General features: G+C 72.1%; 148 protein-coding genes and 4 tRNA genes (1 of these 152 cut by a window edge). 74 read left to right on the top strand and 78 right to left on the bottom strand.

Going from position 1 to position 167,201, the window contains the following annotated elements:
* Positions 1-927: AfsR/SARP family transcriptional regulator (locus E1262_RS03775; RefSeq protein WP_132101691.1), on the bottom strand; the 927-nt coding region annotated here is incomplete at its 3' end.
* 169 nt (positions 928-1,096) lie between these two features.
* Between E1262_RS03775 and E1262_RS03770 the strand changes: the two genes are divergently transcribed.
* Positions 1,097-2,695 (top strand): phosphodiester glycosidase family protein, encoded by a 1,599-nt coding sequence (locus E1262_RS03770; RefSeq protein WP_132101690.1) that lies wholly within the window; start codon positions 1,097-1,099, stop codon positions 2,693-2,695.
* A gap of 56 nt (positions 2,696-2,751) precedes the next feature.
* Here E1262_RS03770 and E1262_RS03765 read toward each other — a convergent pair whose 3' ends face one another.
* Positions 2,752-3,390 carry a TetR/AcrR family transcriptional regulator gene (locus E1262_RS03765; RefSeq protein ID WP_203453508.1) on the bottom strand — a complete coding sequence of 213 codons (639 nt, stop codon included), beginning with the start codon at positions 3,388-3,390 and terminating at the stop codon, positions 2,752-2,754.
* Between the two features lie 129 nt (positions 3,391-3,519).
* Here E1262_RS03765 and pdhA point away from each other — a divergent pair, with 129 nt between their 5' ends.
* Genes pdhA through E1262_RS03750 form a run of 3 tightly spaced genes read left to right on the top strand, consistent with a single transcriptional unit; the run spans position 3,520 to position 6,895 of the window.
* Entirely contained in the window at positions 3,520-4,572 is a 1,053-nt protein-coding gene (gene pdhA, locus E1262_RS03760; RefSeq protein ID WP_203453507.1) for a pyruvate dehydrogenase (acetyl-transferring) E1 component subunit alpha, read from the top strand.
* Between the two features lies 1 nt (position 4,573).
* Complete coding sequence (locus tag E1262_RS03755; protein WP_132101689.1) at positions 4,574-5,581, top strand: alpha-ketoacid dehydrogenase subunit beta; 1,008 nt, start codon at positions 4,574-4,576, stop codon at positions 5,579-5,581.
* Between the two features lie 12 nt (positions 5,582-5,593).
* On the top strand, positions 5,594-6,895 hold the full coding sequence (locus E1262_RS03750) for a dihydrolipoamide acetyltransferase family protein (protein WP_132101688.1): 1,302 nt from the start codon (positions 5,594-5,596) through the stop codon (positions 6,893-6,895).
* Positions 6,896-7,033: 138 nt separating this feature from the next.
* Here E1262_RS03750 and E1262_RS03745 read toward each other — a convergent pair whose 3' ends face one another.
* On the bottom strand, positions 7,034-8,275 hold the full coding sequence (locus E1262_RS03745; RefSeq protein WP_132101687.1) for a M14 family zinc carboxypeptidase: 1,242 nt from the start codon (positions 8,273-8,275) through the stop codon (positions 7,034-7,036).
* Positions 8,276-8,418: 143 nt separating this feature from the next.
* Here E1262_RS03745 and E1262_RS03740 point away from each other — a divergent pair, with 143 nt between their 5' ends.
* Positions 8,419-9,348, top strand: a complete 930-nt coding sequence (locus E1262_RS03740) for a bifunctional helix-turn-helix transcriptional regulator/GNAT family N-acetyltransferase (protein WP_132101686.1) — start codon at positions 8,419-8,421, stop codon at positions 9,346-9,348.
* On the opposite strand, the gene E1262_RS03735 is transcribed toward E1262_RS03740, so the two are convergent.
* Positions 9,345-10,190, bottom strand: a complete 846-nt coding sequence (locus E1262_RS03735; RefSeq protein ID WP_132101685.1) for a bifunctional 5,10-methylenetetrahydrofolate dehydrogenase/5,10-methenyltetrahydrofolate cyclohydrolase — start codon at positions 10,188-10,190, stop codon at positions 9,345-9,347. The genes E1262_RS03740 and E1262_RS03735 overlap by 4 nt on opposite strands.
* A complete protein-coding gene (locus E1262_RS03730) occupies positions 10,187-10,807 on the bottom strand; it encodes a cyclodeaminase/cyclohydrolase family protein (RefSeq protein ID WP_132101684.1) in 621 nt (206 codons plus the stop codon). Before E1262_RS03730 ends, E1262_RS03735 begins: the two co-directional genes overlap by 4 nt.
* Positions 10,808-11,062: 255 nt before the next feature.
* Here E1262_RS03730 and E1262_RS03725 point away from each other — a divergent pair, with 255 nt between their 5' ends.
* The 4 genes from E1262_RS03725 to E1262_RS03710 all read left to right on the top strand — a co-directional run bounded on the left by E1262_RS03725 (position 11,063) and on the right by E1262_RS03710 (position 16,577).
* Positions 11,063-12,103, top strand: a complete 1,041-nt coding sequence (locus tag E1262_RS03725; RefSeq protein WP_132101683.1) for a serine hydrolase domain-containing protein — start codon at positions 11,063-11,065, stop codon at positions 12,101-12,103.
* A gap of 804 nt (positions 12,104-12,907) precedes the next feature.
* Positions 12,908-14,437 carry a helix-turn-helix domain-containing protein gene (locus E1262_RS03720; protein ID WP_132101682.1) on the top strand — a complete coding sequence of 510 codons (1,530 nt, stop codon included), beginning with the start codon at positions 12,908-12,910 and terminating at the stop codon, positions 14,435-14,437.
* Between the two features lie 215 nt (positions 14,438-14,652).
* Positions 14,653-16,092, top strand: coding sequence for a DNA-3-methyladenine glycosylase 2 family protein (locus tag E1262_RS03715; RefSeq protein ID WP_132101681.1), 1,440 nt, complete (start codon positions 14,653-14,655; stop codon positions 16,090-16,092).
* Positions 16,093-16,103: 11 nt separating this feature from the next.
* Positions 16,104-16,577, top strand: a complete 474-nt coding sequence (locus tag E1262_RS03710; protein ID WP_132101680.1) for a methylated-DNA--[protein]-cysteine S-methyltransferase — start codon at positions 16,104-16,106, stop codon at positions 16,575-16,577.
* Between the two features lie 4 nt (positions 16,578-16,581).
* Here E1262_RS03710 and E1262_RS03705 read toward each other — a convergent pair whose 3' ends face one another.
* Positions 16,582-16,905: a hypothetical protein gene (locus E1262_RS03705; RefSeq protein WP_132101679.1), complete on the bottom strand. Its 324-nt coding sequence runs from the start codon at positions 16,903-16,905 to the stop codon at positions 16,582-16,584.
* Positions 16,906-16,985: 80 nt separating this feature from the next.
* Between E1262_RS03705 and E1262_RS03700 the strand changes: the two genes are divergently transcribed.
* Both E1262_RS03700 and E1262_RS03695 read left to right on the top strand, forming a co-directional pair.
* Positions 16,986-17,774, top strand: coding sequence for an Fpg/Nei family DNA glycosylase (locus E1262_RS03700; protein WP_132101678.1), 789 nt, complete (start codon positions 16,986-16,988; stop codon positions 17,772-17,774).
* A 21-nt stretch (positions 17,775-17,795) separates the two neighbouring features.
* Complete coding sequence (locus tag E1262_RS03695; protein WP_132101677.1) at positions 17,796-18,368, top strand: hypothetical protein; 573 nt, start codon at positions 17,796-17,798, stop codon at positions 18,366-18,368.
* A gap of 15 nt (positions 18,369-18,383) precedes the next feature.
* Here E1262_RS03695 and E1262_RS03690 read toward each other — a convergent pair whose 3' ends face one another.
* Positions 18,384-19,076 carry an EcsC family protein gene (locus E1262_RS03690; RefSeq protein ID WP_203453506.1) on the bottom strand — a complete coding sequence of 231 codons (693 nt, stop codon included), beginning with the start codon at positions 19,074-19,076 and terminating at the stop codon, positions 18,384-18,386.
* 81 nt (positions 19,077-19,157) lie between these two features.
* Here E1262_RS03690 and aat point away from each other — a divergent pair, with 81 nt between their 5' ends.
* Positions 19,158-19,871, top strand: coding sequence for a leucyl/phenylalanyl-tRNA--protein transferase (gene aat, locus E1262_RS03685; protein ID WP_203453505.1), 714 nt, complete (start codon positions 19,158-19,160; stop codon positions 19,869-19,871).
* A 4-nt stretch (positions 19,872-19,875) separates the two neighbouring features.
* Positions 19,876-20,739 carry an Fpg/Nei family DNA glycosylase gene (locus E1262_RS03680; RefSeq protein ID WP_132101674.1) on the top strand — a complete coding sequence of 288 codons (864 nt, stop codon included), beginning with the start codon at positions 19,876-19,878 and terminating at the stop codon, positions 20,737-20,739.
* Positions 20,740-20,752: 13 nt separating this feature from the next.
* On the opposite strand, the gene E1262_RS03675 is transcribed toward E1262_RS03680, so the two are convergent.
* Entirely contained in the window at positions 20,753-21,379 is a 627-nt protein-coding gene (locus E1262_RS03675) for an FMN-dependent NADH-azoreductase (protein ID WP_132101673.1), read from the bottom strand.
* A 36-nt stretch (positions 21,380-21,415) separates the two neighbouring features.
* Here E1262_RS03675 and E1262_RS03670 point away from each other — a divergent pair, with 36 nt between their 5' ends.
* The 7 genes from E1262_RS03670 (at position 21,416) to E1262_RS03640 (ending at position 31,852) form a co-directional block, all read left to right on the top strand.
* Complete coding sequence (locus E1262_RS03670) at positions 21,416-22,075, top strand: TetR/AcrR family transcriptional regulator (RefSeq protein WP_420810502.1); 660 nt, start codon at positions 21,416-21,418, stop codon at positions 22,073-22,075.
* Between the two features lie 106 nt (positions 22,076-22,181).
* The gene (locus E1262_RS03665; RefSeq protein WP_132101672.1) at positions 22,182-23,216 is read left to right on the top strand and encodes a LacI family DNA-binding transcriptional regulator; all 1,035 of its coding nucleotides are present in this window, start codon (positions 22,182-22,184) and stop codon (positions 23,214-23,216) included.
* Between the two features lie 43 nt (positions 23,217-23,259).
* Complete coding sequence (gene araB, locus E1262_RS03660) at positions 23,260-24,927, top strand: ribulokinase (protein ID WP_132101671.1); 1,668 nt, start codon at positions 23,260-23,262, stop codon at positions 24,925-24,927.
* On the top strand, positions 24,924-25,577 hold the full coding sequence (locus E1262_RS03655; RefSeq protein ID WP_132101670.1) for an L-ribulose-5-phosphate 4-epimerase: 654 nt from the start codon (positions 24,924-24,926) through the stop codon (positions 25,575-25,577). The genes araB and E1262_RS03655 overlap by 4 nt, the downstream gene beginning before the upstream one ends.
* A 13-nt stretch (positions 25,578-25,590) precedes the next feature.
* Positions 25,591-27,099 carry an L-arabinose isomerase gene (araA, locus tag E1262_RS03650; RefSeq protein WP_132101669.1) on the top strand — a complete coding sequence of 503 codons (1,509 nt, stop codon included), beginning with the start codon at positions 25,591-25,593 and terminating at the stop codon, positions 27,097-27,099.
* Positions 27,100-27,469: 370 nt separating this feature from the next.
* Positions 27,470-30,559: a beta-L-arabinofuranosidase domain-containing protein gene (locus E1262_RS03645; RefSeq protein ID WP_132101668.1), complete on the top strand. Its 3,090-nt coding sequence runs from the start codon at positions 27,470-27,472 to the stop codon at positions 30,557-30,559.
* Positions 30,560-30,640: 81 nt separating this feature from the next.
* Positions 30,641-31,852, top strand: coding sequence for a cytochrome P450 (locus tag E1262_RS03640; protein ID WP_132101667.1), 1,212 nt, complete (start codon positions 30,641-30,643; stop codon positions 31,850-31,852).
* 143 nt (positions 31,853-31,995) lie between these two features.
* Here the strand turns inward: E1262_RS03640 and E1262_RS03635 are convergent, their stop codons facing one another.
* The 5 genes from E1262_RS03635 to E1262_RS03615 all read right to left on the bottom strand — a co-directional run bounded on the left by E1262_RS03635 (position 31,996) and on the right by E1262_RS03615 (position 42,963).
* Positions 31,996-35,139, bottom strand: coding sequence for an OmpL47-type beta-barrel domain-containing protein (locus E1262_RS03635; RefSeq protein WP_132101666.1), 3,144 nt, complete (start codon positions 35,137-35,139; stop codon positions 31,996-31,998).
* 103 nt (positions 35,140-35,242) lie between these two features.
* The gene (locus E1262_RS03630) at positions 35,243-39,949 is read right to left on the bottom strand and encodes a discoidin domain-containing protein (protein WP_203453504.1); all 4,707 of its coding nucleotides are present in this window, start codon (positions 39,947-39,949) and stop codon (positions 35,243-35,245) included.
* A gap of 109 nt (positions 39,950-40,058) precedes the next feature.
* Positions 40,059-41,111, bottom strand: coding sequence for a hypothetical protein (locus E1262_RS03625; protein WP_132101665.1), 1,053 nt, complete (start codon positions 41,109-41,111; stop codon positions 40,059-40,061).
* Positions 41,112-41,124: 13 nt separating this feature from the next.
* Positions 41,125-41,694 (bottom strand): hypothetical protein, encoded by a 570-nt coding sequence (locus E1262_RS03620; RefSeq protein WP_203453503.1) that lies wholly within the window; start codon positions 41,692-41,694, stop codon positions 41,125-41,127.
* A gap of 243 nt (positions 41,695-41,937) precedes the next feature.
* A complete protein-coding gene (locus tag E1262_RS03615) occupies positions 41,938-42,963 on the bottom strand; it encodes a LacI family DNA-binding transcriptional regulator (protein WP_132101664.1) in 1,026 nt (341 codons plus the stop codon).
* A gap of 292 nt (positions 42,964-43,255) precedes the next feature.
* Here E1262_RS03615 and E1262_RS03610 point away from each other — a divergent pair, with 292 nt between their 5' ends.
* The 5 genes from E1262_RS03610 (at position 43,256) to E1262_RS03590 (ending at position 49,137) form a co-directional block, all read left to right on the top strand.
* A complete protein-coding gene (locus tag E1262_RS03610; protein ID WP_132101663.1) occupies positions 43,256-44,569 on the top strand; it encodes an ABC transporter substrate-binding protein in 1,314 nt (437 codons plus the stop codon).
* 80 nt (positions 44,570-44,649) lie between these two features.
* Positions 44,650-45,591, top strand: coding sequence for a carbohydrate ABC transporter permease (locus tag E1262_RS03605; protein ID WP_203453502.1), 942 nt, complete (start codon positions 44,650-44,652; stop codon positions 45,589-45,591).
* 10 nt (positions 45,592-45,601) lie between these two features.
* A complete protein-coding gene (locus E1262_RS03600; protein ID WP_132101662.1) occupies positions 45,602-46,426 on the top strand; it encodes a carbohydrate ABC transporter permease in 825 nt (274 codons plus the stop codon).
* Between the two features lie 66 nt (positions 46,427-46,492).
* The gene (locus E1262_RS03595; protein ID WP_203453501.1) at positions 46,493-48,433 is read left to right on the top strand and encodes a glycoside hydrolase family 127 protein; all 1,941 of its coding nucleotides are present in this window, start codon (positions 46,493-46,495) and stop codon (positions 48,431-48,433) included.
* Between the two features lie 23 nt (positions 48,434-48,456).
* Positions 48,457-49,137, top strand: coding sequence for an RraA family protein (locus E1262_RS03590; protein WP_132101661.1), 681 nt, complete (start codon positions 48,457-48,459; stop codon positions 49,135-49,137).
* A gap of 48 nt (positions 49,138-49,185) precedes the next feature.
* On the opposite strand, the gene E1262_RS03585 is transcribed toward E1262_RS03590, so the two are convergent.
* The 5 genes from E1262_RS03585 to E1262_RS03565 form a co-directional block, all read right to left on the bottom strand.
* Positions 49,186-49,632 (bottom strand): PTS sugar transporter subunit IIA, encoded by a 447-nt coding sequence (locus tag E1262_RS03585; protein WP_132101660.1) that lies wholly within the window; start codon positions 49,630-49,632, stop codon positions 49,186-49,188.
* Positions 49,629-49,937, bottom strand: a complete 309-nt coding sequence (locus tag E1262_RS03580) for a PTS sugar transporter subunit IIB (RefSeq protein WP_132101659.1) — start codon at positions 49,935-49,937, stop codon at positions 49,629-49,631. The genes E1262_RS03585 and E1262_RS03580 overlap by 4 nt, the downstream gene beginning before the upstream one ends.
* Positions 49,938-49,944: 7 nt before the next feature.
* Complete coding sequence (locus E1262_RS03575) at positions 49,945-51,372, bottom strand: PTS ascorbate transporter subunit IIC (protein ID WP_132101658.1); 1,428 nt, start codon at positions 51,370-51,372, stop codon at positions 49,945-49,947.
* Between the two features lie 99 nt (positions 51,373-51,471).
* Entirely contained in the window at positions 51,472-51,876 is a 405-nt protein-coding gene (locus tag E1262_RS03570; protein ID WP_132101657.1) for a pilus assembly protein CpaE, read from the bottom strand.
* A gap of 49 nt (positions 51,877-51,925) precedes the next feature.
* The gene (locus E1262_RS03565; RefSeq protein WP_132101656.1) at positions 51,926-52,159 is read right to left on the bottom strand and encodes a DinB family protein; all 234 of its coding nucleotides are present in this window, start codon (positions 52,157-52,159) and stop codon (positions 51,926-51,928) included.
* A gap of 370 nt (positions 52,160-52,529) precedes the next feature.
* Here E1262_RS03565 and E1262_RS30750 point away from each other — a divergent pair, with 370 nt between their 5' ends.
* From E1262_RS30750 to E1262_RS03550, 3 genes are all read left to right on the top strand, one after another.
* Complete coding sequence (locus tag E1262_RS30750) at positions 52,530-52,985, top strand: helix-turn-helix domain-containing protein (RefSeq protein ID WP_203453500.1); 456 nt, start codon at positions 52,530-52,532, stop codon at positions 52,983-52,985.
* A 9-nt stretch (positions 52,986-52,994) separates the two neighbouring features.
* Positions 52,995-53,414 (top strand): VOC family protein, encoded by a 420-nt coding sequence (locus E1262_RS03555; RefSeq protein ID WP_132101654.1) that lies wholly within the window; start codon positions 52,995-52,997, stop codon positions 53,412-53,414.
* Between the two features lie 219 nt (positions 53,415-53,633).
* Positions 53,634-54,830, top strand: a complete 1,197-nt coding sequence (locus E1262_RS03550) for an AAA family ATPase (protein WP_132101653.1) — start codon at positions 53,634-53,636, stop codon at positions 54,828-54,830.
* A gap of 55 nt (positions 54,831-54,885) precedes the next feature.
* Here the strand turns inward: E1262_RS03550 and E1262_RS03545 are convergent, their stop codons facing one another.
* Positions 54,886-56,310: a globin domain-containing protein gene (locus E1262_RS03545; protein WP_162605755.1), complete on the bottom strand. Its 1,425-nt coding sequence runs from the start codon at positions 56,308-56,310 to the stop codon at positions 54,886-54,888.
* A 432-nt stretch (positions 56,311-56,742) separates the two neighbouring features.
* On the opposite strand from E1262_RS03545, the gene E1262_RS03540 reads away from it, so the two are divergent.
* Both E1262_RS03540 and E1262_RS03535 read left to right on the top strand, forming a co-directional pair.
* On the top strand, positions 56,743-57,183 hold the full coding sequence (locus E1262_RS03540) for an ATP-binding protein (RefSeq protein WP_162605754.1): 441 nt from the start codon (positions 56,743-56,745) through the stop codon (positions 57,181-57,183).
* Between the two features lie 57 nt (positions 57,184-57,240).
* Positions 57,241-58,158, top strand: a complete 918-nt coding sequence (locus tag E1262_RS03535) for a DUF5926 family protein (protein WP_132101650.1) — start codon at positions 57,241-57,243, stop codon at positions 58,156-58,158.
* A 205-nt stretch (positions 58,159-58,363) separates the two neighbouring features.
* On the opposite strand, the gene E1262_RS03530 is transcribed toward E1262_RS03535, so the two are convergent.
* Entirely contained in the window at positions 58,364-59,587 is a 1,224-nt protein-coding gene (locus E1262_RS03530) for an arginine deiminase (RefSeq protein WP_132101649.1), read from the bottom strand.
* A 118-nt stretch (positions 59,588-59,705) separates the two neighbouring features.
* On the opposite strand from E1262_RS03530, the gene E1262_RS03525 reads away from it, so the two are divergent.
* Both E1262_RS03525 and E1262_RS03520 read left to right on the top strand, forming a co-directional pair.
* Positions 59,706-60,461, top strand: coding sequence for a glycosyltransferase family 2 protein (locus E1262_RS03525; RefSeq protein WP_132101648.1), 756 nt, complete (start codon positions 59,706-59,708; stop codon positions 60,459-60,461).
* Positions 60,462-60,578: 117 nt separating this feature from the next.
* Complete coding sequence (locus tag E1262_RS03520) at positions 60,579-61,403, top strand: arylamine N-acetyltransferase family protein (protein ID WP_203453499.1); 825 nt, start codon at positions 60,579-60,581, stop codon at positions 61,401-61,403.
* Between the two features lie 3 nt (positions 61,404-61,406).
* Here the strand turns inward: E1262_RS03520 and E1262_RS03515 are convergent, their stop codons facing one another.
* Entirely contained in the window at positions 61,407-63,710 is a 2,304-nt protein-coding gene (locus tag E1262_RS03515; RefSeq protein ID WP_132101647.1) for a hypothetical protein, read from the bottom strand.
* Between the two features lie 135 nt (positions 63,711-63,845).
* On the opposite strand from E1262_RS03515, the gene pheA reads away from it, so the two are divergent.
* From pheA to E1262_RS03495, 4 genes are all read left to right on the top strand, one after another.
* A complete protein-coding gene (pheA, locus tag E1262_RS03510; RefSeq protein WP_132101646.1) occupies positions 63,846-64,781 on the top strand; it encodes a prephenate dehydratase in 936 nt (311 codons plus the stop codon).
* 77 nt (positions 64,782-64,858) lie between these two features.
* Complete coding sequence (gene serS / locus E1262_RS03505; RefSeq protein WP_132101645.1) at positions 64,859-66,121, top strand: serine--tRNA ligase; 1,263 nt, start codon at positions 64,859-64,861, stop codon at positions 66,119-66,121.
* Positions 66,118-66,924, top strand: a complete 807-nt coding sequence (locus E1262_RS03500) for an HAD hydrolase family protein (protein ID WP_132101644.1) — start codon at positions 66,118-66,120, stop codon at positions 66,922-66,924. The genes serS and E1262_RS03500 overlap by 4 nt, the downstream gene beginning before the upstream one ends.
* Before the next feature lie 245 nt (positions 66,925-67,169).
* Entirely contained in the window at positions 67,170-67,625 is a 456-nt protein-coding gene (locus E1262_RS03495) for a DUF6918 family protein (RefSeq protein WP_132101643.1), read from the top strand.
* A gap of 105 nt (positions 67,626-67,730) precedes the next feature.
* Here E1262_RS03495 and E1262_RS03490 read toward each other — a convergent pair whose 3' ends face one another.
* The 12 genes from E1262_RS03490 to E1262_RS03440 form a co-directional block, all read right to left on the bottom strand.
* Positions 67,731-68,312: a bacterial proteasome activator family protein gene (locus E1262_RS03490; RefSeq protein WP_132101642.1), complete on the bottom strand. Its 582-nt coding sequence runs from the start codon at positions 68,310-68,312 to the stop codon at positions 67,731-67,733.
* 10 nt (positions 68,313-68,322) lie between these two features.
* Complete coding sequence (locus tag E1262_RS30165) at positions 68,323-68,484, bottom strand: hypothetical protein (RefSeq protein WP_162605753.1); 162 nt, start codon at positions 68,482-68,484, stop codon at positions 68,323-68,325.
* The gene (locus E1262_RS03485) at positions 68,481-71,225 is read right to left on the bottom strand and encodes an FtsX-like permease family protein (protein WP_132101641.1); all 2,745 of its coding nucleotides are present in this window, start codon (positions 71,223-71,225) and stop codon (positions 68,481-68,483) included. The genes E1262_RS30165 and E1262_RS03485 overlap by 4 nt, the downstream gene beginning before the upstream one ends.
* A complete protein-coding gene (locus E1262_RS03480) occupies positions 71,222-71,953 on the bottom strand; it encodes an ABC transporter ATP-binding protein (RefSeq protein ID WP_132101640.1) in 732 nt (243 codons plus the stop codon). The genes E1262_RS03485 and E1262_RS03480 overlap by 4 nt, the downstream gene beginning before the upstream one ends.
* Positions 71,950-72,549 carry a PadR family transcriptional regulator gene (locus E1262_RS03475; protein ID WP_132101639.1) on the bottom strand — a complete coding sequence of 200 codons (600 nt, stop codon included), beginning with the start codon at positions 72,547-72,549 and terminating at the stop codon, positions 71,950-71,952. The genes E1262_RS03480 and E1262_RS03475 overlap by 4 nt, the downstream gene beginning before the upstream one ends.
* 676 nt (positions 72,550-73,225) lie before the next feature.
* Positions 73,226-73,771 (bottom strand): NUDIX hydrolase, encoded by a 546-nt coding sequence (locus E1262_RS03470; RefSeq protein WP_238992813.1) that lies wholly within the window; start codon positions 73,769-73,771, stop codon positions 73,226-73,228.
* 97 nt (positions 73,772-73,868) lie between these two features.
* A complete protein-coding gene (locus tag E1262_RS03465) occupies positions 73,869-74,846 on the bottom strand; it encodes an NAD(P)H-quinone oxidoreductase (RefSeq protein ID WP_132101637.1) in 978 nt (325 codons plus the stop codon).
* A gap of 13 nt (positions 74,847-74,859) precedes the next feature.
* Positions 74,860-75,957, bottom strand: a complete 1,098-nt coding sequence (locus E1262_RS03460; protein ID WP_203453498.1) for a potassium channel family protein — start codon at positions 75,955-75,957, stop codon at positions 74,860-74,862.
* 24 nt (positions 75,958-75,981) lie between these two features.
* Entirely contained in the window at positions 75,982-76,245 is a 264-nt protein-coding gene (locus tag E1262_RS03455; RefSeq protein WP_132101636.1) for a DUF6457 domain-containing protein, read from the bottom strand.
* Positions 76,246-76,286: 41 nt separating this feature from the next.
* Positions 76,287-76,862 (bottom strand): molybdenum cofactor guanylyltransferase, encoded by a 576-nt coding sequence (gene mobA / locus E1262_RS03450; RefSeq protein WP_132101635.1) that lies wholly within the window; start codon positions 76,860-76,862, stop codon positions 76,287-76,289.
* The gene (locus tag E1262_RS03445) at positions 76,859-77,638 is read right to left on the bottom strand and encodes a carbon-nitrogen hydrolase family protein (RefSeq protein WP_132101634.1); all 780 of its coding nucleotides are present in this window, start codon (positions 77,636-77,638) and stop codon (positions 76,859-76,861) included. The genes mobA and E1262_RS03445 overlap by 4 nt, the downstream gene beginning before the upstream one ends.
* A 7-nt stretch (positions 77,639-77,645) precedes the next feature.
* Positions 77,646-78,590 (bottom strand): 2-hydroxyacid dehydrogenase, encoded by a 945-nt coding sequence (locus E1262_RS03440; protein WP_203453497.1) that lies wholly within the window; start codon positions 78,588-78,590, stop codon positions 77,646-77,648.
* Between the two features lie 75 nt (positions 78,591-78,665).
* Between E1262_RS03440 and E1262_RS30160 the strand changes: the two genes are divergently transcribed.
* Positions 78,666-78,827: a hypothetical protein gene (locus E1262_RS30160; protein ID WP_162605752.1), complete on the top strand. Its 162-nt coding sequence runs from the start codon at positions 78,666-78,668 to the stop codon at positions 78,825-78,827.
* A gap of 188 nt (positions 78,828-79,015) precedes the next feature.
* Positions 79,016-79,588 carry a DUF389 domain-containing protein gene (locus tag E1262_RS03435; protein WP_203453496.1) on the top strand — a complete coding sequence of 191 codons (573 nt, stop codon included), beginning with the start codon at positions 79,016-79,018 and terminating at the stop codon, positions 79,586-79,588.
* On the opposite strand, the gene E1262_RS03430 is transcribed toward E1262_RS03435, so the two are convergent.
* Together E1262_RS03430 and E1262_RS03425 are read right to left on the bottom strand one after the other, a co-directional pair.
* Positions 79,560-80,114 (bottom strand): GrpB family protein, encoded by a 555-nt coding sequence (locus E1262_RS03430; protein WP_203453495.1) that lies wholly within the window; start codon positions 80,112-80,114, stop codon positions 79,560-79,562. The two genes, E1262_RS03435 and E1262_RS03430, sit on opposite strands and share 29 nt — an antisense overlap.
* 279 nt (positions 80,115-80,393) lie before the next feature.
* Positions 80,394-81,401, bottom strand: a complete 1,008-nt coding sequence (locus tag E1262_RS03425) for an Lrp/AsnC family transcriptional regulator (RefSeq protein WP_162605751.1) — start codon at positions 81,399-81,401, stop codon at positions 80,394-80,396.
* A gap of 131 nt (positions 81,402-81,532) precedes the next feature.
* Between E1262_RS03425 and E1262_RS03420 the strand changes: the two genes are divergently transcribed.
* The 5 genes from E1262_RS03420 to E1262_RS03400 are packed head-to-tail and all read left to right on the top strand — an operon-like array spanning position 81,533 to position 87,567.
* Positions 81,533-82,936, top strand: a complete 1,404-nt coding sequence (locus E1262_RS03420) for an ABC transporter substrate-binding protein (protein WP_132101631.1) — start codon at positions 81,533-81,535, stop codon at positions 82,934-82,936.
* Between the two features lie 5 nt (positions 82,937-82,941).
* Positions 82,942-83,961 carry a carbohydrate ABC transporter permease gene (locus E1262_RS03415; RefSeq protein ID WP_132101630.1) on the top strand — a complete coding sequence of 340 codons (1,020 nt, stop codon included), beginning with the start codon at positions 82,942-82,944 and terminating at the stop codon, positions 83,959-83,961.
* Complete coding sequence (locus E1262_RS03410) at positions 83,961-84,824, top strand: carbohydrate ABC transporter permease (RefSeq protein ID WP_132101629.1); 864 nt, start codon at positions 83,961-83,963, stop codon at positions 84,822-84,824. Before E1262_RS03415 ends, E1262_RS03410 begins: the two co-directional genes overlap by 1 nt.
* Positions 84,825-84,826: 2 nt before the next feature.
* Positions 84,827-86,122, top strand: coding sequence for a Gfo/Idh/MocA family protein (locus E1262_RS03405; RefSeq protein ID WP_132101628.1), 1,296 nt, complete (start codon positions 84,827-84,829; stop codon positions 86,120-86,122).
* Positions 86,119-87,567, top strand: a complete 1,449-nt coding sequence (locus E1262_RS03400) for a sulfatase-like hydrolase/transferase (protein ID WP_132101627.1) — start codon at positions 86,119-86,121, stop codon at positions 87,565-87,567. The genes E1262_RS03405 and E1262_RS03400 overlap by 4 nt, the downstream gene beginning before the upstream one ends.
* Before the next feature lie 7 nt (positions 87,568-87,574).
* Here E1262_RS03400 and E1262_RS03395 read toward each other — a convergent pair whose 3' ends face one another.
* Entirely contained in the window at positions 87,575-88,573 is a 999-nt protein-coding gene (locus tag E1262_RS03395; RefSeq protein WP_132101626.1) for an RNA polymerase subunit sigma-70, read from the bottom strand.
* Between E1262_RS03395 and E1262_RS03390 the strand changes: the two genes are divergently transcribed.
* Positions 88,572-89,153 (top strand): dihydrofolate reductase family protein, encoded by a 582-nt coding sequence (locus E1262_RS03390; RefSeq protein ID WP_132101625.1) that lies wholly within the window; start codon positions 88,572-88,574, stop codon positions 89,151-89,153. The two genes, E1262_RS03395 and E1262_RS03390, sit on opposite strands and share 2 nt — an antisense overlap.
* Here the strand turns inward: E1262_RS03390 and E1262_RS03385 are convergent.
* The 5 genes from E1262_RS03385 to E1262_RS03365 form a co-directional block, all read right to left on the bottom strand.
* Positions 89,146-90,360 (bottom strand): RNA polymerase sigma factor, encoded by a 1,215-nt coding sequence (locus tag E1262_RS03385; protein ID WP_132101624.1) that lies wholly within the window; start codon positions 90,358-90,360, stop codon positions 89,146-89,148. The two genes, E1262_RS03390 and E1262_RS03385, sit on opposite strands and share 8 nt — an antisense overlap.
* Entirely contained in the window at positions 90,357-90,716 is a 360-nt protein-coding gene (locus E1262_RS03380) for a YciI family protein (protein WP_132101623.1), read from the bottom strand. Before E1262_RS03380 ends, E1262_RS03385 begins: the two co-directional genes overlap by 4 nt.
* Before the next feature lie 89 nt (positions 90,717-90,805).
* Positions 90,806-91,684 carry a YajG family lipoprotein gene (locus E1262_RS03375; RefSeq protein ID WP_132101622.1) on the bottom strand — a complete coding sequence of 293 codons (879 nt, stop codon included), beginning with the start codon at positions 91,682-91,684 and terminating at the stop codon, positions 90,806-90,808.
* An 85-nt stretch (positions 91,685-91,769) separates the two neighbouring features.
* On the bottom strand, positions 91,770-93,059 hold the full coding sequence (locus tag E1262_RS03370; protein WP_132101621.1) for a glycoside hydrolase family 15 protein: 1,290 nt from the start codon (positions 93,057-93,059) through the stop codon (positions 91,770-91,772).
* A gap of 69 nt (positions 93,060-93,128) precedes the next feature.
* On the bottom strand, positions 93,129-94,478 hold the full coding sequence (locus E1262_RS03365) for an ammonium transporter (protein WP_132101620.1): 1,350 nt from the start codon (positions 94,476-94,478) through the stop codon (positions 93,129-93,131).
* A gap of 241 nt (positions 94,479-94,719) precedes the next feature.
* Here E1262_RS03365 and E1262_RS03360 point away from each other — a divergent pair, with 241 nt between their 5' ends.
* Positions 94,720-96,351 (top strand): long-chain fatty acid--CoA ligase, encoded by a 1,632-nt coding sequence (locus tag E1262_RS03360; RefSeq protein ID WP_132101711.1) that lies wholly within the window; start codon positions 94,720-94,722, stop codon positions 96,349-96,351.
* Positions 96,352-96,924 carry a hypothetical protein gene (locus tag E1262_RS03355; protein ID WP_132101619.1) on the top strand — a complete coding sequence of 191 codons (573 nt, stop codon included), beginning with the start codon at positions 96,352-96,354 and terminating at the stop codon, positions 96,922-96,924.
* A gap of 4 nt (positions 96,925-96,928) precedes the next feature.
* Here the strand turns inward: E1262_RS03355 and E1262_RS03350 are convergent, their stop codons facing one another.
* Together E1262_RS03350 and E1262_RS03345 are read right to left on the bottom strand one after the other, a co-directional pair.
* A complete protein-coding gene (locus E1262_RS03350; protein WP_132101618.1) occupies positions 96,929-97,264 on the bottom strand; it encodes an ArsR/SmtB family transcription factor in 336 nt (111 codons plus the stop codon).
* The gene (locus E1262_RS03345) at positions 97,261-97,704 is read right to left on the bottom strand and encodes an SRPBCC family protein (protein ID WP_132101617.1); all 444 of its coding nucleotides are present in this window, start codon (positions 97,702-97,704) and stop codon (positions 97,261-97,263) included. The genes E1262_RS03350 and E1262_RS03345 overlap by 4 nt, the downstream gene beginning before the upstream one ends.
* A gap of 103 nt (positions 97,705-97,807) precedes the next feature.
* On the opposite strand from E1262_RS03345, the gene E1262_RS03340 reads away from it, so the two are divergent.
* Positions 97,808-98,638, top strand: coding sequence for a sulfurtransferase (locus E1262_RS03340; protein WP_203453494.1), 831 nt, complete (start codon positions 97,808-97,810; stop codon positions 98,636-98,638).
* A 94-nt stretch (positions 98,639-98,732) separates the two neighbouring features.
* On the opposite strand, the gene E1262_RS03335 is transcribed toward E1262_RS03340, so the two are convergent.
* Entirely contained in the window at positions 98,733-99,497 is a 765-nt protein-coding gene (locus E1262_RS03335) for a phosphotransferase (protein ID WP_132101615.1), read from the bottom strand.
* 46 nt (positions 99,498-99,543) lie between these two features.
* On the opposite strand from E1262_RS03335, the gene E1262_RS30155 reads away from it, so the two are divergent.
* The 5 genes from E1262_RS30155 to E1262_RS03320 all read left to right on the top strand — a co-directional run bounded on the left by E1262_RS30155 (position 99,544) and on the right by E1262_RS03320 (position 103,266).
* Positions 99,544-99,636: transfer RNA gene (locus E1262_RS30155), tRNA-Ser, on the top strand.
* A gap of 1 nt (position 99,637) precedes the next feature.
* Entirely contained in the window at positions 99,638-101,341 is a 1,704-nt protein-coding gene (locus tag E1262_RS03330; RefSeq protein ID WP_132101614.1) for a bis-aminopropyl spermidine synthase family protein, read from the top strand.
* A gap of 169 nt (positions 101,342-101,510) precedes the next feature.
* Positions 101,511-101,687 carry a hypothetical protein gene (locus E1262_RS30150; protein ID WP_157524198.1) on the top strand — a complete coding sequence of 59 codons (177 nt, stop codon included), beginning with the start codon at positions 101,511-101,513 and terminating at the stop codon, positions 101,685-101,687.
* 44 nt (positions 101,688-101,731) lie between these two features.
* Positions 101,732-102,208 carry a hypothetical protein gene (locus E1262_RS03325; protein ID WP_132101613.1) on the top strand — a complete coding sequence of 159 codons (477 nt, stop codon included), beginning with the start codon at positions 101,732-101,734 and terminating at the stop codon, positions 102,206-102,208.
* Between the two features lie 38 nt (positions 102,209-102,246).
* Complete coding sequence (locus E1262_RS03320; RefSeq protein WP_132101612.1) at positions 102,247-103,266, top strand: hypothetical protein; 1,020 nt, start codon at positions 102,247-102,249, stop codon at positions 103,264-103,266.
* Between the two features lies 1 nt (position 103,267).
* Here the strand turns inward: E1262_RS03320 and E1262_RS31615 are convergent, their stop codons facing one another.
* On the bottom strand, positions 103,268-104,851 hold the full coding sequence (locus E1262_RS31615) for an LCP family protein (RefSeq protein ID WP_132101611.1): 1,584 nt from the start codon (positions 104,849-104,851) through the stop codon (positions 103,268-103,270).
* Positions 104,852-105,057: 206 nt separating this feature from the next.
* On the bottom strand, positions 105,058-105,711 hold the full coding sequence (locus E1262_RS03310) for a phosphoribosyltransferase (RefSeq protein WP_132101610.1): 654 nt from the start codon (positions 105,709-105,711) through the stop codon (positions 105,058-105,060).
* A gap of 70 nt (positions 105,712-105,781) precedes the next feature.
* On the opposite strand from E1262_RS03310, the gene E1262_RS03305 reads away from it, so the two are divergent.
* Positions 105,782-105,872: transfer RNA gene (locus tag E1262_RS03305), tRNA-Ser, on the top strand.
* A 261-nt stretch (positions 105,873-106,133) separates the two neighbouring features.
* On the opposite strand, the gene E1262_RS30145 is transcribed toward E1262_RS03305, so the two are convergent.
* Positions 106,134-106,298 (bottom strand): VOC family protein, encoded by a 165-nt coding sequence (locus tag E1262_RS30145; protein WP_162605750.1) that lies wholly within the window; start codon positions 106,296-106,298, stop codon positions 106,134-106,136.
* A 117-nt stretch (positions 106,299-106,415) separates the two neighbouring features.
* Between E1262_RS30145 and E1262_RS03300 the strand changes: the two genes are divergently transcribed.
* Positions 106,416-107,198 (top strand): hypothetical protein, encoded by a 783-nt coding sequence (locus E1262_RS03300; RefSeq protein WP_132101609.1) that lies wholly within the window; start codon positions 106,416-106,418, stop codon positions 107,196-107,198.
* On the opposite strand, the gene E1262_RS03295 is transcribed toward E1262_RS03300, so the two are convergent.
* The 3 genes from E1262_RS03295 to E1262_RS03285 form a co-directional block, all read right to left on the bottom strand.
* Positions 107,195-107,629 carry a VOC family protein gene (locus E1262_RS03295; RefSeq protein WP_132101608.1) on the bottom strand — a complete coding sequence of 145 codons (435 nt, stop codon included), beginning with the start codon at positions 107,627-107,629 and terminating at the stop codon, positions 107,195-107,197. The two genes, E1262_RS03300 and E1262_RS03295, sit on opposite strands and share 4 nt — an antisense overlap.
* 117 nt (positions 107,630-107,746) lie before the next feature.
* The gene (locus E1262_RS03290; protein WP_132101607.1) at positions 107,747-109,582 is read right to left on the bottom strand and encodes a phosphoenolpyruvate carboxykinase (GTP); all 1,836 of its coding nucleotides are present in this window, start codon (positions 109,580-109,582) and stop codon (positions 107,747-107,749) included.
* 274 nt (positions 109,583-109,856) lie between these two features.
* On the bottom strand, positions 109,857-111,062 hold the full coding sequence (locus tag E1262_RS03285) for a metal-dependent hydrolase family protein (RefSeq protein ID WP_132101606.1): 1,206 nt from the start codon (positions 111,060-111,062) through the stop codon (positions 109,857-109,859).
* 157 nt (positions 111,063-111,219) lie between these two features.
* Here E1262_RS03285 and E1262_RS03280 point away from each other — a divergent pair.
* A tRNA-Arg gene (locus E1262_RS03280) sits at positions 111,220-111,292 on the top strand.
* A gap of 159 nt (positions 111,293-111,451) precedes the next feature.
* On the opposite strand, the gene E1262_RS03275 is transcribed toward E1262_RS03280, so the two are convergent.
* A complete protein-coding gene (locus tag E1262_RS03275; protein WP_132101605.1) occupies positions 111,452-112,285 on the bottom strand; it encodes an NAD(P)H-binding protein in 834 nt (277 codons plus the stop codon).
* An 80-nt stretch (positions 112,286-112,365) separates the two neighbouring features.
* Between E1262_RS03275 and E1262_RS03270 the strand changes: the two genes are divergently transcribed.
* Complete coding sequence (locus E1262_RS03270; protein ID WP_132101604.1) at positions 112,366-113,337, top strand: AraC family transcriptional regulator; 972 nt, start codon at positions 112,366-112,368, stop codon at positions 113,335-113,337.
* A gap of 155 nt (positions 113,338-113,492) precedes the next feature.
* On the opposite strand, the gene E1262_RS03265 is transcribed toward E1262_RS03270, so the two are convergent.
* On the bottom strand, positions 113,493-114,110 hold the full coding sequence (locus tag E1262_RS03265; protein WP_132101603.1) for a hypothetical protein: 618 nt from the start codon (positions 114,108-114,110) through the stop codon (positions 113,493-113,495).
* Positions 114,111-114,403: 293 nt separating this feature from the next.
* Between E1262_RS03265 and E1262_RS03260 the strand changes: the two genes are divergently transcribed.
* Complete coding sequence (locus tag E1262_RS03260; RefSeq protein ID WP_132101602.1) at positions 114,404-115,663, top strand: Stp1/IreP family PP2C-type Ser/Thr phosphatase; 1,260 nt, start codon at positions 114,404-114,406, stop codon at positions 115,661-115,663.
* 56 nt (positions 115,664-115,719) lie between these two features.
* Here E1262_RS03260 and E1262_RS03255 read toward each other — a convergent pair whose 3' ends face one another.
* Positions 115,720-116,697, bottom strand: coding sequence for a zinc-binding dehydrogenase (locus E1262_RS03255; RefSeq protein ID WP_132101601.1), 978 nt, complete (start codon positions 116,695-116,697; stop codon positions 115,720-115,722).
* Between the two features lie 105 nt (positions 116,698-116,802).
* On the opposite strand from E1262_RS03255, the gene soxR reads away from it, so the two are divergent.
* Complete coding sequence (gene soxR, locus E1262_RS03250) at positions 116,803-117,282, top strand: redox-sensitive transcriptional activator SoxR (RefSeq protein WP_132101600.1); 480 nt, start codon at positions 116,803-116,805, stop codon at positions 117,280-117,282.
* 8 nt (positions 117,283-117,290) lie between these two features.
* Here soxR and E1262_RS03245 read toward each other — a convergent pair whose 3' ends face one another.
* From E1262_RS03245 to E1262_RS03215, 7 genes are all read right to left on the bottom strand, one after another.
* Positions 117,291-119,225 carry a YyaL domain-containing protein gene (locus E1262_RS03245; protein ID WP_132101599.1) on the bottom strand — a complete coding sequence of 645 codons (1,935 nt, stop codon included), beginning with the start codon at positions 119,223-119,225 and terminating at the stop codon, positions 117,291-117,293.
* Positions 119,226-119,232: 7 nt separating this feature from the next.
* Positions 119,233-121,944, bottom strand: coding sequence for an alpha-mannosidase (locus E1262_RS03240; RefSeq protein ID WP_203453493.1), 2,712 nt, complete (start codon positions 121,942-121,944; stop codon positions 119,233-119,235).
* Positions 121,941-122,537: a D-sedoheptulose-7-phosphate isomerase gene (locus E1262_RS03235; protein ID WP_132101598.1), complete on the bottom strand. Its 597-nt coding sequence runs from the start codon at positions 122,535-122,537 to the stop codon at positions 121,941-121,943. Before E1262_RS03235 ends, E1262_RS03240 begins: the two co-directional genes overlap by 4 nt.
* Positions 122,530-123,555, bottom strand: a complete 1,026-nt coding sequence (locus E1262_RS03230) for an ROK family protein (protein WP_132101597.1) — start codon at positions 123,553-123,555, stop codon at positions 122,530-122,532. The genes E1262_RS03235 and E1262_RS03230 overlap by 8 nt, the downstream gene beginning before the upstream one ends.
* 77 nt (positions 123,556-123,632) lie before the next feature.
* Positions 123,633-124,541, bottom strand: coding sequence for a carbohydrate ABC transporter permease (locus E1262_RS03225; protein ID WP_203453492.1), 909 nt, complete (start codon positions 124,539-124,541; stop codon positions 123,633-123,635).
* Complete coding sequence (locus tag E1262_RS03220) at positions 124,538-125,506, bottom strand: carbohydrate ABC transporter permease (RefSeq protein WP_132101596.1); 969 nt, start codon at positions 125,504-125,506, stop codon at positions 124,538-124,540. Before E1262_RS03220 ends, E1262_RS03225 begins: the two co-directional genes overlap by 4 nt.
* Positions 125,496-126,875, bottom strand: coding sequence for an ABC transporter substrate-binding protein (locus tag E1262_RS03215; RefSeq protein WP_162605749.1), 1,380 nt, complete (start codon positions 126,873-126,875; stop codon positions 125,496-125,498). The genes E1262_RS03220 and E1262_RS03215 overlap by 11 nt, the downstream gene beginning before the upstream one ends.
* A 260-nt stretch (positions 126,876-127,135) precedes the next feature.
* Here E1262_RS03215 and E1262_RS03210 point away from each other — a divergent pair, with 260 nt between their 5' ends.
* Positions 127,136-129,703, top strand: coding sequence for a glycoside hydrolase family 38 N-terminal domain-containing protein (locus E1262_RS03210; protein ID WP_132101594.1), 2,568 nt, complete (start codon positions 127,136-127,138; stop codon positions 129,701-129,703).
* Positions 129,704-130,018: 315 nt separating this feature from the next.
* Here E1262_RS03210 and E1262_RS03205 read toward each other — a convergent pair whose 3' ends face one another.
* Together E1262_RS03205 and E1262_RS03200 are read right to left on the bottom strand one after the other, a co-directional pair.
* A complete protein-coding gene (locus E1262_RS03205; RefSeq protein WP_203453491.1) occupies positions 130,019-131,059 on the bottom strand; it encodes a LacI family DNA-binding transcriptional regulator in 1,041 nt (346 codons plus the stop codon).
* A 24-nt stretch (positions 131,060-131,083) separates the two neighbouring features.
* Positions 131,084-132,904 (bottom strand): MBL fold metallo-hydrolase, encoded by a 1,821-nt coding sequence (locus E1262_RS03200; RefSeq protein WP_132101593.1) that lies wholly within the window; start codon positions 132,902-132,904, stop codon positions 131,084-131,086.
* A 102-nt stretch (positions 132,905-133,006) separates the two neighbouring features.
* Here E1262_RS03200 and E1262_RS03195 point away from each other — a divergent pair, with 102 nt between their 5' ends.
* Positions 133,007-134,572: a protein O-GlcNAcase gene (locus tag E1262_RS03195; RefSeq protein WP_132101592.1), complete on the top strand. Its 1,566-nt coding sequence runs from the start codon at positions 133,007-133,009 to the stop codon at positions 134,570-134,572.
* Positions 134,573-134,854: 282 nt separating this feature from the next.
* On the opposite strand, the gene E1262_RS03190 is transcribed toward E1262_RS03195, so the two are convergent.
* The 9 genes from E1262_RS03190 to E1262_RS03150 all read right to left on the bottom strand — a co-directional run bounded on the left by E1262_RS03190 (position 134,855) and on the right by E1262_RS03150 (position 147,227).
* The gene (locus E1262_RS03190) at positions 134,855-136,387 is read right to left on the bottom strand and encodes an FAD-dependent oxidoreductase (RefSeq protein WP_132101591.1); all 1,533 of its coding nucleotides are present in this window, start codon (positions 136,385-136,387) and stop codon (positions 134,855-134,857) included.
* A complete protein-coding gene (locus E1262_RS03185) occupies positions 136,384-138,228 on the bottom strand; it encodes an alpha-amylase family protein (protein WP_132101590.1) in 1,845 nt (614 codons plus the stop codon). The genes E1262_RS03190 and E1262_RS03185 overlap by 4 nt, the downstream gene beginning before the upstream one ends.
* Complete coding sequence (locus E1262_RS03180; RefSeq protein ID WP_132101589.1) at positions 138,225-139,598, bottom strand: GH1 family beta-glucosidase; 1,374 nt, start codon at positions 139,596-139,598, stop codon at positions 138,225-138,227. The genes E1262_RS03185 and E1262_RS03180 overlap by 4 nt, the downstream gene beginning before the upstream one ends.
* The gene (locus tag E1262_RS03175) at positions 139,595-142,147 is read right to left on the bottom strand and encodes a glycosyl hydrolase 2 galactose-binding domain-containing protein (RefSeq protein WP_132101588.1); all 2,553 of its coding nucleotides are present in this window, start codon (positions 142,145-142,147) and stop codon (positions 139,595-139,597) included. Before E1262_RS03175 ends, E1262_RS03180 begins: the two co-directional genes overlap by 4 nt.
* Positions 142,144-143,052 (bottom strand): carbohydrate ABC transporter permease, encoded by a 909-nt coding sequence (locus tag E1262_RS03170; protein WP_132101587.1) that lies wholly within the window; start codon positions 143,050-143,052, stop codon positions 142,144-142,146. The genes E1262_RS03175 and E1262_RS03170 overlap by 4 nt, the downstream gene beginning before the upstream one ends.
* Positions 143,049-144,020, bottom strand: a complete 972-nt coding sequence (locus E1262_RS03165; RefSeq protein WP_420810501.1) for a carbohydrate ABC transporter permease — start codon at positions 144,018-144,020, stop codon at positions 143,049-143,051. Before E1262_RS03165 ends, E1262_RS03170 begins: the two co-directional genes overlap by 4 nt.
* On the bottom strand, positions 144,017-145,420 hold the full coding sequence (locus E1262_RS03160; protein WP_132101585.1) for an extracellular solute-binding protein: 1,404 nt from the start codon (positions 145,418-145,420) through the stop codon (positions 144,017-144,019). Before E1262_RS03160 ends, E1262_RS03165 begins: the two co-directional genes overlap by 4 nt.
* A 260-nt stretch (positions 145,421-145,680) precedes the next feature.
* On the bottom strand, positions 145,681-146,343 hold the full coding sequence (locus tag E1262_RS03155; protein WP_132101584.1) for an aspartate/glutamate racemase family protein: 663 nt from the start codon (positions 146,341-146,343) through the stop codon (positions 145,681-145,683).
* Positions 146,340-147,227: a hypothetical protein gene (locus tag E1262_RS03150; RefSeq protein ID WP_132101583.1), complete on the bottom strand. Its 888-nt coding sequence runs from the start codon at positions 147,225-147,227 to the stop codon at positions 146,340-146,342. The genes E1262_RS03155 and E1262_RS03150 overlap by 4 nt, the downstream gene beginning before the upstream one ends.
* A gap of 86 nt (positions 147,228-147,313) precedes the next feature.
* Between E1262_RS03150 and E1262_RS03145 the strand changes: the two genes are divergently transcribed.
* From E1262_RS03145 to E1262_RS03135, 3 genes are read left to right on the top strand one after another with little or no spacing between them, the layout of a single operon-like run.
* Entirely contained in the window at positions 147,314-148,075 is a 762-nt protein-coding gene (locus E1262_RS03145) for a DeoR/GlpR family DNA-binding transcription regulator (RefSeq protein ID WP_162605748.1), read from the top strand.
* Positions 148,072-149,304 carry a 3-oxo-tetronate kinase gene (otnK, locus tag E1262_RS03140; RefSeq protein ID WP_132101581.1) on the top strand — a complete coding sequence of 411 codons (1,233 nt, stop codon included), beginning with the start codon at positions 148,072-148,074 and terminating at the stop codon, positions 149,302-149,304. Before E1262_RS03145 ends, otnK begins: the two co-directional genes overlap by 4 nt.
* Positions 149,301-149,915: a class II aldolase/adducin family protein gene (locus E1262_RS03135; RefSeq protein ID WP_132101580.1), complete on the top strand. Its 615-nt coding sequence runs from the start codon at positions 149,301-149,303 to the stop codon at positions 149,913-149,915. The genes otnK and E1262_RS03135 overlap by 4 nt, the downstream gene beginning before the upstream one ends.
* On the opposite strand, the gene E1262_RS03130 is transcribed toward E1262_RS03135, so the two are convergent.
* Complete coding sequence (locus E1262_RS03130; protein WP_132101579.1) at positions 149,884-150,816, bottom strand: NAD-dependent epimerase/dehydratase family protein; 933 nt, start codon at positions 150,814-150,816, stop codon at positions 149,884-149,886. The genes E1262_RS03135 and E1262_RS03130 overlap by 32 nt on opposite strands.
* Before the next feature lie 112 nt (positions 150,817-150,928).
* Between E1262_RS03130 and E1262_RS03125 the strand changes: the two genes are divergently transcribed.
* The 3 genes from E1262_RS03125 to E1262_RS03115 are packed head-to-tail and all read left to right on the top strand — an operon-like array spanning position 150,929 to position 153,932.
* Positions 150,929-151,639 carry a TetR/AcrR family transcriptional regulator gene (locus tag E1262_RS03125; protein WP_132101578.1) on the top strand — a complete coding sequence of 237 codons (711 nt, stop codon included), beginning with the start codon at positions 150,929-150,931 and terminating at the stop codon, positions 151,637-151,639.
* 34 nt (positions 151,640-151,673) lie between these two features.
* A complete protein-coding gene (locus E1262_RS03120) occupies positions 151,674-153,089 on the top strand; it encodes an MFS transporter (protein WP_132101577.1) in 1,416 nt (471 codons plus the stop codon).
* Between the two features lie 30 nt (positions 153,090-153,119).
* Positions 153,120-153,932 (top strand): nucleotidyltransferase domain-containing protein, encoded by an 813-nt coding sequence (locus tag E1262_RS03115; protein WP_132101707.1) that lies wholly within the window; start codon positions 153,120-153,122, stop codon positions 153,930-153,932.
* A 38-nt stretch (positions 153,933-153,970) separates the two neighbouring features.
* Here E1262_RS03115 and E1262_RS03110 read toward each other — a convergent pair whose 3' ends face one another.
* A complete protein-coding gene (locus E1262_RS03110; protein WP_203453489.1) occupies positions 153,971-154,549 on the bottom strand; it encodes a short chain dehydrogenase in 579 nt (192 codons plus the stop codon).
* Between the two features lie 65 nt (positions 154,550-154,614).
* Between E1262_RS03110 and E1262_RS03105 the strand changes: the two genes are divergently transcribed.
* Entirely contained in the window at positions 154,615-155,118 is a 504-nt protein-coding gene (locus E1262_RS03105; protein ID WP_132101576.1) for a hypothetical protein, read from the top strand.
* Between the two features lie 517 nt (positions 155,119-155,635).
* On the opposite strand, the gene E1262_RS03100 is transcribed toward E1262_RS03105, so the two are convergent.
* Positions 155,636-155,722, bottom strand: a tRNA-Leu gene (locus E1262_RS03100).
* A gap of 251 nt (positions 155,723-155,973) precedes the next feature.
* On the opposite strand from E1262_RS03100, the gene E1262_RS03095 reads away from it, so the two are divergent.
* The 6 genes from E1262_RS03095 (at position 155,974) to pknB (ending at position 163,461) form a co-directional block, all read left to right on the top strand.
* On the top strand, positions 155,974-156,693 hold the full coding sequence (locus tag E1262_RS03095) for an FhaA domain-containing protein (RefSeq protein ID WP_132101575.1): 720 nt from the start codon (positions 155,974-155,976) through the stop codon (positions 156,691-156,693).
* A gap of 4 nt (positions 156,694-156,697) precedes the next feature.
* On the top strand, positions 156,698-157,174 hold the full coding sequence (locus tag E1262_RS03090; protein ID WP_132101574.1) for an FHA domain-containing protein FhaB/FipA: 477 nt from the start codon (positions 156,698-156,700) through the stop codon (positions 157,172-157,174).
* A gap of 6 nt (positions 157,175-157,180) precedes the next feature.
* Positions 157,181-158,641, top strand: a complete 1,461-nt coding sequence (locus E1262_RS03085; protein WP_132101573.1) for a PP2C family protein-serine/threonine phosphatase — start codon at positions 157,181-157,183, stop codon at positions 158,639-158,641.
* Positions 158,638-160,029, top strand: coding sequence for an FtsW/RodA/SpoVE family cell cycle protein (locus tag E1262_RS03080; protein WP_132101572.1), 1,392 nt, complete (start codon positions 158,638-158,640; stop codon positions 160,027-160,029). Before E1262_RS03085 ends, E1262_RS03080 begins: the two co-directional genes overlap by 4 nt.
* Positions 160,026-161,495 carry a peptidoglycan D,D-transpeptidase FtsI family protein gene (locus E1262_RS03075; protein WP_132101571.1) on the top strand — a complete coding sequence of 490 codons (1,470 nt, stop codon included), beginning with the start codon at positions 160,026-160,028 and terminating at the stop codon, positions 161,493-161,495. The genes E1262_RS03080 and E1262_RS03075 overlap by 4 nt, the downstream gene beginning before the upstream one ends.
* 85 nt (positions 161,496-161,580) lie before the next feature.
* Positions 161,581-163,461: a Stk1 family PASTA domain-containing Ser/Thr kinase gene (pknB, locus tag E1262_RS03070; protein WP_132101570.1), complete on the top strand. Its 1,881-nt coding sequence runs from the start codon at positions 161,581-161,583 to the stop codon at positions 163,459-163,461.
* A gap of 30 nt (positions 163,462-163,491) precedes the next feature.
* Here the strand turns inward: pknB and E1262_RS03065 are convergent, their stop codons facing one another.
* A complete protein-coding gene (locus E1262_RS03065) occupies positions 163,492-164,133 on the bottom strand; it encodes an aminodeoxychorismate/anthranilate synthase component II (RefSeq protein ID WP_132101569.1) in 642 nt (213 codons plus the stop codon).
* Positions 164,130-164,867 carry a DUF881 domain-containing protein gene (locus E1262_RS03060; protein WP_238992811.1) on the bottom strand — a complete coding sequence of 246 codons (738 nt, stop codon included), beginning with the start codon at positions 164,865-164,867 and terminating at the stop codon, positions 164,130-164,132. Before E1262_RS03060 ends, E1262_RS03065 begins: the two co-directional genes overlap by 4 nt.
* A gap of 110 nt (positions 164,868-164,977) precedes the next feature.
* On the opposite strand from E1262_RS03060, the gene E1262_RS03055 reads away from it, so the two are divergent.
* Complete coding sequence (locus tag E1262_RS03055) at positions 164,978-165,235, top strand: cell division protein CrgA (RefSeq protein ID WP_132101567.1); 258 nt, start codon at positions 164,978-164,980, stop codon at positions 165,233-165,235.
* 695 nt (positions 165,236-165,930) lie between these two features.
* Here E1262_RS03055 and E1262_RS03050 read toward each other — a convergent pair.
* Together E1262_RS03050 and E1262_RS03045 are read right to left on the bottom strand one after the other, a co-directional pair.
* Positions 165,931-166,860 carry a rhomboid family intramembrane serine protease gene (locus E1262_RS03050; protein WP_132101566.1) on the bottom strand — a complete coding sequence of 310 codons (930 nt, stop codon included), beginning with the start codon at positions 166,858-166,860 and terminating at the stop codon, positions 165,931-165,933.
* Between the two features lie 21 nt (positions 166,861-166,881).
* Positions 166,882-167,201: the 3' portion of a peptidylprolyl isomerase gene (locus tag E1262_RS03045; protein ID WP_132101565.1), read on the bottom strand. The gene runs 205 nt beyond the window's last position; only the last 320 of its 525 coding nucleotides appear in the window; the start codon falls outside the window, past its right edge; the stop codon is at positions 166,882-166,884.

Here is a 167,201-nt window from a genome sequence, read left to right as displayed (position 1 = left end):
GGCAGGTCCCAGCCTGGCCCACGACCGGTTCTCCGACAACACGGCCGTGAGCAGGTCGATCTCGTGCTCACGGCCGACGAACTGCGCCGTCGACCTGGGCAGCTGCACCGGCGCCCGGACGACCGCCACCGCGGTCGCGCCGGCCGCGCCACCGCCCGCCCCACCCGCACCGGGCCCCGGCGCCAGCAGCGTCGGGTCGCTGTCGAGGATGCGCCGGTGCAGGTCGGTGAGCTCAGGACCCGGATCGATGCCGAGCTCGTCGCGCAGCACCGTCACGACCTCGTGGTACGCCGCGAGGGCGTCGCCCTGCCGGCCCTGGCGGTACAGCGCGAGCATCAGCTGTGCCCAGAGCCGTTCCCGCCACGGGTGCGCGGCGACCAGGCGGCGCAGCGACGGCACGAACTCCTCGTCGGTGCGGTCGAGGCGCAGCCGCAGCTCGTTCAGCCGTTCCGTGGCCGACAGCAGCTCCTCGACCAGCAGCGGCGCGGTCGCCTTCTCGAGGTCGTCGGGATTGAGCCCGGCCAGCGGGTCGCCCCGCCACAGCGCCAGCGCCTCGCGCAGCAGGGTCAGCTCGGTGGCGGGTTCGGCGTCGCGGCCGGCTGCGACCAGCTCGCGGAACCGGGTGACGTCGACGGCGTCGGAGGGGAGGTCGAGGCGGTAGCCGTCGCCGGCGGCTTGGACGAAGCCCTCGCCGAGCGCGGCCCGCAGCCGGGCGACGTGGGTCTGGATGGCCGCCCGCGGGTGCACCGGCTCGTCGTCGGGCCACAGCCAGCCGGCCAGCGCGTCGACGGGGACGACGGTGCCGGGACGCGTGGCGAGAGCTGCGAGGATGACAGTGGGCCGGCCGGGTGGCACCGGGATCGTGACCCCGTCGCGGTGCACCTCGACCGGACCCAGCAGTGCGACCTCGAGCCGCGCCCGCCCCACCAGCTCTCACCCCCTCCGTCCCCTCGCGCCATCGCAACCGTACCGGTGACTGACAGGTGATCGCACAGTCATCCGGGTGCCGGACGCGGCTCCCACGGCGTTCACCGGCCCGCCACCTGGAGCGACTAGTCTCCGGCAAGGTTCGCAACCCACCCGGAAGGGACATCACATGCGCAAGCCGACGCGCGTCGCCGCCTACGCCGCCCTCGCCAGCGTCTGTGTCCTCGGGACGGGGATCGCGAGCGCGGCGCCGGAGCGCTCCGAGCTGCTGCCGGATGAGCTGCCGCTGGGCCCGGCCGGCCTGGCCGAGCAGCGCTCCCAGGAGGAGCTGGCGCCGGGCGTGACGCTGTACCGGATCGTCCGCGGCGCCGTCGACCCCGATGACGGCTACACCGTGACCGCAGGCTTCGCGACGACGGCGGCGGACGCGGAGGCGCTGGCCGCCCGGGTGCGTGCGGCCGGACTGGAGCCGCGCGTCGAGCCGGCCGTGGAGCCAGCGTCGTCCGGCGCACCGCTCGGCTGGACCGTGCGTGTCGGCCTGTTCCCGACGGCGTCCGGCGCAGAGGCGCTGCTGCCGGCCCTGCGCGCCGCCGGGCTCTCCCCGCGCGTCGACGACACCGCACACGACGGCGGCTCGACCGACGGCCCGTGGCGGGTGACGATCCTCGAGGTCGACCCGCGCGAGTTCGACGGGACGGTCCGCACCGAGCTGGCCACCGGCGAGGTGGCCGGCCGCGAGACCACCAGCGCCATCGTGGCTCGGATCGGCGCGCTGGCCGCGGTCAACGGCGGCTTCTTCACCATCGACGGCAGCCGGAACGTCCCCGGCCCCTGGCTCGAGGGGACCGACGGCGACCCCGCCGGGATCGCGGTGAGGGACGGCCGGCTGGTCTCGGAGGCGGTCGGCGACCGTCCGGCGCTGCTGCTGACCGGCGACGGCGACGGGCGGGTGCGCCGGCTGGCGACGGAGCTGACGGTCCGGACGGGGCGGTCGGTCACGGAGGTGACCGGGCTGAACCGGGAACCGGGGCTCGTGCTCAACTGCGGCGGGGTGGGCGCCGCGACGCCGACGTCCACGCCGGCACACGACTACACCTGTGGCAACGCCCACGAACTGGTCGCGTTCACCGCCGACTTCGGCGCGTCCCTGCCGTCGGGTGCCGGTCACCAGGTCCGGCTGGACGCGCACGACCGCGTCGTCGAGGCGGCGCGCGTCCGCGGCGGTACGGAACCGGCCTCCGGCACCGTCGTCCTGCAGGCCACCGGCGATGCCGCTGCCTGGCTGGCCGAGCACGGCACGGTCGGCGCGCGCCTGGTCCTGGACACGGACGTGGTCGACGGCGACACCGGCCGGCGGGTGCCGCTGCGGCCGGACGCCTCCGTGGTCAACGGCGGACCGATGCTCGTCGAAGACGGTGCGACGGCGCTCGACCCGGTGCGCGACGGCTGGAGCCCGGCGACGCTGGCCGGCACGGCGCGGGCGGACTTCTACTGGCGCTGGTACGTGCGCCGCAACCCGCGCACGGCGGCCGGCGTGCTGCCGGACGGGCGGCTGGTGTTCGCGGTGGTCGACGGGCGCCAGGTCGGCCGCAGCGTCGGGCTGAGCATCACTGAGACCGCGGAGCTGATGCGGTCGCTGGGCGTCGAGGACGCACTGAACCTCGACGGCGGCGGCTCGAGCACCGTCGTCACCGAGGACGGCGTCGTCAACACCCCGAGCGACCCGATCGAGCGCCCCGTCGGCGACGCCGTCGTGCTTCTCCCGTGATCATCAACCCTTCGTGTTGTCAGAGCAGCTGTCAGGGCAGCACAAAAGGTTGATGATCACGGGGACGGTGGGACGAGGATCAGTTCGAGCGTCCGGGTGACGTGCTCGGCGGCGGCCGCCGCGGTGGGCGCGGGGTCCAGTCCGAACATCCGCCGCCGGTGCGGCTCGCCCATGAGCAGCGTGAACAGCTGCTCGGCCAGCGCCTCGTGGTCGTCGGCGCGGACGGCGATCCGCTCCGCCGGCAGCGCGGCGAGCAGGCCGGACAGCACGCCGATGTAGCGGCGCGGCCCGTTCGCGTAGTGCCGGGCTGCGAGGTCGGGGAACTTCGCCGCCTCGCCGGTGACCAGCCGGTGCAGGCCGATCGCCTCGTCGGAGAGCATGAGCCGGACCAGCCGCACCCCGAACGCGTGCAGATCGCTCACTGGGTCGCCGGCGTCGGGCGCGACGGTGTTGACGACGCGGTCGCCCAGCCGCCGGACCACGGCCACGAAGAGGTCCGCCTTGTCGCCGACGGTCGTGTAGACGGTGCGCTTGGCCACGCGGGCCTCGGCGGCGATGACCTCGATGGTCGTGCCGCCGTACCCGCGTGCGAGGAACTGCCGCATCGCGGTCTCGAGCAGCGCGTCGCGCCGGGCCGCGCGATCGACGTCGCGCGGTCGGCCTCGCGGCGCCGTCGCCGCCCCCCGTGCAGTCACGTAGTCATCCTGGCTCGGAGGTAGTCTTGGATGCAATGAAACGCTAACGTTTCATTGTTTGCCCGGCCACCGCCGGGCCACCGCTGCGCGTCGAGCGACGCGCCCCGTGACAACGAAGGGCGGGTAAGAGTGGCGACCACCAGTCGCAAGCGTCCGGCGCGCTCGGCGAAGAACTCCGAGGAACTGCTCGGTTACTACCGGCAGATGCTCCTCGTCCGCCGGTTCGAGGAGCGCACCGCGCAGGCGTACACCGAGGCGAAGATCGGCGGGTACTGCCACCTCAACCTCGGCGAAGAGGCCACCGTCGTCGGCCTGATGGCGGCCATCGAGGAGCGTGACTATCTCTTCACGAACTACCGCGATCACGGCTATGCGCTGATCCGCGGCATGGACCCCGGCCGCGTCATGGCCGAGCTGTACGGCCGGCAGGACGGCGTCAGCAAGGGCTGGGGCGGTTCGATGCACCTGTTCGACACCGACGTGCGCCAGCTCGGCGGCTACGGCATCGTCGGCGGGCAGCTGCCGCTGGCGGCCGGCGCCGCGCTCGCGGTCTCGTACCGCGACGGCGACGAGGTCGTCATGTGCCAGATGGGCGACGGCACCACGAACATCGGCGCGTTCCACGAGACGCTCAACATGGCGACGCTCTGGGACCTGCCCATCATCTTCGTCGTTGTGAACAACCAGCTCGGCATGGGCACGACGGTCGAGATGTCGTCCGCCGAGCCGGAGCTGTACAAGCGGGCGTCGGCGTACCGCATGGAGTCCGCGCGCGTCGACGGCAACGACGTCATCGCCGTCCGCGACGCCGCGAAGGTCGCCGTCGAGCGGGCCCGCAAGGAGCAGAAGCCGTACCTGCTCGAGACCGTGAGCGGCCGGCTGAAGGGGCACTCCGTCGTCGACCCCGCCGCGTACCGCAGCAAGGACGAGGTCGAGGCGGTCCGCGCTCAGGACCCTGTCGCCGGGCTGCACGACCAGCTCATCGCCGACAAGGTCGCCGACGCCGACCAGCTGGCCGAGATCGACGCCGACGTCCACCGCATCGTGAAGGCCGCCGTCGAGTTCGCCGAGAAGAGCCCGGCGCCCGAGGTGTCGTCGCTGTTCGACTACACCTATGCGAGCCCGGTGCCGAACGACTCGCGCCGCCTCCCCTCTGACCCGCTGTTCCCGGTAGGAGCCTGACATGGCCGTCATGAGTTACCGCCAGGCGCTGCACGACACCCTGCGCGCCGAGATGCTCCGCGACCCGGACGTCTTCCTGATGGGCGAGGAGATCGGCCGGTTCGAGGGCTCGTACAAGATCACCGCCGGCCTGCTCGACGAGTTCGGGCCGAAGCGGGTGCGCGACACCCCGATCGCCGAGGAGGGCTTCACCGGCGCCGCCGTCGGTGCGGCGATGCTCGGTCTGCGCCCGGTCGTCGAGATCATGACGATCAACTTCTCGCTGCTCGCGCTGGACCAGATCGTCAACCACGCCGCGAAGATCTACGGCATGTTCGGCGGCCAGCGGTCGGTGCCGATGGTCATCCGCACGCCGGGTGGCGGCGGTCAGCAGCTCGCGGCCACGCACTCGCAGAACGTCGAGCTGTTCTACGCGTTCACGCCCGGCCTCAAGGTGGTGGCGCCGTCGTCGCCGGCCGACGCGAAGGCCCTGCTGCTCGCGTCCATCCGCGACAACGACCCGGTGCTGTTCCTGGAGAACCTCGCGCTCTACAACACCAAGGGCGAGGTCCCCGACGGCGACCAGCCCGCTGAGATCGGCCGCGCCGCCGTCACCCGCGAGGGCACCGACATCACGTTGGTCGCATACTCGCGCATGGCGCACGTCGCGCTGCAGGTCGCGGAGAAGCTCGCCAGCGAGGAGGGCATCTCCGCCGAGGTGGTCGACCTGCGCAGCCTGCGCCCGCTGGACCGGCCGACGATCATCGAGTCGGTCAAGAAGACGTCCTGCGCCGTGGTGCTGGAGGACGACTGGCTGACCTACGGCATCGGCGCGGAGGTCGCCGCGTCCATCTCCGACGGCGCGTTCGACTACCTCGACGCCCCGGTGCGACGCGTGGCGATGGCCGAGGTGCCGCTGCCCTACGCGAAGTCGCTGGAGCTGGCGGCGCTGCCGTCGGCCAACGACGCCGTCACCGCCGTCCACCAGACCCTCGACGCCGTCGGCCGCCGGTCCGTCGGCGCGCACTGAGGAGATTCTGCGATGACCGAGATCCTGATGCCCCGCCTCTCCGACACGATGGAGGAGGGCGTCGTCAGCGCCTGGCGCAAGCAGGTCGGCGACGAGATCCACGCCGGCGACGTCCTGGTCGAGATCGAGACCGACAAGGCCGTCATGGAGCACGAGGCCTACGAGGACGGCGTGCTGGCCGAGATCCTGGTGAAGGAGGGCGACACCGCCCCGATCGGCGCGCCGATCGCCCGGCTCGTAGGCGCCGGTGAGCCGGTCGGCGGGTCCACCCCGGTGCCGGCCGCCGAGCCCGCGACGCCCACGCCCGCTCCCGCACACCAGCCCGAGTTGATCTTGGAGCAACCGGGGAATCAATCGGGCACATCGGACGGTAACTCTGCGGTTACTCCAAGATCAACGGGATCGGGGCGCATCCTGTCCTCGCCGCTGGCCCGGCGCGACGCCCGCGAGCTGGGCGTCGACCTGGCGACGGTGGAGGGTTCCGGCCCCGGCGGCCGGATCATCCGGGCCGACGTCACGAAGGCGGCCGCCGCCGCACCGGCGACCGCGACGGCCCCGGCGACCCCCGCGAGCACCCCTGCGGCTCCGCCCGCTGCCGCCGTCGCCGCACCGGCCGTCGAGGAGACCGACGAGCTGATCCCGCTGACGTCGATCCGCAAGACGATCGCCCGCCGGCTCACCGAGAGCATGCAGTCGTCGCCGCACTTCTACGTGACGAAGACGGTCGACGCCGGCCCGCTGTCGGGGCTGCGGGCTGAGCTGAACGAGCGGCTGGTCGCGGCCGGCAAGAAGAAGGTCAGCGTCAACGACATCATCGTGCGGGCCGTCGCGGTCGTGTTGCGCGACCACCCGGTGGTGAACTCGTCGTTCACGCCCGAGGCGATCGTGCGGCACGGGCGCATCCACGTCGGCATCGCGGTGGCGACGGAGACCGGGCTGGTCGTGCCGGTCATCCGCGACGCCGACACGAAGAGCCTGACCAGCATCTCCGCCGCGACCCGCGCGCTGGCCGGCAAGGCCCGCGACCGCAAGCTCGGCCTGGACGAGATGAGCGGCGGCACGTTCACCGTCAGCAACCTCGGCATGTACGGCATCGACCACTTCACCGCCGTGATCAACCCGCCGGCGGCGGCGATCCTGGCTGTCGGCGCGGTGCGGTCCGAGCCGGGCGTGAAGGACGGCGAGCTGGCCGTGGTGCAGAAGATGACGATGACGCTGTCGTCGGACCACCGGGTCATCGACGGCGCCCAGGCCGCGGAGTTCGTCCGCGACCTGGCCGCCGTCCTCGAGGACCCGTGGCTCGCCGTGGCGTGAGCCGTCCGGGCGGCCCTAGGAGGGCCGGGCAGACCGGCGATGAGATGGGGCCGGAGGCCTCCTCGACATCGTCGGTGCGAGGCGCCGAGCCAGGGTGACCATAGCTGCGGTCATGCCCGGCCCGACGACCTCGGAGGCCTAGTCGGCGTCGCCTTCTTCCTCCCACCCGTAGTCGGGCAGGTCGAAGAAGGCGTCGCCGTCCAGCGTGTCGACCTCGCCGGTCGCCATCGCGTCGATCAGCGACTCGACGCCGGTGCGGACCGTCTGGACCAGCATGCCCTTGAGCTTCTGGCCGAGGTCGTCCTGCTGGCCGCGCACCTCGAACAGCACGGTGGCCGAGCCGTTGAGCGCGAACGCGGACCGGCCCTGACCGGCGTACTCACGCTCGTCGGGGTGGAAGTAGCGTCCCGTCGCGGCCAGCGGCGACTGGGACCCGTACGCCTCGAGGATGCCGTTGGCGACGGCGAGCGCGTACCGGCGCGACTTGTCCTGATCGAGCAGCGGCCAGTCGTCCTTGTACGCTGCGCCGTCGTTGACACCGAGGGGCGGGTAGTCCAGCGAGACGGAGATGAGCCGGCCGTCCTGCGGGCCGCCGGTCAGGCGGTCGCAGGGTCCCATGTGGTGCAGGTCGACGACGGCGTCGACCTCGCCGAACTCCTGCTGCAGGCCCACGTAGACGTCACGGATGGTGCGCGACTCCGGCGAGAGGAAGAAGCCGGCGTCGGTCTGCCGGCCGGGCAGGTCGCTCGCCTGGGGTACGTAGTCGAGGTCGGGGTTGAAGTCGCGGTTGAGGTCGAAGCCGGGCAGCTCGATGCCGTCGCCGCGCAGCGAGTGGTACCAGGCCCGCGGTGCGCCGGCGAGCTGCGGGAAGTCGGCGACCACCTCGTCCCACGAGATGACGTCGGCGCGCCGGTTGATCTCGCCGCCGTCGGGATTGACCATCGGCATCGCCACCACCGTGACGTTCTCCAGCGTGCGCAGGGTGTCCGGGTCGTTGCCGGTGCCGAGATCCTTGAGGATGCCGAGCAGCGCCTCTGTACCAGTGCGCTCGTTGCCGTGGATGGCGCTCTGCACGAGCAGGACGCGGTCGCCCGTGCCGACACGCGCGGTGTAGAGCTCGCGGCCCTGCGTCGTGTAGCCGGCGACGTCGACCTGGACCCGGCCGCCGCTGGTCTGCTCGATCTGCTCGAGCTTCCGGCCGAGCTCAGCATGGCTGGTCCAGCCGGTGAACTGCGGGTCGTCGAACGTCTTGCAGGTGCCTTCGGCCGGTCCCTCGGGCGGCGCCGCGGACGACGGAACGGCGCCGAGCGCGCCGGCCAGCACCGCGCCGGCGGCGACGACGCCCGCGGCGACGCGGCGAGAGTGTGGTCGTGTGTTCACATGGCCTCCCAGTGAGATGTGACACGTGACTGGGACATTACGGACAGTCGCGACAGACGGCAAGGCTTGATCACCACCGGCGGAGCCGATATGACCGCTTGATACTTGACTGAGGCAAGGAGTTCATTGATAGAGTCAACGATATGAGCTCGGTGGAACGCGACCAGGTGACGGCGGTGCGGCAGTTCAACCGCTTCTACACGACCGTGATGGGGTTCCTCGACCAGGGCCTGCTGCGGTCGCGGTTCTCGCTGACCGAGGCGCGCATCCTGTTCGAGCTGGCGCAGCGCGACGTCACCGAGGTGGGCGCGCTGCGCGACACGCTCGGCGTCGACGCCGGGCAGCTGAGCCGGACGCTGGCGCGGTTCGAGTCCGCGGGACTGGTCGAACGGTCGCGCTCGGAGGCCGACGGCCGCAAGCTGCTGATCGCGCCCACCGCGGCCGGCCGCGAGGCGTTCGCCGACCTCGACGCTCGCTCGGACCAGCAGGCCGAGGAGCTGCTGACCGGCTTGCCCGACGACGACCGCCGCCGCCTGGTCGCCGATCTCGACTCGGTCCGCCGCCTGCTGAGCCGGCGGGAGGCGGACGCGCCGAGGGCCTACGTGATCCGCGGCCTGCGTCCCGGCGATCTCGGCTGGGTGGTGCAGCGCAATGCCGTCCTCTACGCACGGGAGTACGGCTGGGACCAGACATACGAGGCTCTGGTCGCGCGGATCGTCGCCGACTACGCCGAGCACCACGACCCGCGGCGCGAGAATGCGTGGATCGCCGAGCTGGACGGCCGCCCCGTCGGCGCGGTGTTCTGCGTGCGCAAGGACGACACGACGGCGCAACTGCGGCTGCTGCTGGTGGAGCCAGAGACCCGTGGCGCTGGACTGGGCACGCGGCTGGTGGACGAGTGCATCGCGTTCGCGCGCTCGGCCGGCTACTCCTCCATGGTGCTGTGGACCAACGACGTCCTCGCCGCCGCCCGCCGGATCTACCAGAAGGCCGGCTTCGAGCTGGTCGAGGAGAACCGGCACCACAGCTTCGGCCACGACCTCGTGGGCCAGATCTGGCGCCTGGACCTCTAGAGAGCCGAGGTCACGCCGGCGACGGTGTGCCACAGCAGCAGCGCGGTGGTCACCGGGCCGACGCCGCCGGGCACCGGGGTCAGCGCCGCCGCGACTTCCGAGACCGCGGGGTCGACGTCGCCCGCCAGGCCGCCGTCGGGCGTCGGGTTGGTGCCGACGTCGACGACGACCGCGCCCGGCCGGACGTGCTCCGGCGTCACCAGGTGGGTCCGGCCGACCGCCGCGACCAGCACGTCCGCCGTCGACGTCACGGCGGCGAGGTCGCGGGTGCGCGAGTGGCACATCGTCACCGTCGCGTCGCGGTCCAGCAGTAGGTGTGCCAGCGGCTTGCCGACCACGGCGGACCGGCCGACCACCACGGCCCGGACACCGGTGAGGTCGACGGCGTACTCGTCCAGCAGCGCGACGACGGCCGCCGCGGTGGCCGGCGCGTACGCGGGCTGACCGGCCGCGAGCCGGCCGAGCGACAGCGGGTTGGCGCCGTCGACGTCCTTGGCGGGGTCGATCGCGCCGGACACCTCGGCCAGCGCGACGCCACGCGGCAGCGGCGTCTGCAGCATGACGCCGTCGACGCCGGGATCCGCACTGAGGGTGGCCAGCTGCGTCGTGAGGTCGCCGGCGGTCGCCGCCGTGCCGAGGTCGGCGACGTCGCAGTCGATGCCCACCTTGGCCGCAGCCGACGCGATGGAGCGGACGTACCAGGCGCTCGCTTCGTCGTCGGTCGCGGTGACGATGACCAGCCGGGCCGGCCGTCCCTCGGCGCGCCGGGCGGCGGCCCGCTCGGCCACCTGCGCACGCAGGCGCGCGGCGAGCTCGGCGCCGCCCAGCCGGTTCGCCGTCACGCCCCCACCTGCTGACGCACCGCTGCCGTGAGCTGGTCGGCCCGGGCCGCGAGGTCGTCCACCTCGCCCGCGGTGGCCGTCAGCCGGTCGCGGACCGCCTGGTCGGTGACGCCCGCGAGATTGATTTCGACGTTCAGCCGGGCCGTCGTGGCGGCCGCGCGGGCGGCTTCCGCGGCGGCCGCGACGTCCGTGACCACGTTCGGGTTGCCGACCAGGAGCAGCTCCTCGGCCATGGCGACCAGGTGGGTCGCCGCGATGATGACGGCGGCCGGCGGCTCGGCGGCCGCGGCCAGAGCCGCCGCGATCGCCTCGGACCGGGCCGCCTTCTGCTCGTCGGTGGCCTGGGGCAGCTGATAGGTCTCGGTGACGGCGAAGAACGCCTCGGCGTCGTCCTCGGCCAGCTCCAGCGCGTCGGTGCGCAGCGCGTCGGACTTCACCAGCACCCGCTCGACGACGTCGGCGTGCTCCTCGTACTTGGGGCCGGTGCTGTAGCGCGCCACCATGCCGAGGAGCGCCGCCGACTGGGCGGCGTGCAGTGCCGCGACGGCGCCGCCGCCGGGGGCCGGCACCCGGGCGGCCAGGCTGTCCAGGAAGGCGCCGATGGTCTCGTCGCGCACGGGATCTCCTCGAGGCTGGTTGCCTTTTCCATGTGGGACGCGCCGCCGCCCGGGACCTCGCGGTCAGCTTCGAGTCGGCCGACGGTCGCCTTCCCAGTCTCCCGCGTACGGGCCGGGCGGCGCACGACGGGGTGCGCCGCACACGTCTCACGCCGTTCACGAAATGAGACAACTCTCCCGGAATGGTTCGGTTCCGGCCGATCATGGAAGCAGCGGCGCGACCCCCGGCGCCATCACAACCGAATAGGCGGCACGATGACGAGAGCCATCGACCAGTTGCTGACTCGCGCCGTGGACAGTGCGGTCCTCCCCGGCGCCGTCTGGGCCGTCGGCGATCCCGACGGAGTGCGCGCCCAGGGCGCCTGCGGGCTGCTCGATCCGACGGTGCCGGACGAGCCGATGCGCCTGGACACCATGTTCGACCTCGCAAGTCTCACCAAGATCGTCGCCGTCTGGTCGTGCATCGGCACGCTGTGGGAGGACGGCACCATCAACCTCGACCGGCCGCTGGTCGACTACCTCCCGGACCTCGACGGCTACGACCTCGCCGGCGTCACCGCCCAGCACCTGCTGACCCACACCGCCGGCGTCCCGCTGCGGGCCAACCTCAAGGCGCTCTACGGCACTGAGCGCGCCGCCGTCGAGCGCGGGATCCTGCGCGAACGGCTCAGTCATCGCCCCGGCCAGGTCGTCGAGTACACCGACCGCGCGGCGCTGACTCTCGGCATCCTCGCCGAGCGGCTCACCGGCCTGCGGCTGGACGAGCTGAGCCGGGCCTGCGCCTGGGACGCGCTGCACATGGGTTCCACGCGGTTCGGCCCGGTGGACGGGGCCGACGTCGCACGGTGCGCGCCCACCGAGTGGGACGAGTCGACCGGGCGGCACCTGAAGGGCGCGCCGCACGATTTCTCCGCCCGGCTGCTCGGCGTCTGCGGCAGCGCCGGCGTGTTCTCCGTCGCCGCCGACCTCGCCGCGTTCCTGCGCTACCTGCTCGCTCCCGACCAGGCGCCGCGCCGGCCCGGCTTCGGACCGGCATGGATCAAGGAGTCGCTGAAGGTGCAGACCGGGGCGCTGCAGCCGGCCCGCGGCCTGTTCTGGCATCCCGCGCCGACGCCGGAAGGCGTGGGCGGGCGCGACGTGTGGGCGCACTTCGGCTTCACGGGGACGGCGATGTGGGTCTCCGTCCGCCGGCGGCGCTGGGCCCTGCTGCTGACCAACAAGCTCTACTACACGCGCGACAGCCACCCGATGCTCGACGTCCGCAAGGCGTTCTGCCGCCTCGCCTTCGACCTCTGACCCAGCTGGGCCGGTCGTCGGGGTCCGTGACGTTCGCCGTCCCCCTGCTGCCCACGCTCTTAGCCGCGGACCCGCGCCTCAAGCGGACTGGTGGGCGCTTCGCGCGGCACACCTCAAGGTGCACCGGCGTCGTTCGGCGTGCCGTTGCTTGCCTGTGGACAGCGATGATCATCAACGATCGCGGACATCACCAGGACTACCTGAGCCTCAACACGATTGCAGGCGTGGTGGTGCTCCAGAAACCTCATGATGGCCCCCGAAACGTCGGAGAATCTCACTGCGTGGACACCGGGGCCGCGACTCGATGGCCAGAGCCGACTTCCGTGCGCATCGAAGACCACGCCCCGCGCCGTGCCCGCACTCCCCCGTCCCCCTGATAGCTGCCCGTTCTTAGGCCGCGTGCGCGCGGGTCAAGCGGTCCTCGCTGCGCGAAGCGCCTCCCGGTCCGCTTGAGGCGCGCGTGCGCGGCCAAGAGAATGGGCAGTAGGGGGACGGCCCACCGTGCGCACCCGGCCAACGCATCAAAACCCGGCCTACGTGAGCCCGAGCGACCGACGTCGCCGGCGCTGGATCGGCCGTCCGGATGGGCAGGACGGGCCGGAGGTGCGATTCGCCCACGCTCGAGGCGACGACGCCCGCGGCGTCGACTATGCTCCCGGCGGCTGCGCCCCGCGTGCGCCGCGTCCCGACCGGCCCGCGGCAGACCTCATGACGCGAATGAGAGCTCTCTCACGTCGCAACTCCTGCACACCAATGTGACGAATGTGGCAGCCGTTAACTCATGGCTGAGATATCGTTCCGCTCGTGGCAGACGACTACCGCAGCCAGATCGGCCGGTTGATCCGCGACTCGCGCCAGCATCGCGGCTGGACGCAGAGCCAGCTCGCCGACGCGCTCGGCAGCAGCCAGAGCGCGATCCATCGCATCGAGCACGGGCAGCAGAACCTGAGTCTCGAGATGATCGCCCGCATCGGCGAGGCGCTGGACAAGCAGATCGTGTCGCTGGCGCCACAGGGGCCGGTGCACCTGCGGGTCAGCGGCGGCCAGCAGCTCTCCGGCAGCATCGACGTGCGGTCCAGCAAGAACGCCAGCGTCGCGCTGCTGTGCGCCAGTCTGCTGAACAAGGGCCGGACGGTGCTGCGAGGCATCGCGCGGATCGAGGAGGTCAACCGCATCATCGAGGTGCTCGAGAGCATCGGCATCGGCACCCGCTGGCTGGGCGAGGGCCGCGACCTCGAGATCACGCCGCCGGAGCGCCTGGATCTCGACAGCATGGACGTCGAGGCGGCCCGGCGCACCCGCAGCGTCATCATGTTCCTCGGCCCGCTGCTGCACCGTGAGACCCGGTTCAAGCTGCCGTACGCCGGCGGCTGCAACCTCGGCACGCGCACCGTCGAGCCGCACATGGCCGCGCTGCGTCCGTTCGGCCTCGAGCTGAAGGCGACCGGCGGCTACTACCACGCCGAGGTCGACCGCTCGGTGTCGCCGGACCGGCCGATCGTGCTGATCGAGCGCGGCGACACCGTCACCGAGAACGCGCTGATGGCCGCCGCCCGCAACGACGGCGTCACCGTCATCCGCAACGCCAGCTCGAACTACATGGTCCAGGACCTCTGCTTCTTCCTGACCCGGCTGGGCGTCCGGATCGACGGCATCGGCACGACGACGCTGACGGTGCACGGCATCCCGGACATCGACGTCGACGTCGACTACGCGCCGTCCGAGGACCCGATCGAAGCGATGAGCCTGCTGGCCGCAGCGATCGTCACCGGCTCGGAGATCACCGTCCGCCGGGCGCCCATCGAGTTCCTCGAGATCGAGCTGGCGCTGCTGGAGGAGATGGGCCTCGACTACGACCGCAGCGGCGAGTACGTCGCGGCGAACGGCGAGACGCGACTGGTCGACCTGACGGTGCGGCCGTCGACGCTGCAGGCGCCGCACGACAAGATCCATCCGATGCCGTTCCCCGGCCTGAACATCGACAACCTGCCGTTCTTCGCGCTGATCGCGGCCACGGCGAACGGCCAGACGATGATCCACGACTGGGTCTACGAGAACCGTGCGATCTACCTGACCGAGCTGACGAAGCTCGGCGGCAACGTGACCCTGCTCGACCCGCACCGCGTGCTGGTCGAGGGGCCGACGCGGTGGTCCGGCACGGAGATCATCTGCCCGCCGGCGCTGCGCCCGGCCGTCGTCGTGCTGCTGGCGATGATGGCCGCGAAGGGCACGTCGGTGTTGCGCAACGTCTACGTGATCAACCGCGGCTACGAGGACCTGGCGGCCCGGCTGTCCGTTCTTGGCGCCCGCATCGAGGCGTTCCGCGACATTTAGCCGAATCCTTCCGATTCGCGTGTCACAGCGCGGGGACGGGGCATACCTACCCCCACGTGGCGTGCCACCTCACCCCGTCCACGGGGGGCGGGTGAGGGCGCGGCGCGGCCCGGCACCGCGCGGGGTCAGGGCGCCGTCACGCCCTGGCCCCGGCCCCCACGGTCATGTCCGATTCCCGCTAGTAACGGCGCCGCCGGCAAGCGAGACTGGTAGACATGTTGGACGAAGAGGCGTGCTACCGCGCAGTTCAGGGCCGCGACGCCCGGTTCGACGGCGTCTTCTACATCGGCGTCACGTCGACCGGCATCTATTGCCGTCCCAGCTGCCCGGCGATGACGCCGAAGCGCGAAAATGTGCGCTTCTACCGCACCGCCGCCGAGGCGCAGGCGGCGGGATTCCGCACCTGCCGACGCTGCCGGCCTGACGCGACGCCGGGCTCGGCGGAGTGGAACATCCGCGCCGACGTCGTCGGACGCGCGATGCGCCTGATCGCCGACGGCATCGTCGACCGCGACGGCGTCGCGGGGCTGGCCGCCCGGCTGGGCTACAGCGAGCGCCAGGTACACCGGACGCTGGTCGAGGAGGTCGGCGCCGGGCCGCTGCGGCTGGCTCGCTCGCAGCGGGCGCACACCGCGCGGGTCCTGCTCGAGACCACCGACCTGCCGGTCACCGAGATCGCGTTCACGGCCGGGTTCGCCAGCATCCGCCAATTCAACGACACGATCCGTGAGGTCTACGCGCTGACGCCGACCGAGCTCCGAGGCAAAGCCCGCCGGCGGGGTCGCGCCGCGACGGCCGGCACGATCGAACTGCGGCTGGCGTACCGGCAGCCGGCCGACTTCCGCGGCGTGCTGGACTTCCTGGCACTGCGCGCGGTCCCGGGCACCGAGGAGGTCGATGGCGACACGTACCGGCGCAGCCTCACGCTGCCGCACGGCACCGGCGTCGCGGAGCTGACCCCGCGGGACGGCTGGGTGCACGCGACGCTGCGGCTGGCCGACCCGCGCGATCTGACCGCGGCGGTGGCCCGCTGCCGCCGGGTACTGGATCTGGACGCCGACCCGCAGGCCGTCGACGACCTGCTCGGCGCGGATCCCGCGCTCGGTCCGCTGGTGGCCGCGCGTCCGGGCATCCGGGTGCCGGGCACGGTCGACGGCGACGAGCTCGCGGTCCGCGGCGTGCTGGGCCAGCAGGTGTCCGTGGCCGCCGCGCGCACCGTCGCCGGCCGGCTGGTCGCCGAGCACGGCAAGCCCCTGGACACGCCGGTCGGCACCGTCACCCACGCGTTCCCGACGGCGGCCGTGCTGGCCTCCGTCGACCCGTCGACGTTCCCGATGCCGCGCAGCCGCCAGCGCACGCTGCATGAGCTGACCCGCCGGCTGGCCGACGGCGTGCTCAACCTCGATCCCGGCGTCGACCGCGACGAGGCCGAGCGGCGGCTGCTCGACGTGCCCGGCATCGGCCCCTGGACGGCGAAGTACGTGCGCATGCGCGCGCTCGCGGACCCCGACGTGTTCCTCCCGACCGACCTCGGCGTCAAGCACGCCATGGCCGGCCTCGGGCTGCCGTCCGAACCGCGGGCGGTGGCCGAGCTCTCCGAGAACTGGCGGCCGTGGCGGTCGTACGCGCTGCTGCACGCCTGGTCGACTCTCTGAAAGGCAGAACGATGACCACGTACTGGACCACCATCGACAGCCCGCTCGGCATGCTGTGGCTGACCGGCGACGGCGTCGCGCTGACCGGCCTCTACATGGAGCGCCCGGCCACGCTCGACCAGCCCGGCTGGGTCGAGGACGACGCACCGTTCGCCCTGGCCCGCGAACAGCTGGCCGCGTACTTCGCCGGCGAGCGGCAGGAGTTCGACCTGCCGCTGAACCCCGTCGGCACGCCGTTCCAACAACAGGTGTGGGCGGCCTTGCGGGCGATCCCGTACGGCGAGACCCGCAGCTACCGCGACATCGCTGAGCAACTGGGCCGCCCGACGGCGTCCCGCGCGGTGGGCGCGGCGAACGGCCGCAACCCGATCTCCGTCATCGTCCCGTGCCATCGCGTGGTCGGCTCGTCCGGCGTGCTGACCGGGTATGCGTGGGGGCTGGAGCGCAAGCGGGCGCTCCTGGACCTGGAGACAGCCGACAGCTAGACCGTCACCAGCTCCAGCCGTCGTGCCGGAGGGCGCTCTCGATCATCATCCGGCGCACCGGCGGCGGAGCGTCCGGCACCGGCATACCGGCCAGCCGCGCGGCGTCGATCAACAGGTCGTCGTACGCGCGGGTGGCCGCGGCCAGGTGGTGGGCGCGAGCCCAGCGGCCCTGGTCGCACTCGAGCCGGCGGATCTCACCGACCACGCGGGTGAGCCGGAGCTGCACCGTCAGCGTCTCGAACGGGTCGGCGACGACGCAGGGCGCGGCCTTGCCACCGGACCAGCGCCTGCGCAGCGCCCGGGTGAGGTCGTGGAAGGGCGATTCCATCGTGGGCTCCTGACCAGCATCGTAGCCAGCTAGGCGGCGGTTGACGAGGGAGTTTTCGCGGCCGTGTGCGAAGGTGAGCCATGCCCGAAGGCGACACCGTCTGGCTCGCGACCCGGCGGCTGCACGACGCGCTGGCCGGCGATGTCCTGGTCCGCACCGACTTCCGCGTTCCGCGGCTGGCGACCACCGACCTGTCCGGGCGGACGGTGGTCGAGTCGGTGGCGCGGGGGAAGCACCTGCTGACCCGGATCGGCGGCGGGCTGACGCTGCACACGCACCTACGCATGGACGGCGCGTGGCGGGTGTTCGCGGCCGGTCAGCCGTGGCGGGGCGGGCCGGCGTTCCAGATCCGGGTGGTGCTGGCGACGGCGCGGGCGGAGGCGGTCGGGTACCGGCTGCCCGTCGTCGAACTGGTCCGGACGGCCGACGAGGACACCGTCGTCGGACATCTTGGACCCGACCTGCTGGGCGACGACTGGGCGGCCTCGGCCGCCGTGGAGCGGCTGACGCGCGACCCGTCCCGGCCGATCGGGGAGGCGCTGCTGGACCAGCGCGTACTGGCCGGGATCGGCAACATGTACATGGCCGAGCTGTGCTTCCTGGCCGGGGTGTCGCCGTATGCGCCGGTGTCCGCGGCGGCCGACCTGCGCTTCGTCGTCGACGAGGCGCACCGGCTGCTGCACCTGGGCATCGAGAGCGGCCGCCAGGTGACCACCGGCGATCCGCGTCCCGGGCGGCAGCACTGGGTCTACCGCCGCGCGCGGCGGCCGTGCTGGCGGTGCGGCACGCCGATCCGGACCGGCACCATCGGTGCCGCGCCGCAGGACCGGGTCACTTTCTGGTGCCCGCGCTGCCAGCCCGCTCCATGAGGTCGTGTCAATGTACGTCCTGTGAAGGTTCTCGCGGCGCTCACCGTCGGCCTCCTGCTGGTGACCTCCGGCTGCTCCGGCGGGCCGGCGCGGCTGTACGAGGCCGAGTCCGGCGGCGGCAGAGGCATCTACGACACGCGGCCGGGCCGGCCGTACGCGTTCGAGGAGATGACGCTGTGCCTGGACGAGCCGGGATCCGTGGTGGTCACGGACGTCTCGCCGATCGAGCCCATGGGCGGGTTCGAGGTGCTCGGCTTCTCCGTCCGACCGGTCCGCGAAGGGCAAGGCCTCGGCCACCTCGAGGAGCCAACCCAGCGCCTGGCGGCGGGCGGGTATCCGGTGGACGGACCGATGGTGGTCGACGACGTCTGCCCCGACGACGAGTCCGGCGAGGGCGGCACGGTCTTCAACCTGGGCATCGAGGTCGACTACTCCGCCCCCGACGCCGGCACCGCGAGCGGCTTCCTGGTGATCTACGAGTCCGGCGGCGAGTCGCTGACCTTGGTCCGGCCGTTCGGCGTGTCGCTGTGCGCCGCGCGACAGCAGGACCCGCCGCCGCCCGAGTGTGAGATCCGCATCGTCGCTTTCGGCTGACTCGACGCCGAGCGTTCAGACCCGCTCGACGGTGACGTTGGCCGGGAACTCGCGGTCGGCGAACCGGCCGATCGCGTACGTCGAGAACGCGTCGATGCCGGCACTGACCGCGCCGCCGACCAGCGGCACCCGGCGCACGATGGCCAGCGTGGCGTGCTTGCCGCCGATGCGGGCGACCAGCTGCGAGGCGACGGCGGCGACGGCGCGCTCGGTGACGGCGGGGTCGGGCTCGTTGAGGCCGGTGGCGATGTCGAACGGCCGGCCGGGGAGGTCGCGGCCGCGCAGCGCGTCCTCGACGCCGTCGCGGCCGAGCAGCGTCACCAGCGCCGCCGTGCGGACCCGCGGGTCGGCGAGGTCGTAGCCGCGCAGGTGCGCGATGGCCGCGGCCATGCGCAAGTGCAGGACGGCGATGCCGGCGATGTTGGCGGGGATGCCCACCGGCATCGTGACGATGCCGCCGATGTTCGTGACGAAGCCCTGCACGCCAGCCAGCCGGACGTGCTGCTCGATGACGTCGCGGATGGCTCGCTCGACGTCGCCGCGCTTGTCCAGATGACGGCGGGCCACCTCGCGGGCGCCCGGGAAGCCGGGGAAGCCCTCGATGCCCTTCGACATGAACTGGTTCGCGCCACGAGCGGCGACGATGGGCGCGGCGCGACGCGCCGCGGTCGTACCCGCCCAGGTCCCGATGGTCCGTCGCACACCCATGCCACCACTGTACGTGCGCGGGCCCGCGAGCGGATTACGCTGACCAAGGACCGCATCAGCAGCCGGCGCCAAGGAGGCCATGTGCCCGTCGAGCCACCCCCGACCCGATGGGAGCTGCCGAGCACGTCCGGCGACGACGACCTCGTCGCGTTCGGCGCCGACCTCGAACCGGGGACGCTGCTCGCCGCGTACCGCAACGGCCTGTTCCCGATGCCGGTCGACCAACTGCTCGGCCGTGCGACCGACCTCGCGTGGTGGTCGCCGAACCCGCGTGGCGTGCTGCCGATCGGCGGGATGAAGGTCTCGCGGTCGCTGCGGCAGTCGACCCACAAGTTCGAGATCCGCGTCGACACCGCGTTCGCCGAGGTCATCGAGGCGTGCGCCGATCCGTCCCGGCCAGGCGCCTGGATCAGCGACGACATCCGCCGCGCCTACGAGCGGCTGCACCGCCTGGGCTGGGCGCACTCGATCGAGGCGTGGACGCCGGACGGACGGCTGGCCGGCGGGCTGTACGGCGTCGCCATCGGCGGGCTGTTCGCCGGCGAGTCGATGTTCCACGCCCGGCAGCGCTGGGGCCGCGACGCGTCCAAGGTCGCGCTCGTCGCGCTCGTCGCGATGATGCGCGTCGAGCACCCCGTCGGCCGGCTCCTCGACGTGCAGTGGGGCACCCGGCACCTGGCCAGCCTGGGCGTCGTCGAGATCCCGCGGCAGGAGTACCTCAGCCGGCTGCGCCGGGCGCTGGAGCTGCCGCTGCCGCCGGCGTTCGCCGGACCCGCCGATCGCAGGGCAAACTGAGGGCATGCCCGAGCTGCCCGAGGTCGAAGCGCTCGCGGCCTTCCTGCGCGAGAAGGCCGTGGGCAAGGTGGTCACGCGCGTCGACATCGCCGCCATCAGCGTGCTCAAGACGTTCGACCCGCCCGTCACGGCGCTCGGCGGGCTCACCGTCACCGGCGTGAGCCGGCACGGCAAGTTCGTCGACCTCGACTGCGACGGCGTCCACCTCGTCATCCACCTGGCTCGGGCCGGCTGGCTGCGCTGGAGCGACGCGCTGTCGCCGAAGCCGCCGAAGCCCGGCAGCGGCCCGCTGGCGCTACGCGTCCACCTGAGCGACGAGTCCGGGTTCGACCTCACCGAGGCCGGCACCCGCAAGCGGCTGGCCGTCTACGTCGTGCGCGACCCCGCCGAAGTGCCCGGCATCGCCCGGCTCGGCGTCGACCCGCTGTCCGACGAGTTCACCGTCGACAGGCTGCAGGAGATCCTCACCGGCGCCGGCCGGGCCCAGATCAAGGGCGTGCTGCGCGACCAGGCCGTCATCGCCGGCATCGGCAACGCCTACTCCGACGAGGTGCTGCACGCCGCGAAGCTGTCGCCGTTCCAGCCCGCGTCCACCCTCGACGCCGACGGCGTCGCGAACCTGCACGCCGTCATCGTCGACGAGCTGACGACGGCGCTGAAGCGGGCCGAGGGGCTGGCAGCGAAGGACCTCAAGGACAGCAAGCGCACCTCCATGCGCGTGCACGGCCGGACCGGCGAGGCCTGCCCGGTCTGCGGCGACGTCGTCCGCGAGGTGTCGTTCGCCGACTCCTCGCTGCAGTACTGCGCCACCTGCCAGACTGGCGGCAAGATCCTCGCCGACCGGCGCATGTCCAAGCTGCTCAAGTAGGTCGCGTCGCCCGTCAGAAGCCGGCGGCGACGGCGCGCGCGGCGGCTTGCGCGGTTGCCCGGCTGCCCGCCACGTCGCCCGTCACGGCGTCGGGGCGCAGCGCGATCGTCCGGACGTCGGCCACGCCGGCCCAGCGCAGCCAGCCCTCCAGGTAGGACGTCTGGAAGTCCGAGCCGAACGCCGGGCCACGGCCGGGCGCGTAGACGGCGCTGGAGTAGACGATCGCCGCCTTCTTCCCGCGCAGCAGCCCGCGGTAGCCGCTGGACGGGTCGAACGCGAACACCAGGCCGGGCTGGCTCACGACGTCGATGAACTGCTTGAGCACGTACGGCAGGCCGTGGTTCCACATCGGCACGCTGAACAGATAATGATCGGCGGCGTCGAAGCGGGCGAACGCGGCGGTGACGTCGCGCCACACGTCCCGCTGTGCGGCGTCGAGATCCTGGCCGGCGAAGACCGCCATCTTCGCGTGCGCCGCCGTCGGACCGAACTGCGGCAGCGTGCCGTCCCACAGGTCCCAGTGGGTGATCTCGTGGTCCGGGTGTGCCCCGCGATAGGCCGCGACGAAGTCGTTCGCGAGCAGCAGCGACTCCGACGCGGCGCCGCGCGGCGAGGCGGAGAGGTGGAGCAGGGTAGGCATGGGTCGTCCTTTCTGGACTACAGTCCGGTTGTGCCCATTGATAAGACCGGACCACGGTCCGATTATTCCGCTGGCCCCGGCTCGGAGCTGATCGAGCTGCGGTCGGAGCCGCCCCGCGAGCGCGCCGACGCGGCCCGCAACCGGGTCGCCGTCCTGGACGCTGCCACCCGGCTGTTCGCGGAACGGGGCGTCGATGGCGTGACGATGGACGCGGTCGCGGCGGCCGCCGGGGTCGGCAAGGGCACGGTGTTCCGGCGGTTCGGCGACAAGGCCGGCCTGGCGGTCGCCCTGCTCGACGAACGTGAGCGGGAACTGCAGCAGGCGATCCTCTTCGGCCCGGCGCCCCTCGGCCCCGGACAGCCCGGCGACGCGGCGCGGCCGGCGCGGGGCGATCGGCTGGTGGCGTTCGTCGACGCCTACCTCGACTACGCGCTGGACCACCTCGACCTGGTGCGGATGTCCGAGACGGCGTCGCCGGGGGCGCGGTACCGGATCGGGGCGTACCGGTTCTGGCACCGGCACGTTGCGCTGCTCCTGGCGGCCGCCCGGCCGGACACCGACGCGGACGCGCTCGCTCACGCCGTCCTCGCCCCGCTCGGTGCCGAGCACCTGCGGGCCATGGTCGCAGAGGTGGGCGCCGCGCGCACCAGGGCCGCAGTCAGTACCGCCGTGACGGCCGCGGCCCGTTTGCAATGAGCACCAAGACAGCGCCCGGCGCGGCCCGTACCTCGTCTGGCGTGGGGACCGGCGGATTTGTTAACGTTCACACGACACAACACTGCCGAGCAGCGGCGAGGTGAGCATGACGCACGGGGCGGTCGGCCGGAGTCCGGTCATGGCCGACGTCGCGCGGATCGCGGGCGTCTCGCACCAGACGGTGTCCCGCGTCCTGAACCACCATCCGAACGTCAAGCCCGCCACCCGCGACCGCGTTCTCGCGGCCATCGAGGAGCTCGGCTATCGGCGCAACCTGTCCGCCCGCGCGCTGGTCACCCGGCGCACCAACACGCTTGGCGTGGTCGCGTTCGACACCACGCTGTACGGGCCGGCCAGCACGCTGTTCGGCCTGGAGCAGGCGGCACGCGACGCCGGGTACTTCATCAGCATCGTCAGCCTCAAGACGATCAACCGGAAGACCGTCGGCGAGGCGCTGGACTACCTCGCCGCGCAGGCGGTCGACGGGCTGATCGCCATCGCGCCGCAGGTCGAGGCCGCGATCGCCGTCTCCGCGCTGCAGGGCAACGTGCCGGTGGTCGCGGTCGAGGGCGGCGAGGCCGACGGCATGCCGGTGGTCGCCGTCGACCAGCTGCGCGGCGCCGAGCTGGCCACCCGGCACCTGCTCCACCTCGGGCACCGCACGGTCTGGCACGTCGCCGGGCCGGTCGACTGGCTCGAGGCCGAGGGCCGCAGGCGCGGCTGGCGGGCGACGCTGGAGGCCGCCGCCGTCGAGGTGCCGCCCGTCGTCGAGGGCGACTGGAGCCCGCGCGCCGGCTACGAGGCGGGCCGGCGCATCGCCGACGAGGCTCGCGCGGGCCGGGCGACCGCCGTCTTCGTCTCCAACGACCAGATGGCGCTCGGCCTGCTGCGTGCGCTGCACGAGGCCGGCATCCGGGTGCCGCAGGACGTCAGCATCGTCGGGTTCGACGACATCCCGGAGGCGGAGTTCCTGACGCCGCCGCTGACCACCGTCCGGCAGGACTTCGCCGAGGTCGGCCGGAAGAGCATCGCGCTGCTGCTCGACCTCATCGAGACCGGGCCACGGCCGGAGGCCGAGCGCATCGTCGTCCCGCCGACGCTCGTCACTCGCGCCAGCACCACCGCACCCGCCACGACCTGACCCAACACGATCCGCCGCCCCACACCGCATCAGGGAGTCACTTGTGAGCGATAACAACGACGCCGTCGTCGTCGGTGTCGACTACGGAACCTTGTCCGGACGGGCCGTCGTGGTCCGCGTCTCCGACGGCGCCGAGCTCGGCAGCGCCGTGCACGCGTACACGCACGGCGTCGTCGACCGCGAGCTGCCCGGCACCGGCGAGCGGCTGCCACCGGACTGGGCGCTGCAGGTCCCGTCCGACTACGTCGACGTGCTGAAGACGGCCGTGCCGCAGGCGATCGCCGAGGCCGGCGTGGACCCCGAGAACGTCATCGGCATCGCGACCGACTTCACCGCCTGCACCATGGTCCCAACGCTGGCCGACGGCACACCGTTATGTGAACTGCACGAGCTGGCCGATCGCAAGCACGCCTACGTCAAGCTCTGGAAGCACCACGCCGCCCAGCCGCACGCCGACCGCATCAACGCGCTGGCAGCCGAGCGGGGCGAGCCGTGGCTGCCGCGCTACGGCGGGCTGATCTCGTCGGAGTGGGAGTTCGCGAAGGGCCTGCAGCTGCTCGAGGAGGACCCCGAGCTCTACGCGGCGATGGACCGCTGGGTCGAGGCCGCCGACTGGATCGTCTGGCAGCTCAGCGGCAGCTACGTCCGCAATGCCTGCACCGCCGGCTACAAGGGCATCCACCAGGACGGCGGCTACCCGTCGCGCGACTTCCTGGCCGCGCTGAACCCGGAGTTCGCCGGGTTCGTCGACGACAAGCTGGACCAGCCGATCGGTCAGCTCGGCGACCGAGCGGGCGGCCTGACGGCGCAGGCGGCGGCCTGGACCGGGCTGCCCGAGGGCATCGCCGTCGCGGTCGGCAACGTCGACGCGCACGTGACGGCGCCGGCCGCGCAGGCGGTCGAGCCGGGCCAGATGGTCGCGATCATGGGCACCTCGACCTGCCACGTCATGAACGGCGACGTGCTGCGCGAGGTGCCGGGCATGTGCGGCGTCGTCGACGGCGGCATCATCGCCGGGCTGCAGGGCTACGAGGCCGGGCAGAGCGGCGTCGGCGACATCTTCGGCTGGTTCGTCGACACCTCGGTGCCCGCGTCGTACGCCGCCGAGGCCGCGCAGCGCGGCCAGAGCGTGCACGACTACCTCACCGAGCTGGCCGCGACCCAGCAGGTCGGCGAGCACGGGCTGATCGCGCTGGACTGGCACAGCGGCAACCGCTCGGTGCTGGTCGACCACGAGTTGTCCGGCATCGTCGTCGGCCAGACGCTGGCCACGAAACCCGAGGACGTCTACCGCGCGCTGATCGAGGCGACGGCGTTCGGCACCCGCACCATCATCGAGACGTTCAACAGCTCCGGTGTCGAGGTGACCGAGCTGATCATGGCCGGCGGGCTGCTGAAGAACCGGCTGATCATGCAGATCTACGCCGACGTCACCGGGCTGCCGCTGAGCGTCATCGGTTCCGACCAGGGCCCGGCGCTGGGCTCGGCCATCCACGCCGCGGTCGCCGCGGGCGCGTACCCCGACGTCCGGGCCGGCGCGGCCGCGATGGGCAACGTCGACCGCGGCGTCTACCAGCCCGACCCCGACCGCGCGAAGGCCTACGACGCCCTCTACGCGGAGTACGTGGCACTGCACGACTACTTCGGCCGCGGCGGCAACGACGTCATGCACCGGCTCCGGGCGCTCAAGCGCGCGGCGGTGACCCGATGACCACCTTCCAGGAGCTGCGGCGCGCGGTCTGCGACCTGCACGCCGAGCTGACCCGCAACAACCTCGTCGCCTGGACGTCGGGGAACGTGTCCGGCCGGGTGCCGGGCGAAGACCTGTTCGTCATCAAGCCGTCCGGGGTGTCCTACGACGACCTCACGCCGGAGTCGATCGTGGTCTGCGACCTCGACGGCAAGCTGGTCGACGGCGAGCTGTCGCCGTCCAGCGACACCGACGCGCACGCCTACGTGTACCGGAACATGCCCGCGGTCGGCGGCGTCGTGCACACGCACTCGACGTACGCGACGGCGTGGGCCGCACGGGCCGAGCCGATCCCCTGCGTGCTGACGGCGATGGCCGACGAGTTCGGCGGCGAGATCCCGGTCGGCCCGTTCGCGCTGATCGGCGACGACTCGATCGGCCGCGGGATCGTCGAGACGCTGGCCGGGCACCGCTCGCCGGCGGTGCTGATGCGCAACCACGGCGTCTTCACCATCGGCAAGGACGCCCGGGCCGCCGTCAAGGCCGCCGTGATGTGCGAGGACGTGGCTCGGACGGTGCACATCGCACGGCAGCTCGGCGATCCGGTACCGATCCCGGCGGATGACATCGACCGGCTCTACGACCGGTACCAGAACGCCTACGGGCAGTGACGAGGAGATGACGATGGACGACGTGTTCGGTCAGCGTGAGGTCTGGTTCCTCACCGGGAGCCAGGGGCTGTACGGCGAGGACACGCTGCGACAGGTGGCCGAGCAGTCGCAGGCGGTCGCCCGCGCGCTCGACGAGGCCGGGGACATCCCGGTGCGCGTGGTGTGGAAGCCGGTGCTCACCTCGGCCGACGCGATCCGCCGGGTCGCGCTCGAGGCCAACGCCGACGACGCCTGCGTCGGCCTGATCGCGTGGATGCACACGTTCTCGCCGGCCAAGATGTGGATCGCCGGGCTGGACGCGTTGCGCACGCCGCTGCTGCACCTGCACACACAGGCGAACCGGTCGCTGCCGTGGGCCGAGCTCGACATGGACTTCATGAACCTCAACCAGGCCGCGCACGGCGACCGCGAGTTCGGCTACATCCAGTCCCGGCTCGGCGTCGCCCGCTCGACCGTCGCCGGGCATGTCAGTGACCCGGCGGTCGTGAGCCGGGTGGCCGACTGGGTGCGTGCCGCCATCGGCTACGCCGAGGTGCACTCGCTGCGGCTCGCCCGGTTCGGCGACAACATGCGCGACGTCGCGGTCACCGAGGGCGACAAGGTCGAGGCGCAGCTGCGGCTCGGCGTCTCCGTCAACACGTACGGCGTCAACGACCTGGTCGCTGTCGTCGACGCCGCGACCGATGCCGAGGTGGACGCGCTCGTCGCGGAGTACGAGGACTCGTACGACCTGGTGCCGGCGCTGCGCAAGGACGGCGACCGGCGCGAGTCGCTGCGCTACGCCGCCCGCATCGAGGCCGGCCTGCGCACGTTCCTCACCGACGGCGGGTTCCGCGCGTTCACCACGAACTTCGAGGACCTCGGCGGGCTGCGCCAGCTCCCGGGCCTGGCCGTACAGCGGCTCATGGCCGACGGCTACGGCTTCGGCGGCGAGGGCGACTGGAAGACGTCGGTGCTGGTGCGGACCGTGAAGACGATGGCGGCCGGGCTGCCGGGCGGCACGTCGTTCATGGAGGACTACACGTACCACTTCGGGCCCGGCGAGCCGAAGATCCTCGGCGCGCACATGCTCGAGGTCTGCCCGTCCATCTCGTCGGCGACGCCGTCGTGCGAGATCCACCCCCTGGGCATCGGCAACCGCGAGGACCCGGTCCGGCTGGTATTCGACGCCACGCCGGGGCCGGCCGTCGTGGTCGGGCTGGCCGACGTCGGCGACCGGTTCCGGCTGGTGGCCAACGAGATCGACGTCGTGCCGCCGGACGAGCCGCTGCCCAACCTGCCGGTGGCGCGGGCAGTCTGGAAGCCGCGGCCGAGCCTGTCGACGTCGGCCGAGGCCTGGCTGACCGCCGGCGGGCCGCACCACACCGTGCTCTCGCAGGCCGTCGGCGCCGACGTGTTGTCGCTGTTCGCCGACATGGTCCGCACCGAGCTGCTGGTCATCGACGCCGACACCACGACCCGCCAGTTCGCGAAGGAGCTGCGCTGGAACCAGGCCTACCACCGCCTGGCCCAGGGCTTCTGACTCCTCTTCAACAAAGTCGACCATGGAGAAATCGGGGTTCTGAGCCAACGGGAACCCCGATTTCTCCATGATCAACGGGGATTGGGATGCCGCGCTGGGCGGCGATCGCCCGGCCTCGGCCGCTTCGTCAACTCGATGCGTGACGGTGGGCACTTTTCATGTCAAATGTGGCATAGTACTCACCAACTCAACGACGCCTGCCAACGCTGTCGCGTCAGGCGCTCAAAACACCACACCGCCCGCCGCAGCCGGGTCAACGGTGCGAGACAAGGAGGACGACCGCCGCAAGTTGTTACCGTTAACACCCTCTGACCAGGGTGTTCTCGAATCCCGTCCAGAGCCGATCTCGCAATGAAGGGAAGACCGGAGCATGACTATCGAGAAGCCGGGCCTGAGCCGCCGCACGTTCGTGCGCGCCTCCGCCATCGGTGCGGCCGTGGTCGCCGCGCCGAAGGCCATCCCCGCCGCCGCCGCGGAGACCGCCGGCACGGCCGCGGCCGCCGACGCGACGGCCGCCGCCCCGTACGTCGGCGCGGGCAGCAACGCCCCGGTGCGGCCGTTCTGGCCGACCGACGTCCGCCTGGGACCGGGTCTGCTGCAGGAGAAGCGCGACCGGATGAAGGCGTTCCTGCAGACGTTCGACGAGCGTCGCTTCCTCGTGCTCTTCAACAACCAGGCCGGCCGGCCGAACCCGGCCGGGGTGTCGACGCCCGGCGGCTGGGAGGACGGCGGCCTGCTCAGCGGACACTGGGCCGGCCACTACCTCAGCGCGCTGGCCCAGGCCTACGCCGACCAGGGCGAGCAGGTCTTCAAGACCAAGCTCGACTGGATAGTCAACGAGCTCGCCGCCTGTCAGGCCGCCATCACCGCGCGGATGGACGACCCGGACGAGGAGCCGGAGGAGCCCGAGGTGCCGGTCATCGGCCGGGTGCCGGGCCGGTTCGGCAACGGCCTGCGGCTCAACGGCGGGAGCAACGCCCAGCACGTTCGGCTGCCCCAGGAGGCGGTGTCGCAGCTCACCAACTTCACGGTCGCGACCTGGGTCAACCTGGCGGTGGCGCAGAACTGGAGCCGGGTCTTCGACTTCGGCACCGGCACCGCTGTCAACATGTTCCTGACCGCCCGCGCCGGCGTCACCGGCAACGTGCCGCGGTTCGCCATCACGGTGACCGGCAGCGGCGGCGAGCAGCGGATCGACGGCACGTCGGCGCTGCCGACCGGCCAGTGGGTGCACCTGGCGGTCACGCTCAGCGGTAGCGTCGGCACGCTCTACGTCAACGGCGCGGCCGCCGGCACCAACGCGAACATGACGCTCAACCCGACCAACCTCGGCGTCCCGGGCAACGTGTGGATCGGCCGGTCGCAGTACGGCGACCCGATGCTCAACGCCACGATCGACGAGTTCCACATCTTCGACCGGGCGCTGACCGCGGCCGAGGTCCAGTCGCTGCAGGACTCCCCGGCCGGCAGCACCGGCGGCGGCAACATCGCCTGGTACCGCTGCGACGAGACCGAGGGCGCCACGCTGCTGGACGCCTCGCCCAACGGCCGGTCCGCGGGCATCGTGCCGGTGCCCAGCGGCAACGAGCCGCTGTGGAAGCCCGTCTACCCCGGCTACCTGGGCGCGATCCCGGAGGACGCCGTGATCCGCCTGGCGCCGCCGCGGTTCGCCGTCTACGGCGGCAACCTCAGCACCAACGTCTGGGCGCCGTGGTACACCCAGCACAAGATCATGCGCGGCCTGCTGGACGCCTATTACCTGGCCGGCAACCAGACCGCGCTCGACGTCGTCACCAAGATGGCGAACTGGGCGCACCTCGCGCTGACGTTGGGCGACAAGAACCACCCGCAGTACACCGGGCCGATCACCCGCAGCGACCTCAACTACATGTGGGACACCTACATCGCCGGCGAGTTCGGCGGCGCCAACGAGGTGTTCCCGGAGATCTACGCGCTGACCGGCGACGAGAAGCACCTCGAGACAGCCAAGTGCTTCGACAACCGCGAGTCCCTGTTCGACGCGGCGGTCGAGGACCGCGACATCCTCGTGGTGACGAACCCGAGCAGCATCGGCCGCCGTCGCCCGGCCCGGCTGCACGTCAACCAGCACGTGCCCAATTTCACCGGCTACCTGCGGGTCTTCGAGCAGACCGGTGAGCAGGACTACTTCGAGGCCGCCGAGAACTTCTTCGGCTGGATCGTCCCGCACCGCATGTTCAGCCACGGCGGCACCGGCGGCAACTTCCCGGGCTCGAACAACAACATCGAGATGTTCCAGAACCGGGACAACATCGCCAACGCGATCGCCCAGGGCGGCGCCGAGACGTGCTCGATCTACAACGTGTCCAAGCTGGCCCGGAACCTGTTCTTCCACACGCAGGACCCGAAGTACATGGACTATTACGAGCGGGCGATCTTCAACCAGATCGCCGGCTCGCGGGCCGACACGACCACGACCAGCAACCCGCAGGTCACCTACTTCCAGCCGCTGACGCCGGGCGCGAACCGGTCGTTCGGCAACACCGGCACCTGCTGCGGCGGGACGGGCCTGGAGAACCACACGAAGTACCAGGACACCGTCTACTCCAAGTCCGCCGACGGCTCGGCACTCTGGGTGAACCTGTTCGTGCCGTCGACACTGACCTGGGCGGAGAAGAGCCTCGTCGTCTCCCAGGAGACGGCTTTCCCGCGTGAGCAGAGCACCCGGATCACCATCCAGAGCGGCGGCGGGCTGTTCGACCTGAACCTGCGGGTCCCGGACTGGGCGACGAAGGGCTTCGCGGTCCGGGTGAACGGCCGCCCGGCGGCGATGCACGCGCCGGTGCCGGGCACTTACGCGACGCTGCGCCGCACCTGGCGACCCGGCGACGTCGTCGACGTGTCGATGCCGTTCAGCATTCAGATCGAGCGGGCCATCGACCGGCCGGACACGCAGTCGATCATGTGGGGCCCGCTGCTGCTGCCGATCCTGGGCAACCCGGGCGGCGGCACGTACCGCGAGCTGACGCTGTACTCACACCTCAAGCTGGACGGCGACTACTCGCGCACGGCGATCACCCCGGCCGGCACCAGCCCCGCGGGCGACCAGCTGTTCACGACGCACGGGTTCAGCCTGCGGCCGTGGTACGTGGGCGACACCCAGGCGCACTCGGCGTACTTCCGCCGGGTCGAGCCGCGGATCGTGTTCGGCAGCATCGACACCGGTGTCCCCAACGTGAAGCGCAACGACGGCCTGCCGAACTACGACGTTCCGGTCGCCGGCATCCCGTCGCCGGGCACCGACGGCCTGACCTTCCTCGACGTCGTCTGGGACGAGGCGCCGTTCGCGAACCACGGCGAGTTCGTCTCCACGGTGGCCCGGACCGCCGCGGAGTTCGTCACGAAGGGCCTGCTGACCGACGAGCAGAAGGACACGGTGGTCTCCGCCGCCGCAAGCGCACGGACCGAACTGGCAGTCTGACGCTCGACGCGACCCGCCGGCCGGTCCCTGGGGCCGGCCGGCGGGTCGTTCGTTGACGAACGCACATGGAGGACGGGACAGGTGACCGACGACTTCAGGCCGATGGAGCTGTGGGAGCCCGGGACGCGGCGCGACCCGCACGCGTTCTACGCCCGGGTGCGCGTGGCCGGGACCCCGGTCCCGCAGTACGACCCGGCCGGCAACCGGTTCTGGATCGTCGCGCGCCACGCCGACGTTCTCGACGGCCTCCAGCATCCGGACATCGGGCACGAGGTGCACCGGCACCAGGACCGCGACCTGTCGCCGTCGCCATACCCGCCGAGCGAGACCGAGCGGATCTCGTCGCGCCAGCTCATCGCGCTGGACCCGCCCGACCACAGCCGGCTGCGGCGGCTGGTCAGCACCGCGTTCACGGCCCGCACGGTAGCCCGTCTGGAGGGCTGGATCGCCGGCGTCGCGGCCGACCTGGTCGTGCAGGCGCGCCGGCTGGGCCGGTTCGATGCGGTGACCGATCTGGCCGACCCGCTGCCGGTCAACGTCATCGCCCAGCTCGTCGGCGTCCCCGACGAGGACCGCGCCCGGTTCCGCGACTGGTCGGCGACGATCGTGTCCGCGTCCGACTACGACGGTTCGGCCACGCTGGCATTCGCCGCCTACGTCGACGAGCTGGCCGCCCGCCGCCGGGCCGAGCCACGCGACGACCTGCTCTCCGGGCTCGTGGCGCTGGAGGCCCAGGGCGACGCGCTGGACCGCGACGAACTGGTCGCGATGGTGCAGCTGCTGCTGATCGCCGGCCAGGAGACCACCGTCGACGTCATCGCCAACGCGCTGCGACTGTTGCTCACACACCCGGAGCAGTGGCACGACCTGCGCGCCGACCCGTCGCTGGCGAGCGCCGTCGTCGAGGAGACGCTGCGCTTCCGCGGGCCGGTCGAGATCGTCCCGCCGCGGTTCACGTTCCGCGAGCTCGACCTCGCCGGCGGCATCATCCCGGCGTTCGAGCGGGTCGGCCTGTCGCTGTGGGGCGCGAACCGCGACCCCGAGGTCTTCTCCCACCCGGACGTGTTCGACGTCCACCGCGCTGACGTCGCGAACCACATCGCCTTCGGATACGGGAGCCACTTCTGCCTGGGCGCCTCGCTGGGCCGCCTGGAGGCCCGCCTCATGCTGGAGGCCGTGGCCCGCGAGCTGCCGGACCTGCGGCTCGCGGTCGACGCCGCCGAGCCGGCGGACGTCCGCCTGCACCACGGCGGGATGCTGCCGCTCGAGGTCGGCCCGACCAGCCAAAGTTGATCTTGGAGTAACTGGGGAGTCACGGTCCGAACTGTCCGATTGATACCCCGATTACTCCAAGATCAACTTGGCCGGGTTCGGCGGGCACGGGGCGTGGGTCGGGCCGGCCGGAGGGACGCGGCCGGCCCGATCGGTGTGGGATATCAGCCGCACGCGGCGGCGTCGTACTCGGCAGTGACCTCGGTCATCACCTCCTCACCTTCGATGGTTCCGGTGGCCTGCACCGTCGCCTCGCCGGCCGCGACCTGCGCCGCGCGCGCCGCGAAGGACTGGTACGCCGAGCGCCCCGGCGCGACGTCGTCGACCGTGCGGGTGCCGTACGGCGTCTCGATCCGGACGTCGACCGGGCCGCCGTGGTCGTTCGTCACGCGCACCGCCACGAAGGCCATGCGCCCGATGCAGCGAGCCTCGGCCTCGACCGTGACCGGCACCTCCGGGTCCTGGCTCACGCCGGGATCGTCGGCGAACACCCGCCACTCCGTCGCCGCGACCGCGGAGTACGTCGTGCCGTTGCCGCTCGCGGCGATCGTGGCGCGCAGCCGGTCGGTGGTGACCGGCGTGAACGTCACCGTGTTGAACGCCGTCGAGCTGGTGCCGTAGCCGGACGGGTTCTCGACGTCGCGCCAGGCCGCGCCGTCCCAGTACTGCAGCAGCCATGCCTCCGGCTCGGCCACGCCCTCTCCTGTTCCCTTGGGCTGGTCGCGCCAGAACTTGATCTCCGCGCCGGTGAGCCGGATCGGCCGTGCCCACGTGTACTGGATCCACTGGCTGGCCGGCCGGGTGCCGGACCAGGTGCCCCAGATCTGGGCCTGGCTCGGGGTCGCCGGGTCTAGGCCGTCGTTGAGCGCGCCGACGGAGTTCCAGCCGGCCGTGTAGGACGCGGTGGCGGTGCCCAGCGGCGCGACGTTGCCGGTCAGCGGGCCGGAGATGTCCGCCGGGATCACCGCCGACTTCGCCGTCTCGACGTTGCCCGCGGCGTCGGTTGCCCGGAAGAACACCTGGTGCCGCTGCGAGTCCGGCGCCGCGACCGGACCGTCATACGGCAGCCACTGCCCGCCCGTGCCGATCGCGTACTCGATGCGGGCCAGGCCCGACGTGGCGTCGGTCGCCGACACCGTCACCGTGCGGTTCGCCTCGTCGACGCTCGGCGTGCTCACCGGCGCGACCCGGTCGATCTTGACAGTGAGGCTCGCGTCGTCCGACGTGTTGCCGGCCCGGTCCGTGGCGCGCGCGACGAGGGTGTGCTGCCCGTCGCCGGAGACGACGACATCGGTGTAGCGCACGAAGCCGGTCGCGACCGGCGCGCCGCCGTCGACCACCGACTCGATGGTGACCCGGCCGCCGCGATCGTCGGTGCCGGCGACCCGGACCCGCACGTCCGAGCGGAACCACCCGGCGCTACCGGCGCTGCCGCTGGGGGTCAGCGTCACCACCGGCGCGGTCTCGTCGCCCTCGGTGTCGCTCGGGTCGATGACGGTGACCGGTGCGGTCACCCGGCCACCGGCGTAGCCGAGGACGGAGCCCTCGACGGTGAGCGTGCCGGGCGTCGCGACGTCCTCGGGGTCGAGCGCGTCCCAGAACGCCGGGATCCGCAGGGTCTCGTCCGACGACGGGAACGTCACCGGCACCTCGCCCGGGACCTCGGTCTCCCCGATCTCGACCGTGATCGGCGGCGCCGTCACGGAGGCGGGCTGCTCCGCGAGCACCTTCCACTCCTCCACCGCGACGGCCGAGTACGTGCTGCCGTTGGTCGAGGCGTCGAACACCGCGCGCACCTGCGTCGTCGTCACGGGACCGAACGTGGTGTCCTGGAAACCGCTCGTGGCGGTGCCGTAGCCACTGGGGTTCGGCACGTCGCGCCACTGCCCGCCGGCGGACGTGTCCCAGTACTGGATCTTCCACGACGCCGGCGCCGCGACGCCGACGCCGGTGCCCTGCGGCTGGTCGTTCCAGAACTCGATCTGCGAGCCGGCCAGGCGCATCGGCCGGTCCCAGGTGTACTGGACCCACTGCTGCGGCGGGTTGTTGCCGGTCCACGTGCCCCACATGTCCGGCGGCAGCGGGTTGGGCCGCACGATCTCGTCGTTGAGCGCCTTGACCCAGTACTGCGTCGGCACCGGCGTGTTCGAGACCGTGACGGTGGCCTCCTGGGCGGCGTTGGCCCGCGGCGTGACGTCCTTGACCTTCGGCGGCGTGGTCACGACCGGCTTGATCCGCGGCGGCGACTGGGTGTCGTCCCACTCCACCCGGTCGATCGCCACCGAGCGGCGGAAGTGGTTCCCGCCGACGGCGTCGGCGGTGTGATAGGCCAGCCACCACTGCCCGCCGAACTCGACGATGCCCGGATGGCTGGTGGTCGACGACACCGGCGGCAGGATCGTCCCGCGGTACGTCCACGGCCCCTCCGGTGAGGAGGCCGTGCCGTAGGCGATGCACGCGTGGTAGTTCGCCGGCGTGCACGGCGACGTCGGCCCGGCGTTGTTGCCGGCGTAGGCCAGGTAGTAGGTGCCGTTGCGCTCGAAGATCCACGCGGCCTCGAAGAAGCCGGTCAGCCCGCTGACGGTGCGCACGGACCCGATGGGCGTCTTCATGTCCTGCGCCAGCTCGAGCATGCGCAGGTTCCCGAAGCTGCCCCAGTAGACGTACACGCGCTGGTTCGGCGCCTCGCCGTCGATGAGGATGGTCGGGTCGATGTTGTGGATGGTGTTCGGGGTGGGCACCCGCTGGGAGATGATCGGGGCGCCGACGTGGTCGGTCCACGGCCCGGTCGGGGTGTCCGAGACCGCGACGCCGATGCCGAACTTGTCGCTGGCCGGGCTGGCCGCCTCGTTCACCGGGACGTACCAGTAGTAGCGGCCGTCGACGCCACGCACGACCTGCCCGGCGTAGGCACGGCCGGGCGTCGCCCAGCTGAACACCTGTTCCGGGCGCATGAGCGACGGGTGGTGGGTCCACTCGCCGGCGTCGACGTCGGAGGTCACGAACGCGCCCCACTCGTTCATGATGAAGTCGTTGCGGGTCGGGCCGGCCTCGTCATGGCCGGTGTAGATGTAGAGCTGGTCGGCGCCGGTGTCGTTGCCCGGCGCGCCGGCCGGCACCACCAGCGGCGCGGGGTCGGCGGAGTAGTAGCTGCCGTCTCCGAGGATCGGGTTCACGGTGTTCGTGAACGTGTACGGGTCGGCGGCGGCCGCGGGTGCGACCGGGCCGAGCAGGCCGGCGGCGAGCACGGCGGCGATGGCGGCCGGCCCGCTCCGGGTGAGCCGCGCGCGGCGGCGAAGGGTCGTCATGGATCGTCTCCTCAGGTCGTGCGCGAAGGGGTACCTGAGGGCCCTCGGGGCGCGGGACGTGCGCGCGCCCCGAGGGCCGGGAAACGGCGTGGCGGCTACCCGCTCACCCGCAGGTGAGCGCCGGGTAGTCGTCCACGACCACTGCCTGCCTGCCGTCCTCGGCGGTGGCGGTGACCGTCACCTCGCCGGCGGGCACGCTGGCCAGCCGGGTGGCGAACATCTGGTACGCGGCCGCCTCCGGCTCGATGTCCGACAGCGACCGGGTCCCGTACGCCGTCGCGAGGGTGATGTCGAGCGGCACGGTCTCCCCGTTCGTCGCCCGGACGGCGACGAACGCCCGCCGCCCGAGGCAGCGCACCTCGGTGGTCACCGACACGTCCACCGGCGCGATGCCGTCGCCCACCGTCAGCGTGAGCGTGGTGGACGTCGTGCCCGCCTCGCTCACGTAGTCGGGCAGGATCAGGTCGCCGGTGATCGTGTACACGCCGGGCGTGTTCACGATCGACTCGTCGAAGTCCCAGTCGACACCGATCGCCTGGTTGTCGCGCGAGCCGTCGTTGTACGACACCTCCACCTTCGTCGGCAGGTGCGGCAGCTCGCCGACGTCGACGGTCTGCTCGAACTGCTGGGCGCCCTGGATCGAGATGCCGCCCTGCGAGTTCTCCGGCCGCACGTAGATCCGGGCCTCGGCGATGAGACCGTTCGTCGTGTTCGTGCCGTAGACGACGAACGGCTCGACATTGGTCTCGGCCACCATCTCCGGCGTGATCGGCTGCCAGGTGAACGGTAGCGTGCCCCGCGGGCCGCTGGAGTACTGGACGTCGAGCTCGGCCGGCAGCACCGGGACCTCGCCGACCACGGTCCGCATCAACACGGGGCTGGCCACCTGGCTGACGATGTCGCCGTTGGCCCGCCACCGCAGCACGCCCGTCCCGGCGCCGGAGCCCTGCACGCCGAAGATGCGGATGCGCAGGTGGCTCGTCGTCACCGGCTCGAAGTCGAGGTGGTTGTACGCGTTGCGGGTCAGCGCGCCCGCGTACGTCGACGTACCGGTGAGCGTGACGGGCGTCCAGGTCTGGCCGTCCGTCGAGTGCTCGATGACGTACGTGTCGGGCCTGGGCATCCGGGTGCCGCCGTTGTCGTCATACCAGTAGATGTCCGTGGACCCGAGCAGCACCGGGGAGTCCCACTTGTACTGGATCCACGCCGTGGTCGCCACGCTGGTGCCGTTGTTCGGCTGGCCCCACGACCCCCAGCCGTTGCCCGCGCCGGGTGACGAGCTGGCCGGCGTGGTCGACTCGTTGACGCGCAGCGGGTTCTCCCACGGCGCGCTGCCGCTGGTGGTGATCGTGGCCAGCGCGCCGAACTCGGCGGACGTCGGCTTCTCGGTGAGCGCCACCTCGACGTCGCGCTGGGTGGTCAGCTCGCCGTCGGACGCCGTCAGCCGGAACACGTACGTCCCCGCGACGGTGCCGGTGACGGACGTGGTCAGGGCGTTCGGCGCGCCGAAGATGACGCCGGCGCCGTCCGGCTTCGAGACCGTCGACCAGCCGTAGGTGAGCTCACCGGTGTCCGGGATGCCGTCGTCGGTGACCGTGCCGGCCAGGTTCGTGGACAGGTTGCCGTCGCGGGACCGATCGACGTTCACCGTCACCGTCGGCGGGTCGTTGACCACGTCCGGCACCTCGCGGCCGGAGTCGAAGACCTGAATCTCCGAGATCGCGGTGTAGAAGGACGGGGTGTTGGTGAAGGCCACCCGCACCCGATCGGTCGTGACGGCGTCGAACAGCGCCTCGTTGAACTTGGCGCCGGGGATCTTCGGCGACTTGAACGCGTCCGGGACGGTGACCCAGCCGCCGTTCCCATCCGGCACCTGGATGGTGTAGCGCTGCGGCTCGCGGTAGCCGCCGGCCTGGCGGTCGCTGACGAACCACACCTTGACGTTGTCGAACCGGACCGGCTCGCCGAAGTCGAGCTCGACGTAGCCGCCCGGCTCGGTGGTGCCGTAGTTGCCCCAGTACGGCTCGTTGATCGTGACGCCGTCGGTCACGGCATCCAGCGAGACCGGGCGCTCCGTCTCGCTGATGGCACCCGGCGTGTAGTTCATCGAGCCGGTGCTCCAGCCGGGCGTGTGGAACTGCCGCCACGGCGTCGGGCGCACGCCCTGCTGGGTGAACGAGGACGACAGCGCGGCGCCCGGCGCCAGGTTCGGCGCGTCCTCGCCGAGGTCGATGCCGGCGGTGCGCAGGTACGACACGACGCGCTCGTCGTCGATCGAGGTGTCCTTGGCGGTCGGTAGCTCGGCGCCCGTGGCGGCGACGGTGACGTTCAAGCCATCGTCGGCCTCCACGATCTCGTTCGTGTTCGGGTCGTAGACGAACCGGCCGAGCGCGTCGGCCGTGGCCTTCTTCTCGCCGTCGACGAACAGGCTGTAGCCCGCGCCCAGGCCGTAATGGGAGCCGTCCCGGTCCCACACGATCGTGATGTCCTTGCCGTGGTAGCGCAGGTTGTTGACCATGAAGTGGTCGTAGCCGAGGTCGATCGGCCACAGCTCGATCACGTCGTCGGACCGCGGCTGGATGCCACCCATGTCCTCGACGTAGATGTAGTTCATGTTGCCGAGCATGATGTGGTTCTGGTTGTTGCGGCTGTAGGTGCGCGCCGTCGGGTTCCAGTTCGAGTAGTACTCGGCCTGGTTGGCCACGCGGGCGTCACCGTTCGGGTAGATGCTCCACGCCATCCAGTCCAGCAGCCGGGCGGCGTACTCCGGCGTGACGTACTTCTGCTCCGGGTCGTAGTGCCGCAGCGCGGAGCGCACGGCGCGGTACTGCACGGTGAAGTTGATGTTGGAGAAGTTGTTCGACCCGCCGACCCCGAACTTCGTCTTGTCCCACTGGTTCGCCGTATAGAACGGGAAGATCGGGAAGTTGTCGCCGTAGCGCAGGAACCGGAAGCCGTCGACGTAGGTCTCGTAGTCCTCGAACGGGATGAGGTTCTGCGCGTAGACGTCGTAGAGGTTCGACTCCTTGGCCGGGATGAGGTCGCGCTCGGCCTCGGTCAGCGGGTTCTGTGTTCCGCCCGATGTCGCGCCGTGCGACGTGCCGGCGAGGAACATCCGCATCTCCTGGCTCCACAGCCGGCCGAGGATCGCGTCGCGGATCTGGTCGGCCTTCGCGCCCACCTCCGTGACCTTCGCCGGGTCCGCGCCGGCGAGCTCGTAGAGCTGGCGGGCGGCGTCGAAGTCGCCCCACACGTACGCCGACTCCGGCCGCTCGATCGTCCGGGCGCCGGGTGCGCCGGCGTTGACCTTCGGGTAGCCGAAGCTGATGGCGTCGGAGTCGTTGCCAGGCATGAAGTTGGTGTCGTAGGCGATGAGGTTGTCGCCGTTGCCGTCGTAGTGCTCGAGCTGGCCCTCGCCGTCACCCTCGAAGTACCGGGCGAACCGATCCGCGATCGCCGCGCCGCCGCCGTGGACGTTGTACGCCTCCAGCCCGGCGGTGCCGAGGTACTGCGAGTAGTGGTTGTTCCAGCTGGTGTGCCCGGGGCTGTCGAGGAAGGCCGACGACCCGGACAGCTCACCGATGTTGAGGATCTGCCCGTAGGCGAGGTACGGGTTGCGGATCCACTTCGTGTCCTGCAGGTGCATCGGCTGCGTGAGCGCGACGGCGTTCTGGTAGAGGTTCACGCCCTCGATCGTGGTCGGGTACTGGTAGACGTAGCCCGGCTCGTTCGCGTCCAGGCTGTTGTAGCGCTCACCCCACCAGCGGTAGACGATCGCCTTCTCGACGGCCGCGCTGGGCACGTCGATGTAGGGGATGTCGGCCGCCCAGCGGCGGTTGAACTCGGTGATCGCGGTGCGGGCGGCCTCCGCCGGCGCCAGCTCCACGTAGTCGTAGAAGCTGGTCCGTGAGTCGGGCATCGTGTCGGAGTACAGGGCGCCGACGACGGACAGGTCGACCGATCCGCCCGCGGGCACGGTGACCTCGCGGTCGAGGTTGGTGCCGTTGCGCGTGAAGCCGGCCGCCTTGAGCCCGATCGTCACCCGCGACCACGGCGTGTCGATGAGGCCGTTGTTGGCCCCGCTGGTCAGCGTGCGGGTGCCGGTCAGCTCGTCCGCCGCGTCAGTCGACGTGGTGGCCAGCGGCGAGGCCGCGCGGACCGTGAACGTGACGGGCGCGGTGCCCGGGTTGCTGAACGTGAGCGCGGTGACGGCCACGTTGTCGTAGGTGATGAACTTCGTCTGCTGGGCGACCACGCCGGTCGTGCCGATGGTGTAGCGGCCCTTCGCGTGGCTGGGGGCGTTGAACCGCTCGGCGCCCACCTCGGCGACCGTCTGGCCGGGCACGCTGACGGTGTAGAGGTTGCCCAGGTTGTTCGGCCCGCCGGCGAAGGCACTGCCCGCGAACCCCATGACGCCGAAGTTGCTGCCGCCGCGCATGTACAGAGTGCGGCCGCGGGTCTGCAGGACGTTGTTGCCGCTGGTCCCGCGGACGCCGAGGATGCGGTCCAGGTAGTAGTCGGTGCCGCCGGCGGCGAGGTCCTTCTCGAAGATCGACTGGTGCATGCTCCCCGCGGTGTACGGCACGCCCGGCTCGAGCGCGGCCGCGACCTGGTCCTCGTTGAGGTACGTGGGGTCGCCGATGTCCATCGTGTCGGTCAGGCCGTCGGTGTAGAGGCCGACGTCGCTCTCGTTGCCCGGCAGTACGTGCGAATCCGCGTACGCGGAGCCCGGTAACAGCACCAGGCCGCCGCAGGCCATCACACCGCTGGTCGCGGTCGCGATGGCTCGTCTGAAAGTTCGTCCCGACATCACCATGTCCTCTCCATCGGGGAACCAGGAAATGTGAACGCTAACAACGCGTCCGGATCACGTCGCGCCGCGGCGGTGCGGCGGTGGGAAGGGTCAGCGGATCACCTCTTCACGCGGTGTCGGTGGTCACGTGTGGCCGGCCGTCCGCGCGGGCCGCGGCGGCGCCCTCGGCCCGAGCCTGGGCGAGCAGCTCCTCCAGCCGAGCTCGGCGCCGGCGCAGCAGGCGCCGCACGACGAGCACGAGCAGGACGAGCAGGAGCAGCAGCAGGAGCTGCGCGAGCGGAAGTGCCCACGCGGTCGCGGTCAGCGTCACCATGGCCGGCGCGGCGGACACCGTCGATGCCTCGTCCAGCAGCGGCTCGACGGCGAGCCGGGCGTCGACCGGCCCGAGCGGCCAGACGCCGGATACCCGCACCGACTGCTCGATCCGGCCGCCGGGTAGCAGCTCGCGCGGCTCGCCACCGTCCACCTCGTCCACGTCGCCGAGCAACGTGGTGGCGCCCGCGACCGCGGCCGCGGACGCGGCGACGGTGCCGGTGTTGACCGCCTCGTAGTGAACGACCAGGTCGCCCGGGGCGAACGGGTTCCACGACGGCTCGTAGGAGACGTCGATGATCGTCGCGTCCAGCGCCGCCACGGCCTCGCCGGCGACCGTGAGGTTCACCCGCACGCCGACCCGGCTCTCGACCGCCACCTCGGATCCGGTGGAGAGGATCGACGCCGCGATGCCGGCCGGGTGGTCGCCCGGCTCGGCGGTCTCGGGCACGGCGACCTCCACCGGGACGACGACCGACTCGCCGGCGCCGACCGTGGCCTGCTCCGGGACGCCGAGCCACGCGCCGCCGTCGATCGGCGGCGTGTCGGACGGCAGCATGTCGAAGCTGCCGCGCTCGGTGAGGTAGCCGTCGTTCGCGCTGATCGAGAACGTCACCGGCACCGCCGAGTGGTTGGTCACGGCGACGTGCTCGACGACCCGCTGGCCCGGCTCCAGCACGACGTCGATGACCCGGCGGCCATCCGGGCCGTGCTCGTCCGCCGGCCGCACCGACCACGTGATCGGCGCGTCGGCGGCGCCCGCCAGAGCGACCGGCGCGATCGGCGCGGCCGCGGCGAGCACCGCGGCCGCGAGCGTCCGCGTCACCGCGCGAGGAAGGCTGCTCATGGGCGCACTGAGGTCACTGGTCGAACAGCGACAGCGTCAGCACCGAGTGGTACTCGCCCGGCTCGACGTCCGTCGGCGTTCGCAGCGCCAGCTCGGCGGTGACGTCCCAGCTCCCGGTCTCCTCCTCCGCGCTGAACGTCGAGACCAGCAGCTCCTGGCCGACGAGGCCGACGGCGGGTGCGCTGGTGCCGTCGGGGATGACGCTGGAGACCGGCTCGCCCTCGGCGACGTTGCCGGTCGGCGAGGGCGACAGCAGCTGCGGCCGCCAGCCGAGGTGCTCCGCGCCGATGGTGTTGTCGCCACCGACGAAGTCGCTGGCCCGGCCGACGACGGCCCAGAACGCGCCGTCCGGGATCTCCTCGGCGGTGCGGGTGTCGCTGACCGTCACGGTCGGGAGCGTGCCGGTGAACTGCCGGGCGGTGTCGTCGGACCCCTCCTCGGTCAGGACGACGCCGTCGTTCAGCGCGACCGTGAGGGTGAGCTGGCCGGGTGGGGTGATGTCGTCGATGACGACCGACAGATCGACCCCCTCCTCCTCGTCCGCCACCGCTGCCGTCGCGGAGGCGGCGAGGCCAAGGGCCACCAGGCCGAGTGCGGCCAGGATCAGCCTGAAGGCCGACCGCGAGGTCCCAGGCGGCGGCGAGTCCAACGGGGAAAAGGAAATCAGCGGTCTGACATGACGTGTGCTCATCTTCGAACCTCTCCGTCGGTGAAGCCGGAGGGCCGGCCGATCGGCCGTCCCTGGAACGCACACTGCAAGGCACCGGCGGTGTTGTTAGCGTTCACACCACCGCCGGCGGACGTCCGGGCCGGGCTTCTCACGAGCTCACCCGGGCACGGTCGAGCCGCGGATCACCACCCGGGTGTCCAGCGCCTCGACCCCGGACCGTGGCTCGCCGTCGATGGCGGCGAACAGACGCTGCGCCGCCACCCGTCCGAGCCGTTCGAAGTTCATGTCGACGCTGGTCAGGGCCGGACGGGCGCCACTGGTGAAGATCTCCCAGTTGTCGAAGCCCATGACCGCGACGTCGTCGGGCACGGTGCGGCCGTGTTCCCGCAACGCGTCCATCACGCCGCGGGCCACCTGGTCGCTGCCGCAGAGGATGGCGTCGAGCTCGGGATGCTGGCCGAGCAGCATGGACGCCGCAGCGCGCCCCCAGCTCTCCGTCCACGACCCGAACCGGACCTCGCCGACCAGCGACAGGCCGTGGTCGGCGAGCGCGGCGAGCGCACCCTCGGCGCGCTCCTGCGAGGCACCGTAGGTGGGGTCGCCGGTGATGTGGGCGATGCGGGTGCGCCCGGTGGAGACGAGGTGGTCGACGGCGCTGCGGCCGGCGCCGACGTTGTCGACCACGATGGACAGGTCCTCGGGGTCCTCCGACGGCGCGTACGCGTAGACGACCGGGACCGGCAGCTCGCGACCGAGGGACGGCCGCGGGTCGGTGCGGCTGCCCACCACGATGAGGCCGTCGACCCGCCGGCTGAGCAGCGCCTGGACGTGGTGCTTCTCGCGGATGGCGTCACCACGGGCGTCACACAGGAAGACGGCCACGCTGTCGGCGCCGAACGCGTCTTCGGCACCCATGAGGATCGGGATGGAGAACCGGCCCTCGAGGTCGTTCGTGAGCAGGCCGACGGTACCCGTGCGATCGGCGAGCAGGCTGCGGGCCAGCTCGTTCGGCGAGAACGAGAGCTGTTCGGCCGCCTCGACGACGCGCGCGCGGGTCTCGGCGCGCACCTGCTTGCGACCGTTGAGTGCCTTGGACGCGGTGGCGACCGAGACCCCGGCCAGGCGGGCGACATCGTTCAACGTCACCTTGCGCGAGGCCGACGACGGCACGGCGTTGTTCATGCTGTGGGCGCCTCCATGGAGAACAATTTCGGCACACCATACAGCAGCGAACCGAAACCGACCAGAGGTGTTTTCAAGATCCGCGCACGTGACCGGACACTTGACGTTTCGGTCCAGCGAACTCGCACGCCAGAGAGGGTTGACGCGACTCCGCCAACCTCCTACGGTTCGCAGAAAGCCTTTTCGGCACTTTCGTTCTGACGCGGCTGGCGCAGCTCGACTCCCGCCCGTCGTCCCGGTGCCGGCCACGGAGGCATACCCATCAGATTCGGTCCCACCGGGGAGACGGACGATGCGACGTAGTACCAGGACACGGGCGACGACGGCCGTGACCGCTGCTGTGCTGGCGCTCGTGATGAGCGCCTGCGGCGGTGACGACGACACCGGCACCACGGGCGGCGACGACGACGGCGGCTCCTCGCCGGAGGCGCTGGCCGAGGGGGTCGACGACGGCAGCACCATCACCATGTGGACGCGGGCGGCCACCGAACCGCAGTCCCAGCGGCTCGTCGACGCCTACAACGCCAGCCACGAGAACCAAGTCGAGCTGACGGTCATCCCGACCGACGACTACCTGCCACGCGTCGGCACGGCCGCGGGCGCGGGCGAGCTGCCCGACGTGCTCAGCCTCGACGTGGTGTTCGTGCCGCAGTTCACCACCGCCGGCGCGTACCTCGACATCACCGACCGCATCGACGCGCTGCCGTTCGCCGACGACCTCGCGCAGTCGCACATCGAGGTCGGCACGCTCGACGACGCCAAGCACGTCGTGCCGCACACCATGGACCTGTCCGTGCTGTTCTACAACAAGAGCCTCTACGAGCAGGCCGGCCTCGACCCCGAGGCGCCACCCACCACGCTTCAGGAGTTCGCCGAGCACGCCCGCGCCATCGACGCCCTCGGCGGCGACGTCAGCGGGACGTTCTTCGGCGGCAACTGCGGCGGCTGCTACGTGTTCACCTGGTGGCCGAGCATCTGGGCCGCCGGCGCCGACGTCATGAACGAGGACGGCACGGAGTCCTTCCTCGCCGAGCCCGAGGCTCAGGCCGTCTACGACGTCTGGAAGGGCCTCGTCGAGGACGACATCGTCGCGCCGGGCACTCAGGACGAGGCCGGCCCGACGTGGACCGGTGTGTTCCCCGAGGGCAACATCGGCATCATGCCGATGCCGTCCACGACGCTCGGCCTCATGCCCGACACGTTCGAGACCGGCGTGGCGCCGATCCCGGGTGTCGACGGCGGCGAGTCGACGTTCGTCGGCGGTGACGCGGTCGGCATCTCCAGCAACAGCGAGATCCCGGACGCGGCGTGGAACTTCATCGCCTGGACCCTAGGCGACGAGGCACAGGTCGAGGTCGTGGCGCAGAACCGCGACGTCGTCGCCCGCACCGACCTCGCGTCGAACGAGTACTCCGACCAGGACCCGCGGCTGGTGACCATCAACGAGGTCGCCGGGGTCGGGCGCACGCCGTACTCGCTGCGGTTCGGCGAGACGTTCAACGACCCGCAGGGCCCGTGGCTGCCGCTGGTGCGCAACTACGTGTTCGGCGACGGCACGACGCTGGAACAGGACAACGAGGCGGTCGACGCGTCACTGCAGAGCTGACCGGCTCCCGGTGGGGCCGCTCCCTCCGCGGCCCCACCGGTCCCCGTCCCGCCGCCCCAGCAAGAGGAAGGACCCATCGCTTGGCCAGCCCAGTCCTGCGGGAGTCCGCAGCCCCGCCGGCGCACCCGACCCCGAGCTCCCGGGCGTGGTGGCGCACCAGGACGTTCAAGGGAGCGATGTACGCCGCGCCCGCCGCTGTCTTCGTGCTGCTGCTGTTCGTGGTCCCACTGCTGCTGGTGGGCCAGATGTCGGCCAGCGAGTGGCCGCTGCTCCAGGGGAGCCGGGGCATCAACCTGCCGGACAACTACGCCGGCATCGCCGACGACCGGCTGTTCTGGCCCGCGGTGGGGTTCACGCTGAAGTACACCCTCATCGTCGTGGTGGTGCTGCTGGTCCTCGCGATGGGGATGGCACTGCTGGTGCAGGAGCGCCGCCGCGGCGTCGGGTTCCTGCGCACCGCGTACTTCCTGCCGGTCTCGCTCGGCCTGGCGTCGGCGTCGCTGCTGTTCTGGGGGTTCTACAGCCCGCAGATCGGCCCGATCGACCCGCTGCTGGAGTGGCTGGGCATCACCGACGAGCCGATCCGCTGGATCGGAACGCCGAACATGGCGCTGTTCTCGTCGATCGTGCTGGTGGTCTGGAAGTTCGCCGGGTTCTTCATGCTGATCCTCATGGTCGGGCTGCAGTCGATCCCGAACGAGGTCTACGAGGCCGCCCGGGTCGACGGCGCCAGCAAGGTTCAGTCGTTCTTCCGCATCACGCTGCCGCTGCTGCGCCCGTCGATCGCCCTGTGCCTGATCATCTCGATCACCGGGTCGCTGCTGGCGTTCGACCAGTTCTTCATCCTGACCAACGGCGGTCCGGACAACTCCACCACCACCGTGGTGATGATGATCTACCGGGAGGCGTTCCGCCGGTTCGACCTCGGCTCGGCAGCCGCGCTGTCCGTGGTCGTGCTGCTCGTCCTCCTGATCATCAACATCGCCCAGTTCCGCTACCTGCGCCGCGGCGCGGACGAGTGAGGGGCGACGGATGAGACTGCAGCAGGTCATCGGCCGCACCTCGTTCTGGGTGTTCGGCGGCGGGCTGGCGATCATGTTCCTGGTTCCGCTGATCTGGACCGCCGTCGCCTCGGTGTCGCCGCACGGCGCCACCGCCCAGCAGGAGGGCTACGGCTTCAACAACTACCGCACACTCACGGAGTACGACGCGGGGCTGCCCACCTACCTGTGGAACAGCGCGTACGTCTCGATCCTCACCGTGGTGTTCACCCTGGGGCTGTCGCTGCTGGGCGGTTACGCGTTCGCCCGGTTCCGGTTCCCCGGCCGCGACGCGCTGTTCCTGCTGATCATCGCGATCCTCATGGTCCCGTACGCGACCCTGCTGGTGCCGCTGTGGGTGCTGCTGGGTGAGCTGGGGATGCGCAACTCGCTGTTCGGCCTGGCGCTGGTGCTGACGCTGTACCAGCTGCCGTTCTCGATGTTCATGATGCGCATCTCGTTCGAGGCGGTCCCGCGCGAGATCGAGGAGTCCGCGCTGGTGGACGGCTGCGGCACGTTCGGAGTGCTGCGCCGGGTGCTGGTGTTCGCGGTGTGGCCGGGCATGATCACCGTCGGGCTGTTCGCGTTCCTGCACGCGTGGAACGACTTCATCGCGCCGCTGTTCATGATCAACGACAGCTCGCGGTACCCGCTGTCACTGGCCATCGCCACGCTGCGGCAGCAGACCATGGGCGCCGTCGACTTCGGCGCCACCCAGGCTGGCGTCGTGATCATGGCGCTGCCCTGCCTGCTCCTCTTCGTCCTCCTGCAACGGCACTACGTGCGCGGCTTCATGTCCGGAGCACTGAAGGGATGAGAGTCGCGACGCGGCCACTCTCACCGTCCTGCCGTCCCATCGACCCCTCCTGGAGGTGAATGCATCGTGCCCGCCGACCTGACCGCCGATGCCGGAGCCCGCGACGACACCGGCGGCCGGCCCGTGGCGCCGAGCACCGGCCGGCTGCGCCCGCTCGGACTGCGCGAGGTGCGGATCACCGGGGGCTTCTGGGGCCACCGGCAGTCCGTCAATGCTGCGGCCACGCTGGAGCACAACCTGAGCTGGGAGCGCCGGGTCGGCTGGATCGACAACTTCGCCGCCGTCGTGGAGGGCCGGGTGGGCCGGGACCGCCGCGGCCGCGAGTTCTCCGACTCCGACGTCTACAAGCTCATCGAAGGGATGGCCTGGGAGGTCGCCCGCACCGGCGACACGTTCGCCGCGGCGTCGATCGCCGAGCTGTCCAAGGTGATCGAGCGGGCGCAGGAGCCCGACGGCTACCTCAACACCGCGTTCGGCCACCCCGGTCAGGGCGATCGCTACTCCGACCTCGAGTGGGGCCACGAGCTGTACTGCTACGGCCACCTCATCCAGGCCGGCGTCGCGCTGCTGCGCACCGGCTTCGACAGCCCGCTGGTCGAGGTCGCGGTCCGGGCGGCCGACCACGTCTGCGACACCTTCGGGCCGGACGGCAATCAGGGTTTCTGCGGGCACCCCGTCATCGAGATGGCGCTGGTCGAGCTGTACCGGGCCACCGGCGAACGGCGCTACCTCCACCAGGCCAAGCTGTTCGTCGACCGCCGCGGCCACGGCACGCTCGCCGACATCGAGTTCGGCCGGGCGTACTTCCAGGACGACGTCCCGATCCGCGACGCCGACGCGTTCCACGGGCACGCCGTCCGCGCGCTCTACCTCGCCTCGGGAGCCGTCGACGTCGCGGTCGAGACCGGCGACGACGAGTTGCTGGCGGCGATCGAGCGGCAGTGGGAGGCGACCGTCGCCCGGCGCACGTACGTCACCGGCGGCATGGGCTCGCGGCACATGGACGAGGCGTTCGGCGAGGACTTCTTCCTGCCGCCGGACCGCGCGTACTCCGAGACCTGCGCCGCGGTGGCGTCGGTGCAGCTGAGCTGGCGGCTGCTGCTGGCGACCGGCGACGTGCGGTACGCGGACCTGACCGAGCGGACGCTCTACAACGTGGTCGCGACCTCGCCCGCCGACGACGGCCGCTCGTTCTTCTACGTCAACACACTGCACCGCCGCCACGTCGGCCCGCTGCCGGCGACCGACCGGCACCACCCGCGGGCGGAGTCGAGCGTCCGGGCGCCGTGGTTCGACGTGTCCTGCTGCCCGAACAACCTGGCCCGCACGTTCGCCAGCCTGTCCACCTACCTCGTCACGGCCGACGACGACGGCCTGCAGGTGCACCAGTACGCCGACGCCGAGGTGTCGACGCGGCTCGGAGAAGGCCGGCGGGTGGGGTTCGAGATGCGCACCGGCTACCCCGACGACGGCGCCGTCGTCCTGCGGGTCACCGAGACGTCGCCGGCACCGTGGACGCTGTCCGTGCGGGTGCCCGCGTGGGCCGCCGACGGCGCGGCGCTGATCGAGCCGGACGGCACCCGCCGTCCGGTCGGCCCGGGCGTCGCGTCCGTGACCGCCGCATTCGCGATCGGCGACGAGGTGCGGCTGGAGCTACCCCTGGAGCCGCACTGGGTACGCCCCGACCCCCGCATCGACGCGCTTCGCGGCACCGTCGCCGCCGAGCGCGGCCCGCTGGTGCTGTGCGCGGAGTCGGCCGACTTGCCCGCCGGCCGCGACGTCGATGCCGTCCGGGTGGACCCGGCGGCCCCACTCTCCCCCGACGGCGACGGCTCGGTCCTCGCCGTCGGGGCGCTGGCCTCTGTCGACGACGGCAGCTGGCCGTACGCCGCGGATGCCGGCACCGACGCTGCCACGACGCCGGCCCGGATCCGGCTGGTGCCCTACCACTCGTGGGCCGCGCGCGGGCCGTCGACGATGCGGGTCTGGCTGCCTGTTCAGGAGTGAGCGCCTCTGACTAGAGTCCGAGGATGTTCGAGAACCTGACGACCGCCCACCTCGCCGACGCCTGCCTGCGGGCCGGGGTGCCGGTGCGGTGCGCGCCGCTGCCTCCCGTCATGCCCGGCTGGCGGGCCGCCGGCCGGGCGCTGCCATGCGTGCACGTCGGCAGCGTCGACGTGTTCCTCGAGGCATACGAGTCGGCCGGCCCGGGCGACGTGCTGGTGATCGACAACGGCGGCCGGCGCGACGAGGCGTGCGTCGGCGACCTCGCGGTGCTCGAGGCCCGCGCCGCCGGGCTGTCCGGCGTCGTCGTCTGGGGACTGCACCGCGACACCGCGGACGTCCGGGCGATCGGGTTACCGGTGTTCAGCCTGGGCGCGCTGCCCACCGGGCCGCAGCGGCTGGACCCGCGTCCGGCCGACGGCGGGCTGACGCGGGCCGCGGTGGCCGGCTTCGAGGTCAGCCTCGACGACGCCGTCCTCGCCGATGACGACGGCGTGGTCGTGGTGCCGTTCGACCGTGCCGAGGAGCTGACGGCGCTGGCGGCGGCGATCCGCGACGCCGAGCGGCAGCAGGCCGAACTCGTCCGCGGCGGCACGACGCTGCGCGACCAGCTGCGGTTCGCCGACTACCTCGCCCGACGCCGCACGGAGCCTGACCTCACGTTCCGCGCCCACCTCCGGGCCATCGGCGGTGCCATCGAAGAGTGAGCCCCGCCGCCGCTGGCCCGGAAATGAGTGACATCACTGGGCCGGCGGCTACCCGACGGCGGACAGCGCGCGCACCGCGGTGCCGCGGTCCGGCGCCAGCCGGAGCTGGTCGGCGAGGCCGGTGAGCAGGTGCTCGGCCAGGTTCTGCAGCAGCGCCAGGTGCGCGCCGTCGTCCGGAGAGCCGAAGGCCAGCACGACGTCGACGGGGTCGTTCTGGTCATGGCCGAACTCGACCGGCGTCGCCAGCACGGCCGCCGACAGGCACAGCCGAAGCACGCCGTCGTCCGGGCGGGCGTGCGCCAGCGCGATGCCGGGCGCCAGCACCATGTACGGTCCGTGCTCCTCCGCGATCGCGATGCAGCGCTCCGGATAGCGCGGCTCGAGTGCGCCGGCGCTCACCAGCGGCGCGCACGCCGCGTGCACCGCGCCGCGCCAGTCGGCGGCCCGCACGCCGACGACGGCGTCGACCACCGGGCCCGCGGCGGACTCCGTCACGACAGCCAGCCCTGCGCCCGCAGCGCCTCGTCCAGCTGCCGGCGCAGGCCGTCGACGTCCATGAAGTTGCTGATGGCGAGCACCACCGGGGCGACCGAGGCGAGGTCGTCGGCGTGCAGGCCCTGCGCGATCGCGACGTCGGCCTTCATGCCGCGCGCCGACGACACGTCGGTGTGCTCGACCTTCGCCTCGACCCCGAGCGACTTCAGCGCCTTCTCGGCGTTCATCTTGAGGATCAGGCTGCTGCCCATGCCGACGCCGCAGACGGTCAGGACGGTCAGCGGGCGGCTCGGTGCTGGCGACATCGGTGACTCACCGTTCTCTCGACGCTTCGGACTGCTCCTCCGACTCTGCCAGGGCAGCGTCCTCGCGGCGCTGCAGACGCTTGAGGAACCACGTCCACACCCCGAAGACCGCCACCACGACGAGACCGGCCAGCAGCACGCCGTTGTCGCCGAACCCGGAGAACAGCTCGCCCAGGCCGAGCAGCAGCAGAATCATCAGGTACCAGTCCGGGTCGGCCAGGGTGGCCAGCTCCGGCGCGGTGTCGGACAGCAGGTTCCAGCCCAGCCACTGCCCGAACGCCAGTGAGACGCCGGTGACGATCCCGGCCAGCACGGCGCCGCGCCAGCCGCCGAACGCGTTGCCGAACACCGCCGCGCCCGCACCGACGAAGAACAGCATGATCATCGGTGGCACCAGGACGAACCAGCCGGCCGCCGCGAAGACGCCCATCAGCACGAGGAACGTCGCCGTCGTCGAGACGAAGCCGACCATGACCGCGGTCGGCGCCACCGGGAAGATCGTCGGCGCGTCCAGCGCCGGCCGCGAGCCCGGGATCGCCTTCTCGCTGATGCCGGTGAACGCCGGCACGATCTCGGCCAGGAACATCCGCACGCCGTAGAGCAGGATCGCGATGCCGGCGGCGAACCGCAGCGCCGCGATGACGCCCCACACCCACGGGTTGATCTCGGGGTCGTACGCGTCGGCCTGGGCGTCGACCACGCCGGAGTCGGCGAACGCCAGCCCGACCAGCATGATCAGCCCGATGACGACCGCCGTCGACACGGTGATGTCCTTGAAGAACGACAGCCGCTTCGGCAGCCGCACCCGCTCGACGTCGTGTCTCTGCGGGTCGCCCACCAGGGGCGCGAGCTTCCCGCTCAGCCAGGCCACCGACGAGCTGGTGTGCCCGTAGCCCCAGTCGTCGGAGGAGATGACCCGTCGCATCATCGGCGCGATGAACAGCGGCTGGACGGTCCAGTAGCAGCCGGCCACGACCGACCCGACCAGCACCAGCTGCCAGCGGTCCAGCTCGCCGAAGACCTGCACCAGCGACGCGGTGATGACGACGGCCATCCAGAACAGCAGGTGGCCGGTCAGGTAGACGTAGCGCGTCCTCAGGACACGGACCAGCACCAGGTGCACCACGAAGCCGAGCGTGATGACCAGCGCGACGTCGCTGCCGTGGGTGCCGAGGAACTCGTCCAGCGTGTTGCTCGACGACGGCGGGTCCAGGCCGACCGCGCTGGAGACGATCGCCTGGAACGACGCCAGCCCGCCGACGAACACGTCGACGCCGATGAACAGGATGATGATGCCGATCGTCGCCCGGATCGCGCCGCCGACGACGTCCTCGACCGGCTTGCGCTGCAACAGCAGGCCGACGGCGGTGATGAGGCCGATGAGGATCGAGACCTCGTTGAACAGGTTGGTGGCGATGAACTCGAGAACGTCCACGGATCGTGTCTCCCCGGAGTCGGCGCTACGAGACCCCCCGTTTCGTTGCGCGAGACCCTACTGGTCCAGACCAATCCTCGGCAACCGCCGGACGCGGGGTCAGTCGCCGGTGGCGAGGTACAGCAGCGCCTTGCCGTACGCCTCGTCGGCCCGATCGTCGTCGACCTCGACCGGGCGGCCGGCGACATCGAGCGTCACACGGTAGCCGTCGTCGATCCGCTCCAGCCGCACGAACGCGCCGCCGAGCAGCTCGCGCAGGCGCGACTCGGCGGGCAGCCAGAGCGCGGCCTCCTGTTCGACGCTGTCCAGCGCCCACTCGACGGTGCCGTTGAAGCCGATCACGCGCTCGCCGGACGGGAACTCGTGCACGTCGACGACCATGTGGCTGACGACGAAGATCTCGTCGTCCATGCCGCGGTCGGCGATGACGAAGCTGTCGCCGGGACGGGGTTCCCAGCGCAGCCCCGCCTCACGCAGCTTCCGGGCCAGCTCGACGGAGATCACGTCCCTATTGTCCCCCGGCAGCCACGGAGGAGACGCTGGCCGTGCGTGGTCAGCGGCGGCGGCCGAGCAGGCCGAGCAGCTTGGTCTGGTCGTCAGCGTCGTCGGGAACGCGCACCTCCGGGCCGCAGACGCCGGGCCGGCACAGGTTGTCGCCCAGCTGGCGCACCATCGGCAGCAGTTCGCCGACGTCCCCGGCAGGGATGGTGTCGTCGAGGCCGGCGCCGCGGGCGATGTCCCAGCCGTGCACGACGAGGTCGAAGCCGAGGAACTGGTCGGCCGTCACGGCGACCGCCCTCGTACGGGGTGTTCGCGCGCTCGCGGTGGTCGAGCAGTTCCTGCATGGCGTCGCGGATGTGCCGCCAGGCGGCCACCGGGTCGTCGGCGGCGGCCAGCCCGAGTGCGGCGTTCTCCGGCGGGACAGGCCGGCGCGCATCGCCCCCAGCGCCAACCACCAAACAGTCTCTCCCCCGTTGATCTTGGAGTTGTTCGGCCATTGCGGGGCGATATGTCCGATAGATGGCCGAACAACTCCAAGATCAACGAAAGGGCGGGGCCGCACGACCTCCAGCGCGCTTGTCACAGCAGGCAACCGTGCAACGCCTTTGGGCCGACGCCTGCCTCGCCCATTCCGCGCGAGTTCTTATTCTTGGCGGGTGAGGCTGAGCGCGACCGAGGACGCCAACCGCCGGCTGCTCCGGGCCCGAGACGCGATCGATCGGCACTTCGCGGAGTCACTGGACGTTGCCGCGCTGGCGCGAGTCGCGCTGATGTCGCCGGCACACTTCATCCGGGAGTTCAAGGCCACCTTCGGCGAGCCGCCGCATCGTTACCTCCAACGCCGGCGCGTCGAGCGGGCGATGGCCTTGCTGCGCGATTCCGCGGTGAGCGTCACCGAGGTCGGTCTTGCGGTCGGGTTCGCCAGCACCGGGACCTTCAGCAGGACCTTCAAGTCGGTGGTGGGGGAGTCGCCGTCGACGTACCGCGCACAAAGCCGGCCGCTGCCGGCGCCCGGCTGCTTCGTGCGCGCCTGGACCCGGCCTTCGGCACGTGCCGGTGCGGCTGCGGGATCGAGCAGTTTCGGAGAAGCGACCGCGGCGACCGACCTCTAGCGTTCTCCCATGTTCAACGCGATCAGCATCACCACGGTCCCCGTCGTGGACCAGGACGAGGCCCTGGCCTTCTACGTGGGCAAGCTCGGCTTCGAGGTCACCAATGACGTCGACATGGGATTCATGCGCTGGCTGACCATCGCCCTGCCCAGCGATCCCGAACGGCATCTCCTCCTCGAGGTGCCCGGGCCGCCTGCGCTCAGCGAGGAGGTCGCCGGCCAGGTCCGCGATCTGCTGACCAAGGGAGCGCTCGGCGTGGCGTGCGTCCTCACCACCGACGACTGCCGCAAGGCCTTCGAGGAGCTGTCCGGCAAGGGGGTGGAGTTCACCCAGGAGCCGACAGAGCAGCCCTACGGCATCGACTGCACGTTGCGCGACCCGTTCGGCAATCACATCCGGGTCACCCAGCACGGCGCGGGCACCGTCTGAGTACGCGTACCCAGGCCGATTGAGCGCCGGCGCTCAAGACGCACCGGGCGCCGCGCTGGTGAAGCGCCTGGACCAGGCCAGGGTCGACAAGCTGATCGCCGAGCACGACCCGTTCCGCGAACCCGTCTGAGCCGGGGCGACCCGAGCAACCGCGACACGCCTATGGTGTCGTCTAGCGAAATCTACGGCTCTCGCTAGACGACACCATAGAGTCCGATCATGGACCCGGTGCGCAATCCCTACGCCCCCGGCGCCGGTCAGCGCCCGCCCGAGCTGGCCGGCCGCGACCGCGAGCTGCAGCAGTTCGACGTCGTGCTGGAGCGGATCGCGCGCGGGCGGCCGGAGCGCTCGCTCGTCCTCACCGGGCTGCGCGGCGTCGGCAAGACGGTGCTGCTGAACGCGCTGCGGTCGCAGGCGATCGGGCGGATGTGGGGCACCGGGAAGATCGAGGCCCGGCCGGACCAGTCGCTGCGCCGCCCGCTGGCCAGCGCGCTGCACATGGCGGTCCGCGAGCTCACGCCGCGGCACCGCGACCCCGACCGCGTCGACGGCTTCCTCGGCGTGCTCAAGGCGTTCGCGCTGCGCTCGGCGGGCGACGACGCCAAGCTGCGCGACCGCTGGCAGCCGGGCATCGACGTGCCCGCGGCGGCCGGGCGGGCCGACACCGGCGACATCGAGGTCGACCTCGTCGAGCTGCTCGTCGACGCGGCCGGCGTCGCACGGGACGTCGGGGTCGGCATCGCGCTGTTCGTCGACGAGATGCAGGACATCCCGCCCGCCGACGTGTCCGCCCTGTGCGCCGCCTGTCACGAGCTGTCGCAGCAGGGGCTGCCGCTGGTCGTCGTCGGGGCGGGGCTACCGCACCTGCCCGCCGTCCTGTCGGCGTCGAAGTCGTACTCCGAGCGGTTGTTCCGGTACGTGCGCATCGACCGGCTGGACCGCGCGGCGGCCGACCGCGCGCTGGTGGCGCCGGCCGATGATGAGGGCGTGACGTACGAGCCGGCGGCGCTCGACGCGCTCTACGAGGCGACCGAGGGCTACCCGTATTTCGTCCAGGCCTACGGCAAGGTCACGTGGGACAACGCGCCCACCGACCCGATCGGCCCCGACGACGTCCGAATGGCCGCGCCAGAGGCCCAGGCCGAGTTGGCCGTCGGCTTCTTCGGCTCGCGGTACGAGCGGGCCACCCCAGCCGAGCGGGAGTACCTGCGCGCCATGGCGGCGCTCTCCGACGACACCCACGGCGTCGTCCCCACGTCCGATGTCGCCACCTACCTCGGCCGCAAGCCGTCGTCGCTGTCGCCGGCCCGCGACTCGCTGATCAAGAAAGGGCTGGTGTACTCCGCCGAGCGCGGCACCATCGCGTTCACCGTGCCGCACTTCGGCCTCTACCTGCGCAGGCACGCCACCGTCTGACGGCCCATTCGGTCGTCTACGACCATCTAGCCACGGCGCTAGAGAACGCTAGACCTCACCAGAGACCGTAGTCGTCGACGACGATCTGCTCGTCGGGCACGCCCTGCTCGCGCAGCCGCTCGAGGCTGGTGGCCACCATCCCGGTGGGGCCGGCGACGTAGACACGGTGCTTCCGCCAGTCGCCGTAGGCGGAGACGATGTTGCCCATGAGGTCGGGGCTGCGGTCGGTGGGGCCGTCGGGCGAGACCACCGGAACCACCGTCAGCCGCCGATAGCGCACGCCGATCGACTCCAGGTGCGGCAGCGCGTAGAGGTGGTCGCGGTCGCGGCCGGCGTAGAACACGTGCACCCGGCGGCCGTCCTGGCGCTGCTCCAGTTCCTGCAGCGTGGCCAGCACCGGCGCGATGCCGGTGCCGCCGGTGATGCAGAGCAGGTCGTGCTCCGAGCGCGGCGTGGCGACGTCGTGACCCTGCGGCGCGCCGAGGTGCAGGACGTCGCCGGGCTCGGTGCGCCAGACCAGCGCGCTGCTGACCCAGCCGGCGCCGACGGTGCGGACGTGGAACTCCAACAGGCCGTCGTCGCGCGGGGCGGAGGCCATGGAGTAGGCCCGCCAGATCTTCGGCCGCCGCGGCGTCGTCAGGTAGGCGTACTGGCCGGGCCGGTACGGGTAGTCGGTGTGCGGGCGCACCTGCATGATCGCGAGGTCGTCGAGGATGCGCCGGTGGTAGACGACCTCGGCGTCCCACCACGGCGGCGAGATGACGGCGTCGCGGCGGGCGGCCCCGACCATGGTGGCGGCGATGCTGTCGTAGGCCTCGATCCACGCCTTCTCGTACCGCGGCGTCCACGCGTCGCCGAGCGCCCTGCGGATGGCCAGCACGAGCGCCGTGCCCACCGGGGCGTAGTGCTGGTCGATGACGCCGAACTTGCGGTGGTCGCGGCCCAGCGCCTCGAGGTACGGGATGAGGGACTCGCGGTCGTCGGCGCTGCCGACGATGCGGACGAGGGCGCCGACGAGTCGCGATCGCTGCACAGCCATCCCAGCGCCGAACAGCTCGCGCGCCTCCGGGGCGATGGTGAACAGCTGGGCGTAGAAGTCGGCGCCGACCGCGTCGAGGTGGTCCTCGACCATGGACAGGCTCTCGCGCAGCGCCTCGCCGTCGAGCCCCGTCGTGTTGGCTGGCTGAGGTTCCAGTGCTGACTCCGGCTTCGCCTCGGTTCCCGCTGCCGACTCGGCCCCTGACTCGCCGTCGGGCGCCTGTGGTCGCTGGCCGCGAGGTCTGACGTCAGTCTCCGATGAGGAGGGCGTGTCCTCATCGGCCGGACCCACCAGAGTGTCACTCGCCCCGTCCGCATCCGCAACCGCGGCCTCGCCGTTGTGCGGCGACGGAGGCGGCACCGGAACGCCGGGTTCGAACCACGACACGCCGCCGTGCGTGTCGGCGGGGCCGGGCGCGTCGGTGCCGGTAGCGTCGACCATGGCGTCGCCCGACGCTCTCCCGGCCCGAGCTCCTTCCGCCCCACGTTGTCCCGAAGACCGGGAGTGAGTCCACATCGTCATCCTCTCCGCCCCGCTCTAACCTAGCGGGCGATCCGCGTCTTCGGCACGGAAGCAAGCGTCACGGTCGGACATATCCGTGCGATGAGGGCATCCCGATCATGGGCTCGGGGCGCCGCCGGCCACGCAAGATCAGGCAAACGCGCTGGTGATCAACGGTGCGCGGCCGAACCGCCGGTCACCTGCGCACTCGGCCGCGAAACCGAAGACACGGCGAACTCGAATCTCAAGATATGGACGTGATCGCGTGGCGAATGGTTCACTGTCGAGAGGTTTGGCAGAGTCGTGCAGTGGGCACCACTGGATGCGGGTGGCGTGGGTCCGGTGAAGGGAGATCTAGCGGTGGGTCGAGTCGTGGCCACGAGGCGTGAGGCCCGATCCAACAGCGCACGCTCCGTCGAGCTGACCGGCGAGGTCAGCAACGTCCCCCACGCCCGCCACCTCGTCGCGGAGGACCTCCGCAACACCAATGTCTCGCCCACGGTCATCGAGAACGCGCTCATCGTGGTCACCGAGCTCGTCACCAACGCCATCCTGCACGCGCAGCCGCTGCCGCTGAGCGGCACTCGCACCGGGGTCGTGCTCCAGTGGGCGGTCCTGGGCGACGACGTCCTCATCGAGGTCAGCGACGGCGGCGGCTCCGAGCGCCCGCGGGTGCGCCAGCCCGCATCTACCGAGGACCAGGGTCGTGGCCTGTCCATCGTCGACGCCATCGCCCGCGAGTGGCGGGTGCGGTCCGAGCCCGGCCGGGTGACGGTGCACGCCGTCGTCGGCCCGTGGAACGCCAACGTCTGACTCCCTGACGGCGTCCGGCTCACACCCCGCCGCCGGAACCGGCTACCCTCGCCTGTCGTGAGTTCCACTACCGAGGTTCCCGTCGTCGGCCCCCGCCAGCCCTGCCCGTGCGGCTCGGGAAAGCGCTACAAGGTCTGCCACGGCAAGCAGGCCCGCGAGGCCGAGCGGCAGTACGTCGTCCGCCCGTTCGCCGGGTTGCCGGGCGAGTGCGACTGGGTGGCCATGCGCGAGATCGTCTCGGCCGCCACGGCGCCGCTGCGGCTGGCCTCCGGCGACGACCGCTCGGTCGTGGTGTGCACGCTGCTGCCGGGCGCGTTTCCGTCTCTGGTGCGCGAGAGCGGCGAGATCCTGCTGGCGCTGCAGACCATGACGTCCACCGGCGATCCCGCCGCCGACCTCGGGCACACCCTGGCCACGGCGCTCGAGGCCGAGCCCGGCACGACGGTGAACCCGGGCCCGCGGGCCGCCGGCGCGCCGCGGCTGCACGACCTCATCGACACTGAAGCGGAATTCCGGGTGACGGTTCACGACGGATTCGACTACTGGTTGGATCCCGAGTCGGACTCCGGTTCCGAGGCCCGTGCAGCGCTCGAGGAGGCCAATTCGGCCGTCGTTCCGGCGGCCCGGCTCGAGTCCGTCGAGGCCGCCTACTGGTGCAGCCTCGGCGACCGCGACCAGGTCCGCTGGGTGCTGCCGTACGACGAGGAGCCACTGCTGGACGGGCTGGCCCGGCTGCATGCCGCCGCCCAGGACACCCTCGGCGAGGGGACCCGGCTGCTCGGCACGTTCCGCGCCGCCGGGCTGCTCGTCCCGGTGTGGGATCTGGTCGAGGGCACGCCCGCCGACGCCGTCGAAGAGCCCGCCGCCGCACTGGGCGAACGACTGGCCGAGGCGGTGGCCGAGAAGGCGCCGCTGACGTCGCAGCAGCGCCGCGCCCGCGCCGGCCTGGCCAACCGTCAGGTCACCATCCGCTGACCACGGCGCCGACGCGGACAGAGAAGACCCCGACCGCTCACGACGGGGGAACACGAGCGACCGGGGCCAGTTTGGAGCTTACCGTCTTCCACCGGTACAAGTTCTACCGAATGGCGACTTCTTGAGATTCATTCTGTTACGGACGGGTCTCGGCTGGTCTGTACCGTTGTCGAAACGGGTGCCGTGACGCGAGGTCACGACGGCGTCAGCGGCCGGCCGGCGCCGCGGAGTCGCGGCGGAGCGGGCACGACATGCACCGCGGCCCGCCCCGCCCGGAGCCCAGTTCGCTGCCGGCGATGCGCAGCACCTCGATGCCGGCGTCCTCGAGCCGGGCGTTGGTCTCGGTGTTGCGTTCGTAGGCGACCGCCAGCCGCGGGGCGATGGCCAGCGTGTTGTTGCCGTCGTCCCACTGCTCGCGCTCGGCGGTGACGGGGTCGAGGCCGGTCTCGACGATCCGCAGCGCGTCGATGCCCATGGCCGCCGCGGCCACCTCGACGAACGGCGCGGGCTCTGCGTCGATGGCGAGATCGCCGCCGGCCCAGCGCAGCGCGACCGCCGTCAGCTCGTCGGCGACGTTCGGGTACATGACGATCGCGTCGTGGTCGACCATCGTCAGCACGGTGTCGAGGTGCATCGTCGCGCGGTCCTGGGCGATCGGGACGGCCAGGACGGTGTGCGCCAGCCCCGCGGCCAGCACGTTGCGGGCCAGCCGCTCGACGCCGGCCGGGGTGGTCCGCTCGCCGGTGCCGACGGCCACGACGCCCGGGCCGAGCAGCAGCACGTCGCCGCCCTCGAGGTTCTCCAGCTCCGGCCCGTACACCAGCGGTACGCCGGCGAAGCGCGGGTGGTGCCGGTAGATGGCCGACGTCAGGCTCGTCTCGCGGCGCCGGGCCGCCATGGCGAGGCTGGTCACCGCGACGTGGTCGCCGATGCGGACGCTGGAGTCGCGGGTGAACAGCAGGTTCGGCAACGGGTCGATGACGAAGTCGTGTGGGTCCATCAGCCGGTACCTCAGCCCGCGGCCGTCGCGCAGCTCCTCGTGCGCCAGGCCCGCCATGAGGACAAGCGCGAGGTCGTCGGGATGCAGCCCGCCGAGGTGCTTGCGGACCACGTCGCGCAGGGTGTCGCCATGCCGGGGATCGGCGAGCGCCGCCTCGATGCATTCGTGCCGCGCGGCGTCGCCGGCCAGCGTCTGCGTCAGCAGCTCGGCGAGGTACAGGACCTCGACTCCGTGGTCGCGCAGCGTGTCGGCGAACGCGTCGTGCTCCTCCTGCGCGCGGTCCACCCATGGGATGCCGTCGAACAGCAGCTTGTCGTTGTTGCGCGGGGTGAGCCGCTTCAGCTCCGGACCGGGCCGGTGCAGCATGACGGTACGCAGCCGGCCGACCTCGGAGTCGGCGGCATCGACGGTGGACGCGGACGTGGTCATCGAGAGCAGAGGCTACGCGAGCGGCGCGCCGGTTGCCCCCGCGCCACGACGCCGGCCCATTCACCGGGGACTGACGTCAGACCTCGCGGTCGGCTGCCAGCCTTTAAGCTTGGCGCCCATGACCACCGAGGACCGCCGCGCCGACGGCGTCGCCGCGATCATCCCCGCCAAGGACGAGCAGGACCGCATCGCGGCCACCGTCGCGGCCACCAAGAGCATCCCGGGGGTCGACCTCGTCCTCGTGGTCGACGACGGCTCCACCGACCGCACCGCCGCGACGGCCACCGAGGCCGGCGCCGTCGTCGTCGGGCACGCCCGCAACCGGGGCAAAGCCGCCGCCATGGAGACCGGCGCGACGGCGCTGGCCGCCATCGAGGCGCGCGAGGCGTCGCGCACGGCGCCGCGCGCGCTGCTCTTCCTTGACGCCGACCTCGAATCGACGGCCGCCAAGGCGCGGCCGCTGATCGACCCGGTGCTGGCCGGCGAGGCGGACATGACCATCGGTGTGCTGCCCGCCCAGCGCACCGAGGGCGGCGGGCGCGGCCTGGTGGTCGACCTCTCCCGCAACGGCATCGAGCGGGCCACCGGCTGGACCGCGACGCAGCCGCTGTCCGGCCAGCGCTGCCTCAGCCGGGCCGCGTTCGAGGCCGCGCTGCCGCTGGCGGAAGGGTTCGGCGTCGAGACCGGCCTCACCATCGACCTGCTGCGGGCCGGCTTCCGCGTCGTCGAGGTCGACGTCGAGTTCCACCACCGGGTCACCGGCACCGACCTCAAGGCGCAGCTGCACCGCGGCAAGCAGTACGCGCACGTCATGCGGGCGCTGGTCACGCGCGGCATCCGCCCGTCGGCGCCGGCCCGGTTCCGCCGCGTCTGAGACCTCCGCCCCCGGCACCGTGTTGATCTTGGAGTAATTGGGCTATTGCGGTCCGATATGCCCGATTGATACCCCGCTTACTCCAAGATCAACGCGAATGGGCCCTACGGTAGGGGCATGGCGGCTGACCTCTGGGAGATCGACCGGCTGGACCTGACCGGCTACCTGAAGCGACTCGGCGTCCCGGCGCGGGAACCGAGCCGCGACGCGCTCGACGAGCTGCACGAGGCGCACGTCCGCGCCTTCACCTTCGACAACGTCGACGTGCTGCTCGAGCAGCATCCGGGCGTGGGCCTCGACGCCGTGCAGGCGAAGTTCGCCGGTCGCGGCCGGGGCGGCTACTGCTTCGAGCACTCGACCATCGTCGCCGCGGCGCTCGAGCGGCTCGGGTACGACGTCCGCCGGCACCTCGCCCGCGTGGGCGATCCGGCCGCCGGCACCCAGCAGGGCCGCAGCCACATGGTCGTCGAGGTGGTGCTGGACGGCCAGCGGCTGCTGTGCGACCCCGGGTTCGGCATGAGCCTGCTGCGGCCGATCCCGCTGGCCGACGGCGCCGAGTCCGACCAGGACGGCTGGCCGTACCGCGTCGTCAGCACCAGCGACGGCCTCTGGGGCCTGCAGCGCTACCGCGAGGCGGGCTGGGAACTGGCGCACACGACCGACGAGTACGAGGTGAAGCCGATCGACGTCGTCATGGCGCACCACTACACGAGCACGTTCCCGGGCATCCACTTCCGCACGGGCCTCATGGTCGGCAAGCACCTGCCCGGCCGGCACGTCATGGTCACCCACCAGACGGTGACCGTCCGCCGTCCGGGCGAGCCGACGGAGCACCGGCCGTTGCGCGACGGCGAACTGACCGAGTGGCTGCGGGTGCTCGAGGTGCCGCTCGCCGTGGACGAGGAGGCACAGCTGTTGGAGCGGGCCGCCGCCCTGGGCTGACCCCTACTGCGACGGCGTCAGCTCGCGCTCGGCGCTCGACGACGCCGGCGCCAGCCGCTGGGCCGCCGCGACCGCCGCCATGCTCAGCGGCACGCCGACCGTCAGCAGCAGCGCCGGCACGATGATGCCGGAGTCGTTGGCGGCGAACCCGGCCGCGCCGGTGAGCAGCGCCGCCCACACGAGGTACCGGAACAGCGACCAGTGCTGCACCGTCCGGCTCACCGCGTTCTCGCCGTCGGGACGGGTCAGCCAGAGGATCAGCAGGTACGCCAGCGGCACCAGCCAGCCGTAGATGGGCCAGCGATCCAGCGTGCCGAGCGACGCCTCGGCCTTCCGGAAGATCACCGTCAGGGCGTCGCCGGAGAGCACGTCGGCGAAGAAGCTGCCGAAGTGGGTGCGCGAGCCGGGCGGGCGCAGCCAGTCGAGGAACGCGAACAGTCCGAACAGCGCCGTCGCGCCGGCCGCGGCGAGCACCAGCCGCGAGAGCGTGACCCGGGCGCCCAGCGTGCCGAGCACGAGCACCGTGAAGCCGGGGATCGCGGCGAGGATGCCGCCGACGTCGGCGCCGGCCTGCGGCGCGCCGTCGATGACCACTGCGATCATGCCGACGACGGCGACCGCGCCCGCGGCGAACCGGCGGGACCGGCCGGTGTCGAGCAGCCACTGCCCCAGTGCGGCGGCGGCCACCAGGCCGGCCACCACGAAGATCGCGAACGGGATGTTGCCGAAGCCGTAGAACCTGCCGGCCACCAGCGGCGACAGCCCCAGCAGGCTGGACTGCTGCAGGCTCGACCCGCTGGCGACGTCGACCGCGAGCACGGTCGCCGTCACGCCGGCCACCACGCCCGGCGGACCGTAGACGCGGCGCCGCCACGGCCCGGCCAGCGCGACAATCGTCAGGGCCACCGCGCACACGACGATCGACGTCCACAGGACGGTGTTCGGCTGGTCGTAGCGCCACCACCGGGTGATGTTGGCGAGGTACGACGCCACCGGAGCCGCCGCCACCAGGACCGCCACCACCTGTACGACGCGCAGGACCACCGGCCGGAACGAGACGCCGCGCCGCAGCGCCAGCAGCGCCGCCGCGCACACCACGACCAAGAATCCCCCGAGGAGCTGGAAGAACGGTCCGGACTGGTCGCGATAGATGTCCGACGCGCGGTCGACGCCGATGAGTTCGGCGACCGTGGCCGCGGAGGTGCCCGGGTGCTCACCAGAGCCCCGCCACGGACGGCCGACGATGTCCTGCGCGGGGTCGTCGACGCCGGCGTAGGCGAGCAGCGTCGGCGCGATGTCGGTCAGCTGGACCAGCCCCGGCCACAGCGTGGACGACGACGTGAGCCATTGCGGCCCGAACGTGCCGCCGTCGGCGATCGGACCCGAGGCCAGCGCCGCCCGCAGCCCGGCCGGCGGGATCGGCGTGGGTTCGTCGGGCAGCGGCACCGGGGTGCCGACGCTGTCGGCCAGCCCGGCGATCATCAGCGCGGTGTCGGGCGGCAGCTGGTCGATGACGCGCTTGACCAGCTGGTCGATGCTCGCCGCGGCCTGGCGGCGGGCGTCGAGGGCGGCCTGGACGGTGATCTCGTCGCTGCCGTTCGGCGCCGGGTTCGGCAGCCCGCCGAGGTCGACGACGGTGACCGGGCACTCGCTCAGCAGCCCGGCGCCGAGGTCGCCGGAGAACGAGTGGTACGCCGGGACGCGGCCGGTGGAGTCGGCCAGCGCCAGCGCCGCGCCGGGACCGACCGCCGTGGCGCACACGCCGGTCTCGGCCAGCCGGTCGCCGAGCAGGCCGATCTCGGCGTTGTAGGAGTTGTCGTCCTGTTGCTGCCGCAGCAGCTCCCAGCCGGGGACGATCGCGCCGGGGCCGTCCGGTGCGGCCGTGGGCTCCGGCGGCTGGCGGCAGAAGCGGTCGCCCTCGCCGTCGCCGTCGGTGTCGAAGATGTCAGTGGCGCGGCGCCCGGAACTGACCGTCAGCCAGCCGTCGATGACGCACGTGCGGGTGCGGACGGTGCGCACGGTCAACGAGCCGGCCGCCTCGGTGCCGGCCATGTCGTAGAGCGTGGGCATGCCCTCGGCGGTGATGTCGGGCCACGACAGGCCGGCGATGCCGAGGAAGACGACGCGCTGCTGGGGGTCGGACGTGGTGGCGGGCGCCGGGGTCTCGGCGGCCGCGGGCGACGCCGTCAGAAGCGGCACGACGACGGCGAGCACCGCCACCAGGAGCCCGGCGACGCGAGCCCGGACCGCCCACACCCGGAGCCGCAAGGCGCCGGGGTGCGTGCCGGTGCTGCCTGCGCGCTCCACGTCCATCATGGTCGACCGTATCCGTACCAGCCCGATCCGAAGGCAACGACAGTGCTAATTGTGGCCAGGCTGACACACTAATCCTCTTCCCCTTGTCGAACTCCTCGCTGTCGGCCGGGCATTAGTCTTCTTGGCATGTCCGATCGTTACGCCTACCTGGGCCCGGAGGCGACCTTCACGGAGGCGGCCGCGCTGCGCTTCCCCGCCCTGGCCGGCGCGACGCTGGAGCCGTCCCCCACGGTGCACGCCGCCATCAACGCGGTGCGCACCGGCGAGATGACCGGCGCCGTCGTCCCGGTCGAGAACTCCGTCGAGGGATCGGTCAACGCCACGCTCGACGAGCTGATCCGCGGCGAGCCGCTCGCCATCACCGCCGAAGTGCTGCTGCCGGTGACGTTCACGCTGCTGGCCCGCCCCGGTACGGACCTCGCCGACGTCCGGCGCATCGTCACGCACCCGGTGGCCGAGGCGCAGTGCCGTGCCTGGGTCACCGCGAAGCTGCCTGACGCGGTCATCGCGCTGGGCCCGTCGACGGCGGCCGCGGCGGCGTCCGTCGCACACCGGACGCCCGGCCCCGACGGCACGGTGTACGACGCCGCCATCGCCGCGCCGCTGGCCGGCGAACGCTACGAGCTCGACGTGCTGGCCGCCGACATCGGCGAGGACTCCGACGCCGTCACGCGGTTCGTGCTGGTCACGCGGCCAGGGAAGCCGGGCCGCCCGACGGGATCCGACAAGACCACGCTGGTCGCGTTCATCCGCGACGACCACCCCGGCGCACTGCTGGAGATCCTCGAACAGTTCGCCACCCGCGGGGTCAACCTCACCCGCATCGAGTCGCGGCCGACGGGCAACGGCATGGGCCGCTACTGCTTCGCCATCGACGTCGAGGGACACGTCGCCGACGCCCGGGTGGGCGAGGCGATGATGGGCCTGCGCCGGGTCTGCGCCAACGTCCGCTTCCTCGGCTCCTACCCGCGCGCCGACGGCGTCCGGCCGCCGGTGCTGCCGGGCACGTCCAACGGCGACTTCGCCGACGCCGCGGCCTGGCTGGAGCAGCTGCGCGGCTGACGCTGAGGGGCGGCCCACGGGGCGGCCGTCGGGAAACCCGCGCGCGTTCCGCCGCCCGGGCCGGATACCCTCGGGTGGTGCTAGATCTGCGCCTGATCCGGGAAGACCCCGACCGTGTCCGCGCCTCGCAGCGAGCCCGCGGCGAGAGCGAAGCCGTCGTCGACGAGCTGCTCGCCGCCGACGAGTCGCGCCGGTCCTCCCTGGCCGAGTTCGAGCGTCTGCGCGCGGAGCAGAAGAGCCTGGGCAAGCTGATCCCGAAGGCCTCGCCCGAGGAGAAGCAGGAGCTGCTGGCGAAGACCCGCGACCTCGCGGCCGCGGTGAAGACCGCCGAGGCCGCCGCCGGCGAGGCTCAGGCACGCCTCGACGAGCTGGCGCGGGTGCCGTCGAACATCGTCCTCGACGGCGTGCCCGCGGGCGGCGAGGACGACTACGTCGTGCTCCGCGAGATGGGCGCGAAGCCGGCGCCTGAGAAGGTCCGCGACCACCTCGAGCTGGGCGAGGGCCTGCACGCCATCGACACCGAGCGCGGGGCGAAGGTCTCCGGCGCCCGCTTCTACTTCCTCACCGGCGTGGGTGCCCAGCTCGAGCTGGCCATCCTCAACCACGGCATGGCCACCGCCGTGGCCGCCGGGTTCACGCCGGTCATCACGCCGACGCTCGTGCGCCCCGAGATCATGGGCGGCACCGGCTTCCTCGGCGCGCACGCCGACGAGGTCTACCGGGTCGAGGCCGACGACCTCTACCTGGTCGGCACCAGCGAGGTCGCGCTGGCCGGCTACCACGCCGGCGAGATCCTCGACCTCTCCGACGGGCCGCTGCGCTACGCCGGCTGGTCGGCCTGCTACCGCCGCGAGGCGGGTTCTTACGGAAAGGACACCCGCGGGATCATCCGCGTTCACCAGTTCCACAAGGTGGAGATGTTCTCCTACTGCCGCGAGGAGGACGCCGCCGACGAGCATGCGCGCCTGCTCGCGTGGGAGGAGCAGATGCTCGGCGACATGGAGCTGCCGTACCGCGTCATCGACGTCGCGGCGGGCGACCTCGGGTCCAGCGCGGCCCGCAAGTTCGACTGCGAGGCCTGGCTGCCGTCGCAGGAGCGCTGGCTGGAGCTGACGTCCACGTCGAACTGCACCACGTTCCAGGCCCGGCGCCTCGGCATCCGCGAGCGCGCCGACGGCGGTACCCGCCCGGTCGCGACGCTCAACGGGACGCTGGCCACCACCCGGTGGATCGTGGCGCTGCTCGAGAACCACCAGCAGCCCGACGGCTCGGTGCACGTGCCGAAGGCGCTGCGGCCGTTCCTCGGCGGGCGCGAGCTGCTGGAACCGGTCGCGACGTGACCCTGGCCGACGGGTGGCGCCCGGCGCTGATCGCGCTCGACGTCGACGGCACCCTGGTCACGTACGCCGAGTTCCACCAGCCGCCGCGACCGCAGGTCGTCGACGCCGTGCGCCGAGCGCATGACGCCGGCGCGCACATCGTCGTCGCGACCGGGCGGTCGATGCACTCGACGCTGCCGCTGCTGGACCAGCTGGGCCTCAAGGACGGGTATGCGGTCTGCTCGAACGGCGCGGTGGTGGTCGACGTCGCGACGCGGACGCCGTTCGACATCGAGACGTTCGACATCACCGACACCGTCCGCTATTTCACCGCCCGGATCCCCGACGCCGTCCTCGCGGTCGAGGAGCTGGGCCGCGGCTACCGCGTCACCGGCGAGTTCCCGACCGGCGATCTCGACGGCAACGTCACCGTCGTCGAGCACGACGAACTGGTCGCGCAGCCGGTGACGCGGCTGGTGGTGCGCTGGCCCAACGGCGACCGCGAGCGCCTGCGCGAGATCGCCCGCGACTCCGGCCTGCCCAGCGTCGACTACGCGATCGGCTACACGGCGTGGCTGGACATCATGCCGGTGGGCGTCTCGAAGGCGTCCGGTCTGCGCAAGGTGGCCGACCAGCTGGGCGTGGCAGCGGCCGACGCACTCGCCGCCGGCGACGGCCACAACGACGTCGACATGCTGCGCTGGGCCGGCGTCGGCGTGGCGATGGGCCAGGCCCCCGACGACGTCAAGGCGGTCGCCGACGCCGTCTGCGACGACGTCGAGTCCAACGGCCTCGCGGTGCTCCTCGACGGCTACTTCGCCTAGGCGTCTTCACGGTTCACCAGCCTCTGCATGCCTGGTGAAGCGAAAACGCCGCTGCTCAACGTGATCATTTCGGAACCCCATCGGAGGGGTGGCGCGTTGCCACTTCGGCCACTTTGATCCCATCAGGTCGCTCGCGCACCAAAAGGGACGAAAGCCGCTCTTCGCCGCACCGATCTTCGTGTTCTACAGTGGCGGAGCACGACCGTGACACTTGATCATTTCGATACTGAGGGGCACTTCCCACAATGGCTGACACACTCCGCGAGATCCTTCTCGACCCGAGCCGCCGGCCCGCCGTCGTCAAGGACCTCCACCAGCTCGTCGACGCCGAGGTCTCCGACAAGAGCGGCGTCTCGGGGATGGCCGTCAAGGGCGGCTATGCGGTCCTGAAGAAGATCAACGCCGGGTTCGTCCCGGAGACCATCGACAACATGCTCGACTCGTTCGTGGAGCGCGCCGAGCCGTTCTATGCCGACTTCCAGGCCACCGGTGGCGGCTCGCTCGCCGACTACTTCGAGGGCCGCCGCTCCGAGGTCGCCGACGCCCTCCTCGGCGTCTCGGACGCGCGCGCCGCGGCGTCGCAGCGCGACAGCGTCAAGAAGGTCTACAGCAAGCTGCGCCCGCAGGCGCAGAAGCACGTCGAAGAGGCGCTGCCGCGGCTGGCCAGCGTCATCGAGAGCCACGCCCGTACCGCCGCCTGACGGGCTCCACTCACCCGCGTGGCCGGGCGGGGTCGACGTCGTCGAGCCGCTCGGCCAGGCCGGCGGCGATCCGCTCCAGGAGCGGATCGCCGGCCGGGATGATCGTCAGAGGTACATCCCGCTGCCGCGCTGGTCGCCGTCTTCGGGGCCCTGCGACTGACCGGGCATCGCCTGACCGGGCGCCAGCTGCACGCCCGGGGGCAGTGCCCGGCGCATCTGCTCCAGCTGCGCCCGCGCAGCCATCTGCTGCGCGAACAGCGTGGTCTGGATGCCGTGGAACAGACCCTCCAGCCAGCCGACCAGCTGCGCCTGAGCGACCCGCAGCTCCGCGTCGGTGGGCACGCTCTCGTCGTCGAAGGGCAGCGCCAGCCGCTCCAGCTCGTCCACCAATTCCGGCGCCAGGCCGTCCTCGAGCTCGTCGATCGACGCCCGATGGATCTCGCCCAGCCGGCGGCGGCTCGCCTCGTCCAGCGGCGCGGCCTTCACCTCGTCGAGCAGCTGCTTGATCATGCTGCCGATGCGCATGACCTTGGCCGGCTGCTCGACGAGGTCGGTGAGCGAGCGCTGCTCCTCGTGGCTGCCGGGCGCGGACTCGACGGCCATGCCGCCGGGGCCGACGACAACGACGCGCTGCTCGTCGTCCTCGTTGGTGTCGTTGGTCTCGGCGTTCTGGTTCGGCTCCGTCATGGGACCATCTTTACCCGTCCGGTCCCGCTTCCGCCCGGCCGGGTCGAACTTGATATTCGGCGCGCCGCTCCGGCGGCCTCCGGCCGGCCGCCTCGGCCCGGCGCAGGGCGAGCAGCTCCAGCGTCCGGCGCCGCGCGGCCTGCCGGGCCCGGCGCACTGCGGTGCTGTTCACTCGACCCTCCTGATCATCGGCAACCGGCTCGGGGTGAGGAGCACCGCGACGAGCACGGCCAGGACGGGCACGGCGACTCCGGTGACGACGAGGGAGTCCCAGGCCCAGATGAACTCCGGCGCACCCAGCGCCGGCCACACGAGGTAGGCGAAGTAGACGCCCAGCCCGGACCCGATCAGCACGCCCAGCCCGGCCACGACCAGTGCCTGCGCCCCGGCCAGGCCGCGCCGCCGCCGGGGCGGTGCGCCGACGGCGGCCAGCGTGGCGAGGTCGGCGCGGCCCTCGGCGGCCGCCAGCGAGACCGCGATCGCGACACCGACCAGCGTCACGAACGCCGCGCCCGCGGTGAGCGCCAGGACCGCCGGGTCGGCCTCGGGCTCGATGTCCTCCTCGATGGTGACCCAGGCACCCGCCGCCTCCGCGGCCTGCAGCGCGGCGTCGATCTGCTCCGGGGTCGCGGCGCCGAACGTCACGAGGCTGGCCGACGACATCAGCTGGAAGCCGGCCGCGGTCAACGTGTCCACGGCGGCGAACGCGCCCGGCACCATCGAGTAGGCGATGTCGCGCTCGGACAGGTGCCCCGGGAACCGGACCGGCACCGGATCGCCGTCGGCCGGATAGGTCTCGATGACGACGGAGCCGCCGGCGCCGACGTAGGTCCGGTCGTAGACCACCATGGCGCCGTCCGCGACGGCGTCGAGGTCGGCCGGGTCCGGCTCGCGGCCGGTCGCGATCGCCATGACCGCGGGGTCGGCCACCGCGACGGACACCGACCCGCTGGTCCACCCCTCGCAGCCGGTGCATTCGGGCGAGCCCTGCAGCCACGCGACGTTGAAGGTGATCGTGCTCTCAGACTCGAACGGCACCGTGGCGTCGGTGAGCCGATGCACGGCGGCGCCCGGCAGGGTACCGGCCACCGCCTGTTCGGCGTCGGCGAGCTGCGCGGCAACCTCGTCGGCGGACTGCTGGTACGGGTCGACGTCGATGCGGATGACGTTGTCCGGGAGCGAGGGCGTGTAGCGCAGCTCGTCGGCCCGGGCCGAGCCGCCGGCGCCGAACGCGACCGCCGTCGACCCCGCCACGACGATGGCGATGGCCGCGACAGCCGGCGCCGTGCGGTGCCGATGCCGGGCGGCGTCGCGCACCGCCAGTCGCGCCGTGAGGTCCAGCCGATGCGCGCCACGCGCCAGCGCCGAGATCAGCCCCGGCAGCAGTACGACGACTCCGGCCGTCGCGACCAGCGCACCGGCCAGCTGGACGGCGATGTACGGCGCCGTCGCGGGCTGGGTGACGTACACGCCGGTGCCGGCCAGCCGCTCGAGCTGGCGGCCGTAGTCCTCCAGGTTCCCGGCCAGGATCCGGCCGGCGATGAGCGCACCACCGGCGCCGACGACGAACAGCACGAGCCCGACCACCGGCAGCCGCGCCGCCAGCCGCGTGGTCCGGAACCGCTCCGCCAGCGCGTCGACCGGCCGCATCCGCGCCGCGCCGATGGCCGGCACCACGGCGGCGGCCAGTCCGGAGAGCACGCCGACTGCCGCGGCGACGGCCAGCTCGACCCAGCCGAACGTCCAGTCGTCGATCAGCTGGCCCAGATACCACTCCCATACCGGCGCCGCCGCCGGTACCAGCGCCGCCCCCGCCGCGAGGCCCAGCACCGCACCGAGCACCCCCAGCACGAGACCCTGGGCCAGCACCGTCCGGCGCACCTGCGCGGCGCTCGCACCGCCGGCCACCAGCAGCCCGACCTCGCGGACCTGCCGGCGGGCGCCGACGGCGAACGCGGCGCCGGCCAGCAGCACCACCTCCAGTAGCCCGAGGCCCACGACAAGGGCCACCAGGGCGGCCTGTTGCAGCTGGTAGGCGGTCGGCCCTCCGTCCTCGTAGAACTGCTCCGGGTTGGCGACGGCGTCGCGCGGCAGCAGGCCGACCCCCTCGGCCGCCAGGCTCAGGCCGAGGCCGGTGATGTCCGTGCCGTCGGGGAAGTCGGCCAGGTAGCCGGCGCCGCCGGTGACGGAGAACTCGCCCCAGCCGCCGTCCGTCGTGGCCGCCGCGAACTCGGCGGCGACGGAGTCCGGCGCGGCGCTGACCATCTCGCCGTCGAGCGAGAACGGGTCGATCACCAGACCCGAGACGCGCAGCTCCGGCCCGTCGTCCAGGGTCACGGTCGCGCCGGGCCGCAGCTCGCCGTCGTCGGCCAGGCCCAGCAGCTCGGCCACCCGCGGCGTCACCACGACCTCGTCGCGCGCCTCCGGCCAGCGCCCGCCGTCGAGCCGGTACGCGTGGTCGGTCAGCGGGCCGCCCTGGGAGCCGATGTCGAGCAGGGCGGAGCGCAGCACAGTGTCGCCGTCGCGGAGCCGGAGGCCGTGGTTGCGCCGCTCGGGTTCCAGCACCGTCCCCGGCGGCAGCAGCGGGGCCAGGTCGACGGAGGCGGGGTCGCGCACCGCGGCGCGCTCGGGCATCCCGCGATACATGAGCTCGACCATCGGCAACAGGCCGTCGTCAGGCACCGGCAGGTCGTCGTACGGCGTCACCTCGAGGATCGCGTCGGCGTCGCCCATCCGCTCGTACGCGGTGCGGTCCGGGGAGTCGGAGCTGCGGTACAGGACGTCGGCGATGGTCGCGCCCGCCACCGGGAGCCCCACCAGCACCGCGATCAGCAGCGACCGGCCGAGGCTCCGGCGCACCTGACGCCGGGCGATCCGCAGCGCGGGCAACCACCCGCGCCCGGGCCGTGTCACCCGACACCGTCCGCGGTCAGCAGCACCTCGGGCGGCGGCGCGGCGCCGGTGTCGTCGACCAGCGCGCCGTCGCGCAGGAACACCACGCGGTCGGCCCACGCGGCGTGCCGTGCCTCATGCGTCACCAGCAGTCCGGAAGCGCCGGCGTCGCACCGCGCCCGCAGCACCCGCAGCACGTCCTCGCCGGTCTGCGAGTCCAGCGCGCCGGTGGGCTCGTCGGCCAGCACGAGCCGCCGCGGCCCGATCAGTGCCCGCGCGATGGCCACGCGCTGCTGCTGGCCGCCGGACATCTCGTCGGGGAACCGGTCGGCCAGCTCTCCGACCCCGACCTCGGTCAGCGCGTCCTGCGCCTCGCGCCGGGCGGCCCGCGCGCGGACGCCGTCCAGCTCGCGGGGGAGCGCCACGTTCTCGGCCGCGGTGAGCGCGGGGATGAGGTTGAGGTCCTGGAAGACGTAGCCGAGGCTGCGGCGGCGGACGGCGGCCAGCTCGGCGCGGCTCAGGGTGGACAGATCGGTGCCCTCGACCAGCACGGCGCCGTCGGTCGGCGTGTCCAGGCCGCCGGCCAGATGCAGCAGGGTGCTCTTGCCCGAACCCGACGGACCCATGACGGCGATCAGCTCGCCGGACCGCAGCGTCAGGCTGATGTCGCGCAGCGCGTGCACCGCCGTGGGACCATCGCCGTGCACCCGGCCCACCGCGCGCAGCTCAAGCACGGCGTCGCTGGTCATCGCCGGACGGCCTGGTCGCTCGGCTCGTCCTTGGGGACGGCGGCGGTGGGTCCGGACGGGGCCGCCGGACGCTGCGTCATGGCCAGCCGCGCGAGCCGGGTCTCCGAGTGGTCGAGCCAGCGCACCTCCGCCTCGGCCCGGAAGATCATCGAGTCGAGCACCAGCAGCCACGCGGTGTCCTCGGACCCGTCGGCGACGGCCTTGAGCCGGGTCAGCTCCTGCAGGTGGCGCAGGGTGGCCGTGCGTTGCGTCTGCAGCACCGCCCGGACGTCGACGCCGGGCGTGGTCAGCGCCAGGGCGACCTTGATGGCCAGCTCGTCGCGCGGCCGGTCCGTGCCGGCGAGCGGCGTGGCGAACCAGCCGGTCAGCTCGGCATGGCCGGCGTCGGTGAGGCGGTAGACGACCTTGCCCTCCTCGTCGGACTCGCCGGTCTGCTCCACCAGGCCGTCGCGCTCCAGGCGCGCCAGCGTGGTGTACACCTGGCCGACGTTGAGCGGCCAGGTCGCCCCGGTGGACCGCTCGAACTCGTGCCGCAGTTGGTAGCCGTACATCGGCGAACGCTCCAGCAGCGCGAGCAGACCGTGACGAATCGACATGGCTACCAAGTATGCATACCCGGTATGCCCCGTCAAGCGCTCCCCCTTGGGGAGGCTCTCGTGGTGACCCAGGTCTCCATGATCAACATGAGATTCCTCGACCCGATTCGTGGGTCATCGGCCGAGTGGACGCCGGCGCTCGTGAGGGTGGCGGCACTCGCGTGGGCGACACGTCACCCGCGTCAGGGCCGTGATGGGGACCCGAGCGCACGGTGGTGCGGTCCTCAGGCGAGTGATGTGTCCGCATCGCGGGTAACGCACGCCGCCCAGCTCACCCGCGAGCTGCCACGGTGGATTGTCGACGACGCTCGAATCTGTGGCCGATGCGGTTTCGCCGGTGACGCTGCCGCGTTCCCGGCGGTCGCCTTCTGCTCAACGTCAGTGTGGCGTCGTACGGGGCTGGCGCACACGGCGACGACGACCGGGCACGGCTTGATCATGGAGAAGGTCGGCTCTGCAGTCGCGGGAAACCCGACCCTTCTCCGTGATCGACTCGGTGGCGGCGGTGTGAGCGCACGTCAGCCGGGGTTCGTGCGTGGGCTTGTGGTGTGGCGTTGGTGCTTGAGGACAGCGTTGATCATCAACGATCGTTCATAGCCGACCGGCGAACCGCGAACCTCGCCAACCCACGGATCGGGTCGGGGAGCCTCAATATGACGGTGCGGGTGTGGTGACGTCAGCGGGCGAACTGGTTGGTCGGGACCGTCGACTCCTCGGCGGCGCTCAGCACGACCGGCCACCGGGCCGGGGCATGCACGGCGGCCAGCAACCCGGGCAGGCCGGCGGGCCAGACCGGCCGCTCGGTGCGGGTGAGCTCGTCGAGGCTCCACCAGCGGTGGCCGATGACCGTGAGCTGCTCCTCCTCGGTGAGCCCGGCCGGCACGATCTCCTGCGTCGTGGCGTCGGCCACGAAGAACGTCTCGGACTGGACGGCGATCTTGTCGGAGTAACCGTGCACGACGGTGCGTTCGGCGATCGGGCCGCGGACCGCCGACGGCATCAGCCGCAGGCCGGTCTCCTCCTCGACCTCGCGGACGACGGCGTCGAGCAGGGTCTCACCGGGATCGACGCCGCCGCCGGGCGTGATCCAGAACGTCGGCGCACCGGGCGCCGACGGATCGCTGTCCTCGAACAGCAGGACGCGGCCCCCGGGCTCGATGAGCAGCACCCGGGCGGTCCGGCGGTGGGTGACCGGCCGGTCGAGATCGGACTCCAACGACATCACCACGTTCGCCAGGGTACGCCCCCTTCGCGAGCCGTGACCGTCGATGTCTCATCGAGTCATCAGGCGCAGGTCATCGCTGCTGGTGGCCGCAGTCTCAGGTCGTGAGCAGCACCTTGCCGACGTGTTCGCCGCCGGCGACGACGCGGTGCGCCTCGGCCGCCTCCGTCATCGGGAGGACGCGGTCGACGACCGGCCGGATCGCGCCGGACTCGATCAGCGGCCACACGTGCTCGCATACCTCGGCCACGACGGCGGCCTTCCCGGCGCGGGTGCGGCGGCGCAGCAGCGAGCCGGTGACGCGGGCCCGCTTGCCCAAGACGGCGGCGAGGTCCAGCTCCGCGCGGCGGCCGCCCATGGTGCCGATGATCGTGATGCGGCCGTCCATCGCCAGCACGTCGAGGTTCCGGGCCAGGTACGAGCCGCCCATGATGTCGAGCACGACGTCGGCGCCGTGCCCGCCAGTGGCCGTGCGCACGACGTCGACGAAGTCCTCGGTGCGGTAGTTCACCAGGATCTGCGCACCCAGCTCCGCGCACCGCTCCAGCTTCGCCGCCGTCCCCGCGGTCACCGCGACCCGGGCACCCAGGGTCCGGCCGATCTGGATGGCGGCCGTCCCGACGCCACTCGCCCCGCCGTGCACCAGCAGCACCTCACCCGCGCGCAGGCCGGCGGTCATGACCAGGTTCGACCACACCGTGCAGATGACCTCCGGCAGCGCGGCCGCCGTGACGAGGTCGACGCCGGACGGGACCTGCAGCAACTGGCCGACCGGCACCATGACGCGTTCGGCGTACCCGCCGCCGGACAGCAGCGCGCACACCTGGTCGCCGGGCTTCCAGCCGGTGACGCCCTCGCCGACCACGCTGATGGTGCCGCTGCACTCCAGGCCGGGCCAGTCCGGCGCCCCGTCCGGGACGTCGTACTTGCCCATCCGCTGCAGCAGGTCGGCCCGGTTGACGGCGGACGCGACGACGTCGACGATCACCTCGCCCGGCCCGCAGATCGGATCGGGCACCTCGGACCAGCGCAGGACCTCCGGCCCGCCCGGCTCGGTGATGACGACCGCGTGCACGTGACCCCTCCGCTCAGACGCCGCCCGGCGGACGGTCCGCTGGGTCCTCCGCCACCGCGGGCGGGGCCTCGCGGGTGTCCTCGCGCCGGGCCCACGGGTACTCCTCGGACGCCCGGATGACGACGATGCGGTCGCCGCGGACGAGGTGCCCGATGGCCGGCGAGTGGAACGGCAGCTCGTCGCCATCGCGCACGACGGCCACGACCAGGTCGGTGATCTGCCGCGGCTGCTTGCCCTCCTCGCGCGGCGAGACGAGCCGCTCGGCCACCTCGAGACCGACGCCGGAGGTCGTGAGGTCCTCGAGCACGTGGCCGAGCGCGGGGCTGACGGTGGCCAGGCCCAGGATCCGGCCGACGGCGTCGGACGACGTGACCACCTCGTCTGCGCCGCCCTGCCGGACCAGCGCGAGGTTGTCGGCCTCGCGGACCGACACGACGATGTTCGCGGTCTGGTTGAGCTGCCGGCACGTGAGCGTGGCCAGCACGCTGGCGTCGTCGCGCGCGGTGGTGATGACGATGCGGCTGGCGGTCGGGACGCCGGCCCGGCGCAGCACCTCGGTGCGGGTAGCGTCGCCCATGACGGCGACCAGCCCCTGCTCGTTCGCCTCGGCGATGGCCGCTGGGTCGGGGTCGACGACGACCAGCGTCTCCGTCGAGATGCCGTTCGCGAGCATCGTGTTCACCGCGCTGCGGCCCTTGACGCCGTAGCCGATGACGACGGTGTGGTCGCGCAACTTCTTCCTCCAGCGGTTGAGCCGCACCTGCTCGCGGCTCCGGGTGGTCAGGGTCTCCAGTGTCGTGCCGATGAGGACGATCAGGAACAGCACCCGCATCGGGGTGATCAGCACGATGTTGACCAGCCGCGCGGTGTCCGACACCGGCGTGATGTCGCCGTAGCCGGTGGTCGAGAGCGAGACGGTCGTGTAGTAGAACGCGTCGAGCAGGTCGACCGAGCCGTCGGAGTTGTCGTTGTAGCCGTCGCGGTCGACGTAGACGAGCAGCGCCGTCAGCACCAGTACCGCCAACGCGATGATGACCCGCTTGGTCAGCAGGCGCAGCGGGTCGACCACCTCGGCGGGCGCCGGCAGGTGGACGGAGCTCTTGGTCTGCACAGCCGTGACGCTAGCGGATGCCGTTCACTGCAGTGTCGGCGTGGCGGCGTCGGGACCATCGTTCCAGTCGCGGGCCAGCTCGCCGGCGGCGTCGAGGGCGGCGTTGACGGCGGCCGCGCCGCCGCCCTTGGTCGCCGCAGCGTAGCCGGCGATGAACGTCGTCACCGGTGCGGCCGGCCGCTCCACCGTGTGCGCGGCGTCACGAGCGAGGTCGAGGATCCCGCCGACGTCGACGTCGTCGACCGGCACCCCCAATCGTTCGCACAACGCGGTCACCCAGCTCTCCATGGCACGTACCTTCCTCCCGCCGTCCGGACATCCTCTACTGATCACGGCCGCCATCGGGCCAGGTCGCCCGGCGTGTCGATGTCCGCGGCACCGTCGTCGTCGGCGAGCGTCGCCACCCGCAGGCCCGGTAGCAGCGCGCGGACCGGCCGGTTCCGCGGATCGCCGACGGCGTCCAGCGCGGCGCGCAGCGGCCCGGCCCGGTAGGCCGCCACCAACGGCTGTACCCAGCCGGCGGCATCGACGACGGCGACGGCGTCGGTGTCCGGCCCCAGCCCGGCCAGCAGCCGTCCCACCAGTGCCGACGATACCCGCGGCAGGTCCGCGGCGAGCACGACGACGGCCTCCGGCGCCAGGTCCAGCGCGGCCAGGCCGGCCGCCAGCCCGGCCAGCGGGCCGCCGCCGGGCGGGTCCTCCCGGGTCCACGTGACCGGCGAGACGGTGTCGCGCTGCGGGCCGGCGACGACGATCTGGGCGGCGCCCGCCTCGGTGGCCGCCGCGACGGACCGGTCCAGTAGCGTCCGCCCGCCGACGACGAGGGCGGGCTTGTCCGTCCCGCCCAGCCGGCGCCCGGACCCGCCGGCGAGGATCACCGCCACCCACGGCCCCAGCTCGGTCATGGCGCCGGCCAGCTCCGCCGGTGCCGCAGCGCCGGGTTGCGCTCCCGCGCCGCCGCGATGCGCGCGGGGTCGAGCTCGGCGGCCAGCCGGCCCTCCTCGTCGCCCAGCGCGGCGACGACCACGCCGAGCGGGTCGACCAGCTGGCTGAGCCCGCAGTACGTCCGCCCGGTCTGCGCCGCCGCGGCGACGTAGACGGTGTTCTCGATCGCCCGGGCCCGCAGCAGCGTCTGCCAGTGGTCCTCCTTCAGCGGCCCGCGCACCCAGGCCGCCGGGACGACGAACGCGTCGGCACCGGCGTCGACCAGTGCCCGGCCCTGTTCCGGGAAGCGCAGGTCATAGCAGGTCAGCAGGCCGAGCCGGACGCCGTCGACGTCGAACACGGCCGGCACCGGATCGCCGGCGCGCAGCCGTTCGGACTCGCGGTAGCCGAAGGAGTCGTAAAGATGCGCCTTGCGGTAGGTGGCCCGCGCGGCGCCGTCGGGACCGACCGCCACCAGCGTGTTGTACGGCCGGTCGGGATCCTCGGAGCGCTCGAACATGCCGCCGACGACGACGGCGCCGGCCTCACGGGCGACCTCGGCCAGCGTGCCGACGAACGGGCCGTCGAGCGGCTGGGCGACCGGGCCGAGCGGCATCGCGGGGTCGCCGAAGTCGTGCATGACCGCCTCCGGCAGCACGACGAGGTCCGCCGCGACGCCGTCCGTGACCCGCCGGATCGCCGCCAGGTTCGCGTCGGCGTCGGTGCTCGCCGAGAGCTGGGCCAGGACTACCCTCATGCCGCCATTAAAGCGGCACCGGGGTGACCAGCGTCCCGTCGGCCAGGAACCGTCCGAGGTTGCGGAGCACCAGCTGGGCCATCGCCTCGCGGGTCTCGACGGTGGCGCTGCCGATGTGCGGCAGCAGCACGGCGTTGTCCAGCGCGAACAGCTCCTCCGGCGCCCGCGGCTCGTCGGTGAACACGTCCAGCGCGGCGCCGCCCAACGCACCCGAGGTCAGCGCCGCCACCAGCGCGTCCTGGTCGACCACGCTGCCGCGCGCGACGTTGACCAGGTAGCCGTCCGGGCCGAGCGCCGCGAGCACCTCGGCGGAGACCAGCGCCCGGGTGTCGGGGCCGCCGGGCGTGGTGACGATGACGGCGTCGGCGTCGCGGGCCAGCTCCAGCGGCGAACCGGCGTAGCCGTACGCGACGTCGTCGACGCGGCGGCGGTTGTGGTACGTGATGGTGCAGCCGAACGCCTCGAGCCGGTGCGCGATGGCCCGGCCGATGCGGCCCAGACCGAGGATGCCGACCCGGATGCCGCTGACCCGTCGCTGCAGCGGGAACGTGTGCCCCGCGGCCCACTCGCCCCGGCGGACGAACCGGTCGCCGGCGGACATGCCGCGGAACACGTCGATCAGCCCGCCGACGGCGAGGTCGGCCACGCAGTCGGTGAGGACGTCGGGGGTGTTGCTGAGCACGATGCCACGCGGCTTCAGCGCCGCGACGTCGACGGCGTCGTAGCCGACCCCGAGGTTGATGACGGCGGCCAGCCTCGGCAACGCGCCGATGAGCGTGGCGTCCATGCCGGCGCTCGTGACGGCGACGGTGACCTCGGGGCCGTGCTCGGCCAGGAACGCCGCGGCCGCACCGGGCGCCGACGGCAGCCGCAGCGCGCCGTAGGTCGTCGCGAGCTCGCGCTCGACCGTGGGATGGAGCCCTCCGACCTGCAGGATCACGCCGTCAGTCACGGGCGCAAGGGTACAAGCCACTGTTCACGCCACCGTCACGCCCCGGCACCGCGGACTCAACATGATCGTCTTTGGATGAGAGGCATGGACGTCAAGGAACGTGAGCCCGCGACCCCGCTCCGGCTCACCGACGGCAACACCGTGCTCAACGACCACGCGGACGACGCCGGGCTGTGTGCCGTCTGCGGCTCGGCCTGGCCCTGCGACACCACCCTGCTGGCGAACATGCTGCGCTGACGCGGCCCGCGGCGCCTCTACGATGGCGCCGTGCTGCACCTGCGCGTCACGACGCCGGCGGAGACGACCGATCGCATCGTCGCTCTGCTGGCGGAGCGACCAGGCGTCGCCAGTATCGCGGTCATGCGCCGCGCCGACGAGGACTCCGTGTCTCGAACACGTTCGTCTGGTTCCTGAGCCTGGCCGCCGTGCTCGCCGCGGTCGCGATCGTGCTCGACTCCGCGATCCTCGTCGTCGGCGCCACGGTCGTCGGGCCGGAGTTCGGCCCGCTCGCGGGCATCGCCGTCGGGCTGGTGCACGGGCGGTTCAGCATCGTGCGCCAGTCGCTGATCACCCTGGTGGTCGGCTTCGCGATCGCCATCGTCGTCACGACGGTGCCGGGTCTGCTCGCGTCGTGGGCAGGGTGGATCGACCCGTCGGTGCTGACTGCGGACCGGCCGCTCACGGGGTTCATCTGGCGGCCGGACCGGTGGTCGTTCGTTGTGGCGTTCATCGCCGGGATCGCCGGCATCCTGTCGCTCACGTCCGCGAAGTCGGGTGCGCTGGTGGGCGTGTTCATCTCGGTGACGACGGTGCCCGCCGCCGGGAACCTGGGGCTGGCCCTGGCCCTCGGCGACGCCGACGAGCTGGGAGGCGCGGCCGTTCAGCTCGGCGTCAACATGGCCGCGATCGTGCTGGCCGGCATGCTGACCCTGCTCGTGCTGAAGGCCACCGCCGGCCGGCTGTCCCGGCTCAGTGCTGGACGGAGGCCCGCCGCATGACGTCCTCGATGAACGGCGCCTTGCCCGCGCGGTAGGCCGGGCGGTCGTCGTGGTGTACCGCCGCCAGGCTCTGCTTGATCTCGGCGTACTTCCGCGCGTCCTCGGGGTGGCGCCGCAGGTGGTCGCGGAAGGCCAGGCAGTCGCGGCCCAGCTGCGACACGTACTCGACGACGTGCAGGTGGTGCGTGCGCCAGGCGGGATCGGGGTAGCAGAACGACCAGCGCCGCAGCTCTTGGTCGCCGGCCTCCCACACATGCGTCCAGCCGATCTCCTGCATGGCGGCGACGGTGCCCTGGGCGTCCTCGTAGGACGCCACCATGGCCATCATGTCGATGATGGGCTTGGCGGGCAGGCCCGGCACCGCCGTGCTGCCGACGTGCTCGACCGCTCCGATCAGCCATGGGCGAAGGGCCGGCTCGACGCGCAGGCGCTGCTGCTCGAAGGACTCGGGCCACGCGGTGTCGTAAGGAAGGATCTCTATAGGGTCGCGGCGCACAGCATCGTGCGCTGCATCACTCTCGTGCATGCCTCGACGATAGCCCTCCGATGGCCGTCGTGACGCATGAGATTCGCATGATCGCGAGGAGTTCCGGTCCCGTTCACGGCGCGGACGGCTACGAACGGGCGCCTGTCACGGGGACGGGGGAGTCTGGCGACGGGCGGGCTGGGCGTCGGGCGCCGCGGCGGTCTCACCGTGATCCGGGGCACGTCACCACGTTTTCTGGAGCCTCACCACGCCTGCGATCGTTGTCTGCGATCGTGTTGAGGCTCCAGAAATCCTGGTGATGCAGGCGATCCTTGAAGATCACGGGAGCGAGGGAGCGACGGCCGTCCGCAGCTCCGGCGCGATCATCCCGGCCCGTTTGACGGTGCGCAGCGCCACCGCGACGTCGGCGTGGATGAGTCCGGGTAGGTGACCGACGGTCTCGGAGAGGAACTCGTAGAGCGCGCTGTCGCTGGCGACGGCGATCTCGCCGCACAGGTTCCGGTCGCCGGTGGTCGCCGCGATCATCACGACGTTGCGGTGCCGGGCCAGGATCTCCCCGGCGAGGCCGATTTTCGTCGGGTTGATGGTGAGCCAGACGAACGCGTTCACCGTCAGTCCCAGCACCTCCGGCTCGACGACGGTGCGCATCCGCAGCACGCCGGCGGCCATCAGGGCTTCGGTGCGCCGGCGCGCGGTGCTGGGCGTGACGCCGCACCGGGCGGCGAGGTCCTGCCAGCTCATCCGCCCGTCCTCGATGACCGCGGTGAGGATCTGCTCGTCCAGTTCCGACATGGGCGCCGCCTCGTCGGGCTCCGGGTGCTCGCTCCACCGGTCGCGCCGGTCCGCCCGCAGCTCGGCGACGACGGTGTCGGGCAGCAGGCCGGGGTTCCAGCCGTGCGGAGTCGAGAACCGGCGGATCACCTGGTTGCTGAACGTCGCCATGACGCCGTCGAACTGCGGGAGCCGATGCATCATCAGCGCGTAGAGGTGCTCGTTGGAGGTGTAGGCGACCTCGGCGACGCAGTCGACGCTGCCGGTCAGCACCTTGACCGACCCGGTCTCCTGCCACTGCGCCAGCGGCAGCGCGAGCTCGTCGGCCGCGCCGGGCGCGCACCGCAGCCGGACGAAGACCGACCGCGCCCGGTGGCTGATCTGCGAGTCGAGGGCGCCGACGACGCGGACCGCGCCGAAACGCCGCAACCTGGCGAGCCGCCGCGACACCGTCGCCTCGGAGCTGCGCACCGCCTGCCCGATGGCCGCGTGGGTGGCCCGTGGGTGCGCCAGCAGGGCCGCGATGACGAGCCGGTCGAGTTCGTCGATCTTCACCGATTTCATCAGATCACCGCCCTTCGTTCACGATTCCTTGCATACCTTTTCCATTCGTTGACACCTTGAATCAGATTTTCCAAACATGGTGCCCCACATCTGCAGGCGCCCCACCGAGGAGGGACGGCATCATGTGGCGACGACCTCTGAGTGCACTCGCGGTGATCGGCCTGGTCGCGGCGGGATGTTCCGGTGACGACGACGGCGACAGCGCGGGCTCCGGTGAGGGCGGCGGCAGCATCACGCTGTGGACCGTTTACGACACCGCCGACCGGATCGCGACGATGCAGCAGGTGCTGGCCGACTTCACCGAGCAGTCCGGCATCGACGTCGAGTTGGTCGGCGTCAGCGCGCCCGACCTCTCCCAGGCGATGGTGTCCGCGGCCGCCGCCGGTGACCTCCCCGACGTCGTCGTGCACGGCGTCGAGCTGGCCGCCGGCTGGGTTGGTGAGGGCATCCTCGATTCCGCCGTGGCCAGCGAGCTGATCGACGAGTTCGGCGCCGATACGTTCAACGAGAGCGCGCTCGACCTCATCCGGGTCGAGGACGCCGAGGGCGAGTACGCCACCGTCCCGTCGGACGGCTGGGGCCAGATGATCTTCTACCGGACCGACCTGTTCGAGGCCGCCGGCATGGAGGAGCCGACCACCTACGAGAACGCGATCGCCGCCGCCGAGGCGCTCAACGGGCAGAACGGCGTCTCCGGCTTCGCGGTCGGCAGCTCCGGCGGCGACGGCTTCACCATGCAGGTCTTCGAGCACGTCGCGCTGGCCAACGACTGCCAGCTGGTCGACGACCAGGGCGAGGTGACGCTGGACAGCTCCGAGTGCGAGGAGGCCATCCAGTTCTACGTCGACCTCGCGCAGTACGCGCCCACCGGCGCCGGCGACGTCGACACCACCCGGGCCAACTACCTGGCCGGGCAGACGGCGATGACGTCGTGGTCGCCGCACCTGCTCGACGAGCTCGCCGGCCTGTTCCCGGACACGCCGCTGACCTGCGCCGAGTGCGCCGCCGACCAGCAGTGGCTGGTCGACCGCACCACGATGCTGCCGCTGTTCCAGGGCCCGTCCGGCGACGAGCCGACCCAGTTCGGCCTGACCATCAACCTGGGCATCACCACGTCCGCCGACACCGAGCCCGCGAAGGAGCTGGTGCGCTACCTGCTCGGCGACGGGTACATGGGCTTCCTGTCCATCTCGCCCGAGGGCCGGTTCCCGATGCGCAACGGACCGGAGGCCGGCGACACGTCCTACGTCGACGGCTGGACCGAGCTGGCGGTCGGCAGCGGCACACAGACGGTGACCGTCGGCGAGCTGTACGGGCAGGAGGCGATCGACACGATCGCCGAGGGCGCCACCGGATTCGAGCGCTGGGGCTTCCCGCAGGGACAGGGCGCCCTGGTGACCGCGATGTACGGCGACCTCGAGCTGACGAACATCCTGCGCGACGCGCTGGACGGCGCCATCACGTCGGCAGAGGCGGCCGCGCAGATGGACGAGAGCGCCAGCCGGCTCCAGGCCGAACTGGGCTGACGCCCATGGCATCCGGACCGCTCGCCCCGCCCGGCGTGAACGCCGAACCGGCAGCCGCCGGCCCGGAGGGCGGCCGGGGCAGGAAGGGCCGCATCCGCTCGCTGCGGGCCCGTGAGGCGCGCGCCGGGTTGGTGCTGGTCAGCCCGACGGTGCTGATCGTCCTGCTGGTGGTCGTGCTGCCGTTCCTGTGGACGATCATCATGTCGTTCCAGCGGCTGCGGCTGATCGACCTGCAGAACGTCTTCGACATCACCCTGACGCTGCGCAACTTCCAGACCGTCCTGGGTAGTGCCGACCTGTGGGAGATGGTCCGCACGACGCTGATCTACAGCATCGGCGGGACGGTGCTGTCGGTCGGCGCCGGACTGGCGACGGCGCTGGCGCTGCGGCACCGGTTCCCCGGCCGGATGATCATCCGGGCGTTCGTGCTGGTGCCGTACGTGATCCCGGTGGTGTGCGCGGCACTGGTCTGGCGGACGCTGCTGAACCCGCAGTTCGGTCCGGTCAACGTGTTCGGCGTCGACGTGCTGGGCTGGGACCAGCCGATCGGGTTCCTCAGCGAGCGGTTCCACCGGATCGAGGTGTTCGGCGCCGGGTTCGACGTCCCGATCGCGCTGCTCACCGTCATCGTGTTCGAGGCGTGGAAGACGTTCCCGCTGGCGTTCCTGTTCATCCTGGCACGGCTGCAGGGGATGCCCCGCGACCTGGAGGAGGCGGCGCACGTCGACGGCGCCACCCCGCTGCAGCGGTTCCGGTACGTCGTCGCGCCGCAGCTGTCCGGCGTCATCGCGCTGCTGGTGCTGCTGCGGTTCATCTGGACGTTCCAGAACTTCAACGACGTGTACCTGCTGACCCGCGGCGCCGCCGGTACCGAGGTGGTCGCGGTGCAGGTCTACCAGTACCTGGTCTCGCGCAACGACGTCGGCGGGGCCGCCGCGCTCGGCCTTCTGATGTCCGTCGTGCTGATCATCGCGTTCGCCGTCTACTACCGGTACGGCGTGCTCAAGCAGGAGTCGGAGATCTGATGGCATCGCGAGAACGGGTGGAGACCCGGATCCTCGAGGTGGCACGGGTGCTCTGGCTGGCGGTCGTGCTGGTCGCCTGCGTGCTGCCGCTGTTCTACATGCTGCTGCTGTCGGTGCGGCCGCTGCAGGCGGTGCTCTCGGACCCGCTCGGCGTGCCGTCGCCGAGCGAGCTGAACCTGGAGGCGTACCGGCGGGTGATCGCGTCGCCGGAGGACGGCGGCTACGGCCTGCTGTCGTTCTTCGGGAACTCGCTGATCGTCGCGCTCGGGTCCGTGATGGCGACCGTGCTCCTGTCGGTGCTGGGGGCGTATGCCGCGACCCGGCTGCGCTTCCCCGGCAAGAACGTCGTCAACGTCTCGTTCTTCGCCGTCTACATGTTCCCCGGCATCGTCATGGCGATCCCGCTGTTCGTGCTGTTCTCGCGGCTCGGGCTGCGCGGCGAGCTGCCGGCGCTGATCGTCATCTACCTGGCGTCGACGGTGCCGGTGTCGGTGTACATGCTGCGCAACTACTTCCGGTCCATCCCCCAGGGACTGGAGGACGCGGCGATGGTCGATGGCTGCAACCGGGTCCAGGTGATCGTCCGGATCGTGCTGCCGCTCGCGATGCCGTCGATCGCCGCGACCGCGCTCTACGTCTTCATGATCGCCTGGAACGAGTACCTGTTCGCGCTGCTCTTCCTGCTCGAGAGCCGGGACAACTGGACGGTCTCGCTCGGCCTGGCACAGCTGGACGACATCAGCGTGTCGGCGACCGTCCTGATGGCGGGGTCCGTGCTGCTGACGCTGCCGGTCATCGCGCTGTTCTTCGCCGCCGAGCGCCTGTTGGTCGAGGGCCTCACCGCCGGGGCCGAGAAGGGGTGAGCATGACGGACTTCGACGCGCCGGTGCGGTTGCTGGTGATCGGCGCCGGCAACCGCGGCGGCCAGGCCTACGCCGGCTGGTGCCTGCGGCATCCCGAGGCGGCGGTGGTCACCGGCATCGCCGACCGCGACGAGGAACGGCTGGCCGCGGTCGGCGACGTACACGGCGTGCCGGCGGAGCATCGGTACGGCGACTGGCGGACGGCCCTGTCGGGGCCGGGCCCCTGGGACGCCGTCATCGTCACCACCCCGGACCGCATGCACGTCGACCCGACCCTGCGGGCGCTGGAGCTCGGTTACGACGTGCTGCTGGAGAAGCCGATCGCGCCGACACCGAGCGAGCTGGACCGGCTGATCGCCGCCGCGAAGGACCGGCCCGGCGCGATCACCGTCTCGCACGTCATGCGGTACACGCCGTTCTTCAACGCGCTCAAGCGGCTGCTGGACGAGGGGCACATCGGCGACCTGCAGGGCGTCCAGCACGCCGAGCACATCGCCTACTGGCACTTCGCACACAGCTACGTCCGCGGCAACTGGCACCGGGCCGCCGACTCCAGCCCGATGTTGCTGGCCAAGGCCTGCCACGACCTCGACATCCTGCGCTGGCTGGTCGGCTCGCCGTGCATCGCGGTGTCGTCGTTCGGCGACCGGCGGCACTTCCGCATCGAGAACGCGCCGCCCGGCTCGACCGACCGGTGCATCGACGGGTGCGCCGTCGCGGCCAGCTGCCCGTACAACGCGCACCGTTTCTACGTCGAGCAATTGGCCGGCGTCGAGACCTGGCCGGTCTCCGTCATCACCAGCGACCCGTCGCCGGAGGGCCGGCTGAAGGCGCTGCGCGAGACCGACTACGGCCGCTGCGTCTACCGCATGGACAACGACGTCGTCGACCACCAGACGACCTCGCTGCGCTACGCCAACGGCGTGACGGCATCCCTGGTCGTGTCGGCGTTCACCGAGCGGAACACCCGCCTCATCACGATGATGGGCAGCCACGGCGAGATCAACGCCGACCTGGACGCCGGCCGCATCGAGGTCGTCCGGTTCGGCGCCTCGGGGCCGACGGTCGCCGGCCTGCCGCCCGCCGAGCGGTACGTGGAGCGGGTCTCCGGCGGCCACGGCGGGCACTCCGGCGGCGACGCCGGGCTGACGGCCGACTTCGCCGAGCGGATCCGGCGGCGCCGGGCCGGGCTGCCCGTCCAGGCCGCGCCCAGCGCGTTCGAGGAGAGCCTGGAGAGCCACTGGGTGGCGTTCGCCGCCGAGCGGTCCCGGCAGAACGGCACCGTCGAGTACCTATGAACGCGCCGCGGCCGAACCTGCTGCTGGTCACCACCGACCAGCAGCGCCGGGACACCGCCGGCCCGGGCGCGCCGGCGTTCCTGCGCACGCCGCACCTGGACCAGCTGGCACGCGAGGGCATCCGGTTCGACGCCGCCTACGCGTCGACGCCGGTGTGCGTGCCGTCGCGGATCACGCTGCTCACCGGCTGCTCCGCGCTGCGGCACGGGATGACCCACAACGGCCGCACCGCCGACGTGCTGCCGCCGGGTGCGCCGACGCTGCCGGCCCGGCTGGGCGCGCTCGGCTACGCGACCGTCGGGATCGGGAAGATGCACTTCACGCCGCCGCGGGCGCACCACGGCTTCGAGGAGCTGATCCTGCCCGACGACTACTACCGGACCGGCGTCGCGGCGATGCGGCACGGCATCGGGCAGAACGAGCTCTACCCGGCGATGGCGACCGTCCCGGAGGCGCAGACGCTGACGTCGTGGCTGTCCGAGCGAGCCGTCGAGCACATCCGCTACCGCCGCGACCCGACCCGGCCGCTGTTCCTCTGGCTGTCGTACAGCAAGCCGCACCCGCCACTCGACCCGCCCGAGCCGTACTGCTCGATGTACCGGGACGCGCCTCTGCCCGACCCGGTGATCGGGGACTGGGCGGGCGACGACGCGCCGGCCGCGTTCCGGCGGCAACGGCACCGCGGCTCGTTCGACCTGCTCGACCCGGCGACGGTCCGGGCGGCGCGGGCGGCGTACTACGGCCTGGTGACACAGATCGACTACAACCTCGGCCGGGTCCTGGCCGCGTTGCAGGACGTCGGCGAACTGGCCCGCACGACGATCGTGTTCACGTCCGACCACGGCGAGTTCCTCGGCGACCACGGAACCGGCAACAAGGTGTTCTTCCATGAGGCGGCGGCCGGCGTGCCGCTGATCGTGCGTCCGGCGGCGGGGTGCTCGCCCGTGGCACCCGGCACGGCGGTCCGTACTCCGGTGACGCTGGCCGACGTGCTGCCGACGCTGGTGGCGGCCGGGGGCGGGGCGGTGGGCGGCGACGTGGACGGGGTCGACCTCGTCGCGCTGGCCGCCGAGGGCGACCAGTCGCGCGTCGTGGTTGGCCTGGCCGGCGGCGACGCCGGCCCGCCGGGCGTCCCGTACTACCTGGCCATGACCGACGGGCGGCGCAAGTACATCTGGTACCCGGAAGGGCCGGCCGAGCAGCTGTTCGACCTCACGTCAGACCCGGACGAGCGGTACGACCTCGCCCGCACCGTCTCCGCCGCCGACCTCGCCGGCTGGCGCGACCGCCTCGTGACGGCGGTCGCCGACGCCGGCGGGAAGCACCATCTCGACGGCGGCGCGCTGCCCGCCGTCCCGCCGCTGAACGACACCATCGCGGAGCAGCGGGCCAGTGCCTGGCCCGGCTACCACACCGAGGCCTTCCACCTCGACGTCCGGCACTGACCGCCGTTCAGGGCAGCTGCGCGGGGAGCCCGAAGGCCTGGAACAGCTCCGGGCCGAAGGTCGTGATCTCGGCGATCAGCCCGTCCTCGACGCGGAGCACGTCGAGTTTGAACGCGGTGAACGGGTCGTCCGGCTCGGCACGCGGCCGCAGGTAGCAGGCGGTGGCCGGCAGCCGGTTGGCGGTGGTGGGCAGCAGCCGCCAGTCGCCGAGGCCGTCCGGGCCGAAGGCCAGTTCCTGCAACGGCGCCAGCGCGGCCAAGCCGTCGTAACAGACCGGCTGCGGCGGCATCGTCACCCGGATGTCGTCGCGGACCAGCGCGGCCATGCGCTCGACGTCAGGGTGCTCGCTCAGCGCGACATAGCGGTCCAGTAAGTCACGCTCCTCGGCGCTGAGAACGGTGCGCGGCGGGCTCGCCTCGGGCGACCGCGGCGAGCGGTGCAGGGTAGCCCGGGCCCGCTGCAGCGCGCTGTTGACGGCCGGGACCGTCGTCTCGAGGATGGCCGCGGTCTCGGCGGCCGACCAGCCGATCGCGTCGCGCATCACCAGCACCGCGCGCTGCTGGGCCGGCAGCGCCTGCATGGCCGCGACGAACGCCAGCTCGATCGTCTCGCGCCCGACGACGACGGCCTCCGGCTCGTCGGCGCTCGGCGCGACCTGGTCCAGCAGCCGGTCCGGATACGGCTGCAGCCAGGGCACCTCGGCGAACGAGCGCACCTGCTCGGGCCGGCGGGACCGCTGCCGCAGCAGGTCGAGGCAGGCGTTGGTGGCGATGCGGTAGAGCCAGGCGCGCAGGTTGCTGCCCGGCTCGAACGAGTCGCGGCGCGTCCACGCCCGCAGCAGCGCCTCCTGGACGACCTCCTCGGCGTCGTCGAACGAGCCGAGCATCCGGTAGCAGTGCACGTGCAGCTCGCGCCGGTGCCGGTGGATGGCCGCTGTGAAGTCGTCCACCGGACCATTCTGCCGGGACCGATGAGTCCGCGCCGGAGCCGTCGTTACACGGGGCATGAACACACTCGTACTGGACATCAGCATCTCCCTCGACGGCTTCATCACGGCGGGCGGCCAGACACCCGCCGAGCCCCTCGGCAAGGGCGGCGAGCGGCTGCACGACTGGGCCTTCGGCGCCGACGACAACAACCGCGAGTACGCAGCCGACTCGGTCGGCCGGCTCGGCGCGTTGATCACCGGCCGGAAGAACTACGAGGACTCGATCCGGTGGTGGGGCGCCGACGGCCCAACCGGGCCGGCCCGGCGGCCGCTGATCGTGCTGACGCACGAGGCGCCCGCGGAGTCGCCGGAGAACGGCGTCTACATGTTCGTCACCACCGGCATCGAGGACGCGCTCGCGCAGGCTCGAGCCGCGGCCGGCGACGGCGTGGTGGCGGTCATGGGCGGGGCGAACGTCGCCCAGCAGTACCTCGCCGCCGGCCTGCTCGACGAGATCTCCCTGCACATCGTGCCGGTGCTGTTCGGCGATGGGATCCGGCTGTTCGACCGCACCGGCGCCGATCACGTCCGGCTGGAGACCGTCGAGGTGGTGCCGACGGACGCCGCCACGCACGTCCGCTACCGCGTGCTCAGGTGAGACCGGCGGCCCGCAGCGCGAGGTAGCGCCGTTCCGGCACGCTCGCCGTCCGCTTGGCCGCGCGCAGGTACGCCACACGGGCACCGTCCGGGTCGCCGGCCAGTTCGAGCAGGTGACCCCGGACGGCGTCCAGCCGGTGGGTCTGCGCCATCCGATCGTCGGCGTCGAGCGTGCCGAGCAGCGCCAGCCCGGCCCGCGGCCCGTGCACCATCGCGACGGCGACGGCCCGGTTGAGCGTGACGACCGGGCCGGGCGCCACCCGTTCCAGCACCTCGTAGAGCGCGAGGATCTGCGGCCAGTCGGTGGCGTCGGCGGTCGGCGCCTCGTCGTGGACGGCGGCGATCGCGGCCTGCAGCTGGTACGGGCCGACGGGGCCGCCGCCGAGCACGCCGGTGAGCAGCGCGAGGCCCTCGGCGATCTGGCCGGCGTCCCAGCGCGACCGGTCCTGCTCGGCCAGCGGGACGGGGACGCCGTCGCCGGTGGTGCGGGCCGCCCGGCGGGCATCGGTGAGCAGCATCAGCGCCAGCAGCCCGGTGACCTCGCCGTCACCGGGCGCGAGCCGCAGCAGCAACCGGGTCAGCCGGATCGCCTCGCCGGTGAGGTCCGTCCGTACCGCCCGCGTGCCGGAGCTGGCGGTGTAGCCCTCGTTGAAGATCAGGTAGAGCACGTGCAGGACGGCGCGCAGCCGGCCGGCCCGCTCCTCCGGCGGCGGCGGGTCGAACCGGGCGCCGCCGGCCCGCAGCTTCTGCTTGGCCCGGCTGATCCGCTGCGCCATCGTCGCCTCGGGCACCAGGAACGCCGCCGCGATCTCCGTCGTCGTCAGACCGCCGACGGCGCGCAGGGTCAGCGCCAGCTGGGCGGGCAGCGGCAGCGCCGGGTGGCAGCACAGGAACAGCAGCGTGAGCGTGTCGTCGGACTGCTCCACTTCGCCCGGCTCGACGAGGTCCAGCGCGGCCACGGTCTCCTCGCGGCGACGGCGGGCCTCCGCGCTGCGCACCTCGTCGACGAACCGGCGCGAGGCCACCGTCACCAGCCACGAGCGCGGGCTGTCGGGCACGCCGTCGACCGGCCACTGCGTCGCGGCAGCCAGCAGCGCCTCCTGCACGGCGTCCTCACAGGCGTCGAACTGCCCGTACCGGCGCACGAGCACACCGAGGACCTGAGGCGCGGCCTCGCGCAGCAGGTCCTCGACAGCAGGCTCGGTCACAGGTCCGGCGGGGCGTCCATCGCCGGGCGGACCTCGAGCCGGCCCGAGTACTTCACGATCTGCCCGGCCAGCTCGAGGACCCGCTCCTCGCTCTCGACGTCGACCACCCAGAAGCCGATCAGCGACTCCTTCGCCTCGGCGAACGGGCCGTCGGTGGTCACTGGCAGCCCGTCCTGCAGTCGCACCGTCTTGGCGGTGCCGGGGTCGGCCAGGCCCTGCTGGAAGACCAGCTCGCCGGAGGTCTCGAGGTCCTTGTCCAGCTGGACCATGAAGCCGATCATCTCCTCGATCTGCTCCTTCGAGTGAGTGGCCAGCATGGTGCCGGTGTCGCCGAACATCATCAGCATGTACTTCATCGGGTCGCTCCCGTCTCGTGCGCGCCGCCGTCGGGCGCTCTCAGCAGTGGGTCGGAGCCGCGGCGCGGTTCTCGACGACGCCGGCGGTGTCAGCTCTCATCGTTGCGGCCCGCACACCGCTGCGCCTGCATCGCGTCGAGGGCGGCGCGGTGGCCGGTGTCGACGGGGATGGCGGTGGGGATCTGCTCGCCGTCGCCGAGGTCGATCCACGCGGTGAAGCCGTACGGACGCTTCGCATCGCCGATGGCGTGGCCGCCGCAGCGCAGGATGTCGGCGACGACCCGCAGCTGTCCCGGCGGCAGCGCGGGGTCGGGTTGCGGCGTGACCTCGAAGAGCACGCTGCCCCGCGTGTCGGTGATGGCCGGGGTGACGCCGGCGTCGACGGGTGTGACCGTCAGGATCGCGGTGAGCGTGCCGTCGGGATTCGGCACCAGCGGCCCCATGGTCAGCGAGACGGACTGCTGCAGCACCTGAGCGCCGCAGTCGGTGCGCAACAGCCGGTTCAGCGTGCCGTTGGGGTGCGGCAGGTCGAGCATCAGCTCGTGCTCGGCACCGCCCTCGACCCTTGCGACCAGCTCGACCTGTGACGGCACGGCCTCGGAGTCGACGCCGTCGGGGCACCGGGCCGGACCGTACTCGAGCTGGAGATCGCGCGGGGTGTCGCCGGGAGGGATGGTGGAGTCGAACGACTGCGGCCCCATGGCCTCGAAGGAGTCGCTGAGCAGCTCCGCCGACGTGACGGTGACCGGCGCGGCGCCGTGGTTGGTGACGGCGATGACGACCAGGCCGGAACGGTTGAACGAGCGGCGGATCTCCGCGGTGACGGTGAGGTCGGGCGTCGGGCTCGCCGCGCCGTCGCCGCCCGTGACCTCGTCGTCATCGCCGGTGGTCAGCGCGACGACGACCGCCGCGATGCCGGCCAGGATCGCCGTCACCACGAGGGTCAGGACGAACCGCAACCGGCGCATGGTCCATTATCCCTTCTACCTCGGAGGGCTCACTGCCGCCTGAGACCTCGCGGCCGACGCCCCGCGACAATCTCCCGCGACGGCGTCAGCCAGGAGGGACCGGCAGCGGGCGCCCGTCGAGGGCGGCCAGCGCCAGCAGCACGGTCGCGCCGGTCAGCCCGAGCGGCGCCACGGCGGCCGGGCGGCCGTCGGCGGTGACCTTCTCCGGCAGCGCGCCGAGCGCCGTCCGGCGCAGGTCGAGCCAGCTGAGCAGCCGGTGAGCGAGCGCGGTGTCGCCGATCGACGCGGCCGTCAGCGCGTGCAGCGACACCTGCGGCGTCCACCCGGTGACGAGGTCGGTCCACTCCTCACCCGGACGGACACCGCCGTTGCCGAGAGTGGTCGCATCGACGGCGGCGCGCCAGGCCGCCTCGACGCCGTCAGTGGCCGGGGCGAACGGCGGCAGCAGGAATGCGACCGAGGCGTCCCGCCCGCCGGTGCCGCTGGTCCGCCGGGCGTAGCCATGGGCGCCGAACCCGTCGGTGATCGCCGCGGCCAGCCGGTCGGCGCCGTCCGCGGAGCGGGCCGCGAGCTCGGTGTCGTCCGGCCCGCCGAGCAACGGCAGCAGCTCGCGGCCGGCTCGCAGGCCGAGCAGCAGCGGCGCGGCCGAGCCGAGCGTGGCTTCGTGGAGGTCCACCTCCCAGAAGTCCTGCGATGCCCGCGGAAGCCCGGTCGCCGGGTCGAGCGCGGCCAGCGCGGCGTCGACGGCAGCCCGGACCATGGGTGCCAGCGGCCCGGCGGCGCCGCCGGTCGCGCCGGCCCAGAGCCACGTCGCCCAGAGCGTCCAGCCGATGCCGTCCAGCTGCAGCCCGCGGTCGTCCGGCACATCGCGCGAGCCGTCGGGCAGGTACCGAGCCTGCCACGTGCCGTCCCGCTCCTGCATGGCGGCCACGTACGCCAGCTGCGCGAACGCCGGCTCCGGCCGGCCGCACACCGTCAGCGCGGCCGCCATGTACCCGGCGTCGCGCGGCCACACGTAGCGCCAGTACGGGCTGCCGGCCGCCACGGCGGCGCCGTTCGGGAACGTCAGCACGCCGATGTCGACCAGCGCCCCCTCGGCCATCGCCTGGTACGGCGTGCCCCGGCCCGGCAGCTCCGTGGCGGCCAGCAGTTCGCGCGCGGCGTCGACGTCGTCGCCGGTCGGGACGGCCGCGCCGGGCAGCGCGCCGGACTCCGGGTCAAGGTAGCCGGTGCCGGACAGCCGCCGCCGGGCGCTGTGCGGCGGGACGACCAGCGGCGCGCCGTCGGTGCCGATGACCACGCCGTCGGAGTAGAGCCGGGTCTCCGGCGACCATGCCGTGCCCCGGGTGCCGAGCTCGCTCGTGTTGGGCTGCATCGACACACCGTAGGCACGAACGCACCGCGGCCCGGGGCGGAACACCCCGGGCCGCGGTGAAACGGTGAGCTACGCGGTGGCGACGTCACCACCTGCCGGCATCACGCGACCGGCCGACGGGGCCTGCTTGGCCGCGGCCGGCGCGGCCACCCGGGCCAGCACGTCCTCCGAGAGCTCCTCGGACCCGATCTCGTAGCCGGACTCGCCGTGGTGGATGCGGTCGACGCCGACCACCTCGTGGTCGTCGTCCACCCGGAACCCGACGGTCTTCTGCAGGACGAGGCCGATGAGGTACGTGACGACGAACGAGTAGACCAGCACCGCACCGGCACCGACGACCTGCCGCCAGAGCTGGTCGACGCCGCCGCCGAAGAACAGGCCGTCCACGCCGGCCGGAGCGTCCGCCGTGGCGAGGAAGCCGATCGCGACGGTGCCGACGAGTCCGCCGACCAGGTGCACCGCGACGACGTCGAGCGAGTCGTCGTAGCGCAGCCGGAACTTCAGGTCGACCACCAGCGAGCAGATCGCACCGGCCACGGCGCCGAGGATCAGCGAGCCGACGGGGTTCAGCGCGGAGCACGCCGGGGTGATGGCCACCAGGCCGGCCACCGTGCCCGAGGCCGCGCCCATCGACGTCGCGTGGCCGTCACGGAACTTCTCCACCGCGATCCAGGCCAGCATCGCCGCCCCCGTCGCCGCCACCGTGTTGACCAACGCGACCGCCGCGACACCGTTCGCGCCGACCGCCGAGCCGGCGTTGAAGCCGAACCAGCCGAACCACAGCAGGCCGGCGCCGAGCATCACCAGCGGCAGGTTGTGCGGACGGTGCGCGCCCTTGGCGAAGTCGCGGCGCCGCCCGAGCACCAAAGCCAGGGCGAGGCCGGCCGCGCCGGCGTTGATGTGGACCGCCGTGCCACCGGCGAAGTCGATCGCGAGCAGGCGGTCGGCGATCCAGCCGCCGTCGCCGTCGGCGAACGCGAACACCCAGTGCGCGACCGGGAAGTACACGAGCGTGCCCCAGATCGCCGCGAAGAGCAGCCAGGTCCAGAACTTCGCGCGGTCGGCGATCGAGCCCGACACCAGCGCGACGGTGATGACCGCGAACATGCCCTGGAACCCGACGAACAGCATCGACGGGATCGTGCCGGACAGCGCGTCGGGGCTCATCAGGCCCGAGAGGCCGAAGAACTCACCGGGATCGCCCAGGAGACCGCCGCCGAGGTCGGTGCCGAAGGCCATCGAGTATCCGTACAGAACCCACAGCACACTGATCACACCGAGCGCGCCGAAGCTCATCATCATCATGTTGATGACGCTCTTCGCCCGGACCATGCCGCCGTAGAACAGCGCAAGGCCCGGAGTCATGAGCATGACGAGTGCCGTGGATGCGAGTATCCAGGCGGTGTCTCCGGTATCCATGGAGTGCCGTCCCTCCCTTCCGTGCCGAGCCGCGACGTTGCGACCTCCGAACGCGGACAGCGTGTTCCCCCGGCGTTTCGCCAGGTGGCGCAGGCGGTTACAAGGTGATGTCGTCACCGGCGACGTGTGTCGGATTCGTTAATCGCGGTGTGGATCGAGGCTTCCGCCGGCCGCTCTCCTGCGGCAGGGTGGAGCGACAGACGCCGGCGTCGCCGGGGTCCTCGATGGGGAGGGTCTCGTGATCACCAGCACGATGATGGACGTTCCGCTGCAGGTGCGCCGGCTGCTCGAGCACGGCGCGACGATCCACGGTGGCAGCCGGGTGGTCACGGCCACCGGGACCGGGTCCGGGACGCACGAGACGACGTTCGCCGACATCGCCCGGGGCGCGGCCCGGCTGGCCGGCGCGCTGGCGTCGCTCGGCGTCCAGGCCGGCGACCGGGTGGCGACGTTCATGTGGAACAACCACCGCCACGTCGAGGCGTACTTCGCAGTCCCGGCCATGGGCGCGGTGCTGCACCCGCTGAACATCCGGCTGTTCCCGGAGCAGATCGCGTTCACCGCCAACCACGCGGCCGACCGCGTCGTCATCGTCGACAACTCGCTGCTGCCCGGGTTCGCCAAGCTGCTGCCGTCGCTGAAGACGGTGCGGCACGTCATCGTCGCCGGCGCTGCCGACCGCGGTGTCCTGGAGGGCACCGGCGTGGGCGCGCACGACTACGAGACGCTGCTGGCGGCGCAGCCGGTGACGTACGACTGGCCCGACGTGGACGAGCGCGCGGCCGCCGCCATGTGTTACACCTCCGGCACGACCGGCCACCCCAAGGGCGTCGTCTACAGCCACCGATCGATCTACCTGCACGCGCTGGCCGAGGCGATGCCGGACGTGTTCGACCTGTCCGCGCGCGACCTGATGCTGACCGTCGTCCCGCAGTTCCACGTGCTGGCGTGGGGGCTGCCGTACGCCGCGTTCGCGACCGGCACGTCGCTGGCCATGCCGGACCGGTTCCTCATGCCGGAGCCGCTGGCCGCGTTCGTCGCCGCGGCGCGGCCGAACAAGGGCGCCGGCGTGCCCACCGTCTGGGTGGGGCTGCTGCAGTACGTCGAGGCGCATCCGGAGGCGGACATCTCGTCACTGACCGACCTCGTGGTCGGTGGGTCGGCGATGTCCGAGGCGCTGATGCGCGGTCTGGACGCCCGCGGTATCACCGGCCTGCACGCGTGGGGAATGACGGAGATGAGCCCGCTCGGAACGTTCTCCCGGCCGCCGGCCGGCGCCGCCGAGGAGGACGTCGACGGCTACCGGCTCGCCCAGGGCCGGTTCGCCGCGCCGGTCGAGGCCCGGCTGGTCGGTCCCGACGACGAGGTGATCGACTGGGACGGCGAGTCCGTCGGCGAACTCGAGGTACGCGGCCCGTGGATCACCGGGTCGTACCACCTGGACGACGACGAGGAGCGCTTCGACGAGGGCTGGCTGCGCACCGGCGACGTCGGCACGATCACGCCGGACGGCTACCTGCGGCTCACCGATCGCGCCCGCGACGTCATCAAGTCCGGCGGCGAGTGGATCAGCTCGGTCGAGCTGGAGGGCCACCTCGCCGCACATCCCGCCGTCGTCGAGGCGGCCGTCGTCGGCGTGCCCGACGAGAAGTGGGGCGAGCGCCCGCTGGCCACCATCGTCGTCAAGGAGGGCGAGCAGGTCGACGTCGCCGAACTGCGCGACTTCCTGGCGACGAAGGTGGCCAAGTGGCAGCTGCCCGAGCGCTGGGCCGTCGTGCCGGAGATCCCGAAGACGAGCGTCGGCAAGTTCGACAAGAAGATCATTCGCGCGGCCTACGCACAGGACGACCTGAACGTCACTACGCTCGGCTGAATGCCGGTCGAGTTCGTCGGAGCCAACCCGAGCGCCACGCTCATGCGCGGGGACTCCCGCGCCGGATTCGTCTCGCTCTGGGAGGCGGAGTGGAGCGTGCGGGGCTCCGGCCTCGCCGTTCTCGTCTGGGTCGACGGCGACGACGTCGTCCGGCTGCTCACGCCCGACGCGGCCCTGGGCGGCTGGCTGTCCGACACGTTCAGCCGCTGGTTCCCGGAGCTCGAAGGGCTGCCGGAGATCGGCGAGCCGATCGAGTGCGACGTCGTCGAGTGGCACATCGGCTCCGACCACGCCCGCGCCAAGGTGATCGGCGCCGACGGCACGCGGGTCATCGCGACCATCAGCCGGCCGGTCGAGACCCGCCCCGGCGAGGCGGTCGCCTGGCAGTTGGGCGGCGTGCCGTGGACGCTGACCAACCTGCTGACCTTCTGCACCGACGCCACCCTCGAAGTGGACGGCGCCCGGGTGCTCGGGCGGCCGGAGGTCAGCGGCGCGGCCGGCCGGGCCCACTCGTCGGCGGTCATCGCCACCCACGAGACCTGGACCCGCCACGTCCCGCCGGCGGCCGGCTGACCGGCTATGCGCGGTCGTCTCTCTCGGCGCTCTCGGCGAGGGCCTTGATGGCCGCCAGCCGCGCCTCCCACGCCGTCGCCAGCTCGCTCAGGCCGTGCGCCGCCTGGGCCAGCCGCTCCGGCCGGGTCCGGTAGAGCACCTCGCGGCCCACCCGCCGGCCGCTGACCAGGCCGGCGGCGTCGAGCACGGCGAGGTGCTTGACGACCGCCTGCCGGGTCACCGGCAGCGCCTGGGACAGCGTGCTGGCGCTGGCCTCGCCGCGGTCGGCGAGCAGGTCGAGCAGCTGCCGCCGGGTCGGCTCGGCCAGCGCGACGAGCACGGCGTCGAGCAGCGACCTCATGCCGCGACGGACTCCACGTAGCCGCGCAGCTCGTCCAGCTCCAGCCGCCAGCCCTCGGCGTTCTGCTCCAGGTGCTTCGCCTGCTGGTCCGGGCCGCCGGCGAGCCGGCTGAACCCGCTCTCGATCACCCGCAGCCGCGTGCCGTCGCCGTCGGGGGTCAGTGTGAACACGACGAGGGTCGAGTTGCCGTCGCCCGGCCGCCCGTCGTCGAGCGCCCAGCGGAACGCGAACGTCGTGTACGGCTCGACGGTCTCGACGACGCCGCGCGAGACGCCGTACTCCTTCCACGTGAGCGTCAGCTCGCCGCCGGGGCGCAGGTCGATCTCCGCGCCCGCGTCAGCGAACCAGGTGCCCAGGTGCTCGGCGCGGGTGACGATCTCCCAGACCCGCTGGGGAGCGGCGGCGATGACGATGTCGCGTTCGATGCGGTCGGTGGTCATGGGTGTTCCTCCTCGGCCACCATGTGCAACCCTAGGATTGCACATGGTGGCCCCGTCGCGCAACTCGTGGGTTGCGGTTCGCCGCTGGGCTAGCGTGAGTCGCATGAGCGTGCTGATCGACACCGACTCGCTCGGCCGGCGCCTGGCCGCGGGGGAGCGCACCGTCCTGCTCGACGTCCGCTGGAAGCTCGGCGACCCGCACGGCCACGACCATTACCTGGCCGGTCACCTGCCCGGCGCGGTCTATGCCGACCTCGAGACCGAGCTGGCCGGACCGCCGTCGCCCGCGCAGGGCCGGCACCCGCTGCCCGACGTCGGCGTGCTGCAGGCGGCCGCCCGGCGGTGGGGCGTGCGCGACGGCGAGACCGTCGTCGCCTACGACCACCTCGGCGGCACGTCCGCCGCCCGGGCGTGGTGGCTGCTGCGCTGGGCCGGGCTGGCCGACGTGCGGCTGCTCGACGGCGGGCTGAGCGCGTGGACGGCGGCCGGCGGCGCGCTGGAGTCGGGTGAGGTGACGCCGCCGGAGGGGGACGTGACGCTGCGGCCGGGCGCGCTGCCGACCCTGTCCGCCGACGACGCGGCCGGGCTGGCGACCGACGGCGTGCTGCTCGACGCCCGCGCCGGCGAGCGGTTCCGCGGCGAGACGGAGCCGGTCGACCCGCGCGCCGGGCACATCCCCGGCGCACTCAGCGCTCCGACGACCGGCAACGTCGACGCGGCGGGCCGGTTCCTCAGCCCGGACGAGCTGCGCGCCCGGTTCGCCTCCCTCGGCGTCGACGGCCGCCGCCCGGTCGGCGTGTACTGCGGCTCCGGCGTCACCGCGGCGCACGAGGTCGCCGCCCTCGCCGTCGCCGGCATCGACGCGACGCTGTACCCGGGCTCGTGGTCGCAGTGGTCGTCCGACCCGGAACGCCCGATCGCCACCGGCCCCTGACCCCGCCACGCCCATCCCGGTACCGAAGTTGATCTTGGAGTTGTTCGGGTATCAATCGGTCATTTCGCGCCGCAATTGCCGAACAACTCCAAGATCAACGTGGGCGGGAGAGGAGGGCGGCGGTGATCGCGGGCTCGCGGTCCGCCAGGGCGGCGAGGGCCGAGCGGGTCCGGCCCGGCTCGCCGATCGCGGCGAGGTTCAGCAGTCCCGGGTCGCCGCGACGTTGACCGGCCTCGATGCGGTCGGCGGCCATGGTCATCCGGACGTGCACGTGGGCGAGGATCGCCTCCGGCGTGACGTCGCCGTACGCCGCGGCCATCATCCGGAGCCGCCGCGCGACGTCGCCCGCCGCCAGCTCGCGGCGCAGCGGCACCGACATCCACGCGACGAACGCGAGGTCGTCCAGCGCGACGCCCGGCCCGGCCATGTCCCAGTCGACCACGCCGACGACGCGGTCGCCGTCGGCGATCCAGTTGTAGGCGGCCGGGTCGTTGTGGCAGATGATCTCGCCGTCGACCAGCGCCCGGCGCCCGTGCCGCCACGTCACGTCGCCCGTGGGCCGGTAGCCGGCGACGGCGTCGTGGTAGCGGCGCAGCCAGCGCACGCCATCGGCCAGGAGCGCGTCGTGGACCGGTTCGTCGCGGCCGATGGTCCGGCCGGGGATCAGCCCGAGCACCTCGCGCCCCTGCTCGTCGACGCCGCGCACCTCGGGGATCGCGTCGAGGCCGGCGCCGCGCAGCTCGGCCAGCAGGGCGTGCACGGCCGGCGTCCAGGGTCCGGTCGGCCGCCGCACGGTGTCGCCGACGCGCACGGCCCCGCCCACCCGGCCACCCGGCAACGGCGTCTCGGCCTCGCTCACCGGGCCGATGCTGCCACACGCCGGACGTGGCACACTTGCACTGCCTGGAGGGCTGCCGGAGTGGCCGAACGGGGAACTCTTGAAAAGTTCTAGGGCGGGGCCCTCTCCGTCCTCATGGGTTCGAATCCCATGCCCTCCGCTTGGAACCGTCGCGGAGCACTGACACCACCGACCGTGTCGCCGACCTGGTGTCGGGGCTCGGCGTCGCCGCGCGCCCGCTGCGGGAGGCGCTGGCCGCCCTCGTCGCCGGCCCGGTCACGCTCGACGACCTCATCCGGCGGTTCGCGGTGCCGCGCCGGCTGCTCGAACGGCTGCTCGACGCGCTGAGCGGCGATCTGGAGACGACCGGCGGCCATCACACCGTGCGAACCGGTGCCCGGACGGCGTATCGGAAGCGGTTCGCGCTGGACCGCCTGGACCGGCTTGCGCTGCCGGGTCCGACGGACGCGCCGTCCGTGGCCGGCGACATGGCGCGGCGCATCGCCGACGTCGTTGCCGGCGCACCGAAGGCGGTCCAGGCGCTCGACCACGTACCCGCGACGCCGGTCACCGCGCTGCGCCGCGCGCTGTGGCTGGACGGCACGTTCGACCTCGACGACGCGACGCTCGTCTGCATCGGCGACCACGACCTGACCTCAATCGCGATGTGCCTGGTCAACCCCCGGGTACGCGTCGTCGTCGCGGACATCGACGAGGACCTGCTGGCCTACGTCGACCAGCAGGCCGCGGCCCTGGACCTACCGATCCTGACCGCCTACGCCGACTTCCGGGCCGGCCTGCCGTCGGCCGCGCGGGAGGTGGGCGACCTCGTCTTCACCGACCCGCCCTACACACCCGAAGGCGTCCGGCTGTTCCTCACCCGTGGCCTGGAGAGCCTCCGCGATCGCAGGAACGGCCGGCTGGTCATGGCCTACGGCCACGGGCGGCACCAGCCGGCGCTAGGGCTGAAGGTCCAGCGCGAGATCGTCGGCCTGTCGCTGGCCACCGAGGCGATCCTGCCGCACTTCAACCGCTATGTCGGCGCGCAGGCCATCGGCAGCGCCAGCGACCTCTACGTCTGCCAGCCGACGGCGGCCACGTGGAAGTCGCTGCCGCGCGCGGCCCAGGAGGCCGTCACCATCTACACGCACGGGCCCCAGTCGCTCGAGGGCGGCCGGCCGGACGCGCGGGACGTCATGACGGCGCTCCTGGACGCCGCCGCCGGGCCGCAGGAGCTCGAGGTCGGGGCGGTCGTCGCGCTGCAGCGGCCGTCCGGGAGCGGCGGCGCGCCGACCGGCATCGCGCTCGCGGACGTCTTCGCCGGGCGGGCGGCGGCCGCGATCCCGAACGCCCGCACGTCGGCCGTGGCGGTCCACCTCGTCGGCGACCCGAACACTTGGCTGCTCCGGACCCTGCTGGCGCTCGACGTCGAGCGGCTCGCGCTGGCGGTCCAGAACACCCACCCCGCGGTGACGTCGCAGGCGGGCCAGCAGGAGCTGCAGCGGCTGGTCGGCGCCAAGTGGCGGCTCCGGTTCCGGCGCAGCACCCCGGACTCCCGGCACGCGATCGTCGAGGCCGTCGCGGTCCCGGCCGACGGCCTGCCGCCCGCCGACATCGCCCGGCGGTTCCTCCTGGACAATGCCCACCGGCGCCTCGGGACGGCCGCCCGCGAGGCCCTCGTCAAGGCAAGCCGGCGCCTCGACGATGCACCGCTCACCAAGAACGAGGCGCGCCTGCTGGTCGACGAGTCCGGCGTGCCGCCGCGGGTGCTCGAGACGCCGCTGATCGAGCTGCCCGTGCATCGCCTCGCGTCGGTCCTCGACGCGGTCGGCGAGGTGGCCGCCGCCGAGCGGCCCGCGAATTGATCGTTTTCGCCCCCCTCGCACCGTTGTGCTCGCTAGCCTGGATGCAGGTCACGGATGGTTTCGATCGCGCAGCGCGGCGAGTTTGCTCGCCACATCACTATCGGTCAGGCATCCTTGACACAGGGTGGGGATGCGCCGGGGGCGGCGCACGAGAGACAGGTAGGAGACCATGAGCGCACAGGTGGCCATCGTCTGCGACCAATGCGGCGACCTGGGGACCTTGGGTTCGACGCCACACCACGCTCGCGCGACGCTCTCCGGCTGGACGCGCCGGCACGGGCTCGACCTGTGCCCGCTGTGCCGGATCATCGCCGAGAACCGCGCCCGGCTGGCCTCCACGGCCTGACCCTCCACGCGGGCTGACCTGCGGTCGCGTGACACACTGGGTCCGTGACACGCACGGTCTACGGCCCACCGACCCAGCTCGCGGTCCGGGGCGTCGGAGTGGGCGCCGCCGGCCTCGGCCTGGTCACCGTCTCGGTGACGATCGTGCAGGCGGCCGACCCCGCCGGCTGGCTGCGCGCCGCGCTGCTGGTGCTGCTGGCGCTGGCCGCGCTGGTGTCGCTGGTCATCCTGCTCGTCGGCGTGCTGCGGGTGTTCGGCCGCGGCACCAGGCTGGTGCTCGACGACGACGGCTTCGTCAACGCGACGGGGTTCGGTGTCGGGCGGCGGGTGCCGTGGCGCGACGTCCGCAAGGTGCAGACCGACGGCGCCATCGTCTCCGTCGACCTCTCCGGCGGCCGGCAGAGCCTCATCCGCACCGCGGCCATCGACGTCGAGCCGCGGGTGCTGGCGCGGGAGCTGCGCGGCCGGCTCAACCAGGACCGAGGCTACCGTCCGCTCTCGGGCCAGGACGACCTCGGCTGAACGCATAGCGGCCCGGCCGGCCGGGCACACTGAGATGAGTGCGTAGATCCCTGCTCCTGCTGACGATCGCCGCTCTGGCGACCGCCGGGTGCGCCGCTACCGGTGGTGGCGGCGCCGACGAGGGACGCACACCGGTGGCGCCGTGGTCGGCGGGTTCGGAGCCGGCCGGACCGGACGCGGTCCGCACGCCGTCGCCGTCGGCCCCCGACGCGACGCCCACGCCGAGCCCCACACCCACGCAGAGCCCGACGCCCACGCCGTCGGCCACCCTGCCCGGCGGCGGGACGACGATCCTGCCCGACCATCGGCTGGTCGGCTTCGCCGGCGGCCGGTCGCCGGCGTTCGGGCGGCTCAGCGTGGACGGCCTGGACGCCGCGGCCGCGCAGATCGACGCCATCGCCGCCGAGTACGACGGCGACGGCCGCACCATCCTGCCGGTGTTCGAGCTGATCACCGTCATCGCACATGGGTCACCCGCGGCCGACGGGCTGTACCGCACGCACGAGCCCGACGAGGTCATCGCGGCGTACCTGGCGGCGGCCCGGCGACACGGCGCGCTGCTGCTGCTCAACGTCCAGCCCGGCCGCGCCGACTTCCTGGCCGAGGTGACCCGGCTGGAGCCGTGGCTGCGGGAGCCCGACGTCGGACTGGCGCTGGACCCGGAGTGGGCGGTCGGGCCGAACGAGGTGCCGGGCGACGTCTACGGCAGCACGACCGGCGCCGAGCTGGACTCCGTCGCCGCCTACCTGTCGGCGCTGGTCGCCGAGCACGGCCTGCCGGAGAAGGTCATGGTGTTCCACCAGGTGCATTCGTCGGTCGTCGAGGACGAGGCGGCGCTGCTGCCGCACCCGGGTGTCGTCACCATCAAGAGCGTCGACGGCATCGGGAGCCGCGCCGACAAGGAGCGGACCTGGACCACCCTCATGAGCACCAAGCCGCCGCACGTCGCTCCCGGCTTCAAGCTGTTCTTCGAGGAGGACGTCGCGCAGGGGCCGCTGATGACGCCTGCCGAGGTCCTGGGACTGGCGCCGACGCCTGACTACGTGCTGTACGAGTGAGTCAGCAGACCGCGCCGGCGTCGACCGGCTCGTCGGCCGCGGGCTCGTCGGTGGCGTCGCCGCCCGGCGTCTCTTCGGTCGACTCGTCGGTCTGCGTCTCGGCGTCGCCGGAGGCCTGCTGGACCGCCGCACCGGACCGGTCGTCGCTGGCGTCGTCCGCGCTCTGCCCGGTCGCCTCGGTGGTGTCCTCGGGCGGCGTCGTCTCGCCGGCGTCCGGCGTGGCCGGGCTGTCCGGGGTGTCGGCCAGGATCTCCTGGATGCGCGTGTGCAGCAGGTCGTAGTCGGGGTCGCTGGACGTGGTGCCCATGCTGCCGAAGAACTCGTTGTCGAGCGTCAAGCTCTCCAGCGGCTGCGAACGAACCTTCCCCATGAGCTCGATCAGCGCTGGGAACAGGTCGGCCGGCACGTCGGAGGTGATGATGTCGCCGGCCGCCGACGCCAGGCTCTGGTACTGGCTGAGCAGCGTGGCGGGGTCGACCTTGTCGACGATGGCGTTCATGACACAGCGCTGCCGCTCCATACGCTCGTAGTCGTCGCTGCCGCAACGCGAGCGGGCGAACCAGAGCGCCTGGAAGCCGTCGAGGTGCTGGTTGTCGCCCTGCTGGATGTAGCCGTTGGCCTCGGTGCAGGTGCCGTCGGGGAGGCTCTTGTTGCCCCACGGGATGTCGCGCGGCACGTTGACGGTGATGCCGCCGAGCGCGTCGACCACCGCCTCGAAGCCGGCGAGGTCGACCATGACGAAGTAGTCGACGTCGACGCCGAGCGCGCCCTCGACCGCCCACTTGGTGGCGTCGGCGCCGGGGTCGCCGACGCCCTCGAACACCTCGGGGTGGTCGCGCGGGACGTTGGCGTAGACGGCGTTGAGCATCCACTCGAGCGGGTCGCCGCCGCCGGTGAACCCGTCGGGATAGGCGTCGGCGAGCGGGGTGCCCTCGGGGAACGGGAAGCCCTGCAGGTTACGTGGCAGCGAGATCATCGTCGTCGCGCCGGACTCGGTGTCGATGCTGGCGAGGATCTGGGTGTCGGGACGCAGTCCGGTGCGGCCCTCGCCGGCGTCGCCGCCGAGGAAGAGCACATTCAGCCGCGGCTTGTCCGCCCACGGGTCGGCCAGGTCGACCTCCGGGGTGGTGTTGCTGGAGCCGCTGGAGGAGATGTTGCCGACCAGCTCACGCTGCGTGAATGCGTACCTGGAACCGACCGCCATCGGCGCGACGACCACCGACGCGCTGACGACGACCACGAGGGCGCCGGCCAGCCGCTTGCCGGTGGGCAGCCCGTCCGGCTCCAGCGACCGGTGACTGCCGAGGGCGATGAGCAGCCAGGCCACCGCGCCGGCCGCAAGCGCCGTCCCGAGGATGAGCATCATCTGGCGGTCGCCGCCGTACGACGCCAGCTCGGTGGGCGGGACGAGGATGACGACGGCGAGTCCGAGGACGAAGATGGCGCCCAGGATCACCAGCACGGTGGTGCCGAGCCGGCGCTTGCCGGCGGCGATCAACCCGGTGCCGGGGATCAGCGAGCCGAGCGCCGTCAGGCCGATGAACCTGCCGTAGCGCTGGTTGCGCTCGTTCCGGCGCGACTGCAACCGGGCGCGTCGAGCACCTTGAGCTCGTCGGGCACGCTGCACCGGCCGGTCACCCCTCCTCGCTCTCACGTCGTCAGCTCTCATGATCCGCTCTATTCGCCGAAGCCAGGATAATCACACCGCGGCCCGCCCCAACCGGACGTCGGCGCAACCGCCTGTGTAACACGACGCCCGAACGCGCCCAGAAGTTGCCTACGTGACCACGGTCACGGCGTCAGCAGCGCTCTGACGTCGGCATCCTCGACCTGGGTGAAATCGTCGTACCACTCGCCCACGGCGTTGAACGTCACCGGGATCCGCAGCACCACCACGGCGTCGACGACGGCCGCGAGCTCGTCGACGGTGTCCTGCGGCCCCACCGGCACCGCGACGACGACGCTGTGCGGCGCCGGTTCCGCTGTCGCGAGCAGCTCGGCCGCCGCCCGCATCGTCGCGCCGGTCGCGATGCCGTCGTCGACCAGGACGACGGTCCGGCCGGCCAGCCGCAGCGGCGGACGGTCGCCGCGGAGCAGCCGTTCGCGGTCCCGGGCGGCGTCCTGGGCGTTCCGGAAGACCGTCTCGACCTCGTCGGGGCGCAACCGGATGCGGCGTGCGACCTCACCGTTGATCACGCGATGCCCCGACGTCGTGACGGCGCCCAGCGCGAGCTCCGGCTGCCACGGCACGCCGACCTTGCGCACCACCAGCACGTCGAGCTCCCCGCCCAGCGCAGCGGCCACCGGCGCCGCGACGGTCACCCCGCCGCGCGGCAGCCCCAGCACCAGTACGTCCCCGACGTCGCCGAGCTGCTCCTGGACCGCCGCGCCCAGCTGCTCACCGGCCTCTCGACGATCGCGCCAGGCTCGCTCGCGAGATCTCACACCACCTGACTTTGCCGTCTCCGGCGCCGGAACGGTAGCCTTGCGTCGCCCGGGTGTTCCATTCGGGCATGGAGGCGTCGCCTAGCCCGGTTTATGGCGCCCGCCTGCTAAGCGGGTTGAGGGCTCACACCCTCTCGCGGGTTCAAATCCCGCCGCCTCCGCACCACCAGTACGAGTACCGAGGGCCGGTCCGAACCAGGACCGGCCCGACGTGCGTCCGGTCTCGGTGAGAACGAACGCGCGCGGAATGGGGTCCGATTCGTGGGCGCCTGCCACGCTGGGACAGGCCGGCGCACGTCGCCCCCAAGCCCCAACCACCGGCGGACCCTCCCCCGTTGATCTTGGAGTTGTTCGGCCATTGTGGGGTGGTATGTCCGATAGATGGCCGAACAACTCCAAGATCAACGAAAGGGTGGGGGCGATCACGCGAGGGTCGGCCCACAGGCGGGGCCGCGTAGGACGACCCATTCGGGCTCGTCATCGCGGACCTGCCAGCCGAGCAGCCGCCGGTAGAAGCCGGCGAGGGCACGGGGTTCGGGAGCGCCGAGGACGAATCCGGACAACTCGAGCGTGGGAGCGGTCGACATCGAGGCCACCTTCCGACGGCGGTGTTCCTCGACCGTTACCCCGTCGGCCATCGAGTTCCCACCTCGTCTGTTGCTAGGGTCGGACCGCTTCGACGTGCTCACGAGAGGTATCCGCAGGTGATCACTTCGTCCAAGCGGTCCGCGGTTGCGGCTGCCCTGATTCTGTCCGCCGGCGCGCTGGCCGGGTGCGGTGGCGACGACGACGCCGACGCGGCCGGGGAGGTCACGCCGACGCCGGCCTGGGACTCCACGCCCGCCGACCCTGCACCGAACCCCGCCGACGGGGAGACTCCGGCGGCCACGGAGGCGGCCGACGGCGCCGCGGAGGAGGAGCCGGCGGCCGCGCCCGGTCAGCCGGCGGAGGGCGGCGAGGAATCGGCCGGCCAGCCGCCGGGCGGCACGCCGGGCGATGCCGCGGGTGCACCGGCCGACGACGACGGTAGCGACGCCGGGGCCGAGCAGCCACCGCCCGATCCGGGCGGCACCGACGACCCGCCGCCGGCCGACCCTGTGGCGCAGGCGATCGACGCGTGCGCGCTCGGAGCCGCAGCGATCGCGGGAGTGCTAGGGGCGAACCCGACGCCCGAGGACATCTCCGACCCGGCCGACTTCGGCCCGGCCTGCGCCTGGACGGGCACGACCGGCCACGAGCTGATCGTCGACGTCTCTACGTTCGACGACTGGGTCAGCGCGGCCGACATCCCCGGCGGCGGCGCCGAGGGCGTCGCCGACCTCGGCACCGAGGCGTGGGCGTCGCTGAGCGCGCCGTCGAACCTGCAGGTCGCCTGGCGTCGCGACGACGTCTCGGTGACGCTGGCCGCCAGCCTCGGCAACGGCGGCACCGAATTGGTCGACGTCGCGCGCATCATCGACGCCGCGCTGCTGGCAGCCGGGTACTAGCTGATCACGTAATCGTCGCCGACCGCGGCCTGCAGGTCGTCCTTCGTGACGTCCGGCTCGGGCGAGGTCAGGTGCCAGCGATGGCCGAACGGGTCGTACAGCCAGCCCCCGCGGCCGTGCGGTGAGTCGGTGACCGGCCAGTCGACGGTGGCACCGGCCGCGACCGCCCGCTCGAACAGGCCGTCCACGTCGCCGACCTCGAGCACCAGCGACACCGACGACCGGCCCGGGTCGGGCGCGTAGACGCCGCCCTCCGGCCACTCGTCGGCGATCATGATGCGGGCGCCCTCGACGGTGAACTCGGCGTGGCCGATGGCGCCGGTCTCCGGGTCGGTCCAGCGGCTCGTCTCGACCGCGCCGAACGCCGCGGCGTAGAAGTCCAGGGCGGCGGCGGCGTTCTTGGCACAGAGATACGGAGTGACGGTCGCCATGGGTCTCCTTCCAGCGGACCCCACGCTAGACCCCAGCCCGTGATCATCAACCTTCTGCGCCGTGATGGCGCCTGTGATGGCGACGCAGAAGGTTGGTGATCACGGCCGACGGATCCGTCACATGCCCAGGCGCGCCTTGAGGCCGTCGAGCTCGGCCCAGAGCAGCGTCGGCAGGTCATCGCCGAACTTCTCGAACCACTCGGCGATGCCAGGCACCTCGGCCCGCCACTCCTCGGGGTCGACCTCGAGGCACTTGGCAAGCTGCTCCGCCGTCAGGTCGAGGCCGGTGATGTCCAGCGACTCCGGCGTGGGTACGTGGCCGATCGGCGTCTCCGTCGCGGCGGCCAGACCCTCCATCCGCTCGACGACCCACTTGAGGACGCGGCCGTTCTCGCCGAAGCCGGGCCAGAGGAAGCCGCCGTCGTCGTCGCGGCGGAACCAATTGACGTAGAAGATCTTCGGCAGCTTGATCGCATCGGCGTCCTTGCCCATGGCGATCCAGTGGGCGAAGTAGTCGCCGCCGTTGTAGCCGATGAAGGGCAGCATCGCCATCGGGTCGCGCCGGACGACGCCCACCTGGCCGGCCGCTGCCGCCGTCGTCTCCGACGACAGCGTCGCGCCCATGAAGACGCCATGCGTCCAGTCGCGTGCCTCGGTGACCAGCGGGATCGTCGTCGCCCGGCGACCGCCGAACAGGATCGCCGAGATCGGGACGCCGCGCGGGTCGTCGTACTCCGGCGCGATGATCGGGCACTGGGTGATCGGCGTGCAGAACCGCGAGTTCGGGTGCGAAGAGGTGTCCGGCGACTGCGGATTCCATGACTGGCCGCGCCAGTCGGTCAGGTGCGCCGGCGGCTCCTCCGTCATGCCCTCCCACCAGATGTCGCCGTCGTCGGTGAGCGCGACGTTGGTGAAGACACTGTTGCCGCGGTCGATGGTGCGCATCGCGTTCGGGTTGGTCTTCTGGCCGGTCCCGGGCGCGACACCGAACAGGCCGTACTCCGGATTGAGCGCGTAGAGGCGGCCGTCGTCGCCGAATCGCATCCAGGCGATGTCGTCGCCGAGCGTCTCGACCTTCCAGCCGGGGATGGTCGGCTCGAGCATCGCCAGGTTGGTCTTCCCGCAGGCGGACGGGAACGCGGCGGCGATGTAGTGGACGGTTCCGTGAGGTGCGGTGAGCTTGAGGATCAGCATGTGCTCGGCCAGCCAGCCCTCGTCGCGGGCCATGACGCTGGCGATGCGCAGCGAGTAGCACTTCTTGCCCAGCAGCGAGTTGCCGCCGTAGCCGGAGCCGTACGACCAGATCATCCGCTCCTCGGGGAACTGGGTGATGAACTTGGTCTCGTTGCACGGCCAGGGCACGTCCTGCCGGCCCGGTTCCAGCGGCGCGCCGACGGAGTGCAGGCACGGTACGAAGTCGGCGTCGTCGCCCATCGCCTCGAGGACGTGGGCGCCCATGCGGGCCATGATCCGCATCGACACCGTCACGTACGGCGAGTCGGTCAGCTCGACGCCGAACATCGGGTTCGCCGCGGTCAGCGGGCCCATGCAGAACGGGATGACGTACATGGTGCGGCCGCGCATCGAGCCCCGGTAGAGCTCGGTCATCTCGGCCTTCATCTCGTTCGGGTCGCGCCAGTTGTTCGTCGGCCCCGCGTCCGCCTCGTCGACCGAGCAGATGAACGTGCGCTCCTCGACCCGGGCCACGTCCGTGGGGTCGGTGCGGGCCCAGAACGAGTTCGGCTTCTTCTCCGGGTTCAGCCGGGTGAGGGTGCCCGCTGTGACGAGCTCGTCGGTGAGGGCGGTCCATTCCTCGTCGGACCCGTCGCACCAGTGGATCCGGTCCGGCTGGGTCAGCTCCGCGACCTCGCGGACCCAGGCGAGCAGGCGGGCGTGAGACGTAGGCGCGTCGTCGAGATCGTGTGCTGCTCCGGGTTCGGCGAACGTCGTCATGTAGCGGTCACCCTCTTCGTGTCGGTGCGCGCAGTCGGCCCTGCAGCGCGTTCCGGGTATGCGGAAGCCGCCCTGTCTCAGGCCATTCGGAGACGGGCGGTGTTCCGCGGGGATGCTCAGCACGCTAGGACCGGCATCTCAGTTACTGGAACCGAGGGCGGGGTGATCAGGACCACATGGGACGCCAAAATTCGGGACAAAACGGGCACTGGTACGTACGTCACCCCACCAGATCCCGATGGTGGTACGTACCAGGGCGCGCCGCTGCTGTGGGTCAGACGACCGCGCCCGAGCGGATGACGGTGCGCCTTTTCTCGGTCCACAGCAGCGACGCGTCCGTGAACGGGTCGCCGTCGAACAGGACGACGTCGCCGGCCGCGCCTGCGCCGATCCGGCCGAGGTCGTCGTGGCCCAGCAGCTGCGCGTTGACCGACGTGGCCGACCGCAGCGCGTCGAGCACGCCGAGCACGTCGACCTGCAGCCGCAGCCCGATCAGCTGGTCGTCCTCGAGGTCGCCCATGAGGTCGGTGCCGAAGCCGATGCGGACGCCGGCGCTCCTCGCCAGCTCGATGGCGTGCTTCCCGGAGTCGAGCACCTCGCGGTTCTTCGCCTGGGAGATCGGGTTCAGCCCGAGCGCGCCGCCGCGCCGGTCCAGCGCGTCGTACGCCGCCAGCGTCGGCACCAGGAACGCGTCGTGATCGGCCATCAGCTGGGCGGTCGCCTCGTCGAGCAGGTTGCCGTGCTCGATCGAGCGGACGCCGTTGCTGACAGAGTGCTCGATCGCCTCCGGCGAGTAGGCGTGCGCGGCGACGTACGACCCGCGGCGGGCCGCCTCGTCGGTGATCGCGCGGACCTCCTCGGGGCTGTACTGCGGCCGGCGGATCGGGTCGGTCAACGACACCACGCCGCCCGACGTCATGATCTTGATCGCGTGGGCGCCGCGGCGGAACCGCTCGCGGACCGCGCGCCTGACACCGTCGACGCCGTCGACGATCTCGGACATGTGCGAGTGACCGACGCAGAGGTCACGGTCGCCCGGACGGGGGTCGCCGTGGCCGCCGGTCTGGGAGAGGGCGGGACCGGTGTAGAAGTAGCGGGGCGCGGCGACGAGGCCCTCGTCCAGCGCGCGGGCGAGGCCGGGGTCGCCCCCCGCGACGTCGCGGATCGTCGTGAAACCGCGGCGCAGGGCATTGTTCAAGCGCCGGGCCGCCTTGAGCGCGACGTAGCTCAGCGGGTTCGACTCGATGCGGACCATGTCCAGGCCGACGCCGTACGCATGGCAGTGCGCGTCGATGAGCCCGGGAACGACGGTTCCGCCGTCGGCGTCGAGCATGGTGGCCGGCGGGCCGGTGTGTTCGGTGGTCTCCGGGTCCACGATGACACCGTCGACGATGTGGACGTCGCCCTCGGTGAGCTCGGCCGAGAAGCCGTCGAAGATGCGCGCGTTCGTGATGGTCAAGCTGGCCGGCTGCTGGCCCATGGGCGGTCACCCTTCTCGTGTCGTTGTGTCATGTCACACGCTATAGGTGCTGTCCGTGCTGGTGGCAGGCAGTCGAGTCGGCGGCGACGTTATCCGATTTCGGCCTCGCCGCTCCGACCGGTACACTCGGTCACCGGTCCGCTTCATGACGGATCGAGCGCCCGTAGCTCAACGGATAGAGCATCTGACTACGGATCAGAAGGTTAGGGGTTCGAATCCCTTCGGGCGCGCACCCTGAAACCCCAGGCCAGAGCGGTACCCGCCTGGGGTTTCTCCATGTCTGTTGCCTAGCGCAGCGACTCGATCGCGCTGATGAAGCGGCTTCGGCCGGCGACGACGCCCCAGAGGCTGTCGCATAAGTCCAAGGTGTTGATTGTCAAGCGGAAGATTTACGACCAGGCCCCGGCGTCCACGGCCTCACGGACGACGTCGCGGAAGTCGCGGGCCCGGCGGCCGAGGGCGCGCTCGACGCCATCGGAGAGGTAGGCGTCGATGCCGCGGCGGATCGGGCTGACGGCGATCGCGTACTCCTCGGCGTCGGCCTCGGACCAGCCTTGCTCCACCAGTTCGCGCACGAAGTCGCCGTGCTCGACGTGCGTGTAGCGGACGTCGCGGCCGGTCGCCGCCGCGATCTCCGCGACCGCCTCGGACATCGTCAGGGCGCGCGGGCCGGACAGCTCGTAGGTCTGCCCGACATGACCGTCGTCGATCAGTGCCGCCACGGCGACCGCGGCGATGTCATCGGCATCGACGAAGCTCGCGGCGCCGTCGCCGGCGGGCAGCCGCAGGTCGCCGGCCAGCACGGCGTCGCGGAAGAAGCCCTCGCTGAAGTTCTGCGCGAACCACCCCGGCCGCAGGATCGTCCAGTCGACCGCGGCCGGGCGCAGCGCCGCCTCGCCGTCGACGTGCGCGTTGCCTTCCATCAGGTGAGCGGGCAGGTAGTCGGGCACGTCGACGCCGCGGCCGGAGAGCAGCACGATCCGCTCGACACCGCTGCGGATCGCGGCGTCGACGAACGGGCGGGTGAGCTGGGCCCCGTCGTACGGCACCACGAACGCCGAGCGCACGCCGTCGAGCATGGCCGGCCAGGTGGCCGCGTCGGTCCAGTCGAACGGCGGGGTGCTGGTGCGGCCGGCATGCCGCGCGGGCACGCCGAGGTCGTCGAGACGGGCGGCGACCCGACGGCCGACCTTGCCGGTGGCGCCGGTGAGAAGAATCGTCATGCCGCCAGCCAATCGCCGTCCGGCTGGACTCTGAATGGTTCAGAAGCTCCGATCCATGCGGCGTCGTCTACGCTCGCGGGATGGACGCACTGAGCGAGCTGCTCGACGGGGTCCGGGCCAGGGGCGCGCTGATCGGGCGGACGGTACTCGCCCCGCGCTGGTCGGTGCGGTTCGCGACGGGCGCCGAGCTGACGCTGCTTGCCGTCATCGACGGAACCGCCTGGCTCCTGCCACCCGACGGTGACCCGGTGCGGGTCGGCGCCGGTGACGTCGCCGTCGTCCGCGGGCCGGAGCCGTTCACCGTCGCCGTCGACCCCGCCGCGCGACCCGAGGACGCGATCAAGCTCGCCGACTATTGCGCATGGAGCGTCCGGGCCGGCGCTGCCGGGCGGACCTGCGACCCGGGTGCCGACGGCGACACCGTCCTGCTCACCGGGACCTACGACGGCGCCGCCGGCATCAGCGAACGGCTGCTCGACGCGCTGCCGCGGATCCTGGTGATCGCCGAGGCCGACTGTCCGTGCCCGATGCTCGACGTCGTCGCCGACGAGATCGCCGCGGACCGGCCCGGCCAGCAGGTCGTGCTCGACCGGCTGCTCGACCTCATGCTGGTCTCGACGCTGCGCGGCTGGTTCGACCGGCCGCAGGCGCGGGCGCCGCACTGGTACGGGCGGCTGGGCGACTCACCGGTCAGCCGCGCGCTCCGGCTCCTGCACGACGACCCCGGCCGGGCGTGGACGGTCGGCTCGCTGGCCGCGGCGGCCCGGGTATCGAGGGCGCTGCTGGCCCGCGAGTTCACCGCCCAGGTGGGCGAGCCGCCGATGAGCTACCTGACCGGTTGGCGGCTGTCGATGGCCGCCGACCTGCTGCGCGAGACCGACGCGACGATCGAGAGCATCGCCCGCCGGGTCGGCTACGGCAGCGCGTTCGCCCTCAGTGCCGCGTTCAAGCGGCGCCGCGGGCTGACGCCGTCACAGCACCGTACGGTCAGCCGGCCAGCGCGGCGTCGGACCGCGACCGCCGCGGATCGGCGGATGTCCCCAGCAGGCTGACGCCTTCGTCGTAGGCCGCTCGGCCGAGGGGGCGGCGCCGCTCCAGCTGATCGAGCTGCACGTCGTTGGGCTGGAGCGAGCGCCGCACCACGTCCGCCGAGTCGAGCCGCAGGGCGGCGGCGGGCTGCGTCGACGCGACCGGCGGTCCTCTGGCATCAGTCCATCGGCGTCACCTGCCGCACGGCACAGGCGGTCCGGGTGAGGTCGCGGAAGTCGATCTGCTCGCCGCCGCCGAAGACCCGGATCGCGACTCCGGGTTCGGCCAGCCAGAACAGTTCGCCGATGTCGGAGAAGCCGGGCCCGTCGGGGTGGGCGAACGGCTCCGTCGCCCAGCCGGCGGGGTCGCGTTCGAGGTACTCGACCAAGAACTCCCGGACCGCCGCCACGTCGGTGAAGAACGGGCTGCGCATGACCGTGATCTGGAGATCGACCCGGTACGACTCGTCGGGGTACGGGCCGGACTCCCAGACACGTGACCGGAAGCCGACGTCCTCCCATTCGTACACGAAGTCCGTGGCCAATGGTCCGAGGCCTGGTGGTACCCAGCCGAGCACGAAGCCGTCGAGCTCCTGGCGATGCCGTGGCGGCGGCATGGGTCTGCAGTCGGCGGTCCGGCTCGCGATGGCGGGCGCCTTCGTCGCCGCCGGTGCGACGCCCGCCGGGCTCGCCGCCGGCGGCCCGGCGGCGGCGGACGCCGCGGCTACCATCGAACCTCCCGCGACCAGCGCGGCAACCGTGAGACCGCACACCGCGGCACCCTTGATGAGCTGCATGAATAGAGTCCTCTCCCACGACGATGACGAGGCCGGAAGCCCCGGCCCGGCCGCCCGGCCGGACCCCTTCATCGTTCGCCGAGCCCGCCCCGCCCGCTCCCGCCGAAACCGGAAATGTGGACGAGTGAGCAGATCGGTACGGGCTGTGGACAAATCTGTCCGCGTGGCGGCCCGCCGGTCGCGAACCGGTGGCGGTTACGATCCGCTGTGATCGGCAAGTCTCTGGGGGAAGGCGACGCGGTGGGCGCGCTCCGGGCCCCCGCCGTCTCGATGGGTGCGGGAGTAGGGAATCGATGCCGCTGACGCTGCGCTATGCCGCGCGCTCCGACGTCGGCCTGGTCCGGGAGGGGAACGAGGACTCCGGCTACGCCGGGCCTCACCTCCTGGCGGTCGCCGACGGCATGGGCGGCCACGCAGCGGGTGAGGTCGCCAGCCGGGCGGCCATCGACGAACTCGTCAACGCCGACCAGATGCCCGACGGCGACCCGATCGACGTGCTCTCAGCGGCCGTCAGCGCCGCCAACGGCCGCATCAACGACATGGCGCGCTCCGACCCGTCCCGCGCCGGCATGGGGACGACGTCGACGGCGCTGCTGTGGAACGGCGTCCAGCTGGCGCTCGGCCACATCGGCGACTCTCGCGCCTATCTGCTGCGCGACGGCTCACTGACCCAGATCACGCGCGACCACACGTTCGTCCAGTCGCTGGTCGACGACGGTCGCATCACCCCGGAGGACGCCCGCGAGCATCCCGCGCGCTCCGTCGTGACGAAGGTGTTGCAGGGCCAGTCGCCGATCCATCCGGACTACTCGATCATCGACGTGCAGGCCGGCGACCGGGTGCTGATCTGCAGCGACGGGCTGTCCGACGTCATCACCGACCACGACATCGAGACGACTCTGGCCGGCGCCCACACCGTCGACGACGCCGCCGACCAGCTCATCGCGATGGCGCTCGATGCCGGAGCGCCCGACAACGTCACCGTCGTCATCGGCGAGCTCGTAGAGGCCGACACCGCCGGCACCGACGCGACCGCCGAGACGTTCATCGTCGGATCGGCCGCGGAAAGCATCGAGGACGGCCGGTCCCCGGAGTTCCACGAGGACCCCGAGACCATGCGCTACGCGCCCCGCGCGCCACGGCGACGCCGGCGGCGGTGGCTGCGGCCGGCGCTCGCGGTCGCCGCCGTGATGGTGGTCGGCTGGGCCGGCCTGACGTACGCCAACGGCTGGGTCCGCGACCAGTACTACATCGGCGTCAGCGGCGGCCAGGTCGCGATCTACCAGGGTGTCCGGCATGAGCTCGGCCCCGTGCACCTGTCCGAGCTGTACGACGTGCCAGGCGGCCTGCCGCTGGAGGCGCTGCCGACGGTCTACCGCGACGAGGTCGGAGAGACGATCGCCGCCGACGACCTCGACGACGCGGAGCAGGTGATCCACACGCTGCGGTTGCGCGCCTGCCGGGCGCACCAGCGCGAGACGACGCAGACGAACGCCGGCGATGAGTCGCTCAGCGACGACGTCGGCTTCCCCGGCCTGCTCTGCTCCGAGTGACCGGCGGCCCGTCAGCGATCCTCCGGCGTGCTCCGGCGGCGACCGATGGGGTGCGATCAGACCAGCACGACCTTGCCCGTCGTCCGGCGGGCTTCGAAGGCGGTGTGGGCGTCGGCCGCGCGGTCGAGGGGAAAGCGCTGCACCACCGGGACCAGCCGTCCGGCGGCGGCCTCGGCCAGTGCGCGAGTCTCCAGCCCGCGCAGGAACCCGGGCCGGCCGACCTGGTGCCGGCTGATCGGCCACGTCGCGGTGAGCCCGCGCTCGACGAGGTCGGTGGACGTGAACGGGACCACTTCGCCGGACGACCAGCCGAACATCACCAGCCGGCCGCGGACGCCGAGCAGGTCCATCGCCGCGCGCCCCAGTGTGCCTCCGACGCCGTCGAGGACGACGGTCACCTCGCGGTCGCCTAGGGCGGCGCGGACCCGCTCCGGCCAATCGGAGACGGTGTAGTCGGCGACGTGGGTGGCGCCGAGCTCCCGGACCCGCGCAATCTTCTCCGCACCGCCGGCGACCCCGACGACGACGGCGCCGGCGTTGCGGCCGGCCTGGACGAAGAGGCTGCCCACCCCACCCGCCGCCGCAGTCACCAGAACCACGTCAGCCGAGGTCAGAGCAGCTGCGTCCAGCACGCCGACCGCCGTCCGCCCGGTGCCGATCATCGCGACGGCGGCGTCGGCCGCCAGACCGTCGGGCACCACGTGCAGCGACTCGACCGGCGCCACCGCCAGCCGCGCGTACCCGGCGCCGGCACCGCCGAGGTGGGCCACGACCCGCCGGCCGACCCAGGCCGGGTCGACCCCGTCGCCGACGGAGTCCACCGTGCCGGCCACCTCGCGGCCGGGGATCGACGGCAGCGCCGGAAGCGGCAGCGGACCGCCGCCCTGCCCGGACCGCAGCGTCGTGTCGATCAGGTGCACGCCGCTGGCCTCGACGGCGACGCGGACCTGGCCCGCCGCCGGCACCGGATCGGGCACCTCCTCGTAACGCAGGTTCTCGGCCGGGCCGAATTCGTGCAGACGGATCGCGTGCATTGGGTCACCTCGAGTGTGAGCTTCGCGTGCTTGGGCTTGGCGTGTGTCGCCGCTACGCTAAAACCTGAAGCAAAGTTCAGGTCAAGTCGTCGAGGGGACGCCGCCGTGGACACCGTCGCGTGGAACAAGTCCGAACTGACCGTCGGCGAGCTGTCGAAACGCAGCGGCGTCGCGGTGTCGGCGCTCCACTTCTACGAGCGGCAAGGCCTCATCACGTCCCGGCGCACCTCGGGCAACCAGCGACGATACAAGCGGGCGGCGCTGCGACGGGTCGCGCTGATCCGGATCGCCCAGCGGGTCGGCATCCCGCTCGCCGAGATCAACCGCGCGCTGTCCAACCTGCCCGACGGCCGCACCCCGAACCAGGAGGACTGGGAGCAGCTCTCTCGTCAGTGGCGGGCCGACCTCGACGAGCGCATCCTGCGGCTGCAGCAGCTGCGCGACGACTTCACCGACTGCATCGGCTGCGGCTGCCTGTCGCTGCGCCGGTGCGCGCTGGCCAACATGCACGACGAGCTGGGCGAGCACGGTCCCGGCCCGCGCCGGCTGATCGAGGACGGCCCCGCCTCCGCCTGCGGCGTCTGAGCACCCGGTCAGTCCGAGGTGCCGAGGACCTGTTCGCAGCCAAGCAGCAGGACACCGGCGCTCCACGCGTGCGACAGCGTCAGCACCATGCCCTTCGGCTGGAAGCACTCGGTCTGGTAGTAGCGCTCGGTGATCATGCCGCGGTACGAGTTCAGCTCGCCGTCGGCGGTCGCGAGCAGCTGGCGGAAGCAGGTGAGCGCCTCGTCGGCCCGCTCGCGGTAGTGCGGGTCGCCCGTCGCCGCCGACAGCTCGGCCAGCTCCCCGGTGCAGACCAGGCCGTACGCGTGCACGTGCTGGTTCGACGGCGACGCCTGGTCGCCGCCGCGCGTGGCGAACCCGTAGACGCCGAGCGGCGTGCGCGGGGTGAACCTCACGTTGTAGGTGTAGCGGAACGTGAGCATCCAGTCCGCCGCCCGCCGGGCGAGGTCGAGCCAGCGCGCATCGCCGGTGCGCCGGTGCAGCGCGACGTACGCCATCACCGCGGCATAGCCGTCCTCCGACGTCGGCGCGAGGTCGACGTCCTCCGGGGCGCCGTGGATGAACTCACGCTCGACGAACTGCGCGTAGTACTCGCCGGCCCGGACCGCCGCCGCCAGGTACGAGCCGTCGTCGTCCAGCGTGGCGGCCTCGCAGAACGCCGCGATCCAGGTCAGCCCGGACGCCCCCGCCCACGACAGCACCCGCCCGTCCTCCGCGTGGTGGACGGAGCCCAGGTTGCCGTCGGCGCGCTGACGGCCGCGGACGACGTCGAGGTTGGAGCGGGCGGCCGCCACCCACGACTCCCGAGCGTCGGCGGCGCGCACCGACAGCGCCCGCAGCAGGAACAGCGTCGCCTCGCCGAGGGTCCGCGCATGCAGGCCGTCGCGGATCGGCGTCCAGCTCTGGGTCCAGCCGCCCGCACGCTCCCAACGTCCCCAGAACGTGCCCGACGGCGACAGGTTGGCGCAGCAGAAGTCGATGACCCGCGTCGCGGCGTCCACGGCCGCCGCGGAGCCCACCCGCCGGCCGTGCGCCAGCAGCGCGTACGCCCACGGGATGCCGCTCACCCAGCCGACGTGCATGGCTTGGCGGTCGACGGGGCGGCCGTCGCCGCCGGTGACTTCGCGGTCGAAGCCGACGGTCTCGAGCAGCACGCCGGGGTCGGGATCGTAGTGCCAGCGGACGAGGCCCTCTGCGGCGATCTCGGCCGCCTCCGGCACCGTCACCCACGGAGTGACGGGATGCAGGAGCCGGTTCTGCTCGTAGACCGCGCGCAGGATCGGCGCGTACGCATGACGGTCGGCCGGCAGCGACGCGGCGGCGGCCCGCAGCTCGATCCGTTCACCGGGCTGCCAGGTGTACGTCGCCGCCTGCGCGGGCAGCGGCGTCCCGGACCCGTAGTAGGTGACCGGATCCTCGCGGAACGGGAACACGACGTGGACGTCGGCGACTGTGCCGCGGTGCGCGAACCCGATGCCGGCCGGGCCGCAGGGCGACGCCTCAGCCGTCGCGACCACGACGCCGCCCGAGTCGCCCCAGGCGAACGCCGCCGCCGTGGCCGCACGGTCGGACCGGAACGACCAGTGGTCGCTCACCATGCCGGCCGGGTCGTCCGCGCCGGCCTCGAACCGCGGGAACCGGCGGTCGCAGTCGACGGGGCGGTTCTCACCGTAGAAGAGACCGGGGATCAGCCACCACGGATCCGTAGCGTCGGCGACCGTCGCGACCAGCCGGACGTGTCCGGTGAATGCGGCCGGCGACGCGTTCAGCACCGACAGCGCGATCTCGTGCAGCCCGGTCGCCGACGGCGCGCCGATCTTCACCTCGACCGTGAACGGGCCGGCGGTCAGCTCGTCGACAGCCATGTTCCCCGCGACGGCCGCGCTCCCGGCGACGGCGCCGCTCGCGTCGAGCACGTCCAGCCGCAGCGCGGGCGGCGTCGGCCCGCCGGCCTCAGCCGCCATGTCCGCCTCAGAATCCACCCGCGGAGCCGTTCTCGTGCTGCGGACCGTCGCCGACCGGAAGCCGTTCGGCCGGCGTGAACGCGCCCTCGCTCGGCTCGGCCGAGCCGAGCCCACCGTCGCCATGCTCGCCGTCGCCGCCGCCATCGCTCAGGACCTCCCCGGCCACGACGGGCTGACCGGGCAGGTCGCCGTCGACCGGCCACTCCAGCAGGTCGACCTCCACGATCGGCTGCTCGAGATCGCGCGGCACGCGGAAGGTCCGGATATGGTGCGGCCCGAAATCGGCCTCGACGATCCGGTCCACGAGCGGCAGCGCCAGCCGCACACCCGGCGCCGCGGCACCCGTCGTCTCCACCGCGCGGACGATCAGGTCCGGCGCGGAGGCGTCGCCGTCCTCGCCGCCCTTGACCGCGGTGATCATCACCTGGCCACCGCCGTCGACGACGTAGCCGGCCGACGCCGGCAGCGGACCGTCGTGGAAGCTCTCCAGCATCGCCCGCGGCAATGATCCCAGCTCGGCTGCGCGCCGGGTCAGGCCGGCCGCACGCCAGTCGCCGGCGTGCGGCACCAGCAGGTAGCTGAACCGCTGCACGCCCTGGTCCTGGAACGCGTAGAAGCCGTCCGGGTCGAGTAGCCGCGGGTCGTGCCAGGAGTACACCGGGCTGCGCACGGCCGTGATGCCTATCGACGGCGAGGCGCCACCGTACTCCGGAGAGACGTCGTACCCGTGCTTGGCGTTGTTGACGACCGCCAGCCCGGCACCGGACGCACTGAGGTCGACCCACGACTGCCCGGGCTCCTCGGCACCGTCCACCGGCCGCCGAAGCGTGCCGAACGGGATCTCGTAGGTCGCCTCGGGGTCGGCCAGCGCCACCGGGAACCGCAGCTTCAGCAGGTGCGCCTGCTCGCGCCAGTCGATGGTCACCCGAACCTCGAGCTCGTCGGCGCCCTGCCGGAGGATGAACTCCTCGGTCAGGGTGGACCGGCCCCACGAGCGCTCGACCCGCAGCCGGGCCCGCTCCGGGCCGCTCTCGCGCAGGACGAGCCGGGTGGTCTTCATCGCCTCGCCCGGCCATGCGTACGACACGACGCCGTGCCCCCACGTGTCGGTGGGGTCCTCGCTGACCTGCGTGTGCTCGCCGACGGCGCCGGCGACGAGGTCGACGCCGGTGCGCTTGTCGAGCAGGCTGGACAGCCAGCCCGTCGCCGGGTCGAACTCGGCGCGCAGCAGGTCGTTCTCGAGCACCGTGTCCGACGCCGACAGCGACCCGGGCGCAGCGTCCCCGCTCCACGACAGGCCGGCCGGCGCCACCCCGGGCAGCAGCCGATACAGCCGGTAGCCCAGCGGCGGCAGCTCGGCCCGGAACACGACGGCGCCCCGGCCCTTGTCGTTCGTGGTCGCCACCGACTGGATCGGCTGCGACGGCACCAGCTCACCGTCGGCGTCGACGACGTGGACGCCGGCGGGCTGCACGCCGTACTGCAGCTCGACGTCGGCCGTGACGGCCCACGGGTGCGGGTTGAACACCAGCACCGGCTGGGTGCCGTCCTGGAACGGGATCGCGACGTCGCGGGCGATGCGGTTGTGCACGCGGGTGATGATCCGCTTCGCGATCGCGACGGCCTCGCCGAGCTGGTCGCGGGCGTCGTCGTAGGCGTGCTCGATGGCCGAGCCCGGCAGGATGTCGTGGAACTGGTTGAACAGCAGCTGCTTCCAGGCGTGCCCGAGCTCGTCGCGCGGGTAGTCGTCGTCGTGCGTGATGGAGCCGATGGCGGCCCACCGCTCCGCCGACAACAGCGCCGCCTGCGTCCGTCGCACCCACTGCTTGATGCCGGAGTGCGACGAGTAGCAGCCGGACGCGTGGTGCTGCAGGTCGTCGCGCCAGACGGGGAGCCCAGAGGAGCCCGTCAGGCCGTCCGAATCGATCTTGGCGATCAGCTCGTCGAAGTAGCGCCGCGGCGAGGACATGATCATCCTTCCGTACGAACCCCGCTGGTCATGACGGTAGATGGACTCGATGTTCGCCTTGGTCGGGCCGCCGCCGTGGTTGCCGACGCCGTAGAAGATCATGACGTCGCCGAGCGAGCGGTCCAGCTGGCCCAGCGACTTCTCCGTCTGGTGCGCGACGTCGCCGGGCGGGCTGCAGTACTCGAACGGGATGCGGTACGCCAGCACCCGGCTGCCGTCGGGCGCCTCCCACCAGAACGCCGTCCCGTCGAGGTCGCTCTCGTGCGGGCCGGGGCGCAGGAACGTGTAGGAGTCCATCCGCTGCCCGCGCAGGACGGCGGGGAGCATCGCGTTGTGGCCGAACGGGTCGACGTTCATGCCGACGGTCGCGATCACGCCGAACCGTTCGTGCAGGTAACGCTGGCCGTACAGCCCCTGGCGGACGAATGACTCGCCGCCGGGCATGTTGCAGTCGGGCTCGACCCACCAGCCGCCGGTCATCACCCACCGGCCCTCGGCTACCCGCTTGCGGATCTGCTCGAACAGCTCCGGGTCCTGCTCCTCGACCCACGACAGCAGCACCACCTGGTCGCAGGTGAAGACGAAGTCGGGGTACTCGTCCATGCGGTGGATCGCGGACCAGAACGTGGCCCGGGCCTCCTGGTAGCCCTCCTGCCAGGGCCACAGCCAGACGGGATCGAGGTGCGAGTTGCCGACCATGTGCAGCGTGCGCTGCCGCATGGCCAGAGGCCGGTACGCGTCGGCACTCATGCGGTCGGTTCCTCCGGTGTGTTCTCGGTCGTGGCCGCCCAGTCGTCGGCGATCTCGCTGATCAGGTGCAGGGACAGGGTGTGCATCTCCTGGATGCGCGGAGTCTGTGTCGACGGCGCCAGCAGCGCGTGGTCGGCGTGCGCCTTGGCCGGTCCGCCGTCGCCGCCACCGAACAGGACGGTGGTGGCGCCCTTGGCGCGGGCCGCCGCCAGCCCGGCGAGGACGTTGGGCGACTTACCGCTGGTGGTGAACGCCGCCACGACGTCTCCCGGCCGGGCCAGCGCGGTCACCTGCCGGGCGAACACGTCGTCGTATGAGTAGTCGTTGGCGATGCAGGTCATGACGGTCGGGTCGGTGGTGAGCGTCACCGCGGGCAACGGCCGGCGGTCGCGCTTGTAGTGCCCGATCAACTCCCCGGTGAAATGCTGGGCGTCGGCGGCGCTGCCACCGTTGCCGAACGTGTACAGCACGCCGCCCGATGCGAACGCATCACAGATCAGGCTACCGACTTCTCGTACCAGTGGTACAAGTTCCCGCATCGCCTCGGCGACGGCGACATGGTCACCCAGCTGCTGCTCGATTCGATCAGTCATGCTCCACCTCCAGTGCGTCCAGCGCGACCACGCCGGCGCCGACGACGCAGACGACGTCGCCGAGGCCGGCCAGGATCACGCGGGCCGCCTTGGCCGCCGGCGGCATCGCGTCGCGCGCCACCGCCTCGGCAACGGGGTCCAGCAGCATCGCGCCGGCCCGGGTGACGCCGCCTCCCAGTACCACCAGCTCAGGCTCGAACACGTTCACCAGATCGGTCAGCGCCTGGCCCAGCACGTCGGTGGTCTCGGCCCAGATCTCCCGGGCGAACGCGTCGCCGGCCCGGGCCGCCTCCGCGATGTCGGCCGCCGTCAGCGGGTCGGCGTCGCGCAGCGACGAGGAGGCCCCGGCGCGCAGTCCCTCGGCCGCGCGCTCGGCGATGTTCGTGCCGGACACGTACGCCTCGAGGCAGCCGCGGCGCCCGCACGAGCACAGCCGGCCGCCCGGGCGCACCATCAGGTGGCCCAGCTCGCCGCCGTTGCCGGCCGCACCCCGGTGCAGCCGGCCGTCGATGACCGCGCCGCCGCCGACCCCGGTCGAGATGGTCAGATAGATCATCGTGCTCACGCCGCGGGCGGCGCCGAACCGGTGCTCGCCGAGCGCGGCCGCCGTCGCGTCGTTCTCCAGGTACGCCGGCACCCCGAACTCCTGGCGAGTCAGCCCGCCCAGCGGGACGTCGAGCCAGCCCGGCAGGTGCGGCGGCGAGATGAGCACGCCGGTGCTGCTGTCGAGCGGCCCGCCGCAGGAGATCCCGACCGCGTCGATCGGCCGGTCCAGCCCGGCCGCAGCGACCGCACGGTGGCCCAGGTCGAAGAGCCGGCGGATCACGGCGTCCGGGCCCTCCCAGCGCCGCGTCGGCTCGACGAGCAAGCCGTGCACCGCGCCGTCCGGCGTCACGACGCCGACGGCCAGCTTCGTGCCGCCGATGTCCAGGGACAGCACGGCGGCCGCAGGTCCACCGCCGTCGCCGGGTGCGGGTGGTACCGCGCGTCCACCCTGGTGCTGTGCCGTGTCGTTCATCCGCCCTGCTCTTCCTGTCCCGTGCTGGACCATGTCTCCCCCGTCCGGAGGGCCCCCGGAGCTCTCACCTCCGATGCTCACCCCTTGCGCCCCTGCGTGGCGATCCCCTCCACGAAGTACCGCTGGGCGCAGAAGAACAGAATGATCAGCGGGACGGTGGCCAGCACCGACGCGGCGGCGACGATCTCCCATTGCTGCTCCCCGCCCTGTCCGAACGCATCCAGGATCGCCTTCAGTCCCCGCGGGATCGTGAAGAGCGCCTCGTCCTGGAGATAGATCAGCGGCCGGATCAGGTCGGTCCAGCTGGCCCGGAACTCGAAGATGAACACCACGATGAGCGCCGGCTTGCACAACGGCATCGCGATGCGCCAGAACAACCCGAAGTAGCCGCAGCCGTCGACCCGCGCCGCCTCGAAGGTGTCGCGCGGCAGGCTGAGGAAGAACTGCCGCATCAGGAACACGTAGAACGCCGACGCGAACACGTTCTGCGCCCACAGCGGCACCTGGGTCTGCGACAGCCCGAGCTCCTGCCAGATGAGGAACGTCGGGATCAGCGTGACGGCCGCCGGCAGCATCATCGTGCCCAGCACCAGCAGGAACAGCACGTTCCGCCCGGGGAAGCGGAAGTACGCGAAGCCGAACGCGACGAGTGCGCTGCTCAGCGTCACCGTCAGCGCGGCCATGATGCCGACGATCAGACTGTTGCCGAACCAGGTGAGGAACGGGACGGCGTCGAGCAGGCTCGTGTAGTTCTGCGGCTGCACCTCTCGCGGGATCAGCAGGTTGTCGAACACCTGGTACCGCGGCTTCAGCGAGGCGCTGACCAGCCACAGGAACGGGTAGGTGAACGTCGCCGCCACCAGCGCGACGGCCGTGACGATGAACCCCGTCCGGATCACCCGGCGGGCCGGGGACGTACCGGACGGCGGGCGCCGGCGCTGGTCGCCGCCAGCCGGCCGCGTGGGCTCCACCTGGACCATGGTCATCGGTCGTCCCCCTCGTAGTAGACGAACCGGTCGCCGAGCTTCACCTGCACCAGCGTGACGATCAACACGATGACGAACAGGCCCCAGGCCAGCGCCGACGCGTAGCCCATCTCGAGGAACTGGAAGCCCTGCCGGAACAGGTAGATGACGTAGAACAGCGCGCTGTCAGACGCCTGCAGCTGGCTCTGCGCGTTGCCGTAGAACATCGTGTAGACCTCGGTGAACATCTGCAGCGAGGCGATCGTGTTCACGATGGTCACGAAGAACAGCGAGCCGGAGATCATCGGGACGGTGACCTCGCGGAACTGCCGCCAGGCGCCGGCGCCGTCGATGCGCGCGGCCTCGTAGAGGTCCATCGGAACGTTCTTCAACGCGGCGAACAGGATGACGATGGTCCCGCCGATCGTCCAGAGGCTCATGATGATGATGCCCCAGCGCACCCACGCCGGATCCGTCGTCCACGCCGGACCGTCGACGCCGAACAGCCCGAGAGCGGCGTTGACCAGCCCGTTCTGCCCGTTGAGCAGCAGCAGGAACAGGACGCCGACGGCCACGGTCGGCGTCATGGCGGGCATGTAGAAGACGGTGCGGAAGAAGCCGGCGAACCGTCCGCCGATCTGGTTGAGCAGCACCGCCAGCGCCAGCGCGATCGCGATGGACAGCGGCACGTGGATCACGGTGTAGAGCAGTGTGTTGAACAGCGCCGTCCGCACCTGCGGGTCCTCGACCATGCGCTGGTAGTTCTCGCCGCCGACGTACGACGCCGGGTTGATGACGTCGTAGTCGGTGAACGACAGCACCAGGCTCGCGAGCATCGGCCCGGCCGTGAAGATCAGGAACCCGAGGATCCACGGCAGCAGGAACAGGTACGCCCAGCGGGTCTCCGGCCGGCGCCAGGCCGCGCGCCAGCGGCGCCCCCGGGACAGCGGAGGCGCCACCGGCGCGGTGGAGACGTCAGCCGACATCGGCGAGCGCCTGCTCGACCTTGTCCTGGGCCTCGGCCAGGGCGCTCGGAGCGTCCTGGGTACCGGCGAGGATGCGGTTCGTGGCCTCCAGCCAGGCGGCCTTGAACTGGGCGCCGACGGGGTTCGCCGGCACCACCCAGGCGTCGGCCTGGGCCTCGAGGACGGACTGGACGGCGTCGTCCCACTTCTGGTTCTCGCCGGTGCCCGGCGTGTACAGCTCCCCGAAGACCTTGTCATCGGCCGCCTCGTTGGCGGTGTAGATGCCGGTGAACGCCTTGCCCTCGGCCTCGCGCAGCCGGATCCGCTCCTCGGCCGCGGCCGCCCACGTGTCAGGCGCGGTCATGATCTTCATGAACTCGCAGGACGTGGCGGCGTTGTCGGCGTCCTTCGGAATGGCCCAGGCGTTGGAGGTCGCCCAGGTGACGGTGTCGCCGTCGGCGTTCGTGATGGGCAGCACGGTGATGTCGACGTCCGGCGACGTGTTGGCCAGCACGTTCACGTACCACTGCTCGATCACCATGGCGCCGACCTGGTTCTGCGCGAACGGGTTGCCCTCACCGAACAGGTCCCAGGTGTTCTCGAAGTCCTTGAGCGCCGTGTGGCCGCCCTGAGCGTCCTGGACCGCCTTCAGCCGCTCCATGGTGGCGACGGTGGCGGGGTCGTCGAGCCGGAAGTCGTCGGCGGCCGCGACCCACGGGTTGCCGTCGACCACGCCGTAGAACGGGGTGAGGTCGGGCAGCCGGAGGTGGATGCCGATGCGCTCGTAGGTGCTGCCGTTGCGGACGGTGAGCGCCTGGGCCGCGGCCAGCAGGCTCTCCTGGTCGGAGATGTCGATGTCCGCGGCGGACAATCCGGCCTGGGCCAGGACGGTGTTGTTCACGATGAGGACCGGGGTGTTGTAGAACTCCGGGATCGCGTAGGTGGAGTCGTCGTACTGGACCAGATCGAGGACGTTCGGCCGGTACTGGCCGAGGTCGATGTCACGCTGCTCGATGCACTCGTCGAGCGGCTGGATGGCGCCGCGGGCGGCGAACGCGCCCACCTGGTCGCCGGGGATGTAGACCAGCTCGGTCGGGTCGCCGCTGGAGACCGACGTCAGGAACTGCTGCTCGTCGAAGCCGCCCTCGTTGATGTTGACCTCGACGTCCGGGTACATCTCCCGGAACGTGTCGACGCGGACCGTGGCGATTTCGTCTGGAAGCGCGAAACCGATGGTGGTGATCGAACCGCTCGGGTCGGCAGACAGGTCGCCGGACTGCGAGTCGCCGCCGCCGTCCGAATCGTCGCCGCCACCGACTCCCCCGCAGGCGGTGAGGGTGAGTGTGGCCGCGCCGGCCATGATGGCCGGTAGCACCATGGGTCTCCGCATCGTTGCGCTCCCTCTTGTCGGTCGGATCACTTCGCCGCGCGCTCGCTCGGTGCGACGGAGATGGAGTGGGATCGATCCCATCATCCGCCCGCATCATGACAAGCTCTCCTCGGCACCGTCAACCCGCTACGACGTGCTGGAAACCGCTTTCTACCCGGCATTCTGCCGAATAGCCAGGTCAGGGCGTACAGCCTTGACGGCCCGTCGAAGGCCGTGCTTGGCTCGGTGTGCCGAGATCGTTCCCACAACGGAGTGTCATCGTGCCCGCTGGTTCGCGCGTACGCGAGATCCTGCTCGTCCCGCACACCCACCACGACGTCGGCTACACCGACAGCCCGCGGCTCATCGACCGCCAGCACCGCGACATCGTCAGGCATGTCCTCGACCTGTGCGACCGGACCGAGGGTGACGGCGACGCCGCGCTGCGGTGGACGTTCGAGATCAGCCGCCCGGTCATCGAGTTCGTCCGCCGCGCCGGCCGCGCCGACGTCGACCGGCTGCGACGGCTGGTTCTCGACGGCCGCGTCGCCGTCACGGCCGGCTACCTCAACCTGACCCAGCTGCCGGGGGAGCGCGAGCTGGAGCGCATGTACGAGGCGCTCGCACCGCTGGCCGAGGCCGGGATCCCGGTGCGCACCGAGCAGCACGGCGACGTCAACGGGCTCTCCTGGGGCAGCGTCCCGGCCATGCGCCGGCACGGCGTGAGCCGCCTGGTGATGGCGCTCAACCCCGACCACGGCCGCCCGCCGTTCCCGCAGCCCAGCGGGTTCTGGTGGGAGGGCCCGGACGGCTCGCGCGTGTTCGTGCTGCTCAGCACCCACTACGGCATCGGCGAGGAATGGGGGATCATCGACGGCGACGTCCGGCTGGCGGCGAAGCGCATCGCGGCCCTCGTCGACGAGCTGGACGAACGCGACGACTACCCGTTCGACGTGGCCGTCGTGCACGCCGCCAACGACAACCGGTGGCCGACGCTGGAGTTCCTGCCGCTGATGGCGCAGTGGAACGAGCTGCATCCCGACCGCCCGATGCGGCTGGCCACCATGGACGATGCGCTGGACCGTCTCGAGCGGGTGGCCGCGTCGGTGGAGCTGCCGGTGGTGCGGGGCGAGTGGGCCGACTGGTGGTCGCACGGCCACGGCTCGACCGCCCGCGAGCTGGCGGTGTACCGGCAGGCGCGGACGCACCAGCTGACCGGTGAGGTGCTGCACGCGCTGTCCGACCTGCGCGGCGACGGCGCGGTCGACCTCGCGTCCGTCCTCGGTCACTCGCGCGGCCCGGTGCGGCTGCGGTCGCGGGCCGAGCTGACCGACGACCTCGCCTTCGTCGACGAGCAGCTCTGGCTGTTCGGCGAGCACACCTGGGGCTCGTGGGAGAGCTTCTCGCGCCCGGACAGCGTCTACACGGCGTCGCACTGGAACGCCAAAGCGGGATTCGCCTACGGCGCCTACGACATCGCCCGGCACGTGGCCACCGAAGGCCTGTTCCGGCTGCTGGCCAGCGGTTCTGGCGACGTGGCGGGCTCCGCGATGCACCGGACCGGGCTCGGCACCGACCGCACTTGCCTCGGCGGGCCGTCGATCGTGGTGATGAACCCGACCGCCCGGCGTCGCACCGAACCCGTCCTGGTCGAGCTGGCCGGGCAGCGGACGACCGTGGTGACGGCCACGGTGGAGCCGTTCGGGGTCACGACTGTGGAGCTGCCGGCCGAACCCGTGAGCGACGACACCGCTGGCACCGTCGAGACGCCCGAGTACGCCGTCACCGTCGATCCCGGGCGCGGCGGTGTCGTGAGCCTCGTCGACCGGCGCACCGGCGCCGACCTGGTCGACGCCGGCAGCGCGTTCCCGCTGGGTGCGTTGGTCGCCGAGATGATTCCGGCCGACTCAGAACACCCGTTCCTGGTCCGGCCGCGCGACTTCCATCCGGACTTCCCCGGCCCCGAGTTCGACCGGGCGGCAGCGACGTCGAGCGCACCGGTGCGCGTCATGCGGGGCACCTCGTTCACCGCGCTGACGTGGTCCGGCAGTGTCGCCGGCGTCAACGTGAGCACGACGCTGCGGCTGTACCCGTCGTTCGACCTGATCGACCTTGACGTGACCGTCGCCAAGGCCGAGACCCTCGCCCCGGAGAGCCTGTTCGTCACGTTCCCGTTCGCCGTCGCCGACCCGCGCTTCCTGGTCGAGACGGCCGGCGCGGCGTTCGTCGCCGAGCACGAGCAGCTCTCCGACACCAGCAAGGACTGGTACGCGATTCAGCACGCCGCCGGCGTGTCGGGTACCGGGAGCGCCGTGCTGTGGGGCTCGTACGACGCGCCGCTGGCGCAGTTCGGCGGCTTCCAGACCGGGAAGTGGGCTCGCTCGCTCGACGCGCCGGCCGGGCACGTGAACAGCTGGCTGATGAACAACCTGCACTTCACCAACTTCCGCGCCGCCCAAGGTGGGACGCAGACGTTCCGCTACCGGTTCGCGGCCCGCTCGCACGACGCGGCGGCCGTCCGCCGCTTCGGCGACGATCTGCTGCACCCGCTGGTCTCCCGGCAGTACGCCGGCCACGTCGCGCCGTCTGGTGCGGCCGGGCTGGTGGTGTCTCCGGGCGAGGACGTGCTGGTCGACCTCCGGCCGGCCGACGCCGACGGCGTGGTCCTGGCCCGGCTGCGGTCGCTGTCGGCCGCGCCGGTGCGGGCGCGGCTGAGCTGGGCGGCGGCCGGCGTGGTCGAGGCCACCGCGCCCGCCGGCACCTGGCAGCCGCTCGGCACCGAGGGCGGTCTGGAGCTCGAGCTCACGCCACACGCCGTCGCGGACGTCTGGCTGCGTCGGTCGGTCTGATCAGCTTCGCCACCCCGGACCTTGATCATCGGCGATCACTGGTGCCCTGACGCCAGCAATCGTCGATGAGGTTCCCGATCCGATCCGTTGGCCGGGTCGGGGCGTTCGCCGTCCCCCTGCTGCCCCATTCTCTTGCCACGACGGGCAGCTGTCAGGGGGACGGGGCGAGCCTGGGCACATCTCAGTGTTGACAGCCGTGGGCCTGTTCCACCCCTCACCCGCGACGCCCCGATCGTCGTCACCCACCGCGGCGAACCACAGGTGAGCAAGGACCCCCGGATCGGGTCGAAGAGACGACGATCACGGCTCGCGAGATCAGGGCGTGACGGCACGGGTGGACTGCCGGTGGACGATGCGGGTCGTCATCATGACCGTCACCGGGGCGGCCTCCGGCTCGGCGATGCGCTCGAGCAGCCGGCGGACAGCGGCCGCACCTAGGGCGGCCTCGTCCTGGGCGACGGCGGTGAGGCCGGGCGTGACCAAGCTCATCCAGGGCGCGTCGTCGAAGGAGACGAGGCTGACGTCGTCGGGGATACGCAGCGCGAGGTCGTTCGCCGCCCGCCACACGCCCTCGGCGAGGACATTGTTGGCGGCGAACACGGCGGTCGGCCGCTCGTCCGACCGGAGCAGCGCCCTGGCCGCGGCCCGCGCGGCGTCGACGTCCCAGCCGGAGGAGACGACGAGGTCGGGGTCGAGCGGGATGCCGGCGGCGGCCAGCGCGGCCTGGTAGCCGGCGTGCCGCTCGCGGCCGGTGGTCCACGTGGTCTCGTCGATGAACAGCGCGATGCGCCGGTGCCCGAACCCGATGAGATCCTCGATGACCTGCTGCGACGCGGTCTGGTTGTCGACAACGACGGCGTCGCAGGCGCCGGCCGCGAACTGGCGGTCGACCTCGATCACAGGGATGCGGTGCCGGGACAGGTAGGTGGTGACGTCGGCGGAGACCGGTGTGACGACGACGCCGGCGACGCGGGTGGCGACGAACGTCTCGGCGGCCTCCACCTGCGCCTCGGCCGAGCCGCCGTCCTCGGCCAGCACCAGGCTGTAGCCCTGGGTGCGCGCGGCCTGGCCTACGCCGGCGGCGAGGCGGGCGTAGAAGGAGTTGCGCAGGTCGGAGACGAGCACGCCGATGGACAGGCTGACCTGCTGCTTGAGGTAGCGAGCGGTGGCGTCGGGCACGTAGCGCAGGTCCTCGGCGGCGGCCAGCACCCGTTCCCGCACGTCGGTGGCGACGTAGCCGCGGCCGGTGAGCGCTCGCGACGCCGTCGAGCGGGAGACGCCCGCGGCGACGGCGACGTCCTTGATGGTGGCCCGGCGGGTCAGCTCGGGCGCGGCCCTACCGTCACCGTTGGGCACTCGCCCCACTCCGCCACCCCCTCGTCACGGCTCCACGACGTCGACGAACGCCTCGACGTACTGGCCGAGCCGCAGCTCACCGGCCGTCACGTCGGCCGCGACCGGCGTACGGCGGCGCGGCGTGCTGCCGGCCGTGACGTCGAAAGTGGCGGTCGCCTCTTCGCCGGCCGCCAGCGTGAGCACCTGCTCGGCCGGTGCCGACGCCCAGCCTATCGGGATCGCCATCCGCACGGTGACCTCGGCCTTCTCCGGCAGCGGGTTTCGCACGGTCACGTCGAGCCGTTGCGTGCCGCCTGCCGGAACCGTGCTGCGGTACGGCGTGATGGCCGCGGCGACGCCGCCGGCCCCGAAGTCGACCGTCTCGAGCGGCAGCAGGTCCTGGTGCAGCTCGACCAGTTCGTCGCCCAGTTTCGTCAGCAGGTCGAGGTACTCCTGGTCGACCCAGCGCGGCTCCCAGTGCCCGCTCACCATGAGCCCGGGCGCGACCCGGCGATACAACTGGGCGCTGCGCTGGTAGTCGCCGATGCGGAACAGGTTGCGGTACTGGTAGTTGAGCACCTCGCGGCGGCCGCCCGGCACGCCGAGGTGCTCCTCCTGGTCGCCGGTGGCCAGCACGCGCACGCCGTCGACCTCGAACTCGAAGCCGGCGTGGTACAGGGTGTGCCCGGGGAGGTCGTGCACGGTGATCTCGTACTCGTGCCAGCGGAAGGACTCGCCGACGGGCAGCGACCGATCGACCGGGATCGGGTCGTACCAGAGGCACGGCAGGTCGTAGCGCTCCGGGTGCTCGAGGATCGGCGTCACCGTCGACGGCGCCCAGACCTGCGTGCCCTCGACGTCGCGCAGCAACGGCATCCCGGCCACGTGGTCGTCGTGGTAGTGCGTCGCCAGCGCCACCTCCACGCGGTCGACGCCGTACTGACGGCGGAGCGCCCGCAGCGACGCCAGCCAGGGCCGCCGCGACGCGCGGTCGGTGCCCGACGGCAGCCCGGTCGAGACGTCGTAGCCGTAGTCGATGACCAGCGCGTTCCCCGTCTCCGACAGCAAGACGTATGAACAGGAGTTGCTCGTGCGGTTGAGCAGCAGATGCGGGGTGAGTGGCATGAACGGATCGTCGAGCCAGGTCCGCAGGTCCCACGGCTGCGGCCGGCGAGCGTCGACGTAACGCTGCATCCGCTGCGCCAGCAGGCTCAGCGCGCCGTGCGGGTCGTCCATCGGCTCGCCGTGCGACGGCAGCAACAGCTCCAGCGGCTCCTCGAGCAACTGGTAGCAGCTGAGCACCGTCATGGCCGGGCCTTCGTTCTCGGTGTACGACCACTGGGTGGCCGCCAGCGACCACACCTTGCCCGGGGCGTAGATGAGGTCGCCGGTGAACGCGATGCCCCCGGCGACGTACGTCACCGAGCCGGTCGTGTGCCCGGGCGTCGGCAGCACGCGGACGTCGATGCCGCCGTACGTGGCGGTGCGGTACTCGGGCACGACGCCGGCGACCGGCACCGGCGCGAGGATCGAGAACTTGTCCTGCCGGAGGTTGTAGTCGTTGACGATCGGACGCGACGACCACATGTCGTCGACGTCGGCGAACAGGTCCTGCTCGACCGGCGGCACGTGGACGGCGATGCCGGCGGCGACGGCGCGCGGCAGGCCCTGAGCCTGGTCACGATGGTGGTGCGTCATGAGGACGTCGGTGAGCCGGTCGATGCCCATGTCGGCGAGGTGGTCGAGCACGGCGCCGGAGCCGAAGTCGATGGCGATGCCATCGCGCCCGTTCGGCGATCGGACGACATACACGTTGCAGGTGTCCCGGACGCGGAACACCCCGGGCGCGATCTCACTCCACGACATGACCCCGATGGTATCGTTCCCATAGTGGTGCTTCCTGAGCTGGCCGAGCGGGTGCTCCCTCGTCCCCACCGCCTCGTGGCCACCGGAGACGACGGTTTACCCATGGGCTCCGTGGTGGTCGAGGCCGCCGTAGGCTGCGAGAACGCGGCCGCCGTGCTGGCCGGTCCGCCGACGCTGGACGGCGGCGAGCCGGTCACCGTCGTGGTGGACGTCACGCCCGGTGGCCCGGCAGAGGGCTACCGCCTGGTCGTCGACGGCGGCACCGTCACCATCACCGGATCGGACCCGGCCGGCGCGTTCTACGGCGCCCAGACGCTGCGCGCGCTGACGGCGGACGGCGTGCTGCCGCCGGTCACCGTCGAGGACCGGCCGGAGCTGCCCTGGCGCGGCACGATCGAGGGCTTCTACGGCCCGCCATGGTCGCACGCCGACCGGCTGGCGCACCTGGAGTTCGCCGGCCGGCACAAGCTCAACACCTACGTCTATGCGCCGAAGGACGACCCGTACCATCGCAAGCAGTGGCGCGAGCCCTACCCGGCGGCCGAGCTGGACCGGATCGGCGAACTGGCCGCCGCGGCGCAATGCTCGCATGTGCGGTTCGTCTTCTCCCTCTCGCCCGGCCTGACCATGGTCTACAGCGACCCCGCCGAGCTGGACCTGCTGATCGCGAAGCTGGAGCAGGTCCGGCGGGCCGGCGTCCAGGACTTCGCGCTGCTGTTCGACGACATCCCGCTGGAGCTGGAGCACGACGCGGACCGCGCCGCCTTCGGCACGGCGCCGGGGTCGTCGGCGCGGGCTCACGCCGCGGTCTGCCACGCGGTGATCGAGCGCTTCCTCGCACCGAGCGGGCTGGACCGGCCGCTGATCATGGTTCCGACCGACTACGCCGGCATCGACGCGACGCCGCACCGCGACCTGCTCGCCGCCGAGCTGCCGCCCGAGGTGCTGGTCTGGTGGACCGGGCGCGACATCGTGGTCGGTGACATCACGCGGGCCGAGATCGACGCCGCGGCGCGGTCGTACGGGCACCGGCTGCTGCTCTGGGACAACTTCCCGGTCAACGACTTCGACTTCCCGCGGCTGTTCCTCGGCCCGCTGCACGGACGGACGACCGACCTCGGCGGCGCGCCGCTGGCCGGGATCACGGCGAACCCGATGCCGCACGAGGCGGCGTCGCAGATCGCGGTCGCGACCGTCGCCGACTGGGCCTGGAACCCGGCGGCGTACGACCCGGTCACCGCGCACGGGCGCGCGCTGGACGCCGTCGGGGCCACCGAGGCCGTACGGACGCTGGCCCGCGCGTGCGCGTCGTGGCCGCCGTCGGCGCCGCAGGACCCGGAGCTCTCCGCGCTGATCGATGCGGCGCTGGCCGGCTTCGCGGCGGCCGGCGAGCAGCTGCGGGACCGGTTCGAGGCGATGGTCGCCGCCGCGCCCGACGGCGACCGCGAGCCGGCCGACCGGCTCGAGCGGGAGGTCATGCCGTGGCTGGTCGCCCTGGCCGACACCGGCCGGGCCGGGCTGGCCGCCCTGGCCGCGCTGGCGCCGTCCGCCGGTGCGGCGGAGCGGACGGCGGCGGCCGAGGCGCTCGCCGTCGCCGAGGCGCACGAGCAGCAGAACGTGCTCCGGACCGTGGTGCCGCCGTTCGTTCAGGCCGTCCTCGCCCGCTGAACGCGCAGCGCCGGTGCGTATAGGTGCTCATCGCAGGCTCGCCGACCCGATCCGTTGCCGGGCTGACGTGCGTCGGGTTCGTGGCGTTCGCCGTCCCCTGCCGCCCCTGATCATCCGACGATCGCCTACATCACCAGGATTCCTAGAGCGTCACCACTATTGCAGGCGTAGTGATGCTCTAGAAGACGTAGTGACGTGCCCCGGATGCAGGGGGACGACCAACGCCACGAATCCCGGCGGGCGGAGAGCAGGCCCCTGGCCTGCGCCAGACACCGACGTAGGTCAGAGCGCGAGCACCTGCCCGGCGTCGCGCAGCGCGTCCTGCACGCGGGACACGTCGATCGACTGCACTGGCCGCACGGTCCGCGCCGCCTCCACCGCGGCGAGCCCGGCAGCGTGGCCGAGCATCTGGTACTGCACCTCCATCCGCACCGACGCGAACGCGACGTGCGACGCGGACAGGCAGACCGGGACCAGCAGGTTCGTGCAGTCGGCGTACCGCGGCACCAGCGCCCGATAGGGGATCGGGTACGGCTGCACCGGCACGGACAGGTAGCCCTCGGTGAACACCATGCCGACCGGCCGCGGGTGCTCGGCGACCCAGCGCCACGTGCGCTGCACCTCGCGGACGTCGATGTGGTACGAGCCCATCGCCACGACGTCGTGCTGCGGCCGCGCCGCGGGCAGCAGGTCGTGCTCGGTCAGCACGTACTCGCCGAGCATCCGGCGCGCCTCACGGACGTACAGCTGGTGCGGCAGGTGGCCGGTGTCGGCGAACTCGTCGGCGGCATAACCCCAGGCCTGCATCTCCTCGCGCACCGACGCCGGCACGGCGGGGTCGTGCGAGAGGAAGTACAGGAAGTCCCGCGCGTGGTGCACGTGGTGCAGCCGGATCCGCTCCCGCTCGGCCGGGCCGGCCTCCGGATACGCCCACGCCGACCCGTCCAGCACACTGAGCGAGAACGGGCCGATGGAGTTGCCGTCGCACTTGTCGTTCGGCAGGTTCTTCTCCAGGCCGAGCAACTGCCCGGCCCGCACCTCGACACCGTCGCGCCGCCACTGGTCGAAGATGCGCCGGCCGAGCTCCCAGTAGGCGTCGTCATAGCCGTCGCGGCGCTCGAACGGCACCCGGTCCGCGGCCTGAGACAGGCAGACCCGGTAGCCGTACGACATCACTCCGCCGTCGCCGGTGCCGACGTCGGCGAGCGGACGGTCGTGCAGCTGCGGCAGGACCTCGCCACCCGCCGCGCCGGAGACGTCGCCGGCGAACGGGGAGATCCACGGCGGGACGGTGTGCCGCCCGGGCACCAGCTCCTGCCGCCCGGCGTAGCGCTCGCCGTAGAGCGACCGGTCCTCACGTCCGAGGGCGTGCGGCACGCCCGCGGCGGCGAGCAGGTCGCCCTCGTAGGACGCGTCGACGAACACCGCGCCGGTGACGGGCGAACCGTCGGCCAGCTCGACCGAGCGGATGACCCCGCCGTCGGCATCGGCCGCCGTGAGGGCCGCGCCGAAGCGGACGTCCACCCCGGCCTCCTCCAGCCAGCGCAGGTAGATCGCCTCGGCGACGTGCGGCTCCGGCCCGGCGTAGTGGCCCTCGGCGACGCCGTACCAGTCCGCGATGGCCCGGCGCAGGTCGCCGGCCATCCCGCCCACCACTCGCACGTCGCCGATGTCGGTGTAGCCGAGTCCGCCGGACGTCATGCCGCCGACGTGCCGCCCCGGCTCCAGCAGGACGACGGACGCACCGGCCCGGGCAGCCGCGACCGCCGCGCACACACCGCCGGAGGTCGCCGCGTAGACCACGACGTCGGTCATGCCGTTCCCCGTCCGGAGCGGTAGGCCGCCCACGTCCGCGCGACCAGGCCGAGGTCGTCCGCCGTCAGCTCCTCGCCGGAGCCGTCGATGGACTCCAGGTAGTACAGCGCCGGGACGGCCAGCGGCCCGAGCGCCGCCTGGGCCTCGACGTACGCGCGCCAGGACGCCCGGTCCGGCATCGGCCACTGGTCGGTGTCGACGAGGTGCCCCGGCAGGCTGCTGTCGGCGACGCCGAACCGGAACCGCAGCTGCTCGACCACGTGCACCGGGTCGCCGGCGTTGTCGCGCTCCAGCACGTCGTTGAGGCGGACCATGTCGCAGACGTCGCCGAACGAGGGGTGCGGCGTGTGCGTGACCATCAGCGCGTCGGGCTTGGCCGCCTTCGCCGCCTCGGTCATCGTGGCCAGCAACGTGTGGAGGGCGGCGATGCCCCACGGGCCCTCGGCGGCGCGCAGCGACTCGCCCGACGGCGATCGCTGGGTGAAGTCGACCTTGAAGCCGTCGGCGTCCAGGCCGTCCGGGCCGAGCAGCTCCGTCACGATCCGCCGCAGCCGGGCGCGGTACGCCGGGTTCGCGACGTCGACGGCGACCGGCCGGCCGAGCGGGTCGGTGACGCACTCCTCGACCGGCAGCCCCTGCGGATCCCAGGCCTTCCACCACAGCAGCACCTTGCGGCCCTCGGCGTGCCGGGCGGCGATCCAGCCACGCAGGTCGGGCCAGTGGTCGAGGTCGACGTCGCCCGTGCCGTACGCGGCCTGCCAGCGATCGTCGATCACGATCGTGCCGGGGTCGAGCCCGCCCTTGTCGAGGATGGCCAGGAACTCGTCGTACACGTCCTGCCGGGCCAGGTGGGCGGCCGTCGCGGCGGTGGCCGCGCCGATCAGCCCGTCGGCGGCACCGGCCGGCTCGACCTTCAGCGCCGCGATCCGGGCGCACTGGGCGCCCCAGCCGCAGAAGATCGGCTCGGCCCACCAGTCCGGTCCGGGCGCGGGCGGCGACGGCGCCAGCCCCCGCGCGACCAGGTCGTCGCGGTAGTCCGTCAGCGCCTGCCATGGGGTGGCGGCCGGCCGCAGCACCAGCGTCGGCGTGCGGAACCGGTCGCCGACGACGGTGTGCCCCTCGTAGTCCAGCCGCAGCAGGAACCCGCCGTCCAGCGGCGCGTACCGGACCGCGGTCATGGTCAGCTCGTCGACCGGCGCACAGAACGACACCCCCCACCAGCGGCCCGCCGGGACGTCGGTCGCGTCCTCGGCCAGCCGGTCGCCCACCGCCCAGCAGAGCGGGGGCGGGGAGAAGATGCCGTGCAGGCGGCCGGGCTCGGCGTCACCGACGACGCCCAGCGACGCGCCGGCGGTCGATGGACGGACCACGTGCACCGGCTCGGTCGGCGTCGGGCTGAACAGCGATGCGAACCGGATGGCCGAGCGGAACGTGCCGCCGGCGCCGTTGGGCAGCACCGCACGGCCGCCCAGCATCGTCACCTCGGCGAGCCGGGCCGTGGCACCGGTGTCCGCGCGCCGTCCCGACACGGTCGCCCACACCTCGAGCTCGCCGGCCGTGCAGCGCACGTGCACGGCCTTGTGCTCCCACAGCGAGCTGGTCGACGCCACGACCAGTTCGACCGCGCGATCGGTGCGCTCGACGACGCGGGCCGGCGCGAGGTCGTACGACTCGTCCCGGCCGCCGACCAGGTCCAGCCCGGCGAGCAGCGACAGCTCGGTCCAGACCTTCCCGTCAGCGTCGCGGAGCACCGCCCGTGGCTGCTCGGCCTGCACCTCCAGTCCGTAGCTTGCGCCGGTGACGACGATGCCGCCGTCGGTCTCGGTGACGGTCAACGTCACGCGTTCTCACTCTCCTCGGGGTCGGTCGTGCCCGCCGCGGCGATGCGTGCATAGAGCCGGCCGGAGTCCTTCACGGTCCGGCGCCCGGTCGGGTAGTCGACGTGCACCAGGCCGAACCGCGGCCGGTAGCCCAGCGACCACTCGAAGTTGTCCAGCAGCGACCAGTGCAGGTAGCCACGCACGTCGGCGCCGGCCGCCATCGCCTCGCCCATCGCCCGCACGTGGCCGCGCAGGAACGACTGCCGGCGCACGTCGCGGACCCGCCCGTCGTGCAGCGGCGCGTCGCCGAAGACGCCGCCGTTCTCCGTCACCATCAGCGCGAAGCCGTAGTCGCGGTGCAGCCGCAGCAGCAGGTCGCGGAACGAGTCCGGCGCGATCTCCCAGCCCTCGTCGGTGCGGGCGACGTCGCCGGACGGGCCGACCACCCGCCACGGGAACGGCCGCCCCTCGCCCGGCTCGGCAGCGGCCATGACCCGGCGGGTGTAGTAGTTCACGCCGAGGAAGTCGCTGCGCCCGGCGATGGCGTCCTCGTCGCCGTCGCGGATCTCGGTCAGCGGCCGGCCCAGTGCGCGTTCGTAGTGCTCGCGCATGTCGGCGGGGTAGCCGCGGCCGGCCAGCGGGTCGAGGTACCAGCGGTTCACGTAGCCGTCGGAGCCCCGGGCGGCCGCGGCGTCCTCCTCGGACGGCGTCGCCGGGTCGCACGGGAACAGGCTCAGGGCGACGCCGGCGCGCGTCCGCGGATACTGCCGCAGGATGTCCGCGCCCGCGCCGTGCGCGAGCAGGACGTGGTGCCCGGCGGCCACCGACGCGCCGAGGTCGCGGACGCCGGGAGCGTGCAGTCCCAACTGGTAGCCGAGCAGCGCGATGATCCACGGCTCGTTCTGCGTGACCCACCACTCGACGCGGTCGGCCAGCCGGTCCGCGACGGCGGTGGTGAACTCGGCGAACGCGTCGACGGACGACCGCGCGACCCAGCCGCCGTCGCTCATCAACGCCTGCGGCATGTCCCAGTGGTTCAGCGTCAGCACCGGCGTCACGCCGCGGTCCAGCAGCGCGTCGACGAACCGCTCGTAGTGGTCCAGCCCGCGCTTCTCGACCCGGCCTCGGCCGTCGGGCAGGATCCGCGACCAGCCGACGGAGAACCGGTACGCGTTCAGGCCGAGCGAGGCGATCAGGTCGACGTCGTCGGCCCACCGCCGGTACGAGTCGCAGGCATGTGAGCCGTCACCACCACCCTCGATGGCGCCGGCCTGCCGGGCGAAGACATCCCACACCGACTCGCCGCGGCCGTCGGCGTCCAGACTGCCCTCGATCTGGTGGGCCGAGGTGGCCGCGCCCCACAGGAACCCCGGCGGGAAGCGGAAGGTCATGCATCCTCCAGGACAACAGGTTCAGTGTTCCACGACTCCAGCAGCAGCCGGCGGGGTCCGGTGTCGTGCCGCCACTCGACGGTGAACCGGCGCCGCTCGCCTGGGAGCAGCGGCCGCGGGTCGCCGTCGACGAGCGCCCAGCCGGTCGACTGCGGCGGCCGGTCGTCGCTGAGCTGCAACCCGACCACCACCGGACCGCCCGCGTGCGCCACGTCGACGTCCCAGCCGGAGCCGGAATCGTCCGGATGTTCCACGTGGAACCAGAGCTTCGCGGGCTCGAGGTCGAGCAGCGGGGCGAGGTCGGCCGCCGTCGAGAGCTCGACACACTCCCGGTCGACGAGGTCGCCGCCGGCCGTCCGCCACTCCAGTTCTACGTACACGACGTGCGAGGGTAGCCACTCGAGTGCCGCGACCAGCCGGCCGACGGGCCGCGGGACGCCGACGGAGTCCGAGACCGGCCAGCGCTCCTCGGCCAGTACGCTGCCGGACGCGTCCAGCAATCGGGCGGTCACCGTCCCGCCGGCCGCGCGACCTGGCGACGACCACAGCCACGCCTCGACGGCGACCGGCTCGCCGGCCAAGGCGATGCGGTCCAGCCGCGCCGTGACCCGCTCCGGCCGGTACGCCCGGGCGACCGCGTGGTAGGCCGGCTTCGGCTCGCCGGCGTGGTCGACCACGGCCGTGCACCAGGCGTTCGGGTACGACTCCGCCAGCTGCCACGGCAGCACCAAGCTGGTCCGCGGCCACCGGCGCCGGTCCGCCTCGACGGCGTACGCCAGCCCGGTGGCCTGCAGGAACTGGCTGGCCCGGCGGAACGCGTCGGGGGTGGTGAGCCGGCCGCCGAAGCACTCCTGCACCAGCGTCGCGTTGTTCCACCAGTCGCCGAGATGCCGGTACACGGGGTTGTCGCGGCCGACCGGCCAGCGATCCGCCGGCGGCACCAGCGCCCTCCACAGCCGCCGGTTCGCCATGCCCTCGACGCCGAACTCGGTGTGCGCCAGCGCGGTGCCGCGGTTGTACAGCGTGTAGTGCGCCGTGAGGCCCTGGTGCTCCCACGGTCCGTGCACGTCGTGCAGCCCGTCCGGGTCGCCGTTTATGACGTCGAGCCGGTTGTGGAAGCGGGGCCCGGTCGGCGACGTCGGCAGCCAGGGCCGGCCCGGGTCCAGCCGGGCCACCTCCTCGCGCAGCGCCGCCAGCGCGGGGGAGCGGTCGTCGGACAGCGGGCCGGCGTCGTCCTCCAGCTCGTTGCCGCCGCCCCACAGCAGCAGCGACGGGTGGTGCGTGCGGCCGGGCACGACGGCGGCCGCCTCGGCCCGCAGGTGAGCGACGAACGCCGGGTCGTCCGACGGCGCGCTCTGCATCCCGGAGCTGGACTGGGAGAACTCCTGCCAGACGAGCAGGCCGGCACGGTCACAGGCGGCGTAGAACGACGGCGTCTCGACCAGCCCGCCGCCCCAGACCCGGAGCAGCCGGGCGCCGGACCGCCGGGCCACCTCGACCAGGTACTCGACCTTCGCCTCGGTGATCTCGCCGTACAGCGCGTCGGCCGGTGCCCAGTTCCAGCCGGTCAACTCGACCGGGCGGCCGTTGACGACGGCGGTGTAGGGGAACGCACCGTCCGGCGCGCCGTCGTTGCCCGCCATCCGGACGTGCCGGAAGCCCGTGGTGACCCGGCGCGACGCGTCACCCGCGCGCACGACGACGTCGTACAGCGGCTGCTCGCCGAGGCCGTTGGGCCACCACAGCGCCGGTTCCGGGACCACGACGGCGCCGCGGAGGACGCCGTCGGCACCCACCTCGACCGGCCCGGCCGCGACCACGTCGCCGTCGAACCGGACTTCGACCGACGCGGCGGAAGCGCCGGACACCCGGCCGGACACGTGCACCGTCGCCGCCGCCAGGTCCTTCGACACCACCGGCCGCACCGACAGCTCGTCGACCAGCGCCGTCCCGACCTCCAGCCGGACGCCGCGCCAGATCCCCTGGTGCACCAGCCGTGGGCAGAAGTCCCAGCCGTAGCCCATGCGCGGCGCGTGCACCCGGACCCGGTCGGTGCGGCCGACCTGCGGCTCCGTCGCCGGCGCCGGGTCCACGACGACGGCCAGCCGGTGCTCGCCGCCAGCAGCCACCAGCGCCGTCACGTCGAATCGCGCGCCCCGGTACAGCCCGCCGACCGCCCCGACCCGGACGCCGTCCACGTACACAGTCCCGCCCGGATCGACACCGTCGAGGCACAGAGCCGCACGCTCACCGTCCGACAGCGGTGAGACCACGAACGACCGCCGGTACACCCACGACCGCATGCTCACCCACTCGGCGGCTCGTGAGTTGCGCCCGACGTAGGGGTCGAGCAGCTCGCCGGCCCGGCGCAGATCGCCGATGACCGCACCGGGCACCCGCGCCGGCAGCCATCCCGGAGCCAGCGCCGCCGCGGCCGCCGCGTCGCCGGCGTTGTTCCGCGCCGTGACCGGCTGGTCGACGTACCACTGCCAGGTGTCGCCGAGCGCCTCGCGGACCGACCAGGTACCACCGAGATCGACCGTCGTCACCCCTTGCTGCCGGTCGTCGCGATCCCCTGGACGAAGTGCCGCTGACCGAGGAAGAACAGGATGATCATCGGGACCGTCGTGATGACGCTCGCGGTGACCACGATCTCCCAGTGCCACTCGCCGCCGAACCCGTACTGGTCCAGCAGCGCCTTCAGGCCGCGCGGGACGGTGAAGTTGTCGCTGTCGCGCAGGTAGATCAGCGGCCGCATGAGGTCGGTCCAGATCGCCTGGAACTCGAACAGCAGCGTGATGATCAGTGCCGGTTTGCACAGCGGCATGGCGATGCGCATGAAGATCGTCCAGTTGTTCGCGCCGTCGATCTTCGCCGCGTCGAACAGATCCCGTGGCAGCCCGAGGAAGAACTGCCTGAGCAGGAAGATGTAGAACGCGCTGCCGAACAGGTTCTGCGCCCACAGGGGGGTGAGGGTGTCGACCATCCCCAGGCTGTTCCAGATGAGGAACTGCGGGATCATCGTCACCGCGCCGGGCAGCATCATCGTCGCCAGCACCACGCCGAACAGCAGGTTGCGGCCTCGGAACCGGAAGTACGCGAAGCCCCAGGCCACCATCGCGCTGCTGACCGTCACGGTCACCGCCGCGAGAACCGTGACCAGGACGGTGTTCCACAGCCACAGCGCCATCGGCGCTTCCTGCCAGACGTTCAGGTAGTTGTCGAACGTGAACGTCTCGGGGATCAGCTTGTTGTCGAAGACCTCGCCGCGGGGCTTGAACGACGCGCTGATCAGCCAGATGAACGGATAGATGAAGATCAGCGTGGACAGGATCAGCGCCGCCCAGATCAGCGCCTTGACCGGCGTGATCTTGCGACGGCGTCGCGCCGCCTTCCGCGCGGCCGCCGGTTCCGGCGCCGCGGCCTCGGAGTCGAGCCGCGTCTGTGTCGTCATCGCTGCTCACCCTCGTAGTAGACGAACCGCCGGCTGACCTTGATCTGGATCGCGGTGAAGATCATGATGATCACGAACAGCAGCCAGGCCAGCGCCGAGGCGTAGCCCATGTTGAGGAACTCGAATGCCTGGCGGAACAGGTAGATCACGTAGAACAGCGCCGCGTCGTTGCTGTACGTCGTATTGCCCGATCCGAAGTACGCCGTGTAGGCCTCGGTGAACGTCTGGAAGCCGGCGATGGTGTTGACGATGAAGATGAAGAACAGCGCCCCGCTGATCATCGGGACGGTGATCTTCCTGGTCTGCTGCCACCAGTTCGCACCGTCGACCCGCGCGGAGTCGTAGAGCTCCTGGGGGACGTTGCGCAGCGCGGCCAGCAGGATGATCACCGACGCGCCGACCGACCACAGGCTCATGAGGATCAGGCCCGGCTTCACCCAGTCGGGATCCGTCGTCCACGCCGGCCCGTCGATGCCGAACCAGCCCAGCGCCTCGTTGATCAGGCCGCTCTGCCCGTTGAACAGCAGCAGGAGCAGGATGCCGACGGCCACCGGCGGCGTCATCTTCGGCAGGAAGAAGGCGGTCCGGAAGAACCCGGACGCCCGCCCCGCCTTGTCGAGCAGCAGCGCCAGCGCCAGCGACACGATGACGTAGATCGGCACCTGGATGACGGTGAAGAAGAACGTGTTCCACAGCGCCAAACCGACGTCGGGATCCCGGAACAGCTCCTCGTAGTTCTCGAACCCGACGTAGTTCGGATCGTTGATCACGTCGTAGTCGGTCAGCGACAGGTACGCGCTGTAGATGATCGGCCACGCCGTGAAGACGAAGAACCCGATGATCCACGGGCTGATGAACAGCAGGGCCGCGCGCGTCTCCCGCCGGCGGCCGATGCGGCGCGCCCGGGCCGCTCGGTCGTCACCGAGCGTCCCGGGCGCGTTGACCTGCGTGCGGGACAAGGCCGTCAGCCCTCTTCCCGCTCGTCCCAGGTCGCCCACGCCTCGTCGAGCGCCGCCTGGGCCTCCTCCTGCGCCTGGGCCAGGGCTTCGGCGGGCTCCTGCTGCCCGTTGAGGACCCGGTTGACGGCGTCCTGCCAGGCGGTCTTGAACTCCGCGTCGGCCGGGTTGGCCGGCAGGGTGAACGTGTTCTCGTTGGCCTCGTAGGTGGCCGCCACCGCGGCGTCCCACTTCTCGTCACCGCTGGGCTGGACGAACTGGTCCTGGATGGCCTGGTCGGCCTCCGCGTTGCCGGTCAGCAGGCCGGTGAACGGCTTGCCCTCGGCCTCGCGCAGGTCGACGCGCGCCTGGGCGGCGGCGATCCAGCTATCCGTCTCGGTCATGGTCTTGATGAACCGGCAGGCGGCCTGCGGGTTGGCGCTGTCGGCCGGAATGGCCCACGCCGAGCCCGACGCGTACGCCAGTGGCTCGCCCTCGAGGCTGCGGACGGTGTCAAAGGCCATCGGCGCGTCCGGCGAGACGTCGTTGAGCACGTTGACGTACCACTGCTCCATCGGCATCGCGCCCAGCACGTTGGTGGCGAACTGGTTGCCCTCGCCGAAGAAGTCGGCGGAGTCGCGGTAGGCCTTCACCACGCCGAAGCCGCCCTGAGCGTCGTAGATGCTGACCGCCCACTCCAGCGCCTCGAGCACCGCCGGGTCGTCCAACTGCGCCGTCCGGCCGTCCTCGGACAGCAGGTCGGCGCCGTTGGCCTTCGCCCACAGCGGCAGGAACTCCGGCAGCTTGCTGTCGTAGCCGATGACGGACAGCGAGCCGCCGCTGCCGACGTACATCGCCTCGTTGGCGGCGCTGACGGCGTCCCAGTCCGAGCCGTTGACGTCGTCGAGCGTCAGCCCGGCGGCCGCGAGCAGGTCGGCGTTGGCCTGGGTGATCTGGACGGAGTTGAATTCCGGGATGCCGTAGACGCTGCCGTCGAAGGTCACCTGGTTCAGCGCCGGCTCCAGGTACAGCGAGGTGTCGATGCCCTCGCCGTCGATGCACTCGTCGAGAGGGATGATCGCGCCGCGCGAGGCGAACGTGCCGATCTGGTCGCGGTTGGCGTAGACCAGCTCCGGCGGCTCGCCCGTGGCGACGGCCGACAGGAACTGCTGGATGTCGAGGTCGCCCTCGATGAGGCTGATCTCTGCCGGCGCGACGGCCTCGGTGGCCAGGTCGAGCCGCGTCTGCGCGATCTCGTCGGTGGCGCCGAACCCCATGACGTTGAGCTCACCGCTCAGTTCCGCCTCGGGGTCGAACGTCGTGCCGCCACCGGTCTCGTCGTCGGACGAGTCGCTGGTGCCCTCGGCACATCCGGCGAGCACCAGGCCGGCCGCCAGCGCAAGAGCGCTCCATCTGACGGCTGCTGTCTTCATGGACCGTCCTCCACTTCAGAGGGAGGCGCCGACGAACGACGCCTGAACGTCAGCAGCGACGTCCAGGAGGGAGCGCCGCGTCTGTCCACAACGAGTACGAACCGTCCATACCCCCGGAGAAGGACGGACAGTCGGCTCCGCGCCAGGAGCCGGGTGGGTCACCCGGTGTGGCATCGTTGCCATGTGAGAACGTACCCACACTCGCAGTGGTCGTCAACGGCTCCTGCTTAACGAAACGGAAACGCCTGTTCCACCGCTGGTCAGGCCAAAGTTGTGAGGTCGACGAGGCGGCGCGCCGCCAGCTCGGGTGAGCTGAGCACGGGAGTGGTCGTGACGTCCGCTCGGCTCGCCGCGGCGGCCATCGACGCCTGGGCCAGGACGACCACGTCGGCGCCCCCGTCCCAGCGGGCGATCGCGGTGGCGACCATCTCGTCGTGCGGGTCGGCAGCGCCGGACTCGCGGACCCGGCCGAGCAGCTCCGACTCGACGGTGACGGCGATCCCGGCCCGCTCGGCGCTGCGGTGCAGGAGCCGCTCGGTCGGCCCGACCGTGGAGGCGACGGTGGCGAGCACGGCGATCCGGCCGCCGTCGCCGGCCAGCTCGACGGCGCGGTCGGCCATGCCCTGGTCGACCCGGACCACCGGGGTGTCCGCGCCGAGCCGGTCCAGCACCTGCTCGGTCGCCTCGCCCAGCGTCGAGCAGGTCACCAGCACACCGGCCACCCCCCGGCCGCGCAGATGGGCGACGTGCGCCGCGAGCCGGTCGACGACCTCCGGCGTGACGCCAGCGGTCATCGCCGTGCGCAGCAGCCACGGGTCGACGACGTGGATCGGCTCGACGTCCGCCGGCGCCGCCGCCGTCACGAGGTCGTGGAACGTCGCCGCCAGCGCGGGGACGGTGTGGACGAGTCCGAGCCGGGTCATTTCTTTTCCCACCATGGCGTCGCGTGCTCGTCGACGATCTCGGTCAGGCGCCGCAGCCGGGGCGCCGACCGCGCCGCAAGCTCCGTCAGCGGGCCGCCGACCACGTCGCTCCAGAGCGCCCGGCCGGCCAGGAACCCGGATGCGCCGGACCGGCAGGCGGCCTCGACTGCGGCGGGGAACCGGTCCTGCCGCACGCCCTGCGAGAGGACGACCCACGGGCCGGTGACGGCGTCGTCGAGCGCCCGGCAGGCGTCCAGCAGCTGCGCCGGGTCACCCTCGCCGGCGCTCGGCACCTGCGCCTTGTACAGGCTCGGGCCGAGTACGGACAGCTCGCGGGCGGCCTCGGCGATCGCCGCGTTCAGGCCCCAGCTGCCGCGCTCCAGCTCGGCCGGTGTGGCCCGGACGACCGGCTCGAGCACGGACAGCACGCCGCGCTCCCGGGCGCGGTCGACGAACTCGCGGGCCAGCTCGACGCGCCGCTCGCGCAGCTCGTCGCGGCGCCAGATGACCAGCAGCTTCACGGCGGCGACGCCGTCCAGGTCGCTGCCCGCGGCGAGGAAGTCCGGGTCGAGCGCGGTCTCCTCGACCGGCCCGCCGTCCTCCTGCGTCAGCGCGTCGACGGCGAGGATCAGCCCGCAGGTGTCCGGCAGCAGCCGCTCGCGCCGGAGCCGGTCGAAAGCGTACCTGCGGTCGATCAGGAAGCCCGACGCCAGCGGGCCGAGAGCCCGGGCGACCGCAAGCTTGAACGCCGTCAGCACGTCGTCCGGCGGCCGGCCCGCGCCCGCGTCGTCGAACATCGTGCGCAGGCTCTCGCGCTGGTCCATCGCGACCATCGCGAGGCCGCCGCCGGGCCGGGCCAGCGCGTCGAGAGTGGGTTCACTCATGCCTTGAGTCTGTTCGAAGCCGCACACATCGCGCAAGAAGTGTCCGATTCTTGACATTCTCGATGGCGCCGGGATTGGCTGGGGCCGTGCGCTACACCGACGCGCCGCGCCGGCGCGACGAGCTGCTGCGACAGCTCCGGTCGGCCGGCTACCTGTCCGCGGCCCAGGCGGCGGCCGAGCTGGACGTCTCCGAGATGACCATCCGGCGCGACCTGCGCCAACTGGCGCTGGACGGGCTCGCGGTGCGGGTCACCGGCGGCGCGCGGCTGCCCGGCGGCGACGGCATCCCGTTCGAGTTGCGCACCGACCAATTCGCGGCGCAGAAGGCCGCGGTGGCCCGGGCGGTGGCGGACCTGCTGCCGGCGGGCGCGACCGTCGCGCTGGACTCCGGGACCACTGTTGCCCGGCTGGCCGAGCTGCTGCCCGCCGGGCTCACCGTCGTCACCCACTCGGTGCCGGTGGTGTCGGTGTGCGCGGCGCGGCCGGACCTGCGGCTGATCGGGCTGGGCGGGGTCTTCAACCCGGCGACGCGGTCGTTCGGCGGACCGGCGGTGCGCGGTGCGCTGGAGGACATCGCGGTCGACCTCGCCGTGCTGTCGGCGACCGCGGTCGGCCCGGACGGCGTCTTCTGCGCCGACCCCTACGACGCCGAGACCAAGCGGGCGCTGGCCGCGGCGGCCCGGTCGGTCGTGGTCGCCGCCGACGGGTCCAAGCTGGCGGCCCGCGCGCCCATCCGGTTCGCCCCGATCAGTACTGTGTCGACGCTGGTCACCGACTCGTCCGCGGATGCCGCGGCCGTGCGGGCGCTCGAGGCGGCCGGCCTGCGAGTGTCGCGGGCGGCCGCATGACGGCGCTCCGGCTCGGCGTGGTGGCCGACGACGTCACCGGCGCCTGCGACCTGGCCGGGGTCGTGACCGCGGCCGGCCTGCCGGCGAGCGTGCTGCTCGGCCCGCCGTCACCGGCCGACGTGCCCGCGGACGGTGCCGCCTGCGTCGTCGTCGCGCTGCGGTCCCGGACCGCGCCGGTCGCGGACGCCGTCGCGGAGTCGGTGGCGGCCGCACGGTGGCTGCTCGGCCACGGCGCTCGGCGGCTCTACCAGAAGTACTGCTCGACGTTCGACTCCACGCCGGCGGGCAACATCGGGCCGGTCGCCGATGCGCTCGCCGGGCTGGTGGGCGGCCGGTCGATCGGCACGCCCGCCACGCCGGCCGTCGGCCGGACCGTCTACCAGGGCCACCTCTTCGTCGACGGCCGGCTGCTGTCGGAGTCGCCGCTGCGCGACCATCCGCTGACGCCGATGACCGACGCCGACCTGGTCCGGTTGCTCGCGGCGCAGACGCCGCGCTCCGTCGGGCTGGTGCGCTGGCCGGCCGCCGGAGTACCGGCCGGCGAGACGGCCGAGCACGTGCTGCTCGACGCCCTCACCGACGCCGACCTCGACCGCCACGCCGCCGCCCTCGCCGACGGCGACGACCTGCTCGGCGGCGCGTCCGGGCTGGCCGCCGCGCTGGCCCGGCACTGGGCCGGCAGCGGCTTGGCCACACCGGCGGCCCTGCCCGCGCTCCCGCGCGGCGGCGGACGGGTCGTGCTGGCCGGCAGCTGCTCGCGGCGGACCCGGGAGCAGATCGACGCGTTCCCCGGACCGACGGTGCGGATCGCCGTCGACGACCTCGCGGCCGACAGCGTCCAAGCGGTCGCCGCCGCCGTCGATGCCACGCTGGCCGCGATCCCGGCCGGGCCGGTGCTCGTCACCACCTCGCGGCCGCCCGCGGAGCTGCGCGCCGTCCAGCAACGGCACGGCCGCGACCGCGCCGCGGCGCTGGTCGAGAAGGCGCTCGGTGACGTCGCTCGGGCCGTGGCCGAGGAGGGCGTGCGGCGGTTCGTCGTCGCCGGCGGCGAGACGTCCGGTGCGGTGACCCAGGCGCTCGGGATCCGGCAGGTGCGCATCGGCGCGCAGGTCGCACCGGGCGTCCCGTGGACCGTCAGCACCGGGCCGCGGCCGCTGGCACTGCTGCTGAAGTCGGGCAACTTCGGGCCGCCCGACCTGTTCACCACTGCCTGGGAGGTGGGGCCGTGAGCGCGGCCGAGGTGGAGTCACTGGTGGCAGCGTGCCGCCGGCTGGCGGCGCTGGGGCTGTCGCCCGGCGGATCCGGCAACGTCAGCGTCCGGGTGGGCGAGCAGGTGTTCGTCACGCCGACCGGTGGCGCGCTGAGCCGGGTCACGGCCGGCGACCTCGCTGTGCTGTCGCTGACCGGCGAGCCGCTGTCCGGGGCGCGGCCGTCGAAGGAGTTCCCGCTGCACCTGGCCGCGTACCGCGTCCGGCCCGAGGCGCGGGCGATCGTGCACCTGCACTCCGTGCATGCCGTCGCCGTCTCCTGCCTGGACGAGCCGCTGCCGACGTTGACGCCATACCAGGTGACGCGGATCGGCCCGCTGCCGGTCGTGCCGTACGCGCCGCCGGGCAGCGCCGCACTGGCCGAGGGCGTCGCCGTCGCGCTGGCCGAGAACCACGCGGCCCTGATGGCCAATCACGGCAGCGTGGTCGCCGCCGCCGGCGTCGACCTGGCCGCCGACCTCGCCGAGGAACTGGAGTCGACCGCCCGGCTGGCGCTGCTGCTGCGCGGGCTGCCGTACCGCGAGCTGCCGCCGTCCGCCGTCAGCGAGCTTGCTGGCCCTGCCACCAGCTGACCGTTGCGGCCACGCCCGCATCGAGGGGTGTGGGCTGCTGACCGAACGTCGCCTGGAAGTCAGCGGAGTCCAGGACGAACGGCCGGTCGAACTGGTAGCGGGTCTCCTCGAGCTCGCGCATCATCGGCGTCACGAGGCCCAAGGCGTCCTGCACCCAATACGGCAGCCGGCGGATCCGCGCCGGCGACGTGCCCGCGATCGTGGCGGCCTGCTGCGCCAGCTCGCGCGCGCTGACCGGCGGCGCCGTCGGGACGTGCCAGGCCCGGCCGTAGGCGCGCTCGTCGCTGCCGGCCGTGGCCAGCGCAGCGGCGACGTCGTGGACGTAGGTCCAGCTGCGGACCACACCGGGGTCGTGCAGGTAGGTGGCCGGCTTGCCGGCCAGCAGCGACGGGAAGAACCGCTCGCCGACGTGCCCCTGGTCGCGCACGCCCGGGCCGTAGTAGTCCGACGCGCGCAGTTCCGTCACACGGACCCGGCCCGCCTGGTGCGCCGCCAGCGCCTCGGCCCACATGCGGGCCCGGACCTGCCCCTTCACGCCCTTGCTGCTGAGCGGGAGGTCCTCGGTCATCGGGCGGTCGACCGGGCCGTACGGGTAGAGGTTGCCCAGGATGGTGAGGGCGGCGCCGGTCGCCTGCGCGGCGCCGAGCATCGCGGCGGCCATCGGCGGCCAGTCCTGCGTCCAGCGGTGGTATTGCGGGTTGGCGCAGTTGTAGAGCACGTCGGCGCCCTGGGTGATCTGCGTCAGGCGGGCTTCGTCGGCGGCGCTGGCCGCGACCTTCGTGACGCCGTCTGGACCCGACCCGGACCGGCTGACCACGGTGACCTCGTGGCCGTCGGTGACCAGGCGGGTGGCCAGCAACCGGCCGATCTGCCCGGCACCGACGATGACGTGCTTGCCCATGACTGCTCCTTTGTGTCTGCCGCTCCGTTTCGAGAGCAATGCTCTCCATTTGGAGCGACGCTGTCAAGAGCAGTGCTCTCGATTTGGTGCGTTGCTCTGCTAGAGTCGTCGCATGAACGCCGGACGCACCGCACGTGAGCGCGCCCGCGCCGAGGTGACCAGGGAGATCACCGAGATCGCCCGGCGGCAGCTGGGCACCGAGGGCGCCGGCGGGCTCAACCTGCGAGCCATCGCCCGCGAGCTCGGCATGGTCTCGTCGGCCGTCTACCGATACTTCCCCAGCCGCGACGACCTGCTGACCGCCCTGATCATCGACGCCTACAACGCGGTGGGTGAGGCGGTCGAACGGGCCGACGTCGCCTGCGAGCCCGAGGACCACGCCGGCCGGTGGCGAGCGGTCTGCCACGCCGTCCGCGACTGGGCGCTCGCGCACCCGCACGAGTACGCGCTCATCTACGGCTCGCCGGTGCCGGGCTACCAGGCGCCGGTCGACACCGTCGCCCCGGCCATGCGCGACACCGTCGTCTACGGGCGCATCCTCGCCTCCGCATATGCGGCCGGGGCCCTGGCGCCCCCTGACGGGTTCCCGGCGCCGCCAGACTCGTTCGCCGGCGACGCCGAGGCCGTTCGGCAGGTGATGCCCGGCCTCCCCGACGACCTCGTCGCGCGCGCGATCGCCGCCTGGACCGGCCTGTTCGGCTTCCTCAGCTTCGAGGTGTTCGGTCAGTTCGCCAACGTCGTCGACGACCGCGCGGCGCTGTTCGACCACACCGTCGACACCCTCGGCCGGCTGGCCGGCCTGCCCGCGCCCGCCAGGGGTTGACCTCAACTCCGCTTGAGGTTGCAGCATCGGGGACATGCCTTCCAGTCCACCGGCGTCGCTGTTCAGCCGGGAGTACCTACCGCTGGCCATCGGCGCCGTCGCACTGGTGACGCTCGGCGCGTTCGAGAACCGGGCGGTCGGCACCGCACTGCCGACCCTGGTGCGCGAGTTCGACGCCGTCAGCAGCTTCGGGCTGGTCACGGCCGCACCCGTCGCGACGTACGTCGTCTCGCTGGCGCTGGCCGGCGTGTGGGCCGACCGGTCCGGCCCGGTGCCGCCGCTGCGGGCCGGCGCGGTCGCGTTCGCCGTCGCGCAGGTGCTGGTCGGCACGGCCGCGGGGATGCCGCAGGTGATCGCCGGCCGGCTGCTCGGCGGATTGGCCGAGGGACTGATCGACGTCGGGATCATGGTGCTGATCGCGCGGGCGCTGCCGGAGACGCTGCGGCCGCGGATGTTCTCGCTGTTCGCGGCCGCCTGGGTGCTCCCGTCGGTCGTCGGCCCGTTCCTCACCGGGATCGTCACCGAGGGCGTCGGGTGGCGGTGGGTGTTCCTCGGTGCTCTGGCGGTACTGGTGCCGGTGTGGCTGCTGCTCCGCCCGGCACTGCGGACGGTGCCGCCGTCATCGCCGCCGGCCGCGGGGGCGGAGACGGAGTCGGGGCCGGCGTCGCCGCCGCGCGCGGTGCTGCCGTGGGCGGTCATCGCGGCGGCCGCGGTGTTCGGGCTGTCGCTGGCCGGCGAGCACCTGGCCGCCGACCCCGTACCAGCCGCCACGCTCATAGCCCTTGGAGCGGCGGGGACCGGGCTCGCGGCGGTCCGTCTGCTGCCCCGGGGGACGTTCCGGGTGCGCCGCGGGCTGCCCGCCGTCGTGGCCCAGCGGGCGTTCGTCTCGGCCGCCTTCGCCGGGGTCGGCTCATGGCTGCCGCTGCTGCTGACACTTGTGCACGGTTTCACTCCGACGACGGCCGGCGTCAGCCTGTCCATCACCGGCGTCATGTGGGCGTTCGGCTCCTGGCTGCAGGGCCGCGACCACCGCTATGCACCCGCGGTCGTGCTGCGGGCCGGGCTGGCCGCGATGACCGCCGGCCTCGCGGTCACGACGCTGCTGGCCTGGCCTGCGGTGCCGCCGGTGGTCGGCCTGCTCGGCTGGGCGCTGGCCGGCGTCGGCATGGGGCTCACGTCGCCGGTGCTGTCGCTGTTGATCCTCGCCGGGTCCGACCGGACGAACCAGGGCCGCAACGTCAGCGCCGGGCAGCTGGCCGGGTCGCTCAGCACGGCGGGCACGCTGGCGGTCAGCGGTGCCGCGGTCGCACTGACCGCACCCGGCCCGGCGGTCTTCGCGGGCATCCTCGTGGCCGGTGGCCTGGTCGCGCTCGCCGGGTTGCTCACCTCGGGGCGGGTCGTGGACGACCGCACCGCTACCGTCGAGACCGAGGTGGTCCCGATCGGCTGAGGGGTGAGCTTGTACGACGTGGTGGCGGCGATGGCGGACGCGCTCGTCGAGGTCGGCGGCGTGGTCGGCGCCGTCCTGGGCGGCAGCCGGGCCCGGGGCACGCACCGTCCGGACTCCGACTACGACCTCGGCGTCTACTACCGGGGCACTCTCGACGTCGACCGGCTGGGCGAGCTGGCCCGCCGGTTCGGCGGCCCGTCGGCGACGGTCACCGAGTCCGGCGCGTGGGGTCCCTGGGTCGACGGCGGCGGCTGGCTCATCGTCGATGGCATCGCGGTCGACTGGCTCTACCGCGACGCCGACCGCGTCCAAGCGGCCTGGCGGGCGGCCGAGCGTGGTGAGTACGCGTTCCACCAGCAGGCCGGTCACCCGCTCGGCGTCCCCGACTTCGCCTACGCCGGCGAGATCGCGCTGGCCGTGGTGCTGGCCGACCCGTCCGGCGAGCTCACGGCGTTGCGTGCGCGGGCACAGCAGTACCCGGAGCCGTTGCGAGCGGCGCTGCGGGCCGGCCTGTGGGAGGCCAGGTTCTCGGTGGAGATCGCGGCGAAAGCGGCGGCCCGCGGCGACGCCGCCTACGTCGCCGGGTGCCTCTTCCGCGCCGTCGGCATCTGCGCTCACGCACTACACGGCCACGATGGCCGCTGGCTGATCAACGAGAAGGGCGCCGTGACGGCCGCGGGTGCGCTGCCGTCGGCTCCGGCGGACTTCGCGGATCGTGCACACGGGCTGCTCGGCGCCGCTGGGACCACGGCCGGTGACCTGTCGGCGACGGTCGATGCGGCCCGCGCACTGGTCGCCGAGGTGGGCGTGGTAGTGGGTGGGCCGGGCCGGTCACGTGGGTGAGGCGGTCGGCTCGTGCTCCGTCGCGCCGCCTCGGCAGATCATCGCGTGCTCGGCACCGGCACCGTGACGGCGACCACCTCGCCATGGGCGGCACCCTCGACCAGATCGGCATAGACCCGCGCGACGTCGGCCGCCGGGACGCCCCGGGCGGGATCCCAGCCGAAGGCCGCCAGCGACTCGCGCACCCACCCCGGCGCGACGAGGTTGAGCCGCAGACCGCGCGGCAGCTCCGGCGCCGCCGCCTCGACGAACGCCGCCAGCCCTGCGTTGACCAGCGCCCCGAACGACCCGCCCGGCAGCGGCTCGGCGAACGTGCCGCCGGTGAGCGTGATCGAGCCGCCGTCGCTCAGGTGGCGCACCGCCGTCCGGGCCAGCCGCACCTGGCCGAGCAGCTTGCCCGGGAGGCCGGCGGTGAACTCCTCGTCGCTGGCCTCGACCAGATCTGCGGTCGGCGCGTTCGCCGCGCAACACACCACGCCATCGACGTCGGGCACCGCCGCGAACAGCGCCTCCACCGTCCCCGGCTCCGCCACATCCACTACGACCGGCCCTCGCCGGGACGCCCGGACCACCTCGTGCCCGCGTCCCGCCAGCTCCTCGGCCACCGCCGACCCCACGACTCAGCTCGCCCCGATGACCACGATTCTCACGTCGCGCTCCTTCTTCCGCCTCGCCGCGCCGGTTGCGTGGGCAACCATCTGATCGATGGGCCGCGCTGTGGACCCTCAGGGTCCTGGATGACAACGTTCGCGGCCCGGAGGTCGTTCAGCATCTGAGTGGCCTGCTGAACGTCGAGATCGAACATGTTCCTGATCGTTCTGTTCGTGATCCAGCCGTACTCGGCCAAATGCGCCTCTACCCGCGGTCTGGCTGCATCCGCACGGGTACGGTGCTGCACCGCTGTCCCGAGCTGGGTCGCGACTGCGGGGCGGAGCCACCATCGCAGCCCGCGCCGGGAGTCGCCGTCCCGCTCTATCAATCCGGCCGGCCCAGCCGCCAGGGCATCGAGGCGATGGATCGCCTCGTCCTCGCTCACCTGAATCAGTTGAGCAGCCCCAGAAGGGTTGATGGTCGGGTGCTGACACAGATGGGCCAAGGTCAGCAAAGCGTGTTAGCCGCCATTGAAAATGCCGATGATGGCGTCACTGATCACGAGGATCTGGCGGGCACGGGCGCGGTCGGGTGATCGGCGCGGCGACGTCGCCGTCGTCACGGCGTCGGCCGCCCCCGCGACGCTGGGCCGGCTCGGGCCGGGCACCGATCACAACCGGGCGTGTTGACACCAGCGCCAACTGTTGGCGCTCATGTCAACACCTCCGCGGCCATCACCGGCGCCGGCAGGGATGCGAGCCGCCCCGGCGGGCAGCGCCTGGAATGACCTGCCCCCCATGGCGGCTCACACCCTCCCTCACCGAGTTGATCATGGAGAAGGTCGGGTTTCCCGCGACTCCAAAGGCGACCTTCTCCATGATCAAGCGTGCCGGTCGTCGTCGCAGTGTGCGGCGGCCCCGTTCATCGGCACGGTGACGGCGCAGACGACCCATCCGACATCGGACCGGTTGTCCACACCTGGTCGTCAACGTCAACGACGACCCATCGTCATCGACAACGGCGGCCAACAGCAAAGCGTCGATCCGTAGGGGCGGCTCATCCTAGAACGCGAAAGATCCCGGCAGGTGAGAACCTGACCGGGATCTTCGGTGTGGTGCGCGAGGGGGGAGTTGAACCCCCACGTCCTTTCGGACACACGGACCTGAACCGTGCGCGTCTGCCTATTCCGCCACCCGCGCGTGGTGCGGCACCAAGGTTAACACGCCTCGGCGGATGGTCGATTCCACGATCCTGGCCTCTGGATGTCAGCATGGGCAGAAGCACAGTGAGAGCCGTCGGAACCAGCCGCCAGCCGTCCTTCGTCACATAAGGTTGCGACGGCCGTTTCCGCACGGCCCCGATCCAGGGCGCAGCCGCACCACCATGCCACGCGCCGTTACGATCAGGGTCTTGTCCGCGGCACAGGCACGAGAGGTGAAGGGAGGTACCCGTGGGGGTGTTGCAGCGCTTCGAGCGCCGGCTCGAGAGCATGGTCCAAGGTGCGTTCACCCGGGCGTTCCGCTCCGAGGTGCAGCCCGTCGAGATCGCCGCGGCGATCCAGCGCGAGCTCGACAACAACGCGCAGATCGTCAGCCGCGACCGGTCGCTCGTGCCGAACGACTTCGTCGTCGAGCTGGGGCCCGGCGACTACGACCGGCTGTCCGCGTACATCGGCACGCTGGCCACCGAGCTGGTCGAGCTGGCCCGCGAGCACGCCGAGCTGCAGCATTACGCCTTCACGGGTCCGGTCGGGGTCGGGTTCGAGCGGCACGAGGACCTCGGCACCGGCGCCTTCCGCATCCGCAGCGCGGTGCGGGCCGGCGTCGACCGCGGGTCGTCGTTCGCGCCCACTTCTACCTCCGAGCAGCAAGCCGACGCGTACCTCATCATCAACGGCACCCAGCATCCGGTGCTGCCGCCGGGTGTCGTGCTCGGGCGCGGCAGCGAGTGCGACCTTCGCATCGACGATCCCGGCGTCTCGCGCCGGCATCTGGAGATCCGCGTGTACCAGCAGGGACCGCAGTCCCAGCTGGTCGCCGTCGACCTCGGCTCCACCAACGGGACGGTCGTCGACGGCGCCCGGGTGGGCCAGGCGCCCCTGACCGACGGTTCCCGCATCGTGATCGGCTCCACCGTGATCGACGTCCGTCGGCGCAGTCCCGGGAGGTGAACGAGTGTCGGAACTGACACTCACGGTCATCAAGCTCGGCTTCCTGGCCGTGCTGTGGCTGTTGATCCTCTCCGTCACGTCGGCCATGCGGGCCGACCTCTTCGGCGTGCGGCCGCCCAAGCAGCCCAAGCCGCAGCGCGAGGCCCGCGAGGCGGCTCGGCAGAACCGTCAGCCGCGCGGCGCCAAGGGCACCCCGACCAGGGCGTTCATCGTCGAGGGGCCCGACACCGGCAAGTCCGTGCCGCTCGACGGCACCCCCGTGACGTTCGGCCGTGGGGCCGACTGCACCGTGCCGCTGTCCGACGAGTACGTGTCCACGCAACACGCCCGGCTGCGGTTCCACGATAATCAGTGGTACGTCGAGGACCTCGGCTCCACCAACGGCACCTACGTCGGCAACCAGCGACTCACACGCAGCACGCCGGTCACCGCCCGCAGCCGGTTCCGGCTCGGCAAGACCGTCGTCGAGCTGCGGAAGTAGGTGTCGATGCCGTTGACGCTGCGCTACGTCGCGCGCTCCGACGTCGGCCTGGTCCGGGAGGGCAACGAGGACTCCGGCTACGCCGGCCCCTACCTCCTGGCCGTCGCCGACGGCATGGGCGGCCACGCGGCCGGCGAGGTCGCCAGCCAGGCGGCCATCGACGAGCTGGTGCTGACCGAGCGCGAACCCCGCGACAGCGACCCGCTCCAGACCCTGACCGCAGCCATCGAGGCGGCCAACAAGCGCATCCGTCAGCTCATCGTCGACGACTCCAGCCGCGAGGGCATGGGCACGACGGTCACGGCGCTGCTGTGGACCGGCACCGCGCTCGGACTCGGCCACATCGGCGACTCCCGTGCGTACCTGCTGCGCGACGGCGCCATCCGGCAGCTCACCCACGACCACACGTTCGTGCAGTCGCTGGTCGACGAGGGCCGCATCACGCTCGAGGAGGCCGGCGTACACCCGGCCCGCTCATTGATCCTCAAGGCGCTGCAGGGCCAGGGCGACGTCGACCCGGACCTCCAGGTGCTCGACGTCCACCCCGGCGACCGCCTGCTGGTCTGCAGCGACGGCCTCACCGGCGTGGTCTCCGACGCCACGCTGGAAGAGACCCTCAGCTCCATCGCCGGGCTGGACGACGCCGCCGACGAGCTCATCCGGCTGGCGCTGGCCGGTGGAGCCCCCGACAACGTCACGCTGGTGCTGGCCGACATCGTCGAGACCGACACCCCGCGGCAACCCGACGACACCGCCGAGGCGTTCCTCGTCGGCGCCGCCGCCAGCGACGACGTACCGGCGCCGGAGCGGCCACAGCGCCGTCGGCGAGGCTCCGCGCTGCGCGCCCTCGTCGGCGCCGAAGAGCAGCACAAGCCGACGCCCGAGGACCTCGAGGCCATGCGGTACGCACCGCAGCCGCCCCGGGGCCGCCGCTGGCTGCGCACCGTCGTCATCGTGGCCGCCGTCGCCGCCATCGGCTGGGTCGGGCTGGACCTCGCCAGCGACTGGGTCCGCAACCAGTACTACGTCGGCGACAGCAATGGCCAGGTCGCCGTCTACCAGGGCGTCAGTCAGGAGATCGGGCCGATCCGGCTGTCGGAGCTGCATGACATTCCTGGCGGCCTGCCGGTCGACGCGCTGCCCGACATCTACCGCGAGCAGGTCGCCGACACCATCACGGCCGACGACCTCGAGGACGCCGACGCCGTCGTCGACCGGCTGCGGCTGGAGGCCTGCCGGGCGCACGAGAGGCTGGAGGGCGGCGAGACGCCGGCACCCACCCCGACGCCGACGCCGTCGGCGACACCCACCGGCACCACCGAGCCGCGCGCGGGCGCGACGACGACCACCCCACCGGCGGAACCGCCGGCCACCGAGCCCACCGGCGGCGCCACCGAAGGCACCGACGACGGCTGGCTCGGCAGCGAGGTCGGGTATCCCGGGCTGCTCTGTGCGGGGGCGTCATGAGTCTCGACCGCGCACGCGCCCGCACCGAACCACCGGCGCCCGAGACCGTCGCCCCGCGCCGCGGCCGGGGGACCGAGCTGGTGCTGCTGATCTTCGCCATCGGCATCGCGACGTTCGCCTACGTGAGCGTCGACCTCGGCGCACTCGGCCGGGTGCCGCCGAACGCGCTGGCCTACCTCGGCGGGCTGTCGGCCGCCACGGCGGTGGCGCACATCGTCATCCGCATCCGGGCGCCGTACGCCGATCCCGTCATCCTGCCGATCGTCGTCACCCTCTGCGGGCTGGGTCTGGCGATGATCCACCGGCTCGACATCGCCGACGGGACGACCCGGGCGTCCACCCAGCTGACCTGGATGGCGGTCGGCGTCGCGCTGTTCGTCTGCGTGCTGTTGTTCGTGCGCGACCACCGAGTGTTGTCGCGGCTGCCGTACCTCGCCGGGCTGGCCGGGCTGCTGCTCCTGATGCTGCCGCTGCTGCCGGTCATCGGCCACTCGATCCGCGGCGCCCGCATCTGGATCAACGTCGGTCCCATGACGTTCCAGCCGGGCGAGGCCGCCAAGATCATCCTGATCATCGCGTTCGCCGCCTACCTGGTGCAGACCCGCGACGCGCTGGCGCTGGCCGGACGCCGGTTCCTCGGCGTCGACCTGCCACGGGCCCGCGATCTCGGGCCGATCCTGCTGGTCTGGCTCGCCGCCCTGGGCATCCTCGTCGTGCAGAACGACCTCGGCCCGTCGGTGCTGTTGTTCGGCATCTTCGTGCTGATGATCTACGTCGCCACCGAGCGGATCTCGTGGATCATCCTCGGCCTGCTGCTGATCCTGGCCGGCGGGTTCGCCGCGAACGCCGTCGTCTCGCACGTCGCGGAGCGCATCGAGTTCTGGCGCGACCCGTTCATCGACCCGCAGGGGCAGGTCGCGCAGTCGCTCTACGGACTGGCGTACGGCGGCCTGCTCGGCACCGGCCTCGGCCAGGGCCGCCCGGACCTGACGCCGATCGCCGAGAGCGACTTCATCGGCTCGGCGCTGGGCGAGGAGCTCGGGCTCACCGGGCTCATCGCGATCATCCTGCTGTACGCGCTGCTGGCCTCCCGCGGCCTGCGGGCCGGCCTGCTGCTGCGCGACCCGTTCGGCAAGCTGCTGGCCGCGGGGCTGGCCGCCGGGTTCTTCCTGCAGGTGTTCATCGTGCTCGGCGGCGTCACCCGGCTGATCCCGCTGACCGGTCTGACCACGCCGTTCCTGTCCCTCGGCGGCTCGTCGCTGGTGATGAACTGGGTGCTGGTCGCACTGCTGATCCGGTTGTCAGACGCGGCCCGGCGGCCCGCGCCGCCGTCGTCGTCCTCCTCGCTGGCGGACACCGCCGTCACCCAGGTCGTGAGAATCAGATGAACTCCCCGATCCGCCGCATCTCCGCCGGCTGCCTGCTGCTCTGCGTCGCGCTGCTCATCAACGCGACGTACGTGCAGGCGTTCTGGGCCGACGACCTCAACGCGCGTTCGGAGAACCGCCGGGTCCTGCTCGACGAGTACTCGCGCGAGCGTGGCCCGATCCTGCTCGCCGACGACACCCCGATCGCGCAGTCGACGCCGGTCGACGACGAGTACCAGTTCCTGCGGCAGTACCCCGAGGGCCCCATCTACGCGCCGTTGACCGGCTACTACTCCTACAACTACGGGCGGACTGCGCTCGAGCGGGCGCAGAACGACATCCTGTCCGGCGACGACGACCGGCTGTTCGTCCGCCGGTTGATCGACCTCGTCACCGGCGAGGAGCCGCGCGGCGGCGCCGTCCGGCTGACCATCGACCCCGCGGCCCAGCAGGCGGCGTGGAACGGCCTCACCGAGAGCGGCTACAAGGGCGCCGTCGTCGCCATCGACGTCCAGACCGGCGCGATCCTGGCCATGGTCAGCTCGCCGTCGTACGACCCCAACCCGATGGCCAGCCACTCGATCGAGGAGCAGACGGCCACCCGTCAGGCGCTGGAGGCCGACCCGGACAAGCCCGACCTCAACCGCGCGATCGCCCAGCGGCTCCCACCGGGATCGGTGTTCAAGCTGGTCACGGCCGCGGCGGCGCTGGAGTCCGGCGAGTTCGATCCTGACACCGAGGTGCCGGGCCCGGCCGAGTACGACCTGCCGCTCACGAACACCAACCTGCCGAACCAGAGCGGGGAGGCCTGCTTGGACGGCACACCGTCGCTCACCGAGGCGCTGCGCATCTCGTGCAACACCGCGTTCGCCTATCTCGGCAACGAACTGGGCGACGATGCCCTGCGCGAGCAGGCCGAGAAGTTCGGCTTCGACACGCAGCCGCTGACCAACGACGACATGAACGCCGCGACCAGCGTGTTCCCGGCCGACCCGGACGAGCCGCAGACGGCGCTGTCGGCGATCGGCCAGTTCGACGTCCAGGCGACGCCGCTGCAGATGGCCATGGTCTCCGCCGCCATCGCCAACGACGGCGTACTGATGGAGCCGTACCTCGTCCGCGAGGTCAGCGGCCCGGATCTCGTCAGCCCGATCGAACGGACCGAGCCGGAGGAGCGCACCCGCGCCGTGTCGCCGGAGACCGCCGAGCAGCTGACCCAGATGATGGTCGACGTCGTCGAGAACGGCACCGGCGAGAACGCCCAGATCGCGGGCATCCAGGTCGCCGGCAAGACCGGCACCGCCCAGAGCTCGCCCGACCGGCCGCCGTACGCGTGGTTCACGTCGTTCGCGCCGGCCGACGAGCCCAGCGTCGCGGTCGCCGTCGTCATCGAAGAGGCGCCCGACACCGCCCGCAGCGACATCGGCGGCGGACGGCTGGCGGCGCCGATCGCCAGGGACGTCATGGAGGCGGTGTTGGGATCGTGACCATCGCCACTGTTCGGTCACAGGCAGCGCCACGACCGCCGGAACGGGTAGCCTGCGCGAGGTTGAGTCGAGAAAGGGCCGGACAATGAACGAGTTGCGACTCCTAGGAGATCGCTACGAGCTGGGCGAGGTGATCGGCCGTGGAGGCATGGCCGAGGTCCGCCGCGGCCGCGACTCCCGGCTGGGCCGCATCGTCGCTCTGAAGATGCTGCGGGTCGACCACGCGAGCGACGCCACGTTCCAGGCCCGGTTCCGCCGTGAGGCGCAGTCGGCGGCGTCCCTCAACCACCGCAACATCGTCGCCGTCTACGACACCGGCGAGGACTACATCGACGGCCACCGTATTCCGTACATCGTCATGGAGTACGTCGAGGGCCAGACGCTGCGCGAGATACTGCAGGAGCAGCAGCGGTTCACGCCTGAGCGGTCGATCGAGATCCTGGTCGCGACACTCGACGCGCTGGAGTACAGCCACCGCGCCGGCATCGTCCACCGCGACATCAAGCCCGGCAACATCATGATCACGAGCGGTGGCGAGGTCAAGGTCACCGACTTCGGTATCGCGCGGTCGCTCGCCGACACCGGCATGGCGCTGACCCAGACCGCCGCCGTCGTCGGGACCGCGCAGTACATCTCGCCCGAGCAGGCCCGCGGCGAGCAGGCCGACGCCCGCAGCGACCTCTATGCCAGCGGCTGCGTGCTCTACGAACTGCTCACCGGCCGGCCGCCGTTCATCGGCGAGTCGCTGGTATCAGTGGCGGTGTCGCACGTGCGCGAGATGCCCACGCCGCCGTCGGCGCTCGACCCGAACATCACGCCAGAGCTCGACGCCATCGTGATGAAGGCGCTGGCCAAGGACCGCCTGCACCGGTACCAGAGCGCGTACGAGATGCGCACCGACCTCGAGCGCGCCGCCGCCGGGTTGCCGGTGGCGGCGGCCGCGGACACGTCCGCCGCGACGCAGCTGATCGCGAACGCCGCGCCCACTGTCGCCGCCGGCGCGCTGCCGCTCGACGACGCCACCCCGTATCCCGACGAGCTCGTGGACGAGGAGGACGAGGACCAGCGCAAGGGCTTCAGCTGGTGGGCCGTCGTGCTCGGCGCGCTGGCCATCCTGGCGATCGCCGGGCTGATCGGCTACCTGATCTTCAACTCCGGTGGCACGGCACAGGCGACCGTGCCCGACCTTGTCGGCATGACGCAGGAACAGGCCGAGGCCAGACTGGCCGACGAGAACCTCGAACCGACTGTCGAGACCGAGCCCGTCGAGGACGAAGCACAGATCGACACGGTGATCCGCCAAGACCCGCGGCCGTCCACTCAGCTGGACGAGGGCTCCTCGGTGACGATAGTGGTCGGTGTCGCACCCGAGATGGTTCCGGTGCCGGCCGTCGTCGGACGGCCGCAAGCGGAGGCCGAGCAGTTGATCCGCGATGCAGGATTGCAACCGGGCAACGTCAGCCGGCGGGACAGTGAGGAAGAGGCCGGCACCGTCCTGGCGACCGAGCCAGAGGGCAACACCCCGGTCCCGCCCGGCACCACGGTCAACATCACCATCTCCAGCGGCGAAGTGGCGATTCCGGTGCCGAACCTGATCGGCCTGAGCGAGGACGCCGCCGTCAACGAGCTGCAGCGGCTCGGCCTGGAGGCCGACGTCCGGCGCGAGGAGACCGGCGACCAGCCGGAGGGCCAGGTCTTCCGCCAGGAGCCGGGCGCGGACAGCGGCGCCGAGCTCGAAGAGGGCGACACCGTCATCATCTACGTCGCTCAGGCACCCGAGCCCACCGAGGAGCCGACGGAGACCGAGACGGACACGCCGACCGAAACGCCCACCGAGACCGAGACGCCGGGCAACGAGTCCGGCGAGGGCGGCACGGACTCCGGCGAGCAGGGCACCGACCAGGGGACGGACCAGGGCACGGACAGTGGAACCGACGAAGGCCTGATCGGCGGGAGTACCGAGTAACGTCGCGGCTCTCGTGTGAGGCGATCGCCGTCAGACGCGCAGGTCGGCGGACGGGCCGTGCGAAACCACCGGGGCGAGCCCTGCGGACCGTGCGACCGCGCCGTCGTCGCCGCAGACGGTGAGCCAGTTGGCCAGCATGCGGTGGCCGCCCTCGGTGAGCACCGACTCCGGGTGGAACTGGACCCCCTCGACCGGCAGCGACCGGTGCCGCATGGCCATGACGACGCCGCCCGCGGTGCGCGCCGTGATTTCCAGCTCGGCCGGGACGGTGTCGGGCTCGACGGCCAGCGAGTGGTAGCGGGTGGCCGTGAACGGGCTGGCCAGCCCGGCCAGGACGCCGTCGCCGTCGTGGTGGACCTGGCTGGTCTTGCCGTGCAGCAGCTCCGGCGCGCGGCCGACGGTGGCGCCGTACGCGACGCCGATGGCCTGCAGGCCGAGGCACACGCCGAAGATCGGGGTGCGCCCGGCCAGCGCATGGATGAGGTCGATGCAGCCGCCGGCCTTCTCCGGCGTGCCGGGCCCGGGCGAGAGCAGGATGCCGTCGTAGCCGTCGGTCGAGCCGATCTCGTCGTTGCGGCGCACGTCGCAGTCGGCGCCGAGCTGCGCGAGGTACTGGACCAGGTTGAAGACGAAGCTGTCGTAGTTGTCGACCACGAGGATGCGCCGGCTCACGACGTCTTGCCTCCCTGGACTGTGCCGGTGAAGGCCGGCATCGTGATGTTCTGCTCGCCGGTGACGCCGTAGTGCAGCCCGATACGGTCGGCCCAGGCGCGGTACTCACGCACGGCCGGCGACGTGTCGAGCGCATCGCGCATGGCGTCGGCGTCACCGATGGCGCTGACGGTGTAGGGCGGGTAGAAGGTGCGGCCGTTGAGCAGCAGGACCGGACCCTCGCACTGGACCGTGCTGGTCGACACGATGCGCTGGTCCATGACGGTCATCGCCTCGGCCCCGCCGGCCCACAATGCGTTGATGACGCCCTCGAGGTCCTGCTGGTGCACGAGGAAATCCTCGGTGTTGAGCTCGGAGTCCTCGCCCAGGTTGTTCGGCAGCGGCGCGTCGTCGAGCGTGACCGTCAGGCCCGGCCCCTGGACCGGGGTCAGCCCGGCCTCCGGCATCAGCTCCTCGGTGTGGCGGTCGACCTCGGCGGACTCGCTGGTGCCTTGGCCGGCGGTGAGATCGTCGATGTCGGAGGAGAGCTCGTCGATGCGGGCGTGCAGCTCCTGGACGCGCTGCTCCTCGGCTCGGACCAGATCGGAGAACGCGATGACGTCGCTGCCGCGCAGATCGTCACCGTCGGCGGCCTTGGCGCTGGTGATGAGCAGGACACCACAGCCTGCGAGCACCACGGGGGCCAGGAAGCGCCAGGCCCGTGGGTAGTCGGACGACCGGCTGATGGTGTCCACCTCCAAGTGGGACGATCGTGACTGCAAGCCGCGATGTGGGCACTCGGCCTGCTGACGACTACGCTAGCCGAGCATCACCGCAACCAGCCAAGACCGAGAGGAAACCGACCGTGCCCAAGTCTCGCAGCCGTCGCAAGGACGACGACTACACCCCTCCGGAGCGGGGCGAGCTCAAGGACCCGACGGTCTCCGGTCGCTGGGTCGTCCCCACCATGATCACCCTGCTGCTCGTCGGGCTCGTGTGGATCGTCGTCTACTACCTCGTCGGCGACGACCTTCCGCTCGTCCAGGACCTCGGCGGCTGGAACCTGTTGATCGGCATGGGCCTGATCACCGGCGGGTTCATGACCGCCACCCGCTGGAAGTGACGGTTTTCCACGCTGAGCTGCGGGGACGCCGTTGTCCACAGGTTATTGCACAGCTGTGATTACACGTGTGTAATTTTCCCCAGTGGGGATAACCCCTGTGGATAACTGCACACGCGAAGGTTGACTATGGACGCTGCGCGCCGTCCGACGCCCCGGTGTCGGCGGCCGGTGCCCGGGCGACCTTCCTCGGTGTGACCTGGGCCCAAGCCAACGAGGAACGCCACCCGGCCAGCGTTGATCTTGGAGTTGTTCGGTCATCTATCGGACATTTCACCCTCCAATTGCCGAACAACTCCAAGATCAACGCGGGAGTGTCCGGAGGGAGCTCTGCCTGCTGTGGCGCGGGAAACTCCCTCCCGATCACGCACCCCCCCGGATGACACCTCACCCGCGTGAGAGCCGTAACGGGGACCCGTCGGCACACCAGGAGGCCATCAGACGGGTGAGGTGTCCGCCCGGCCAGTGAGGACACCGGCTGATGCCCGGCAAACCAGCGAATGCCCGCCCCGCCGACGGATGCCGGGCCGATCCCCGCCGTGTCCGCCGGTTTCGCGGGCATCGAATGGGTGCGCCATCCGCCGTTGGGCGAGTGAGGACCGCACCCGAGCCAGGTGCCAGGCCCGGAACCAAGCCTCGGCCACGTGCCGTGGACCGGCGACCCGACCGGCCGAGCCAGTCAGGTCGCCGGGACGAGCTCAGGAGATGGCCACCATGATGGCCGTCGTGATCAGCATGGCGGCGGCGAGCGAGCCGATGAGCGCCCACAGACCACGCTGCTGCTTGGGAGCGTAGGCGTAGACCGCCGCCAACGCCGTGCCGATGACCAGGCCGCCCAGGTGGGCCCGCCAGTCGATGCCCGGGACGCTGAACCCGAAGACCAGGTTGATGCCCAGGATCACCACGATGCCGCCGGTGTCGCGGCCGAGCCGGCGGGCGATGACGAACAGCGCGCCGAACAGACCGTACACCGCGCCCGAGGCACCGTACGACAGCGAATAAGGGTCGGACACGGTCAGCAGCGACGCCGCCGTGCCGCCCAGCGCCGACAGCAGGTACAGGGTGATGAACCGGCTGCGGCCCAGGACCGGCTCCAGCGACGAGCCGAGCATGTACAGCGCGACCATGTTCAGCCCGATGTGGAGCACGTTCTCGTGCGTGAACGCGGCCGTGACGAGCCGGTACCACTGGCCGTCGACGACGCCGAAGACGAACGGGTCGTTGCGCTCGCCGAGGACGAGGCCCAGGCGGGCGCTCAGTTCGTTCGTGCCGACGCCGCGCGCGTAGCGGTCGTAGAACGAGTCGCCGCGCGTGCCGATCACCAGGCCCATCACCCAGATGACGACGTTGATGCCGATGAGGGTGAGGGTGACGACGTTGGAGCTGGACTCGCGCCGCTGGCCGCCCAGCACAGTACGGGCCTGGCGGACGCCCTTGCGCCCCTCGGCGACGCACTGCGGGCACTGGTAGCCGACCGGCGCGGCGATCATGCACTCGGGGCAGATCGGCCGCTCACACCGCGAGCAGCGGATGTACGTCTCGCGGTCGGGGTGGCGATAGCAGGTCGGCGGTGCGGCCGAGCCGCCGCTGGCGGGAGGCTCGGCCGGACCGCCGGCATTTCCGGTCATGGGAACGCCGGCTCTCGGATCTCAGCCGCCGGTGATGGTCACCGACTCGATGACGACGGGCTCGAGCGGCCGGTCGGCACGGTCGGTGGGCGTGGCGGCGATGGCGTCGACGACGTCGCGGCTGCTCTGGTCGGCCACCTCACCGAAGATGGTGTGACGGTGGTTGAGGTGCGGCGTCGGCCCGACGGTGATGAAGAACTGCGAGCCGTTGGTGTTCGGGCCGGCGTTGGCCATGGCCAGCAGATACGGCTTGTTGAACGCCAGCTCGGGGTGGAACTCGTCGGCGAAGTCGTAGCCGGGGCCGCCACGGCCGTCGCCGAGCGGGTCGCCGCCCTGGATCA

Origin of the sequence: Jiangella aurantiaca (assembly GCF_004349105.1) — a bacterium.
GTDB lineage: Bacteria > Actinomycetota > Actinomycetes > Jiangellales > Jiangellaceae > Jiangella > Jiangella aurantiaca.
This window is presented reverse-complemented; position numbering and strand designations above follow the sequence as displayed.

What these genes read in the sequence shown, in the direction of transcription:
- E1262_RS03770 (WP_132101690.1), top strand. Translation starts at nt 1,097, where the DNA reads ATGCGCAAGCCGACGCGCGTCGCCGCCTACGCCGCCCTCGCCAGCGTC.
- E1262_RS03755 (WP_132101689.1), top strand. Translation starts at nt 4,574, where the DNA reads ATGGCCGTCATGAGTTACCGCCAGGCGCTGCACGACACCCTGCGCGCC.
- E1262_RS03750 (WP_132101688.1), top strand. Translation starts at nt 5,594, where the DNA reads ATGACCGAGATCCTGATGCCCCGCCTCTCCGACACGATGGAGGAGGGC.
- E1262_RS03740 (WP_132101686.1), top strand. Translation starts at nt 8,419, where the DNA reads ATGAGCTCGGTGGAACGCGACCAGGTGACGGCGGTGCGGCAGTTCAAC.
- E1262_RS03725 (WP_132101683.1), top strand. Translation starts at nt 11,063, where the DNA reads ATGACGAGAGCCATCGACCAGTTGCTGACTCGCGCCGTGGACAGTGCG.
- E1262_RS03715 (WP_132101681.1), top strand. Translation starts at nt 14,653, where the DNA reads ATGTTGGACGAAGAGGCGTGCTACCGCGCAGTTCAGGGCCGCGACGCC.
- E1262_RS03710 (WP_132101680.1), top strand. Translation starts at nt 16,104, where the DNA reads ATGACCACGTACTGGACCACCATCGACAGCCCGCTCGGCATGCTGTGG.
- E1262_RS03705 (WP_132101679.1), bottom strand. Translation starts at nt 16,905, where the DNA reads ATGGAATCGCCCTTCCACGACCTCACCCGGGCGCTGCGCAGGCGCTGG.
- E1262_RS03700 (WP_132101678.1), top strand. Translation starts at nt 16,986, where the DNA reads ATGCCCGAAGGCGACACCGTCTGGCTCGCGACCCGGCGGCTGCACGAC.
- E1262_RS03690 (WP_203453506.1), bottom strand. Translation starts at nt 19,076, where the DNA reads ATGGGTGTGCGACGGACCATCGGGACCTGGGCGGGTACGACCGCGGCG.
- E1262_RS03680 (WP_132101674.1), top strand. Translation starts at nt 19,876, where the DNA reads ATGCCCGAGCTGCCCGAGGTCGAAGCGCTCGCGGCCTTCCTGCGCGAG.
- E1262_RS03675 (WP_132101673.1), bottom strand. Translation starts at nt 21,379, where the DNA reads ATGCCTACCCTGCTCCACCTCTCCGCCTCGCCGCGCGGCGCCGCGTCG.
- E1262_RS03665 (WP_132101672.1), top strand. Translation starts at nt 22,182, where the DNA reads ATGACGCACGGGGCGGTCGGCCGGAGTCCGGTCATGGCCGACGTCGCG.
- E1262_RS03655 (WP_132101670.1), top strand. Translation starts at nt 24,924, where the DNA reads ATGACCACCTTCCAGGAGCTGCGGCGCGCGGTCTGCGACCTGCACGCC.
- araA (WP_132101669.1), top strand. Translation starts at nt 25,591, where the DNA reads ATGGACGACGTGTTCGGTCAGCGTGAGGTCTGGTTCCTCACCGGGAGC.
- E1262_RS03645 (WP_132101668.1), top strand. Translation starts at nt 27,470, where the DNA reads ATGACTATCGAGAAGCCGGGCCTGAGCCGCCGCACGTTCGTGCGCGCC.
- E1262_RS03635 (WP_132101666.1), bottom strand. Translation starts at nt 35,139, where the DNA reads ATGACGACCCTTCGCCGCCGCGCGCGGCTCACCCGGAGCGGGCCGGCC.
- E1262_RS03630 (WP_203453504.1), bottom strand. Translation starts at nt 39,949, where the DNA reads ATGTCGGGACGAACTTTCAGACGAGCCATCGCGACCGCGACCAGCGGT.
- E1262_RS03625 (WP_132101665.1), bottom strand. Translation starts at nt 41,111, where the DNA reads ATGAGCAGCCTTCCTCGCGCGGTGACGCGGACGCTCGCGGCCGCGGTG.
- E1262_RS03615 (WP_132101664.1), bottom strand. Translation starts at nt 42,963, where the DNA reads ATGAACAACGCCGTGCCGTCGTCGGCCTCGCGCAAGGTGACGTTGAAC.
- E1262_RS03610 (WP_132101663.1), top strand. Translation starts at nt 43,256, where the DNA reads ATGCGACGTAGTACCAGGACACGGGCGACGACGGCCGTGACCGCTGCT.
- E1262_RS03600 (WP_132101662.1), top strand. Translation starts at nt 45,602, where the DNA reads ATGAGACTGCAGCAGGTCATCGGCCGCACCTCGTTCTGGGTGTTCGGC.
- E1262_RS03590 (WP_132101661.1), top strand. Translation starts at nt 48,457, where the DNA reads ATGTTCGAGAACCTGACGACCGCCCACCTCGCCGACGCCTGCCTGCGG.
- E1262_RS03580 (WP_132101659.1), bottom strand. Translation starts at nt 49,937, where the DNA reads ATGTCGCCAGCACCGAGCCGCCCGCTGACCGTCCTGACCGTCTGCGGC.
- E1262_RS03555 (WP_132101654.1), top strand. Translation starts at nt 52,995, where the DNA reads ATGTTCAACGCGATCAGCATCACCACGGTCCCCGTCGTGGACCAGGAC.
- E1262_RS03550 (WP_132101653.1), top strand. Translation starts at nt 53,634, where the DNA reads ATGGACCCGGTGCGCAATCCCTACGCCCCCGGCGCCGGTCAGCGCCCG.
- E1262_RS03545 (WP_162605755.1), bottom strand. Translation starts at nt 56,310, where the DNA reads ATGGTCGACGCTACCGGCACCGACGCGCCCGGCCCCGCCGACACGCAC.
- E1262_RS03530 (WP_132101649.1), bottom strand. Translation starts at nt 59,587, where the DNA reads ATGACCACGTCCGCGTCCACCGTCGATGCCGCCGACTCCGAGGTCGGC.
- E1262_RS03525 (WP_132101648.1), top strand. Translation starts at nt 59,706, where the DNA reads ATGACCACCGAGGACCGCCGCGCCGACGGCGTCGCCGCGATCATCCCC.
- E1262_RS03520 (WP_203453499.1), top strand. Translation starts at nt 60,579, where the DNA reads ATGGCGGCTGACCTCTGGGAGATCGACCGGCTGGACCTGACCGGCTAC.
- pheA (WP_132101646.1), top strand. Translation starts at nt 63,846, where the DNA reads ATGTCCGATCGTTACGCCTACCTGGGCCCGGAGGCGACCTTCACGGAG.
- E1262_RS03495 (WP_132101643.1), top strand. Translation starts at nt 67,170, where the DNA reads ATGGCTGACACACTCCGCGAGATCCTTCTCGACCCGAGCCGCCGGCCC.
- E1262_RS03490 (WP_132101642.1), bottom strand. Translation starts at nt 68,312, where the DNA reads ATGACGGAGCCGAACCAGAACGCCGAGACCAACGACACCAACGAGGAC.
- E1262_RS03480 (WP_132101640.1), bottom strand. Translation starts at nt 71,953, where the DNA reads ATGACCAGCGACGCCGTGCTTGAGCTGCGCGCGGTGGGCCGGGTGCAC.
- E1262_RS03475 (WP_132101639.1), bottom strand. Translation starts at nt 72,549, where the DNA reads ATGTCGATTCGTCACGGTCTGCTCGCGCTGCTGGAGCGTTCGCCGATG.
- E1262_RS03470 (WP_238992813.1), bottom strand. Translation starts at nt 73,771, where the DNA reads ATGTCGTTGGAGTCCGATCTCGACCGGCCGGTCACCCACCGCCGGACC.
- E1262_RS03455 (WP_132101636.1), bottom strand. Translation starts at nt 76,245, where the DNA reads ATGGAGAGCTGGGTGACCGCGTTGTGCGAACGATTGGGGGTGCCGGTC.
- mobA (WP_132101635.1), bottom strand. Translation starts at nt 76,862, where the DNA reads ATGACCGAGCTGGGGCCGTGGGTGGCGGTGATCCTCGCCGGCGGGTCC.
- E1262_RS03445 (WP_132101634.1), bottom strand. Translation starts at nt 77,638, where the DNA reads ATGAGGGTAGTCCTGGCCCAGCTCTCGGCGAGCACCGACGCCGACGCG.
- E1262_RS30160 (WP_162605752.1), top strand. Translation starts at nt 78,666, where the DNA reads ATGAGAGGCATGGACGTCAAGGAACGTGAGCCCGCGACCCCGCTCCGG.
- E1262_RS03430 (WP_203453495.1), bottom strand. Translation starts at nt 80,114, where the DNA reads ATGCACGAGAGTGATGCAGCGCACGATGCTGTGCGCCGCGACCCTATA.
- E1262_RS03420 (WP_132101631.1), top strand. Translation starts at nt 81,533, where the DNA reads ATGTGGCGACGACCTCTGAGTGCACTCGCGGTGATCGGCCTGGTCGCG.
- E1262_RS03415 (WP_132101630.1), top strand. Translation starts at nt 82,942, where the DNA reads ATGGCATCCGGACCGCTCGCCCCGCCCGGCGTGAACGCCGAACCGGCA.
- E1262_RS03410 (WP_132101629.1), top strand. Translation starts at nt 83,961, where the DNA reads ATGGCATCGCGAGAACGGGTGGAGACCCGGATCCTCGAGGTGGCACGG.
- E1262_RS03405 (WP_132101628.1), top strand. Translation starts at nt 84,827, where the DNA reads ATGACGGACTTCGACGCGCCGGTGCGGTTGCTGGTGATCGGCGCCGGC.
- E1262_RS03400 (WP_132101627.1), top strand. Translation starts at nt 86,119, where the DNA reads ATGAACGCGCCGCGGCCGAACCTGCTGCTGGTCACCACCGACCAGCAG.
- E1262_RS03390 (WP_132101625.1), top strand. Translation starts at nt 88,572, where the DNA reads ATGAACACACTCGTACTGGACATCAGCATCTCCCTCGACGGCTTCATC.
- E1262_RS03395 (WP_132101626.1), bottom strand. Translation starts at nt 88,573, where the DNA reads ATGCCCCGTGTAACGACGGCTCCGGCGCGGACTCATCGGTCCCGGCAG.
- E1262_RS03380 (WP_132101623.1), bottom strand. Translation starts at nt 90,716, where the DNA reads ATGAAGTACATGCTGATGATGTTCGGCGACACCGGCACCATGCTGGCC.
- E1262_RS03375 (WP_132101622.1), bottom strand. Translation starts at nt 91,684, where the DNA reads ATGCGCCGGTTGCGGTTCGTCCTGACCCTCGTGGTGACGGCGATCCTG.
- E1262_RS03370 (WP_132101621.1), bottom strand. Translation starts at nt 93,059, where the DNA reads ATGCAGCCCAACACGAGCGAGCTCGGCACCCGGGGCACGGCATGGTCG.
- E1262_RS03365 (WP_132101620.1), bottom strand. Translation starts at nt 94,478, where the DNA reads ATGGATACCGGAGACACCGCCTGGATACTCGCATCCACGGCACTCGTC.
- E1262_RS03355 (WP_132101619.1), top strand. Translation starts at nt 96,352, where the DNA reads ATGCCGGTCGAGTTCGTCGGAGCCAACCCGAGCGCCACGCTCATGCGC.
- E1262_RS03350 (WP_132101618.1), bottom strand. Translation starts at nt 97,264, where the DNA reads ATGAGGTCGCTGCTCGACGCCGTGCTCGTCGCGCTGGCCGAGCCGACC.
- E1262_RS03345 (WP_132101617.1), bottom strand. Translation starts at nt 97,704, where the DNA reads ATGACCACCGACCGCATCGAACGCGACATCGTCATCGCCGCCGCTCCC.
- E1262_RS03340 (WP_203453494.1), top strand. Translation starts at nt 97,808, where the DNA reads ATGAGCGTGCTGATCGACACCGACTCGCTCGGCCGGCGCCTGGCCGCG.
- E1262_RS30150 (WP_157524198.1), top strand. Translation starts at nt 101,511, where the DNA reads ATGAGCGCACAGGTGGCCATCGTCTGCGACCAATGCGGCGACCTGGGG.
- E1262_RS30145 (WP_162605750.1), bottom strand. Translation starts at nt 106,298, where the DNA reads ATGTCGACCGCTCCCACGCTCGAGTTGTCCGGATTCGTCCTCGGCGCT.
- E1262_RS03295 (WP_132101608.1), bottom strand. Translation starts at nt 107,629, where the DNA reads ATGGCGACCGTCACTCCGTATCTCTGTGCCAAGAACGCCGCCGCCGCC.
- E1262_RS03290 (WP_132101607.1), bottom strand. Translation starts at nt 109,582, where the DNA reads ATGACGACGTTCGCCGAACCCGGAGCAGCACACGATCTCGACGACGCG.
- E1262_RS03285 (WP_132101606.1), bottom strand. Translation starts at nt 111,062, where the DNA reads ATGGGCCAGCAGCCGGCCAGCTTGACCATCACGAACGCGCGCATCTTC.
- E1262_RS03275 (WP_132101605.1), bottom strand. Translation starts at nt 112,285, where the DNA reads ATGACGATTCTTCTCACCGGCGCCACCGGCAAGGTCGGCCGTCGGGTC.
- E1262_RS03270 (WP_132101604.1), top strand. Translation starts at nt 112,366, where the DNA reads ATGGACGCACTGAGCGAGCTGCTCGACGGGGTCCGGGCCAGGGGCGCG.
- E1262_RS03265 (WP_132101603.1), bottom strand. Translation starts at nt 114,110, where the DNA reads ATGCAGCTCATCAAGGGTGCCGCGGTGTGCGGTCTCACGGTTGCCGCG.
- E1262_RS03260 (WP_132101602.1), top strand. Translation starts at nt 114,404, where the DNA reads ATGCCGCTGACGCTGCGCTATGCCGCGCGCTCCGACGTCGGCCTGGTC.
- E1262_RS03255 (WP_132101601.1), bottom strand. Translation starts at nt 116,697, where the DNA reads ATGCACGCGATCCGTCTGCACGAATTCGGCCCGGCCGAGAACCTGCGT.
- E1262_RS03245 (WP_132101599.1), bottom strand. Translation starts at nt 119,225, where the DNA reads ATGGCGGCTGAGGCCGGCGGGCCGACGCCGCCCGCGCTGCGGCTGGAC.
- E1262_RS03240 (WP_203453493.1), bottom strand. Translation starts at nt 121,944, where the DNA reads ATGAGTGCCGACGCGTACCGGCCTCTGGCCATGCGGCAGCGCACGCTG.
- E1262_RS03235 (WP_132101598.1), bottom strand. Translation starts at nt 122,537, where the DNA reads ATGACTGATCGAATCGAGCAGCAGCTGGGTGACCATGTCGCCGTCGCC.
- E1262_RS03230 (WP_132101597.1), bottom strand. Translation starts at nt 123,555, where the DNA reads ATGAACGACACGGCACAGCACCAGGGTGGACGCGCGGTACCACCCGCA.
- E1262_RS03225 (WP_203453492.1), bottom strand. Translation starts at nt 124,541, where the DNA reads ATGACCATGGTCCAGGTGGAGCCCACGCGGCCGGCTGGCGGCGACCAG.
- E1262_RS03220 (WP_132101596.1), bottom strand. Translation starts at nt 125,506, where the DNA reads ATGTCGGCTGACGTCTCCACCGCGCCGGTGGCGCCTCCGCTGTCCCGG.
- E1262_RS03215 (WP_162605749.1), bottom strand. Translation starts at nt 126,875, where the DNA reads ATGCGGAGACCCATGGTGCTACCGGCCATCATGGCCGGCGCGGCCACA.
- E1262_RS03200 (WP_132101593.1), bottom strand. Translation starts at nt 132,904, where the DNA reads ATGTCGTGGAGTGAGATCGCGCCCGGGGTGTTCCGCGTCCGGGACACC.
- E1262_RS03195 (WP_132101592.1), top strand. Translation starts at nt 133,007, where the DNA reads ATGGGCTCCGTGGTGGTCGAGGCCGCCGTAGGCTGCGAGAACGCGGCC.
- E1262_RS03190 (WP_132101591.1), bottom strand. Translation starts at nt 136,387, where the DNA reads ATGACCGACGTCGTGGTCTACGCGGCGACCTCCGGCGGTGTGTGCGCG.
- E1262_RS03180 (WP_132101589.1), bottom strand. Translation starts at nt 139,598, where the DNA reads ATGACCTTCCGCTTCCCGCCGGGGTTCCTGTGGGGCGCGGCCACCTCG.
- E1262_RS03170 (WP_132101587.1), bottom strand. Translation starts at nt 143,052, where the DNA reads ATGACGACACAGACGCGGCTCGACTCCGAGGCCGCGGCGCCGGAACCG.
- E1262_RS03160 (WP_132101585.1), bottom strand. Translation starts at nt 145,420, where the DNA reads ATGAAGACAGCAGCCGTCAGATGGAGCGCTCTTGCGCTGGCGGCCGGC.
- E1262_RS03155 (WP_132101584.1), bottom strand. Translation starts at nt 146,343, where the DNA reads ATGACCCGGCTCGGACTCGTCCACACCGTCCCCGCGCTGGCGGCGACG.
- E1262_RS03150 (WP_132101583.1), bottom strand. Translation starts at nt 147,227, where the DNA reads ATGAGTGAACCCACTCTCGACGCGCTGGCCCGGCCCGGCGGCGGCCTC.
- otnK (WP_132101581.1), top strand. Translation starts at nt 148,072, where the DNA reads ATGACGGCGCTCCGGCTCGGCGTGGTGGCCGACGACGTCACCGGCGCC.
- E1262_RS03130 (WP_132101579.1), bottom strand. Translation starts at nt 150,816, where the DNA reads ATGGGCAAGCACGTCATCGTCGGTGCCGGGCAGATCGGCCGGTTGCTG.
- E1262_RS03125 (WP_132101578.1), top strand. Translation starts at nt 150,929, where the DNA reads ATGAACGCCGGACGCACCGCACGTGAGCGCGCCCGCGCCGAGGTGACC.
- E1262_RS03120 (WP_132101577.1), top strand. Translation starts at nt 151,674, where the DNA reads ATGCCTTCCAGTCCACCGGCGTCGCTGTTCAGCCGGGAGTACCTACCG.
- E1262_RS03115 (WP_132101707.1), top strand. Translation starts at nt 153,120, where the DNA reads ATGGCGGACGCGCTCGTCGAGGTCGGCGGCGTGGTCGGCGCCGTCCTG.
- E1262_RS03085 (WP_132101573.1), top strand. Translation starts at nt 157,181, where the DNA reads ATGCCGTTGACGCTGCGCTACGTCGCGCGCTCCGACGTCGGCCTGGTC.
- E1262_RS03080 (WP_132101572.1), top strand. Translation starts at nt 158,638, where the DNA reads ATGAGTCTCGACCGCGCACGCGCCCGCACCGAACCACCGGCGCCCGAG.
- E1262_RS03075 (WP_132101571.1), top strand. Translation starts at nt 160,026, where the DNA reads ATGAACTCCCCGATCCGCCGCATCTCCGCCGGCTGCCTGCTGCTCTGC.
- pknB (WP_132101570.1), top strand. Translation starts at nt 161,581, where the DNA reads ATGAACGAGTTGCGACTCCTAGGAGATCGCTACGAGCTGGGCGAGGTG.
- E1262_RS03050 (WP_132101566.1), bottom strand. Translation starts at nt 166,860, where the DNA reads ATGACCGGAAATGCCGGCGGTCCGGCCGAGCCTCCCGCCAGCGGCGGC.